205 protein-coding genes (1 of these 205 only partly in view) are annotated in these 230686 nt (G+C 36.8%); 95 read left to right on the forward strand and 110 right to left on the reverse strand.

Going from position 1 to position 230686, the window contains the following annotated elements; genetic code table 11:
- Nucleotides 1–93 precede the first annotated feature (93 nt).
- Nucleotides 94–930 carry a sulfurtransferase gene (locus KYG33_RS15210; protein WP_219072016.1) on the forward strand — a complete coding sequence of 279 codons (837 nt, stop codon included), beginning with the start codon at nucleotides 94–96 and terminating at the stop codon, nucleotides 928–930.
- A gap of 74 nt (nucleotides 931–1004) precedes the next feature.
- On the opposite strand, the gene KYG33_RS15215 is transcribed toward KYG33_RS15210, so the two are convergent.
- The 12 genes from KYG33_RS15215 to KYG33_RS15270 all read right to left on the reverse strand — a co-directional run bounded on the left by KYG33_RS15215 (nucleotide 1005) and on the right by KYG33_RS15270 (nucleotide 9191).
- Nucleotides 1005–1148 (reverse strand): hypothetical protein, encoded by a 144-nt coding sequence (locus KYG33_RS15215; protein ID WP_175627170.1) that lies wholly within the window; start codon nucleotides 1146–1148, stop codon nucleotides 1005–1007.
- A 16-nt stretch (nucleotides 1149–1164) separates the two neighbouring features.
- Nucleotides 1165–1491, reverse strand: coding sequence for an SUF system Fe-S cluster assembly protein (locus tag KYG33_RS15220; protein WP_034691980.1), 327 nt, complete (start codon nucleotides 1489–1491; stop codon nucleotides 1165–1167).
- Between the two features lie 3 nt (nucleotides 1492–1494).
- Entirely contained in the window at nucleotides 1495–2196 is a 702-nt protein-coding gene (locus KYG33_RS15225) for a 3'-5' exonuclease (protein WP_077413313.1), read from the reverse strand.
- 17 nt (nucleotides 2197–2213) lie between these two features.
- Complete coding sequence (locus tag KYG33_RS15230) at nucleotides 2214–2561, reverse strand: tRNA-binding protein (RefSeq protein ID WP_180564905.1); 348 nt, start codon at nucleotides 2559–2561, stop codon at nucleotides 2214–2216.
- On the reverse strand, nucleotides 2558–3067 hold the full coding sequence (locus KYG33_RS15235; RefSeq protein WP_077413315.1) for a hypothetical protein: 510 nt from the start codon (nucleotides 3065–3067) through the stop codon (nucleotides 2558–2560). The genes KYG33_RS15230 and KYG33_RS15235 overlap by 4 nt, the downstream gene beginning before the upstream one ends.
- A 147-nt stretch (nucleotides 3068–3214) precedes the next feature.
- Nucleotides 3215–4225, reverse strand: coding sequence for a trypsin-like serine peptidase (locus KYG33_RS15240; protein WP_077413316.1), 1011 nt, complete (start codon nucleotides 4223–4225; stop codon nucleotides 3215–3217).
- A 73-nt stretch (nucleotides 4226–4298) separates the two neighbouring features.
- Nucleotides 4299–5144: a caspase domain-containing protein gene (locus KYG33_RS15245; protein ID WP_175627171.1), complete on the reverse strand. Its 846-nt coding sequence runs from the start codon at nucleotides 5142–5144 to the stop codon at nucleotides 4299–4301.
- A 269-nt stretch (nucleotides 5145–5413) separates the two neighbouring features.
- Complete coding sequence (locus KYG33_RS15250; RefSeq protein WP_077413318.1) at nucleotides 5414–6058, reverse strand: response regulator transcription factor; 645 nt, start codon at nucleotides 6056–6058, stop codon at nucleotides 5414–5416.
- Nucleotides 6055–6825, reverse strand: coding sequence for a sensor histidine kinase (locus KYG33_RS15255; protein ID WP_077413319.1), 771 nt, complete (start codon nucleotides 6823–6825; stop codon nucleotides 6055–6057). The genes KYG33_RS15250 and KYG33_RS15255 overlap by 4 nt, the downstream gene beginning before the upstream one ends.
- Before the next feature lie 13 nt (nucleotides 6826–6838).
- On the reverse strand, nucleotides 6839–7483 hold the full coding sequence (locus KYG33_RS15260) for a hypothetical protein (protein WP_077413320.1): 645 nt from the start codon (nucleotides 7481–7483) through the stop codon (nucleotides 6839–6841).
- A 12-nt stretch (nucleotides 7484–7495) separates the two neighbouring features.
- Complete coding sequence (locus KYG33_RS15265; protein WP_219072017.1) at nucleotides 7496–8050, reverse strand: hypothetical protein; 555 nt, start codon at nucleotides 8048–8050, stop codon at nucleotides 7496–7498.
- A 316-nt stretch (nucleotides 8051–8366) separates the two neighbouring features.
- Nucleotides 8367–9191: a universal stress protein gene (locus tag KYG33_RS15270; RefSeq protein WP_077413322.1), complete on the reverse strand. Its 825-nt coding sequence runs from the start codon at nucleotides 9189–9191 to the stop codon at nucleotides 8367–8369.
- Between KYG33_RS15270 and KYG33_RS15275 the strand changes: the two genes are divergently transcribed.
- From KYG33_RS15275 to KYG33_RS15330, 12 genes are all read left to right on the forward strand, one after another.
- Nucleotides 9169–9363, forward strand: a complete 195-nt coding sequence (locus KYG33_RS15275; RefSeq protein ID WP_219072018.1) for a hypothetical protein — start codon at nucleotides 9169–9171, stop codon at nucleotides 9361–9363. The two genes, KYG33_RS15270 and KYG33_RS15275, sit on opposite strands and share 23 nt — an antisense overlap.
- A gap of 57 nt (nucleotides 9364–9420) precedes the next feature.
- Entirely contained in the window at nucleotides 9421–10539 is a 1119-nt protein-coding gene (locus KYG33_RS15280; RefSeq protein ID WP_219072019.1) for a sensor histidine kinase, read from the forward strand.
- Complete coding sequence (locus KYG33_RS15285) at nucleotides 10536–11300, forward strand: LytR/AlgR family response regulator transcription factor (RefSeq protein WP_077413324.1); 765 nt, start codon at nucleotides 10536–10538, stop codon at nucleotides 11298–11300. The genes KYG33_RS15280 and KYG33_RS15285 overlap by 4 nt, the downstream gene beginning before the upstream one ends.
- Nucleotides 11301–11535: 235 nt before the next feature.
- Nucleotides 11536–12657 carry an efflux RND transporter periplasmic adaptor subunit gene (locus tag KYG33_RS15290; protein WP_180564911.1) on the forward strand — a complete coding sequence of 374 codons (1122 nt, stop codon included), beginning with the start codon at nucleotides 11536–11538 and terminating at the stop codon, nucleotides 12655–12657.
- Between the two features lie 30 nt (nucleotides 12658–12687).
- Entirely contained in the window at nucleotides 12688–15846 is a 3159-nt protein-coding gene (locus tag KYG33_RS15295) for an efflux RND transporter permease subunit (protein WP_180564912.1), read from the forward strand.
- Complete coding sequence (locus KYG33_RS15300; RefSeq protein ID WP_219072020.1) at nucleotides 15833–17248, forward strand: efflux transporter outer membrane subunit; 1416 nt, start codon at nucleotides 15833–15835, stop codon at nucleotides 17246–17248. Before KYG33_RS15295 ends, KYG33_RS15300 begins: the two co-directional genes overlap by 14 nt.
- 261 nt (nucleotides 17249–17509) lie before the next feature.
- Entirely contained in the window at nucleotides 17510–18088 is a 579-nt protein-coding gene (locus tag KYG33_RS15305; protein WP_219072021.1) for a DUF4840 domain-containing protein, read from the forward strand.
- Between the two features lie 103 nt (nucleotides 18089–18191).
- Nucleotides 18192–18758, forward strand: coding sequence for an RNA polymerase sigma factor (locus KYG33_RS15310; protein WP_077413328.1), 567 nt, complete (start codon nucleotides 18192–18194; stop codon nucleotides 18756–18758).
- Nucleotides 18751–20151, forward strand: a complete 1401-nt coding sequence (locus tag KYG33_RS15315) for an outer membrane beta-barrel protein (protein WP_219072022.1) — start codon at nucleotides 18751–18753, stop codon at nucleotides 20149–20151. The genes KYG33_RS15310 and KYG33_RS15315 overlap by 8 nt, the downstream gene beginning before the upstream one ends.
- A gap of 41 nt (nucleotides 20152–20192) precedes the next feature.
- Nucleotides 20193–21155: a T9SS type A sorting domain-containing protein gene (locus KYG33_RS15320; RefSeq protein ID WP_219072023.1), complete on the forward strand. Its 963-nt coding sequence runs from the start codon at nucleotides 20193–20195 to the stop codon at nucleotides 21153–21155.
- 421 nt (nucleotides 21156–21576) lie between these two features.
- Nucleotides 21577–23112: a YifB family Mg chelatase-like AAA ATPase gene (locus KYG33_RS15325; protein ID WP_077413331.1), complete on the forward strand. Its 1536-nt coding sequence runs from the start codon at nucleotides 21577–21579 to the stop codon at nucleotides 23110–23112.
- 455 nt (nucleotides 23113–23567) lie between these two features.
- Nucleotides 23568–26675 (forward strand): non-ribosomal peptide synthetase, encoded by a 3108-nt coding sequence (locus tag KYG33_RS15330; RefSeq protein WP_180564917.1) that lies wholly within the window; start codon nucleotides 23568–23570, stop codon nucleotides 26673–26675.
- A gap of 119 nt (nucleotides 26676–26794) precedes the next feature.
- Here the strand turns inward: KYG33_RS15330 and KYG33_RS15335 are convergent, their stop codons facing one another.
- The 3 genes from KYG33_RS15335 to KYG33_RS15345 form a co-directional block, all read right to left on the reverse strand.
- Nucleotides 26795–28021, reverse strand: coding sequence for a spondin domain-containing protein (locus KYG33_RS15335; protein WP_219072024.1), 1227 nt, complete (start codon nucleotides 28019–28021; stop codon nucleotides 26795–26797).
- Nucleotides 28022–28154: 133 nt separating this feature from the next.
- Nucleotides 28155–28631 (reverse strand): YdeI/OmpD-associated family protein, encoded by a 477-nt coding sequence (locus KYG33_RS15340; protein WP_219072025.1) that lies wholly within the window; start codon nucleotides 28629–28631, stop codon nucleotides 28155–28157.
- 77 nt (nucleotides 28632–28708) lie between these two features.
- Complete coding sequence (locus KYG33_RS15345) at nucleotides 28709–30916, reverse strand: S46 family peptidase (RefSeq protein ID WP_077413668.1); 2208 nt, start codon at nucleotides 30914–30916, stop codon at nucleotides 28709–28711.
- An 86-nt stretch (nucleotides 30917–31002) separates the two neighbouring features.
- Between KYG33_RS15345 and KYG33_RS15350 the strand changes: the two genes are divergently transcribed.
- Nucleotides 31003–31437 (forward strand): META domain-containing protein, encoded by a 435-nt coding sequence (locus tag KYG33_RS15350; RefSeq protein ID WP_257468802.1) that lies wholly within the window; start codon nucleotides 31003–31005, stop codon nucleotides 31435–31437.
- Nucleotides 31438–31542: 105 nt separating this feature from the next.
- On the opposite strand, the gene KYG33_RS15355 is transcribed toward KYG33_RS15350, so the two are convergent.
- The 4 genes from KYG33_RS15355 to KYG33_RS15370 all read right to left on the reverse strand — a co-directional run bounded on the left by KYG33_RS15355 (nucleotide 31543) and on the right by KYG33_RS15370 (nucleotide 35841).
- Nucleotides 31543–31962 carry a hypothetical protein gene (locus tag KYG33_RS15355; protein ID WP_077413335.1) on the reverse strand — a complete coding sequence of 140 codons (420 nt, stop codon included), beginning with the start codon at nucleotides 31960–31962 and terminating at the stop codon, nucleotides 31543–31545.
- 6 nt (nucleotides 31963–31968) lie between these two features.
- Nucleotides 31969–34491 carry a beta strand repeat-containing protein gene (locus KYG33_RS15360; protein WP_077413336.1) on the reverse strand — a complete coding sequence of 841 codons (2523 nt, stop codon included), beginning with the start codon at nucleotides 34489–34491 and terminating at the stop codon, nucleotides 31969–31971.
- A 6-nt stretch (nucleotides 34492–34497) separates the two neighbouring features.
- Complete coding sequence (locus KYG33_RS15365; RefSeq protein WP_219072026.1) at nucleotides 34498–34971, reverse strand: T9SS type A sorting domain-containing protein; 474 nt, start codon at nucleotides 34969–34971, stop codon at nucleotides 34498–34500.
- A gap of 162 nt (nucleotides 34972–35133) precedes the next feature.
- Nucleotides 35134–35841, reverse strand: a complete 708-nt coding sequence (locus tag KYG33_RS15370; RefSeq protein WP_257468803.1) for a LytR/AlgR family response regulator transcription factor — start codon at nucleotides 35839–35841, stop codon at nucleotides 35134–35136.
- 193 nt (nucleotides 35842–36034) lie between these two features.
- Here KYG33_RS15370 and hflX point away from each other — a divergent pair, with 193 nt between their 5' ends.
- From hflX to KYG33_RS15415, 9 genes are all read left to right on the forward strand, one after another.
- Complete coding sequence (gene hflX / locus KYG33_RS15375; protein ID WP_077413338.1) at nucleotides 36035–37261, forward strand: GTPase HflX; 1227 nt, start codon at nucleotides 36035–36037, stop codon at nucleotides 37259–37261.
- Nucleotides 37261–37896 carry a DUF4919 domain-containing protein gene (locus KYG33_RS15380; RefSeq protein WP_077413339.1) on the forward strand — a complete coding sequence of 212 codons (636 nt, stop codon included), beginning with the start codon at nucleotides 37261–37263 and terminating at the stop codon, nucleotides 37894–37896. The genes hflX and KYG33_RS15380 overlap by 1 nt, the downstream gene beginning before the upstream one ends.
- Before the next feature lie 21 nt (nucleotides 37897–37917).
- Complete coding sequence (locus KYG33_RS15385; protein ID WP_077413340.1) at nucleotides 37918–39204, forward strand: cation:proton antiporter; 1287 nt, start codon at nucleotides 37918–37920, stop codon at nucleotides 39202–39204.
- 13 nt (nucleotides 39205–39217) lie between these two features.
- The gene (locus tag KYG33_RS15390; RefSeq protein ID WP_180564922.1) at nucleotides 39218–39934 is read left to right on the forward strand and encodes a DNA alkylation repair protein; all 717 of its coding nucleotides are present in this window, start codon (nucleotides 39218–39220) and stop codon (nucleotides 39932–39934) included.
- 135 nt (nucleotides 39935–40069) lie between these two features.
- Nucleotides 40070–40738 carry a hypothetical protein gene (locus tag KYG33_RS15395; protein WP_077413342.1) on the forward strand — a complete coding sequence of 223 codons (669 nt, stop codon included), beginning with the start codon at nucleotides 40070–40072 and terminating at the stop codon, nucleotides 40736–40738.
- A 17-nt stretch (nucleotides 40739–40755) separates the two neighbouring features.
- Nucleotides 40756–42768: a hypothetical protein gene (locus KYG33_RS15400; RefSeq protein WP_077413343.1), complete on the forward strand. Its 2013-nt coding sequence runs from the start codon at nucleotides 40756–40758 to the stop codon at nucleotides 42766–42768.
- Nucleotides 42769–44007, forward strand: a complete 1239-nt coding sequence (locus tag KYG33_RS15405) for a hypothetical protein (RefSeq protein WP_219072027.1) — start codon at nucleotides 42769–42771, stop codon at nucleotides 44005–44007.
- 28 nt (nucleotides 44008–44035) lie between these two features.
- Nucleotides 44036–44374 carry a DUF6122 family protein gene (locus tag KYG33_RS15410; protein ID WP_219072028.1) on the forward strand — a complete coding sequence of 113 codons (339 nt, stop codon included), beginning with the start codon at nucleotides 44036–44038 and terminating at the stop codon, nucleotides 44372–44374.
- Nucleotides 44375–44439: 65 nt separating this feature from the next.
- The gene (locus KYG33_RS15415; protein WP_077413346.1) at nucleotides 44440–45510 is read left to right on the forward strand and encodes a calcium:proton antiporter; all 1071 of its coding nucleotides are present in this window, start codon (nucleotides 44440–44442) and stop codon (nucleotides 45508–45510) included.
- 75 nt (nucleotides 45511–45585) lie between these two features.
- Here the strand turns inward: KYG33_RS15415 and KYG33_RS15420 are convergent, their stop codons facing one another.
- Complete coding sequence (locus tag KYG33_RS15420; RefSeq protein ID WP_180564925.1) at nucleotides 45586–45966, reverse strand: group III truncated hemoglobin; 381 nt, start codon at nucleotides 45964–45966, stop codon at nucleotides 45586–45588.
- 201 nt (nucleotides 45967–46167) lie between these two features.
- Here KYG33_RS15420 and KYG33_RS15425 point away from each other — a divergent pair, with 201 nt between their 5' ends.
- The 4 genes from KYG33_RS15425 (at nucleotide 46168) to KYG33_RS15440 (ending at nucleotide 49410) form a co-directional block, all read left to right on the forward strand.
- Nucleotides 46168–47157 (forward strand): hypothetical protein, encoded by a 990-nt coding sequence (locus KYG33_RS15425; RefSeq protein WP_219072029.1) that lies wholly within the window; start codon nucleotides 46168–46170, stop codon nucleotides 47155–47157.
- Between the two features lie 260 nt (nucleotides 47158–47417).
- Entirely contained in the window at nucleotides 47418–48389 is a 972-nt protein-coding gene (locus tag KYG33_RS15430; RefSeq protein WP_077413349.1) for an ion channel, read from the forward strand.
- The gene (locus KYG33_RS15435) at nucleotides 48390–48878 is read left to right on the forward strand and encodes a YkgJ family cysteine cluster protein (protein ID WP_219072030.1); all 489 of its coding nucleotides are present in this window, start codon (nucleotides 48390–48392) and stop codon (nucleotides 48876–48878) included.
- 229 nt (nucleotides 48879–49107) lie between these two features.
- A complete protein-coding gene (locus tag KYG33_RS15440; protein ID WP_077413351.1) occupies nucleotides 49108–49410 on the forward strand; it encodes a hypothetical protein in 303 nt (100 codons plus the stop codon).
- A gap of 44 nt (nucleotides 49411–49454) precedes the next feature.
- On the opposite strand, the gene KYG33_RS15445 is transcribed toward KYG33_RS15440, so the two are convergent.
- The 4 genes from KYG33_RS15445 to KYG33_RS15460 all read right to left on the reverse strand — a co-directional run bounded on the left by KYG33_RS15445 (nucleotide 49455) and on the right by KYG33_RS15460 (nucleotide 53414).
- On the reverse strand, nucleotides 49455–49823 hold the full coding sequence (locus tag KYG33_RS15445) for an iron chaperone (protein WP_180564928.1): 369 nt from the start codon (nucleotides 49821–49823) through the stop codon (nucleotides 49455–49457).
- A gap of 130 nt (nucleotides 49824–49953) precedes the next feature.
- Nucleotides 49954–51312 (reverse strand): NADP-specific glutamate dehydrogenase, encoded by a 1359-nt coding sequence (gdhA, locus tag KYG33_RS15450; protein WP_219072031.1) that lies wholly within the window; start codon nucleotides 51310–51312, stop codon nucleotides 49954–49956.
- 190 nt (nucleotides 51313–51502) lie between these two features.
- On the reverse strand, nucleotides 51503–52612 hold the full coding sequence (gene dprA / locus KYG33_RS15455) for a DNA-processing protein DprA (protein WP_219072032.1): 1110 nt from the start codon (nucleotides 52610–52612) through the stop codon (nucleotides 51503–51505).
- Nucleotides 52613–52646: 34 nt separating this feature from the next.
- Nucleotides 52647–53414 carry a rhomboid family intramembrane serine protease gene (locus KYG33_RS15460; protein WP_077413354.1) on the reverse strand — a complete coding sequence of 256 codons (768 nt, stop codon included), beginning with the start codon at nucleotides 53412–53414 and terminating at the stop codon, nucleotides 52647–52649.
- Nucleotides 53415–53661: 247 nt separating this feature from the next.
- Here KYG33_RS15460 and KYG33_RS15465 point away from each other — a divergent pair, with 247 nt between their 5' ends.
- Both KYG33_RS15465 and KYG33_RS15470 read left to right on the forward strand, forming a co-directional pair.
- Entirely contained in the window at nucleotides 53662–54588 is a 927-nt protein-coding gene (locus KYG33_RS15465) for a DUF3078 domain-containing protein (protein ID WP_077413355.1), read from the forward strand.
- A gap of 227 nt (nucleotides 54589–54815) precedes the next feature.
- A complete protein-coding gene (locus tag KYG33_RS15470) occupies nucleotides 54816–55739 on the forward strand; it encodes a DUF3078 domain-containing protein (protein WP_219072033.1) in 924 nt (307 codons plus the stop codon).
- Between the two features lie 76 nt (nucleotides 55740–55815).
- Here the strand turns inward: KYG33_RS15470 and sufD are convergent, their stop codons facing one another.
- The 5 genes from sufD to KYG33_RS15495 form a co-directional block, all read right to left on the reverse strand.
- Nucleotides 55816–57123: a Fe-S cluster assembly protein SufD gene (gene sufD / locus KYG33_RS15475; protein WP_077413671.1), complete on the reverse strand. Its 1308-nt coding sequence runs from the start codon at nucleotides 57121–57123 to the stop codon at nucleotides 55816–55818.
- A gap of 163 nt (nucleotides 57124–57286) precedes the next feature.
- Nucleotides 57287–58030, reverse strand: coding sequence for a Fe-S cluster assembly ATPase SufC (gene sufC / locus KYG33_RS15480; RefSeq protein WP_077413357.1), 744 nt, complete (start codon nucleotides 58028–58030; stop codon nucleotides 57287–57289).
- 18 nt (nucleotides 58031–58048) lie between these two features.
- Nucleotides 58049–58555, reverse strand: a complete 507-nt coding sequence (locus KYG33_RS15485) for a GNAT family N-acetyltransferase (protein WP_077413358.1) — start codon at nucleotides 58553–58555, stop codon at nucleotides 58049–58051.
- Between the two features lie 6 nt (nucleotides 58556–58561).
- On the reverse strand, nucleotides 58562–60010 hold the full coding sequence (gene sufB, locus KYG33_RS15490; protein WP_077413359.1) for a Fe-S cluster assembly protein SufB: 1449 nt from the start codon (nucleotides 60008–60010) through the stop codon (nucleotides 58562–58564).
- A gap of 83 nt (nucleotides 60011–60093) precedes the next feature.
- Nucleotides 60094–60423 (reverse strand): HesB/IscA family protein, encoded by a 330-nt coding sequence (locus KYG33_RS15495; protein WP_027372006.1) that lies wholly within the window; start codon nucleotides 60421–60423, stop codon nucleotides 60094–60096.
- 214 nt (nucleotides 60424–60637) lie between these two features.
- On the opposite strand from KYG33_RS15495, the gene KYG33_RS15500 reads away from it, so the two are divergent.
- Entirely contained in the window at nucleotides 60638–61579 is a 942-nt protein-coding gene (locus tag KYG33_RS15500) for a GLPGLI family protein (RefSeq protein WP_219072034.1), read from the forward strand.
- 11 nt (nucleotides 61580–61590) lie between these two features.
- The gene (locus KYG33_RS15505; protein WP_219072035.1) at nucleotides 61591–62451 is read left to right on the forward strand and encodes a GLPGLI family protein; all 861 of its coding nucleotides are present in this window, start codon (nucleotides 61591–61593) and stop codon (nucleotides 62449–62451) included.
- A gap of 65 nt (nucleotides 62452–62516) precedes the next feature.
- Here the strand turns inward: KYG33_RS15505 and KYG33_RS15510 are convergent, their stop codons facing one another.
- From KYG33_RS15510 to KYG33_RS15570, 13 genes are all read right to left on the reverse strand, one after another.
- A complete protein-coding gene (locus tag KYG33_RS15510; protein ID WP_077413362.1) occupies nucleotides 62517–63380 on the reverse strand; it encodes a neutral zinc metallopeptidase in 864 nt (287 codons plus the stop codon).
- A gap of 66 nt (nucleotides 63381–63446) precedes the next feature.
- On the reverse strand, nucleotides 63447–65525 hold the full coding sequence (locus KYG33_RS15515) for an alkaline phosphatase family protein (protein ID WP_219073268.1): 2079 nt from the start codon (nucleotides 65523–65525) through the stop codon (nucleotides 63447–63449).
- A gap of 165 nt (nucleotides 65526–65690) precedes the next feature.
- Nucleotides 65691–66209 (reverse strand): 6,7-dimethyl-8-ribityllumazine synthase, encoded by a 519-nt coding sequence (gene ribH / locus KYG33_RS15520; RefSeq protein ID WP_034734563.1) that lies wholly within the window; start codon nucleotides 66207–66209, stop codon nucleotides 65691–65693.
- Nucleotides 66210–66212: 3 nt separating this feature from the next.
- Complete coding sequence (locus KYG33_RS15525; RefSeq protein ID WP_077413364.1) at nucleotides 66213–66920, reverse strand: tetratricopeptide repeat protein; 708 nt, start codon at nucleotides 66918–66920, stop codon at nucleotides 66213–66215.
- A gap of 223 nt (nucleotides 66921–67143) precedes the next feature.
- A complete protein-coding gene (locus KYG33_RS15530) occupies nucleotides 67144–67680 on the reverse strand; it encodes an adenine phosphoribosyltransferase (protein ID WP_180564930.1) in 537 nt (178 codons plus the stop codon).
- A gap of 3 nt (nucleotides 67681–67683) precedes the next feature.
- Nucleotides 67684–68883, reverse strand: coding sequence for a hypothetical protein (locus tag KYG33_RS15535; RefSeq protein WP_077413366.1), 1200 nt, complete (start codon nucleotides 68881–68883; stop codon nucleotides 67684–67686).
- A gap of 164 nt (nucleotides 68884–69047) precedes the next feature.
- Nucleotides 69048–70064 (reverse strand): hypothetical protein, encoded by a 1017-nt coding sequence (locus KYG33_RS15540; protein ID WP_219072036.1) that lies wholly within the window; start codon nucleotides 70062–70064, stop codon nucleotides 69048–69050.
- A 161-nt stretch (nucleotides 70065–70225) separates the two neighbouring features.
- Nucleotides 70226–71557: a hypothetical protein gene (locus KYG33_RS15545; protein WP_047376181.1), complete on the reverse strand. Its 1332-nt coding sequence runs from the start codon at nucleotides 71555–71557 to the stop codon at nucleotides 70226–70228.
- Between the two features lie 8 nt (nucleotides 71558–71565).
- Nucleotides 71566–72255, reverse strand: a complete 690-nt coding sequence (locus KYG33_RS15550; protein WP_219072037.1) for a c-type cytochrome — start codon at nucleotides 72253–72255, stop codon at nucleotides 71566–71568.
- 1 nt (nucleotide 72256) lies between these two features.
- Complete coding sequence (locus tag KYG33_RS15555) at nucleotides 72257–72778, reverse strand: DUF3341 domain-containing protein (RefSeq protein WP_047376185.1); 522 nt, start codon at nucleotides 72776–72778, stop codon at nucleotides 72257–72259.
- Nucleotides 72765–74162 (reverse strand): NrfD/PsrC family molybdoenzyme membrane anchor subunit, encoded by a 1398-nt coding sequence (gene nrfD / locus KYG33_RS15560; protein ID WP_077413369.1) that lies wholly within the window; start codon nucleotides 74160–74162, stop codon nucleotides 72765–72767. Before nrfD ends, KYG33_RS15555 begins: the two co-directional genes overlap by 14 nt.
- 25 nt (nucleotides 74163–74187) lie before the next feature.
- The gene (locus KYG33_RS15565) at nucleotides 74188–77247 is read right to left on the reverse strand and encodes a TAT-variant-translocated molybdopterin oxidoreductase (RefSeq protein ID WP_180564931.1); all 3060 of its coding nucleotides are present in this window, start codon (nucleotides 77245–77247) and stop codon (nucleotides 74188–74190) included.
- A 23-nt stretch (nucleotides 77248–77270) separates the two neighbouring features.
- Complete coding sequence (locus tag KYG33_RS15570; protein ID WP_047380202.1) at nucleotides 77271–78629, reverse strand: c-type cytochrome; 1359 nt, start codon at nucleotides 78627–78629, stop codon at nucleotides 77271–77273.
- Nucleotides 78630–78813: 184 nt separating this feature from the next.
- Here KYG33_RS15570 and KYG33_RS15575 point away from each other — a divergent pair, with 184 nt between their 5' ends.
- Nucleotides 78814–79371, forward strand: a complete 558-nt coding sequence (locus KYG33_RS15575) for an SPOR domain-containing protein (protein ID WP_047380203.1) — start codon at nucleotides 78814–78816, stop codon at nucleotides 79369–79371.
- A 56-nt stretch (nucleotides 79372–79427) separates the two neighbouring features.
- Here the strand turns inward: KYG33_RS15575 and KYG33_RS15580 are convergent, their stop codons facing one another.
- From KYG33_RS15580 to KYG33_RS15605, 6 genes are all read right to left on the reverse strand, one after another.
- Nucleotides 79428–80705, reverse strand: a complete 1278-nt coding sequence (locus KYG33_RS15580; RefSeq protein WP_257468805.1) for a DUF6080 domain-containing protein — start codon at nucleotides 80703–80705, stop codon at nucleotides 79428–79430.
- A gap of 74 nt (nucleotides 80706–80779) precedes the next feature.
- Nucleotides 80780–81643 carry a T9SS type A sorting domain-containing protein gene (locus KYG33_RS15585; protein ID WP_219072038.1) on the reverse strand — a complete coding sequence of 288 codons (864 nt, stop codon included), beginning with the start codon at nucleotides 81641–81643 and terminating at the stop codon, nucleotides 80780–80782.
- Nucleotides 81644–81725: 82 nt separating this feature from the next.
- The gene (locus KYG33_RS15590) at nucleotides 81726–83267 is read right to left on the reverse strand and encodes a protein adenylyltransferase SelO (protein WP_219072039.1); all 1542 of its coding nucleotides are present in this window, start codon (nucleotides 83265–83267) and stop codon (nucleotides 81726–81728) included.
- A gap of 75 nt (nucleotides 83268–83342) precedes the next feature.
- Complete coding sequence (locus KYG33_RS15595) at nucleotides 83343–85721, reverse strand: transglycosylase domain-containing protein (protein ID WP_077413374.1); 2379 nt, start codon at nucleotides 85719–85721, stop codon at nucleotides 83343–83345.
- 6 nt (nucleotides 85722–85727) lie between these two features.
- Nucleotides 85728–86192, reverse strand: coding sequence for a gliding motility lipoprotein GldH (locus tag KYG33_RS15600; RefSeq protein ID WP_077413375.1), 465 nt, complete (start codon nucleotides 86190–86192; stop codon nucleotides 85728–85730).
- Nucleotides 86185–87582 (reverse strand): stage 0 sporulation family protein, encoded by a 1398-nt coding sequence (locus tag KYG33_RS15605; RefSeq protein ID WP_219073270.1) that lies wholly within the window; start codon nucleotides 87580–87582, stop codon nucleotides 86185–86187. The genes KYG33_RS15600 and KYG33_RS15605 overlap by 8 nt, the downstream gene beginning before the upstream one ends.
- A gap of 439 nt (nucleotides 87583–88021) precedes the next feature.
- On the opposite strand from KYG33_RS15605, the gene KYG33_RS15610 reads away from it, so the two are divergent.
- The 5 genes from KYG33_RS15610 (at nucleotide 88022) to KYG33_RS15630 (ending at nucleotide 94026) form a co-directional block, all read left to right on the forward strand.
- On the forward strand, nucleotides 88022–89260 hold the full coding sequence (locus KYG33_RS15610; protein WP_047380209.1) for an OmpP1/FadL family transporter: 1239 nt from the start codon (nucleotides 88022–88024) through the stop codon (nucleotides 89258–89260).
- 12 nt (nucleotides 89261–89272) lie between these two features.
- Complete coding sequence (locus KYG33_RS15615; protein WP_077413378.1) at nucleotides 89273–90835, forward strand: G-D-S-L family lipolytic protein; 1563 nt, start codon at nucleotides 89273–89275, stop codon at nucleotides 90833–90835.
- 85 nt (nucleotides 90836–90920) lie between these two features.
- Complete coding sequence (locus KYG33_RS15620) at nucleotides 90921–91859, forward strand: ribose-phosphate pyrophosphokinase (RefSeq protein ID WP_077413379.1); 939 nt, start codon at nucleotides 90921–90923, stop codon at nucleotides 91857–91859.
- 55 nt (nucleotides 91860–91914) lie between these two features.
- Nucleotides 91915–92556: a 50S ribosomal protein L25/general stress protein Ctc gene (locus KYG33_RS15625; RefSeq protein WP_180564934.1), complete on the forward strand. Its 642-nt coding sequence runs from the start codon at nucleotides 91915–91917 to the stop codon at nucleotides 92554–92556.
- A 249-nt stretch (nucleotides 92557–92805) separates the two neighbouring features.
- Nucleotides 92806–94026, forward strand: a complete 1221-nt coding sequence (locus KYG33_RS15630; RefSeq protein WP_180564935.1) for an aminotransferase class V-fold PLP-dependent enzyme — start codon at nucleotides 92806–92808, stop codon at nucleotides 94024–94026.
- 50 nt (nucleotides 94027–94076) lie between these two features.
- Here the strand turns inward: KYG33_RS15630 and KYG33_RS15635 are convergent, their stop codons facing one another.
- On the reverse strand, nucleotides 94077–94202 hold the full coding sequence (locus KYG33_RS15635) for a GNAT family acetyltransferase (protein WP_077413382.1): 126 nt from the start codon (nucleotides 94200–94202) through the stop codon (nucleotides 94077–94079).
- Nucleotides 94203–94353: 151 nt separating this feature from the next.
- Between KYG33_RS15635 and KYG33_RS15640 the strand changes: the two genes are divergently transcribed.
- On the forward strand, nucleotides 94354–95178 hold the full coding sequence (locus KYG33_RS15640) for a T9SS type A sorting domain-containing protein (protein WP_180564936.1): 825 nt from the start codon (nucleotides 94354–94356) through the stop codon (nucleotides 95176–95178).
- Nucleotides 95179–95266: 88 nt separating this feature from the next.
- On the opposite strand, the gene hemE is transcribed toward KYG33_RS15640, so the two are convergent.
- From hemE to hemA, 4 genes are read right to left on the reverse strand one after another with little or no spacing between them, the layout of a single operon-like run.
- On the reverse strand, nucleotides 95267–96298 hold the full coding sequence (hemE, locus tag KYG33_RS15645) for a uroporphyrinogen decarboxylase (RefSeq protein WP_219072040.1): 1032 nt from the start codon (nucleotides 96296–96298) through the stop codon (nucleotides 95267–95269).
- A 48-nt stretch (nucleotides 96299–96346) separates the two neighbouring features.
- A complete protein-coding gene (locus tag KYG33_RS15650) occupies nucleotides 96347–97030 on the reverse strand; it encodes a uroporphyrinogen-III synthase (protein ID WP_077413385.1) in 684 nt (227 codons plus the stop codon).
- A 57-nt stretch (nucleotides 97031–97087) separates the two neighbouring features.
- Nucleotides 97088–97996 carry a hydroxymethylbilane synthase gene (gene hemC / locus KYG33_RS15655; RefSeq protein WP_219072041.1) on the reverse strand — a complete coding sequence of 303 codons (909 nt, stop codon included), beginning with the start codon at nucleotides 97994–97996 and terminating at the stop codon, nucleotides 97088–97090.
- Nucleotides 97983–99257: a glutamyl-tRNA reductase gene (gene hemA / locus KYG33_RS15660; RefSeq protein WP_047376233.1), complete on the reverse strand. Its 1275-nt coding sequence runs from the start codon at nucleotides 99255–99257 to the stop codon at nucleotides 97983–97985. Before hemA ends, hemC begins: the two co-directional genes overlap by 14 nt.
- Nucleotides 99258–99711: 454 nt before the next feature.
- Here hemA and KYG33_RS15665 point away from each other — a divergent pair, with 454 nt between their 5' ends.
- The 6 genes from KYG33_RS15665 to KYG33_RS15690 all read left to right on the forward strand — a co-directional run bounded on the left by KYG33_RS15665 (nucleotide 99712) and on the right by KYG33_RS15690 (nucleotide 106067).
- Nucleotides 99712–100737, forward strand: a complete 1026-nt coding sequence (locus KYG33_RS15665; protein ID WP_045491741.1) for a rod shape-determining protein — start codon at nucleotides 99712–99714, stop codon at nucleotides 100735–100737.
- Nucleotides 100738–100765: 28 nt separating this feature from the next.
- Nucleotides 100766–101620: a rod shape-determining protein MreC gene (mreC, locus tag KYG33_RS15670; RefSeq protein ID WP_077413387.1), complete on the forward strand. Its 855-nt coding sequence runs from the start codon at nucleotides 100766–100768 to the stop codon at nucleotides 101618–101620.
- On the forward strand, nucleotides 101613–102119 hold the full coding sequence (locus tag KYG33_RS15675; protein ID WP_002982456.1) for a hypothetical protein: 507 nt from the start codon (nucleotides 101613–101615) through the stop codon (nucleotides 102117–102119). Before mreC ends, KYG33_RS15675 begins: the two co-directional genes overlap by 8 nt.
- On the forward strand, nucleotides 102116–104161 hold the full coding sequence (locus KYG33_RS15680; RefSeq protein ID WP_077413388.1) for a penicillin-binding transpeptidase domain-containing protein: 2046 nt from the start codon (nucleotides 102116–102118) through the stop codon (nucleotides 104159–104161). Before KYG33_RS15675 ends, KYG33_RS15680 begins: the two co-directional genes overlap by 4 nt.
- Nucleotides 104158–105387 (forward strand): rod shape-determining protein RodA, encoded by a 1230-nt coding sequence (gene rodA, locus KYG33_RS15685; protein ID WP_077413389.1) that lies wholly within the window; start codon nucleotides 104158–104160, stop codon nucleotides 105385–105387. The genes KYG33_RS15680 and rodA overlap by 4 nt, the downstream gene beginning before the upstream one ends.
- A gap of 104 nt (nucleotides 105388–105491) precedes the next feature.
- Entirely contained in the window at nucleotides 105492–106067 is a 576-nt protein-coding gene (locus tag KYG33_RS15690; protein WP_219072042.1) for a pentapeptide repeat-containing protein, read from the forward strand.
- Between the two features lie 197 nt (nucleotides 106068–106264).
- On the opposite strand, the gene KYG33_RS15695 is transcribed toward KYG33_RS15690, so the two are convergent.
- Together KYG33_RS15695 and KYG33_RS15700 are read right to left on the reverse strand one after the other, a co-directional pair.
- A complete protein-coding gene (locus tag KYG33_RS15695) occupies nucleotides 106265–106975 on the reverse strand; it encodes a C40 family peptidase (RefSeq protein ID WP_077413391.1) in 711 nt (236 codons plus the stop codon).
- A 340-nt stretch (nucleotides 106976–107315) separates the two neighbouring features.
- The gene (locus tag KYG33_RS15700; protein WP_180564939.1) at nucleotides 107316–109511 is read right to left on the reverse strand and encodes a glutamine synthetase III; all 2196 of its coding nucleotides are present in this window, start codon (nucleotides 109509–109511) and stop codon (nucleotides 107316–107318) included.
- 483 nt (nucleotides 109512–109994) lie between these two features.
- Here KYG33_RS15700 and KYG33_RS15705 point away from each other — a divergent pair, with 483 nt between their 5' ends.
- Nucleotides 109995–111686, forward strand: a complete 1692-nt coding sequence (locus KYG33_RS15705) for a DUF6909 family protein (RefSeq protein WP_077413393.1) — start codon at nucleotides 109995–109997, stop codon at nucleotides 111684–111686.
- Between the two features lie 89 nt (nucleotides 111687–111775).
- Here the strand turns inward: KYG33_RS15705 and KYG33_RS15710 are convergent, their stop codons facing one another.
- Nucleotides 111776–112420 (reverse strand): GldM family protein, encoded by a 645-nt coding sequence (locus KYG33_RS15710; protein WP_175627172.1) that lies wholly within the window; start codon nucleotides 112418–112420, stop codon nucleotides 111776–111778.
- Nucleotides 112421–112619: 199 nt separating this feature from the next.
- Here KYG33_RS15710 and KYG33_RS15715 point away from each other — a divergent pair, with 199 nt between their 5' ends.
- The 4 genes from KYG33_RS15715 (at nucleotide 112620) to KYG33_RS15730 (ending at nucleotide 116706) form a co-directional block, all read left to right on the forward strand.
- Complete coding sequence (locus tag KYG33_RS15715) at nucleotides 112620–113087, forward strand: DUF1572 domain-containing protein (RefSeq protein ID WP_077413395.1); 468 nt, start codon at nucleotides 112620–112622, stop codon at nucleotides 113085–113087.
- A gap of 209 nt (nucleotides 113088–113296) precedes the next feature.
- Nucleotides 113297–115135 (forward strand): M1 family metallopeptidase, encoded by a 1839-nt coding sequence (locus tag KYG33_RS15720; RefSeq protein ID WP_077413396.1) that lies wholly within the window; start codon nucleotides 113297–113299, stop codon nucleotides 115133–115135.
- A gap of 220 nt (nucleotides 115136–115355) precedes the next feature.
- Nucleotides 115356–116114 (forward strand): type III pantothenate kinase, encoded by a 759-nt coding sequence (locus KYG33_RS15725; RefSeq protein WP_077413397.1) that lies wholly within the window; start codon nucleotides 115356–115358, stop codon nucleotides 116112–116114.
- A 64-nt stretch (nucleotides 116115–116178) separates the two neighbouring features.
- Nucleotides 116179–116706: a GNAT family N-acetyltransferase gene (locus KYG33_RS15730; RefSeq protein ID WP_077413673.1), complete on the forward strand. Its 528-nt coding sequence runs from the start codon at nucleotides 116179–116181 to the stop codon at nucleotides 116704–116706.
- A gap of 156 nt (nucleotides 116707–116862) precedes the next feature.
- Here the strand turns inward: KYG33_RS15730 and KYG33_RS15735 are convergent, their stop codons facing one another.
- From KYG33_RS15735 to KYG33_RS15790, 12 genes are all read right to left on the reverse strand, one after another.
- Nucleotides 116863–117294: a nucleoside deaminase gene (locus tag KYG33_RS15735; protein WP_047376259.1), complete on the reverse strand. Its 432-nt coding sequence runs from the start codon at nucleotides 117292–117294 to the stop codon at nucleotides 116863–116865.
- Nucleotides 117295–117909: a hypothetical protein gene (locus KYG33_RS15740; protein WP_228408593.1), complete on the reverse strand. Its 615-nt coding sequence runs from the start codon at nucleotides 117907–117909 to the stop codon at nucleotides 117295–117297.
- A gap of 53 nt (nucleotides 117910–117962) precedes the next feature.
- Nucleotides 117963–118883, reverse strand: coding sequence for a helix-turn-helix transcriptional regulator (locus KYG33_RS15745; RefSeq protein ID WP_077413398.1), 921 nt, complete (start codon nucleotides 118881–118883; stop codon nucleotides 117963–117965).
- Between the two features lie 218 nt (nucleotides 118884–119101).
- Nucleotides 119102–119728 (reverse strand): hypothetical protein, encoded by a 627-nt coding sequence (locus KYG33_RS15750; RefSeq protein WP_219072043.1) that lies wholly within the window; start codon nucleotides 119726–119728, stop codon nucleotides 119102–119104.
- A complete protein-coding gene (locus tag KYG33_RS15755) occupies nucleotides 119670–120932 on the reverse strand; it encodes a hypothetical protein (protein WP_180564944.1) in 1263 nt (420 codons plus the stop codon). The genes KYG33_RS15750 and KYG33_RS15755 overlap by 59 nt, the downstream gene beginning before the upstream one ends.
- Before the next feature lie 63 nt (nucleotides 120933–120995).
- Nucleotides 120996–124793 carry a hypothetical protein gene (locus KYG33_RS22510; protein ID WP_257468806.1) on the reverse strand — a complete coding sequence of 1266 codons (3798 nt, stop codon included), beginning with the start codon at nucleotides 124791–124793 and terminating at the stop codon, nucleotides 120996–120998.
- Between the two features lie 5 nt (nucleotides 124794–124798).
- Nucleotides 124799–126973, reverse strand: a complete 2175-nt coding sequence (locus KYG33_RS15765; protein WP_219072044.1) for a hypothetical protein — start codon at nucleotides 126971–126973, stop codon at nucleotides 124799–124801.
- Nucleotides 126974–127038: 65 nt separating this feature from the next.
- Nucleotides 127039–127665 carry a leucine-rich repeat domain-containing protein gene (locus KYG33_RS15770; RefSeq protein WP_180564946.1) on the reverse strand — a complete coding sequence of 209 codons (627 nt, stop codon included), beginning with the start codon at nucleotides 127663–127665 and terminating at the stop codon, nucleotides 127039–127041.
- An 11-nt stretch (nucleotides 127666–127676) separates the two neighbouring features.
- A complete protein-coding gene (locus KYG33_RS15775; RefSeq protein WP_219072045.1) occupies nucleotides 127677–128435 on the reverse strand; it encodes a leucine-rich repeat domain-containing protein in 759 nt (252 codons plus the stop codon).
- Between the two features lie 227 nt (nucleotides 128436–128662).
- Nucleotides 128663–128833, reverse strand: coding sequence for a hypothetical protein (locus tag KYG33_RS15780; RefSeq protein ID WP_175627173.1), 171 nt, complete (start codon nucleotides 128831–128833; stop codon nucleotides 128663–128665).
- A gap of 233 nt (nucleotides 128834–129066) precedes the next feature.
- Nucleotides 129067–130104, reverse strand: a complete 1038-nt coding sequence (locus KYG33_RS15785) for a patatin-like phospholipase family protein (RefSeq protein WP_047380237.1) — start codon at nucleotides 130102–130104, stop codon at nucleotides 129067–129069.
- 255 nt (nucleotides 130105–130359) lie between these two features.
- On the reverse strand, nucleotides 130360–130860 hold the full coding sequence (locus KYG33_RS15790; RefSeq protein WP_180564948.1) for a M15 family metallopeptidase: 501 nt from the start codon (nucleotides 130858–130860) through the stop codon (nucleotides 130360–130362).
- Nucleotides 130861–131065: 205 nt separating this feature from the next.
- Here KYG33_RS15790 and KYG33_RS15795 point away from each other — a divergent pair, with 205 nt between their 5' ends.
- From KYG33_RS15795 to KYG33_RS15820, 6 genes are all read left to right on the forward strand, one after another.
- Nucleotides 131066–132649, forward strand: a complete 1584-nt coding sequence (locus KYG33_RS15795; protein ID WP_077413407.1) for a Na+/H+ antiporter — start codon at nucleotides 131066–131068, stop codon at nucleotides 132647–132649.
- Between the two features lie 193 nt (nucleotides 132650–132842).
- Nucleotides 132843–134114 (forward strand): Y-family DNA polymerase, encoded by a 1272-nt coding sequence (locus KYG33_RS15800; protein WP_077413408.1) that lies wholly within the window; start codon nucleotides 132843–132845, stop codon nucleotides 134112–134114.
- A 48-nt stretch (nucleotides 134115–134162) separates the two neighbouring features.
- Nucleotides 134163–134435 (forward strand): hypothetical protein, encoded by a 273-nt coding sequence (locus KYG33_RS15805; protein WP_219072046.1) that lies wholly within the window; start codon nucleotides 134163–134165, stop codon nucleotides 134433–134435.
- 242 nt (nucleotides 134436–134677) lie between these two features.
- Complete coding sequence (locus KYG33_RS15810) at nucleotides 134678–135538, forward strand: complement C1q domain-containing protein (protein ID WP_219072047.1); 861 nt, start codon at nucleotides 134678–134680, stop codon at nucleotides 135536–135538.
- A gap of 10 nt (nucleotides 135539–135548) precedes the next feature.
- Nucleotides 135549–136361, forward strand: a complete 813-nt coding sequence (locus KYG33_RS15815; RefSeq protein WP_219072048.1) for a hypothetical protein — start codon at nucleotides 135549–135551, stop codon at nucleotides 136359–136361.
- 8 nt (nucleotides 136362–136369) lie between these two features.
- Complete coding sequence (locus KYG33_RS15820) at nucleotides 136370–137284, forward strand: hypothetical protein (protein ID WP_219072049.1); 915 nt, start codon at nucleotides 136370–136372, stop codon at nucleotides 137282–137284.
- Here KYG33_RS15820 and KYG33_RS15825 read toward each other — a convergent pair whose 3' ends face one another.
- From KYG33_RS15825 to KYG33_RS15835, 3 genes are read right to left on the reverse strand one after another with little or no spacing between them, the layout of a single operon-like run.
- The gene (locus tag KYG33_RS15825) at nucleotides 137285–138844 is read right to left on the reverse strand and encodes a tetratricopeptide repeat protein (RefSeq protein ID WP_180564951.1); all 1560 of its coding nucleotides are present in this window, start codon (nucleotides 138842–138844) and stop codon (nucleotides 137285–137287) included.
- 14 nt (nucleotides 138845–138858) lie between these two features.
- On the reverse strand, nucleotides 138859–139470 hold the full coding sequence (locus KYG33_RS15830; protein ID WP_180564952.1) for a YdeI/OmpD-associated family protein: 612 nt from the start codon (nucleotides 139468–139470) through the stop codon (nucleotides 138859–138861).
- A 5-nt stretch (nucleotides 139471–139475) separates the two neighbouring features.
- Nucleotides 139476–140609 (reverse strand): serine hydrolase domain-containing protein, encoded by a 1134-nt coding sequence (locus tag KYG33_RS15835; protein ID WP_219072050.1) that lies wholly within the window; start codon nucleotides 140607–140609, stop codon nucleotides 139476–139478.
- A 99-nt stretch (nucleotides 140610–140708) separates the two neighbouring features.
- Between KYG33_RS15835 and KYG33_RS15840 the strand changes: the two genes are divergently transcribed.
- Nucleotides 140709–142037, forward strand: coding sequence for a M48 family metalloprotease (locus tag KYG33_RS15840; RefSeq protein WP_257468808.1), 1329 nt, complete (start codon nucleotides 140709–140711; stop codon nucleotides 142035–142037).
- A 132-nt stretch (nucleotides 142038–142169) separates the two neighbouring features.
- Here the strand turns inward: KYG33_RS15840 and KYG33_RS15845 are convergent, their stop codons facing one another.
- Nucleotides 142170–143699, reverse strand: coding sequence for a hypothetical protein (locus KYG33_RS15845; RefSeq protein WP_219072052.1), 1530 nt, complete (start codon nucleotides 143697–143699; stop codon nucleotides 142170–142172).
- Between the two features lie 83 nt (nucleotides 143700–143782).
- Nucleotides 143783–145324 (reverse strand): glycine--tRNA ligase, encoded by a 1542-nt coding sequence (locus KYG33_RS15850; RefSeq protein WP_077413418.1) that lies wholly within the window; start codon nucleotides 145322–145324, stop codon nucleotides 143783–143785.
- A gap of 445 nt (nucleotides 145325–145769) precedes the next feature.
- On the opposite strand from KYG33_RS15850, the gene KYG33_RS15855 reads away from it, so the two are divergent.
- Together KYG33_RS15855 and KYG33_RS15860 are read left to right on the forward strand one after the other, a co-directional pair.
- Complete coding sequence (locus KYG33_RS15855; RefSeq protein WP_180564956.1) at nucleotides 145770–146465, forward strand: pseudouridine synthase; 696 nt, start codon at nucleotides 145770–145772, stop codon at nucleotides 146463–146465.
- A 314-nt stretch (nucleotides 146466–146779) separates the two neighbouring features.
- Complete coding sequence (locus KYG33_RS15860; protein WP_219072053.1) at nucleotides 146780–147817, forward strand: quinone-dependent dihydroorotate dehydrogenase; 1038 nt, start codon at nucleotides 146780–146782, stop codon at nucleotides 147815–147817.
- A gap of 32 nt (nucleotides 147818–147849) precedes the next feature.
- Here the strand turns inward: KYG33_RS15860 and KYG33_RS15865 are convergent, their stop codons facing one another.
- Both KYG33_RS15865 and KYG33_RS15870 read right to left on the reverse strand, forming a co-directional pair.
- Complete coding sequence (locus tag KYG33_RS15865; protein WP_219072054.1) at nucleotides 147850–148737, reverse strand: hypothetical protein; 888 nt, start codon at nucleotides 148735–148737, stop codon at nucleotides 147850–147852.
- Nucleotides 148738–148757: 20 nt separating this feature from the next.
- The gene (locus tag KYG33_RS15870; protein ID WP_077413422.1) at nucleotides 148758–150002 is read right to left on the reverse strand and encodes a DUF445 domain-containing protein; all 1245 of its coding nucleotides are present in this window, start codon (nucleotides 150000–150002) and stop codon (nucleotides 148758–148760) included.
- Between the two features lie 95 nt (nucleotides 150003–150097).
- Here KYG33_RS15870 and msrB point away from each other — a divergent pair, with 95 nt between their 5' ends.
- The 4 genes from msrB to KYG33_RS15890 all read left to right on the forward strand — a co-directional run bounded on the left by msrB (nucleotide 150098) and on the right by KYG33_RS15890 (nucleotide 152500).
- Nucleotides 150098–150625, forward strand: coding sequence for a peptide-methionine (R)-S-oxide reductase MsrB (msrB, locus tag KYG33_RS15875; RefSeq protein WP_077413676.1), 528 nt, complete (start codon nucleotides 150098–150100; stop codon nucleotides 150623–150625).
- Between the two features lie 7 nt (nucleotides 150626–150632).
- Nucleotides 150633–151010 carry a hypothetical protein gene (locus KYG33_RS15880; protein ID WP_077413423.1) on the forward strand — a complete coding sequence of 126 codons (378 nt, stop codon included), beginning with the start codon at nucleotides 150633–150635 and terminating at the stop codon, nucleotides 151008–151010.
- 192 nt (nucleotides 151011–151202) lie between these two features.
- A complete protein-coding gene (locus KYG33_RS15885; RefSeq protein WP_077413424.1) occupies nucleotides 151203–151958 on the forward strand; it encodes a murein L,D-transpeptidase catalytic domain family protein in 756 nt (251 codons plus the stop codon).
- Nucleotides 151959–152068: 110 nt separating this feature from the next.
- The gene (locus KYG33_RS15890) at nucleotides 152069–152500 is read left to right on the forward strand and encodes a hypothetical protein (RefSeq protein WP_257468809.1); all 432 of its coding nucleotides are present in this window, start codon (nucleotides 152069–152071) and stop codon (nucleotides 152498–152500) included.
- Nucleotides 152501–152573: 73 nt separating this feature from the next.
- Here the strand turns inward: KYG33_RS15890 and fabF are convergent, their stop codons facing one another.
- The 6 genes from fabF to KYG33_RS15920 all read right to left on the reverse strand — a co-directional run bounded on the left by fabF (nucleotide 152574) and on the right by KYG33_RS15920 (nucleotide 157689).
- Complete coding sequence (gene fabF / locus KYG33_RS15895; RefSeq protein ID WP_077413425.1) at nucleotides 152574–153815, reverse strand: beta-ketoacyl-ACP synthase II; 1242 nt, start codon at nucleotides 153813–153815, stop codon at nucleotides 152574–152576.
- 2 nt (nucleotides 153816–153817) lie between these two features.
- Nucleotides 153818–154243: a PaaI family thioesterase gene (locus KYG33_RS15900; RefSeq protein ID WP_047380254.1), complete on the reverse strand. Its 426-nt coding sequence runs from the start codon at nucleotides 154241–154243 to the stop codon at nucleotides 153818–153820.
- An 11-nt stretch (nucleotides 154244–154254) separates the two neighbouring features.
- Nucleotides 154255–155523, reverse strand: a complete 1269-nt coding sequence (locus KYG33_RS15905; protein ID WP_219072055.1) for an acetyl-CoA C-acetyltransferase — start codon at nucleotides 155521–155523, stop codon at nucleotides 154255–154257.
- 11 nt (nucleotides 155524–155534) lie between these two features.
- The gene (locus KYG33_RS15910) at nucleotides 155535–156140 is read right to left on the reverse strand and encodes a TetR/AcrR family transcriptional regulator (RefSeq protein ID WP_077413427.1); all 606 of its coding nucleotides are present in this window, start codon (nucleotides 156138–156140) and stop codon (nucleotides 155535–155537) included.
- 175 nt (nucleotides 156141–156315) lie between these two features.
- Nucleotides 156316–156735, reverse strand: coding sequence for an OsmC family protein (locus KYG33_RS15915; protein WP_077413428.1), 420 nt, complete (start codon nucleotides 156733–156735; stop codon nucleotides 156316–156318).
- 87 nt (nucleotides 156736–156822) lie between these two features.
- Entirely contained in the window at nucleotides 156823–157689 is an 867-nt protein-coding gene (locus tag KYG33_RS15920) for a helix-turn-helix domain-containing protein (protein WP_219072056.1), read from the reverse strand.
- A gap of 199 nt (nucleotides 157690–157888) precedes the next feature.
- Here KYG33_RS15920 and KYG33_RS15925 point away from each other — a divergent pair, with 199 nt between their 5' ends.
- The 12 genes from KYG33_RS15925 (at nucleotide 157889) to KYG33_RS15980 (ending at nucleotide 178594) form a co-directional block, all read left to right on the forward strand.
- Nucleotides 157889–158767: an AraC family transcriptional regulator gene (locus tag KYG33_RS15925; protein ID WP_077413430.1), complete on the forward strand. Its 879-nt coding sequence runs from the start codon at nucleotides 157889–157891 to the stop codon at nucleotides 158765–158767.
- A gap of 387 nt (nucleotides 158768–159154) precedes the next feature.
- Complete coding sequence (locus KYG33_RS15930) at nucleotides 159155–162115, forward strand: SusC/RagA family TonB-linked outer membrane protein (protein WP_077413431.1); 2961 nt, start codon at nucleotides 159155–159157, stop codon at nucleotides 162113–162115.
- Between the two features lie 17 nt (nucleotides 162116–162132).
- On the forward strand, nucleotides 162133–163758 hold the full coding sequence (locus KYG33_RS15935) for a SusD/RagB family nutrient-binding outer membrane lipoprotein (RefSeq protein WP_077413432.1): 1626 nt from the start codon (nucleotides 162133–162135) through the stop codon (nucleotides 163756–163758).
- A 175-nt stretch (nucleotides 163759–163933) separates the two neighbouring features.
- Nucleotides 163934–165232 carry an MFS transporter gene (locus KYG33_RS15940; RefSeq protein ID WP_219072057.1) on the forward strand — a complete coding sequence of 433 codons (1299 nt, stop codon included), beginning with the start codon at nucleotides 163934–163936 and terminating at the stop codon, nucleotides 165230–165232.
- A 34-nt stretch (nucleotides 165233–165266) separates the two neighbouring features.
- Nucleotides 165267–166238: a glycoside hydrolase family 130 protein gene (locus tag KYG33_RS15945; RefSeq protein ID WP_047376309.1), complete on the forward strand. Its 972-nt coding sequence runs from the start codon at nucleotides 165267–165269 to the stop codon at nucleotides 166236–166238.
- A 116-nt stretch (nucleotides 166239–166354) separates the two neighbouring features.
- A complete protein-coding gene (locus KYG33_RS15950; protein WP_077413678.1) occupies nucleotides 166355–168586 on the forward strand; it encodes a GH92 family glycosyl hydrolase in 2232 nt (743 codons plus the stop codon).
- Nucleotides 168587–168617: 31 nt separating this feature from the next.
- Nucleotides 168618–170045 carry a glycoside hydrolase family 125 protein gene (locus KYG33_RS15955; RefSeq protein WP_180564962.1) on the forward strand — a complete coding sequence of 476 codons (1428 nt, stop codon included), beginning with the start codon at nucleotides 168618–168620 and terminating at the stop codon, nucleotides 170043–170045.
- A 110-nt stretch (nucleotides 170046–170155) separates the two neighbouring features.
- Nucleotides 170156–172309 carry an endo-beta-N-acetylglucosaminidase H gene (locus tag KYG33_RS15960; protein WP_219072058.1) on the forward strand — a complete coding sequence of 718 codons (2154 nt, stop codon included), beginning with the start codon at nucleotides 170156–170158 and terminating at the stop codon, nucleotides 172307–172309.
- Nucleotides 172310–172366: 57 nt separating this feature from the next.
- On the forward strand, nucleotides 172367–174775 hold the full coding sequence (locus KYG33_RS15965; protein ID WP_219072059.1) for an endo-beta-N-acetylglucosaminidase H: 2409 nt from the start codon (nucleotides 172367–172369) through the stop codon (nucleotides 174773–174775).
- 131 nt (nucleotides 174776–174906) lie between these two features.
- Nucleotides 174907–175767: an ROK family protein gene (locus tag KYG33_RS15970; RefSeq protein ID WP_180564965.1), complete on the forward strand. Its 861-nt coding sequence runs from the start codon at nucleotides 174907–174909 to the stop codon at nucleotides 175765–175767.
- Nucleotides 175768–175788: 21 nt separating this feature from the next.
- Nucleotides 175789–178071, forward strand: coding sequence for a GH92 family glycosyl hydrolase (locus KYG33_RS15975; RefSeq protein ID WP_077413438.1), 2283 nt, complete (start codon nucleotides 175789–175791; stop codon nucleotides 178069–178071).
- Between the two features lie 25 nt (nucleotides 178072–178096).
- A complete protein-coding gene (locus KYG33_RS15980; protein ID WP_077413439.1) occupies nucleotides 178097–178594 on the forward strand; it encodes a phosphoheptose isomerase in 498 nt (165 codons plus the stop codon).
- A gap of 107 nt (nucleotides 178595–178701) precedes the next feature.
- Here KYG33_RS15980 and KYG33_RS15985 read toward each other — a convergent pair whose 3' ends face one another.
- The 5 genes from KYG33_RS15985 to KYG33_RS16005 form a co-directional block, all read right to left on the reverse strand.
- On the reverse strand, nucleotides 178702–181407 hold the full coding sequence (locus KYG33_RS15985) for a TonB-dependent receptor domain-containing protein (RefSeq protein ID WP_077413440.1): 2706 nt from the start codon (nucleotides 181405–181407) through the stop codon (nucleotides 178702–178704).
- A gap of 69 nt (nucleotides 181408–181476) precedes the next feature.
- Nucleotides 181477–181839, reverse strand: coding sequence for a hypothetical protein (locus KYG33_RS15990; protein ID WP_175627175.1), 363 nt, complete (start codon nucleotides 181837–181839; stop codon nucleotides 181477–181479).
- 19 nt (nucleotides 181840–181858) lie between these two features.
- A complete protein-coding gene (locus KYG33_RS15995; RefSeq protein WP_228408601.1) occupies nucleotides 181859–182494 on the reverse strand; it encodes a hypothetical protein in 636 nt (211 codons plus the stop codon).
- Between the two features lie 78 nt (nucleotides 182495–182572).
- Nucleotides 182573–183259, reverse strand: a complete 687-nt coding sequence (locus KYG33_RS16000; protein WP_002982671.1) for a response regulator transcription factor — start codon at nucleotides 183257–183259, stop codon at nucleotides 182573–182575.
- Nucleotides 183260–183385: 126 nt separating this feature from the next.
- On the reverse strand, nucleotides 183386–184930 hold the full coding sequence (locus KYG33_RS16005) for a sensor histidine kinase (protein ID WP_077413442.1): 1545 nt from the start codon (nucleotides 184928–184930) through the stop codon (nucleotides 183386–183388).
- 201 nt (nucleotides 184931–185131) lie between these two features.
- On the opposite strand from KYG33_RS16005, the gene KYG33_RS16010 reads away from it, so the two are divergent.
- The gene (locus KYG33_RS16010) at nucleotides 185132–185626 is read left to right on the forward strand and encodes an SRPBCC domain-containing protein (protein WP_180564968.1); all 495 of its coding nucleotides are present in this window, start codon (nucleotides 185132–185134) and stop codon (nucleotides 185624–185626) included.
- 96 nt (nucleotides 185627–185722) lie between these two features.
- On the opposite strand, the gene KYG33_RS16015 is transcribed toward KYG33_RS16010, so the two are convergent.
- The 4 genes from KYG33_RS16015 to KYG33_RS16030 form a co-directional block, all read right to left on the reverse strand.
- Nucleotides 185723–186061 (reverse strand): hypothetical protein, encoded by a 339-nt coding sequence (locus KYG33_RS16015; protein ID WP_077413444.1) that lies wholly within the window; start codon nucleotides 186059–186061, stop codon nucleotides 185723–185725.
- A gap of 247 nt (nucleotides 186062–186308) precedes the next feature.
- Nucleotides 186309–188351, reverse strand: coding sequence for a S9 family peptidase (locus KYG33_RS16020; RefSeq protein WP_077413445.1), 2043 nt, complete (start codon nucleotides 188349–188351; stop codon nucleotides 186309–186311).
- Between the two features lie 171 nt (nucleotides 188352–188522).
- Nucleotides 188523–189263, reverse strand: coding sequence for a uroporphyrinogen-III synthase (locus KYG33_RS16025; protein WP_077413680.1), 741 nt, complete (start codon nucleotides 189261–189263; stop codon nucleotides 188523–188525).
- Nucleotides 189264–189275: 12 nt separating this feature from the next.
- Nucleotides 189276–189845, reverse strand: a complete 570-nt coding sequence (locus KYG33_RS16030) for a DUF4271 domain-containing protein (RefSeq protein WP_317619680.1) — start codon at nucleotides 189843–189845, stop codon at nucleotides 189276–189278.
- Between the two features lie 341 nt (nucleotides 189846–190186).
- Between KYG33_RS16030 and KYG33_RS16035 the strand changes: the two genes are divergently transcribed.
- The 4 genes from KYG33_RS16035 (at nucleotide 190187) to KYG33_RS16050 (ending at nucleotide 193678) form a co-directional block, all read left to right on the forward strand.
- On the forward strand, nucleotides 190187–190903 hold the full coding sequence (locus KYG33_RS16035) for a polyprenol monophosphomannose synthase (RefSeq protein WP_077413447.1): 717 nt from the start codon (nucleotides 190187–190189) through the stop codon (nucleotides 190901–190903).
- Between the two features lie 90 nt (nucleotides 190904–190993).
- Nucleotides 190994–191362, forward strand: a complete 369-nt coding sequence (locus tag KYG33_RS16040; protein ID WP_077413681.1) for a DUF4296 domain-containing protein — start codon at nucleotides 190994–190996, stop codon at nucleotides 191360–191362.
- Nucleotides 191363–191428: 66 nt separating this feature from the next.
- Nucleotides 191429–192559: a tRNA guanosine(34) transglycosylase Tgt gene (gene tgt / locus KYG33_RS16045; protein WP_180564969.1), complete on the forward strand. Its 1131-nt coding sequence runs from the start codon at nucleotides 191429–191431 to the stop codon at nucleotides 192557–192559.
- 6 nt (nucleotides 192560–192565) lie between these two features.
- On the forward strand, nucleotides 192566–193678 hold the full coding sequence (locus KYG33_RS16050; RefSeq protein WP_047376356.1) for an LptF/LptG family permease: 1113 nt from the start codon (nucleotides 192566–192568) through the stop codon (nucleotides 193676–193678).
- Here KYG33_RS16050 and KYG33_RS16055 read toward each other — a convergent pair.
- A complete protein-coding gene (locus KYG33_RS16055) occupies nucleotides 193672–194385 on the reverse strand; it encodes a biotin--[acetyl-CoA-carboxylase] ligase (protein ID WP_219072060.1) in 714 nt (237 codons plus the stop codon). The genes KYG33_RS16050 and KYG33_RS16055 overlap by 7 nt on opposite strands.
- 87 nt (nucleotides 194386–194472) lie before the next feature.
- On the opposite strand from KYG33_RS16055, the gene rsfS reads away from it, so the two are divergent.
- The 9 genes from rsfS to KYG33_RS16100 all read left to right on the forward strand — a co-directional run bounded on the left by rsfS (nucleotide 194473) and on the right by KYG33_RS16100 (nucleotide 203525).
- Nucleotides 194473–194838, forward strand: a complete 366-nt coding sequence (gene rsfS / locus KYG33_RS16060; protein WP_219072061.1) for a ribosome silencing factor — start codon at nucleotides 194473–194475, stop codon at nucleotides 194836–194838.
- Nucleotides 194839–194859: 21 nt separating this feature from the next.
- A complete protein-coding gene (gene ftsH / locus KYG33_RS16065) occupies nucleotides 194860–196881 on the forward strand; it encodes an ATP-dependent zinc metalloprotease FtsH (protein ID WP_047380273.1) in 2022 nt (673 codons plus the stop codon).
- A gap of 136 nt (nucleotides 196882–197017) precedes the next feature.
- On the forward strand, nucleotides 197018–197599 hold the full coding sequence (locus KYG33_RS16070; RefSeq protein ID WP_175627176.1) for an LUD domain-containing protein: 582 nt from the start codon (nucleotides 197018–197020) through the stop codon (nucleotides 197597–197599).
- A 24-nt stretch (nucleotides 197600–197623) separates the two neighbouring features.
- Nucleotides 197624–198496 (forward strand): phosphatidate cytidylyltransferase, encoded by an 873-nt coding sequence (locus KYG33_RS16075; protein ID WP_219072062.1) that lies wholly within the window; start codon nucleotides 197624–197626, stop codon nucleotides 198494–198496.
- A gap of 4 nt (nucleotides 198497–198500) precedes the next feature.
- Nucleotides 198501–199157, forward strand: coding sequence for a phosphatidylserine decarboxylase family protein (locus KYG33_RS16080; protein ID WP_077413451.1), 657 nt, complete (start codon nucleotides 198501–198503; stop codon nucleotides 199155–199157).
- Nucleotides 199158–199594: 437 nt separating this feature from the next.
- Nucleotides 199595–200587, forward strand: coding sequence for a helix-turn-helix transcriptional regulator (locus tag KYG33_RS16085; protein ID WP_077413452.1), 993 nt, complete (start codon nucleotides 199595–199597; stop codon nucleotides 200585–200587).
- A 98-nt stretch (nucleotides 200588–200685) separates the two neighbouring features.
- Nucleotides 200686–201099 (forward strand): transposase, encoded by a 414-nt coding sequence (locus tag KYG33_RS16090; RefSeq protein ID WP_077413682.1) that lies wholly within the window; start codon nucleotides 200686–200688, stop codon nucleotides 201097–201099.
- A 1-nt stretch (nucleotide 201100) separates the two neighbouring features.
- Nucleotides 201101–201421 carry a transposase gene (locus tag KYG33_RS16095; RefSeq protein ID WP_077413453.1) on the forward strand — a complete coding sequence of 107 codons (321 nt, stop codon included), beginning with the start codon at nucleotides 201101–201103 and terminating at the stop codon, nucleotides 201419–201421.
- A 292-nt stretch (nucleotides 201422–201713) separates the two neighbouring features.
- Nucleotides 201714–203525, forward strand: a complete 1812-nt coding sequence (locus KYG33_RS16100; RefSeq protein ID WP_219072063.1) for a hypothetical protein — start codon at nucleotides 201714–201716, stop codon at nucleotides 203523–203525.
- A gap of 50 nt (nucleotides 203526–203575) precedes the next feature.
- On the opposite strand, the gene KYG33_RS16105 is transcribed toward KYG33_RS16100, so the two are convergent.
- From KYG33_RS16105 to KYG33_RS16120, 4 genes are all read right to left on the reverse strand, one after another.
- Complete coding sequence (locus tag KYG33_RS16105) at nucleotides 203576–203923, reverse strand: DUF1801 domain-containing protein (protein ID WP_077413455.1); 348 nt, start codon at nucleotides 203921–203923, stop codon at nucleotides 203576–203578.
- Between the two features lie 18 nt (nucleotides 203924–203941).
- Nucleotides 203942–205780, reverse strand: a complete 1839-nt coding sequence (locus KYG33_RS16110) for an ABC transporter ATP-binding protein (protein ID WP_077413456.1) — start codon at nucleotides 205778–205780, stop codon at nucleotides 203942–203944.
- Between the two features lie 237 nt (nucleotides 205781–206017).
- Complete coding sequence (locus tag KYG33_RS16115; protein WP_219072064.1) at nucleotides 206018–206938, reverse strand: M28 family peptidase; 921 nt, start codon at nucleotides 206936–206938, stop codon at nucleotides 206018–206020.
- 141 nt (nucleotides 206939–207079) lie between these two features.
- Complete coding sequence (locus KYG33_RS16120) at nucleotides 207080–207469, reverse strand: DUF4293 domain-containing protein (protein ID WP_077413458.1); 390 nt, start codon at nucleotides 207467–207469, stop codon at nucleotides 207080–207082.
- A 143-nt stretch (nucleotides 207470–207612) separates the two neighbouring features.
- On the opposite strand from KYG33_RS16120, the gene rho reads away from it, so the two are divergent.
- Together rho and KYG33_RS16130 are read left to right on the forward strand one after the other, a co-directional pair.
- Nucleotides 207613–209442: a transcription termination factor Rho gene (gene rho, locus KYG33_RS16125; protein WP_219072065.1), complete on the forward strand. Its 1830-nt coding sequence runs from the start codon at nucleotides 207613–207615 to the stop codon at nucleotides 209440–209442.
- 197 nt (nucleotides 209443–209639) lie between these two features.
- Nucleotides 209640–210236, forward strand: coding sequence for a superoxide dismutase (locus tag KYG33_RS16130; protein WP_047380285.1), 597 nt, complete (start codon nucleotides 209640–209642; stop codon nucleotides 210234–210236).
- A gap of 71 nt (nucleotides 210237–210307) precedes the next feature.
- Here the strand turns inward: KYG33_RS16130 and KYG33_RS16135 are convergent, their stop codons facing one another.
- Together KYG33_RS16135 and KYG33_RS16140 are read right to left on the reverse strand one after the other, a co-directional pair.
- Entirely contained in the window at nucleotides 210308–210727 is a 420-nt protein-coding gene (locus KYG33_RS16135; protein ID WP_077413460.1) for a DUF6146 family protein, read from the reverse strand.
- A gap of 51 nt (nucleotides 210728–210778) precedes the next feature.
- Nucleotides 210779–211969, reverse strand: a complete 1191-nt coding sequence (locus tag KYG33_RS16140; protein WP_077413461.1) for an endonuclease — start codon at nucleotides 211967–211969, stop codon at nucleotides 210779–210781.
- Between the two features lie 251 nt (nucleotides 211970–212220).
- Between KYG33_RS16140 and KYG33_RS16145 the strand changes: the two genes are divergently transcribed.
- The 3 genes from KYG33_RS16145 (at nucleotide 212221) to KYG33_RS16155 (ending at nucleotide 217197) form a co-directional block, all read left to right on the forward strand.
- A complete protein-coding gene (locus tag KYG33_RS16145; protein WP_219072066.1) occupies nucleotides 212221–215097 on the forward strand; it encodes a carboxypeptidase-like regulatory domain-containing protein in 2877 nt (958 codons plus the stop codon).
- 27 nt (nucleotides 215098–215124) lie between these two features.
- Nucleotides 215125–216549, forward strand: a complete 1425-nt coding sequence (locus tag KYG33_RS16150; RefSeq protein ID WP_219072067.1) for a DUF5689 domain-containing protein — start codon at nucleotides 215125–215127, stop codon at nucleotides 216547–216549.
- 141 nt (nucleotides 216550–216690) lie between these two features.
- Nucleotides 216691–217197, forward strand: coding sequence for a hypothetical protein (locus KYG33_RS16155; protein ID WP_180564977.1), 507 nt, complete (start codon nucleotides 216691–216693; stop codon nucleotides 217195–217197).
- A 42-nt stretch (nucleotides 217198–217239) separates the two neighbouring features.
- On the opposite strand, the gene KYG33_RS16160 is transcribed toward KYG33_RS16155, so the two are convergent.
- The 7 genes from KYG33_RS16160 to KYG33_RS16190 all read right to left on the reverse strand — a co-directional run bounded on the left by KYG33_RS16160 (nucleotide 217240) and on the right by KYG33_RS16190 (nucleotide 222132).
- The gene (locus tag KYG33_RS16160) at nucleotides 217240–217791 is read right to left on the reverse strand and encodes an inclusion body family protein (RefSeq protein ID WP_149834031.1); all 552 of its coding nucleotides are present in this window, start codon (nucleotides 217789–217791) and stop codon (nucleotides 217240–217242) included.
- A gap of 281 nt (nucleotides 217792–218072) precedes the next feature.
- Complete coding sequence (locus KYG33_RS16165; RefSeq protein ID WP_228408605.1) at nucleotides 218073–218543, reverse strand: DUF6702 family protein; 471 nt, start codon at nucleotides 218541–218543, stop codon at nucleotides 218073–218075.
- 58 nt (nucleotides 218544–218601) lie between these two features.
- Entirely contained in the window at nucleotides 218602–219354 is a 753-nt protein-coding gene (locus KYG33_RS16170) for a TIGR00730 family Rossman fold protein (RefSeq protein ID WP_077413465.1), read from the reverse strand.
- Between the two features lie 9 nt (nucleotides 219355–219363).
- Nucleotides 219364–220077 (reverse strand): NDP-sugar synthase, encoded by a 714-nt coding sequence (locus tag KYG33_RS16175; protein ID WP_077413466.1) that lies wholly within the window; start codon nucleotides 220075–220077, stop codon nucleotides 219364–219366.
- Between the two features lie 110 nt (nucleotides 220078–220187).
- Nucleotides 220188–220595 (reverse strand): RNase adapter RapZ, encoded by a 408-nt coding sequence (locus KYG33_RS16180; RefSeq protein ID WP_219072068.1) that lies wholly within the window; start codon nucleotides 220593–220595, stop codon nucleotides 220188–220190.
- A 116-nt stretch (nucleotides 220596–220711) separates the two neighbouring features.
- On the reverse strand, nucleotides 220712–221074 hold the full coding sequence (locus tag KYG33_RS16185; protein ID WP_257468812.1) for a GxxExxY protein: 363 nt from the start codon (nucleotides 221072–221074) through the stop codon (nucleotides 220712–220714).
- A 32-nt stretch (nucleotides 221075–221106) separates the two neighbouring features.
- Nucleotides 221107–222132 (reverse strand): aminoglycoside phosphotransferase family protein, encoded by a 1026-nt coding sequence (locus KYG33_RS16190; protein WP_077413468.1) that lies wholly within the window; start codon nucleotides 222130–222132, stop codon nucleotides 221107–221109.
- A gap of 240 nt (nucleotides 222133–222372) precedes the next feature.
- Between KYG33_RS16190 and xrtF the strand changes: the two genes are divergently transcribed.
- Complete coding sequence (xrtF, locus tag KYG33_RS16195; protein ID WP_077413469.1) at nucleotides 222373–222903, forward strand: exosortase family protein XrtF; 531 nt, start codon at nucleotides 222373–222375, stop codon at nucleotides 222901–222903.
- The gene (locus KYG33_RS16200) at nucleotides 222890–223327 is read left to right on the forward strand and encodes an exosortase F system-associated membrane protein (protein WP_077413470.1); all 438 of its coding nucleotides are present in this window, start codon (nucleotides 222890–222892) and stop codon (nucleotides 223325–223327) included. The genes xrtF and KYG33_RS16200 overlap by 14 nt, the downstream gene beginning before the upstream one ends.
- Nucleotides 223328–223337: 10 nt before the next feature.
- On the opposite strand, the gene KYG33_RS16205 is transcribed toward KYG33_RS16200, so the two are convergent.
- The 6 genes from KYG33_RS16205 to nadB all read right to left on the reverse strand — a co-directional run.
- On the reverse strand, nucleotides 223338–224336 hold the full coding sequence (locus KYG33_RS16205; protein ID WP_180564978.1) for a cation diffusion facilitator family transporter: 999 nt from the start codon (nucleotides 224334–224336) through the stop codon (nucleotides 223338–223340).
- A 57-nt stretch (nucleotides 224337–224393) separates the two neighbouring features.
- Complete coding sequence (locus KYG33_RS16210; protein WP_219072069.1) at nucleotides 224394–225386, reverse strand: aspartate-semialdehyde dehydrogenase; 993 nt, start codon at nucleotides 225384–225386, stop codon at nucleotides 224394–224396.
- Between the two features lie 67 nt (nucleotides 225387–225453).
- Nucleotides 225454–225894 (reverse strand): hypothetical protein, encoded by a 441-nt coding sequence (locus tag KYG33_RS16215; RefSeq protein WP_180564979.1) that lies wholly within the window; start codon nucleotides 225892–225894, stop codon nucleotides 225454–225456.
- A gap of 86 nt (nucleotides 225895–225980) precedes the next feature.
- Nucleotides 225981–228569: a TonB-dependent receptor gene (locus KYG33_RS16220; RefSeq protein ID WP_219072070.1), complete on the reverse strand. Its 2589-nt coding sequence runs from the start codon at nucleotides 228567–228569 to the stop codon at nucleotides 225981–225983.
- Nucleotides 228570–228777: 208 nt separating this feature from the next.
- On the reverse strand, nucleotides 228778–229638 hold the full coding sequence (gene nadC, locus KYG33_RS16225; RefSeq protein WP_077413475.1) for a carboxylating nicotinate-nucleotide diphosphorylase: 861 nt from the start codon (nucleotides 229636–229638) through the stop codon (nucleotides 228778–228780).
- Between the two features lie 12 nt (nucleotides 229639–229650).
- Nucleotides 229651–230686, reverse strand: the 3' portion of a protein-coding gene (nadB, locus tag KYG33_RS16230) for an L-aspartate oxidase (RefSeq protein ID WP_077413476.1). 536 nt of this gene lie beyond the right edge of the window; 1036 of the gene's 1572 nt are visible here — the last part of the coding sequence; its start codon lies off the right edge, out of view; its stop codon occupies nucleotides 229651–229653.

Here is a 230686-nt window from a genome sequence, read left to right on the forward strand (position 1 = left end):
AAAATACGGCTGAACTATCTGTCTTCTTAATGCGTTCAAATATAATGGATTGTGTCCATGATCATATTTAGTATTAATTCCAAAATCGACAAAATGACTCCAATAATCTCCCCATCCGATTTGAAAAACCTTCAAACAGAAAATCTTATCATTCTTGATGCAAGAACAGGAAAAGACATAAAGCAGAATTACCTTGAAAGACACATAAAAGGAGCTCGATTCATAGATCTGGATAAAGATCTGGCTGAGATAGGGGAAGATGCTGCTTTTGGCGGGAGACATCCGCTTCCTTCCGTAGAAAAATTTGCGGAAACACTTTCAAACCTTGGAATTGCAGAAAATTCTCATATCATTGTGTATGATGATAAAAATGCCTCAAATGCTGCTGCAAGAGCCTGGTGGATGTTAAGATCTTTCGGTTTTGAAAGAGTTCAGGTTCTTGATGGCGGAATGCAGGCTACAGAAAAAAATGGACTTGAATTTTCTTCTGGAGAGGAAACATTTGAGAAAGCTTCTCTAATCAAAAAAGAACATTGGTTTCTTCCTGTTTCGAGTTTGGAAGTTGTTGAAAATGAGTTGAAAAACAATTCTTCTACGGTTATTGATGTAAGAGATGCCTATCGTTATAAAGGGGAATCTGAACCCATTGACCTGGTTGCGGGGCATATTCCCGGAGCGATTAATATTCCTTTTTCTGAAAACCTTGATGAAAACGGAAACTTTCTGAACCCGGAAGTGTTAAAAGAAAAATATAAGCAGTTATTAGAGAATAAACCTGAGCATCTGATCATTCATTGTGGCTCAGGAGTTACCGCCTGTCATACTATTTTGGCGCTGGACTATGCAGGCTTCCCAGTGCCGGATCTGTATGTAGGTTCATGGAGTGAGTGGAGCAGAAGAGATGGAAGGGAAATAGCAAAAGAAATGTAAGCAATATGAATACAGAAAAAAGGATGTCTAATCAGACATCCTTTTCTTTTATGGTACAATATTTTCAGCTGTACTTATTTTTTAGTTAAGTGAAACAGAGAAATAATGATGAAGCCTACTCCAGTAATAAAAGGAGGTTGTGCCTGCATCCGGGCTCCTAAATAAAGCATATATATTCCAAGAAAGGCAAGGACTACTGCTCCGATTTTTTTTGCCATTATTTTCTGAATGATTTTATAGCATTCCTAATTCAAACTTCGCTTCCTCGCTCATCATATCCTTATTCCAGCTTGGTTCGAAAGTCAACTCTAAATCTACACTTTTTACGTTCTCTACTTCAGCCACTTTATCTTTTACCTCCTGAGGAAGTGTTTCTGCAACAGGGCAGTTGGGAGTAGTAAGGGTCATTATAATTTTTACGTCAGCATCATCGGAGATCTGAACATCGTAAATCAGTCCTAATTCGTAAATATCTACCGGAATTTCGGGGTCATATACGGTTTTCAGTACACCAATGATTTCCTCACCAATGTCAGCAATTTGATCGTCTGTAAATTTCATTTTTTAATCTAGATTGATATTCCTTTTCAACAAATCTTCCTGACGCATGCGCCGGAAAATATTCGCCAAAGTTAAGACATCTTTTTCACAATAGTCTACAATTCTCTGCAAGTCTTTTTCTATGTAGTAAATTGATGAAACCATTGAGCCGTCAATATCATCTTTTGGAGTAGGAATTCCAAAGACATGCGCCAGTAATTCAAGGGATACAAAACTTTTATAATCTCCAAACTTCCATAGTTCCATCGTATCGATGTGAGGGACCTCCCAGGGTTTCTTTCCAAACATCTGAAACGGAGCAGGAGGCAGTATCCCGTTGATAAGGTATCGTCTGGCAATCCATGGGAAATCAAATTCTTTTCCATTATGAGCACAGAGAATCACGTTGTAAAGTCTTGGGCTGTTGAAGATTTCGCCAAATTCCTGAAGCATTTTCTTTTCATCGTGTCCGGAAAAACTTTTTATTTTTAGAGTTTCATTCTTTTCAAGCATTCCGATGGAGATACAGATGATTTTTCCAAATTCGGCCATAATACCGGCTCTGTCATAAAACTCTTCTGCAGAGATTTCTTCTTTTCTCTGAAACCGGGTTTTCTTGTCCCATAGATATTGCTCAGTTTCGGATAAGTCGTCCCAGGACCCCGCCTGTGGAACGGTCTCAATATCAAGGAATAAAACTCTTTCTAAAGGTATACTCTGTATCATATGTGTTGTGTTTTTTATTATCCTACCTGCATCCCATTTTTTGTAGGTAATGAAGGGGTTACAAGAGTGACATCACTTTTGTCTTCACCATATAATCCCAACACAAGACATTCACTGAAGAAATTGGCAATCTGTTTTTTAGGGAAATTAACTACCGCTAAGATCTGCTTTCCAACAAGTTCCTCTTTTTTGTAAAGAGAGGTAATTTGTGCAGATGATTTTCTGATTCCTAAGTCTCCAAAGTCTATTTCCAGCTGGTAAGACGGTTTTCTTGCCTTTTCAAAATCATTCACAGAGATTATCGTTCCGCATCTGATGTCTATTTTTTCAAAATCTGCCCAGGTGATATCTGGTTTTACTGTCATGGTAATTCGTTGATTAAATGTTCTACTTCTGTTTTCTGTTCTGCATATTTTTGCTGTAAGACTGATCCTTCACCCATTCTTTTGTAATACTCCAGAGCTTTTCCCCCGAAGAATTTTTTATGAAAATCTGAAACTTCAGGAATTTGTGGAAAAACTTTGTGAAAAAGCATTTCATAATAGGCCTGAAATTCTCTCTCATTTTTGTCTTCAATTACCTGTCCGGGAGCTTTCTGCCTTACATGGAGCATTTCGTGCGCCACCATATTAAGGACAAGGTTCAGGTCAAAATCAAATAAATTTCTTGGGATCATTACGGTTTGCGGCCCGCCCAGACCTCCTTCTGCTGTAAGAAGCATTGAAGTGGGAGAAAGTTCTTCCCTGAATCCAAATCCTGCAAAGTTCTCATGTTCAAGATCAAAGGAATGGATCAGATATTTTGCTGCATCCAGAATCTGATCATGTTCTTTATAAGCCTCAAGGTGTAAGTTGATCTGCTCGAAATTCATCTGAGATATGTTTTGTAACAAATGTATTAAAATATTGAGAATACTCCGAAGAATTACTTGAAAATGCTTTAAAAGTAAAATTGTTAAAGCATAAAATAAAACCAGCCCACCTTTCAAAGATGGGCTGGTTATTGAAACTAAAAAAAATTAAGGATGTTCATTTCTTGCTCTGATGACCAGATTTACTAAATCTGAGCCGCCACTTGCAAAATTATCGCTTGGGTTGTGGGCACTTTGAGTAGCCACAGCATACGGAGAGCCATCCCAATATCCCCAGAAAGGGCCTCCGCTTTGTCCAGGCCATATATCTGCTTTATGGCTCATGCTTTCGTTGTCATCAGCACTCCAGAAATCTCCATCCAGTGCGATACCTGTTTGGTATGTTGGTCTTTGAGTTCCTGTAAGGTCTCCCGGATATCCAGCGTGAGTCCAGTAAGCGCCTCCATCCCATGAGTCAGAGTAGGATTTTGAACCTAGCCATCCTGTGCTGTTTCCGATAGGTCTGTCTAATACAATGACAACATAATCGTATTGTATTTCTGTTGAATCAATAGATGGACCTGCTACTTTATACTTGTAATAGGTTAATGTACCCCAAGCGGTTCCGTAAGGAGCACTGCCGTTATAATACATTGGAGTGAACTTCAGCCATCCCGTTGTGTTATTGGGCTGCCAGTCAACAATATGAGAACAGGTAAGAAGGTGTCTTGGTCCTATCATTACACCACTTCCTGATCCTAAAGAACTTTCTACCCTGCCGACACATCTCCATGGATAGGCTGTAGAATTATATACTTTTCTTTGATCTGCTCCGAAAATTGTTCTTGCATTTTCCGGAGTCAGGAAAGAATCTCTGTCAATGAATTTTGGTTTACGGTCTCTTTTCGGTTCAAGCTTTGGATTGTATTCAAAATCAGCATGGGTAGGGTAGAAATGATCAGTTTCCAGAGATCGGATCTCAGCTGTTTTTTCATCCATAGGCATTCCTATTGTTTTCATTCCTTTCGGAAAAGTTCTTCCGTTAAGGGTTTCCATAGCTGGAAGCTGGCTGGATAATTTTTCAATTGCTGACGGTTTTTCAGTTGATTTTGCTTTAACAGTTCTAAGTCTTAAAACTTCTTCTGCTGTCATTGGGTTGTTGTTTTCAATTTTAGACATGATTATTATTTTTAATCTAGTGTATTCCTACTCTTTTAATGGCTTTTCGGATTCCGCCGGTAAAGGTTATTGGTTAAGTAAATATTTTTTGTGAAAATTCTGCAGTGATGCTTTCTGTTTGGTTGATCTGGGCTGCTCCCATAGCCGCCAATGCAATAGCAACCTGCTTATCAAGCGTTTTTCTGACAATACTCCCATTGGTAGCGCGCAAAATTTTGCAGAAATGATAGGTGAAATATCCTCGTATCTGTCCGCTGATACTGCCTTCCATAGATACCTGATTGTCTTTTGCAGCTGCCCATAACGTATGATTCATTCCGGCAACAGGGATAAGTGCTTTAGTAAGAACAGTTGATTTTTTTGAATTCTTAGACGATTCCATTTCACTGGCATAGGTCAGATAAAATTCATCTTCAAGCATGGGCGGAATATAGCGGGCGGTTTCGTTGAGAAAATCCGCTTCCAGTCCCAGATCCATTTTTCGGGTTCCTGTTCCGGAATAGCAGCAGTCGAAAATGACTTCCATATTGACTCCGGCTTTCAGCTTACTGAGAACTGTTTTAAAATCATCATCACGAATGACTCCGTTATTGGCATAATCGTGTGGGCAAATGGCTTCATCCAAACCGTCCAGTTCCAGATCTGATCCTATATTAGCCACTCTGGTCCCGTGTCCCGAATAATAAAAAACAAGAGAATCTCCTTTTACACTTGTGCTGATCATGGATTTCAGATAGTTTAATATATTCGCTCGTGTTGCATTTTGATTGGTCAGAATTTTAATCTTTGCCGGACTAAAACCACAGATCACCAATGTATTTGCCATATCTCTTGCGTCATTTACACAACCATTAAGATCCGGTCCTCCGTAACCGATAGGTGCATAATCATTAATACCTACGATAAGTGCTTTTTTCATTGTATTAGTTTTAAAAATATTCCCTACTCTGTTTCGGCTTTTCAGGTTCTGCCTTTCTGTGTTTTTTCTATGACAAAATTCCATTATTCTGAAGGACAAAAACAGAGGAGAAAACCGTATTTTGAAAAAGGAAAAACACCTTTTTAATTGTATATGAGTGTGTTATGAATTGAAAATCCGGCAGCTTGAAAAGCTGCCGGATACGTAAAAAGAATGTAAAGATGTTTATTATATTGGGTAAGAAATAAGTTTAAAATGAGACTATTCAATCAACATAGATCATGTTTCAAGGCAAAAAGGACTAGGCCTGCTCTGTTTTTGATATCCAGTTTTACAAAAACGGAATCTCTGTAACCATCTATTGTTTTCGGACTCAGGCACATCTTGTCAGCAATTTCTTTGTAGGTAAGCTCACTGCACGCCCATTTTATAAATTCTCTCTCTCTGTCTTTAAGCTCGGAAAGCAGGGATGCATTTTTCATTTCCTCTGTTTTTACTTTCAATAATTTCTGAGCTACAAAATCAGTATAAAAACTACCTTTCTCGAATACAGTGTCTATGGCCTGAAAGAGAATAGCAGGCTGCATGTCTTTCAGTAAATATCCTTTAGCACCTGCCTTCAGCATTCTGATAAGAACTTTTTCATCATCATCCATGGTCAGGGCAATGACTTTGATGTCAGGATAATGCTCCGTAAGCCATTCTGTAGTTTCTATACCGTTTTTATAAGGCATATTAACATCCATCAGTACTACGGCGGGTAATTCAGAAGCTTTTTCCACATCTGCAATAAATTCTTCTCCGTTGGGATGATTCATAATTACCCGATATTGAGTGTTTTCTGTGATCATATTTTCCAAAGCTTTGGAAATTAAGGTATGATCATCAACGATCGCTATGGGGATAGTTTTCATAATAAATTTTTGTGATAGGTTATCAAAGTTTGTGTTCCTTTATTCAATTCTGAGTGTATAGACAGTTCGGCATGAATCAGTTTTGCTCTCAGTTCCATGTTTTTTAATCCTGAGCCATCCTGAATAATGTTTGTATCAAAGCCTCTTCCGTTGTCGGAGATACTGATGTGTAATTTTTCACAGTCATCTTCTATCTGTACGGAAACATTTTTGGCCTTGGAATGTTTTAGAATATTGTTAATACTTTCCTGGACAATCCTGAAAAGGATCAGACCATGTTTAGGGGAAATATCAATATCCTGCTTTTGAGTGATAAATTCTATTTTTAATAATTTCAATTTTTTGATCCGCTGAACTTCTCTTTCAATGGATTCTGCCAGTCCGAAATGAATGATCTGTTCGGTAATTAATGTTTTAGACAGGTTTCTTATATCCTGTATACATTCGCCCAATAGTTCATTGAGCTCAATCAGATCTTCTTTTTCGTTGTTTTTTAATTTGGTAATCAGTTGGTTTTGCCGCAGCCGGACCACAGAAAGTTTTTGTCCCAGATCATCGTGTAATTCCTGTCCGATATAATTCAAGGTCTGTTCCTTCATTTCTACCTGTGAAGTGGCCAGCTCTTTTTCAAACCGCAAATCTTTTTCTTTTTGCTCTATCAGCAAGGTTGTCTTTTTCTTAATGAAAACAGCATAAATGAAGATCATTGTCAAAACAACGATGAATAAAGTAATCGTAAAGATGATGACCAAATTATTCTCTTCCATATCTGAAAAGGATTTATCTTATTTTTTCTTGTTTGTTCCAAATTAAGCCCAATATGAGTATACCGTTACTGATCAGATTCAGCATAAATAAAATGAAGAAATAAATAGTCTCCGAAACAGTAGTTCTGAAAAAGAGTATCGGAATACTTCCAATAAAAAAGATCAGTAAAGCCACTGATATCCAGAATGGTAAATAGCTCTTTATTTCCAGTATCTTATCAGAATTAAAGGTTTGGTACAGGAACAAAATAATTGAAAATAACAACAGAAGAATATCTACATACAGCATATTAAAAGAAAAATGATGAAGCAGATCGTCTTCCGTAGAAAACATTACAGCAATATTGAGGACGAAAAGAGCCAGGATGATAGTCTGTATCTTTTTGAGCAGCGGAACATATAATAACTGGTGATAATAAAATAAATACAAAAAGAATACGATCATTAAAAACCCAATTACATAAAATATGTCCGTAGGCAGGTTTGTCAGGTCGTAGTAGAAATAACAGAAAATATCAATCAGGGAAAACAACAGATATCCAATAATAAAAAATAAGTTCTCCTTTCCGGTTTTTCTATGTTTTATGACCATTAAAAGCATCACTATGATGGATAGGATTATCGATATCTGTTTCCCTGTTTCAATATTCCAGTTCATAATTTTGTGTTTTTAAGGCATGGTTCCTGACAGGGTTTTTGGAGGTGGTGCCAGATTGGTCATATTCATAGATTCTATAGAAGGGACGTCTGTATTTTCCTCGGTGGACGCCGATCTGGCCATCGCATTGTCACCTTTTCTTTTTTGGGATGTAGGAACTAAAAATATGGTTTGATAGCCTGCATATTCAGGTTTTGCCATTTTGTTTTTAGGATGATTCACAGGATATTTTCCCATATAGATCCTGATTCCCGGATTTTTTAATTTTTGTTTTTTGGCATTTTCTTTTACGTATTTAATATAGCCTTCCATATCTTCCAGTGAAAACCAGTACCATCGGGAATCAGGTTCACCGTTTCTGTATTTCATGAGAATTTCATGATTGGTTCTCGTGTATTCATCAAAAAGGACCCGGCCTTCACGATAGCTTATCAGTTTCTTTTTATAACTGTTACTAACGGGTTCTTTAGGAGGTTCAGAGCAGCGGGTGCAGCTTAAAAAACAGAGCGTTAGAATAAATGCTGCACAAAGCAAACTTAAAGTCTTAGTAAAAAAGGAAGTTTTCATTTTTATGGTTTTTAATTTTATGGAACAAAATTAGCTAACGGCACAACTATAAAAAAGAGGGAAAACACTGTTTTTATCCTTTACTAAATTTACGGCTTTTTAATATTCAGTTGAATATGAATTATTGATTTGTTTTTATTTAAAAAAAAATATTAATTATGATTATTAAAATAACAATATCTGTTTGGTTCCGAAACTAAGTATAAAAAACAGGACCGGGAAGAGATTTCCGGTCCTGTCAAACAAGATTAAGTGTAAAATTTAGCCTTTAAAGGCAAAAAGGATAATTCAAAATGTGTTCAGATTTTTATTGATCTTAATCTATGTTTAGGGGAATTGATAGTAATGGTACTTTATTTTTATAAGCCATTATAGCTGTTTTACTTCGGTGAAAAAGAGATTCTATAAGGTTGTATTTGTAGGGAACCATAGTCAGAAGATCCGGGTTTGTGAGTCTGATTTCCTCCTCAATAGCTTTGATAACTTCTATGGATTGAGTCATTTTAAAACTATATTTAATATCATCCAGATCATATCCGGAATTCAGGTCAATATCATGAATAACCTCGGCAAAATCTTCCAGCCTTTCACTTACATTGAATACCTCAATCTCAGCATTAAACTTATTAATGAAATAATAAATATCATTCATTGCTGTCCAGGTCATGCTTTTGTGGGTATCATAAGCAAAAAGAATTTTCCTGATTCCCGTATACTCTATATGGGCAGGGACAATTAATATCGGCTTTTTTATTCTATGGATAGCTCTTGTTACACTGTTACCCAAAAGCTTTTGTTCAAGCGTTTTTTCTGCCATTCCCATCACAATAAAATCACATTCGTGGATCTGTATGCACTTTTCAAGCTCTTCAATAAAATTGCCGGAAGCCAGATGATATCCGGTTTCTATAGCATAAAGCGTCGTAAGTCCGGCGGCCTTGTCGTCCAGTTTTTTCTGATTTTTAAGCGTTTGAGCATAGAAAAAATCTGCTGAAGCCTGGGCATTCAAAGCATGAATAGATACGGTTTGAAGATTAAAAAGTATAATCCTGTATTTATTTTCTTTAGCCATAGATGCTGCATAATGAGTAGCATTTTCAGCTTCGTGGGAAAAATCTGTGCAGACAATTATTGTTTTCATTGTTCCGGATTTAATACTGCAAAACTATGGTATACAGGATTTCACCTATGGTAAAAATAAGGTGACATTGCATAAAATGATGATGAACTGTCTTTTTCAGGTGATGAAGCATCACATCCATTTGAACGCTGCTATTTTACGTTTCAGGTACGGTTTTGGCGGTCTCGGCTAAAATAGGAGGGATTCGTCTAAAATCTATTTCTATATTTACATTCATAAAATCCCGGATATGAATAGGATTTCTACCATCAGAAAAAATATAGTAAGAAATAAGAAGATTCTTTCTACCATGAAGAGAAGGCTCGTGATCTGGGCAGTAGCAGTAGTTACTTTCTGTGTTTTTTCCTATCTTATTGATCCTTTTGACCCTGTTTGGAAAGAATATTTGAACGCTCCGCTGAGGATGATTCTGGAAGATGCCTCATGGATTGTCTTTTTTTCTATCATCATCTCAGAGGTAAGTATATTTATAGACAGAACACTCAATAAGCTGCTTCCCTGGAGTAACAGAACCGTGAAGCGATTGCTCATCCAGTGTTTGATTCAGATCGTGGGAAGTGTCATGATTGTGATCATTATTAATGCCATTGTAGACTGTACCTCAGTGACATTACCCGAAATGGATTCCCGCAAAGAATACACGCTGTTGGGACAATGGATCGCAACTAATATTGTAATATCGTTGATTATCAGTGCCTTTAATACCGTGGATTATTTACTTGAAAACTGGAAAAAAACTGCCGTAGAAGCAGCCCAGCATAAACTTAGGGCATCAAAACACAAGCAGGCTGCTATGGCGGCAGAGCTTCAGGCTCTTAAGCTTCAGATAGACCCTCATTTTATTTTCAACAACTTAAGTGTACTGTCAGAACTCATCCTTGAAGATCAGCAGCTGGGGTATGAATACTCAGAGAAGTTTGCAAGAGTATACAGATATCTGTTGGTCAATTCCAAAAAAGATATTATTGCAGTAGAAGAGGAGCTCAAATTTTTAGAATCCTACATCTTTCTGATTGAAAAAAGAATTGGTGAAGGTGTTATATTCAAAATAGATATTCAGGAAGAATACAGGTCCAGATTTACCCTTCCACTGTCTTTACAATTGTTGGTTGAAAATGCCATTAAGCATAATCAAACTTCTAAATTAAATCCTCTGGAAATTCACGTTTATACAAACCCTGAAGGAGAATTGGTGGTTTCCAATACATTTCTGCCTTTGATCAATAAGCCGGATTCCTCAGGAGTAGGACTCACCAATATTATTGCACGGTACGAAATCCTGGGATATCCTAAGCCTGTAATTGAAAAAACGGAAGATAAATTTATTGTAAAACTCCCATTGATATGAAGATTAATAAAGTTTTAATCGTTGAAGACGAAAGACCCAATGCTGAAAGATTAAAAAGACTGTTGTTGAAGTTAAGACCCCATATCGAAATCCTGTCTGTAGAAGACTCGATAACCTCAACAGTACACTGGCTGGAAAATAATGTCGTTCCGGATGTCATCATGATGGATGTACGCCTTGCAGATGGGCTCAGCTTTGAAATATTCAACAAGCATGAAATTAAAAGTGCAGTTATATTCACTACAGCATACGATGAATATGCAGTACAGGCATTTAAATACAACAGTGTAGATTATCTGCTGAAACCCATTGAAGAAGAAGAGCTGGATGCCGCTTTAAAACGTTATGAAACCTTTATGGAAGCCGTTCCGGTAGTAGGAACAGCTATTGAAGGATTATTGAATTATATTCAGCCGAAAGATTACAGAAAGCGCTTTCTCATAGCCCACAGAGATGGATATAAAACCGTTTTGGCAGAAGATATCCTATACATTTATACTGAATTGGGAATCAGCAAAGCGATGTTGAATACAGGGGTGGTAGAGAATGTTCCGCAAACGCTGGAAGAACTTGAGAAACAGTTAGATCCCAAATTCTTTTTCCGGGCCAACAGACAATTTATTATTCACATCAATTCAGTAAAGCAAATCTTTAATCATTTTAATGGAAAGCTAAAACTGGAACTGAGAAAACAGCCCGATATGGAAGTGGTTGTAAGCCGTGAAAAAGCCTCTATTTTCAAATCCTGGATGGATTATTAATCTCATAAAAACAAAAAAAGACTACTTTATCTAAAAGCAGTCTTTTTTTTGTTTCAGTCTTATTTTACCCAGAAAAGCTTTTTTTTATCAGATTTATAAGAGAAAACAGCTGTTTTCCCTTCATTTTTACTATCATACGTTTCACCTGCGATTAATGACACTTCACCCAATTTCTAAGTGAATATCCTTATTATATGAAGTTATTTTGCTCCTGTAAAATTTAAAAACTCATGTTATGAATTACAGAAAAGGATATCTGGTACTCTCACTTACAGCTGCAGCAATACTGTCCTCGTGCGGTTCCGGGAATGGCCAGGAAAATGCCCAGCAGATGCAGCAGGCATTGCCTACAGATTTTATCCAGGTGAAGTCCGGAGATGCCGATGTGTCTACAGGATACCCGGGAAGCATAGAAGGGCAGGACAATGTAGATATTAAAGCACAGGTAACAGGTTATCTGGAAGCAGTATATATCAAAGAAGGACAATATGTAAGTAAAGGACAGACCCTTTTCAGAATAAATCCATCCGTATACAACGAACAGGTAAATACCAATGAAGCCGCTTTAAAATCTGCTCTGGCGGCACAGGAGACAGCAAGACTTGAAGTTGAAAAACTAAAACCTCTTGTCGAAGGAAAAGTAGTTTCTGATATGCAGTTGAAAACAGCTCAGGCAAGCTATAAAGCCGCTTCAGCACAAGTAGCACAGGCACAGTCATCATTAGGATCATCAAAAATCAATGCCAATTTTACCTATATCAAAGCTCCCGTGAGCGGATATATAGGAAGAATTCCAAATAGAGTAGGAAACCTTATCAGTCCGTCAGATGCTTCTCCTTTGACAACGCTTTCAAGCATAAATAGTGTGAATGTATACTTCTCAATGAATGAAGCTGATTTTATCGCGCATAGTAAAGCTTCGGTATCAGGAAATAATGCAGAAGATGTAGAACTGATCCTTGCAGATGGTTCCACCTATTCTCTTAAAGGAAAATTGGAAAATGCCAGCGGAAACTTCGATAGAAATACAGGAAGTATTCAGATGAAAGCTGTTTTTCAAAATCCCGATAAATTATTGAGAGCCGGAGGAACAGCAAGAGTAATGATTCACAATGCACTGAATGGGGTGATCAAACTTCCGAAAACATCTGTGAAAGATATTCAGGACAGGTTCTTTGTCTATAAACTGAATGGTAAGGATAAAGTGAAAATGACCCAGATTACCGTTTCTGGAAGCACATCTCAGGATTACTTTATCAACGAAGGCGTGAATGCAGGAGACAAGATTGCCATCAACAGAATTGATGCTCTTACAGACGGCGCACAGGTTGTTGCGACAACAGTTCCTTTGAAATAGTTGTATAACCATTCTTAGAAAATTCAAAAAATGTTAAAAAAGATAATAGACCGTCCGGTACTGGCGACGGTAATATCCCTTATCATTGTTATTTTAGGGATCATAGGATTAAACCAGCTGGCAGTGACCAGATTCCCGGATATTTCCCCACCTACCATTACTGTTTCAGGATCGTATCCGGGAGGAAACAGTGAAACAGTGATCCGTTCCGTGGTAACTCCACTGGAAGAACAGATTAATGGAGTGGAAGATATGGAGTATATGAAATCCAGTGCAAGTAATGACGGCACATTTTCGATCTCCATCATATTCAAACAAGGTGTGAATGCAGATCAGGCTGCTGTAAATGTCCAAAACAGGGTACAGCAGGCCACTCCGATACTTCCTCAGGAGGTGGTGAGAATGGGACTGACTACATCCAAGCAGCAGAACAGTATGGTATTGATTTTCAATATTTATACTGAAGATAATAAACAATATGATGAAACCTTCCTTCAGAACTACGCGAATATTAATCTTATTCCGCAGGTCAAAAGGGTAAAAGGAGTAGGGCAGGCCATGGTATTTGGGTTGAAAGATTATTCCATGAGAATATGGCTTAACCCTCAGAAAATGTCATCTTACGGTCTTGAGCCGGCAGATGTTTCCAGAGCGATTGCTGACCACAGTTTGGAGTCAGCTCCGGGTAAGTTGGGAGAAGAATCTGATGCGGCTTTAGAATATGTCATCCGATATAAAGGGAAAAAGAACAAGCCGGAGCAATATGAGAATATCATTGTTAAAAATACCGGAAGTCAGGTAATCAGGCTTAAAGATGTAGCCCGTGTAGAGTTCGGAGCGATTTCAAATACGGGAGATAACCTTTCCAATGGGAAAAATGCGGTTACTGTAGCGATTATGCAGACCACAGGATCCAATGCCAATCAGATTGAAATAGGAGTAAACAAAGCCCTTGATCAGTTGTCAAAATCATTCCCTCCAGGTATTAAATATACAAAGGTAATGAGTACCAAAGAGAGATTGGATGAGGCTACAGGACAGGTGAAGTCTACCTTGATAGAAGCATTTATACTGGTATTTATTGTAGTATTTATCTTTTTACAGGATTTCAGATCTACTATTATTCCGGCAGTGGCAGTTCCGGTAGCGATTATCGGTACCTTCTTCTTCCTTCTGGTCTTAGGATTTACCATCAACGTACTGACGCTTTTTGCCCTTGTACTGGCCATCGGTATTGTCGTCGATGATGCGATTGTAGTAGTGGAAGCCGTCCACAGTAATATGGAAGGAACTAACCTTTCAGGAAGAGAGGCTACTCACAAAGCGATGAGTGAGATTACAGGAGCTGTTATTTCTATTACGCTGGTAATGTCTGCAGTATTTATTCCTATCGGATTTATGTCCGGTTCAGCAGGATTATTCTATAAGCAGTTTGCCTATACATTGGCTATAGCGATCATTATTTCTGCGGTTAATGCATTGACTTTAACTCCGGCTTTATGTGCTGTATTTTTGAAGAATAACCATTCGGGAGAAGGTAAAAAACCAAAAGGATTCGGGCAAAGATTTGCGGTGGCATTCAATGCCGGATTTAATAATATGACCAACCGTTATGCAAAAGGAGTTCGATTCTTAATTGGACGTAAATGGATTGCAGGAGGGTTAATAGTAGCGGTTATCGGTGTCGCAGGATGGCTCATGTCAAGCACGCCAAAAAGTTTTGTACCCATGGAAGATGACGGATTCTTTATGTACACCTTAAGCATGCCTCCGGGAACGGCATTGACAAAAACTACGGAAGTTTCCAACAAAATCAATGAAATCTTAAAAGGAGTAGATGCCGTTCAGGAAAATACTTCCATTACAGGATACAACCTGCTTAGTAACAGTGCGGGGCCAGCTTACGCCATGGGATTTGTTAAACTGAAACCCAAAAAAGAAAGAGGTGAAGTTCAGGATATCCAGGAGGTTGTAGATATGGCTAATGCAAAATTGGGAGTGATCAAAGAAGGAAGTGTGATGACCTTCAGAATGCCTCCGGTAGAAGGATACGGAATGACGAATGATGCAGAGATCGTACTTCAGGACCGTATGGGAAGAGATCCTCAGGTTCTTAAGGCCAAAGCGGATGAATTAATTGGTCAGCTGATGAAGGTCCCGGAAGTAGCATTTGCCTACACGATGTTCAGGGCAGATTATCCTCAGATGGAGCTTGAAGTGAATGAAGATAAAGCAAAACAGCTGGGAGTAAGCATTTCAAACCTGTTAGGAACCGTTCAGACGTATTTCTCAGGAGATCAGTCTCAGAACTTCTCAAGATTCGGGAAATTTTACAGAGTGAATATTAAGGCAGATGGTGTTTTCAGAATGGATGAGCAGGCCTTCAATGATATTTTCGTGAAAAATGAAAAAGGAGATATGGTGCCGGTGAATACACTGATCACTTTGAAAAAAGTCTATGGTCCGGAATCTGTTCAGCGTTATAACCTTTACAACTCATTAAATATCAACGTATCTCCAAAACCGGGAGTAAGTAACGGAGAATTGATGGGGAAACTGGAGCAGACCTTAAGCAAATTGCCTTCTGACTACAGCTACGAATGGACGGGATTGAGCCTGGAAGAGAAATCTGCAGGAAATCAGACGATTGCCATCTTCGGATTATGCTTGCTTTTCGTATACCTGCTATTGGCAGCTCAGTATGAAAGTTATATCCTTCCTCTGGCAGTAATGCTTTCTATCCCAACGGGAATTGTAGGAGCGTTCCTGGGAATAAAAGCGATCGGACTGGATAACAATATTTATGTGCAGGTAGGATTGATTATGCTTATTGGATTATTAGCCAAAAATGCCATTCTTATTGTTGAATTTGCTATCCAAAGGAGAAAATCAGGGCTTTCGATCCTGGATTCTGCACTGGAAGGAGCGAAGGCGAGATTACGTCCGATTATCATGACTTCATTAGCCTTTATTGTGGGAATGGTTCCACTGATGATTTCTTCAGGAGGAATGGCTTCAGGAAATAAATCAATCAGTACAAGTGCAGCAATGGGAATGCTGAGTGGAGTGGTTTTGGGAGTTTTTGTAATTCCTGTACTCTACATGTTTTTCCAGTATCTGGATGAGAAATTCTCTGCCAAAAAGAAGTACAATACGATAGAAAATCAATTGACAAATGAGAATATTTAATATAAAAAACTTCCTTATTTCAGGCGCAATGGCATCACTGCTGATGTCTTGTGCCGTAGGGAAAAAATATACAAGAACAGACCTTCAGGTTCCGGAAACGTACAAAGAATCTGTACAGGTAACAGGAGATACGGTGGTTCTTCCATGGAAGACTTTCTTCAAAGATCCTAAATTGATAGGCTTAATAGATAAAGCACTTTCAAGAAATAACGAAGTAAACGTAGCCCTGAAAAATATCGAACAGCTGGATCTGATCTATAAACAAGCCAAGCTGGGACTGATGCCGACATTGGATTTAACCGCTGGGGCGAATAGAAGCTGGGCATCCAAAAATACTCTTAACGGCTCTCTTAATGAACAGTTTGTTGGAACAAAGTATATGGATGATTTTAGTGCCGCCCTAAGGCTTTCCTGGGAAATAGATATCTGGGGAAAAGCTAAAATGCAGAAAGAATCTGCCGCGGCAGAATATTTTGGACAGAAAGAAAACCTGAATGCGATAAAAAGCAGGATCGTAGTTCAGGTTGCGCAGGCTTACTATAATCTCATAAGTCTGGATGAACAGCTGAAAATAGCCGGGCAGAACATTGAACTCAGTGACAATACTCTTACAATGATGAATCTGCAGTTTAAAGCTGGACAGATTAATTCATTGGCAGTTCAGCAGTCAGAAGCCCAAAAGAAAACAGCTGAGCTACTGATCCCTTTAGCAAAACAGAATATTTCTATTCAGGAAAATGCACTGAGCATTCTTTGTGGGGAATATCCCACCAGAATAGAAAGAGAAGGAAATCTTAAAACAATGATTCCGGAAAATAGATTGTCTGAAGGATTGCCCGCCCAGCTGCTGAGCCGCAGACCGGATCTGAAAATGGCAGAATTTAACGTAATTAGCCTGAATTCCAAAACCGGACTGGCAAAAGCAGCCATGTACCCAAGTATCAGCCTGAGCCCGCAGATAGGAGTGAACTCAAATAAGTTCAGCTCATGGTTTGACATTCCCGGATCTATTACCAAAACAATTGCAGCAAATCTGGCAGCCCCGATTTTTCAGAAAAAACAATTGAAAACAGCTTACGAAACTGCATTGATTGAACAGGAAAAAGCAGCCATCAACTTTAAACAATCTGTAATGACTGCTGTGGGAGAAGTTTCCGATGCCATGGCCAAGTCTAAAGGTTCTTCAGAAAGACTGCAGCTTTTAGAACAGAGAACAGCCATTCTGGATAAAGGAATCAATGATGCCCTGAAACTGTATAAAAGCGGGATGGCAACCTATCTTGAAGTCATTACAGCTCAGAACAATAAACTTCAGAATGACCTGGAAGCCATTAATGTAACCCTTGAAAGATTAAATGCAGAAGTAGACCTGTACAGATCGCTTGGAGGAGGAGTACAATAACATGTAAATAATAGATATTAAATTAAAAGGAAGCTGCATCTTATAGCTTCCTTTTTTTTGTTATTTCTAAAGGTAAATACAATTTAATTGAGCATAAGGTCCGGAATTTGCACAGGAGTGATGAAATTTTACACTCATTAAATCAGTGATTTATGAAAAATTTTATCTTTTTTTCAAAAATAGATGCAAGATTTTTGAAAAGTAGGATTTATATAGATGAGTACTCGAAAATAATTAATGTTTAACGAAAAAAGTAATGCAATGAAAAGATTGACAGTACCCCGATTTTTTATAACAGTTTTAATGGTTTTAGTAGGATTTACTTTATCCTCTTGTAATGATAATGATGGTCCGGACATACCTCCTGTAAAAATGGAAGACTTAAAAGGAAACTACAAAGGTAAGCTGGTTATTGTACAGGGAAATAGCAAAAGAGAAGGAATAAAAGAATTTAAAGTAAAAAAAGATACAATCTCGTTTGCTGAATTTCCAATAGAAGAAATTGTAAAAGCTGTGGTGAAAAATCCTGCAAAAGCAGAAACCGCATTGAAATCAATGGGAAAAGTGAAGTATGACCTTAAGTATGCTGCAGTAATTAATACTGCGAATAATGTGATAGAACTTACATTTGCTCCTAAGGCTATGGAACTTCAGATCCCTGTAGACGGAGTGAATAAAAAGACCGTTGTAGAATTTGTAGCGAAACAAAAAGGATATTATGTAGGATTGGACCAGACACTGAGGTATGCTGTAACAGCAGAAAAAATTACAGTAGATGGTACATTGATTACCCCTTATGAGGTGATTGATTATAATTTTCCATTCTGTATAAAAAATTAATTAATAGATATTATCATCAATGGATTGCACTTTATTGTTAAGATGCAATCTATTTTTGCTTGACAGTTTTATAACATCCCAATGGATACGGAGGCAGCAGTATATGGAAGAAAGTAAAGAACAGATTTTGGTAAAGCACCTTCTGAAGAAGGAGGAAGCTGCCTGGAAAGAGCTTTTTGGAGCTTATTCCGGAAATCTGGCTTATGTCTGCTCCCGTTATGTAGCTGAAAAAGAAGATGTTCATGATATACTTCAGAACAGTTTTATCAAAATGTTCCGTTCGATAGAATCTTTTGAATACAGAGGAAGTGGGTCTTTGAAAGCCTGGATGACCCGTATTGCTGTCAATGAATCTTTGAAACATATCAAACAGAAAGGAGATTTTAATTCTGCGGTGGAAGTGGATGATCTTCCGGATATTCCTAATGAAGAAGAACCGGACTTTGAAGAGGTTCCGCGTGATGATATTATGATGATGATAAGAGCGCTTCCTGAAGGGTATAGAACTGTTTTTAACCTGTTTGTATTTGAGAAAAAAAGCCATAAGGAGATTGCCGGACTGCTGGGAATTGCAGAAAATTCTTCTGCATCTCAGTTTCACCGTGCAAAAGGACTGCTTGTTCAGAAAATAAAAGAATTTAAAATGTCAAAAAAAGCACAATATGAATAATGAATGGCTAAATAACCTGCGAAGCAGAATGGATGACCATGAAGAGGACGTTCCGGAAGGATTGTGGGATGACATCAAAGATGAACTATTTTCCGGGGAAGAAAACAACAGTATTCCTGGGTTTATCCCAGAAATTCATGAAGGAGGAAAAAACAAGAAAGAGAAGGGAACCGGTGCAGGAAAAAAAACATTATTCTATCGTCTCGGAGGTATTGCAGCTGCCATTGCACTGCTCTTTTTACTGACGAAACTCCTGCCACAGAATGATACAGGTAAAACCCTGTCTCAGAAACCGGCAGATGTGAAAAAAGAAAAGGAAAAGAATTCTTTAAAACCTCTGGAAACTGAACATCTCTCAAACGGTGAAGTGAAATCCGGAACAGTACCTTTTTTAGCTGAAAAAATATCAAAAGCAGGTGGTCCGGAGAAAAAGTCAGGACAGAAATATTTTAATACTGAAGAAAAAAATGAAGTAGGGAATATTCAGGATATTCATGAAATCATCAAACTTCCGGCTGTAATGGAGCCTTTTCATCAGGAAAGCAAGATCGCTCAGAAAGTATCTCATACCGATGATACAGTAAAAGAACCGGCCATAGAGAAGACCCCTGATGAGGTTCTTTTCAAACAGGAAGAATTAAAAGAAGTGTATGCAGAGAATACAAAACATACCACCAAAAAATCCCGTGACAAAAAGTCGTGGATGCTGAGTATGCTTACAGGAAATGTTGCTTCCAACTCTGCAGAACAGCAGTTTCCGGGATATGCTTCCATCACTGGAAAAGCAATGAATGTTGAGCAGGTCTGGAGTACTTCTGAATATCATGATGATCCTCTGACAGCAATCTTTCTGGCAAATCAAAGTCAGCCGGTCGAAGCAAGAATCAGACATAAGGTGCCTGTTACATTTGGATTGTCTCTTTACTACAATTTAGGAAAAAGATGGGGAATAGGAACAGGACTGAATTATACGAAACTTTCTTCTGAATTGCATTCAGGAACGGAGAACAATTATATTAAAGGAGATCAGACGGTTCATTATATAGGAATTCCGGTGCAGGTCAATTATAATATCATTCAGAAAGGGAGATTTACAGGATATGTTACAGGCGGAGCACTTGTTGAAAAACCTATAGCAGGAAATATCACAACAACTTATGTGGTGAATGATGAAATAAAGGAATCCTCAAAAGAGCGTGTGGAACCAAAACCTTTTCAGTTTTCGGTTAACACTGCGGTAGGATTTCAGCTGAAGGTCATAGACAAAGTCGGAATTTATGCTGAACCGGGAATAGGATATCATTTCAAGGAAGAAAATGCTCCTAATACCATTTATAAAGAGAAACCATTTCATTTTAACATGAAATTCGGGATCAGAGTGCTGCTGGATTAATGTTGGGGATTTTAAAACAAAACCAAACTTAATTATTATATATGAAAACAAAACTAATTTTTTTAGTGTTTTTACTATTCAGCATTCTGGATATAAAAGCACAGTGTACCCCTACCATTACCAGTCCGAGACTTGGACAGAAATACCCGGGAACAATTTTGTTCTGTGATGTGGAAGATGAAATAATTTCTACTACACAGACCTATGGAAGCTATCAGTGGTACAAACAGGAATGGACCTGGCAGACACCCAACAACAACCCTTGGGTGGCCATTCAGGGAGCTACATCGCAGCAGTTAACCGTTAGCGGTAATGACCAGCTGAATTATTTTAAAGTAGTCGTTACAGATGGGGATTGTACAGCAGAAAGCCCGGCAGTATTTGCTGATGGATTTGTATATGGTCTTCCGGCTATGATGACAACTTATACTCCCGGAACCTATCAGGAAAATATGGGAATCGTGAATGTATGTAATGGAGCATCTGTACAATTTGATAATATATTTCCTGTTGTATATGGCAAACATACCTGGTTCAGATGTGTACCAAGCAGTAATCCTGCGTTGCCGGGAGATCCCTGCATCATTCCTGGAGTGATAGGAGATACATATGTTGCGACAAGTTCCGGAAAATATGGCTTTTATGCCTGTACAGAATATTGCCCGGATCAATGCCAGATGCTGGATCCGTTTGCCTTTGTGGAAGTGAATTTCGGAAATTGGGATTTCTGCACCAATCTGGGAACAGGAGAGGTGAAGACTAAAGATAATAATCTGAAAATCTATCCCAATCCTACAGCGCAGCATCTTTATATCGGAAAAGAATCGGATAAAATCTATAAGGAAGTTACCATTATAGACATGTCCGGAAAACTTGTTCTAAAGAAAAATGACCACAGGTATAATCAGGCGATTGATGTAAGTCAGCTCGTGCCAGGAAACTATATCATTGTTTCTAAAAGCGCAGATGGAAAAGAATATAAAAATAGATTTATAAAGAAATAAGATTACATAGTCTGAATGTGTTAAAATTTTGATTGTGGGAAGGAAGATTGGATGTCAGAGGAGGGATGTTTCTTGTACTGAAGAAGAACTAGAGTAATTTATTTTAATACTTTACGCTCAATAGATAAAATTTCATCCTTGTTAATCTAATGACGTCATAATTACCCCCAAAAAGGAATTCTCTCTTTCCGGCATCCGGCTTCCTGACTCACATTTGGCATTTTATCCGGAATTCAGATGAAATAATCTCTTTCGTTAGTTTTTAATAATGGTTGGATCGGTACAATTTTTTGTGCCGATTTTTTTATTTTGAGTTTTTCTTAATATCTTTTTAAATATCCCTTTCTGACTAGAATATCATTCATGTAAACATCAGATTTTCAAAATAGTATATTCATTATTTTTACTTCAAAAACACACCATGCTGATCAAAATTTATGGAAGTGCCATTCATGGAGTGGCTGCACAGACAATAACAATTGAAGTGAATGTAGATACCGGTGGAGTAGGATACCATCTGGTGGGTCTTCCTGATAATGCGATTAAAGAAAGCAGCTATAGAATCTCTGCCGCACTGAAAAATGTAGGATATAAAATTCCCGGAAAGAAAATCACAATCAATATGGCTCCAGCCGATCTCAGAAAAGAAGGTTCTGCCTATGATCTGAGTATTGCCATTGGTATTTTAGCGGCTTCAGATCAGATTTTGGCTGAGGAAATTGAACATTATGTTATTATGGGCGAGCTTTCTCTCGACGGAAGCCTGCAGCCCATCAAAGGTGTTTTGCCCATCGCTATTCAGGCAAGAGAAGAAGGCTTTCAAGGAATTATTCTCCCCAAACAAAATGCCAGAGAAGCCTCCATTGTCAATGATCTTGACGTATATGGGGTAGAAAATATCAGAGAAGTTATTGATTTCTTTAATGAAGGAAAACCGCTTGAAAAAATGATATTGGACACCAGAAAAGAGTTTCATGAGAGAATCAACGATTTTCCTTTTGATTTCTCCGAAGTTAAAGGTCAGGAAACAGCCAAAAGAGCGATGGAAGTCGCAGCTGCAGGCGGACATAATATCATTTTGATCGGTCCGCCAGGAAGCGGAAAGACCATGCTGGCTAAAAGGATTCCCAGTATTTTACCTCCATTGACCCTGAAAGAAGCTTTAGAAACAACAAAAATTCATTCCGTAGCCGGAAAAATAGGAACTGAAGCATCATTGATGACCGTTCGTCCCTTCAGATCTCCGCATCATACTATTTCTGATGTTGCTTTGGTAGGAGGTGGAAGTTATCCGCAGCCCGGAGAGATTTCCCTGGCTCATAACGGAGTGTTATTTCTGGATGAAATGCCAGAATTTAAGAGAACCGTGCTGGAAGTGATGAGACAGCCTTTGGAAGATCGTGAAGTAACAATTTCAAGAGCACGGTTTACAGTAAACTATCCGGCAAGCTTCATGTTGGTAGCCTCTATGAATCCCAGCCCAAGCGGCTTCTTCCCCGATGATCCTAACAATACCTCATCTGCTTATGAAATGCAGCGCTATATGAATAAACTTTCAGGGCCGCTTCTGGATAGGATTGATATTCATATTGAAGTTCAGAAGGTGGAGTTTGAACAGCTTTCCGAAAAAAGAAAAGGAGAAATGAGCAAAAACATCCGGGAACGTGTCCTGAAAGCAAGAGATATTCAGAATAAAAGATATCAAAGCCTCAATATCAGCAGTAATGCTCAAATAGGGCCTAAGGAAATTGAAGCCTTTTGTGAGTTGGATGAAACTTCTTTCGGTCTCATCAAGTTGGCAATGGAGAAACTAAATCTTTCGGCAAGAGCATATGACAGAATACTGAAAGTCGCCAGAACAGTTGCTGACCTTGAGGGATCTGAGAATATCCTGTCTCATCATATTTCTGAAGCGATACAGTACAGAAGCCTGGATCGTGAATTTTGGAATGGTTAGTTTTATATTTGATTGATTTTAAAATAAATAGAAAAGATGTTTTCATAAGTTTAATTCGACTCTCTGGAATAAACATAGTAATTATGTAACGCATAGGTTAAAATATTATGTTAAGTTTGATTACCAAATTATTAAAAATATTACATTATGGAAATCAAATTTTTAAACACTGAATAAAAACTTACCTCTCGTTTCTGAAGAATATATAATCTGTTTTTCTTCTTTCCGATTTAATAAATAACGTTTGAACGCTGTTTACTGTTCTGCTCTCTGAGTGGATCGCTTAAGGCTTTATGTCATTCAGTTTTTTAAACTATTAAGCAAACACATTTAGTAAATAAGCTGTGGTTATGCCTTATGCCTGGTTGTTTCCTTATTTCATAGAGTCTAAAATCAACTTAGAATAGGGTTGAAGCCATTAATTACAAATTTTTAAACCAAATCAAATTATTATTATGTCAAACACAATTCCCTCATTAGAAACCTTATCAATAGGTACAGCTGTATTACTGTCGCCTGAAGACAGAGAAAAATTGTTAAACGGATTCAATAAAACCGGCTGGGACTATCATCATGAAGAAACATTAGAGTCTCTTTTCCGAAAACAGGCACTCCTTCATCCCGATAAAACAGCCGTTGTTTATCAGGATCAGGAGATCACGTATCGTGATTTAGATGAGAAAAGTAATCAGATTGCCAATCTGTTATTGAGCCATGGAATCAAAGAAGGTAAGTATGTTCCTGTCTGGCTGGACCGTTCTTTAGAATGGATTGTTGCTGTTCTTGGCGTGATCAAAACTGGAGCAGCATATGTTCCTATAGATCCTGCTTATCCTGCTAAAAGAGTAGAATTTATTCTTTCGGATACCGCCGCTGATATTATTATAACCAATCAAAATCTTGAAAACCTTTTATCCGAAACTGAAAGAACAAAAGTATTTGATCTGAGCAGCATGGAGAATCTTAATCATCTACCTTCTGAGTATCCGGAAATTATAATTCACCAGAATAGTCTGGCATATACAATTTATACTTCAGGCTCTACCGGAAAACCGAAAGGGGTAATGGTAAGTCATCAGGCTATACAGCACCTGGTAACCTGGCACAATCATCATTTTCACGTGGATCACAGTTCAAAACTGACCCTCGTAGCAGGATTGGCATTTGATATATCTGTATGGGAAACCTGGTCTGCCCTTACTTCCGGTGCAACTCTTTTTATTGCAGATAATGAAGACAGAACAGACACTCATGCATTGGTAGATTACTATAGGAGAAATCAGATTACACACGGTTTTGTGCCTTCTGTTTTAGCGCCGGGTGTAGTTAATTACTCGCGGAATTATAATGATCTGAAGTTGAAATATCTCTTTACCGGAGGTGAAAAACTGAAGCCTGTACTTACTACAGAATTAAGCTACGAACTGATAGACTATTACGGACCTACGGAATGTACCGTATTTGCAACATTTAAAAAAGTGAAAGATATCAATGGAAAATATATCTCTTCAATAGGGAAACCCATTGCTAATGCAAAAGCCTATATTTTAGGTGAAAATAGAGAGTTATTACCTGTAGGAGCTGTGGGAGAACTGTGTATTGGAGGAAATATTTTAGCAGATGGATATCTTAATAATAAAGAGCTTACAGATTCCAAATTCATTCCCAACCCATTCAATGAAAAAGAAAAGCTTTATCATACCGGTGATCTTGCCAAATGGAAGCCGGATGGCAATATTGAATTTCTTGGAAGGATAGATAATCAGGTGAAGATTCGTGGATTCAGAGTTGAACTTGGAGAAATAGAACGCACGCTGGTTCAGCAGAAAGATATTAGAGAAGCCGTGGTCATTAGCAAAGATACGGAAGGAAGCACCAAATATCTGATTGCTTTTATTGTATTAAAGCCTGATGCGGCAAAAGATGTTTCGTCAGTCCGAAATACTTTGAAAGAAGAACTTCCGGGTTATATGATTCCTGCCCAGATTATTTTTATAGATAAAATTCCGTTGACGGCAAATGGAAAAACAGATGCTCAGGCTTTAAAAGATCTGGCAGATAAAGAAGCGAAAGAACTTATTTCATTTGAGCCGCCAACCAATGAGACAGAACGGATTGTTGTTGATATCTGGTCTTCAGCACTGGAAAGGCCTGTTATTAATATTACAGATAATTTCTTTGATATCGGTGGAAACTCTCTGTTAGTAGCAACAGTTGCTGTGGCATTGCAAAGAAAGCTGGATATAAAAGTGTATCTGCGGGATATTTATCAGTTTCCGGTGTTGCAGGAGCTGTCGGAAGTTCTTATAGCAAGATCCAAAGCAACAAGAGAGGCTGTTCCCATGGAAGATGTAGAACCTTATGTTGAATTGCAGAAAGATGTTTATCTCGCTCCCGGAACTGTTTTTGCGGGTGGATTTGATCCTAAGCAGGTGGAAAATCCAACGACCATATTTTTAACGGGAGTTACAGGATTTGTAGGAATTCATCTTTTGCAGGAGCTTCTGGATACTACAAATGCTGATATTTACTGCCTTGTAAGAGCTCAGGATCAATTTCATGCGATGGAAAAGATAGAGAGGTGTTTTAAACAATATAAAATTCCTCAGAAAGAAGAGCAGAAATCGAGAATTATTCCGGTCATCGGAGATCTGGCATTGCCGGCTTTGGGACTGTCAGAAGAAATATTCTCAAAACTGGCAAAACAGACCGATCTGATTTACCATTCCGGAAGTTCCGTAAACTTCATTGAGCCTTATTCTTACATGAAAGCTCCAAATGTAGAAGGATTAAGAGAGATCATCAAATTGGCCGGAGCAGAAAGGACCAAATGTCTTGCTTTGTTATCCACCATTTCGGTATACAGCTGGGGACATGTGTTTACAGGAAAAACAGTAATGCTGGAGTCTGATGATATTGAACAGAATTTAATGTCTGTAAGCAAAGACATCGGTTATGTGAGAAGCAAGTGGGTAATGGAGGCAGTAGCAGATCTGGCGGCAAAAGAAGGGCTTCCATTGATTACTTATCGTCTTGGATATGCAATGTGCCACAGTGAAACAGGAGCAAGCGCTTCCTATCAATGGTGGTCCGGATTGGTGAAAAACTGTATAGAATTCAAATCTTATCCTGCATTGACTGAACTTAGAGAAGGGCTTATCACAGTAGATTATATGACGAAATCTATGGCTCATATCACAAAAAATAAAGAGGCAATAGGTAAGAAATTCAACCTGATTGCCCGCCCGGAAACCAATCTTACGCTGGAAGGATTCTTCGGACTCATGAAAAAGTATTATCCTTTCACCCTGAAAGATCTTCCTTATAAAGAATGGCGAAAACAATGGGAAGATGACAGTAAAAATCGGTTATATCCACTGACAAGCCTTTTCAGGGACAATATGCATGAAGGTTTATCCACCGTAGAGCTTTATCAGAATACTTATGTATGGGATTGTTCCAATGTGATTCAGTTTCTGGAGGGTTCAGATATTCAGGAACCGGTATTTGATAAAAAAATACTGGATTCCTATTTAAAATATCTGGGAATTCCGGTTGAATAGTATTTAATAATTGAAAAAGCCCAAACAGATTCTGCTTGGGCTTTATAATGCTTATTCTTGTTTTACTACAATTTAAAAATCAGACATTCATATCGTCTCATCTTTTCTTTATTTGAAGATTAATTGATGGTTACTTTAATTACATTCTGAACAGCAGGAACAGGATACTGGGTTCCTACTTTGGAAATGACCTTACTTTCAATTTGTGGTGTTCCTCCAAATAATGCCTGATGATTTCCAGCTCCAGGATATTGGTCAATACCTGTTCCGGAATCAAATAATGAGGTTTTTGAACTGATGTCTCCCTTAGTGTTGGCATCAATGCTTTGTTCATTGGCATAGAACCAATCATTGGAGAAACCAAACATTGTTGCATAGGCAATTTTATCACCCGGTTCAGCATTGAAATTTGTTGTTGCCTTACTTCCCGGTGCTACAGGAGCATTCCCGGCAACATATACACCTTGTACATTGGGTAAAGATTTTAAACTGTTTTGAAGTTTGGCTACATTTCCAAACTGGGCAATGTCTTTCAGTCCCATTCCGTTATCTGTTTTACCCAATTCATACATTGGATTTTTATCACCACGGTAAACAACAATCAATGCAGGAGAAAGTCCTGTCATAATTCCGGTATTGGCATTCAGTTGAGTCATCATTTTACTGATATTCCCCATTTGAGCAATATCTGTGATTTCAGGATTTGATAAAGCGTTAGGAGTAAAGAACGGGGCACTGTTCAGCAGCTGAGAACCATTGTAGTTGGAAACAGCCCATACTCCGGGAGAAAAAGGAGTTTCGTTGGCAGTTCCGCCAGATGTATTGGTAATGGTGAGGGTAAATTCCGAAGTTACATCATTGTAAGCCAGACTGAGCTTCATAAGCTGTGAAGCGTTTACATTAGGAACCTGCATGATGGGTTTACTTTCAACCTGTCCTGTGGTATCATCTTTAGTTCCGTTATCCCATAGCCGTACGCTTGAAGAAACATCTCCGGTAATTGCATTTCCATTGGTGTCAAACAGTTTGATGCCCGGCTGTTGGGAGGCAAAAAACCAGTCTTTTGATGCTCCGTACATTGTAGCAAACATTAACGCTTGTGTTTTTCCTGCACTGAATGTAACAGAAACAGATTGTCCGGGCGAAATAATAGGAGCAGTTCCCATTCCCTGAAAACTTCCGCTTTCTACAAAATCTTTAGGCGTTACTACATTTTCAAAGGTAATTGTTCTTTGAAAAGCCATGTCCGTCATCATGTCGCCATTTGAATCACTGCATGAAGAAAGAGTGAGTGCCACTAGAGTAGCCGCTGCTAAAACTGATGTTCTGAAAATAAACTTGTTCATAAAAGTAATTTTTTATAGTTATAAATGGTATTTGTAACTATAGTCGGCTACTTTTTGAGATCCTGACAAAAAATATTTTCTTAATTAAATTTTTTTTCAATGTATAGTTTCTGAGAATGAAAAGTAGGGTAAATTATATTCCTTTTTTTCCATCCAGAATCATCTGAATCATTTTTATCTTCCTGTTTTCTCTTGTTTCCGGCTTCTTGGCTTCTTCAATCCAGCGGATGTATTCTTTTTTGTGCGTGTAGCTCATTTTGTCAAACAGACTTTTTGCGTCCAGATTCTCATTAAAGACAGAGACGATATCATCGGCAATTTCAACGACCCTCTCTTCTTTGTCCTCAGTAAGAGAAACGGAAACCTCATCCCCGAAAGTTTTCCCAAGCTGCTTCCTGATCTCCTGTGTAAGGCCTAAAATATGACAGTCTGATTTCATTTTGGCAAGGCTTCCACGATATTCAACATTGTCATCAAATATAGCTTTAATCTTTACTAACCCTTTTTTATTAAACAGTTCTTCTGTAGAAAAAGGAAACTCTACAAATGCAGCGTTCATCTCTCCGTTTTGCTGAATAATAGCTGAAAATTTGATCATTTGAGGATTCATGATGAAAGATTTTAATGGTTAAAAATAAAAAAACCGTGAAAGTAAATTTCACGGTTTCAAAAATAAATCAAATAAGATTATTTTTTATTGATTTTCTTAGGCGTTGTTGTAGTACCTGAGTTTTTAGTTTTTGTATCAGCTGGAGTGTTTTCTCCTCTTACAAGCTTCAATTCGTCAACTAATCTTCTTGCACCAGCAAACTTATCGATTGTCCAAAGAACGAAACGAACGTCTACGTTGATTGTTTTCTGCCATTCCTGCTCGAATACGATATCACCGCTTAATGCTTCACTGTTACCGTCGAAAGCAATACCGATAAGGTTTCCGTCTCCATCAATTACCGGAGAACCAGAGTTACCTCCTGTAATATCATTGTTAGAAAGGAAGTTTACAGGCATATAACCTGCTGCATCTGCATACTGTCCGAAATCTTTAAGGTTGTAAAGGTCAATCAGTCTTTGAGGAAGATCAAACTCTTCATCCCCTTTCTTGTATTTTCCAACAAGACCAGTCATATCAGTATAATAGTTATCAGTAATACCGAAATAGTTTCTGTCATTTCTGATAGGTAATTTATCTACAGTACCGTAAGTTAATCTCATGGTAGAGTTAGCATCCGGGTAGAATTTTTTCTCAGGCATAGCCTTCATTAATCCAGCTAAGAACAGACGGTTGTTTTTCGCAAAATTATCATCTATTTTAACAAATCTTTCTGTGCTTATCTTTTGATCTGCAATAATTCCGTTAGCTGCTTTCCAAAGTGGATCAGCATCAAGTTTCAATGCATCTGGATTCAATAAGAAGTTCGTTGCAGAAGTCTTATTAGCGAAGATTGAAGAGTAAGCTAGATTAGAAACATTCTTAGAGTCCAACCCTAAAATAGTAGCAGAAGCAACCTCAGGATTTTTAACTCTTGCTTGGTAAAGACTTGTCATAGCTGCAAGCATTTCTCCTTCCAAAGATGGATTAAAGTTTTCATAAGCCGCTTTGATAGCTGTTTCAGTTTTAGCTTTCATTGCCAGTCTTCCCTGCATATCCTGAGCTGCATAAGCTTTAAGAGCAGATCCTACCTGTAATGCAAGGGTAATATATTTTGCGTTTCTTGAAAACTGTGAAGCATAGTTTCTTTCAACATTTCTTTCAGAAACTTGCTTGTAATACATTCCAATATCTTCCAAAACACCATTGTACTGATCGTTTCCTGGCATTGCAGCCCATTTGTTGTAAGTTTCTTCGATCTTTTGTTTGTCAGAAATAGTTCCGTTTTTCTCTACAGCATCAATAGTTCCCTGTCTGTTTTTCCAGTAGTTTGCTACTGAAGCATATTGAGAAGCATAGTTAAGCTGAGTTGCTTTATCCTTATCCATGTACTTTTTCATTACATCCATGGCAAGTTTAGAAGCTTCAACCCAAGCCGGATAATCTTTAGTTACCATTTGCTGAATTCCATAAGAAGTCAGATAACGGTTTGTTCTTCCAGGGTAACCTAAGATCATTGAGAAATCACCAGGTTTAATTCCCTTAAGAGAAACCGGAAGGAAATGTTTAGGCTTTAAAGGAGTATTGCTTGGAGAATATTCAGCAGGATTTCCTGCAGCATCAGCATATACTCTGAAAACAGTGAAGTCTGCTGTATGTCTTGGCCATTCCCAGTTATCTGTATCTCCCCCGAATTTTCCTAATGAGGAAGGTGGAGCACCTACTAATCTGATGTCTTTATAATCCTGATATACGAAATAGTAGAATTCATTTCCGTTGAAGAAATCTCTTACCACTACAGTATATTTTCCGTTCTCAGAGTTTTCTGTTTGAATTGCTTTTGTTTCAGCATCAATAACAGCTTTTCTCTCTGCTCCGGTCATATTGTTGTTTAGTTTAGAAGTGATTCTCTGCGTAGCATCATCCATTCTCACTAAAAATCTTACATAAAGATCCTTTGCATTGAATTCGTCTTTCTGTTTCATAGCCCAGAAACCGTTCTTCAAATAATCTTTTTCTGGCGTAGAAGCCGCAGCAACAGCACCGTAACCACAGTGGTGGTTTGTAAATATAAGTCCTTTATCCGAAACAATCTCACCTGTACAGAAACCACCGAAACTTACGATAGCATCTTTTAAACTTGAATTGTTTACAGAATAAATTTCTTCAGGCGTAAGGTGTAGACCCTCTTTTTGCATATCAACACCGTTAAGTCTTTTGATGAGCATTAGCAGCCACATCCCCTCATCCGCCCTCATCTGAGCAAAGCCCAGTAAGAAAGTGAATAGTAGAAATAGTCTTTTCATTTTATAAAATAATTTTTGTGTCGCTAATTTACTAATTTTTACGAGATTCTGTCCCGGATTGGTATGAAAATGGGATGATAATCCGCATGAAAAAGATACTCTCATCAATTTTTGCAGTTTTATTTTTAGGACTTGTTTTAAATTATTCCTCAGTGCCGGATAAAAATCCTTCCCTTCAAAGGCAGTGGATGTTGATTTCTTTTGATGGTTTTTCAAAAGAACAGTTGATTGCTAATAAAGCTGAAATGAATCTGACAGCCAGTATGGTTGACAATGAAATTCAAGGGAATGCCTATATGGGATGTAACCAGATGTCTTTTGTTTCTGAATTTAAAAAAGGAGGAAAAGTAAAGATTTCAAGCGGAATAAGTACCATGAAAGCCTGTCAGGATATGAATCTTGAAGCCTCTTTTCAGAAAAAAATTGAAACGATGACTAAGTATTCTATTGAAGGACATTTTCTTACCTTGTCCGATGATCAAGGAAATACAATGAAATTTGTAGCTGCTGATTGGGATTAATAATACCCATATCATAATATAAAAGTCCGCCTTGCAGCGGACTTCTTTGTTTGAAAAATCTAGTTTGGTTATCAGCTTTTTGCGGTTATTAGCTTTTGAGGGTCATTAGTTTTTGGGAATTGTTTTTTTTATGTCTTCCAGGGTTGCTGTGTTAGGCAGCCCGGTAACTGTCATTTTTGTGTTCCTAGAATTTATAGTATTGTGAGATGCCTGTCTGTTTGGGATTGTTTTTTTTAGGTCTTCAAGACTTGCTGTATTAGGAAGAAGTTTTCCTGAATTATCTGCAGCTGCTTTGGGCTTGGAATCCTGTTTTTTTACTTCAAGTCCATGATCAGTAACAAGACCTGAGTTTACAGTTTTCTTTTCATTGTTTTCCTTGGCTTCCTGCATTAGTTTTGCCTGTTGTTCCTGTGCCTGTTTTACAACCAGTGTTTGATCTTCCTCTATCGGAGCCGCTTTTTTATTTTCCTGAGCATAGATAATACTGCTTAAAAATAATAACGGGATAATATATGCTATTTTCATGACGGTTTATTTTATGTTGACTAATACTTGAATTTTTCCAATCTCTTTTTGGTCATAATCCTGAAGTGCTTTTCCGATTACCTGTCCTATTTTCACCTTTTTGATATCTGCTTTCATTGCAACACCTGTTTTAGATGAAGTTACCAAAAGGTCTCCTCTTTTTATTTTCCCATTCTCAAGACATACTTTGGTAGGAATTACCCCAATGACGCCCATGGGGGCTTTATTGGAAATATCAGTGTCAATATGTTCCTCCGTAAGAAGTACACCTGGTTTGGTAGCATATACTCCTGCCACAAGGCTAGAATAAGGTGTTGAAGATTTTTCAACGGTTCTGTCTGCACTGGTTGAGATGACTAGAATATCACCGGGTTCGTACTGAGAAATGTTTCCATTGACATCAAAGACCTCTGCAACGTCAGCACCGCTGCTTTGAGTTCCTCCATTAAAGAATCCACGTCCGGTATTGTCAATACGAGCCACATTTACAGCACTGGGATTGCCGGATCTGAATACAGCAATAGAACCGGCACTTCGGGTTTCTGCTGTAAGAGGAGGATTGGTATTGGAGGTGTTATAATTAACGAACCTTGCGGCGCGGCCTGTTCCAAAATTAGGAATCCATGCATAAATAGCACTTCCTGTGCCGTCTGCTGTGGTTTCTACACCATCCCCTGTGTTGGATGCATTAGCTGTTATACCGTTACCATTACCATCTGCAATGGCAATTAAAGCGGGTCCGTTTCCTGCAGGATTGGAAGCATGGAATAATCCGCCGAAACCTCCGGTTCCTGAAGATATCCCATAGATACCCGCTGTTCCGAAATTGGCAAATTGAGAGTTAACTTCTCCTCTCACTGCCGCTGAAGTTCCTGTGGTTCGGTCTACTTTAAAATTTCCTGCAATACCGTTTCCTACAGTGGTTACGGTTATAACATCGCTGGTATTATTCTCATTGAAGATGTTAAACCTTCCGGCTCTTCCGGTAGCAAATGTAGGAACCCATGCATAGAGAGCATTTCCAGCGCCATCAATGTTGGTTTCAATTCCGTTTCCGTCTTTGCCTGCATTGGCGGTGATCGCATTTCCGTTCCCGTCGGTAAGGGCAATTAATGAAGCTCCGTTTCCTGCAGGGTTTGATGCATAAAATAAGCCGGCACGTCCTCCCGTACCGGAAGAAATTCCAAAAATAGCGGCGGCACCAAAGTTTCCGAAAATCGTGTTTACTTCCCCTCTTACTGCAGCACCAACACTATTGGTGTTGTCAACCAGAAAAGAGGCTGCATTTCCCTGGGTGTTGTCCGGAATGTTTCCATTTCCATTGGTTTCTACCTCGAAAGTATTTCCTGTAGTATTCGTTTGGTTAAAATTTTCAAATCTTCCGGCACGGCCAGTACTGTTATTTAAACCTACCTGCCCATAAACACCTATTCCGGTTCCGGATGTATTGGTAGCCACAAATCCTCTTACTCCATATCCTCCTCCGTCATTACGTCCTACTACAGCTCCGGCAATATCACTGGTAGTTCTGCCCACTACTGCTTCACCAGCTGCGGTGTTGTCACCAACAATACCTGCAGAAGATTGGGATGAGGTGGAACCGTGTACCCCAAATCCTGCTCCGGTAGAACTTCTTACTCCGGCTCCATTTCCTGAGGTCGTAACATTTACAACTGTACCATTCCCTACGCTGGATGCATTAAGAGCAACATTATTATTCGCATTATTGAAGATTGAAACACTTGCAGGGATTCCGTTATTACTGGTAGCAGTAAGACCGGTTCCTGTATTGCTGTTGGCATAAACCCCGGTTCCGGCAGCACTGGCATTACCATATACGCCTAGTCCATTTGGGGTTACGCCATATACACCCCATCCGCTTCCGGCCTGGCTTCCATATACACCCACGCCTAATCCTCCGGTTCCGTTATTGATACCACGAACTGCTGAAGAAAATCCTCCCGGAGCTGTATTGGTAACAACTCCTCTTACTGCTGCAATATTTGACGTAGTTGTATTGTTGTTACCCTCTAAAGATGTTCCATCACCATCATTAGTTAATGAAAATAAGGTTGAGGCATTATTGACTGTATTAGTATAGGGAATTGCGAAGCTTCCGCCTCCGCCACCTGCAGATTTGGCATACATAGCATAGGGAACACTCAGTAGCTGGCTCGTTCCTACTATCGTGTAGCTGGTTCCTCCGGCAGGGTCAGTTTCTGTTTTTAAATAATAGCTTCCTGCGGGCCAGTCGATAGTGGCAAATGTTCCTGTAAGCACAGTTCCTGTTCCTATTTCAAGGCTGATAAGCCCATTGGCATTGGTATTTCCGGTGAGCCTTTCTGAATAGACTGCGGCGCCGGCAGGAGATCCCTGCAATATACTTGCTTTCACGGCTATACCTTGATTGACTAAGAGTTGTCCGGAACCGTTTCTCATGACAGCTTGGTAGCTCATTTTTTCCGGAGCCTGAGAAAGTCCCATAAAGAAACCGGTCAGGATCCAGAACAGTAATAATATTTTTTTCATGGCATTTTATTTTTTGATGATTTTAAATGTTTTAATATTTTCTCCGTTTTGAGTGATCCTGATGATATACATTGCAGAAGGAAGTGAGGAGAAATTAAGCTCAGATTTTGATTGTGAGATCTTATCTTTTTTTACCAGCTTACCTTGGGCATCAAATAACTGATACTCTGATCCTTTAAAATTATTTGAGGTAAAATCCAAATACAAATAATCTCTGAAAGGATTGGGGTAGAGCAAAATGCCTGTGAGTTCAGAAGAGGTTTCAAGGGAAGTAAGAGTGATGATTTCGTAAGGCTGTTGTACGCCTTCGAAAACCTGTCCTGTTCCTTTTTCGAGGTAGGTCATCTGGCCTACACTGTAAGAAACAAAACCATTAGCTGCTGAAGCATCCAGTCCGGTTGCCAAAACTGCAGATTGTGCGTGCAGTATGGAGATGGAAAAGACAGACAGAATAATACAATAAATAGATATTCTTTCCATGGATAACAGTTTTGGTGATTAATAGATGTGTTTTTTCTGGGGGAATTTGGGAAGACTAAATTACCACCGATCTTAATCAAATGACAGGAAAATAGACCAACGACAGAAATAATCGACCAATGGCGTTTTGTGAATTATGATGGAATGTTTGTTGGGCTTTTTTTAAGGATGAAAAAAAGAAAGATTATCCTTATAAGTTCTGCCGATAGGAAGTTTGATATGATGGGCAAGTTCTATCTCATGACAGCTTTTTCCACGGATAAGGTGACGTGGTACCGCGTAGCTTCTGTGAATTCTGACAAAAGAATCAAAAAAGTTTTTTTGCAGGAGGTTTCCCAGAGAATTTAAAATACAGTGATTTTTTTCAAGAGTGATAATTCTGGTGTAATCTTTCAGAGCTTCCAGATACAGAATGTTTTTCATTTTAATCTGAAAAATATGTCCTCCTTCTTTTATTTTGATGCAGTTTTCTCCTACCATAGCATCATAGCATTCACATTTTTCTTTCACTTCAAAAAAATCAAAAAGCTTCTCCATAGAATAATGAAAGCGTTCTGCGGTAAGGGGTTTGGTGATAAAATCTAAAGTACTGATCTCAAAAGCTCCGGCAGCCAGCTCAGGATGGGAACTTACAAAAATACAGGCAGGGATCTTATGGGCCAGCCTCCGGAATTCAAGTCCGTTCATACCCCGCAAATTAGTCTCGATAATCAGAAGATCAGCAGGAATGTCAAGATAGGGAATTGCCTTTTCTGCAGAATCAAAAGAGGCGACAATTTCAATGTTTTGATATTGTCTGATATAATGCTGAAGAACCAGTCTGTCCAGTTCATCATCATCAATAATCATACATCTAATATGGGTAATCATGATATTCCGGAGATTAGTTTTTGATTTAAATATTTAAAAATCAGAAAATTATTACATAAAGTTATTGATTTTTTATAAAACTTTTACTGGCAAACTTAAATTTATATTAAAATATGTTATTAAATAAAAATTGATTTTGTTTTTTTTCTGAAAAATATTAACTTGTAAAAATCATAAACATAGATAGAACTTAATGTTAGAAAAGAAAGAACATAACTATGAGAAAGCGGTCTTAGTGGGTGTTATTACCCAAAATCAAGACGAAGAAAAACTGACAGAGTATTTAGATGAACTTGAGTTTTTAGCTTTCACAGCCGGAGCAACCGTACAAAAGCGTTTTACCCAAAAACTGACTCAGCCGGATTCCAAAACCTTTATCGGAAGTGGAAAAGCAATTGAGATAAAAGAATATGTAAAAGAAAACGAGATAGGAACTGTAATTTTCGATGACGAACTTTCTCCTTCACAGCTTAAAAATCTGGAAAGAGACATGGAGGTTAAGATTTTGGACCGTACCAATCTTATTCTTGATATTTTTGCCCAGAGAGCTCAGACTTCTTATGCGAGAACTCAGGTGGAACTAGCACAATATCAATATCTTTTGCCACGATTGACGAGAATGTGGACTCACCTTGAGCGTCAAAAAGGGGGAATTGGAATGAGAGGTCCCGGAGAAACGGAAATTGAGACTGACCGTCGTATTATCCGTGACAGAATTACTTTGCTGAAAGAAAAACTGAAGACAATCGACAAGCAGATGGCGACTCAGCGTAATAACCGTGGGAAAGTAGTTCGCGCAGCTTTGGTAGGATATACCAACGTTGGAAAATCTACTTTGATGAATTCTATTTCAAAATCTGAGGTTTTTGCAGAAAATAAACTATTTGCCACGCTGGATACCACAGTAAGAAAAGTGGTGATCGGAAACTTACCATTCCTGCTTACGGATACGGTAGGATTTATCAGAAAATTACCTACTCAGCTGGTAGAATCATTCAAGTCTACTCTGGATGAGGTTCGTGAAGCTGATCTTTTGATTCATGTAGTGGATATTTCGCACGAGAGTTTTGAGGATCATATAGAATCTGTAAATCATATTCTGATGGAAATCAATGCTCATCAGAAACCAATGATTATGATTTTCAATAAGATTGACGATTTCAGCTATGAGAAAAAGGATGAAGACGATCTTACCCCTTCAACCCGTAAAAATATTTCGCTGGAAGAGTGGAAGAAAACATGGATGGGGAAATCAAAATATCCAACGGTATTCATTTCTGCTTTAACGAAGGAAAACTTTCCGGAAATGAAGAAAATGATTTACGATGAGGTGATGAAAATCCATATTTCCAGATTTCCTTACAACGATTTCCTTTTCGAATATTTCGATAACGACGAGGAAGAAGAAAGCAACAATTAATGAAATATCACTTTTTCCTTTTATTCATCATGTTTTCGGTTTTTGGTTTCAGCCAGAAATCAAAACTTGATTTAAAAGCTGTTGAGAAAAGTCTCAAAAATTCTGATTCTCCTTATAATTACGAGAAGCTTATTTTTAAATATAAAGGATATCCAAAATCTTTGGATAGCATAGAGTCACAATATCTTTACTATGGAAGAAATTTCAGAAAAGATAAAGTAAGTACGTCAGACGATAGCTTTAAAAATCTTGCTGAAGCCTTTAAGCAGAACAATTTTGCAGACTGTATCAAGCAGGGAAAGGCCTTGTATGATAAAGATCCTACGAACCTGGATGTTTTGCTGATCCTTCTCAGAGCATATGATTCTGTGAAGGATGGCAGCAATTTTATGCATCATCTGAATCAGTTTCGTTCGCTTACGGAAGGAATAAAAGTTTCAGGAGACGGAAAATCGGAAAAAACAGCCTATATCGTCAATTCTGTAGGAGATGAATATATTCTGCTGAATATTCTGAATATAGGAAAGGATTATACAAGAAGCTCAAAACCTGCTAAGGATGGCATGTTTGATGTTTGGGAAAAAGAAGGGCAGCAGCTCTATATAAAAATACTCTATTTGGAACTCACCAATTAATCATAAAATAAAAAACACTTAGTGGAATTATATTATTCATTTTCAGCATTAATCGTATTAGCATCAATATTTGCATATCTCAATTACAGGTTTTTAAAACTTCCAAGTACCATCGGAATTATGGTGATCGCCATTGTGGTGTCTATTTTTTTGGTAATGTTTGGAGAAACAGTACTTCCGAGAACTTTCGGACATCTTCACAACCTTATGAACGGTATCGACTTTACAGAGGTGTTGATGGGAGCAATGCTTAATTTCCTACTCTTTGCAGGAGGAATTCATATTAATATTAATGATCTGAAAGAACAGTTCAGACCTGTAGTGATATTTTCCACAGTGGGAGTTGTGATTTCTACCTTTGTGGTAGGATTTGGAATGTTTTATCTGCTTCCTTATGTAGGTGTTAAGCTTCCTTTTATCTACTGTCTTGTTTTTGGTGCTCTGATTTCACCTACCGATCCGGTAGCGGTTCTGAGTGTACTGAAACAGGCGAATGTCTCAAAATCATTGGAAACAAAAGTAGCCGGAGAATCTCTCTTCAATGACGGTATGGCGGTTGTGGTCTTTACAGTGATTTTACAGCTGGCAGTCGGGAAAGAAGTGGATCTGGGTGTTGAAACTATCGGATTGCTTTTGCTTAAGGAAGCCGGAGGTGGTCTTTTACTTGGAGTTCTGTTAGGATGGGTTACTTCAAGATTGATGCGTGAAGTGGATGATTATATTATTTCTGTATTAGTAACGCTTTCTATAGTGATGGGAGGTTATCTTATTGCTAGACAAATGCATATCTCAGGGCCGCTGACTATGGTGGCAGCTGGATTGTTTATGGGGAACTTCAACAGAAGTTTCAAAATGAAATCGGTTACTCAGGATTATCTGATCAAATTCTGGGAACTGATTGATGAAATTCTGAATGCCGTATTATTCCTGTTCATCGGATTTGAACTCTTGATGATAAAAGATCTGAAGCATTTTATGATTCCTGGATTCCTGGCAATTATCGTAGTGCTGCTTGCAAGATTTATTTCTATCTGGGGGCCTACGAAGTTTACCTCTTTAAGAAGAAGTTTCAGCCCGCAGACCGTAAAAGTTCTGGTTTGGGGAGGAATCAGGGGTGGAGTTTCCATTGCGTTGGCAATGTCTATTCCTAAAAGTGAATACAGTGAGATTATTTTAAGTATTACGTACTGTGTAGTAGTCTTCTCGATCATCGTTCAGGGGCTTACCATTGCCAAGGTAGCCAACCCCAATAAGATTGCAAAAGAAGAGGAAGAACAGGAGAATATTGCCTTAGAAGAAAAAGCTTAAAAACGCTTATACTATGAGCATTGTTAAAGAAATACAGGAAGCACTGGCTGTTCTATCCATTCCTGAAAAAGCAGAATTCTTTCCAAAGTTTTTCAAAACCGGAAAAGGAGAATACGGTGAAGGCGATTTATTTCTGGGCGTAAAAGTTCCGGATCAGCGTTCTGTTGCCAAAGAATATTATCCGAAAATAAATTTGGAAGAACTCAGTATATTAATTTCTTCCAAATACCATGAACATAGGCTGACAGCGCTTTTTATGCTGATTTCAAAGTTTGAAAAAACAAAAGATAAAGCTGTGAAAGAAGAAGTGGTTGCGTTTTATCTTAATCATCTTTCTCATGTCAACAATTGGGATCTGGTAGATTCAAGCTGTTATAAGATTTTGGGCAGATATGCTTTTGAAAATCAGAAAGAAAGCCTTCTTAGGGAACTTTCTGAATCTGAAGAAATGTGGCGCAAAAGAGTGGCTGTTGTCGGGACGATGCATTATATAAAAAAAGGATCATTTGATCTTACTAAGGAGTTCGTAACCAGAAACCTGAAGCATCCTCACGATCTGATGCATAAAGCAAACGGATGGCTGTTACGCGAAATGGGAAATAAGAATGAAGGAGAATTGATCAGCTATCTGAATTTGTATTACAGAGAAATGCCGAGAACCTGTCTTCGGTATGCTATTGAAAAGCTGGATGAAGATCTTCGCCAGGATTATCTGAAAGGGCGTATTTAAAAAAGAATAAAATCAATAGTAGTGTAGTTTCCTGTCCTGAAAAAGTACCGGAAAACAGCTATTTATGCTCAAAAAATTAAAGATTGTAAGGATTTAAGGTCAGAATTGAGTAATTTTGTGCCTTTAAACCCAATCATGAAAAATTTTCTCAGATTATTTCTTCTATATATTCCTTTGTTACTCTTGACAAGCTGTTTCGATATTCTTGATAAAGTAAATGTCAAGGCTGATGGAACGGGAGAGTATACAATTATTTTGAATGCCAGCAAAAGCAAGACAAGACTGGCATCCATCTCAAAAATGGAAACCATTAACGGGAAAAAGGTTCCTAAAAAGACTGACATTGAAAATAAAATCAATGAAGCAGCAAAAATTTTTAAAGGAACTCCCGGAATCAGCAACGTGAAAACATCCATGGATTTTGATAATTATATTGTCAAACTGAGCTGTAATTTCAAAAAGATTGAAAACATTAATACCGGTCTGGAAAAACTTAAAGCTCAGAATATATTGGGTAAAATGGTTCCAACACAAGTGTACAGTCAAAATCTTGAGAAAAAGACATTCGCAAGAAATAAGGTCAATACCTTCAAAGAAGATTACAACAAAATGAGCAAGGCGGATAAGGAAGTTTTTAACAATGCCAGATATACTTCCATTATGCAGTTCGAAAGTACAGTGAAATCACAAACGAATAATACGTATGTGCTTTCTCCCAATAAAAAAGCACTCAAACTGGAAGCTGATATTCTGGATCTGATTCTTCAGAAAAAACAAATACAAAACACAATTCTTTTTCAATAAATTTCTAAACTATAGTCATGAAATCTATCTTATTAAAAACACAAAAAATTATTTTTGTACTCTTTGGTTTTACACTGGTTTTTGCCCAAAATAGTATGAAAATCCCTACTGATGCTGTATTTTATATGGAAGTCAACGGGAAAGAGCTTAACAACAAAATCAACTGGAATAAACTGAATCCTTTGCTGCACGAATTGAGCAAAAAGAACAAAGAAAACCTTTCGTGGACAGATTATTCCAAGACCGGGATCAAATATGATGCTGTTCAATACCATTATGCAAGCTTTAATGATTCTATTAGGGCATACAATACTCATTTTATTATTGATAATAAGGAGAAATTTCAGGAATTTATTAATTCTGTCAAGAAAAAAGGACAGGAGGTTTCTAATAAAAAGAACTATTCTTACGTAGACATCAATGATGATGTTTTTGTTGCCTGGAACGGAAACCGTGCAGTTCTTAGGATGATAAGCTATACCAAACCTTATAAAGATCTTTGGTCAGAAGAAGCTGTTACAGACAGCACTGCTGTTGCCGTTGACAGCGTTTACGCAGAAACGGGAGATACTGCTTATACTGATGAGCCGGAAAAACCTTTTGATTATAAAGAAGAAATTAAAACCCTTAAAGACGATATTAAGTATCTGAAGGAAAGTATTAAAGATAACAACAACGAGATCGCAAGAATTCAGAAAGATATCAAATACCTGCAGAAACACCATAAATATCCTGAAGAGAAGGAGAGTACTGAAAATGAAGGGGAAGTGCCTGCTGATGCCTATGCTTACGATGAAGAAGAGGATATTGCTTACAAAAAAGAACAGGATTCTATCCGCAGAGAAAACTTTAAGGTCATTAAAAAGAATGCTGAAGATCATTTTGACCAATACTTCAGCTCAAATCTGGAAATTGAAGTTCCTAAAGAAATGCTGGCATTCAGAGATGCCAATTCTGATGTTTTTGTTTATACAGACTATGGAAGAATCGTGAATGAAGGAATTTATGGCAAGATGACGAAGTTCTACAGCTATGGGCAGTTCTTTAAAAATATGTATAACTCCAACTATTCTTACAATCTGTATTTTGATAAAGATAAGGTAAGACTCGTTAATAATTATCAGCACAAAAATGCTGACATTCAAAAGAATATTTCTGCTATTTATAAAGGAAAGAAAAATAAAAAACTACTGGAATTGATCAATGAAAAAAGTGTTGGTTACTATGCTATGAACGTGAATGGAGCCAAATGTTTTGATATGATGTACAGCCTGCTTCAGGATTCCGGAGAAAACGAGTACAAAAAGGAAATGGAGCTGATTATGGAAACGATGAAAATTGTTCTGGATGAAGAGGCCATTACCAAAATAGCACCAGGAAACGGAATCTTTGTTTTGAATGAACTGAAATCTAAAAAAGTAGAGTACACCGATTATGAATATGATGCTGATTTCAACGAAAAAGAAGTAAAGAAGACTAAAGATATCGCTGTTCCTAACTTTACTTTTGCTTTTGCAACGGAGAATGAAGGCTATTGGAACCGTATTTTTGATGTAATGACTACCAATAAAAAATTGGCTAAGAGATTCTCAAAAAAAGGAAATCTTTACACCTTTAAAGAAGAAAAGAACGGAGGATATATAGATCAGTTGTTCTTCACGGTAAAAGATGGTGTTGTTTATCTGATGAGCTCGGCGGACAATATTTTACCCGTAAATCAGTCTGATATTTCCAGAAAATGGGCGAAAGATTCGGCTAAATATCCATTATCAGGAAGATTGGATATCCAAAAACTTTTGACAGGTTTAGACAAAGAGTTCAAAAGTCCTAAAGAGAGAAAAGCGCTGGACGCGATCAGAAAAAATGTAGGTGAAATGTATTATAAGACAGAAGTGAAAGGAGAAAGTATCCAGACAGAAATGAATTATAATATTAAAGATTCTTCAGAAAACAGCTTGATGTATTTCTTTGATGTATTCGATCAGGTTTTTAAAACAAAAGAAACAGAAGAGAAACCACAAATTTTATAGATGTATAAAAAGAAGATTATTGTCCCGTTAGTTTTATTGCTGGCTATTGCAGTATATTTTGTGGTTTTTTATAAAAATAAGAACCTCAGATATATTCCTGAAAATGCAGATGCCGTAGTTTTAATTGATATAAAGAAAGTAACGGGACAATACCTCTTCAGCCTGGCAACGCATCCTTCCCATTGGTCCGGAAGCAAAGCCAAGGGCAAGAGTTCAGGTTCTTTGAAAGACTCAGGAATCAGAATTCCGGATTTTCTACAGATCTTCCATCTTAAAGACACAAAGTTCTCAGAATGGTACAGTATTTTAGAACTGAAAGATTCTCAAAAATTCATCACCTTTTTAAAGAAACAAAACTTTGTAGATAAAGGGAATAATCGTTTTCAGAAGGATCAGCTATTTATTATGATCAATGGAGACCATTGTGTTGCAGGGACTTCGGATCTGGCTTTTGAAAAGATTCAGAAAAATATTCTTAAGACTTCTTCAAATCCTGTTTTGGATGCAGATCAGTTTATCCATAATACGGCCGGGAGCATTTCTTTCATCTCAGGAAAGAAAATTCAAAACTTTTCTATTGAATTGCATGATAATGAAATTGAAATAAAAAACAATTCAAATCCTGAAATTCTTAACGCTGTCGCCTCCAAACTTCAGAACGGGAATCACTTTCTGGAGTTAGAATTAGACAAAGTAAACATCAGAAATTTTAGCCGTTTCTTCAATAAAAGTATCGCTGATTCCTCACGGGCTATTTACTTTAAAGCAATAGCGGATCTTGAACAGGTCAATGATACAATTATCAGCTATGAGTATGATGACAATTTCAATGAAGTTGAAAAAAAGACCTTTCAAAAAATTACCCAACCGAATTATACGCTTGATATTAAAAGTGATGATCCCCAAAAAACATGGAAGTATTTCAAATCTAAAAAGTGGGTCAACAGTGAAAATCAATTTACCGCAATTCCTTTCCAACCCAATAAAATCAGTCAAAATAATGATGATGTTGTCATAAAATCAAGCCGAAAACCAATAACATTATCACCACGTTTACAAGAAAATTATATTTTCATCAGAAACAATGCTTTATTGTATTCTTCTTTGAAAACGCTTGGTAATACTGAAAAAAGAATCATTTCAGATATAGATTATGTGTTGTATGGGAATAGGTCAAAGGATTATTGGGTGAAAATAAAAGCAAAAAACGGAGAATTACCCTTAATTTTACGGTGGTAAGCATAAAACCGAATAAAATTATCTATTAATGGCTCCATCAGATATCGCATTACTTAAAACCTTTACTCATTATTTTTTGCATCTTGTTTTTCCGATCTTTATTGCTTTGATTTTTTATCGTAAAAACTGGAAAAAGGCTTATTTTATTCTCTTGGCTACAATACTGGTAGATTTGGACCATCTTTTTGCCAATCCGATTTTTGATCCATCGCGGGAAAGTATAGGTTTTCACTTCTTACATTCATATTATGCCATTGCGGTGTATTTTTTGCTGCTGTTTTTTAAAGGAAATATCAGAATTATAGGAATTGGGCTGTTGTTTCATATGTTCACAGATTATCAGGACTTTAACTTCTGGCCTTATTAAAATATTATTAATATTTTCTTTTGATATTGAAAATTTCATAGATTTTTTGTATTTTGTAGTCACTTATGAAACCTAAAGAATTCTTACATTATACCTATATTTTTCCTCTCCTTGCGGTAGGGTACTACTTTTTCGGACTGATGGGATCGGGTGTTCTTTATGATATTCTTGCGGGTGTTTTACTGATCGGAAGTGTATTGTCAGCAGTACACCATGCTGAAGTAGTAGCTCATAAAGTAGGGGAGCCTTTCGGAACCATTATTCTGGCTCTTTGTATCACCATTATTGAAGTCGCGCTTATCATCTCGCTGATGGTGGCCGGCGGAGATCAGGCGATCACGCTGGCCAGAGATACGGTTTTTGCCGCTGTAATGCTTATTCTTAACGGAATTCTGGGAATATGTATTCTTGTAGGCGGCGTTAAATATCATGAGCAATTCTTTGCAAGAACCTCAGCAACTACCTATCTGGTAAGTATTGTTTCAATCCTGGTACTTACCCTTGTCCTTCCCAATTTTACTTCAAGTGTCAACGGACCTTTCTATAACGAAGCACAGCTTATTTTTATATCTATTGCATGTCTTGTCATCTACGGAGTGTTCCTGATGGTGCAGACTGTGCGCCACAGAAGCTATTTCATTGTTCCTGATGAGCATCCGGAAGAACATTATATTCCGTCACTGACAAAAACGCTTATCAGTTTTGGTTTTTTGGTGGTTTGCCTTGTTATTGTAGTACTCATGGCAAAAGGATTATCTGATACAATAGAAGGGATGGTACAAAGTCTTGGAGCACCAAAATCCCTTGTTGGAGTCATTATTGCAGCCGTTGTACTTCTTCCTGAAGGAGTTGCCGCAATTAGAGCAGCAAGAGCCAATCAAATACAATCCAGCTTGAATCTTGCGCTGGGTTCTGCATTGGCAAGTATCGGCCTGACTATTCCTGCTGTTTCTGCAGTATGTATCATGTATGATATTCCACTGGTATTAGGGTTAGACAAAAAGGATATTATCCTGCTTTCTTTATCCGTATTTATCGTAATGCTTTCATTAAGCCGTGGAAAAACAAATGTTCTGTACGGAACTGTTCTACTGGTGAATCTCGCAGCCTATATCTTTACAGTAATTGTTCCTTAAAAAAGCAAATTTATTATTTGAAATAAATCTTGGGTTTCGTGCCTCATATCACGCTTTCTGATCCCCTGTACCACATTATAGCCTTCTCGCCAGCTCCATTTTAAAAGCCATGAGTTTGGCTATGTTTTCGGATTTGTAGATTGCCATATCTGCGTTTTCTCCAACAAAATTTTCTTCAATAGTCGTACGCCAAAGCAAAAGCCATCTGTCAAAATGCTTCTGCTCCATTGCCTGTATTTCATTGATAGGGAAATGTACACCCATTGGATTTCCTTTATACGTCATTTGTCCAAAAAGGATAGACTCCCAAAAAGAATACATCTTGGGAAGATGTTTGTCCCAATCTACTTTAGCGATATCATTAAAGAAAAAGCTTATGGTTTCATCTTTAACGACTTTGCTGTAAAATTTATTGACTAGGTCTTCAATATCTTCTCGTGATTCAAGCTTTTTCATAGCCCAAAGTTAGTGTAAATCATATAAAAAATTACAGCCTCTAAATTGATAAATTTCATATAAACAGCATTTTAGAGTAAAATACAGGATAATCAGATGGGAAATTGGGAAAAATTAAAATTTGATTAATTCGCAAAAAAACAGATTAAAAGAGCTTATTTTTTGTAAATTTAAGTATTAAACGCTAAAAAAATTATTAAAATGATTAAAAAAATCAATTCTTTTTGGTTTCTCTTATTGATGCTTTCGGTATCATGTTCAAGAGATGAAGTGAATACTATTAATGATGATTCAGAAAAGGTGAATTCTGCTGATGTAAAGAAAGTACAGTTGACAGAGGCTGAGATGCTGCAGAAAGGCTGGAAAATTGTAGATGAGTTTAAATTGTCAGATAATAACAGTCTGAGTGTAAACAGTCCGGCTAATGAAGAGCGTGAAATCCCTTTCAAGCCTAACCATTTGAAGGATATGGGATATGATATCGGTTTTTCCGGAGAAAGAACAAGGTTGAAAAATGTTTTTGCTTACGTTGGCCAGATCCCGGATGGAATTATCTTTAATCCTGATCTTTCTGTAGATGGAGATACCCGGAATACAGCTCCTAATCCTAATGTTTCCATTGTTTTAGGAACTCCTGAGGTAACGATAAAAACCGACGGAATAGATTTGCCGGATAATGCTTATACTACGGAAGCTATTAATAATGGAGATCGTGAAAGCGAAATTACGGTATCCTATTCTTACAAAAAGGGATATTCTACCTCCTGGAAACGTACTGTTTCAGGATCATTTGAAGTAGCTGCATCTGTATCTGTTGATATTCCGTTGGTTGCAAAAGCTTCAGCAAGCACTAAAGTTGTTGTAGGAGGAGATACAACGGAAGGCACAGAAAATTCTGAAGAAATTACAGAAACCAGTACTTACAAGGCTATTGTCCCGGCACACTCTAAAAAGACCATTTCTATCCTCACGAAGCTAAAAGGATCTTCTGTAGAATACTTTGTTCCCATGAAATTGAATGGAAGATTGCAGGCTAACTTTCCTTCTCCAGTCAATGGCCATTATTATTGGGCTTTTCCTATTGAAAACTTCCCTAATTTTCTTTCTAATATACATGGAGAGTCAGGGACTGTGAAATCGGTCAGCAATGTAAGCGTTACGGTCCTGGAATCACCTGCACAAACTATATAAAGCCACTTTGATCAATATAATATAAACAGCAGAAATTCAAAACTTTCTGCTGTTTTTGTGTGTGTTGTTTTGAATACAAACATCATAAAATCCTGTGGAAAAATAATCTGTTATCTGAATGATGAATGTTAAAGAAATGATGGCTAAAAAACATAACTTTGCTTTTTTAAATATTATAAAAACAAAAGGGAAGAGCTGATCATCAACCGGCTTATTTGCAGAGAGAAATCATTATATAACACAATCAAAATGATTAAAAAATGACAGGAGGATTCAGAAAAAAGATCCGTCAGAAAAATGCGGAGAACAGTGGTTTTGGAACCAATGCATCCGGAAGATTTATCAATAAAGACGGCCTCCCGAATGTTCAGAGAAGAGGCGTGAATGTCTTCAACAGGCTAAGCTGGTATCATACCATGCTGAATCTTTCATCATTCCGCTTTATTTCCTATTTGGTTATTGCTTATATTCTTATCAATCTTCTTTTTGCAATGATCTATTACCTGATTGGTGTGGAACATCTTACAGGAATTGATAAAAGTGATCCGCTGAATGAATTTATCGACGTTTTTTTCTTCAGTTCCCAGACCTTCACAACAGTTGGATATGGAAGAATTGCTCCGGTGGGATTTTTGGCCAGCCTTGTGGCTACTTTTGAGGCTTTTTTGGGATTGCTTACCTTTGCTATTGCAACAGGGCTTTTTTACGGAAGATTTTCAAGACCAAGAGCATATCTCAGGTTTTCTGATATAGCTGTGATTGCTCCTTTTCAGGAATCTTCGGCCCTAATGTTCAGGCTGGCTCCTTATAAAAACAATGCGCTGACAGATGCAGATGTGATTCTTTCTGCAGCTATTGAAGTCATAGAAAATGGAGTTGCTAAAAGTAATTTTTACAGACTTGATACACAGTTAAATAAGATTAATACTTTAGCTCTCAACTGGACTGTGGTACATAAAATTGATGAAAACTCTCCGTTTTACGGCTTTTCTGAAGATGATTTTAAAAATACGGATATTGAACTTATTGTACAGGTACGTGCATTTGATGAAGTGTTTTCAAACACCGTAGTGCAGAGATCTTCATATACTACCGGGGAAATTGTTTACGGGGCTAAATTTGTTCCGATGTATTATCCAAGCAAAGAAAGCCTTACGACGGTTCTTGATCTTGATAAAATAAATGAGTATAAGAAAGAGGATCTTTCGGATTTTGTAAGAAATAATGAATAAATGAATTTAGATTTTTATAAAAAACAAGCGATACAAAAGCAGAAAGAACACAAGAAATTTCTGGACGGATTAAAGAAGAAACCGCCCAAAAATCTCGATTATATTGTACAGGAGACCCATGATGAAGTTTTTGATGAAATAGATTGTTTACAATGTGCCAATTGCTGCAAAACAACCGGCCCTTTGTACACGGAAAAGGATATAGAGCGTATTTCCAAACATCTTCGTATGAAGTCTGCTGATTTTGAATCTAAGTTCTTAAGAGTGGATGAAGATAATGATAAGGTATTGCAGAATCTTCCCTGCCATTTCCTGAACAATGATAATACCTGTTCTATTTACGAAGTAAGACCTAAAGCATGCCGCGAATATCCGCATACAGACCGTAAGAAGATCTACCAGATTAATAATCTGATGCTGAAAAATACGGTTATCTGCCCGGCCGCGTTTGAATTTGTAGAAAAAATGATGAAGAATATAACGAAGTAGATTTCAAGGATGGAAGCAGGATGATGGGAGAGGGAAGCTGTTACACCAAAGAATTGATGTTTCAACTGCGATAAACTTCAAGCTTCAAGCTTCGATCCTCCAGCCAAATTATTATAATTATTTTGCAAATTCCTCTTAAATAATTATAAAGTACGTTAAATAAGCTTATTACATATAATTTTATAAATGATGCTTCGTTTAAGTTAAACAATCATTTAAATATTACATTATGAAAAAGTTATTTTTAACGGCAGCGTTTACATTAGTCGGAGTAATCGCAGTATCAGCACAATCAACACCACAAAAGCCGGCGGATACTTCTACTAATAATCCAACGACAACTCAAACCCAACAACCGAATACACAGACTACAAGTCCTTCGGATCCAAAGACTCAACAGGAAAAGACACCTGCAACTACAATGGAAACTGCTCCTGCAACTGACCCAACTGTAAGTACAACACCTACAGATGCAACGAAACCTGCAGATGCACCTAAGGAAGAAAAGAAAGACAAAAAGAAGAAAAAGTAAAAGTACTTTAGCAAACACTAGTCGGAATCCTGAAATCTTGTATTTCAGGATTTTTTTTGATCAATTTCCTCTACCCTGAATAGAAGAATCTTAGTAATCAGATCCAGCGGAAGATCTTCATGAATTGGAAACTGCACAGCTCCTTTAGAGAATTTATATTTTCTCTCTTTAAAATCTGTCTCAAAATTATGGATACCTTCAGCGCCTGGATAGAATCCGATATGCTTTTTATATCCCGCAAAATAAATCAAAGGTTTTCCTTTGTACCTGAAAGCAGGCATCTGATATCCAATATACTCTTCCAGACCAGGAACCAGTGAATGGATGGCTTGTTGTAGTTCAAGCAGTTTTTCCTGTACTTCTATGGGGAACAGAAGAATGTATTCATCAATATTTTTAAAAGCGTTTTTCATGATATAAAAATAAAAAAAAGCACTGCATATAGCAGCGCTTTCTCCTTTCACTTTTTACTTTTTTCCCATTATCCCGGGAACAGGCTATATCAAAAAAGGTCGGGAATTTTTCCCAACCTTTGTTTTTCTGTTACACAACTCCTTGAGCCAACATTGCTTCTGCTACCTTTACGAAGCCGGCAATATTTGCACCTTTCACGTAGTTTACATAACCGTCTTCATCTTTTCCGTAGTCTCTACAAGCTTTATGGATACCAATCATAATTTCCTTTAATCTTGCATCAACTTCTTCAGAAGTCCAGTTAAGACGGATAGAGTTCTGAGTCATTTCTAATCCTGATGTAGCAACACCTCCAGCATTGGAAGCTTTACCAGGAGAGAATAATACTTTATTATCTAAGAAATAGTTGATGGCGTCTAGTGTAGAAGGCATGTTAGCTGCTTCAGTTACACAAACACATCCGTTTTCAACTAATTTTCTTGCATCATCTAAATCTAATTCGTTTTGAGTTGCAGAAGGGAAAGCAACATCACACTTCACATCCCAAGGACGTTTTCCAGCATGGAATTCAGCAGAAGAATATTTTTTAGCATAATCTTCAGCTCTGTTGTTCCCTGAAGATCTAAGCTCTAATAAATAATCAATCTTTTCTCCACTGATACCGTCTTTATCATAGATGTACCCATCTGGTCCAGAGATTGTTACTACTTTAGCGCCTAGTTCAGTTGCTTTTTTGATCACTCCCCAAGCTACGTTTCCGAAACCTGATACTGTTACTGTTTTACCCTGGAAATCCTGTCCGATAGTCTTAAGCATCTGCTCAGCGAAGTATACTACACCGTATCCTGTAGCTTCAGGACGAATCAATGAACCTCCGTAAGCAAGACCTTTTCCTGTAAGAACTCCTGTAAATTCGTTTCTGATTTTCTTGTACTGTCCGAATAAATATCCGATTTCTCTTGCTCCAACACCGATATCTCCTGCAGGTACGTCTGTTTCAGGACCGATGTGTTTGCACAATTCTGTCATGAAAGCCTGGCAGAAACGCATTACTTCCATATCAGATTTTCCTTGTGGATCGAAATCTGAACCTCCTTTACCACCTCCCATTGGAAGAGTTGTTAAAGAGTTTTTGAATACTTGTTCGAAAGCTAAGAACTTAAGAACTGATAAGTTTACAGTAGGGTGGAAACGAATTCCTCCTTTGTATGGTCCAATAGCAGAGTTCATTTGAATTCTGAAACCTCTGTTAACCTGAATTTCTCCTTTGTCATCAACCCATGGAACTCTGAAAATAATAATTCTTTCAGCTTCAGCCATTCTTTCAAGCAGCTTCATTCCGGTATATTCTTTTTTAGTAGCAATGAATGGAATTACAGTTACGGCAACTTCTTTTACAGCCTGTAAGAATTCCGGTTCGTTAGGATTTTTTGCTTCAATTTTTGCAATAAACTCTTGGATTTTCTGGTCAATATTATATTGTTCCATATATTAAGGTTGAATATTATTGTCAACAAATTTAATTTTTTTTTCAAGATTCACAACACTGTATTTCAACATTGTTAAAAATTAAATAATAATGTTTCGTAATATTATTAAATTGATAATTTATGTTCAAATTTTATTAAAAATGAAATGTTATGTGTGAAATAATGCAATATTAAGAAATCATTAAATCTTAAATTGCGATGAATTGCCTCCCGGAAAATGATTTTACTTTCCCTAAAAGTTCCAATTCCAAAATTATTGGTAAAATTTTGTAGGGAGGAATATTAATTTTCTGTGACAGATCATCCAGAGAAATCTGTGGTTGGTCTTTAATAGATTGATATATTAAATATTGATTGTCAGACAATTGTATTGTGGTCTCACTATAAGGAAATAACTCTTCGATTTTTTCTTTGGGACCATTAAACCCAAGCATGCTTATAAGATCTTTTATAGTAGAAATGGCTGTTGCTTTATTATGGAAAATCAGCTGATTACATCCCTGGCTGCAGAGGTCTGTAATTTTTCCGGGAAGGGCAAAGACATCACGGTTATAATCATTGGCAAAAGCAGCAGTGCTTACAGATCCTCCTCCAAAACCAGTTTCCACCACAATGGTTGCGGGAGAGATTCCTGCTACAATTCTATTCCTCTGGATGAAGTTTTCACGGTCTGGTTTTTGGGAAGAGCTGAACTCTGTGATTAATGTACCTCCTTCCTCCAAAATTTTCTCTGAAAGTTTTCTGTTTTTTGATGGATATAAATATTGGAAACCATGTGCAAGAACTGCTACAGTGGGTTTTCGATGAAGAATAGACTGTTCATGAACCTCTTTGTCAACTCCAAGAGCGAGACCGCTTACTGATGTATATCTTGAAGATTGGGTTGCTTCAAAAAAATCTTCAATAAATTTTTGGCCATAGTCAGTCATATTCCGGGTTCCTACAATACTTACTTTTGACAGTGTATCATCAATCTTTCCTTTCTGATAAAGAATAGCCGGTGCATCATTACATTCATTAAGCAGTAAAGGAGTTTCACGAAGATGCTTCAGCCTGATCTGAATATTATTCTTTTCGCAAAAATTTATTTCTTCTTCTGCGAATTCCAAATGGTTGTTATTCCCAATATCTGAAACTGTTTTTTGTCCTATGCCTTCCAGCTTTTTATATTCTTTCTTTGCTCTTTTCCATGCTTCCTGAGCACTTCCAAAAGTATGGACAAGTTTATGAAAATGAATATCACCTATCTGGCTGCATTCGCGAAGGGCGATTGCATAAAAGTATTCTTCGGAAATCATGTGTGTTTTTTTCAAATGTAGTGAAATTAAGTTTTTATTTTTTCCTTAATTCATCCAAATGATCCCAGATATCATCTCTTTTTTTATATGGAAGCTCCATAAAATCTTCCGGATGGTTTTCCTTGTATTCCTGCCACAATTTATCATCCTTTTCGCTATAATAATTCGGAAATTCCCAAATGAACTTTTTCTTCTTTTCCCCAACATTTTTAAAAGCAAACGCAATAATACTTCCGACTACTGCTCCGGAAAGATGGGCCTGCCATGAAATTTTACTCGGTTCCTGCATGTTATAAAACAGCTCTTCAGGCAGCATTCCCCAGATTAAACTTCCATAATAAAGTACAACAAGCATTGAAATGGTAAGAAGTTTTGTATTCCATTTAAATACCCCGCTGAAAAAAAGGAAGAAGGCAAGAACATAGACTACACCACTGGCTCCGATGGTACAGGTGTACATATATTCGCCAGAGAAAATGTCAATAGGAGGAAGAAGCCATACTAAAAGCCCTGTTGCCAGCCAGCCGATAATAAAAACTTTATTTGCTACGATTGGGTAAAACTGATAGAGCAAAAACATAAGTGCGGCTATCGGAATAGAATTTCCTATAATATGATCGATGTTTCCATGCAAAAGAGGAGAAGTAACTATACCCAGCAGCCCTTCAGGCAAAAGCGGTATAATCGCTCCAAAACAGCTTTGAAAAAAGCCCTGCATTTGTAAAAAATACCCAAACCACATCGCAGAAAGCATCAGCAATGGGTAGATAATCGCTCTTTTGGAAATTGCATTTTTAAACATGAGGATTTTACGTCAAATCAAAAGCCAATCATAAATTTCGGAAAATTTGTCGATGAATCAATTTCTACTTCCTTGATTTTAAGACAAAAGGTGTCAAATTTATTTTTTAAACTTATTATTTTGGCATTGATTTTATAGAGATATGTTATTGTTAGGTATTAAACTTTATGAATTAGGATTCTTTAAAGCTGAATTTACCTTTAAAAAAAATTATATTAATACTTTTGCATTGAAAATTATTTGAGTAATGAAGAAGTTTTTATTGATTCTTTCCTTTTTTATGGGGATTTATGCAAGTGCACAAGAAGAATTGAAGAAAGATTCTGTTGTGGTAGACACAGTAAAATACTGGTCAGTTTTAGGAAAAAACACTTTAATGATCAATCAGGCAGCCTTTTCAAACTGGGTAGGAGGTGGAGCCAATAACGTGGGATGGCTTGCTGGTATCAATTATAACATAACTTATGAAAAAGACAAAGATCTTTGGGAGAATATTGTTATCCTAGGTTATGGACAAAATGATACGAAGGGGCTTGGAATAAGAAAGACTCAGGATGTTATTAATGTTTCTACAAATTACGGGAGGAAGTTTTCAAAAAGCTGGTATTTCTCTGGTGGAGTAGGGCTGCAGTCCCAGTTTGCCGCAGGGTATGAAGATGGGAATAACCCTGAAGCAAAGAAAATATCGAATTTTATGGCACCAGGTTACGTGAATGTCGGTATGGGTATCACCTACAGACCTAATGACGATCTTACGGTTACTTTACGTCCTGTCAATGCCAGATGGACTTTTGTATTGGATAAAGATCTTCAGACCGCAGGAAGTTATGGTTTGAAAAGTGATGGTGATTCTTCTTTATTGCAGTTCGGTTTCCTGGGAACGGCAATTTATAAGCTGAAAATAATGGAAGATATTTATTTAACGAATACTGCTTCGGTCTTCTCGAATTACCTTGACCGTCCGGACAGATTGGTTCTCGCTTACGGTGCGCTGTTAAACCTTAAAGTAAACAAATATATTTCCTCCAATGTGACGGTTGATTTGCTGTATGATCACAACCAAATCGAAAAAACTCAGCTGAAACAAACCCTTGGAATCGGCTTCGCTTATACCATTGATAATGGTGTGAAACGTTCTGACCGTAAGGACAGTCAATGGTGGATTAAAAAATAATATAACTATATCAATTCTAATATAAAAACACTTCAGAAATGAGGTGTTTTTTGTTTTTTAAATACTGTCATTTTAAGTTGACTTAAGTTTGGGATGCAATATAGTGTTGTTTAAATGATTTGTTTTCATTGTATTACAGGCGAAAAATCAATTATGTTAAATTCATTTTAAAGTGAATTTTATTTAGACGTAGATTATTATTTATACATTTGTAATAAATCATTATTATGAAAAAACTTTTATTGATCAGTTCCATTTCTTTTGGAGCGATAGCTTTGGCGCAAGAAACTAAAACAGAGGCTCCGGCAGCAGATACCGTTAAAGCCTGGTCTATTCAAGGACAAAATACATTAATGCTTAACCAGGCTGCCTTTTCAAACTGGGTAGGAGGGGGAGCCAACAACGTAGGATGGCTTGCTGGTGTCAATTATAACCTGACTTATGAGAAAGGGAAAGATCTTTGGGAAAATATCATTATTCTGGGCTACGGACAGAATAATACCCAGGGAACAGGTGTGCGAAAAACTCAGGATGTTATCAATCTTTCTACAAACTATGGTAGAAAATTTGCTGAAAGCTGGTATTTCTCAGTAGGAGCCGGTCTTCAGACTCAGTTTGCTCCGGGATATGAAGATGGAAACAACCCTGATGCTAAAAAGATTTCCAATTTCATGGCTCCGGGATATCTGAATGTGGGTGCAGGGGTTACCTATCGTCCTAATGATAATTTGACCGTAACATTACGTCCTGCCAACGCGAGATGGACTTTTGTTTTAGATAAGGATCTCCAGACTGCCGGAACGTATGGCCTTAAAAATGATGGTGATTCATCACTTTTCCAGTTCGGTTTCCTTGGTACTGCCATTTATAAGATCAAAATCATGGAGAATATTAATCTGACCAATACAGCGTCTGTATTTTCAAATTATCTGGATCATCCGGATAGATTGGTATTGGCTTATGGAGCGGTCTTAAATATGAAGATTAATAAATATATTTCATCCAATATTACCCTGGATCTGCTGTATGACCATAACCAGATCTGGAAAACACAGCTGAAGCAGACATTGGGCGTAGGTTTGGCTTACAATTTTGATAATGGTAAGAAACGTTCAGATAATAAGGATAACCAAGGCTGGCTAAAGAAATAAACAAGATAAGATACCCGTAAGAAATAAAAAAAGCACTTCAAAAAGAAGTGCTTTTTCGTATCAATATATATAAGTCTTAGAATTCTATATCTACTCCTAGTTTCTCTGCCAATAGCTTTGAAATTTTCTCTTTTAGAGGCTCTATATCAATATTTTGCATGGCATCATTTGCGAAAGCATATAAAAGTAATGCCTGAGCTTCTTTTTTAGAGATTCCTCTTGCTCTCAGGTAGAATAAAGCATCTTTATTCAGCTGACCTACCGTACATCCGTGAGAACATTTTACGTCATCTGCAAAGATCTCCAACTGAGGTTTTGTATCAATGCTTGCTCCTTCACTTAGCAACACGTTATTGTTTTGCTGATAAGCGTTTGTTTTCTGAGCAATTTTATCTACAAAAACTTTTCCGTTGAAAACTCCGTGGGCATTGCCATCGAAGATTCCTTTATAGTTCTGATAGCTTTCACAGTTCGGGAAGTTATGGTGAACTGCCGTGTGGTGGTCTACCAACTGATCTTTCCCGATGATTGTGATTCCGTTCATGAATGAATTGATGTTTGATCCATTATGAATAAAATCAAGGTTGTTTCTTACCAGTTTACCTCCGAAAGAGAACGTGTTTACAGTGGTTAAGCTGTCTTTTTCCTGTCTTGCGAACGTACTGTCGATAAGATAGGTTGTGTTGTTGTCATTCTGAAGCTTGTGCCAGTCAGCTTTTGCATTGGGATATGTAAAGATTTCCGTTACAGAGTTTGTCAATACATAGGCGCTGTCAAAATTATGATGGCTTTCAATTACTTCTACTTTGGCTCCTTCTTCTACAATCAAAAGGTTTCTTGTATTGTAGAACGTATTCTCTTCCTGATTCTGAGAAATATAAAAAACGTGGATTGGTTTTTCAATCACTACATTTTTAGGAACTTTCAAAAAGAAACCGTATTTGCAGTAAGCAAGATTTAAGTTTGTAAAAGCTTGATCTTTAGAAGCAATAGTGTTGAAGTATTTTTCAAAAACCTCTTTATGCTTCTCATCATTCAATGCATAGTTGAATGAAAGGAATTCTACATTTTCAATAGAAACTTTTGAAAGTTCCTTGTGAAGTTTACCATTTACAAAAACAATCCAATCAAAGTTTTCTTCTCCAAGGTGCAGTTCATCAAACTGCTCTTTGGTGATATTGTGGCTCTCCTTCGGGAAGAAGTTGTAGCTTTTTTCCGTGATTTCCTTTAGATTGGTATATTTATATTCTTCGTCTTTTTTTGTCGGAAAACCAACATTTTGAAACCTCTGAAGAGCTGCTTTTCTACTGTCATCCAGAAATCTGTGACGAAGACTCTCCAAAAATTCATTATGGTTCTCTATAATTTGTTCTTTTAATGCCATTACTGGTATATCTGTGGTTTGCACCATTTTTTCTTTTTTTATTAACTAAAATATTGTTATTCCGAGGAATAGGGAACCCAATTTTAATAGTAGAGATTCTTCTTTTTACAGGGTTTATGAATAACTGTGAAAATTATAATCTCTGAAATAATATATTTTCTTCTTAGTTAAGAAGCCAGTCGTAACCTTTTGCTTCAAGTTCTAATGCTAAAGATTTGTCACCGGTCTTGATGATTTTTCCATCTGCTAAAACATGAACGAAGTCAGGTTGAATATAATTAAGCAATCTCTGATAGTGCGTAATCAAAAGAACTGCATTTCCTTCATTTTTAAAGTGATTTACCCCATCTGCAACGATTCTCAAAGCATCAATATCCAATCCGGAATCAGTTTCATCAAGAATAGCCAGTTTAGGATTAAGCATCATCATCTGGAAGATCTCATTTCTTTTCTTTTCACCTCCTGAGAATCCCTCGTTTAATGATCTTGAAAGGAAATCTTTCTTGATACCCAGTTTTTCGGATTTTTCACGGATTAATGCAAGCATTTCTTTTGCCGGCATTTCTTCCAATCCGTTTGCTTTTCTTGTTTCGTTCAAAGCAGCTTTGATAAAGTTTGTCACAGAAACTCCCGGAATTTCCACTGGATACTGGAAAGAAAGGAAAATTCCTTTGTGAGCTCTATCTTCAGGGGCATCTTCAACGATATCTTCTCCCTGGAAAAGAATTTCTCCACCAGTCACTTCGTAATCTTCTTTACCAGCGATTACAGAAGAAAGGGTAGATTTCCCAGCTCCGTTCGGCCCCATGATAGCGTGAACTTCGCCTGGCTTTATTTCAAGATTAATACCTTTTAATATTTCTGCGCCATCTTCAATTTTGGCGTGAAGGTTTTTAATTTCTAACATTTTATTTGCTTAAACAAATTATTTTTGAATTCTATATACTAAACTTTCAGGTTGACCAGGGACATCATTCAGTGTCCCGATTTGTATCATACCTGCCTTTTCCAATACTTTAACAGAAGCTATATTACTGGGACGGACAATGGCGAATATTTCTTCTTTACTGTCTTCGTTTAACCCAAAATCTATAGCTTTCTTTGTGAATTCTGTGGCGTATCCTTTCCCCCATGCCTCGGAAGCAAAACGATAGCCTAAATTCAATTTTTCTTCTTCTCCGTAGAGTTTATAGCTCAATCCTCCAAAACCTATTATATTTTCTGGATCATCCTTTTCAACAATCACCCAGCCTCCAAAACTGTACTTTTCCCAATGATCAAGCATTCTTGTAAATGTGCTTTCTGCTTTTTCAAAACTCATTGGTCCGCCTGGATTATGAATATTGGTTTGAGGATCATGATTAATTTCAAAGAATCTTTCAAAATCTTCTTTTGTAGGTTTTCTTAAAATTAATCTTTCTGTAGCTATCATATTTTCTTATCCTACTGAACCTTCTAATGAAATTTCAAGTAATTTCTGTGCTTCAATAGCAAATTCCATTGGAAGCTTGTTCAAAACTTCTTTACTGAAACCATTCACGATCAAAGCAATTGCTCTTTCCGTATCAATACCTCTTTGGTTACAGTAGAAAATCTGATCTTCCCCGATTTTTGAAGTCGTTGCCTCGTGCTCTAACTGTGCAGTAGGATCTTTGATTTCAATATATGGGAAAGTGTGAGCTCCACATTCATTACCCATCAATAAAGAGTCACATTGAGAAAAGTTTCTTGCTCCTTTTGCTGAAGGCATTACTTTCACCTGTCCTCTGTATGAGTTTTGAGATTTTCCTGCAGAAATACCCTTGGAAATAATCGTTGATCTGGTATTCTTTCCAATGTGGATCATTTTCGTTCCTGTATCTGCATACTGGTGGTTGTTGGTTACCGCAATAGAGTAGAACTCTCCAATAGAATTATCTCCTTTCAGAATACAAGAAGGATATTTCCATGTTACTGCTGAACCTGTTTCTACCTGAGTCCAGGAGATTTTTGCATTTCTTTCGCAAAGTCCTCTCTTCGTTACAAAGTTGAATACCCCTCCTTTACCTTCTTCATTACCGGGATACCAGTTCTGAACTGTAGAATATTTGATCTCCGCTCCGTCCAAAGCGATCAGTTCCACTACCGCAGCGTGAAGCTGGTTTTCATCTCTTGATGGTGCTGTACACCCTTCAAGATAAGAAACGTAACTTCCCTCATCAGCTATAAGAAGTGTTCTTTCAAACTGTCCTGTTCCTGCCTGGTTGATACGGAAATAAGTGGAAAGCTCCATTGGGCATTTTACGCCTTTGGGAATATAACAGAAACTTCCGTCAGAGAAAACTGCGGAATTCAATGCTGCGTAGAAATTATCTCCTCTCGGAACTACTTTTCCAAGATGTTTTCTTACTAAGTCAGGGTGGTTTTTAATGGCCTCAGAGATTGAACAGAAAATAATTCCTTTCTCTGCCAATGTATCCTGGAAAGTAGTTTTCACAGAAATTGAGTCCATTACGATATCTACGGCAACTCCTGAAAGTCTTTTTTGCTCTTCGATATTGATCCCTAATTTTGCAAAAGTTGCTAATAATTCAGGATCTACTTCGTCAAGACTTGCCAGTTCCGGCTTTACTTTAGGTGCAGCATAGTAACGGATTGCTTGAAAATCCGGTTTCTCATACTTGATATTCGCCCAGTTAGGCTCTACCATTTTCAACCAGATTTTGAAAGATTCCAGTCGCCATTCAGTCATCCATTCCGGCTCTTCTTTTTTAGCAGAGATCGCACGGATGATATCCTCATTTAAACCGATCGGGAAATCTTCATAATCAATCTTCGTTTCCCAACCGAATTCATATTTTTTATTTTCTAGATCGACCCTTAAATCGTCTTCTGTATATTTACTCATTATTATTTTTTAGATTTCAGATGGTAGATTTCAGCATTCAGAATGGCTCTGATATCTGTTATCTAGTATCTAATGTCTTTTCTCTAAAGACTAAATGATTCTCCACATCCACATGTTCTGGATGCATTCGGGTTGTTAAATACAAACCCTTTTCCGTTCAATCCTCCTGAATACTCAAGAGTTGTTCCTGCCAAATAAAGGATGGATTTTTTATCTATAATAATTTTGATGTTATTATCTTCAAAAATCTGATCTGTGTCTGTTTTTTGGTTATCAAACTTTAAAACATACTCTAAACCAGAGCATCCGCCGCTTTTCACCCCTACTCTTATATAATCTTCAGCAGGGTTAAAGCCATCTTCAGTCATCAACTGGATAGCTTTCTCCTTTGCATAGTCTGATACTTTTATCATTGTATTTATTTAGAATGATTTAATGATGCAAAAATACGAACTAATTTCCGCAATCTCAAATCGAAGATATCTATTTTAATGATTCTTATATTAATAGCGATTTTGAAAAGCATGATTTATGTTAAAATTAGATAAATTTCTTATCGTGATACGGAAGATTCTGTTTCTGATTTTAACCTTGAATCATATTTTCTATCTATAAATAAAATTGGTAATGGGACAAAAAATAATAATTTTTTTTGTATTGTTTTTCACCGCACTGTCTTATGGACAGACCACCAGATATGTTTATGAAACGCTGGTAAACCCAGATTCTATCAATCTGGTAAGTATGAAAAGTGAAAGAACTTTTCTGGATATTAAGGAAGGACGATCCTTATTTATCAGTGAAAATAAATTGATAAGAGACTCTCTTTTTACTGCTCTGAGATCAGAAATGAAGGAAAATAAAAAAGAGGAAAAAGATTTTTCAAAACAGGAAGGAAGAAAACATTTTGAACCTACTTTTTTTGAATATTTTATTACAAAGAGTATTCCCGACCAAAAAGTGTATTATTATGAAAAGGCAGCTGGAAAACAAATTTATTATCAGGAAGACAGACCTGTAAAATGGGAAGTGACCAATGTTGTTGAAAAACAAAATGGATATTCAGCCCAAAAAGCAGTTGCAGAATTTGGAGGAAGAGTCTGGACAGGATGGTTCACAAAAGATATTCCTTTGTCGGACGGACCTTATAAGTTCTTAGGATTGCCAGGACTGATTGTAAAACTGGAAGATGACAAAGGAGACTATAAATTTGATCTTGTTAAAAAGATTATCGTTAAAAATGCTTTTGAAGAACAGATAAATGCTGATGCCAAGCAAAGTACAAGAGTTAATTTCCATGGTGATAAAGCGGCTCTGGAACTTGAATTTGGTAAAAACAGAAATACTATGGCGGGAAATAACGGTGGCGGAAATATGAATTTTGGCGGCGGAAGGCACGGCGGTGGTATGAATGGAGGAGGAATGAAAGGCGGCGGCCACGGTGGCGGTGGCGGGATGCATAGAGGTGGAATGGGTGGTGAAAACCAGAATCCCTCTATGTCACAAGGCTCATCGGTAGATGTTCCTTCCTTTACGGGCACAGCCCAGAACCCAATTGAATTAAAATAAAGAAAATATAAATGAAAAAATTAGGTATTATCGCATTGGCACTCTTTATACAGAATGTTTCTGCACAGACAAACAGGTTTGTGTATCAGGTGACTATGAAGCCTGATGCCGAAAATAAAACGGATATTAAGACAGAAAATGCTTACCTGGATATTTCTCCGGAAAAGTCTGTGTTTTATTCGGAAAACAGGATTAAAAGAGATTCCATCATGCAAAAAGCATTTCAGGGCGGTGGTGGAAGAGGAAGTATTAACAGAGATCAGATGGAGGGCTTGAGAACTAATATCAATTATTCCATAGAAAAAGATAAAACAAATCAAAAGACGTATTTTAAAGACAGAATTGGCCGTGATCTCTATTCGTATGAAGAAGACAGACCACTAAATTGGAAAATTGAATCAGAAACAAGAAAAATAGGTGAATATAAAGTTCAGAAGGCCGAAACTGATTTTGGAGGCAGAAAATGGACAGCATGGTTTACAACAGATCTTCCTTATCAGGATGGACCTTACAAGTTTGGAGGACTTCCGGGGTTGATTGTAAAAGTAGAAGATGATAAAGGAGATTATTCTTTTGATTTAATGAAAAACTACAAAATCACGGAATTTCCTACTTTGAATCAGTTTGGAAATACTTTGAAAGTAAAAAGATCAGATTATTTAAAACAACAGCAGAAATTTAAAACTGATCCTATGTCATTCATGATCCAGGGTGGAGGTTCAGGCGGATTTTCGACAACAGTGAGAGCTGGTGGTGGAAGAGGTCCTGGAGGCGGTGGTGGAAATCAGAATCCTGCCGATATGAGAAAAAGAATGGAAGAAAGGGTAAAAGAAGAAGCTAAGAAAAATTCTAATCCTATAGAATTGCAATAAATAAAAAAGCGGCCTTAAAGTAAGGCCGCTTTTTTATTTTGTATAGTCTGAATAATTCTGATAAATTATTTTAATAATTGGTTGAAAGTATCTCCTTGTCTGATATCTCCGGTGTTGTAGCCTTTCATAAACCATTCTTTACGCTGTGCAGATGATCCGTGAGTAAAGCTTTCCTGATTGACATATCCCTGACCTCTTTTCTGAATGTTGTCATCTCCAACGGCTTCTGCAGCATCTATGGCAGCCTCAATGTCTCCAGGTTCCAGTATATGTTTGCTGTCATTTGTTTTTTTAGCCCAAACTCCGGCATAGAAATCAGCCTGTAATTCTGTAGCCACAGATACTCTGTTCATCTGTTCTTCAGAATATCTTCCACTTCTTCTTAACGCATCTACTTTTTGTGTGGTTCCCAACAGTGTCTGAACATGGTGGCCTACTTCGTGGGCAAGAACATAAGCTACCGTAAATTCTGTTACTTTAGCTCCGAATTTTTGCTGAAGCTCACCGAAAAAACTCATGTCCATATATACTTTCTGATCAGCCGGGCAATAAAATGGTCCCATGGCAGATTGAGCTGTACCACATGCTGAAGAAGTTGTATTTTCGAAAAGAACAATACCCGGATCGGTATAGGTCATTCCGTTTTCAGTGAAAATCTGATTCCAGGTCTGGCTATTCCATGCATCCATCATTTTGACCATTTCCCCAATTTGTTTTTCCCCGGTTGTAAGCTCTCTTTGTTCACTGGAATTTCCGGAAGACTGCATACTGCCGGAATTCAAAATACCGGATGGATCACCTCCCAAAAAGAATACAATGGCTGCTATAATTAAAGTTCCGAGCCCTCCGCCTACAATCATACCACCATTTCCTCCTCCGGAACCACGGCGGTCATCAACGTTTCCGCCTCTGTCGTCTGTCCATTTCATAGTAATAAATTTTTTCGTTAATTTAAATATTTTACGCCAAACTTTATGCTAAAAATATTTAGATATTTATCTGTTAAGTTGTTTCGTTTTTAGCCAGTAGGAGGTAGATTGATATGCTGATACGGCATCATCTACCAGTTTTTGGTCTGGATCTTTTAATAATTTTTCGTCGTAATACAGCTTAAAAGCTGGGGCCAGATCGCTTTTTTCCAATTCCAAAGAATATTGTTTTACCTTTTTTACCGGAGAAATAATGGTAAGACGCCCGTCTTTTATAAATCCAAGATCCTGATATGTTGCAACATAAGCTTTAGGTTGGAATTCTTTTTTGAAGACATCCTGTCCCAGAAATTTAGACTGATAACTGAAATTCAAAAGTCCCAAAACGGTTGGCATTACGTCTATCTGAGACATTAATCCATCAAACTTTTGAGGCTGAACAAACCCTTCTGAAAAGATCATCGCAGGAATTCTGTATTTATCCATCGGAAGTTCCGTTTTCCCGGCACTCGATGCACAGTGGTCTGCAATGATAACAAAAACAGTATTTTTATACCAGTCTTGTTTCTTAGCCATATCAAAGAATAATTTAAGAGAGTAGTCGGTATATTTTACACCGCCTTCACGGGATTTTGCTGTTCCCGGAATATCTATTCTTCCGTCAGGATAAGTAAAAGGTCTGTGATTGGAAACCGTCATCCAGTGATTGAAAAATGGTTTCCCTGATTTTGCTTCAGTATTCATTACCTGAATCGCTTTTTTTGCCATATCTTCATCAGCAACTCCCCAAACATTGGCAAAAGTGATTTCTTCAGGTTTAAAATTATTTCGGTCTATAATTCCGTAGCCATTTCCACTAAAGAAATCCTGCATATTATCAAAATAGCTGTATCCGCCATATAAAAACTTAACGTCATAGCCTTTAGATTTGAATACATTCCCGGTTGTAAATTTGTTTTTATTATCATCTCTTTTGATGATACTTTCTCCCGCTGTCGGTGGAATACACAATGTTAAAGCTTCCAGACCGCGTACCGTTCTGTTTCCGGTAGCATAAAGATTGGTAAACATCAATGACTTCTCTGCAAGGCTGTCAAGGAAAGGAGTAATTTTTTGTGTGTTGCCGTAATGTTCCATGAAATCTGCGGAAAGACTTTCAATAGAAATCAATACAACGTTTTTCTTCATTTCAGGCTGCTCAGCAACAATATTTCTTGATAATGTCTGCTGTGGATACTGACTTAGAAAATTCTTTTCGGCCTGCTGTTGATTGATCTGTGAATAAAACTGGAAGTAATCCAGCTCATTATGAGTAAAAGCCCAGTAGAACTTTGGAAGTCCGTTGGCCTCAATTTCGTCTGCAAAAACATTGTCTGACCTCATTTGCATCAGAGAAGGAATCGCCAGTGCACTAAAGGCGCAAAGTACCATGAAACTCCCCAGAAGAACCATTTTTTGTTTAAAATCCGGAAGCTCCAGCAGCTCATCTTTTGTTTTCTTATAAATGAACCATGTGATGGTAAGTGTAACGATCATTATCCCTGAAAATAATGGAACGACAGGATAGCTTTCCATGATATTTCCAATAACTTCATTGGTATATATCAGATAATCTACTGCAATAAAGTTATACCGAACTCCGAATTCATTGTAAAAGAAGTATTCACTTACTCCATTGAAAATAATCAGAAGAACATATAATAATAATGTAATGAAATATAGAGTGTTACGAATCTTTGTTCTTTGGGTCGGAAGGAAAAGCATCAATCCGAAGAAAAGGGTTTTTATTCCAACAAAAACAAGTGCTACCTCCATGATAGAACCTCCATATTGCTTGAAAATATTGTTAGGAACAAGCCATATATAAAGGAAGAATAAGACCAGTGCTCCCAAAATAATGTAGCCGTAAGGTTTTTTATATTTTGAATTGGAAAGGAAGAGAAAATAAAGCGCGAGAACAGAACTGGCAAGAACGAATACAAAAATATCATTCACCATACCTATTAACAAGACTTTTATGACCTCGAAAAACCCAAAGCTAGCTGTGGTAATAGGGTGAAAAAAGAATACTGTTCTTATTATCAATGAAATAATAAGATAGAAAACTCCTAAATATAGGAACGGTTTTATTTTTCTTAAAAACATGTATTTACTGTCTTTATTAGTTTTCACAAAGATAGTTTTTGTATAGAACTTTTGATAGAAAAAAACAAAAACATCCTGTTTATTAGTAAGATTTGTGATTTAAAATACCCAATAAAAAAGGACTATTAAAAAATAGTCCCAATATATTGTTAAGGCAATCTGCGGTTAAGAGTGTCCGAAACCGATATTTCCTTTTTTGTCAGATAATTTCTTTTTGAAATCAATCATTCTTAAAGCGGTAACGGCTGCTTCTACCCCTTTGTTTCCAAGATCACCACCGCTTCTTGCGATAGACTGCTCTTTGGTATCATCTGTCAATACGCAGAAAATAGTAGGGGTGTCAGTCATAATGTTACAGTCTTTGATTCCCTGTGCTACTGCAGAACACACGTAGTCAAAATGAGGTGTTTCCCCACGGATCACACACCCGATAGAAATTACTGCATCATATTTTCTTTCTTTGCAAAGCTGCATGCTTGCATAGTTGAGTTCAAAGGCTCCCGGAACAGGGAAAAGTTTGATGTTTTCAGGTTTTACCCCTTCTTTTTCAAGAATTTCCAAGGCTGCATCACGAAGATTGTACGTTACAAAATCATTCCACTCAGAAAAAACAATGCCGATAGAAAAATCTTCGGCATTAGTTATATGAAGTGGCTTGTAATCGGAAAGATTAACTGTTGCCATTTTTTAGTAATATTTAGTCATTTCAATATAAGAATCAGACATTCCGTTGTCGTAGTCCTGATATTTCTCATCAATTGCAGAGAAGTATTTTTTAGCTTCTGCATTTTTCTTTAATCCTAAAGCAACGATACCTGCTTTTCTTGTGAAATAGTATGTTGTATACGGATCATCAGAAGCGGTTGCTGCTTTGTCTAATAAAGCCAGAGCTTCATCGTTTTTGTTAAGACCTGATTTTGCATCTGCCATAGCTCCGAATTTCATTGCTACTAAAGTTTTGTTGTCAGATGAAAACTGGTCTAAAAGATCATAAGCTTCCTGGAATTTTCCTTCTTTGAACTTCAATAAACCTGCATTATAAGATGAAAGTTTACCGATTTTAGTAGAAGAATATTCGTTATATGTACCTACAAAACCTGGGTTAGCTGCAGATTTTCCACCCAAAGCATCTTTATCCTTACCTTCAGTAAGACTTTTTTGAGCAGAAAGGAAACTTTTCACAGCTTCAGCGTTCTTTGGAGCAACTATAAATTGCTTGTAAGCGAAGAATCCTAACACTGCTAAAATTAATGCTCCAAATACAAAACCTAGAGGTTTTGAATATTTTTCAACAAATCTTTCAGTGTTTAAAGCTTCTCTGTCAAGGTCTTTAAAGAACTCAACCGTTTCTTTACCTTCTTGCTCGTTCTGAGCACTCTTTCCCAATTTTGCCATAAGTTTTTAAAAATTGAAATGCAAATTTAATTGTTTCTGAGAGATTTACAAAATACTTTGTTTATATTGTTGATTTTATTTAAACAAATAATGTAAATTCTTATAAAAACGCTTCGACTCCGCTCAGCGTGACACTTCTAATAGTACTAATTGTACAGCCTTATTAGCGATTGTCATGCTGAGCGGAGTCGAAGCATATATCTTTATCTTGTTAGGATCAATCTTAATATCCTAAAACATGATACACTTCTGCACCAAATTTTTTCAATTTTTCATCACCATTCAAATCTTTTAAGCCAATAAGGAAACTGAATTGGGAAACAGTTGCGCCCTGTTTTTCTACCAATTTAGCTGCTGCTTCAGTAGTTCCTCCGGTTGCTAAAAGATCATCATGAATCAAAATTCTTTGTCCTGGCTTTATTTGTCCTTCACGGGTTTCAATAATAGCGCTTCCATATTCCAGATCATATTTTTCTGAAATGACGGGAGGGGGTAGTTTTCCTGCTTTTCTGATCAGAATGAAAGGAACTTCCAATGCTACGGCAATAGCGATTCCAAACAAATAACCACGGCTTTCGATTCCGCAGACTGCATCTACTTTTCCTTTACTGAAGGCTGCAAGATCTGCAATCACATCTTCGTAAAGTTTCGGATCTAAAAAAATGGGTGAAATATCCTTAAACTGTATTCCCGGAATCGGAAAATCAGGAATATTTTCAATTGTTTCTTCTAGTTTTTTGATCAGTTCTGCTGAAGCCATTTATTAATTGATTTTATAGCTAGAAATTTTCCAGTCACCGTTTACATTTTTAAGCCCGAAAGTTACTTTCAATGAAGTTGTCTTACCGCTTTTATCTGTTACATCATAGGTAGCATTTACGCTTGCACTGTTGGCTGTAGTACCACTTGTTGTAATATTCTTTACGCTTACATTTTTCACAGCTCCAAAACCTGAATTAGGATTAGAGAAAGATTCATAGCTTCCCCAGTTTGGATTGCTCGATGTATCGTAAGCCGCTTTTAAGTTCTGTGAACTTACGCTGTTCAAAAATTTGCTTACTGTATTTTTAGGATCAGCAGTCGGCTGTTTTGGCGTAGCTGGTGCCGTTGGAGTAGCAGTAGCAGGATCTGTAGGGGTTCCAGTAGTTGCTGTTGGATTGTTTGGATCAATAACTGCGCTTGGTTGTTCCGGTACAGCTGTTGTATCAGTTTTAGGAATGGCAGGAACTTTCAGAGCTGCTGCATTCACATCAAGACCGATTTTTGACATTTTGAAAGTTTTCGCAGTTGTTTTTACAGAAACTGTGATGTCGATTTTGTTATCTACCACTTTTGCTGCCGGAATAGAAGAGAACTTCAAGTTGAATCCTTTAAAGTTATTATCCTGCATCAGGTTTTTAGCGGTAGCAAGTCTTACTCCGTTACTGAATACTTCAAGGGTTGCTTCCAGACCTGCTCCTGTGAAAGATACCGGGTTTCCTGCTGCATCTACAAGTCTTGGTACAATTTGAATGGCAGTAGGAGCTCCGGAACCGTCATCGCCTGTAGGTCTTGTAATAAGGCTTAATGATCCTGCTTTTACGTCATTAGGATCGCTTTCTTTGGCTTTATCATCTCCGAAGATGTTCATTTCTCCGAGTGATGGCGGGGCAGTACTGGCCCATTCTATTCCGTTTTTCTGCGCAACTTCGTCTGCAAGGGACATAATTTCAGGAACTTTTTTTCCATTGATCAGTTTTCCAAGGGCTTTTAGCTCGTTTATATCACCATCAGCTTCTACGCCAAATGTTTTAAGGATATAAAGAGCCTCATTAAACTTAATCTGTTTAATGGTAGGTAAACTGGAAGTCATATCATTGATACTTGACTGCAGTGTTTTAGTATTCGTAGCATCTACATGATCTTTCTTACATGCTGTAAAAAGCAACAGACTGAAAACAAGTAGAAAAGAAAACTTTTTCATTTTTATTTGGTTTGTTGCAAATTTAATAAAACCTTTATTAATACTGGATTTTATTTTTTACTTTATGTTTTTTGCTTATTTATTATTTTTTTCCGGAAATGGATGCTGTTCTTTTAATTTTAGAATTCAATTGAGATATTTAGTACTCCGGAACAGAGTTTTCATTATTTTTTATTGGTTTGTTCTTTTAGATCGCCTTTGAAAAAGCTGCTGAAAATAGTCTGCATATTAGGAAATGACGAATCCTGCCAATAGGATGTCTTGTAATTACTGTTGTCTTTATCAAACTTCACTTTATCAATATCATTGTCATTGCTGAAATTAAGTTCTGTTGGATAAAAATTAGTATAAAGTGTTATCTGATTGTAATTGGGTTCACTTTTATGTTTCAATTTTACAAAAACAAGTTCATTATATTCCAGGAAATCTTTCAGGTTTTTTTCAGATCCTTTTTCAAAAGACATGTTTAAAATTGTTTTTATATCGTAAAATCTATATCCAAAGAATGAAAATTCTTTATCCTGAAGGGCTGCACCAGTAATCTCTATTTGATCTTTATGTTCACCCTTCAACTCTTTAACGGTATTTCTTTTTGTTTTATATTCTTCCGGGTTTCCAACATTTTTAAGTTTGGGTAGTTCCAGAGAATTGCTATAATCCCATTTTGAAGTTTCTTTTTTCTCATTTTTAGATTCTGCCAGCCTGAAAATTCTGTACTGTTCTACATTGGTACTTTTCAGTTTTTTGGATTTATTATCAAAAATGTAGGTTACAATTCCGTCTGCATAACTATTCAGTTTATTGTTCACCGTTACATAAGCATTAAAATTTCCTTTGATGAAAATGTATTTGGCAGGCTTATTATTTTTAATAACAACTGTTTCAATTTCTTTCACCTGGTCATTGATTTTAATGACTGGCTGATCAAAATCGGAATAGGATAGGGTGGCAACCAGAAAATTATTATAAACCAGCTGAAACTTTTCTTGGGCAGGTGACAGCGACTGCTTGTCAATCTTACCATCAATATCAGAGTAGGCGAGTATGCTTCCGTCTTTGCCAAATACGGAAACTCTGGGAAGAGGATTATTATTTTTTTCAGAAACAAATGTAATGACCTGTGCATTTGTGAATACGGAGATCAAAATGAACAGAAGGTAAACAAAGTGAATTTTTTTCATTGCAGTATTTTGTTTTTGGTGTTAATAGTAAAAACAGACTTTTATATAGAGACGAGAAAAACAGAAAATGGTTGCCTGAAAATTCTTATTGACGTCACTGCATAAAAAAAGACTGATCGTTAAACAATCAGTCTTTTATAATTTTATTTTGTTACAAGTCCTTAGAAAGGATACTCATAAATTTCAGATTCGTGTAAGAATGGGTTTCCTGTAGGAATCAACTTCAGTTTAGATAAAGCTGAAAGAACAGTAAACATAAATAATCCAGCTACGAATAGAACTGCTCCCAGGATTAACAAGAATACTTCAGGAGTGTTCCAGTATGGTCCTACCGTTCCCGGCATTACCATGTTGAAGTAATCTAAAAGGTGTCCTAAGATAACTACTACTGCCATTGTGGTAACTACTTTGTAGTTTCTCTTGATGCTGCTGCTTACTAATACCAATAGTGGTAATAAGAAGTTTACAATCAGCATTGGTAAAAACGTTGTACCATAGTGCTGGAATCTACCGAAGAAGTAGTTAACCTCTTCCGGAACGTTTGCATACCAGTAAAGCATGAACTGAGCGAACCATGTATATGTCCAAAGCATACTTGTAGCGAAAAGGAAAACTCCTAAATCGTGTAAGTGGTTGTCATTGAACTGTGGTAAGAAACCATTTTTCTTAAGATAAACACTTAATAAGATGATTACAGCAATACCACTTGAAAGGCAGCTAACCATTGAATACCAGATATACATTGTAGAATACCAGTGAGGGTCAATAGACATCAACCAGTCCCAAGCCCAAGCTGCAGAAGCAAATCCGAAGAATACGATATAACCTACCGCCCATCTGTAAAGGAATTGATACTCAACTTTAGATTTAGTCTCATCTACTTTTTTAGACTGAGCTTTCAGTTTCCAAGCAAAGAAAGAAGCACCAATCACATAGATTAAAGTTCTTATTGCATAGAAAGGAATATTTAAGAATCTTTTCTTTTCAAATAGGATCACGTCAAAATGAGCAGACTCTGGATTTGTCAATTCAGGGTCCATCCAGTGGAATAAATGACCATTATGAGTGATGTTTAAGATCATCAGGATAACCAGAATTGCACCACCGTAAGGAATATAAGAAGCAATAGCCTCCATTACTCTTGTGATGATAATTGGCCATCCTGCGTGAGCTGCGTGCTGAATACAGTAGAAGAACAGTACAGCGCAACTTACTCCAAAGAAAAAGACTGCTACAAAGTGCAGCGATGCTAATGGCTGGTTGTGAACCTGAAGCTCAGCATGCTCTAAATGAGCTGCGTGATCCTGTGGCCCAACCATTTCACTTGAGTGTGTAGGAGCATCATGACCAGAAGCATGAACAGCTTCCATCATTTGTTCTATTTTCTCAGTAGAAATTCCTTTGTTCATAAAGAAACCAATACCGAAAAGAACTAAACCTACAACAAGAAGTATTATAGAAGTTGATTTTAATTTTGGTGAAAAACTATACATTTCTTTTCTTATTTTTTAGTTTCGGTAGTCGTTTCAGTTGTTGCTGGTGCCGCCGCTGTAGCTGCTGCCGGTGCTGCTGCTCCTTTTTTGAAAGCACTCATCACATACAATGCTACTCTCCATCTGTCTCCTGCGTTCAGTTGTCCCGCATAAGATCCCATGGCATTTCTACCGTTTGTTAATACATAATGAACAGATCCTACAGTAATTTCTCTGTCTGCATAGTTGGGTACTCCAGAGAATGCCCCACTTTGTACGATAGGTCCTTGTCCATCACCTCCTGTTCCGTGACATGCCGCACAAGTGTGATCAAACAAGATTTTTCCTCTTTCAATATCCTTTGCTGCATTAGCTGGATTTAGAGGAGATACTGTAAGTTTTTTAGAAGCATCATACCCAGCGTTGTACTCGTCAACATTTTTAGGTAGTAAGCTTTCTTCAAAAACGCCATCTTTATTTTGAGAAACAGATCCTTCTACTGGAGCAAGACCTGTTGCACCACTATTTTTAACAAAAGCAGGAATTTCATTTTCATGATCTGAATAAGCATCCTGTGCTTTCATCAATGGATCATAAGCTACCGGAAAATACATATCCGGGAAATATACCAGCGGAGTATTGTCCTTTGGTCCACAAGAGTTAAGTAAAACCGTTGTTAAACCTAAAACCGCTGTAATTTTTAATACATTCTTTTTCATTTTAAGCGTCTTTAACAGTTATTTCTTCAACTCCAGTTTCAATAAGCAACTGTTTTACAGATTCTACATCTTCAGTTACAAATTCCATCATGAATTTATCATCAGTAGTTCTCGGGTCTGGGTTCTGAGCAGGAGCTCCTGGATACATTTTGTTTCTAACCAAGAAAGTTAAAGACATCATGTGAGCAGCACAGAATACCATTAATTCGAACATTGGAACTACGAATGCCGGCATGTTGTGTGCCCAGTCAAAAGCTGGTTTACCACCGATATTCTGCGGCCAGTCATGATTCATCACATACCAAGTTACAGTAGCACCGATAGTAACACCGTAAAGAGCATATAAGAATGCGGCATCAGAAATTCTAGTTTTCTTTAACCCTAAAGCCTTGTCTAGTCCGTGAACCGGAAACGGAGTATACACTTCGTTTATAGCGATTCCTTTATCGTTGAATGCCTTAACGCCGTTCATTAAATCGTCGTCGTCAGCATAAAGTCCATATACAATTTTAGTGGTGCTCATCTCCTTCTTTTGCTTTATAAGTTTCACCTGAAATTTTCAGAATCGATTTTAATTCAGCCTGTGCAATTACAGGGAATGTTCTTGCGTATAATAAGAACAAAACAGAGAAGAATCCGATAGTTCCTAAATATACACCCACATCAATGATCGTTGGCTTAAACATTGTCCATGATCCTGGTAAGTAGTCTCTTGAAAGGTTGATAACGATGATATCAAAACGCTCAAACCACATACCGATGTTGATGATTAATGCAACAATGAATGTCCAGATAATGTTCGTTCTCGCTCTTTTGAACCAGAAAGAAGCAGGAATCACAAGGTTACAGATGATCAATGACCAGAATGCCCACCAGTAAGGTCCTACAGCAGCACCTGGAGAAAGATATGTAAAATCTTCAAATCTAGATCCTGAGTACCATCCGATGAAATATTCAGTAGCATAAGCTACAGTTACCATACCACCTGTAAGAACGATTACGATGTTCATAATTTCGATATGATACATTGTAATATAGTCTTCTAAGTGACAAACTTTTCTTGCAATTAACAATAGTGTTTGTACCATTGCAAATCCTGAGAAAATCGCACCAGCTACGAAATAAGGAGGGTAGATTGTTGAGTGCCATCCTTTAATAACTGAAGTTGCGAAGTCAAAAGATACGGTAGTGTGTACTGAGAATACAAGTGGAGTTGCCAAACCTGCAAGAACCAAAGAAAGTTCTTCGAATCTTTGCCAGTGTTTTGCTTTACCACCCCAACCGAATGCTAGGAATGTATAAATTTTCTTAGTCCAAGGGGTTTTAGCTCTATCTCTGATCATTGCAAAGTCAGGGATTAGTCCCATGAACCAGAATACAGTTGATACTGAGAAATACGTCGAGATCGCAAATACGTCCCAAAGTAGAGGAGAGTTGAAGTTCCCCCAAAGAGAACCGAATTGGTTTGGTAAAGGGAATACCCAGTATCCAACCCAAACTCTACCCATGTGGATTACAGGGAAGATTGCTGCCTGTACAACCGCAAAGATCGTCATCGCCTCTGCAGATCTGTTTACAGACATTCTCCATCTCTGTCTAAATAATAATAATACTGCGGAGATTAGGGTCCCGGCGTGACCGATACCTACCCACCATACGAAGTTGGTAATATCCCAACCCCAGTTAATAGTTCTGTTAAGCCCCCATGCTCCAATACCTGTCCCGATAGTGTAAGCGATACAGCCGAATCCATAGAGGAATAGAACTAGTGCAGCATATAATGAGATCCACCATAATTTACCTGCTCTTTCTTCGATAGGTCGTGCGATATCTTCTGTAATATCGTGATAAGTTTTGTGACCAATAATTAGAGGTTCCCTTATCGGAGCTTCGTAATGTCCTGACATTTTTTACCTATTTATTATTTAAACTTTAATTTTCTACTCTGTTTCTTACTTTAGTATGATAGAACACGTTTGGTTTTGTGCCGATCTCCTCTAGTAAATAATATCTTCTGTTAGATGCATATTGCTCTCTAATTGCAGAATCTTTATCATTCATGTCTCCAAATGTCATTGCTCCGGTAGAACAAGCTTTAGAACAAGCAGTCTGGAATTCTCCATCCTTCACTTTTCTTCCCTCTTTCTTAGCCTCAAGAATAGTATTCTGAGTCATTTGGATACACATTGAACATTTCTCCATTACCCCTCTAGTTCTTACAACTACATCCGGGTTAAGTACCATTCTTCCTAAATCGTTGTTCATGTTGAAATCGAACTTGTCATTTAGGTTATAAGTAAACCAGTTGAAACGTCTTACTTTGTACGGACAGTTGTTTGCACAATATCTTGTACCGATACATCTGTTGTAAGCCATATGGTTTTGACCTTGCTTACCGTGTGAAGTAGCCGCTACTGGACATACAGTTTCACATGGAGCGTGGTTACAGTGCTGACACATTACAGGTTGGAAGATTACATCCGGGTTGTCTGCAGGGTGGTTTAATGCTCCTCCGTCTCCGAACGCAGTACCATACAATTCTGGTACAGCCATTCCTTCTTTCAATCCTTCGTATACTTCTACCTTTTGTCTTGATGAATAGTAACGGTCAATTCTTAACCAGTACATATCTCTTGACATTCTTACTTCTTCTTTTCCTACTACAGGAACGTTGTTCTCTGCCTGACAAGCAATAATACATGCTCCACAACCAGTACAAGAGTTCAAGTCGATAGATAAGTTGAAGTGAGGTCCATCCGTATCATCGAAAGCATCCCAAAGGTCGATTTTTCTCGCTGGAAGTGCTCCACTGATCGTGTGGTATTCCAAAGGCTTATTCCATCCCTTGTGTTCATCATCAAAAGCAACGTTAATGAATTCAGCTAAAGGAACTTCCTTAGCGATTTCATAACGACCCATTAATGTATTTTGAAGCTGGATACCTGCAAATTCGTGGTCTTCTCCTGTCTTCTCTATTTTAACACCTGAAAGAGCAAGGTTAGAACCATCAAATAAAGGATAAGCGTTTACCCCTGTATCTGCAGTTGCTCCTGAGTTTTTCTTACCATAACCAAGTGCAAGACCTACAGATCCTTCAGCTTGTCCTGGCTGTACAAATACAGGAACGTTTTCTATTTTAACTCCGTTTACAGTAAGGTTTACAATAGAACCATCTAACTGCATTCTTGCATTAAGATCGTTGTCAATTGCAAACTTCTCTGCGTCTTTAGGAGAAATTGTAAGGTAGTTATCCCAAGACATTCTTGTAATTGGGTCAGGTAATTCTTGCAACCAAGGGTTGTTCGACTGAGTACCATCTCCCATTGAAGTCTTAGTGTATAATACTAATTCTAATTCAGAAGCTTTAAAGTTTCCTAGTTCAGCAACAGCCTGTGCAGCGTTTCCACCTGCATAAGATAAAGTTGCTGTGTTTGTAGAAGCGTTGATACCGTTGTACAATGCTTTGTTGAAAGAAGTACTACCTAAAAGTGAAGCTGAGCTTGCTTTTAAATAATCGTAGTAATTGTTTGCGGCATTGTTTTTACCATTCTTCCAAACCAATAGAGACTCTTCAATCTGTCTTGATTTGTAGATTTTCTGGATGGTAGGCTGCATCAATGAATATACTCCTGTCTGTGGTTCGATATCTCCCCAAGACTCTAGCCAGTTAGCTACAGGAATTACAGCTTTCGCTGCTTTGTACATTTCATTTTTCTTATCTGCTACTGCAACTACGTAAGGAACTTTTGATAAAGATTTTTTGAAATCTTCTCCTTTTGGATGAGAGTAGATAGGGTCTACGTTGTTTGTAACTAATACACCAACTTGTCCACCGTTTACCCATCCAAGGAATTCCTGGTATCTTGCACCGTTAAATTCTTTCAGTAAGTTTGCTTTACCTGTGAAAGCTACTGAACCTAATTTCTGGTTGATTAAGTGTGCTAAAACCTGTGCTCCTTTAGAACCGTCAGCAAAAACAACAGCTTTGCTTCCTTTTGCTTTCAATTCGTTAGCAATTTCAGTTGCAGTCTTATCAGAAGTACCAGCACCTACGATTGCATTGTAAACTTCAACTAATGTTTTGTTTACAGCACTTGGTTTTAATCTGTATCTTGAGTCAGCATTAGCACCAGTTAATGACAGGTTAGATTCCACCTGGATGTGTCTCAACATGCTTGCTCCCGGTTTTCTAGCTGCTGCATAAGAAGTTTCTAAGCTTGAAGCGTTATAGTCTCCTAAGAAATCAGCCTGGAAAGCAACTACCAATTCAGAACCTTTAAGGTCATAAACAGGCAATGCTCTTTGTCCGAATACTTCCTGAGCTGCATCTAATCCTGCAGAGTAAGGGAAAGCATCATAAGTTACTAATTCAGCTGTAGGATATTTAGCTTTGAATTCAGCGAATAACTTTTTGAAAGTTGGTGAAGCAAAAGAGTGTGATAAAACCACAATCTTTTTGCCAGACGCTTTAGCTTCTTCTAAACCTTTAATAACGAAGCTGTCTACTTTATCGAAAGTTTCGTCTTTACCGTCTAGTTTAGGCTGCTTTACTTTATCATTATCATAAAGAGAAAGTACACTTGCCTGAGCTCTTGCGTTAGTTTTACCTAAATCGCCACCAGCCGGGTTTGGTTCAATTTTGATGGGTCTACCTTCACGGGTTTTTACTAAAACACTAGCAAAGTCGAAACCGTCAAAATATGTTGAAGCGTAATAATTAGGGACTCCCGGAATAATATCATGCGGCTTTACCACATAAGGAATCGTTTTGATTACCGGAGCTTCGCAGGCAGCTAAAGTAACTGCTGCTGTAGAGAATCCTAGCAATTTAAGGAAATCTCTTCTTGAAGTACTTGATCCGTTTTTCTCAGCATCTCCAAGGAAATCTTCTACCGGAATTTCTTCCTGAAACTCTTTAAGAGCCAGCTTACCATTTAAAGCTGGATCTTTAAGTTCATGAATACTTCTGAATTGTATTTTGTTTGAAGCCATTTATACTTCTAATTTTTTAGTTATTAATAATGACATTTACCACACTCAAGACCTCCAATTGCATCTACAGTGATCTTACCTCCATCTTGTGGATATTGTTTTTTCAACTTGTCATGTAGATTTTTGAAGTACTCTTTATTATAACCGTTGTTCATATCAACTTCAGTCGTTCTGTGGCACTCGATACACCATCCCATAGTAAAGTCGTTAGCCATTTGAACAACATTCATTGTATCAATTTTACCGTGACAAGCTTTACATACAACATCAATTTTGTTGTTAGGATTCTTTTTGTTGAAAGAATTGATGATTGCTTGTTCTCCAGCAATTACGTGCTGTGAGTGGTTGAAGTAAACGAAGTCTGGCATGTTGTGGATTCTTGTCCATTCAACCGGTTGTGTTTTTCCTGTGTACTGTTGTTTTGCAGGATCCCAACCTGTTGCCGCGTAGATCTTCTGGATTTCTCCGTCATAGAATGCCTTATCTTTTCCTGGCTCCATGTAGTGATCTGCGTTATATTCGGAAATTGTTCTGTGACAGTTCATACAAACGTTCATAGAAGGAATTTCAGATACTTTTCCGTATTTAGCACTAGAGTGACATAGCTGACAGTCAATTTTTTGTTCTCCAGCGTGAATTTTGTGAGAGAAGTAGATAGGCTGCTCAGGTTTGTAACCTTTGTAAACCCCAATCCACATCAACCAGTTCCATACTCCATAAGCAGCTAAAATAGCAAGAATTGCTAATAAACCTTTACCAATGTAGTGGAACTTCTCATACATTTCACTGAAAGAACGAACTCTTGTTTCGTTAAGCCCAGCTAAATCTTCAGATTGACCCAGTTTTACCAATTGTCTTAGTTTTACTAAGATCCAAACCAGTAAACCTGCGATCGCTAAAAGTGAAATGATAACAACGTTTGTAGTAGTTTTGTCTGCAGGTGCTGCCGCAGCGGCGTCAGTTGCAGGAGTTGCTTCCGGCTTTTTCTCTTCCGGAGCAGGAGGATTAGTCGTGAAAGCTAAAATGTCGTCAATATCCTTATCTGTAAGATTTGGAAAGACCTGCATTTCAGTCTTATTAAACTTTTCAAAAATCTCATTGGCGTATTTATCCCCAGAAGCTCTCAGAGCTTTGTTGTCTTTGATCCACTTGTGAAGCCAATCTTTGTCTACACCACCTTCTGTCTTTACTCGTTCTACAACCCCCTTTAATGGTGGTCCAACAACTTGTTTGTCCAGCGCGTGACATGCAGTACAATTCGCTTTGAAAAGTTTCTCTCCGTTTTTAGGATCGCCGTCTTGCCCGTAAAATGAAGCACTGGTTGATAGCAATAAGCCTATTGCGATCAACGTTTTTTTATAATGCTTTCTCCAACTAATCATTTAAATTATCTTATGTTAGTAAATTATTGAACATTCAATCAATTCGGCAAAAATAATATTTTTAACAGGAATTTAACGGTATATCTAAAAGGGAAAATATCATTTACGTTTAATTTGTATTGATTCTAAATAACCTGTTTGGTATAGTTTTTTAATTTGTATAAATTTGCGAAAACAAGTTTAAATGAAAAATTTGATTAAAATATTTTCGATATTATCACTATTTGGTTTTTATAATATTGAAGCCCAGCAAGTTGTTAAAAAAGATACCCTTTCGGGTACGGAACTTGTTATGACAATGGATTCCAAAATAAATGCAGCTTTGGAAGGAATTGAAGGAAAATGTGCTAAAGTTACTCCCGCAAATTATCCTAAAGATTCCGGTTCCAATGATATTGGAGTTTCTACAGGGATCAATACAAAACCTCCCAAAATCTTTGTGCCGAGCAGAGAACTTACGAATGCTGAAATTTGTAAGAAAAATCCTAGAATTTTAGGTTTTAAAATTCAGATTACTACTGTGAAAAGTAACGAAGAAGCCAATGAAGTAAAGTCTTATTTCAGAAAAAGATTCCCTAACCTTAAAGTGGAAACGGATGCTTCTTTAAGACCTAACTACAAGATTTTGGCAGGAAGTTATTTCACAAAACAAAGTGCGGCTGGTGATCTTTCAAGAATCAGAGAATATTTTAAATCTGCGGTAGCTGTACAGTACAGAATTTTCTGTGCGGAAGCAAAATAGAATTGAATTCATTTCAACATAAAAACAAAAAAGCTGAGAAATTTTCTCAGCTTTTTTTATTGGTAATAAGTTTCCATAAACCAGAAAAATTCAGCCATTCGAAATAAATTGTTGGCCAGTAGATAGACAAATAGTAAGATCACAGTTAATGTTAAGACTGACATTACTTTACGGGACGATCTGTAGGAATAAAAAAGCCATCCCAAAAGAAGTGGATACACGAAAACAAAATGTCCTCCATAAATGGATGAAGTGTGAAGTCCGAATCTCATAACACAATGAATCACAATGTCAACGAAAAAAGAAATGGCGATAACCTGAACCCATTTGTTTTTGAAATTTTTAAAATAACTCCAAATAATCAGGGTCAATAATATGGTTATAAAAAAGTAAGGAAAAGCAGAAGAATAAAGGTCCATATAAAGTCCTTTAAAGTCGAATCCCTTCATATTGTGTTTATCCGAAATAATAAATCCCGGGAAAAGAATATTGCCTCCGAAAAAGAAGGAGAGAATCATGTCCCAAGTGGGCATTGATTCTACATTAGAGAATTTTTCGTACTGCTGGTTGGTTTTGGAAAATATATTCTGATATTTAAAATCAATTCTATTCAAATAGAGTAGTACAAAACAAATTACTGCAATTGTTACCTTAAACACTGCATTTCCGAATTTTTTCCAGTCTCTGAAAAGATTTTTTTCAAAAAGGAGGGGAATGAAAACTTTTATAAAATTGGTAATAGTAAGCCCGCCGATGGTAATTCCGGCAAGCGAAAGAGCAATTGCGGGTGTTTTTTCTTCTTTTCTGAGTTTTATTGCTGCGTAATAATTGTATAATGAAAGTAAAAACAAGGTGTAGGTGAAATTTTCCGGAGTAAAGGACAATATGATATTGGTTGAAAAAACTCCAAAAAACAAAATGATTAATACACTTAACCATAGCGGGAGACAGATAATGTTTTTTAAATATTTAAAAACCTGAACAATGTTTAAGCTGATAATAATATTGCTGAGCCAAGCCAGTGTAAGCCTGAAGTTGGTGTCCATTTTTCCGCCTGAAATGAATAATGAGAATTCTCTTACCCAATTGAAAAAATAATAGGATAGAGGATGTCTTTCAAAGCTACCCCCTGTCATAAGGATAGATTTGTTGTCAAAACTGAAATAAGCATCCCATGGAATTCTGCTGTCAAAAATAATTCTGTAATGAAGGGCGATGTATGAGCCTAAAATTCCATAGCAGATCATAAAAAAAAGAAAGACAGCCAGCTCGGTGTAAGTGGAAGGAAAAATAAGTTTAAAGAAATTGATTGTTTTTGTTTTGATAAGAGACACGTGTCAGATTTTTTGCAAAAGTAAAATAAAAAAACCACCAAAGCTGGTGGTTGTAAAAGTTTGTATAAACGTTGTTATTGTTTTATTACTTTTTCTGTTTTCGATGTTCCATCAGAAAAATCTACTTTTAATAAATAGATTCCTTTCGGAAGCGAAGAAATATCTAATCTTTCAGAAGTATTATTAAGTAGAGATTTTCCGCTCGAATCAATTACAGTAGCAGATTTGATTTTTTTATTTGTTTTGATGTTGATTTCTCCTCTTGTTGGATTTGGATAAATGGAAATACCGCTGTTTTTTGTTTTTGAAGTTTCAGATGTACCAAGAGTTCCATTAGCAACAACCTGTACATCATCTACTGAAACAGCATCAGCATCAGTTGCCATATACTGGAATCTTATTTTTACATTCGCCTGTCCTATGTATGTACTAAGGTTTTTTTGTACAGTAACCGTGTTATAAAAATCAGTATCTATATTACCATCACCGTCATCAGTAAAGCCGGGTTCGCTATCTTCATTCCAAAGAGTAACCCAGTTAGTTCCCCCATCTATTGATATCTGTGCCAGAAGATTTCCTTTGTTCAGGCTTATCATATAGCCCCAGCCAACTTTTACTTTGAAGCTTAGGGTTGGACTTGTCGCTCCAGCTAAACTGAATGAAGGGCTTGTAAGGTATGCTGTGTTAGAGCCAGCAATCCAGTCAATAGTAGCAGAATTATTTCCGGCAATAGTAAATCTCGTTTTGAGTTCAATAGAAGATGCTGAAGTTCCGGAAAAAACAGAACTTGTTAAATCCCATGCTCTTGATGCGTTTGTGTTAGTTTTAGTCCATCCTGTTGGAGGAAATGTCGCTCCTTCGAAATTTTCCGAAAGTAGGGTCTGGGCATTGCCGTAAAAGCATGATGCCAATGCTAAAGAAAGTACAATTTTTTTCATATTAAAGATTTTTCTAAATATAGTGAAAATATTTAATATGATGATAATATGGTAATTAGATATGTCTTTTGTTGTTGAAATTTTATGAGCTGCATGAAAGTGTTGAACATCCTGCAGTATCGTCATAGCCGGAAGGTCTTTTGACGGAGAACTCAGGGTATAATTCCTGATAAGGAAATTCTAAAGCTTTGGTGAGTTTTTCCAGCATTTCTTTTTTGCCGTTATTGATCTCTTCAATGCATTCGTAAAGAAGATAATTTCTCAGGATGAATTTTGGGTTTGTTTTTTTCATCATCGCTAATGAAGCCTCTTTTGATATAGAATTTAAACCTAATCTTGCTTCATAACTTTTAATGAAATTGCTAAGTTTTTCCAGCATTTCTTCATTTAAAGAGATATAAGAAACCTCTTTAAAATGTCCTTTGATATCGGTATCCGGAGTTATTTTTTCCAGTTGACTGAAAAACAGGGTGTAGTCTAGCTGAAGTTCCTGCATTAATCCCTGCCAATTGGTGAAAAAATTCTCATCTTCTTTTTGTAGCTGATCCAGTCCGAATTTTTTACAAAGCATCTGATCATGAGCCTCCCAGAAATACGTTCCAAAATTATTTAAGGTGTCTTCTAAAAACTTTTCATCTTTAATTAAAGGATGGAGTGCATTCGCAAGCTGCCAAAGATTCCATTGGGCAATCTGTCCCTGTTTTCCGAATGCATATCTTCTTCCTGGAAGGTCTGTGGTATTGGGGGTGAAATTCAAATCATATTCATCCATCATGGAGTAAGGTCCATAATCGATGGTTAATCCCAGAGCAGACATATTATCTGTATTCATCACTCCATGTACAAATCCCACTCTGAACCATTCAACCATTAAATCTGCGGTCCGGGTACAGATATTTTGAAAGAAATCTCTGTATTTCTGACTGTCTGATGATGTGATTTCCGGATAATAATTTTCAATGGTGAAATCGGTAAGTTCCTGCAGACTGTTGTATTCTCTTTGAGCAGACATCAGTTCAAAATGTCCGAAGCGTAAGAAGCTTTCAGCAGTTCTGATGACCACTGCGCCTTTTTCAAGCTGAGGATTTCCACTGTACATAATATCGCGCATTACATCTTCGCCCGTAAAAGCCAGGCTGAGTGCTCTTGTAGTTGGAACTCCTAAATGATGCATAGCCTCACTCATCAGATATTCGCGTACAGAAGATCTCAATACGGCCCTTCCATCAGCATGTCTGGAATAGGGGGTTGCTCCGGCACCTTTCCATTGGATCTCTGTTTTTTTTCCAGCTTCATTTGTGATTTCACCCGCAAGTATCGCTCTTCCGTCTCCGAGTTGTCCTGCCCAGTTTCCAAACTGATGTCCTGCATAAACTGTAGCATAGGTTTTAACATTTTCCGGAAGGTTATTTCCAACCAGAAAGTCCAGATCTTTATCTTCAAATTTTCCTAATCCTATTTCTTTGGACAGAACTTCATTAAAAGCAATTAATTCGGGTTGACCAAAACCAGCAGGTTTGATGGTAGCAAATAAAACCTTTGGGGTATTTCTCTGCATAGGATTGTTTGAAAAGTCACCTGGAAAAGTCTCGATAAAAGGTTGTCTGATACGTTCGATATTCATCCTTCAAAGGTATTAATTATAAAAGAAAAGACCTTCCAAATTATTGAAAGGTCTTATGTATTTCTAAAAGAGAATTTATTTATTGAAATCTACTTCATCATTGGAATGAAGATTTTCATTGATGTTGTCCTCTTTCTTTTCTGTTGGTTTTTTAGGTGTAGGGTCTGCCGGCCTTGGATTTTTGATCTCATCGATCGTCTGAAGGCTTCCATCGTCTCCATAGCCTCCGCTTAATCCTTTAAGGTTTGAACAGCCGTCTTTCCAATCGGAAGGTTTAACAAATTTATCATCAGGAGTAACTCCTAAGCTTTTATCTGCCCATACTTTCTTCATGAAAATTGCCCAGATCGGCAATGCCATTTTTGCCCCTTGACCTTCACCGGTTCCAAAGAAGTGAGTTGCTCTGTCTTCCCACCCAACCCATGCTCCGGTTGCTAATTTTGGTGTGATTCCCATAAACCATCCGTCAGAGTTGTTCTGAGTTGTTCCTGTTTTAGCAGCAATTTCTACTGCTTTTGAAATTCCTCTTCTTCCCAGCTCCCCGGAAGCGGTTCCGTACTGTGCAACACCTTTCATCAGTTCAATCATGGTGTAAGCATACATTGGGTTCATGACCTCTTTTGGTTCTACATTTACTTCCTTGATTACTCTACCGTTGGCATCTTCAATTCTCCAGATCATTTCCGGTTTATTGTGATTACCATAGTTGGCGAAAGTACTGTAAGCACCTAGCATTTCATAAATAGTAATGTCTGATGAACCTAAAGCGATTGTATTGTTTCTTGGAATATCTTCTGTTACGCCCAGATCTCTTGCGGTCTGGATAACAGCATCTACTCCTGTCATTTCAATTAATCTTGCAGCAACAGGGTTTTGAGAGTGCGCTAATGCATCTTTTAAAGTAAGCATTCCTCCTCTTCCCGGCACATGCCATCCGTTATGATCATACGTTCCGTTAGAAACAGCTGAACAAGGAGTCATTCCCAGTTTCATGATAGCGGTTGCATACACGAAAGGTTTGAAGGTAGATCCTACCTGTCTCTTACCCTGCTTGATGTGGTCATATTGGAAGTGCTGCCAGTCGATACCTCCTACCCATGCTTTGATCTCTCCGGTTCCAGGAACCATAGACATCAGACCTGCCTGTGCAATTTGTTTGTGGTATCTGATAGAATCCCAAGGAGACATTTCAACTTCTTCTTCTCCGCTCCATGTGAATCTTGAAGTTTTGATTGGTTTCTTGAATTCCATCATAATGGAGTCTTCCGGCATTCCGTCAGCTTTTAACAGCTTATATCGCCCGGTTCTTTTCATAGCCTGAAGCATCACATCTTTGATCTGTTTGTCATTAAGATAGTAGAAAGGTCTGTTTTTTCTACCTCTTTGTTCTGCATCAAATCTTTTCTGAAGATCCGTTAAGTGTTCTTTGATTGCTTCTTCTGCATACTTCTGCATCTTAGAATCAAGCGTAACATATATTTTTAAACCGTCTTTGTAAAGGTTAAGTTTTTTGCCGGTTTCTTTTTCATGAGTTTCAAGATATTTATCAATCTCTTTTCTCAGATAGAATTTGTAATAAGCCGAATATCCGTCAGTGATACTTTTAATAGGGTGAAAGTCTACTTCAATAGGAGTATTGGCTGCTTTTTCATAGGTGGCAGCATCAATATATCCGGTTTTCTGCATTTGATCCAATACAACATTCCTTCTTTCTTTTGCCTTTTCAGGGTATCTGTAAGGATTATTTTTTCTTGGATTTTCAAGCATTGCTACAAATGTTGCAGCTTCAGGTAGTGTAAGTTCCGAAGTCTTTTTGTTAAAATAAACTCTGGAAGCCATTTCAATACCGTTAGCGTTGAAAAGGAAATCAAATTTATTGAAATAAAGAGTAACAATCTCTTCTTTGGTATATCTTTTCTCAAGGCTTACCGCTACTACCCATTCTTTTAATTTCTGGAATGCTCTTTCAACTTTATTTTGAGAAGCATTTCCTGTGAAAAGAAGTTTTGCCAGCTGTTGAGTGATCGTAGAACCACCACCACGGCCACCACCATATGCCACGGCTCTTGCGATAGAATATAAGTCGATTCCTGAATGTTCTTTGAAACGCTCATCTTCTTTAGCCTGAAGGGCATAAATAAGGTAAGGAGGAAGATCCTTATAAACGATAGGCTGTGTTTTTTCCTTTTCGAATTTACCCAGCATAACTCCGTCTGAAGAAATGATTTCTGAAGCGACAAAGATATCAGGATTTTCAAGTTCTTTTACATCAGGCATTTCCCCAAGAAATCCTTGAGAAACTGCAAAGAAAAGTCCTGAAATTCCCAAAACTACCGCAACGAGTCCAATCCAAATAAATGAGACCCATTTTTTCCAGGAGGTATCTTTCTTTTTTTTAGGAGGCAGAGGAAATGTTTTCCCCTTATTTCCTGCATTTTTTTTGTTTTCTTCCATTTATGGTTACGGTTTAGCCGTTTCTATTTTTACCCCAATATCCTCAATTCCTGAAAGGTTGTCATTTCTCATCGCCTGGGTCAGACCGATTTCATATTTTCCCTTTCCCGGAAACTGATAATTCAGTTTATACTGAAACAAAGTTTCCTTTGTATCACCAAAGCCTGTACCAAGCCATTCTCCATTAGGTTTTGCCAGCACATAATTCAAGGTGTCAGTTTCCTTTTTTTTGTTCTGGAGATTGGTGAAATTCACAATGAATCTTATATTGCTGTAAGGATAACTATTGTTGTTTCTTACGACAAATATAATATTTTTAGGATTCTGCGGATCTGAAATTTCAAGATTAAATTTTTGCTCATTTTTCTTATTCCATTTGTTATCAACGGAATTCATGATGACATCTCCTCCTGATGAAGAGTTACAGCTAAAGAAAAGGATAAGGGAAAATAATCCTAAAATTTTATGCATTATTATCTTTTTTTGGAGGATATTTCTTTTTAAATTTCTTCTTGTTCGGGCTGTTTTGTGGCTTGTTTTCAGCATCAGAATTACCCTCTACTTTTTCCACGGGCGCTTTTTGCTGTGGATGTTGTTTTTGAGGTCTGGGCTGATTTCCAGATTGAGCATTAGGGTTTTCGGGTTTTTCAGATCTTTCAGGTCTGTCTTGTCTCTCCGGTCTGTTTCTTTTTTGACCTTGTGGCTGTCCTTGTTGCCCCTGTTGGTTATTGCTGTGCTTGTTCTGGTTGTTTCTGTTCCTGTTTCCTCTGTTTTTCTTTTCAAAACGATCCACACTGTTTTCTTGTATCAAATCAATATTTTGAGTAGAAGCTTCCGGTTGTTTCAAGTCTTCCAGAGGAAGAATTTTTTCTCCTCTTTTATTTTTTGAAATCAGTTTTTTAATAAGATCAATATCGAAATCATACCATGCAATGGAGCTGTCTACGTAAGCAAACCACATTTTCTTTTTGAAAACATCAATTTTGATACAAAATGCTTTTCCTTTCTCTGTTTCTAAAGTGGTTGAAGAAGAAGGGAAGTTGCTTAATGCATCCAAATAGCTGTCAAGCTCATAATTAAGGCAGCATTTAAGCTTACCACATTGTCCAGCCAGCTTTTGAGGATTAATGCTCAATTGCTGATATCTTGCTACATTGGTATTTACCGATCTGAAATCTGTAAGCCATGTAGAGCAGCAAAGTTCACGTCCGCAAGATCCAATTCCACCTACTTTTGCCGCTTCCTGTCTGAAACCGATCTGTTTCATATCGATCTTAGTACGGAATGCACCGGCATAATCTTTAATTAACTGTCTGAAATCTACTCGGTTTTCAGCAGTGTAATAAAAGGTTATTTTTGAAGAGTCACCCTGATATTCCACATCGGTAACTTTCATTTCGAGGCCTATTCTCTGAGCAATTTTTCTTGCTTCAAGCTTTACACCGTCTTCTTTTTTTCTTGCTTCCTGCCATACCTCAAGATCTTTTTGGTTGGCCTGTCTGTATATTTTGAGTGCCAATTCTTCTGAAAACTTTTTCTTTTTCATCTGAATCTTTACTAATTCTCCCGTAAGGCTTACAACGCCTACATCGTGTCCCGGACTTGATTCTACTGTAATTACGCTACCAATATGTAAAGGAATATTATTTACATTTTTATAAAACGATTTCCTGTCATTTTTAAATCTAACTTCTACAAAATCACACCTGTTAGGTGCCGGATTGTTGATGTCAGATAGCCAGTCAAAAACACTTAATTTATAACTATTCCCGCAGGTATTTACACTTTCACAGCCATTTGCGGTTTTCTTAGGGCCGCAAGAATGTGCAGAATCGCCGGATGTTTTACATCCACAACTCATATTACTATTATTTATAATCTGCAAATTTATGTATTTTTATCTTTATGCAATTCTAAAATACTTAAATAACCTGAATTCGGAACAAAACATTGATGTATTTTAAGTGAGAACGATAGCTGGAGCCCGAAATAAGCCTGTTATAACGGAAATAGTTGGATCAGAGTTTTTTTTAACTTTAACATTCATTATCATTTGATTCCCTGTTCCGAACTTTTGAGGTAAGATATCTTAAAAGTTAAACATGTGTTTAATATTAAACGATGAAATAGAGATTGTTTTAAAATATTTTTAAATGCTTAATAATGAAAAATTTGGCTTTTGTTTATTTGAAGGTGTTATTTTAAACATAGTTTTCTTTTAGGATATTGTTTAAAATATTAGCAAATATTAACAGACGTATTCAAAATAATTTTATATTTGGCTTATATAATAATAGTCTATGAAAAAAATATTAGTATCAACTGCTTTATTGGCGGGAGTTCTATCTTACGCAGGAGGCTTCAGAGTTTCCCTGCAAGGGGTAAAACAATTGGCAATGGCGCATACTAGTGCTCATGCCGAAGACGCGAGTGTGACATTCTTTAACCCTGCGGGTATGTCATTTATCCCTTCCAAACTGAGTGTAGTGGCAGGAGGGTTTGGTGCAAGTAATAAAGTTACTTTTCAAAACTTCAATACTTTACAAAGTGCAGAAACAGATAACCCTATAGGGACTCCTTTCTACGCGGCGATTACTTATAGACCAATAGAGAAACTTACCGTAGGTCTTAGTGTTACAACACCTTTTGGAAGTACAATAAAATGGCCTGAAAACTGGGAAGGTAAAGAATTGGTTCAGAAAATGGAACTGAAAAGTTTCTACTTCCAGCCAATGGTCTCTGTAAAACTGGCCCCTTGGGTATCTTTTGGTGCCAGCTACATTTACGCAAGAGGAAAAGTAGATTGGGATAAAGCGGTAACGCAATTCGACGGGAAGGTGAATATTAATGATGAAAATGCAACCGGACATGGATACGGATTTGGTTTCTATTTCAGACCTGATCCGAAACTGGACATAAGTATTGCCTACCGTTCAGCAATAGATATGAAAGCTAAGAGCGGAACGGCTACATTCCAGTTTCCATCACAATCTGTTTATACGCAGCTGAAGCTGAATGCAGCAGGACAAGATGGTTTCTCGGCGGTTCTTCCATTGGTTGAAGAATATACAATTGGTTTAACCTATAAAGTGACACCAAAATGGCAGGTTTCTGCAGACTTTAACTATCATGGATGGGAAAGATACAGCAAACTTACTTTAGATTTCGAGAATGCTCCTATTGGGAACAATCCATCGGATCCTACTATTCTTACCAATCCTAAGAACTTCAGAAATTCCAAAACATTCAGATTGGGAACTCAATATGCGTTCACTAATATGATCTATGGACGTTTGGGGGCGTATTATGATGAAGCTCCTTATACAACTGACAACTTTATCCCGGAAACACCTTCATATGATACGTATGTAGTTACAGGTGGAGTAGGCTTTAAGCTGAAACAATTCGGAATTGATGTTGCAGGAGGATATGCAATGCCTCAGTACAGAAAGGTAAACAATGTTAATATAGGGCTTAACGGACAGTCAAAAGCAACAGCTTTCTACTTTGGTCTAGGTTTCTCTTATAATCCATTTTAATTTTAGAAGACTATGAAAAAAATTATAATATCGACAATTGCAGTTTCTGCACTTCTTTTTACAGTAACAAGCTGTAATACGGATTTCGATACGGATGTGAAAGATATCCCGGTAACAAAAGGAGACGCAGACTTTTCAAAATATATATCGTTAGGAAACTCCCTTACATCAGGATATCGTGATGGTGCATTGTACAGCAGTGGCCAAAATGAATCTTATCCAAGCATCATTGCCGCACAGATGAAACTTGCAGGCGGCGGAGACTTTAAACAACCTTTGATGCCTAATGATATAGGAGGATTCAATAATCTTCCTGGTTTTCCTGGAAAATTGACTCTTCAGGTTGTTAATGGATCTTTAGCTCCTGTGCCAAGTGGGGCAGCAGCAGCATTGGATATGTTGTCCGGAGGAGGTACTTATAATAATATGGGTGTGCCGGGTGCGAAATCATTCCACTTAGTAGCTCCTGGATATGGTAGCCAAGCTGGTCTTGCAACAGGAACAGCTAATCCTTATTTTGTAAGATTTGCTTCTTCTGCTACAACAAGTGTGCTGGCTGATGCTATGGCTCAGAAAGCTACTTTCTTCTCTCTTTGGATAGGAAATAATGATGTATTGTCATATGCTACCAATGGAGGAACAAACTCTCAGACTGTAGGAGGAGTTACAACGTATTCAATTGCTACGGTTCAGACAGGAAATACAAATCCTACAACTTATAAATCAAATGATATCTCTGATCCTGCGCTTCTTGCCGGATCTATTAAGGCGGTTTTAGATGGTCTTAAAAGTGTAGGAACAACAAAAGGAGTTATTGCTAATATTCCTTCTGTTACTTCAGTTCCTTTCTTTACTACGGTGCCTTATAACCCTTTGACACCTGCACTTTTAGGTTCAAATCTTACAACTCTTAATACGAGTTTATACGGTCCTTTGAAGCAAGCACTTACTGCTTTTGGTGCTGGAGATAGAATTAATTTACTTTCTGCAACAGGCCCAAATCCTGTTTTAATTAAGGATGTTGCTTTGACGGATTTATCTGCTCAGCTTACAGCGGCACTTACTCCTTCTTTAGGATTGCCTACAGCTACTGCTTTTGGACAAATCTTTGGCCAGGCAAGACAGGCGACAGCAGATGATTATATTTTGCTTACTACAAGTTCTGTAATCGGAAGTACGGCGCCAATGGTTCCGTCTCCGGTAAATATATATGGAATTTCTTATCCGTTACAAAACCAACATGTATTAACAAAAACAGAAGCTGGTTATGTGAAAACAGCCACAACGGCATATAATGCTTCTATAAAAGGGCTTGCTGATTCTTATGGGCTTGCATTTGTAGATGCTAATACGAAGATGCTTGAACTGAATTCACAGTCAGGAATTGTATTTGACGGAGTAAAGTATACTGCAACATTTGTTAGAGGAGGAGCTTTCTCTCTAGATGGAGTTCACCTTACAGGTCGTGGATATGGTATTGTTGCTAATGAATTTATTAAGTCTATCAATGCGAAATACAAATCTACACTTCCACAGGTAGATCCGAACAAATATTCAGGAGTTAAATTCCCTTAATAATTGATAAAATAAAAACTTAGAAACCACAGGAGTAAATCTTGTGGTTTTTTTTTAAATTTGCAAAATCTTTTAAAAAGTAAAAATGGCCGATCAGTTAAGTTATCTATTTTGTACAAGAACCAGCAGGGACTTGGCAGAGAAAATTGCCCAGAATTATGGGAAAGAATTAGGGAAAATCAACTTTCAGGAGTTCAGCGACGGGGAATTTGAGCCTGTTTTGGACGAATCTGTAAGAGGAGGAAGAGTTTTCCTGATTGGATCTACATTCCCTCCTGCAGACAATCTTTTGGAACTTCTTCTAATGATTGATGCAGCGAAAAGAGCTTCTGCAAAGAGCATTACCGTTGTAATTCCTTACTTCGGACTTGCCAGACAGGACAGAAAAGACAAACCAAGAGCGCCGATCGGTGCGAAGTTAGTTGCAAACCTTCTTACAGCAGCAGGAGCAACAAGAGTAATGACAATGGATCTTCACGCAGATCAGATTCAGGGATTCTTCGAAATTCCGGTAGATCATTTATATGCTTCAAGTATTTTTGTAGATTATATCAGATCTTTGAATCTTGATAATCTTACTATTGCTTCTCCGGATATGGGAGGTGCGAAAAGAGCTAAAAACTATGCAGGTCACTTAGGTGCTGAAGTAGTAATTGCTTATAAGGAAAGAAAAAAAGCGAATGTTGTAGAAGAAATGTTCCTTATTGGTGATGTTACAGGTAAAAACGTAATCCTTATTGATGATATGATTGATACTGCAGGGACACTTTGTAAAGCAGCAGATATCTTAATTGAAAAGGGAGCAAAAACAGTAAGAGCTATGGCAACTCACGGAGTGCTTTCAGGAAAGGCTTATGATAATATTGAGAGCTCAAAATTATTGGAAGTTATTGTAACTGACTCAATTCCTGTTAAAAATAATTTGTCATCTAAAATAAAAGTGCTATCTTGCGCCCCATTATTTGCAGATGTTATGACCATGGTTCATGAGCATAAATCAATTAGCAGCAAGTTTGTTATTTAATTGATTTTAAACAGATTGCAAATTAAATAAGAATAATTTTTTAAATTTATTATAAATGAAATCTATTACAATTCAAGGTACAAAAAGAGAAAACGTGGGCAAAAAGTCTACAAAAGCTTTACGTGATGCTGAATTAGTTCCTTGTGTTGTTTATGGAGGTGAAGCTCCTTTAAACTTCTCTGCTGAAGAGAAAGCTTTTAAAGGATTAGTATACACTCCTGAAGCACACACGGTATCTATTGAGGTTGACGGAAAAACAATTCCAGCTGTTCTTCAGGACATTCAGTTTCACCCAATTACTGACAAAATTCTTCACGTAGACTTCTACCAACTATCTGACGATAAGCCAGTAGTTATGGAGGTTCCTGTAAGAATTACTGGACGTTCAAAAGGTGTTGTAGCTGGTGGTGTTTTACGTCAGTCTTTCAGAAAACTAAAAGTAAAAGCTATCCCTGCTAACCTACCTGACGAAATCGTTGTAGATGTTACCCCATTAAGAATTGGTAACAAACTTTACATCGGTGGTATCAAAACAGAAGGATATTCTTTCATGCACCCAGACAATGCAGTAGTAGTTGCTGTTAAGATGTCTAGAAATGCAATGAAAGGAGGTGCAGCAGCAATGGATGATGAAGATGAAGAAGAAGTTGCAACTGAAGAAGGGGCAGCTCAAGCAGAAGAAACTGCAGCAGAATAAGAATTGCTTATTTAAACAATATAGACCCGTCATTTTTTTGACGGGTTTTTTTGTGTGCAGTGTCAAAAAGAAATAAGAGGATTACAAATGACCTTAGTTCATCGTTTTATCAGCTTTCTTCACTGTATACTATCGAATATTTCTATCAACTGACAACTATCAGCTCTCGGCCTCATGCTTCCTTTCGGAAAAAAAGCCGTAAATTTGAAGTGTTCTAAATAAGGACGTCTTAATTTAAAAAATAAATAAATGTTTGACATTCAGGAAATAAGAAGCCAGTTTTCTATATTGGACAGAGAAGTGAATGGTAAACCATTGGTTTACCTGGATAATGCAGCTACATCTCAAAAGCCAAATTCGGTTTTGGAAGTCTGTCACGCATATTATACAGAACTTAATGCCAATGTTCACAGAGGAATTCATACCCTAAGCCAGCTGGCAACGGAAGAAATGGAACTTTCAAGAAGAAAGATTCAGAAATTCATCAATGCTGAACATGATTTTGAAGTGATTTTTACAAAAGGAACAACAGAAGGGTTGAACCTCATCGCTTATATTTTGACACAGAAACTGCAGAAAGATGATGAAATTATTATTTCTTATCTGGAGCATCATTCTAATATTGTTCCATGGCAGATGCTTTGTGAAAGAACCGGAGCAAAACTTCGTGTAATTCCAATTGATGAAAACGGAATTCTTCAGATGGATCACTTTGACCAGTTTTTAAGTGAAAAAACAAAGGTTGTTTCTGTAAACCAGGTTTCCAATGCATTGGGAATTGTGAACCCTATTGAAGAAATTATTGCAAAGACAAGAAAGAATACAGACGCTTATGTTGTGATTGACGGTGCCCAGTCTGCTCCGCATTTCAATATTGACGTACAGAAGCTGGATTGTGATTTCTTTGTGTTTTCAGGTCATAAAATGTATGCTCCCATGGGAACGGGTATTTTGTATGGGAAACGTGAAATATTAGAAGCTTTGCCGCCATTCCATGGAGGAGGAGAGATGATTGCAACATGTTCTTTTGAAGGAACTACTTATGCGGGTCTTCCATTTAAATATGAAGCGGGAACACCTAATGTAGGTGGAAATATCGCTTTAGGAGCTGCTGTTGATTTTATGAACAGAATAGGTCATGCCAATATTCAGAATCATGAAAATGCTTTATTGGAATATGCCCAGAAACAGCTTTTGGAAATAGAAGGAATTAAAATCTATGGAGAAAAAGCAAAGAGAACCGGTGTTGTTTCCTTTAATCTTGAAGGGGTGGGGATAGCCTCTGATGTAGGAATGATCCTTGATAAAATGGGAATTGCTGTAAGAACAGGACATCATTGTACACAGCCAATCATGAATTTCTTTAATATTGCAGGAACGGTAAGAGCCAGTTTTGCGGTTTATAATACTTTCGAGGAAATTGATATTCTGGTAGAAGGAGTGAAGAAAGCACAACGAATGTTGAGCTAATTAATTCTTATCATATAAATTAAAAAGCAGCTGTTGAGCTGCTTTTTTTATTAGTCCATCGGAACACAGTAGCACCTGCCATCAATAATGACCTGATAATATCCAATGGCGCATTCAAGGCAGATTTCTCCTCCTGCCATAATGCTTTTCAATTTTTCTTTGTTTAGTTTTTTCATATGATGTGATTTAAAGGTTAAATATAAAGGTATAAATAATAGATAAATATTCTGATTCTTTTTAAAATTTATGTAATGTATTGATTTTATATATAATTGAATTTTGTAAAATATAATTCGTTAATTTTATATAAACATCAAATATTTTATTATGAAAAAATTATTTATTCTATTTTTATCCATTTGTGGAATATGTAATGCTCAAGTCTATTCTGAAGACTTCAACGGTAATGCTTTGCCGGCCGGATGGACAGTAGAAAATCCGGATACGGCTTTTAATTGGAATGTAGGGGTACAAAATGGCTTCGCAGGCTTTCCCGATGGAGCAGCTTTTTTTGATGATGATGATGCAGGGCCAACCGGAATTAATACGAATGCCAGACTGATTTCTCCTGTAATTAACCTTACCGGAGTTGTAAACCCACAGCTGTCGTTTAATTATGCTAATAAAATTTATGATCTTGACTCAACGTTGAAAGTGGAAGCTTTCAATGGGGCATCCTGGGTCCAGGTTTTTACCTCTTCGGGTGATGCAGGTGTTTGGGATATTGATTTTAATACCTTATCCTATATACTGACGTCTTATGCTTCGGCGGCAAATATCGATTTAACACCCTATGTGAATGCGGCTTTTAAGTTAAGGTTTGTTTATGATGACGTCGGAGACTATTCTTTTGGTGTGGTGGTGGATAATTTAACTATAACAAACGGGACCGTTTTGGCAGCTTCGGAGGTTTCTCACTCAGATAATATAGAAATATATCCAAATCCGGTAGGGGATAATATTCATATTAAACTTGATTCCCGAAATAAAGTAGAAAAAGTTAGTGTTGTGGATATGTCTGGGAAACTTATAAAAACATTTGATAAAGAATCCGACACCTATGATCTATCAGATCTGCCTAAAGGTACTTATATTATCATGATTACAAATAATAATAACGAAGTTCTGAAGAAGAAGATTGTCAAAAAATAGCCTTAGAATCAAATAATAAACTTAATCATACAAAAAAAACCTTATAGAATATCCTATAAGGTTTTGTGTATTTTTAAAAGAAATAATCTTATAAATTCGGTTTCCAGTCAACGACTGCTCTGATGAATGCTTCAGCATTTTCAACAGGAACATTCGGTAGAATACCATGGCCTAAGTTGGCGATGTATCTGTCTTTTCCGAAACGGTTGATCATTTCATTCACCATTTTCTTGATCGTCTCAGGAGTGGAGTGAAGTCTTGCAGGATCAAAGTTACCCTGTAAAGTCATCGTGTGATTTGTCAGTGTTCTTGCAAATTCCGGTTTAATAGTCCAGTCTACACCAAGAGCAGAAGCTTTAGACATGGTCATCTCTTCCAATGCGAACCAACATCCTTTTCCAAATACAACCACATGGGTAAGCGGGCTTAATGCTTCAACAATCTGATTGATATACTGCCAGGAGAATTCCTGATAATCTGTAGGAGAAAGCATTCCTCCCCATGAATCAAAAACCTGTACCGCAGAAACTCCTTTTTCTACTTTTCTCTTTAAATAAGCAATCGTTGTATCTGTAATTTTTTGCAGTAATAAATGGGCAGCTTCAGGCTGTTGGAAGCAGAAAGATTTTGCAATATCAAATGCTTTACTTCCTTTTCCTTCTACACAATAACAAAGGATTGTCCATGGAGAACCTGCAAAACCGATCAATGGGATCTCATTGTCCAGTTTCTGTAAAGTAAGTTCAATAGCATCAAAAACGTATCCTAAAGTATAATTCACGTCCGGAGTTTCAATATTCTGAACCTGTTCCATTGTTCTGATTGGAGTATCCAGCCAAGGACCAACAGATTCTTTCATTTTGAAATCAATTCCCATTGCCTGTGGCACTACCAGGATATCAGAAAACAGAATCGCTGCATCCAAAGGAAATCTACGGATAGGCTGTAATGTAATCTCAGCCGCAAGTTCAGGGGTCTGACATCTTGTAAAGAAATCATACTGATCTCTCAAAGCAATGAATTCCGGCAGATATCTTCCAGCCTGCCTCATCATCCAGACAGGAGGTCTTTCAACGGTTTCTCCGCGAAGTGCTTTTAAATATAGGTCGTTTTTTATCATAATTTATTTTAAACTAATATTACCGGCAATATTTCGGTAACAAATATTCTAAATTCTACTTCTGATTTCTCTTCTTATCAGTTCAAAGATGGAAGTCAGGGTATTTTCTTCAGAAGTAAAAATTTCTTCCTGTGTATAATTTTTCAACTCACCGGAAGTGGTTTCACCAATCGAAAAAAGCTTCATGCCTTCCAGAGAATTTCGCCTTGCAAAACTACGAACTCCGCTCGGACTAAAAAATACTGCAGCATGATATTTTTCATTTATTAAAGGATGAGTTTCCTCAGTATTGTATATCGTAACTTTTTTGTACTTAATGTTTTGTAAAGGAAGTTCTTTGTCCAGTACATTTATGGCAAGATTGCCACAGAAATGAAGAAACTGCTCATGCTGGCATTTTCCGATAATAAATTTGGAAAGAGTATCGGCATTTTTCAAAACCTTAAATGTTCCGAAGCCGTGTTTCCTTAATTCCCTCTTCGTTTTTTCGCCAACACAATAGATCTTGTTGTAGTTTTTGGCTGTAAAATCCTCATTAGGCTTAAATCTGTTTTTAAAAAATGAAATGACTCCATTAACACTTGTAAAAATCAATGAGTAACTTTTCAGATCAAAAGGACTGATCATAATCGGTTTGGTCTTAATTACCTCAACACAGTCAGCCAAAATATCCTCTCCTAATTCTTTGGATATAATCGTCTGGTCTATATTTTTGGTAAATAAGATTTTCATGTCTGTAAAATTAAGAAGATGAAAAAGATGAGCTAAAAGGATTTATAATCTGAAATATCAGATCTGGCTTTTGATTTCTGCCATTAATTCTTTTCCTCCGTTTTCAAGAACAACTTTTGCAAACTTTTCTCCAAAATTTTCTGTTGGAGTATATATAAAGTTTTCATCCACAGCAATGCAGTTTTTCCCATCCAAAGAGCAAAGAGCGGCCTTGAATCGGATCTGATCCCCGATGATTTCAGCAAAAGCTCCGATAGGGGCAGTACAGCCGCCTTCCAAAGTGCTTAAGAAGTTTCTTTCAATCTCTACGCAGATTTGGGTAGGGTTGTGGTTGATCTGACGTACAATCTCATTGATCTCATGCTTTTCGGTATGTCCTGCAACGGAAATTACACCTTGTGATGGAGCAGGAATCATTAATGGAAGCATTTCGTAATCAATTTCCATTTTCATTCTTTTGATTCCGGCTAAAGATAGAATAGTCGCATCAAAGTTCCCGCCTTCCAGCTTTTGAAGTCTGGTTTGAATATTTCCGCGGATATCCGAAAAATCAGTAGTTGGATAATTTCTAAGCCAGAAGGCTCTTCTTCTCAAACTGCTGGTTGCCAGTTTAAGCTCATGGAATTCTTTATTCCTTGCAGATTCTTTTCTGATCAGAATGTCCTGAGGAAAATCTCTTTCCAGGTAAGCAATCATCTCAATATTTTGAGGCAATTGGGTAGGAACGTCTTTTAATGAATGTACGGCAATATCAATTTCGTCATTCAATAAGGCAATATCAAGGTCTCTTGTGAAAACCCCGGTGATTCCTAAAGAATATAAAGGTTGATTGAGATTCTTATCGCCAGAAGAAACGATAGGAACAATCTCCGTTAAATAATTATTGTTCTGAAGGTGCCTTGCAACCTCTCTAGCCTGCCAAAGTGCAAGTGCGGAATTTCTCGTTCCGATTCTAATGCTTTTCATTGAATTCGTTGTTTGGTTGTTCAACTAATATTTCGTGCATTAATTTACTAATTTCTTCGGCTTTTAAAGGGTTGTCGATGATATATTTTGCAAAACGGTTGGTGATTTTCTGGATCATTTTGTCAGAAAGTTCCATGTCCGTGATGTTTATGTATTTATTTTTTTTATAAAAATTATGCATTTCATTGCGTTCCATGTTCTTTAAAACGGCTTTGAAATGGTGGATATTCGGTGCCAGTTTTCTCTTTTTCTCCCATTCAATAAAGTCTTTCATCAGTTCCTTGATGATTTTTTCAGCTTTCGGGATTTCTCTTTCACGCTGTTGAATCGTTTCCTGGATCTGTTTTGAAAGCTCATCCACGTCAATCAATGTTACATTCTCATTTTCGGTAACATTCTTTTCAACGTTATGTGGGATAGAAAGATCAATGACCAGTGTTTCTTTTCCGTTCGGGAAATGGGACTGGTTGACAATAGGATGTTTGGCTCCTGTTGCCACAATAAGAATATCGGTGTTTTTTAATTCCTTGTCAAAATCAGAATAATCAACATGAGGAATATTATATTTCTGGGAAATCTTTTCAGCTTTCTCCTGAGTTCTGTTGGCAATTTTAATTTTCGGCTGAAAGACATGCTTTACCAGATTTTCAACAGTGTTCTGTCCAATCTCACCTACTCCCAATAGAAGGATGTTTTTTTCTGCAATCCTTTTCTGGCTGTTTAAAATATAATGAACCGCCGCATAAGAAACAGAAGCTGCACCATTGGAAATACCGGTTTCATTTTTTATTCTTTTCGAAATCTGAATAGCTGCATTGATGGCTCTTTCAAGATAAGGATTAGAATTTTGCCTCTCTTTTTTGAAACGGCTGTATGCTTTTTTGATTTGCCCGATAATTTCAAAATCTCCGATAATCTGACTTTCAAGACCGGCAGCAACTCTGAAAAGATGGATCAGAGCTTCTTCCTTGGTGAGAATATTGGCAAACTGAAGGAAATCCGTAAGATGTACTCCAATGGTTTTACAATACTCTTCAGCAACTAAAAGATAATTGGGAGACGTGGTATAAATTTCGGTCCTGTTACAGGTGGAAACTACAAATGCATCCCCAAGATCTTCCTGGTGGACCCTGGAAACAAAGTTTTTGATGTTTTCATCAAAGAATGCAAACTTTCCTCTCGTTTCTACGTCGGCTTTCTCGTAGCTTATAGAAAGCACGGCAAAATTTGACGTTCGATGAATGTTGGAATACTGTAACATAAGCAGTCGCAAATTTACGCTTTTTTTAATTAATCACTCTCAGATAGTGTATATGATAATTATCGTAAAAAACTATAAGATGGTAAAGATAAAAGAGGAGAATGGCAAAAAGAGAATTTGCTTCTGTTAGGGTGATTTTCTTTAAGTTTTATTATTGGTTATTTTCATTTGTTAATTTTTTTAAGAGACATATGGGATTTTAAATGTAATGCAGTGGTGCTTAGAAGTCCGTTTGCTTGTTGTGAGCCTGCCTTTTTACCCTTCGTTGATTTCGCTTTTTCACCCTTTTATTAACCCATTAATTTTAGTTTAACTCAAAGTCTGTAAACATCTAAACTGAAAGTTAATAAAGAATTGTAAATTTTAATAAAACTTTAACCAAATTAAGTTGGTGGGAAATTTCTTTAGTAGTCTTAAATTTATATCTTTGTAAACTTAAAATCAGAAGAAAAATATGAGTTTATTTGATATGTTTACGCAAGAAATTGCGATAGACCTGGGAACGGCTAATACCCTAATTATCCATAATAATAAAATTGTTATAGATCAACCGTCAATTGTTGCAATTGAACGTTCTACGGGTAAACCCATTGCTGTAGGGGAACAGGCTAAGCATATGCAAGGTAAAACTCACGAGGACATCAAGACAATCCGTCCTTTGAAGGATGGAGTTATCGCTGATTTTCACGCTTCTGAACACATGATCAAGGAATTTATCAAAAAAATTCCTGGAATCAAAGGTAAATTCATACAACCTGCATTACGAATTGTAATCTGTATCCCTTCTGGTATCACTGAAGTTGAAAAAAGAGCAGTAAGAGATTCTGCTCAGAAAGTAAACGCAAAAGAAGTAAGGCTGATCTATGAACCAATGGCAGCTGCAATTGGGGTGGGAATAGACGTGCAGAAACCTGAAGGAAACATGATCATCGATATAGGTGGAGGTACAACAGAAATTGCTGTAGTAGCTCTAGGAGGTATTGTATGTGATAAATCTGTGAAAATTGCAGGAGATGTATTTACCAATGATATTGCTTATTATCTGAGAACTCACCATAACCTTTATATCGGAGAAAGAACCGCTGAAAGAATTAAAATTGAAGTAGGTTCTGCAGTAGAAGATCTTGATGTAGACATCGAGGATATCCCGGTACAAGGAAGAGACCTTATTACAGGTAAACCTAAAGAAATTATGGTTGGATATAAAGAGATTGCACGTGCATTAGACAAATCGATTATCAGAATCGAAGATGCGGTAATGGAAACTCTTTCTCTTACACCACCGGAACTGGCAGCTGATATTTATAAAACAGGTATTTATCTTGCTGGCGGAGGAGCGTTATTAAGAGGTCTTGCGGACAGAATCCACAAAAAGACAGGTCTTCCTGTATTTGTTGCGGAAGATCCGTTGAGAGCTGTAGTTCGCGGAACAGGTATTGCCCTTAAGAATATGGATAAGTTCAATTTCTTAATTAAATAATTTTAACTTTTTACGACTTTATATCTGAATGGGATTTTTGCTGAGATTATTTTCGAAGAATACTCTTTTCGTCTTCTTTATATTTCTGCAAATTATTGCTCTGGTTTTGATATTCTCCAGAAATGCCATGCAGAAATCCTGGCTAGCGGGGCAGACTGCTGCATTCAATTCCTGGGTTTCCGGATATATTGATGAAGGAGTTTCTTATCTGAAACTGAAACAGATCAACGAAGATCTTGTGGTTCAGAATAAAGCCCTTATGACTGAACTCTACGGAAAAGACGGATCGAAAAATCCTGTTTTCAAAAGAGTTCACGATACCATTGGTGGTGGGCAGATCTATACTTTTGTTGATGGGGAAATTGTTTTCAACAGTATCAACAGAAGGAATAACTATTTTACAATCAACCGTGGCCGTAGAGATGGAGTCTTTCCTCAGATGGGAGTAATGGCGCCAAGAGGTATTGCGGGAATTGTAATTAATTCTACAGACAGCTATGCATTAGTTCAGTCGGTCTTAAGTGTCAACAAGATCAGAATTAATGCAGCACTCAAAAATTCAGGATATTTCGGTACTTTAACATGGAATGGTGATAATTCCAGAGTGATGCATCTTGCGGATATTCCAAAATATGTTGCATTAAAAGTAGGAGATACTGTTGTTACAGACGGTAAATCTGCAATCTTCCCTAAGGGAGTAACAATTGGTACTATTGCAGGATATTCTGTAGATAATAAAACCGGCTTCTGGGATATCTCCGTTGAGCTGAGTGAAAAAATGGGAGCGTTGAACAAAGTATATGTAGTGAAGAATCTTAAGAAAGCAGAAGTGCAGAAGATTCAGGACACTATGCAGGCTGTAATAAAAAAAGAAAATGATTAGCAGGACTTTATTTACTGATATATTGATCATGATTTTTCTTGTGGCATTACAGATATTTGTATTGAACAGGATTACGCTTTTCGGGAAGTATACTCCGGTATTATATCCCGTATTTGTCATGTTTTATCCTTTTTTCAGGAATAAATTTCAGTTTCTGGCACTGAGCTTTTTAATAGGACTGTCTATTGACGGCTTTCTTTATTCGTGGGGAATCAATGCATTTGCAACAACGCTGATTGCTTATTTCAGAACGTTGATCTTCAGGACTTCTACTGATACATCTACGGATTTTTTCTCTTTTCAGTCCCTTCAGTGGGCACAGTTTTTACTGTTTTTATTTTCCAGTATTTTCCTGCATCAGCTTTTGGTACAGTATATAGAATTCTTTAAGTTTAGCAGATTTTTCGAAATATTATTTAATGTGTTGGTAACTAGTGTAATTTCATTTATATTTATAGTCATCTACGCATTAATATTTAAAATCAAACAAAAAGTTTGAACACACGTTATTTTAAAATTTTTTCCATCCTCGTTGTTATCGCCCTTATTTTTGTGGCGAGGCTTGCCTATTTACAGTTATTTACGGACCGTTATGCATTGAATGCAGCGAATACCTCCATCAAAACCGAATATGTTATTCCACAGCGTGGAGTCATTTTTGACAGGAATGGTAAAATCATGGTGGGAAACCAGCCCGCTTATGAAGTTTCTTTTACACAGGCTTTAATGCGTCCGGATTTTGATACTCTCGGATTCTGTAATCTTATGAAGATCTCCAAGGGGGATTTTATCAAAAGAATTGATGTAATTAAAAAGGAAAAATATTATTCCAAACTGACTCCGATGACTTTTCTGAAGGATCTGAGCAGAGAGGATATAGCAAGAGTACAGGAAATTATTTTTAAATATCCCGCCTTCACTATTGTACAAAGACCTCAGCGTCAATATGAAGTTTCCACTTCTGGTAACCTTCTGGGATATACCAGTGAAGTAAATGAACGTGAAATAAAAAAAGACTCTGCATACTATTTACCGGGAGATTTTATCGGGAAAACAGGAGTTGAAAAATCCTACGAAAAAGAACTTCGTGGAGTAAAAGGAGTGAAATATATCCAAAAAGATATCAGGCTCCGAAATATTGGGTCTTATAAAAACGGATCTTTGGACAAGGATGTAATTACAGGTAAAGATATTACGTTAACTATTGATTATGATCTTCAGAGAACCGCTGAAGAAATGCTTGTAAACAAACACGGTGCAATTGTAGCTATAGATCCTAATAATGGAGAAGTACTGGTAGCTGCTACCGGACCGGATATTGATCCTAATCTTTTCACAGGACCTTACAAATCTAAAAATTTATATGCTCTGTCAAAAGATACGCTTTACGAAAATAAGCCGACTTTTGACCGTTCTTTACAGGCAGGTTATCCTCCGGGATCAACGTTCAAATTGTTGACTGCTCTGGCTGCCATGCAGATGGGAGTAATGGATGAAAAGACTATTTTCCCTTGTGGTGGTGGTTTTTTCTATAAAGGAAAAAGAATTAAAGGCCATGGTGGAGCAGATCCGCTTATTCCTTCAATTCAGGTTTCCAGTAACTGTTTTTTTACCTATGCATTTATTGCAATCATCAAAAAATATCCGGGAAATCCTTCAAAAGGGGTTGATGAATGGAAAAAAATCATGAGCAGCTTTGGAGTAGGAGAATTTTTGAATAATGATTTTGCTGTGGGTGCAAAAGGAAGAATACCTTCAGGAGACTTTTATGAGAAAAGGTTTAAAGCCATCATGAAAGCAAGTGGTTCCAAGAGAACTGATTTTAAAAACTGGGACGAGATGTCAACCGGTGCAATCTATAATGGGATGGGGCAGGGTGATGTTTTGGTAACTCCTATTCAGTTAGCAAACTATGTAGCTGCTATTGCCAATAAGGGATGGTATTACACGCCTCATATTGTAAAAGGAATTGACGGAAAGTCAAATCCTGATCCAAGATTTAAGGTTAAGCATCAGACTTTAGTTGATCCAAAACATTTTGAACCTGTTTTAAAAGGTATGGAAGCTGTGGTTTTGAGAGGAACAGCAAGAGGGTTGAAATCCAATGACTTTACACAATTAGCCAAAACAGGTACAGCACAGGTTCCTCAGGGAAAGGATAATTCAATCTTTGTACTGATTGCTCCTGCTGATAAACCAAAAATTGTGGTGGTTGCAGTAATGGAGCATGCCGGATTCGGTGCTACATGGGCAGGACCGGCCTGTACGGTAATTGCTGAAAAATATATCACGGGTGATTTGAAAAGAGAAAATCTTTATAAAAAAATGATCACCTCGAGTTTCATGCCGGAATATAAGAGGCAGTGGATTGCAGATTTGAAACGTAAAGGCTTATACGTTGATCCTAAACCGGATTCAATCAAACAAAAAAAAATAAAAGACAGTCTGGAGCTGGTAAAACAACAAAAAGCCAAGCTGCAAAAGAAAATAGAAGAGGAAACTAAAAAAAATAACACTGCTAAAAAAACTGTCAAGCAATGAAATGGACTGAAGGAATAGATAAATTAGGTCTTGGGCTGTATTTCCTGCTTTGTGTTTTTGCCATTGCAAATATTTACAGTGTTGACCAGAAACTTGGGGAAAAGCAATTGGTCTTTTTCTGTATTTCGTTATTTGTAGGACTTATGATATTTTTCAGCAGAAGTAAGTTCTTTGAAAATATGGCAGGGATTATTTACATTGGCGGAGTCTTATTGCTTATCGGACTTTTTCCCTTTGGAAAAGAAATTCTGGGACAGAAGAACTGGTATAAATTCGGAAGTTTTACCATGCAGCCTGTAGAATTTGCGAAGATAGGGACGGCGCTCATGCTTGCCAACTATGTTTCCGGACCTGATTTTAATCTTAAAAACCGGAAGTCTTTATTGACTACCTTAGCTATTATTGGCGTTCCGGCGGTTGTTGTTCTTGCTATTCCGGATGTAGGCTCCATGCTTGTATTTATTGCATTTTTCATTGCCTTATACAGAGAAGGGCTGAGTGGTCTTTTGTTTGGAATAGGATTCCTTTTTGCCGGAGTTTTTCTGATTTCATTGGCTGTTCCTCCTATTTATGTTGCCATAGCTGTTCTGGTGATTGCCGGTATTCTGATAGCGATGAATTATCATAGAATGTCCTGGGATGTAATTTCTATTTCGGGAATTTCAGGATCTATTCTTTTACTGTGCGGACTGGCTTTCGCGTCTCCTTATATTTTAGAAAAACTTCCTAAACACCAGAGAGAAAGAATTGATGTTCTTTATAAAGGTGAAAAGGCATTCAGAGATACTTCAGGATACAATTTATTATATTCCAAAACGGCTATCGGATCCGGTGGGCTTTGGGGGAAAGGATACCGTGAAGGATCAGTTACCCAGGGGAAATTTGTACCCGAGCAGGAAACGGATTATATCTTTTGTACAGTAGGAGAAGAATGGGGCTTTTTAGGAAGTGCGATTCTTATCTTATGCTACATGATCTATATTGGAAGGATATATTATCTTGCAGAAAGGCAGAAATCTACTTTTAACCGTGTCTTCGGATATTGTTTTGCCTCTATTCTTCTGATGCACTTTTCAATCAATTTAGGAATGGTTATGGGGCTTTTCCCTACGGTTGGGATTCCACTTCCGTATTTCAGTTATGGAGGAAGTTCTCTATTAGCATTCTCTATGATGACTTTTATTTTCTTTAAACTTAATTATTCGGATAAAAACAGCTTGGTGTAACGGTCTTTAAGATCAAAAAGCCAACGGCTAAAAGCTGAAATTTTTATTCTTATTTAAAATCTGCCCTGAGGTGGAGTATATTGTCATTGATAAATCATACAAATATGAAAGAAGCTTATTTTCTGGATCAGGATTTCGAAAACACAGACTTTTCTCAATTAGAAAAAGGCGAGTACGAAAACTGTACTTTCCGAAACTGTAATCTTGAGTATGCAAACCTTTCCGGATTCAGCTTTACAGATTGTGAATTTATGGAGTGTAACCTCAGCATGGCAAAGATTGTGAGGACAGCTTTTCATGATGTGATTTTCAAAGAATGTAAAATGTTTGGACTCCAGTTTAATGATTGTAATGCATTCGGATTATCTTTTACATTTGATGGATGTGCTTTAAATAATTCTGTTTTCTATCAGACATCCATTAAGAAAACGGTTTTCAAAAATTCCAGGTTAATTGAAGTAGACTTCACAGAATGTGATGCTTCAAATGCTGTCTTTAGTAATTGCGATCTGTCGGGCGCTGTTTTCGAGACAGCAAATCTTGAAAAAGCAGATTTCAGGACATCGGTCAACTATTCAATAGATCCGGCTTTAAACAGGCTTAAAAAGGCCAAATTCTCGCTTTCTGAAATATATGGACTCTTGTATAAGCTGGATATTGAAATTGATAAGAACAACTGACTTCTGAATCGTTAGCTTAGCGCTTCAATTCATAGATGCAAAATGTAATATTGAATTAATAGGAGTGGGTTTTAGCCCGCTTTTTTCTTTAGGAATATTCCTCCTTGGTTTTAGCTGAAACTTAGTCAAAATTCAAGCATATAAAAAAGCCATCAGAATTCTGATGGCTTCATTATTTAAATCAATTATTTATAAAATTAAAAATTTGCTGGTGTAGCGGGAGTAATTGCTGCTAAGTTATTGTAAGCTTCTCCTTCTTCGTTGATCACTCTTTTGGCGAATCTGAACTTAGGTCCCCAATAAGAATCATTCAGTGAAGAAATCATTACTCCTTTTGATGTTGCTGCGTGGATAAACTTAATCTCTCCCTCTTCAGTAACACTTTCTACAATACCTACGTGAGAAATTCTTCTTCCGTGAGAAAAGAAAATCAAATCTCCTTTCTGTAGTTCTCCTTTTTCAATTCTTTCTCCTTCCTGAGCCTGAGATGCTGCTACTCTAGGTAAGCTAAGACCTGCTGCTGCTCCGAATACAGAAAGAACAAAAGCTGAACAATCTATACCGTTTCTTGTAGTCCCTCCATATCTGTAAGGAGTTCCAAGGTATGTTTCAGCTTCTTCAAGGATACCGTCAATGGTTTTATTATGTTTGATTGCTTTTGCAATCTCAGAATTCTTAACTGCTTTTTTAGCACTAGCGATAGATGCAGCCTTTTCAGCCAGGAAAGAGTCGATAAGTTTCTGCTTATCCTGCTCCATTCTTTTGTTATCTATAGAAGCTAGTTTGGCATCTGTTTTGTATTCTTTTGTGTAAGTTGCTGGTTTTGAAACCACATAATTTGTAGCACACGATTGCAATGAAACTGTAGTAACTAAAGCAACTAAATAAAACAAAACTCTTTTCTTCATATATATTTGATTATCCGTGTTAAAAAGGAATATTTATTTTCAAAAGCAATACAAAAGTAGAGATTCCGAATAAAAGACCCCTGATATGATAATTGTCAGGATCTTATTTTAACACATTTTAACATATGATTTGCATATGTTAAAGAAAAATAAACCGCAACAGCCTATTTTTGGCAAGTGTGCGGTTTTTTTTATTAAGATTCTTTAACAAACGATATCGAATTTCTTCTATATATCAGGTTTTATAATGTAAAGCTTTCATTTTCATGACTGTTAATAAAACAAAAAAAATTCCCCGGAAAACCGAGGAATTTAAACTAATATGGAACTTTACAGGACGTTATTTTGTAAACAACATTTCTCTGTATTTTGTCATCGGCCAAAGCTCATCGTCTACCATCATTTCAAGATCATCAGAAGCTTCTCTGATGACATCAAATAAAGGAATTACTTTGGTGCAGTAAGATTCTGCCTGCTTTTGGCTATTTGCTACAGCTTTCGCTGCTTCTCTCGCTTTAATAAGATCTTCAACACCAAGTTTAATCTTGGAAACGTTTTCAGAGATATTCGTAATTAAACTCATTTGCTCTTTTGCCAATGTTTTGAATTCTTTATCTTCAAAAATATCTTTTAGACCTTTTACGTTTTCAATTAATCTGTTCTGATATTTTAAAGCAGAAGGGATGATGTGATTTCTTGCGATATCACTTAAAACTCTTGCTTCAATATCAATTACAGTAGAATATTTCTCTAATTTGATTTCGTTTCTTGCTTCAACCTCTCTGTGAGTAAATACTCCAATCTCTTCGTAAAGGGCAACGAACTTTTTATCCATTTCCTGTTTAAGTGCTTCAGGAGTGGTTTTTAAGTTGTTTAAACCTCTTTTCTTAGCTTCTTTTGCCCAGTCATCAGAATATCCGTCACCTTCAAACATAATGCTCTTACACTGTTTGATGTACTCTCTCAATACATTGAAGATTGCTTCGTCTTTTTTAAGACCAGTTTCAATAAGAGTATCCACTTCTTTTTTGAAGTCTAATAATTGTTTTGCAGCAATCGTGTTCATTACTGTCATAGACTCTGCACAGTTAGCAGAAGATCCTACTGCTCTGATTTCAAATTTATTTCCGGTAAATGCAAACGGAGAAGTCCTGTTTCTGTCTGTATTATCTAACAGGATTTCAGGAATTTTTCCAACTACATTTAATTTAAGATCTGTTTTTTCGTCCGGAGAAAGTTTTCCTTCTGTTACTTTTTCCAGTTCTTCCAGTACTCTGAACAGCTGGCTTCCGATGAATACGGAAATAATTGCTGGCGGAGCTTCGTTGGCACCTAGTCTGTGGTCATTGCTGGCAGATGCAATACTTGCTCTTAAAAGGTCCGCGTATTCATAAACTGCTTTGATTGTGTTGACGAAGAATGTTAGGAACTGTAAGTTTTTCTTTGGGTTTTTCCCAGGGCTTAATAAGTTTTCTCCAGTGTCAGTTGCTAAAGACCAGTTGTTGTGTTTACCACTTCCGTTTACGCCTGCAAATGGCTTTTCATGGAATAAAATATGGAAATGATGCTTGTGAGCAATTCTTGCCATGATGTCCATCAATAGGGAGTTGTGATCTACAGCAACGTTTACTTCTTCAAACATTGGAGCCAGCTCAAATTGGTTGGGAGCTACCTCGTTGTGTCTTGTCGTTACAGGGATACCCAATTTCATACACTCTATTTCCAACTCTTTCATGAAATTCATTACTCTTGTAGGGATAGAACCGAAATAGTGGTCGTCTAGCTGTTGTCCTTTTGCCGGAGAATGTCCAAGCAATGTTTTACCTGTTAATACAAGGTCCGGACGGGATTGATATAATGCTGAATCTACAAGGAAATATTCCTGTTCCCAGCCTAAAGTAGGAGTTACCTTTGTTACGTTTTTGTCAAAATACTGCATTACGTTAGTGGCAGCTTCGTCTACAGCATTTAAAGCTCTTAAAAGAGGAGCTTTGTAATCTAACGTTTCTCCTGTATAAGAAATAAAGATAGATGGGATACATAATGTAGTTCCCATGATGAAAGCAGGAGATGTAGGATCCCAAGCGGTATATCCTCTTGCTTCAAAAGTATTTCTGATACCTCCGTTAGGGAATGATGAAGCATCTGGTTCCTGTTGGATCAATAGGTTTCCACTGAATCTTTCAATAGCTCTTCCTCCTTCAATAGGGGTAAAGAAAGAGTCATGTTTTTCTGCCGTCGTTCCTGTTAAGGGCTGAAACCAGTGGGTATAGTGCGTTACACCTTTGCTCATCGCCCAGTCTTTCATTGCTACAGCTACCTGATCAGCGATATGTCTCTGGATTTTAGTTCCTTTTTTTACCGCATCCATAATAGAATTGAATGCTTCTTTTGTTAAATATTCTCTCATGGTCTCTTCTGAGAAAACATTTGTACAGAATAATTCTGACAATTTTGCAGGAACCTCAACAGAGTTATCTTTTCTGAAGTCCTTAAATGGTAGGGTTTCTAGTGCTTTGAATCTTAAGGTTGACATGTTTGAGTGATTTTTTACAGGGCAAATTTACAAAAAAAATGAATCGAAATCATTTTAACCCTAAAATTTTTAGGGGTGTTTTGAAATTTTATATAATTTAAACGCTTGTTTGGGCGTTTTTGGCAGGGTGTTTTCCTGGTTTGTTGGTAAAAGTTAACATTCGCAGGCTTGAAAAATTAAAGATATTAACTTTAACTGCACAAAAAAGAAGATACAATCCAAAGAGAATCATGGAATTGTATAGCATTAAAATTACAATTATTTTAAACTAACTCTTGATTTTTTTTCTGAAAATAAATAAAAAATCGGATGTTCAATAGAAAATGAGCACAGAAGAGGATTAAAATAATACTATAATAAGTATCTGACAAAATAATAGGGCGAGTTAAAAAAACCGCTTATCTATAGGTTTTAAACAACTTATTAAAAGATAGTTAAAATAAGTTGAGTGGAGATTTTGTATATTTGTGTGAAATTTATTTTATGACAAATTCTAGAGCAAGAGAAACAACGGAGGCTATTGAAAGACTATACATTTCTATGAGACACTTATTTTATAGAGGGTTTTTCAAGCCAGGAGGAGTTTCGGGAGAAAGCATCAGAAGCTTGCTGAAGACAATCAACCCAGAGATTTATGGTACCATGAATATTCCAAGCAAATTGGAACTTGACGGGTTGATGTATGTTTTAGACAGACTTCCGGAAGGGATTGAAGAATGTGCCTTTATTCATCTTACATCAGATGAAGGGTTTGATAAAGGAAGTTTCGAACCTATTGTTCCAAAGAAAAGAAGAAGAAACTGTTATAGAATAGACGAACACCAGATGAATATTGAAGTTCTTTTGGGCCGTTCCGAAATTTATGACATTCTTACCCACCTGACATTCCTGTTTATAGAAGCTGATAAAATCCGTAACCTGGCATTCATTCAGGATGAAAACTGGAAGCCGACCCGTGCCTTTAAGATTATCGAAGAGGTGGTGAAAGGAGAAAAGAAATTCAGTAGAAAAGAAAAAGAGGTGGCACTTATTCATCTTTCTTCTTTAATAGGACGATCTTTTGATGAAACGTTAAATGCTTACAATACTTTCGGTGATGATCATAATCCTGACCGTTTATTCAAAATCATCTACAACTTAGGAAAAGTAAGTCTTGAAGATGCCAAAAGCAGCAGAGAAAGAGAAATTCATTTCAGTGCTATATTAAAGGAAAGAGTAGGGCACCACTATTTTGGTGAGAAATGGGCGAATAAAGTGAAAGAGGTTTTGTTTGAGAATGATCTTCATATGAGACCTTTGCATATTATTTCTGCCAATATGCATTCCGTGAAAAATATGCTGTATGCCAATAATGTCCTTAAAAAGAAGCAGCATCATGAGATCGACTATAAACTATACGAAGACATCTCCAACAAAAAAGAACTTCGTGATAAAGTATCAAAGTATGCTTTGGAGGAAGGGATGATCCATATTGCTGATAAGAGTGGAAGTAATATAGATGTTCAGATTATAGATCTGAGCAAGACAGATCTGAAGAATACGCCATTTGCAGACAGTAAGTTTACAGGAGATGATGTGATTATGGTCTTCGATTATGCTTTCGGAGAGCAGGCTTTTGAGGTAATGGATGAACTTTTAAGACCTTTTGAGCATAAAGGGGAAATCTATATGATGAAAGTGAAATCTGTTTCTATTATGGGTAAAGCAGGAATTCTTACAGGAGAAAAAGGAGATATTATGATTCCTACTTCTCATATCTTTGAAGGAACTGCAGACAACTATCCATTTGAGAATGCATTGAAGCTGGAAGATTTCAAAGATGATGAATTAAAAGCTTTTGAAGGTCCGATGATTACTGTTTTAGGAACTTCACTGCAAAACAGAGATATCTTATCCTACTTTATGAATACTTCATGGAAAGCGATTGGGCTTGAAATGGAAGGAGCACATTATCAGAAAGCAATTCAGGTAGCTTCAAAGATCAGACATCATATTTCACCGGATCTGTTTGTAATGTATGCTTATTACGCTTCTGATAATCCATTGGAAACAGGAAGTACATTATCTTCAGGAGGACTAGGACTTACAGGAGTAAAACCAACCTATCTGATCACTTTAAGAATTCTTGAAAAGATTCTAAGAAGTGGAAAGAAAGAAGTTTCTGCTAAGAAATAATTGTAATTTAAAATTATAATATCAACCTCAGATGTATTTTGCATTTGAGGTTTTTTGTATTTGTAGATCCTTGACAAGGATCTAGTCTTTCATTTAATATATACTGTTAATTCTGTTATTCTTTTTAAATCAACATTTTGTAATTCCGGACCAGAACTGAGTTCATCAATAACGATATGATCACCGGATTTCAGATTAAAAATCTTTTCTTTAGCAGATTTGTTAAATTTGTCACTATTATTAACCATTGGTTCTTCCTCATTAATTTGGTAGCGAAATTTCGTGACCTTTCCCAACTTAATAACTAATTGGGGAATGAAATATTCTATTTTAGAATTAGCAAGTTCTTCTTTTGATAAAGTAATTTTTTCAATTTTGTTGTTAATACTTGCGAAAGGATTGTTAATGTTTAATATTCGATATTCTCTTTTATCTGTGATTGCTTTACCTTTAACAAAACCGGTTATTGTAATTTCCATTGAAGAACCTAAACCTGGAGTAATGAAATATTTATTTTCACTCTCTTTATAAACCCCCGGTCCGCTTACTTTTATACTATCAGACTTGGGCATATAGATTGTCAGATGATTTTTAATACCTCTGTATAGGATATTAAGTTTTTCATTTTCTATGATAGATTTAATATTTGAATCTTTTGAAGATAAAATATGTTTTTTGGGTGTACAATAAATGCAAACACATAAAATAAGAGTACAGTAAATAAATTTTTTCAAAAGAATGATAAATTAATTTGCTAAAATATATAAATTTCTATAATAGGAGTTTTTTTATGAAACAATATTTCATCTTATTATCACTATTCATGGTCCTTAACAAAACTTATTTAAAAATTACTCATCATCATGTGTGAAATCTTTATTAGTTGTAAAATCCACTAGAGTAAAAATAATTATCTTTAGGAAAATTAAGAATATGAGCCCAACATTACAACTCGCTAAAAGATTCAGAGAAGTTATGCTGGATGGTCTCTGGATCGCCAATACTAATTTTAAAGACCAGCTTTCAGACGTTACCTGGGAACAGGCGGTGAAGAAGATTGATTCTTTAAATACCATTGCTATGCTCACTTTTCACATTGATTATTATATTGCAGGCATCGTCAATGTTTTTGAAGGAGGTGATCTCGAGATCAAAGATAAATTCAGTTTTGATCTTCCTCCCATAGAGTCTCAGGAACAATGGGAAGGATTGTTAAATAAACTTTGGATAGATTCTGAAAAGTTTGCAGCATTACTCGAACAGATGCCTGAATCTAAGCTTGATGAGGTATTTGTTGATGAAAAGTACGGGACTTACCGAAGAAATATTGACGGAATGATTGAACATAGCTATTATCATCTGGGACAGATTACTTTAATTAAAAAACTTTTGAAAAACTAATAAGAGATTCACGGAGATACTTCCAAAGCAGTGCACCTTGTCAAGATTTTAAACCTTGACAAGGTGCACTGCAAATAAAGCTCAAAAAAAATTTAACAATTCAGAGTGAAATCCATCTAAAACCATAACAAACAGAATAAAATCTCAAAATAACTCCTATTTGAGATTCTTATTAAATTACATACCTTTAAAAAAAAATAAAATTTTAAATGAGAAAATCGGCTGCAATCATTTTTGCGTTTATCATTTCACAATTTCAGGCTCAGCAAGGAGCTTATTATCAGCAGGCTGCGAAGTACAAGATGGATATTGATGTTAATGCTGAAAAATTTACCTATCAGGGAAAACAGACTTTAGAATACACCAACAACTCACCGGATGAGCTGAATGTAGTGTATTTCCATCTATATTGGAATGCCTTCAAACCTAATTCCATGATGGATCAGAGAGTGGCTTCCCAAGGCAAAAATGGTGACGGAAGGTTGCAGAAAGATGGTATTTCCAGGCTGGCTTCCATTCCAAAAGATCAGGAAGGTGCTCAGAATATCCACTGGATTAAACAAAATGGGAAAGATCTGAAATTTGAAGTTCAGGAAACCATTATGAAAGTATATCTGGCAGAACCTATCAAACCGAATTCTACAACTACTTTTACGATGGATTGGGATTCTGTGATTCCTCAGCAGATCAGAAGAAGCGGAAGAAACAACAGGGAAGGAGTAGATATGACCATGACACAATGGTATCCGAAAATTGCAGAGTACGATTATGACGGCTGGGCAACTTTCGATTATCTGGGAAGAGAATTCCATGCCCCATTCTCAGATTTTGATGTTACTATTAAAATCAACAAAGATTATGTTGTAGGAGCAGGAGGAATCCTTGAAAATCCGACAGAAGTAAAAGGCTATGATGCCAATGCTAAAATAAAAACTGAAAAAGACAAGAAAGCAACCTGGAAATGGACAGCGAAAAACATTCTTGATTTTGCCTGGAGTGCAGACAGAGATTATTCTGTAGAAAGCTTCAATGTTCCGGAAGGACCAAAAGTATATCTGGTATATCAGAAAAATGATAAAACAAAAGCATGGGGCGAATCACAGCCTTATATTACCAAATATTTCCAGATCATGAATACTCACTTTGGAAAATATGTATACCCAACATATGCATTTATCCAGGGAGGAGATGGCGGAATGGAATACGGAATGTGTACCATGATTTTAGGGGAAGCCAAAAGCGTTAAAGATCTAATGGGTTTAATGGCTCACGAAGGATCCCATTCGTGGTATCAGCAAATGCTTGCTACAAACGAATCTGTACGTCCGTGGATGGATGAAGGTTTCACGAGCTATGCAGAAGGTTACACGATGTATCAGTTGTTCCCTGAAGACCTTCCGAATCCTTTTGCTAAAACACTTGATGCTTACAGAAACTTTATTAAAAAAGGAATCGAAGAACCTGCGGTTTGGCTGGGAGATCATCATGATAATGGTACAGCTTATACATATGCATCTTATGTAAAAGGTGAGTTATACCTGGTACAGCTCGGATACATTATGGGAGAGCAGAATCTTGCAGAAACCTTAAAGCAATACTATGATCAGTGGAGCATGAAGCATCCTTCAGACAGGGATTTCCTTCACATTGCACAGAAAGTTTCCGGGATGGATCTGAAATGGTTCCATAATTACTGGATCAATACTACAAAGACCATTGATTATGGAATAAAGGATGTAAAATATGATGCAAAATCTACAACCATTACCTTAATCAACAATGGTCAGGTTCCAATGCCAATTGATTTTGGTGTGATGACAACGGACAAAAAAGTTGTTACTTACCAGATTCCGTTGAATATGACTCATACATGGAAACAGAAGGATATTTATGGGGATCTTAAAACAATGCCTTACTGGCCTTGGACTCAGAAAGAATACACCCTTACCATTCCTTATACAAAATCTCAATTATCTGTTCTTGGAATTGATTTAAGCCAGAGAATTGCTGATGTGAATATGGAGAATAATTTTGTAGAAGTAAAATAATTACAAAATAATACTATAAACGGCGCGGAAATAAAATTTCCGCGCCGTTTATTTTAAAGAAAAGATTAGCTGATAAATGTTGATGTGGATATATTTTTAAGATAGACTTAATTTATAAGAGATCCGGGGCTAGTTTTTATAAAAATGATTAAATTTAATCCCTCAAAATCAAGCAGGAATTTCAATTATAAATCATGAATTTCTTCTGAAAAATATATCAATGAATTCAATCGTAATAAACGTAGGAAACAGCAATATCAGATTTGGTCTTTTCAATGGTGATAATTGTGATATTTCGTGGGTAATCAATACAAAACCTTACAGAACAGCAGATGAGCTTTACGCACAGATACTGATGCTTTATCAAACCTATAAAATTGAGCCAACAGAAATCGATAAAGTAATTATCGGGTCAGTAGTACCTCAGCTTACCAAGGTAATGAGCTCCGGGATCAAAAAGATTCACGGAACTACTCCTGTAATTGTTGATAGGTCAACTCCTTCGGGAGTTCAGGCAAAATCTAAGCAGATGGGAACAGATATCTATGCAAATCTTGTGGCAGCACATAATCTGTACCCGAACAGGAAAAAAATTGTCATAGATTTCGGAACGGCTCTTACAGCCAGTTGTGTAACAGAAACAGGGGAGACACTGGGAGTTATTATTGCTCCGGGAATTGTAACCTCCCTAAATTCATTGATCAATCAGACTGCACAGCTTCCGGATATAGAACTGAAAAAGCCAAAATCTGTTTTGGGATTAGATACGGTAACCTGTATGCAAAGCGGAATGGTATATGGTTTCCTTGGAATGGTAGAAGGTTTTGTGAATCGTATCAACGAGGAGGTAAATGACGATTGTTTCGTAGTAGCAACAGGAGGTGTTTCCCATATCTATAAACCGCTGACAGATAAGATTCATGTGATGGACAGGCTTCATACATTGAAAGGTCTTTATTTCCTTGGGAAAGATTTATAAATTAAAAGATTATGGCCGGGTTGAACCCAAGTCTTATCTTACACCTAACTTTAACCTTAATACAATGGAAAAATTTCCTATCATAGAAACCGAAAGACTGATTCTCTCACAGCTGGAAGAAAAGGATGTTCCTTTTATTGTTGAATATCTTCAGCATAGGATTTTTTCTGATCTTACCTCTAATATTCCTTATCCTTATATTGAAAATGATGCCAGATCGTGGCTGAAAATGTCAAAAGAAGCTTTTGATAATCAAACAGGATATACTTTTGCTATCCGGAATAAAGAAGGACATATCATAGGCGCTATTGGGCTGCATGATAGGGATGATGATAAAGCAGAGCTGGGATACTGGATAGGCATGTCTTACTGGAATAAAGGGTTTGTAACAGAAGCAGCAGGAGCAATTGTAGATTTTGGGTTTAATGACCTGGGTTTTCATAAAATATTTGCGACCCATTTTTTTCACAACCCGGCATCCGGAAGAATAATGGAAAAAATAGGAATGGAACAGGAAGCTGTTTTAAAACAGGAAATAAAGAAAGACGGAGCGTATTTTGATATAGTGAGATATTCTATTTTTAAAGACTGATTCCGAGGAATATGAATACATTCCTGATTATATAAAAACAAAAGGCAGAGGAAATTTTAATTTTCTCTGCCTTTTTATACTATTATTATTTTTTGAACTATTGGGCGAGGGCTAAAGTCCGCCAAAACCCGGATCAAATTCCTTCAATAGAAAGGTTTATCTTTTACTTTTAAAAAAATCTTTAACAATAGAAGAGCATTCTGCTTCCATAATTCCTGTAATAATTTCTGTTTTCGGATGCAGAGAAAGATGTTTATTGATAAACCCTCTTTGTTCATCCCTTGCACCAATCACTACTTTTGAGATCTGAGACCAGGAAAGTGCTCCTGAGCACATCACACATGGTTCCATGGTTACATACAATGTACAGTCTTTTAAATACTTTCCTCCAAGGAAATTTGCTGCTGAGGTGATAGCCTGCATTTCTGCATGAGCGGTAACATCATTCAGGGTTTCGGTAAGATTGTGGGCTCTTGCGATAATCCGGTTATTGGAAACTACAACACACCCGATAGGAACCTCATCTTTTTCCAAAGCGGCTTCTGCTTCCTGCAGGGCCATTTTCATATAATATTCGTCAGTAAACATTTAATCGGTTATCGTTAAAGTTAAAGGGAGTTTAAAACGATAAGTGGTAGGATCACCTTTCAGCATTGCCGGAGAAAACTTTTCTGCAAGAGAATATAATGCAATCTCTGCCTGTCTGTTGAAGGTGAAATTATCACCCTGTGCATGAACATTGCTGACAGTACCATCTTTTTCTACAATAAAATCAACATCTGTTTTTATCATTTTTTCTACAGAATACACTCCGTCAACATATAGCAGATTGGCTACTTCCTGTCTCAAAGAATTAAGTCCTCCGGGATAATCTGCAATCTTTTCTGCATCAGAAAATTTTTCAGAGGTGAATGTAGGATTTTTGATGGTTTGGAGGTCTTCCAGATTTCTTACTTTCAATAAAGCTCCGATTAAGGCATTGTTTTCAATGCTGTCCATTTTTTTCATGAAAAAGAGAAAATCTCCTTTTATGGCCACTTTTTTATCCGTATTGGATTCAGCATCAAACTTTTTTTTGAACTCTTTATTCAGCATATTTCTGTGCTGGTTGTAATAGCTCTTTACAAGCCTGAATTCTTCTTTCTGCTGCGCCAGAAAAAAGGTGGAGATAAAGCAGCTGATGCCAATAAATAAAGTTTTCAATAAGGGTATATTTATGTAAATATAACAAAAAATATGAAATATATTTTTTATAATCAGCTTTCAAGATAGCGGTTCAAAGATTCCTGCAAATGATTACGGATATCATCAACTAAACCTTTAGGTTCCAAAACCGTTACTTCTTTTCCATAAGAAAGAATCTCTTGCATAAAGTCATAAGTTGGATGGAGGAAGAACTCAAAATAAATCTCTTCCGGATTTTCTTTAGTCTCTTTCTGAGATTGATGAAGAGGGAAGCTTCTGATATATTCTCCCTGATGGCGGCTGCATTTCAATACAATATTCTGTGGTTTCTGCTCTGTCAGATTCATTACTCCGAATGCATTTTTGAAATGCTCTCTGAAATTATATTTGTACTTCTCTCTAAATTGATTTTTAGCTACGTCAAGATAGTTGATTCTATCAAGCCCGAAAGATTTCAACGCTTTATCTTTTGTGTCGATGGCAATAAGATACCACCGGTCTTTGGATTCTTTTAAGGCTAAAGGATGAACTTTTCTTGAGGTCATCAGTTTGTTTTTGTAATTGTAATGTTCAAAACTTACAACCCTTTTATTTCGGATGGCGAAGAACAGGTCATAAAAATGCTCCACACCAGTGGGTTTGCGGCTTTCAAAAAAGATAAAATCTGAAAAATCGGGATGAAGATTCAAGGCGTTGCTTACCTGGAAAGATTCCAGTAATTTTTGGTTGTATTCATCCACTTCCATGATCGGGCGGCTCTCAATATAGTATCGGTTGTCCCCTTTTTTCTTGTTGTGAATGGAAAGATTAAAAAGATTGGAAATCTCCCGGATATCCCTCTGAAGAGTACGGATAGAGTAGCTCTTGATCTCAGCATCCTGGAATTCAAAAGAGTTTAGAAGATATTCCTCCAGCTGAGAATAGGTAGCTGGAGAACTTTCTAATCTTTTAATAATTAAGGCATATCTTGTCAGATAAAAATCTTTCTTCATTTCTTTTTTTTATGTTGCAGCAGAACTGCGTTTCATGGTAACGTTTTATAAAACAAATATATGCGGTTAATACGACAAAACGTGTCGTGTTTTAATTTTTGTGGAAAGTTTTAAAGAAAACTCCAACTATCAGTTTATAATTATATTCTTTTTTTCTAAAATAAACAACCGTAAAGTGTCTTAACTTTACGGTTGATATTTTTATGGAGTATGATGATTTATTTTATTTCATAAACTATCATCTTTCCGTATTCCTGATCATCTCTATCATTATATGATTCATTGAATATAAATAGCTCAGGTACTTTATCATTATTAATATCCATACTGTTAAAAGTGATCCAATCCGTAGATTCATAATGACGGATAGGTAATTTTATTTCGCTATATCCTTTTTTGGACAAAAAATAATCTTTACCTTTTTTTCTGATTTGATAATCTTTTGTATCCCAGTTGATTGTTTTATTAGAATAATTTTTAAAGTCCAAATTCATTAATTCTGACTGAAACTTATACGTTTTAAACATCTTCGTTGATCCATTTCCTTTAATTAAAGGAAGAATAGCTTTGTTATCCTTTAATAAAACTCCATTACTCCAGGTTTTAAGATTATTATCATCAACATATATACAAAATAAACTGTCATTAACATATACTTTAGCATTATCACCATAAGTCTGTTCAGTGAAAACTTCATTAATTTTCAATTGATTAGGTGTTGCTGAAACTTTTTCTTTCTGGCATGAAGAAAGTACAGAAATGAGAATAATAAATAAGATCCAACTTTTAGATTTCAGTGGGAAATACCTTTTTGATACCACCGTACTCATTAAGCTCGACCTCATAAGTATGAATTTTTTTCTTACCGGGATTATTAGGGTCTGGAAGTTCAACCTTGTGGCAAGGTGTACCATCTGGAAGATAATGTGGGATTGGAATAATTTCATGTGGTGCAGGTAATTTATTAGGATTTAAACTAAAATATTTTTCAATACGATCTGTGTCGTAAATATAAGAAGTATGTTCAAAATCAAATAATCTTTTAACATATATCTTATCTGCTTTTTTTGTTTTCTGAAGCCAATAATATTGTCTTGCTGTGTACCAGGGTCTGGAATATTTACCTTCATTAATGTTCATATCCATTGTATTGCCTTGACCATGCCAATTATTATATCTTGAAATAGGTTTTGCAGTAAAGATTTTTGTCAGCATGAATTCAATACATCCATTGAGATCACTCCCGTTCTGTTTGTCATTATATTTTGATAAATATTCTCCATTGTCAACATAATCTCTTACTTTAAGGTTACTATTCCATCTATTTGGAAAACTTCCTACTTCGTCACCATATTTGTTTATAGATTTTCCTTTTGTTAAATAATAATAATGACACTTATACATATAATTGGTACTTCTTCCAGAATAAGCAGAAGATCTATTCATTATAACTTCAAAATTTTTATTGTTTTGAACCAAATTCAAATAGATGTAAGCTATATCCCAAAGTGCTTTTCTTCCATTACTTGATTCAACCAATACTGCAGACATAAAAATTGCCTTTTGCTCGTCACTTAAATATGTGAAAGGTTTTCTAACGGTTGAAATCAGGGATTGGTTTTCGACTTGTGGATTATCAGAAATATTGACTTCAAAAATATTACTGTATTTTGCTCCTCTTTTAGGACCACTTACTCCGAGATAGCATAGAATGGAATCAATATCTTGGTTTTTAATGGCTTTGTTTTGTGCTAACAGATTAAAAGGAATATTAATGATGAAATTATTAGCTTTTATTTCATAATACTTATCAATTATTACTTTATCATTTCCTACATTCCTTTGATTTGATTTGGCTTCAAATACAACAACTCTAATAAATTCGGTTGATTTGGGATTATAATTAGTAGATATTTCTACTTGAATATAATCATTGAAATTTTTAGGATAATGCAAAATTTGAATTGTTAAATAAGGTGTTTCACCTCCTCCGTTATCTAATCCCAGAGCTTTTATTTTAGAGGTTCCAAGGGCTTTTATTGTGCTCATTTTTTTAATTTTAATGTTATGAGAAATAAAATGGCGGATTAACCGCCATTTTGTTAAAAAATATTAGCCTAAAGTACTGGTATCTTTTTCTCCATGCTGTAATTGTGCTTCTTCATCTAAACTGAAACTTGTTTCAAACTCCAGTTCTGCTGGGTTTTCACAATTCTTAGGATCATTTTCCGGGAAAATCGGTAAAGGCTGCTTCACTGGAAGTCCTGTAGACTTATCCTGAAGAATCGTCAGTGTAGTAGGGATTCTGGTAATCCAGTATTTACCTTGAGGCTCGCCGGTTGGCTGTCTCATTTCATCTACGATACTCATGTACATGGGGTCTCCGATTACAGGTACAGATCCTCCGTTCCAGATCAATCCTGTTTCAAGGAAGAACTGAACGGCTGCTTCGAAACCTGGTTTTACAGTAACGATAATTCTTGCCATACCTGCCTGTAGGAAGCTTCTGAATAAAGGATCCATACTTTCGCTCAGGTAGAACTCCTGCCAGCTCTTACGGTTAGCCCAATAGTAAGGATAGAAGGTATAATCCATGATTTCCCATTCAAATGCCTGTTCCATAAACTTGGCAAGTGCGGTATATCTATCCAGATTATCACTCAGGTATACCTGGAAGTTATCCATTGTTGTTTTCTCATCAGCACCATTTGTTAATTCCTGACCTAATGTAGACAGATAATCCTGTAATAAATAGGCGATACAATTGTGCTTTAATACATCATGCTCCATATAACGGTAGAAAGTATCCTGTCTTTCTTTAAGCTGTGCTTCTTTTTCTTTCTGCTCAGCATCCAATCTTGCCTGATCTTCCTGGAATTTTGTATAAGCTGCTTCATAGGCTTTAATAATTTCATTGAAGCTTTCTGTTTTCCAGTTATTGATAAATGCATCACTCAATTCACAATTTACCACTACTTTGATGGTATAACTTCTAACATTGTGTCCCTTTACCTGGAAAGATATATTACCTGTTATATTGAAGCCAGATGATCCATCATCAAAATTAAGATCTCCACCACGTTCAGAACGGCCTATCATATCTCCTTTTAAGTTGGAGAACATTACTTCAGAATAACGTGATCCTGACCATCCGCCCCCTCTGTTTCTTGTTGATCTGCAGGCGAAGCTTGCATTTTTTCCGGCATAGTTGTCCGGAATGGTAAATTGTGTATGATCAACTCCAAAATCGTCATCTGTCTGAGGAACACTGGAAGCAGTATGAATAACTTGTTTGGTTGCTTCCGGGAAAGCTTCTAAATTCACTCCATACTCTTGAGCCCAATGTTGGATCTGTACAATAGTTGCAGATTTTGGATCTTGCATTAACCAAGGTTCTGGTGCTTTTCTCGGATCTACAGGAGCTTTAAGAACCTGAGCTTTAGCAACAGTAAGAGCCAAACGGTGTAATCTTGAAGGCTCAGGAACCATAAACTCAAACATAGTACGCTTACCATAGTTGTAGATCTGGTTCTTCATTTTCTTGTCAATCCATCTGTAAACTCCTGTAATGTGTTTAGGTTGAGCAGCTTCAGCGTTGTCGGTATTAGTTACTTTTCCTCTGTTATCATATTCATGAACATTGGTTTCTGTATACTCTTTGATGATTTTCTGTACCCTTTCTTCCGAAATTTTAGTCAGAACTCTTTCCATTGCTCTTTCCGTAATTTCCTGAGATTTCATCATGGCCTGTCTTGTGCTGTCATGCTGAGCTGTGTTATTGGCATAGTCTGCTCCGATTTCAAACTTCATGGCACTGTCATTTCCATAGCTGAATCTTGTGTAGGCGGAAATACTTTGCTGCTTCTCAATTTCTTTGGCAACTTCGGTCTGCATATCAGTTCTTGAAGTCTTTGAGGTGTCTGACATCTTCTCTGTTTCCTGGGATTTAGATGTAGTATCCGTAATTTCTGAATATTCTCTGGAAACGGAAGACTTATGTCTCAATTCGCTTGCCATAACATTCTCAATATTGGAAACTTCTCCAGGAACATAAGCATGAACACTTTGTACTACTTTCATATAATCTGCAACCCCAAGTCTTTTTATCCCGAAGTTTTTACGTTTCTGGATCGTTACCGGTTCAGATGTTCCCGGGTTTTCGACGGCCGCACGCTTCAAGGTTAGCATTCCGGTAAGGTTTAGATCTTCTTTTGGGTATTGAATGGCAATATCTCCATAGGCCTGGCTTCCGTTATCAAAAATGATTTCTATTTTGAAACTGAAGCTGCTTCTGAACTTGTTTACCAAACATGCCGGTAAAGTAATTTTATTGTCTACCACAGGAATATTGCTGTAATTTTCTTCAAAAGTTCCGGCAGCATCTGTTGTGGCAGTGATCTTAGCGTTGGCAACACTCCACGAAACATCTTCAACCTCAAAAGAAAAATTAACAAATCCTCTGCTTCCAGATACATTGAAAGAACTGTGTGCATATAAACTATATGCCATTGGAGTTCTGGAAGTATTTTGAATAAGAGGAACTGAAGCTCCACCGATATTTGCATACTGCTGTTCCGGAAGAGGGCTGTTTTGCAGAGCGGTCTCCATGGAAGACGTAATATTGCTTTTTACAACCAGTAAGGCATCAGCATAGCTTTGGATTTCATCATCAAGAACAATGGTCTGAGCGCCAATTTTCAAAGTGTCATGTGAAAGGATCTGAAGGCCTTCTGTATCTTCTGCCAGAGAAACTAATCCCATTGTGGATTCACCGAAAAGCTCAACAAAAAGGTCAAAAGATTCCGGAGAAAGCTTTGCCTGCAAATCTTCTAGATTGATTTCATTTTTGTACGTAAATACGAAAGGAGCCACTTCATATTCCTTTAAACTGCTATAAAGACGTTCTTTTTCTTCTTCAGACATGTCCGGAGTGATTTTGCTGTCTACTTCAGCCAGCTTCTTGTCATAAAGTTCTAAACGCTCTTTGTTTTCTTCCATATATCTGGAATACTCATCCTGGTATGTCTGATGTCTGGATTTATGGAATTTTTTCTGAAGTTTTTCCAGTTCGGAATTCAGAGTGCTTAAAGATTCTTTTCTATGGATAGCTTTGCTGGCAACCAATGAAGCTCTGGCTTCAGATTCCAGTCTTTGAATAGTTTTTGCACCCAGAACCGGTTCAGATGCCTTATTAGCTGTTGTAGAAAATGAAAGGGTCTCAGTATCTTCTGAAAATAAGATGGCTGGTAGTATTATTTTTCCATCCATTGCTTTTTCCAATGGATTTTCTCCATTAATCTTGATAATTTCCTGATCGGTAAGATCCTGATTGCTGGCAAATCCAAGCTGGATAGCCATTAAAATGTGGCTGATTGATTCTTTAATGTAGAAATCTCCCTGGGTAACGATTTGATAGATATAGTTATTCCAAAGTAGGGAAAACGTTGCAATTCCTTCTGTGTTAAGCTGTCTATTGGTGTTAACAAGACTTTTGTAATATTCTGAAACAAAAGCCCAGTCATTGCTGTCTAGTGTCGCCTTTTTAGAAAGCTTTCTTCCGACTACTAGAAGGTCTTTAAATGCTCCTTCCTCAATTTTCTTTTCGCTTTCAAATCCAGCATTGTTAAATTCACCGGCAGCTCTTTTCATTGCTGAAAACTTCAGTGTTTTGGCTGGTCTTCCTACGACTGCTGTATCAAAAACACCCGTTACTCCCTTGGGTCTGTGGATAAATCCCAGGTTTTTGTCTTTGGTTTCTGTTAATTGTGGGTTTCTCAGACTTACAAATCTGAAAAGTGATTGTGATGCATTATTAGTTGTATTCATAGTATCTGTGTCTTTATAATTGATAATTCCTTCTCCTACTAAGGATTTTGCGACGGTAAATGCTGATTTCTTATCTGTTGACATTTTGTTTATTTTTTTGTGTATTCAAGAGTTAGAGTAAATGAATTAATAAGAGAATAATTATAATCTGGAACATTTAATAGTTCAATTATAGCTCGTTCTCTTTCGATGGTGATGTAAGCTTTTGTACGCCACTGATTTCCGGCAAATGCTGCCTTTACATCATCCCATTCTGTAAACATTTCATTGGAAATAATGGTTTCAAGATCTGGGAATTCAGTTTTCAAATCAATTTCACCTGTTCTTGGAATCTGATCCAGATACAGGGTTTTCTTGTAAACAGGTTTACCATTGATCCAGTTTCCGCCTGTTAGTTCCTCTTTGGTACTGTAAGAATGTTGCTTATCTGCATACTGTTTCTGGATATAATCATTTTTCTCAGCATTGTCCCCAAAATAAGTTTTAGAGCTTAATCCCCTAGGATTTGCTGCTTCATGTTCTATAAGTACAGGTTCATCCAAGTTCGGACTTGCAAAAATTCCTTTTACTCCTCCTCCGCTTGTCTGTCTTAAAGCTGCACCTACGTCACTCAACATCAAACGAGAGCCATGACCATATGCGAAAACACCACTTTCTTTACTTACAGAAACACTAGAGGCATTGGTTCCATCTAAGTTACCGGAAGACATCATAGCAGCTTCAGGAAATAAGCCGAGAATATTTTTTACGCCATCAATTTCGTTCGTTCTATAAATAATTCTTTCTTCCGGATCTTCGTCTGTAAACTGTATATTGCCTGTCATAGGAGCTCCGGTCTCCGTTCCTGTTAATGGAATGAAATCGGTAAAATCTGATAAGTTTTTATATCCAAATACATTACCGGCATTCATAACAGCTACTTTTGTATAAGTATTGTCGGCCAAAGGAGTTCTCTTTGCAGAAACCACGGCATCAAAATCTAACGTTCTGGCGGCAAAGTCTCCACCAATTAAAGGCGTAACAAAATCATGACGTCTTGCTACCGGATTTGATTCAATAACCAATTTATTGAATGTTGAGCCTCCCAATGGGGCATTACAGCCAATAACAACATTGTTGTCACCCCAAACACCCATGGCATGAGTGGTAGAAGCAGCATTATACCCAATAAATGTATTGGAACCCCACGCCCCTGAAGTAGTAACTTTTCCGTAATTCTGACCGGCATAAGCTCCGATAAATGTATTTTGAACCCCATGAGTAAGCCAGTATCCTGCTCCAACACCCAGAGTGGTATTGTACTTGCCATCAATATTTTTAACCCCTGCTTCATCTCCAACATAGGTACACCCGAGAGCCGATGTGGAGTTTTTACCGGCTTCGGTTCCCACCATTACATTATAGCTTCCGGTCGTTAAAAGCGAACCGCTATTGACGCCAACAAGAGTATTCCAATCTCCGGTTGTTAAATTTGCACCTGCAAAACCTCCTATAGCAATATCACTTAGCCCGGTTGTTAGCTTTGGCAGAGTATTGTATCCGATTCCGATTCCATATGTTCCGGTATGATCTGTATTCATATTTCCGAACCATAAAGAGTAAGTTGTAGGACTGAAATTTATTTCACCTGCTCTGCCTTCGCCCGGTTGGAAAATAATAGGTTTGGTTGTTCCGTTGCCTCTGTCAATTACATTTTGTAAATTATCATTCCCGCTAAAAGTTGGTTTATCAGAAAGATCATTATAACTGCCTGTTACAGCTACTTTTTTCAGAGTGACTTTTTCCTGTCCTTCCTGAGATAAGGTCACACTTCCGTCTGAATTGGTAGTCGGGGTGATACTGAATTCCGAAAGATTGATATGAAAGGCTGATCCATCATTCTGGGTAATGGTAATGATGTTTTGAGAGGCATCATATGCTGCATTCTCAATACTGATATCACGGGTTGCCAAACTGCTTAAGTCTACTGATTTACTTTGCTGCACTCCATTCTCTCCCGTATAAAATACCGTTAAGATATTTCCATTCAGCTGTGGAGTCTGAATAGCTGTTTGAGTTTCGATTTTATTTTTCCAAAGCTCAACATTTTGTGGGCTTAGATTGGAAGCATCTGAATCTGCTTTTTGAGACAGATCATAGTCTAACTTATCTGCTGGAATTTTTTCATCTTTGTGCCAATAAGAGTTTTGCCATTCCCAGAATTCTTCTTGCACCGGAATGTCTCCGTTTTCGAAATACTTTTTTAATTCTTCTTTTGTTTTCATTTTTTGTTTTGATTGATAAGTTTAAACAATGGCTTTTTTGAGAAAGTATTGCTGGAATTACATCATTATTCTGTGAACCTGTCCAGAATAGTTGCTGTTGCCGGAATACCTGCTTCGGTAATATCCAATCCCACGGGTTTTGCAACGGTCTGAAGAGAGGAAATAGCAAATGCATTTTTTCCTACAAACTTTACCGAATTGGGAATGTCTAAAAATGTTATAGGACTTCCTGATAATTGAAATGCTCCGTCTTCAATAGTTTCAATGCCATTCTCCAATACAAGTTTTGATACACTGGCAACCCCACTTGCGAAAGCATATGATTCTACGATCTTACAAGATCCGGGAATGGTCAAAGTCCCTTTCAGATATTGTGCATTGAATGCCCTTGTTCTTATTCTTTCCAGAGATTTTGGAAATACAATTTTTGATATACGTTTGATGGGCATTGAAAAGGAAAAACCTCCAATGATTTTGACTCCTTCGGGAAAAACTATTGTAGATTCTGTACCGGTAATCTCTGTATTATCTGTGGGAGAGTAAGAGAAATCGTCGTAAATTATTAAATCCAATGAGGAGTTGTTTAGCCTTTCACTCTTATGCCAATAGGCATCCTGCCATTCCCAAAAATCTTCTTGCTTTGGGATATCTCCATTCTCGAAATAGAGTTTCAATTCTTCTTTTGTTTTCATTTGTTTAAAATTTAATTGATAAGTTGTCCTCCGGTTACTGTAACTTCAGGATCAAAAGAATACATGTGATACTTTGTGTTTTCTCCTAATATTACTTCTGTCAGTTTGTTGCCTGAAAATGCTCCCGACTCAATATTGAGAACACTGTTGGGGATTTGTACCGCCATAAGAAGGTTGTTTCCGAATGCATACTCTCTGATTTCTGTAACACCATCAGGTAGGGTTACGGAAGTAAGTTTATTAGAGCTGAATAAGGATTTTTCAATAATTTTAAGATTCTGGGAAATGATAAGGTCTGTAAGTTCATTGCCCGCAAATGCACCATAGCCAATCACGGATAGATTTTCAGGAAGCCGGAGGGAGGTTATTTTGTTGCCCGCAAATGCCAGGTTCTGAATTTCAGTGACACTGTCAGGGATGGTAATGGAAGTAATTTGTGAACCTGAAAAAGCGTTCTCACCAATACTTATAATTCCTTCTGGTATTTGTATCTCTGTTATTATGGCGCCCATTGTAAAATAATTAGGGATTCTTAAAGCTCCGGATGGTATGATTACTTTTCTTTTTAAAAAAAAGCCCATTGAAGCATTTTTATCTTTATCCATGTCAGCATAAAGGATATTGTATGTACCATTTTCAAGTCCCGAGACTTTTCTCATGTCGATTTTCTCGTCTTTATGCCAATAAGAGTTTTGCCATTCCCAGAATTCTTCTTGCACTGGAATGTCTCCGTTTTCGAAATATTTTTTTAATTCTTCTTTTGTTTTCATAAAACGATGTGTGATTTGTTGGTTAATAAATTGATTGTTATATTCTGTTTTTAGTGAAACAGACTCCGCTTTTATACTATATTTTCAGACATAGTTCTGGCTGTCCAGCATTTTGTGAATGGTGAATTCAAAGATGTTGAGAATGTTTAATGAGATTGCTGTGCGCGTATTAATGAGAATTAAAAGTAGTGCTGGACAGCGTCAGAACTTGTCGTGTTTTATTTTATTTAAAAAGTATCTTCTTCAAGTATACCTTCTTCAAAATCTTCTCTGAAGAAGTTTTCAATAGTGTTGAGATAGTTTTCATAATCTATCTCAGCATTTTCGATATCGCTCCATTCTATGGTATAGAGATCTTCATCGAAGAGTATATCTGTTTTATGATCTGGTGTTTCCATGTTTTGTGTTCTAATGTGTTGGTTATATTTTGAACATATTTCAGGCTGTTCAGCATAAGTGGATGTTGAATTCAAAGGCTTTTTAAAAGTTTTTATGGATTGTTATTTTGTGTCTTTCTGATACTTCAAAGGTAGTGGGGCGAAACGACAAAACTTGACGTGTTTAAAAAATATTTTCTAATTTTTAAATATAATCTTCAAAGCTTATATTGGGTCATTATAAGGTTCAAAGCTTATATTTTGTTTTTGATGAGTTTTTGAACAATCTGATTCAAAGTTTCTCTGTTGTCATCAATATAACTCAGCCCGGCCTGTATCAGATTTTCAATATTAGACCTTCTTACGTTATCCATTGCAGGAGAAGCGTTTTTCAGTGAAGGATTCAGACGGTAATAGTTTTTCTGATTTCTCAAACCAAGGGTCTGAAACATCTGTTCCAGCTGATAATCTACTGTTTCTGCATTGGCAGACATTAAAATATCAATAATCGGGCTTACCCAGCCAATTTTTCCTGATTTTTGAAGCCTTTTAAAAGAATAAGGTCTGGCTTCAATTCCTGTTCCGATAGAAACAATAATCATATCATTTACACCCGGTTGGTTGGCTTTCTGATGGTTTTTTAAAACCTCTGCAAAAGGAATTTTTCTTGCTTCTGCATAAGCACAAAGGGCAGGATTATTGGCAAACATCCCTCCATCAATCAGGCTGAAGATCTGTCCATACATAGATTTGATCTGCACCGGACTAAAATAGGTAGGAGCAGCCGAAGTCGCCCTACAGATATCTTTTACATAGAAGTTATCTGTGCTGAGGTTGGCTTTCCATGAGTTGAAAAGCTTTGCCCTTCTGTTCTCAATATCATAACTTGTTATTAAACATGGTTTTATTAATTCTTTTAGTTCTAAATTTCCAAAAAAGTCATTTAAATTCCTTTCAAGTGATTCCTGTGGAATTTTTTCATTCAATAATCCGAATGGATTAACCAGTTTTTCCCAAAAGGAAACCTGGAAGATATCGCCGCCCTTTTCCGCATATAATTCTAGTCCTTTCTGAATAGAATATTTTGCTTTTCGGGTTTCGTCGGGACATAGAATAATAGAAGCAATCAGACCTCCGGTACTGCTGCCTGCCACCAGATCAAAATAATCTCCAAGCTTTGCTGTGGGTTTATCATAATACTGGAGCTGTTCTTCTATGTAGCGCAGAATAATACAGGTGATGATTCCTCGTATTCCGCCCCCGTCCAAAGAAAGAATGGTTGTCTTTTTCATGTTATTTTTTTCATTTTTTTAAGAAACATTTAGCAGCTTTAGACAAGTAAAACCAATAGATTTCCGAAAAATATCTATTGGTTTCAGCTTATTATAAGGATTGCTTTTTTGGTGTTTTCTTATAAGCAAATATAGACGGAGGAAGCGACAGAACTTGTCGTATTATAAATAATTTTAAATGATTTTATCAAAAAAGAGGACTTTAAACCAGAGAGTTATGATGCCTGTGTTTTTTAAATTTTAAATCAATAAGAATTAAAAAACAACATAATTCTGCTTATCTCTAGGCATCTTCAAGAGCGTTCTCCAGCTGGTTTTTACAGGACCTTTTTTAGAGGGAATATTCTTTTTCTCGAAATGGGGAAGATCCTTGAAGGTTTTCCAGTTTCCACCCCAGTCCCAGCCATGGCGAGCAAAGATTTTCACACACTCATACCAATCAGCAACTTTATCATTATCCCAGTCTTTTGCCGTATCCCAGCTTGCCGTTTTTCCGCCAATTATCAGGCAGATATCTACGGCCAGACCATAATTGTGGATGCTTTGTCCTGCCTTAGCATTGGTCACTTTTTTTCCTGAGGTAATTCTTCCGATCGCATAAAGCTTTTCCTGCTCTTCAAAAGATCTTAATCCCTGAGTGATTCGTATCTTGGCTTTTCCGGTAAGTGCTTCATCACATTCTTGTATAATCTGCTTTACTTCATCTCTTACCATTGGGTGAAGCTTCTGAATTCGTTCTAAGGTTACTTTGTCCATATTTCTTATTTTGTTATAGGACGAAGGTATAGCGCGGAAGCGACGGAACTTGACGTGTTTTATTTAAATTTCTATAACATTTTACCTGAAGTAAAAAAGATTACAGTCATCTTTTAAGTATAAAAAAAATAAGAAAAAATTGTTTTTAAATTTTTAAAAATCAAATAGAATTAGTAAATATGGTGCATAAAAAACACAATTTCAAATGCATACCATCTTACCCTTTTTACTTGCTATGGTAGCGGCTATTGTATTACTCAATATGTGGGCTGCCAGATTAAAAATTGCTTATCCTATTTTACTTGTTGTATTTGGGCTTTTTGTTTCTTTTATACCCGGTTTGCCGGTTGTAAAGATCAATCCGGATCTTATATTTTTTATTTTTTTACCTCCTTTATTATTTGAAGCAGCATGGTCTATTTCTTTTAAAGAGATGAAAAGATGGTGGCGTATTATCGGGAGTTTTGCTTTTCTGGTTGTTTTTTTTACAGCATTGGCGGTAGCTGTAACAGCTAATTATTTTATTCCGGGATTTACTATTGCTTTAGGATTTCTGCTAGGTGGAATAGTGTCTCCTCCTGATGCGGTAAGTACAGGTGCCATTATGAAATTTGTAAAAATACCAACTACTACATCCGCTATTCTGGAAGGAGAAAGCTTGCTGAATGATGCGTCCTCATTGATTATATTCCGTTTTGCTTTGATTGCTGTAGGAACCGGACAATTTGTATGGCAGGAAGCTTCCTTAGACTTTTTATGGATGATTATAGGAGGAGCGGGAATTGGTTTGCTGCTGGCCTGGATTTTTGTTCAGGCTCATAAACGTCTTCCTACAGAACCTTCATCTGATATTGCACTCACACTTATTGAACCTTATCTCATGTATTGGGTGGCCGAGCAGTTTCACTGTTCCGGAGTTTTAGCAGTTGTCTGTGGAGGTCTCTATATGTCAGCTAAAAGGATGATATTTTTAAACAGCAGCAGTCGTATAAGAGGATATAGTGTGTGGGAAAGTTTTGTATTTATCCTGAATGGTATTGTATTCTTAATTATAGGACTGGAGCTTCCCGAAATCGTGGGTGGATTACGGTCAGAAGGAATTCCTTTGAAAATTGCTATCCAATATGGCGTTTTGATAACAGCCATTCTGATTGCTGCCAGAATAATAAGTGCATACGCTGCAATGCTGGCCACTTTGATTTTTCGGCCAAGTGTGGCACCGCGGGCATCTTCTGCAAAAAGGCGGTTTCTGATGCCTCTTATGCTTGGATGGACAGGTATGAGAGGAGTTGTTTCATTAGCTGCTGCATTGGCAATTCCTATCACTCTTGAAAACGGACTTCCATTCCCCAACAGAAACCTTATCCTGTTTATTACTTTTGTTGTGATCTTGCTTACATTACTGGTACAGGGCCTTACACTGCCGTATATTATTAAATATGGACATGTGTTTGATGATTTTACTGATGAAGAAAAAGATAAACAGGTCAGGGAAGAAATAAAACATAAGCTGAAGCAGCACATCTATCATTTTCTTAAAAGTAAGCATGAAAACGAACTGAACAGTCATGCCGGATTAGAACGGATGCTGAAACACTGGGAAGAAAAAATAGAGGTCAATGATACCGAATGGATGAATGAAAAAACAAAAGATATCTTTTTTGAGATGCTGGAAAGCCAGAGACAGTTTCTTGCAGAGCTCAATAAAGATGTTTCTATTGATGAAAGTATTATTCGTCATCAGCTTTATCAGATTGATCTTGAAGAAGAGCGGTTAAAAATGATTTAATCTGTACGATGGTTATTGAATAATAATGTTTTTGAAAACAAAATTAAAGCACTAATACGACAAAACATGTCGTATTTAAAAATTTTATCCATTTGTTTTTCAGGTTGTTAAATATGATGTTAATTATAGTGTAAAAGATTATTTTATTCTTTAAAAGCTCTAATTTTGTATAGATATTTACTATACAATTGTCATGTACGCTCTGGTAGACTGTAACAATTTTTTTGTTTCCTGTGAAAGGACTTTAGATCCTGATCTTGAGGGCAAACCCGTTGTGGTTCTTTCCAACAACGACGGGTGTGTTGTATCCAGAAGTAAAGAAGCAAAAGATCTGGGAATTCCTATGGCAGCTCCGGCATTCAAATACAAGGAGCTTTTTCAAAAACATGATGTGAAAAGTTTTTCTGCAAAATTTGAATTGTATAATTATAAAAGCCAGCAGGTGATCAATATTGCCAAGTCCTATGTTCTTGATTATGAAGTCTACAGTATTGATGAGCTTTTTCTTGATTTAACAGGATTTAAATATATCGATATGTATGAATATTGTTCTAAAATCAAAAAAGAAATTGATGAGAAAGAAAATATTCCTGTAAGTATCGGAATTGCTCCCACTAAGACTTTATGCAAAGTTGCGAACAGAATCGTAAAAGAATTTCCGGATAATTTTAATGGAGTTTATATTATGGATACTCCTGAAAAAATTGAAAAGGCACTGAAGTGGCTTAATATCGGAGACGTGTGGGGAATCGGAAGAAGGCTGGCCGTCAAAATGAATGACTGTGGTGTTCATAAAGCCTGGGATCTTCTTCAGAAACCTGAAATATGGGTTCGGAAGATTATGGGAATTCATGGAGTAAGGATGATCAATGAACTGAAGGGAATTCGTCAGCTGGAACTGGACGCTCCTTCTCCTAAAAAATCTATTGCTGTTACCCGAAGCTTTATGCAGATGCTTACGAAAAAAGAAGAAGTAAGAGAAAGGGTAGAAACTTTTGGAATGTACTGTTCAGAAAGACTAAGAAAGCAGAATACCTGTTGTAAAATGATTACTGTTTTTGTACAGACCAACCGCTTTAGGAAAGATCTTCCTGAATACAGAAATGCAATGACCCGGATTCTTTCCAATCCTACGAATTCATCAATCTTATTAGGAAGAGTGGTGAATGAACTTTTTGAAGCCATTTACAGAGACGGGTTTCATTATAAAAGAGCAGGAGTGATAGTGAACGATTTTGTCCCCGAAGATCAGAGACAAATCAGTCTTTTTGAAGAAGATATACAAAACCAGCATCTTCCCGTGATGAAAGCTATGGATGCTATGAATAGAAAATATGGGAAGGATAAAGTCCGTCTTGGAAGCATGAGTGGTGAAAACACCTTTGGACGTGCAAAACTGTCTCCGGAATATGAAGCTTTCCTGAAAAAAAATACACTGCCGGAAGCCAACTTCAGGTTTCATTAAAGCTATTCCTGGTTCAAAAATTCTGTTTATTTTAGCCATTCTTACTGAATGAAAAATAAAACAACTGAAACCAATAATTCATTAAAGCAATTATCCCGGGAAAATTTTTTTGGATATGAGTTTGTTGATTATTGGGATGGAGATACTACAGCTTTAGGATTGCAAAAAGGAAATATCATTATCTATATTTCAACATATCACTATTCTAAAAGCAATCATTATGACATCATTATTGAAGAACTCGGGACAGGTAAAATATTGAAATCCGGAGAAAAAATATCCTATAACGAACTTATTCATGACCTTCAGTCTTTTTTCTAATGACGCCTCACAATAATATTTTTCTTTAAAAAGTAGAAATTATTTAAAAATTTCTCATAAAACAGAGTGATGGTTTTATTTTAAATAGTAAAATTCCGTATTTTGATAATGTGAAATAAGTGTTTACTTGTCTTGTTTTCAGTGTTTTATGTGTTTGTGGTTTAAAAGCGGCTATTGTAGGTGATGTGCTTTTACATTTATCTTTGGCCGAGAATTGTACACGTTTTAAAACCACAAATTAAATGAAGAATCTAAGTATTTGGATGAAGGGAATACTGATTTCCTTTTGCTTTACCATAAGTCATTCAAAAGCACAAGTTGGTATTAATACCTCAAACCCTCAAACCGCTTTTCATGTGGATGGGGCAAAAGATAATCCCCTATCCGGAGTTCCTTCCAACACAAAGGCTGCTAATGATGTTGTCATAACTTCTACAGGAGAAATAGGAATTGGAACATTATCTCCTGCTGTTAAGATAGATACACGGTCTGCAGCTAACACAGATAATTCAATCGGAATAGGAGAGACCAGCCAGCCAGCTTCATCAGCAGGTGGAGGCGCTGTAAGATATAATCCGCTGAATGGCGGAAAAATGCAGTACTCAGATGGCATTGTATGGCAGGATCTTATTTCTTCTCCCACCAAAGCTGTCGTGGTAGCCAATCTTCAGGCAGCGAATTTTGCCGTTAAAATTCCTTATCAGGTTTCTACAGGCATTGCCGGATGGACAGAAATTTCTGATCCTACAGCAAACTTTACTCCCGGAACAGGTGTTTTTACAGCGCCAAGAACCGGAGTATATCTTGTTTCTTTTACCTATGATTTTGTGAGAATCCCTATAGTCTCAGGCTATTTTTCGGAAGCGAGATATGTAGTGAACGGAAACAGTACTGTTAAAAAATGCGTGAAATCTTTCTCCAATATTTCAAAACAGGCACAGGTTGCAGGTTCTTGTGTGGCCGGAGTTCAACTGAATAAAGGCGATACACTTCAGCCCTATATCTACCAGTCTGTTTATAATGGTAATCTAAGCCTTAGAACAGATCTAACTTCTGCAAGCAATGATTATGGCTTTGTAAATCTTTCTATTTTAGAACAATAACACACTTGATATGAGAAAAAAATTAATACTGGCTTTATTTATTGGTTACGGCATGTGGATGCAGGCTCAGGTAGGAATCAATATGTCTGCCCCGGAAGGAGCGGTACACATAGATGGACAGAAAAACACAAACGCTTCAATACCTTCCAGTTATTATGATGATGTAGTTATTACTCCCGCCGGAAATGTAGGAGCAGGAACAAAATCCCCAAAAACAAGACTGGACCTTAGATCAAATGAACGTTTAAATGCAATAGGAATTGGAGGAACTTCACAGTCTGCTTCTGCCGCTAAGGCCGGAGCGCTGAGGTATAACTCAGGAACACAGGATCTGAGCTATTCTAACGGAACCTCATGGATCACACTGGCCCATAAAACGTCCAATGATTTTGTAGATGCAGAAAACTCTTCGGTACAAAGCTTTGCTGACGGAGTGCAGGCTGCTGTTACCGGCTGGACTAAAAAAACGGATGTGAATAGCAGCTTTAATGCCGGTACGGGAGCCTTTACCGCCTCAAAAACAGGAGTGTATATTGTATCCTTTACCTTTTCCTTAACATCCGGAAGTATTGCAAATGATTCAAGGTATGAGACTTTGATTCAGACCAATTCAACATCTTCCACCACCAATAAAGTGTTCAAATGTGTAGGAAGTTATCCCGGAACCAATACCATTGGAAACCGTGTTGCGGGAAACTGTTCAGGAATTTTTAACCTGAACCAGGGGGACAATATTACGGTAAGCCTGAATCAGAAACTGGGAAGTTCAAAAACTTTGGATACTGATGCTACACTTACTTCTTTAAGTATTTTCGGATTATAAAAAGACAGATGATGAAAAAAAATTGTTTACTGATTGTAATGACTTTAAGCTTCCACTGTGTATTTTCACAGGTTGGAATCAATACTCCAAATCCACAAGGTATTCTGCATATTGACGGACAAAAAGATAATCCTGTTTCAGGATCGACATTTACTCCGGCTCAGCAGAGTAATGATATTCTTGTGAGCAGCGCCGGAAAAATAGGAGCGGGAACGCTCATCCCGGTTGCAAAAGTTGACGCCAGGAATTCCGGAAATGGAGCTATTGGCTTTGGAACTTCTTCACTAACTGCACTTGCAGCCGATGAAGGAGCCATACGTTATAACAGCGGAGTGGAATATTCTAATGGAAATGAATGGCTTCCTTTGCTCACAGCACAGCCCACAAATAATAAAGTAATCGTTATTGCAGCCAAAACCAATAATAATGTAAAGCTGGCAACTCCGTCTATTCCAACAATAACTGCAGGTTTACAGAACAGGGCAAGTAATTATCTTGTAGACTGGAGTAAAACTTTTGAAAGTAATTCCGGTACAAATTTCAATGCTGCTACTGGTATCTTTACCGCACCCCGCAACGGAATTTATGTAGCTTCTTTCACAACAGATCTTGCCCCATTAGCAATTAATTATACTACGGATCCTTTAAATCCTATTCAGATAGAAGCGATCTGGCAGCTTTATGATAATACAACGGGATTAGCCGTCACCAATATTGTAAATACGGTAAAATGTGTCAATACCATGTCCTCAAACAGTGTAGGAAATATTGATGCAGGAAGTAACTGTACCGCCTCATTTTACATGACAGCAGGGCAGAGACTGATGCCTTACATCTGGTTTAATTTAAATAATTCAATCGTCGCCAATTTTTCATTAAATAATACCGGCGGCTATAATAATCTTACAATAGCGGAACAGTAATCAGGAGATTTCATCCAGTGTTTTGATAAACGCAGACGGATGCAGCCCTGTGATCTTCTTAAATTCAAGAGAAAAAGCGCTGTGAGAAGAATAACCCGTGATTTCAGAAAGGTGATTAATCTTGTACTTTCTGTACTGCGGTTCATTTTTTAATTGATTGACAATATAATTGATCCTCAGATGATTGATATATTGATTGAAATTAAATTTCTTATGTTTTTTGATAACTGCTGATAGATATTTTGTATTGATATTCAGTGTGTTTGCAAGATTATAACGAGAAATGTTCTTGTTGTTAAACTCAAGACTTTCCTCAAATATTTTTAGTCCGTGTAATATGTTTTCCTCTACTTCAGGCGAAATTTTTATTTCTGTCGGAGTAGGGGAGTTTTTTGTCTGAATATCCTCAGATACTTCCTGGGGATCTTCTTCATAAACAACTGGAGAAATACCTTCTTTGTAAATTTTGGCAACAGCTTCTTTATGCTTTTTACGAAGACGGATAGTATTGAAAATAACAGCTCCTAAAATAATCACCAAAGAAAGGCAGGCTATGATAAGCCCTTTTGAAGTAGAGTGGCTTTCATTGAGCTGCTGATGAAAATTTTCTTCTTTTTTGGATAATGTGTTATTGACGGCCATTGCTTTGTTGTAAGCGATGCTGTCTTTTAATTTAAGATTTTCAATTTTATATTTCTCCGTGTTGGAATCGTCGTGAAGCAAAGCATATGCTTCTTCAAGATTTTTAGTAATCTCAATCTTTTTTTCATTGAAACCATACTGATCTGCAATTGCCAGAGATTTCTTATAATAAAGCACCGCACTGTCCGGCTTATTTTGTCCTGAAAACAAAAATCCGATATCATTAAGGATGTTTGCCCGGAGATAATAATTGTTTTCCCCCACCAAAGAAAGCGCCTGTCCGAAATAATATTTTGCTTCCTTAAATTTTTTTACTTCAGATAAATTATACCCCATATTGGTATAAGCGGAGATCAAAAGTTCATTTCGTCTGGTTACATTTTTAAGCTTCTGAAATTCCTGAATGGCACTTTTAGAGTAATACTCTTTCTCTTTATATTGATTCCTATTAAGAAGGATCAAAAAAGAATTAAAGATCATCCCTTTCAGCTCATGTCCTTCTTCCGTATTATTGTGTTTTACTTCAGAGAGGGCGTTTTGGAGGCTTGTAGAAGATTCTTTGAGCAGCCCAAGCTTTGCATATTGAGTTCCCTGCATTCTGTATGCAAGTGCTTTCCCAATATTATAATTGCTTTTGGTAGATATTTTAAGGGCCTTATCTGCAAAATCAAGACTTTTCTCAGCATCAGATTGTAAATAGCTGTTGAAGGATTTCAAATAATAGGCTTTTGCAAGAAATTCAGGGAGATTTTTTTTCTGTGCTGAATCTATAATCCTATTCAAAACGATTTCCGAACTGTCCGGATTCTTGGATGAAAGAGTACGGGCATATTTGTACTGTCCCTCAAAATCAAATGCCTGAGGGAATGCAGAAATCGAAATAATAAGGAAGAAAAAGAGAATAATTTTTTTCTTCATTGTGTTTTTGTGTTTTATTTTTTTTGGTATTTCCAGTTACGGCTTTTACCCTCCGCTATCCACTCCAAAGACTGTTCCAATCTTTTATTCCGGGTTGCTTCGGTTTTTGCTTCTGTTACCCACGCAATATATTCTTTTCTGAAGGATGGTGAAGCCTTTTCAAAAATATCAGAGGCTTTTGAATGAGCATGTAATGCAGACTGAAAATAATCAGGAACTTCCATTTCTGTTTTGGAGGGCGGGGCTTTCTTCATAGTAACACCCATATCCGTAAGTTCCATGGCTTCTTTAATTGCTTTTTTCAGCTGAGGTTTGGAAGGAAGATCTTCAATTCCTGTTACTTTTCCTAAGCTGAACATTGAGCTTCTTTCAGCTGTTGTTTCTATCTCCTTTAGTGTTTTCATCTCCTGATGCAGCCAGAATCCGAGACTGCAGTATTGCTTGAAAGCGGTAATGGAACAAAGAATTTTACCTTTATACATGAACGTAGGAAACTTCCATTTGATCGCTTCTTCTGCATCGGGGCAGACTTCGTGAATCGTTTCACGGAGATAATGTAAGATAGGTTTTGCAAAATCCGGAGATTTTTCAATGTATTCATCAACTTTTACGCTGTGTTTATCCATAGTGTTTATTGGAATAATTGTACAATTTCGTTCACAAAGAATTTTACCTGATCAGGTCTTCCTCTGTCATTTTTAGGGTTGTTGGAGTAGCTCCCGGTTTTTACAATAACGATATTGTGCTCCGGAACCATAATAATATACTGTCCCTGTAATCCCAGGAAATAATAATGTTTGATGGGGTTGTCATGATTGATCCACAGTCCCATTCCATAAATACCTTCAGACTTTTCAGTCGGAGTTCTCATCTGTTCAATGAAGTCAGCGTTAAGAATCTGCTGATCCCCGGCTTTTCCATCATTCAGAAAGAGCTGTCCCAGCTTAGCAAAATCTCTTGCATTGGAATGAATGCAGCAATACGTTTTTTCCATACCATAATCGTCTGTACTCCATTTCGCATTCTGTTCCATTCCCAAAGGAATCCAGAATTTTTCTGATAAATAGCTCGCTAATGGTTGGTTCAGAGCTTTCCGGAGGGCAAAACCAAGAAGTTGGGTAGAACCGCTTTGATATTCGAATCTTGTTCCCGGTTCTTCTTTAAATTTTCTTGAGAATACAGCTTTTACAAGGCTTTTTCCATAATAAGCTTTGGCATTGGGAAGAAACGGATTATTGTAATTTTCATCCCAGTACAGCCCGGATTCCATTTGAGCGAGGTTTTTAAGGGTAACCTCATTTCCGAATGGTTTATTTTTAAATTCCGGATAGAAATCAGAGAACTTTTCATCAATAGTAGGAATAATACCTTCTTCCAACGCTTTTCCCAACAACATGACAGTCACTGCTTTTGCCATCGAAAAAGAATTGGTTTGTGAAAGCTGATTATAACCATCCCAATATTGCTCATGAAGAATTTTTCCATTCCGTATTACAACAAAAGCAGCGGTTTTGGAGTGTTTTAAATTTTCAACTAAATGTTTAGGTAAATCTTTTTTGTTGTAATTCGGATCTTCTTCCCAGAGTTCAGGTTCTTCTGTAGCAATAGGATTGCTCGGGAAAAGATTTCCGTCATCAATATATGCACTTGATTTTCCTTTAAGATAAGTTTTTGAAATACCACTAAATAAATAATCATATCCCAGAAAATAAGCCGCTGCAGCACCAGCTACCGCTCCACCTATCATATACTTTAGTATTCTCATTTTTTCACGAATGGGTCTCTAACAAATTTAGAATAATTTGGCTATAAAAATTAAAATGAATCATCAAATAAGTTATTTTTGTTCTTATTGATGAAAACTATGACCAGAAAACTTATTGTATTGGGGTACTTCCTATTTTCAATCATGGGAATGGCTCAGATTTATAAACCGATAGATACCGCAGATTATATACAGAGGAAAGCATTTTTAATGAGTTTTGAAGGAAATAATGAAGCGACTGTGAAGAAATTAAAATCGCAGTATTCCGGTAAAACAGGCTCTGAATTATCCAAAATCTATAAAGAATTCGGAACAGACTTTCAAAAGCAGGTGAAGAATAAGGATTTTATCTTTAAATCGGAATTTGAAACCAGCATACAGTCTATGATCCAACGTCTTAAAAAGAATAATCCTAAAATTCCTCAGGACCTGAAAATTCTGATCGCAAAAGATAATACTCCCAATGCTTACTGTCTTGCTGACGGAACTTTTGTTATCAATATGGGGCTTTACAGCTGGCTTAATAATGAAGAGCAAATTGCAGCTGTGATCTCCCATGAACTGGGTCATAAAATAGAAGAACATTCCCTGAAAACCTTTGTAAAAATTATCGAACAGGATAAATTGGATAAAGTATTGGTTGAGAATATAAAATCAACTACCACCAGCCGAAGCCAGAGCCAGAACCAGAAAGCTTTCGATATCTTTAAAAATACAGTGTATAAAAAAGGGGTGGAAAAAAGACAAAGCGAAATGCAGGCGGATTCTTTGGGTTATGTTATTTTTAAAAACAGTGATTTTAAGAAGTCTGAATTTGTAAATGCACTTCAAAGACTGCAGGATTTTGATACTATTTCGCCAAGAGAGCTGAAAATGGAAACGTATAAAAAGCTTTTTAATCTTCCAAAGCAGGCCTTTAATGAAAAGTGGATGAAGAAGGAAGATTTTTCCCTGTACAATTATAATTTCTACAAAGAAAAGCTGAACAAGGATTCCCTCGCATCGCACCCTGAAGTGTCCAGAAGAATTGAGATGCTTAAAAAAACATTTGCTGAACTTAAAAGTTCAATTGCTCCGGAAAAACCTTCAGATCTGTTTGTAACATTAAAGAAAACAGCAAGAATGGAAATTTTGCCCAACTATTTCCACTCAGAAGATTATGGGCAGGGAATTTATGCTGCCATGCAGTTTCTGCAGGATGAAGAGGAAGAAAAATATTATAAAAGCTGGCTGGGAAGATGTTTTTCCAAGATATATGAAGCCAGAAAAAGCTATAATCTGAACCGGTATCTGGATAGGATAGAACCTAAAAATCAAAGTGAAAGCTATCAGCAGTTCCTGAACTTTATGTGGAACTTAAGTTTGGATGAAATTAAAAATATTGCAGACTTTTACCAGACCAATGAAAAGATAGTGAAAGCAAACTGATCTTGATATAAGTATTGGGGATATCAATAGGAATGGACTTTAGCCTGTTTTTTAAATAATAAAAATTCCACTGGCTTTAGCCAAAACTTAAAAATAAGAACCCTGATGACTCATCAGGGTTCTTATTTTATACTAGTAATTTAATTTCTCCAAACGGATCTTATTGAATTTTTCTTTTTCGTTATACTCCCGAAGAAGGATATACCCCTCTTTTCCTACATAGGGTGTTACTGCATAATTGTCTTTTTCGGAAATAGGAATGATCTCCTGTTTGAATTTTCCGTCAATAATGGTATTGATGAATAAATTCCATCTTTTCTGCTTTGTTACTTCATCTTTCTGATAGTCGCGGTAGAAAAATACCACGTCTTTTCCACCGTTGAGGTATTGTGAAAAGAGATAATCACTGTTTACCCATTTAGATTTTTCTTTTTCAAAGACCTGTACATTTTTTACTTTGAAATCTTTATCTGTGTATATGTAAACAAGGTCTGTTGTTTTGGGAGCATTATATTGTCCGGCAGGTTTATATTTTTCGGATAAAATACCTACACTTCCATCGTTCATGAAGTACATGTCTTTGGTCTGAAGCATGTAACCACTTTCTACCATACCATTTCTATTGAGTTTTGGAAGGAAAGCTGAGATATTCGGCTCATAATTGATTGTTTTGGTATCTGCAGTAAAGTTTTTTTTGTCTACCAGCATTCTTGCAAATCCTACTGACTCAGAATCATCATAGTTTCTTCCCAGCAGAACTACTTTATCATCGAAATTTTTATCATTATCAATCTTTCTGTAATTGGAGTAGAAGGATTCAATATTGTCTATGGTATCATCAGATAATCCGGTTACCGGCTTGTTGGATGTTTCTTTTCCGGTTTTCATATCAAGAACCAGGAGACTGAATGATTTCTGCTTTTCATTCACTTTCTTCATGATGCAGTACATATAATTTTCATCTCTTTCCAGAACAGATAAAGTAGAATAAATTTTCTTGCTTCCGTCAGTATTGTATTTATATTTCCAAACCTCCTTTTTGTTTTCATCAAATCTCATGAGGCTGTTGTTATTTTCATACTTTCCGTAATCTTTATACTCCACGGCAAAGTAACCGCCTTCTTTCAGCTCACCTACGGCAGAAACATAGTTGTATCCTTTATCTTTTTTCTCATCACGATTTTCCTTACGCTGTTCTTTCCAGCTCTTCGGTTCGTTGATTTCTTTGAAAGTACCGTTTTCCAGATAGTCATAATAGATTTTTCTGGTAATAGAATTTGTTTTAGGGTCAATCACCATAGAAACAGGAGTAAATACTTCTCGGCTTTTTACCAGAGAATAATCCATCATTGAGGGCTTTAAGATAATCTGCCCTTTAAAATCAACATATCCTAAATAAGAGGCAGCAGTGATATCACCTTCAAATTCTTTATTGGCAACAGGGTTGAGGTTTTTATCTAATATCACATACTCAAACTTTTTGGTCTTATCACCGGATTTTCCGTAAGAATATAGAGAAACGTAACCGTAAAGATTGTCTTTATCATCGAATAAAGCATTCATTCCCACGTGATCCCCAGCGGCAAGTGTTGTCAGATCCTGGGTTTGGGAAAATGCAAATGTCTGGATCAGTCCAAACACTATGAGTGTTATTTTTTTCATGGTTAAAATTTGAGGGATAAAAGTAATAAATTAACCCATATGTTGATAAAAATAAAAAAGCCCTGAGAACAGGGCTTTTTTTATTATAATTGAGAAAGTAAATTTCTGAAGTTCGTTTTTTCATCAATGATTCGTCTCAAATCTGAAACAGGAACTCTTTCCTGCTGCATAGTATCTCTGTCTCTTATGGTTACTGTATGATCAGTAAGAGAGTCGTGGTCAATAGTGATACAGTATGGAGTACCGATAGCATCCTGTCTTCTGTAACGCTTTCCGATGGCATCTTTTTCTTCGTAGAACAGATTGAAATCATATTTCAGATCATTGAAGATATTTTCTGCATACTCTGCTAAACCGTCTTTCTTCATCAAAGGAAGGATGGCTGCTTTAATTGGTGCCAATGCCGGAGGTAAAGATAAAACTGTTCTTTCTGAACCATCTTCCAATACTTCATCTTTTAAGCAGTGAGAGAATATAGAAAGGAATAATCTGTCTAAACCTACTGAAGTTTCCACTACATAAGGAACATAGTTTTCGTTTCTTTCAGGATCAAAGAACTGAAGCTTTCTTCCTGAGAATGTTTCATGTGCCTTTAAGTCGAAATCTGTTCTTGAGTGAATACCTTCCAGTTCTTTAAACCCGAATGGGAAGTTAAATTCAATATCAGCAGCAGCATTCGCATAGTGAGCCAATTTCTCATGATCATGGAATCTGTAATTATCATTTCCTAGACCTAGAGCCAAGTGCCAGTTCAGACGTTTCTGCTTCCACTTCTCATAGAACTCAAGTTCTGTTCCCGGAGCAACGAAGAACTGCATTTCCATCTGTTCGAATTCACGCATTCTGAAGATAAACTGTCTTGCAACAATCTCGTTTCTGAATGCCTTACCAATCTGTGCAATACCGAAAGGAAGTTTATGACGTGAAGTTTTTTGTACGTTTAAGAAGTTAACGAAAATACCCTGAGCCGTTTCCGGTCTAAGGTAAAGATCCATTGCACTGTCTGCAGAAGCTCCCAGCTTTGTTCCGAACATCAGGTTGAACTGTCTTACTTCTGTCCAGTTTTTAGAACCGGTATCAGGATCTGCAATTTCAAGCTCTTCAATTAAAGATTTTACATCAGCAAGATCTTCATTTTCCAGAGATTTCGCCAGTCTTGAAAGAATAGCTTCTCTCTTTGCTCTGTATTCCAGAATTTTTGGATTTGTGGCAACAAACTGATCTTTATCAAAAGCATCCCCGAATCTTTTCGCCGCTTTTTCAATTTCTTTGTTCTCTTTGTCTTCAATTTTAGCGCAGTAGTCTTCCACCAAAACGTCTGCTCTGAAACGTTTCTTAGAATCTTTATTATCAATCAATGGATCGTTGAAAGCGTCTACGTGGCCTGATGCTTTCCATGTGGTTGGGTGCATCAAAATTGCCGAGTCAATACCCACAATATTCTCGTTAAGCTGTACCATAGCTTTCCACCAGTATTGTTTGATATTATTTTTTAGTTCGGCCCCGTTCTGTCCATAATCATACACAGCGGATAAACCATCATAGATCTCACTCGATGGGAAAATAAAACCATATTCTTTAGCGTGAGAAATCACTTTCTTGAAAACATCTTCTTGCTTTGCCATAATTTTTACATCTGATGTGCAAAAATAATGTTTTTTATTGGGAAAATATTAATACCTGTAAGATCCTACATTAGAGATTGTCATTAAGAAGCATCCTCCCACGCCAATGATAAATAAAACACCAGCCAAAATAAACAGTAATATCTTTGCTATTCTGTATTTTTTTAAGGGCACGAAAAGAATTGTAGCAATCGTTATTATAACAGCGATCACGATCAATTTTACAAAAAAACCAAAATAATCTGTCATTTTTTTAAATTAAGGTAAAACCTTTTACTAATATAAACCTTTTATTTGAAGTTTGATAAAGGAGCCGGGAACCTGCTTTTGCTACTCGCTTTTTCTGGTTTTAGGCGGCGGCGAAGCCGCCGCCTAAAACCAGAAAAGAGCTCAAACATACCGCTCAATCAGGGCTAAATCGGTTGAAAATTTCTACTTTTGCACCATGTTAGAAATTCTTTATCGAGACGAGCATATTATTGCCATCAACAAACCCAGCGGATTATTGGTTCATAAATCTTTCTATGCGGGAGAAGCAGATACTTATGCTATTCAGGAGTTGAAGAAACAGATTGGACAAAAAGTGTATCCTGTACACCGGTTAGACCGAAAAACGTCAGGTGTTCTGTTGTTTACTTTAGATAAAGATACTCTTAGAATCATGAGCGAACAGTTTGCATCACGCGAAGTGGAGAAGAAATATCTGGCAATTCTTCGGGGTTGGGCAAAAGAAGAAGAAACAATTGATTATGATTTAGTTAATGAAAATGAAGTCACACAAAATGCCGTTACATACTATCGCCGTCTGCAGACTTCAGAAATAGATTTGCCTTTTTTAAAACATCAGACTTCGAGATATTGTTTGGTAGAAGCAATTCCTGAAACAGGAAGATTTCATCAGTTGAGAAAACATTTTAAACATATTCTTCATCCTATTTTAGGTTGCAGAAAACATGGCTGCAATAAACAAAATAAGTTGTGGCTTCAAACATTTGAGATCAACAAAATGACGCTTCACGCCCATCAACTGATTTTTAATCATCCTGTTTCTAACGAAAGAATTACAGTAAATGCAACTATAGATGAAGAGTTCAAAAGAATAGGGGATATTCTGAACTTTGATCTGAGTTCCTATTCTTAAGTTATTTGTGAATATTTTTTAACGCAATGTTCACTAAGAGTGTATTTAAATGGATACTTTTCGACCGCTGAGGCACTTCGTTCAGCAAAAGCTAATAGCGCATACTTCGCTTAGTGAAACACCTTTGCGAACCGAAATGTTTTCAGGATAGTCGAAGTATTTTGCGATCATAGCGTTAAAATATCTTACTCATTTTGAGAGTACACAGATTGTTTTCCGGCTTATAGATCTTATATATCAAACATTTTGATAAAATATCATAGGTTAACCGAACATTAATTTTAAAATGAGTATTTTTGTAAAACTTTTTTTCAATGTACAAATCGCTCATTCGTCCAATTCTTTTTAAATTTGATCCTGAAGATGTTCATCACTTTACATTTTCAATGCTTAAGAATTTGGGATTTCTTACCAAACTATTTTTCCCAAAACCTATTGAAGACAAACGTCTGGAAAGAGAAGTTTTCGGATTAAAATTCAAAAATCCTGTTGGATTGGCAGCTGGTTTTGATAAAAATGCAGTGTTGTTCAACGAATTGGGAGACTTGGGGTTTGGATTTGTAGAAATTGGAACGGTAACACCAAGGGCACAGGCCGGAAATCCAAGAAAAAGATTATTCCGTTTGATAGAAGATGGAGGAATCATCAACAGGATGGGGTTCAATAACGATGGTCTTGAAGCAGCGATTGAAGAACTGAAATCCAACAAAGGAAAAGTAATTATCGGGGGAAACATCGGAAAAAATACAGATACAAGCCCGGAAAACTATACTCAGGATTATCTGGACTGTTTTGAAGGTCTTCATCCTCATGTAGACTACTTTGTACTCAACGTAAGCTGTCCGAATGTAGGAAGCCACGCCAAACTTGAAGATGTAGAATATCTGAGAGAGCTGATCACAGAAGTGAAGAAAATAAATCTGTCAAAATCTGTACAGAAACCCATCTTACTGAAAATTGCTCCGGATCTTAATAACAATCAATTAGACGAAATCATTGAACTGATTGCGGAAACAAAGATTGATGGTATTGTAGTTTCCAATACATCAGTGAACAGGGAAGGTTTGAAAACCTCTCCGGAAGTTTTAGAACAGATAGGAAATGGAGGATTAAGCGGAAAACCTATCCGTGAAAGAAGTACAAAAATGATCAAGTACCTTTCTGATAAAAGTAACAGAGCATTCCCAATCATTGGAGTAGGTGGAATACATTCTGCAAAAGATGCTATGGAGAAGCTGGATGCAGGAGCTACACTGGTTCAGCTGTATACAGGCTTTATTTATGAAGGCCCGGAACTGATCAACGAAATCAATCAGGAGCTTTTGAAAAGAGCAAGCCGATTACCAAGATAAAAATAGAAAGAGAGTTTAGATAACTCTCTTTTTTATTTTGACTTTATGACTGATGCATTTTCTAAATCTATGGTAAGAGTATAAGCAGGCGCTGTATCAGATTTACCTATTTTATATTGTATCGTTTTTCTGTCCTTGGACTTAGTTTTGGTAACGTCATAAATATTATCCAGACAACTTTCTATCAGAAATTTCTCATAATTTTTATAATTCCAGTCTTTTGTGAAGTAAAGAACCCGGTATCCTTTTTCGCCTTCGCTGGCACCACATCTTCCACATGCATTAAGATTCGAAGAATGTTCGAAATACAGCAATACCCGGTTCCTGTTTTCTCCCGATGTATAGGAAATCAGTTCATTTCCTCCATATTGATTGATAAAGTCGAATGTATTGATTTTTTTATTATTAGGTAAGATTAGATAGTTGTTGTAGCGGTAAATCATATCATTACTGGTAAAAAGTCTGGCAGGATAAGTTTTTTTATCCAGATAAATATTTCCCTGAATTGTATTTTCTTTAGTTTCGTCCTGATTAAAGCTAATATATTCTTTGGGAGTCAGTAACTGTGCTATTTCATTTGTTTTTTCTACCGTTTGTGGTGACGTGATCTTTTCTTTAAATATTTTGGAATTTATTTTTTGCTGAGCACCAAAGTTATATAATGAGAGTTTACCATAATCATAAACCCCCGTTAGCGGAATTTTCTTCTGATACTTATCGTAATAATACCATCCGTCTACAAAATACTGGTAGAGACTGCAATCTGCAATTCCTGCGAAATGAAGCTGCATAGTAATGGGAACTCCTGCAATTTCTCCTTTGAAAATCTGTGAAGAATCGGTTACTTTCTTTAATTCAACTTTTTGGCAGAGAAAAAATGAGAGGGTTAAAGAAAATAATAAAATAAATATTTTTTTCATGGCGGGTAGTCACTAGTTTTTTAGAGGAAGAAATGGGTGATGGTGTAGATAATAAGCCCGACCAGGCCGCCAACCAGTGTTCCGTTGACCCGGATAAACTGTAGGTCTTTTCCCACTTCCAGTTCCAATTTTTCACTAAGCTCTTTTCCCTGCCAGTTTCCAACAGTTGTACTGATGAGGTTCCCGAATTGGTGGGTGTTTTTCAGAATATATTTATAGGCCGTTACCCGAACCCAATGGTCAATTTTGTTCTGAAGGTTTTCATCTGTCTTTAAATTCTGTGCAAATTCATTCAGGTTTTTAGAAAGATAGTTTTTCAATGCAGAATGCTCTTCCTGAAGCTCTTTCATCAGTGTTTTTTTGATAGAAACCCAGATGTCATTGGAATACTCATCCAGTTTATCATTTTTCAGGAGTCCGTTTTTGATGGTTTTAAATTCTTCATCCCATTTCGGATCCTCTTTCAGATCAACGGAGAATTCATGAATTTTCTGTGTAATCAATCCTCTTACTTCATGCTGAGGATCTTCTTCTATTTCTTTAAAAAAATCAGAAAGTCCGTCGGTAATTTTATCCGCAATTTTATTATCTACAAAAGATGGAATGAATGAATAACTGCCTTTTTTTACACGTTCCTGGATCATTTCATCATTTTCAATGATATATTCTTTGATTTGTTTTGAAAGATTGGTGATGATTCTCTGATGATCATTTTTTTCCAGAATATACCCTATCCCGTTTCCAACTACTTTATTAAGTTTGATATCGTCTGTCATCTCAGACACCTTTTTGCTGATAAACTGGCTTACTGTGGAGTTATCCAGTTTATTGAGAATATCAAGAACAATATCTGAAAGATTTCTAATCAAAATTTCCTGACTTTTTTCCTTTGCCAGCCATTCTCCGACAAAATTGGAAACTTTAAGCTTTTGGATGTAAGGACGTATATTCTGAGGAGAAAGAAAGTTCCCCACTACAAAACTCCCAAGGTTGTCTCCAAGTCTTTGTTTACTGTTTTCAATCAGATTGGTATGAGGGATCGGAAGCCCGAGCGGATGGCGGAATAATGCGGTTACAGCAAACCAGTCAGCAAGAGCTCCTACCATAGCAGCTTCAGCAAAGGCCCGCACATAACCGATCCAATGAGAGTTATTAGACTTCTGTAAAATAGTGGTAACAATGAAAATAACAGCCATCAGAACGAATAATCCTGTAGCAAATGCTTTATATTTTCTCAGTTGTTTTCTTTTTGCTTCGTCATTCATATTCTCAAATTTACTAAATTTGGTTATGAAACCGTTTAATCTTGATAAAAGCTTTTAAACCTCAAAACTTTTGGGGTTAAAGAATGAAATTTACGATGAAATTTTTAGTTTCAATCACCTTATTATTTTTTCTGCAGTCTTGTACGCAGAAATATGAACCTATTAAAACCTCTTCTATGGAAAATACAGAAGCAAAAAACAATCCATACTATTCCAGAACTGATACTGCAAAACTTAATATTTCCAACGAAGAATGGAAAAAAATCCTTGCGCCGGATTTATATGCAATTGCCAGGGAAGCAGCAACAGAAAGAGCTTTTACAGGAAAATATAACGAATTTGATGAGATAGGAGAATATTATTGTGCCGTTTGTGGAAATCACCTGTTCCGTTCTACATCAAAATTTTCCAGCAGCTGCGGCTGGCCAAGTTTTTTTGAAGCTGATAAAGAAGGAGTCTATTATATAAGAGATCAGTCTTATGGAATGGATCGGGTAGAAGTGCTTTGTAAAAGATGCGATTCCCATCTGGGACACGTTTTCGATGACGGTCCAAAACCTACAGGATTAAGATACTGTATGAATTCCGTAAGCCTTGAGTTTGTAGCTGATTCTAAGAAGTAAACATGAAATGAAAGAACCGGAGTTGTTTGAGGAACGTAAACTTGTATGGCTGGCGCTTTCTGATTTATATCTGGATACAGAACTTCAGGAATGGCAATTTCAGTATATGACCGGAATTTTTCTTAAAAGTCCTTTTAGTTTTGAAAAGATTAAAAAGATAGATCAATATGAAATTTTTCCCGTTCTTTTTTCTAATCTGCTGAATCCGGCTGGCGAATGGGCTGGCTTTGAAGAAAAAAGATTAGTTAAAAATATTATGAACTGGATGGAATCCCGAAGTGAGCTGGATATTCTTGCTATCAAATGTATTTATCCAATATATGAACAGGTAAATAGAGATTATTGGAAAAGACTTGAAGAAATCTATCATCAGATAGGTTTCTGACTTTCCAATGGAAGGAAACCTTGAGTGTTTATGAGCCTTGATGTATTTCGAATTCTCAAAAATAAGTGCTTTAATTCACAGAATCAGGACGTTAAAGTTTCTTAAATAGCGTTAAACTTTTTAGAGTTATAACCCCTTGGTAATTATGTTTTTATAATTTTGCCCCACTAATTTGGATTTATATAGTATTGAATGAAAGGATTTTATAGCGTATTAGGCCTTGTTTACATGGTGACGACTTCATTCTACATTTCCCCAAGACTAGCGGCGAAAAGTGAGAATGTAAAAACAACGAAAACTGAAAAAGTAGCTGAAACGAAATCTGAGAAGAGCACAACAGCCGTATCTTCATCAGAAGCATTATACCAATCTATTGCATTTGACCCTGAACACGAATTGAATTATGAAGTGTTCTCAAAAGCATTGACGGGTTATGAAAATTTAAAAAAAGCAGGATTGCTTACCCAAGACTCGCATTTATTGACTATCTGCGATTTTTCTATGTCTTCTAACACAAAAAGACTTTGGATCATTGACCTGGAAGACAAGAAAGTTCTGTTCAACTCTTTAGTGGCACACGGAAAAAATACAGGCGAAGAATTTGCGACGAATTTTTCTAACAGGGAAAGTTCGCTGCAGAGCAGCATGGGATTTTATATTACGGATGCAACCTATCAGGGGGACAACGGATATTCTCTGAAGTTATTGGGAATGGATAAGGGCTTTAATGATGCTGCATACAGAAGAGCAATTGTAATGCATGGTGCGGATTATGTAAGTGATGCATTTGCGGCAATGCACAAAAGAATCGGAAGAAGCTGGGGATGCCCTGCTGTCCCAAGAGAGCTGACACAATCTATAATCAATACGATTAAAGGAAAAAACTGTCTGTTCATCTATTATCCTGATCAGAATTATCTTTCTTCCTCAGAATGGTTGAAAGCGTAAAGATAAAAAGAGCAGTCAGATTTGGCTGCTCTTTTTCTTTTAAAATAGTCCTGCAATTCGAAAATAAGAATTAAATTTATATAAGCCTTTTAGCCTTAAAGTATAACAGAATGATGAATGGACAGCATGAAAATCATAAAAATATAAGTGTAGCTCTGGAAACATTGACAGGATTCATTCCAGCCATAAGACTGATTAATAATCCTGATGGCTCATGTACTTTTGAGAAAGGTAAAATGCCCACCCTTAAACATATCAATGCATCGGTTTTCTGGATGAGTAATGAAACTGAAGAATGGGAAAAAAATGATCATCCAGCACCCAGAAGGCAATATGTTATTACCATCAAAGGGAATATAAGATTTAAAGTAACAGATGGTACTACATTTATTATTAAACCAGGAATCATCCTTTTAGCTGAAGATCTTAAAGGTGCCGGACACAGCTGGGATATGGTGAAAGGTAAGAAATGGGAGAGACTTTATATCCCGATTTTAGAGAATGAAGGTGACTTTTTCATTCCTGATGATGATTGTATATAACAGTTAAAGATAAGTTAGAATAAAAAATCCCTGTATGATTTCATACAGGGATTCTCAATTATTTTAATTCAAATTAGCTGAATTTCTTGAAAATTAAAGTCGCATTATGCCCTCCGAATCCAAAAGCATTACTTAAAGCATAGGTAATATCTTTTTCTTTTGCTTCTCCAAAGACAATATTGATATCTTGTGGGATATTCTGATCTATACTGTGAAGATTGATCGTTGGCGGAATAATTCCGTTTTGAATCGCTTTAATAGAAATTATGGCTTCTACAGCTCCCGCAGCTCCCAACAGGTGGCCTGTCATGGATTTCGTTGCACTGATATCAAGATTTTTACTTCCTTTAAATAATTTATTAATTCCATTGAGCTCAACCAGATCTCCAAGCGGAGTAGAAGTGGCATGAGGATTAATATAATCAATATCATCTACAGTGATCTTTGCTTCGTTAAGAGCCAGCTGCATTGCTTTGATTGCTCCAACACCGTCGGGATGAGGTGCCGTCATATGATAAGCATCCGCTGTCATGGCTGCACCTACCAGTTCTGCATATATTTTTGCCCCTCTTGCTTTGGCGTGTTCATATTCTTCAAGAATCAATGTTCCTGAGCCTTCACCCATCACGAAACCGTCTCTGTCTGCATCGTAAGGACGGCTGGCTGTTGCAAAATCATCATTTCTTGTAGACATAGCTTTCATAATGGAAAATCCACCGATAGAAGCCGGAGAAATGGCAGCCTCAGAACCACCGCTTACGATCACCTTCGCTTTTCCAAGACGGATATAGTTGAAGGCGTCCATCAAAGCTGTATTTCCGGTTGCACATGCTGAAACTGTTGTATAATTAATTCCCTGAAGACCATATTTCATGGAAATCATTCCCGATGCCATATTGGCAATGAATTTCGGGACAAAGAAAGGATTGAATCTTGGTGTTCCGTCACCAGCTGCAAAGTTCATGACCTCGCTTTCAAAAGTCCACATTCCGCCTTGTCCTGTTCCCCAGATAACACCCACATCAAATGGATCCATGTTTTCCAGTTCAAGTCCGGAATCTTTTAAAGCTTCCGCGGTAGAATACATTGCATATTGTGAAAATAGATCACTTCTTTTGATTTCGTTGTGTGTTAAATGGAGTTTTGGATCAAAATTTTTAACCTCACATGCGAAATGTACTTTAAATTTTTCTGTGTCAAAATGGGTGATTGTATTTGCTCCACTCACTCCGTTGATACTGTTTTGCCAAAATTCTTCGACATTGTTTCCCAAAGGCGTCACCGCGCCAAGACCTGTAATGACAACTCTTTTCATACTTAGTTATTGATTTTGAATAAATTCGAGGTTCCTCTTGCGATTAATCGTGTTTTGTCTGCATTCCATATTTCGCATTGAGCGTTTACGAATTGCTTACCTCTTTTAATGATTTTAGTTTCAGCTACAATATTATCATTTTCTTTTGCAGTTGAAAAATAATCTATGACATTATTTATAGTGGTAATGAAAGAATTTTCATTTAAAGAAAACATGGTGGCGCCAATGATATCATCTACAATTGCTGCGGTAACTCCACCGTGAAGATTTCCTATAGGGTTCAGCCACTCCGGTCTTACTGTATATTGAAATTCCAGTTGGCCTTCTTCAACAGAAAGAACAATAGGGTTGAGCCATTTCATAAAAGGAGATGGTGACTGATCAAATTCTTTTCCGATGAATTGCTGTAATTGTGCTAATCTATCCATACTTTCAACTTTTATTTCTCTAAAATCATGGTTACTCCCTGTCCACGTGCGGCACAAATGGATATAAAACCTTTTCCACTGCCTTTTTCATCAAGTAATTTTGCAAGGGTTGCAATAATTCTTCCGCCTGTTGCTGCAAAAGGATGGGCTGCGGCAAGGCTTCCTCCCTTTACATTCAGCTTACTTCTGTCAATCTTACCAAGTGCCTTTTCCAATCCGAATTTTTTGGCAAGCTCTTCATTTTCCCAGATTTTTATGGTAGCTAAAACCTGCGCGGCAAATGCTTCATGGATTTCATAGTAATCGAAATCTGAGAGGTTCATACCTGCTTTTTTCAGCATTCTTTCTGCAGCAAAAACGGGTGCCAGAAGTAAATCCTGTTTATTTTCAACATATTCTATTCCTGCCAGTTCTGAAAAAGTAATATATGCTAAAACAGGAAGATTGTTGGCTTTTGCCCATTCTTCACTGGCCAGTAAAACTGCAGAAGCACCATCGGTAAATGGCGTTGAATTTCCCGCTGTTAAAGTTCCGTTTTGCTTATCAAAAGCAGGTTTTAGCTGTGATAATTTTTCAATACTGCTGTCACGGCGCATATTATTATCTTTATCTAATCCGAAGGCAGGCGTAATCATATCATCAAAGAATCCTTCGTCATAGGCTTTTGCCATATTCTGATGACTTTTTAAAGCCAGTTCGTCCTGTTCTTCTCTCGATATTTTGTAGTATTTAGCAGTAATTTCTGTATGTTCTCCCATTACCAGACCTGTTTTGGGCTCCTGTCCTTTATAAGGAATAGGCATCCAGTCTTTCAGTTTCGGGCTTAAAAGCTGCTTTATTTTTCCAAATGCTGATTTTTCTTTATTGGCTTTTAAGAGTGCTTTTCTTAATCTGGGAGAAGATTCAAACGGGATGTTGCTCATAGCTTCCACTCCGCATGCAATACCACATTCTATCTGGCCTAGCGCAATTTTATTTCCTATATAAATAGCTGATTCAATGCCCGTGTCACATGCCTGTTGAAGATCACATGCAGGAGTTGCCGGATCAAGAGTAGTATTCATCACGGTTTCTCTGATGAGGTTGCTTTCGGAAATATGCTTAATCACTGCACCGCCGGCAACTTCTCCAAGTCTTTTTCCTTTAAGGTGATAACGATCTATCAATCCGTTCAGAGAAGCGAGCAGCAGATCCTGGTTTCCCTGTTCCGAATAAGCTGTATTCATTCTGGCGAAAGGAATTCTGTTGTATCCTACAATTGCCAATTTTTTTGTTTCCATATTTGTATAATTTATGATGGAAGAATATTGAGTTCATGATCAATCATGTAGATGATTTTATCCAAAGCATGATTTAGAAAACTTTGATCACCCATTGTTTTTGAGAGCAGAATCCCACCTTCAATAAGCATGATGAATAGGGACGCATATTGCTCAGCATTTACTTTTTTATCAATTTCACCCTTCTGTTGTCCCTCCAGAATAGCGGCTGATATTTTGGCCATCCACTGTTCAAAAGATTTTTTAACCTGGTTTTTTAAAGCAGGGAAAGAGTCATCAGCTTCTGTTGCCGCATTCATGATGGGACAGCCTCCGTTTGAGAAAACAAACTTCCAGTTTTTCCGGTAAAAATCTACAAAAGCATGAAGCTTATCCAGGGATTTAGGATATTCATCACTAAAAGAGCGGCTGAGGGTTTTGCCCAGCAATCCGGCATTGTATTTATAGACTTCAATGGCTACTTCATCTTTATTTTCAAAATTTCCGTAAATACTTCCTTTCGTTAATCCGGTTGCCTGAGTAATGTCGGACAGCGATGTGGAAATATAACCCTTTGTATTAAAAAGAGTTGCTGTTTTCTCGATGATATGCTGTTTTGTTTTTTCGGCCTTCGACATTATAAATGGTTAAATACTATACAAATATACAAAAATATACCACTCGGTATATTTTATTTTAAAATTTACGGATACAGATCTTGTGTGTCTTTAAGTTTTGACTAAAGCCAATAGAATTGTTTTAAAATAAAAAACGGGCTAAAGCCCGTTCCTATTGATGTTGAAATTCATATTTTTATTGCTCCAGAGTAGCATTCAATGTAATTTCAAAGTTGAATGCTGCACTTACAGGGCAACCTTCTTCAGCAATCTTAGCAAATTTCTGGAATTCTTCTTCTGAGATTCCCGGAACTTTAGCAGTTAAAGTCAGTTCAGATTTTGTAATCTTTCCAATATTTGGATCAAGAGTAATTACAGAAGTTGTTTTTAGCTCTTCAGGATTGTACCCTGCCTGTGAAAGCTCTGCATCTAATTTCATGGTGAAACATCCAGCATGAGCTGCTGCCAGCAATTCTTCAGGGTTTGTCCCTACACCATCCGCAAAACGGCTGTTGAAAGAATATTGAGTCTGGTTTAAAGTCGTACTTTGAGTAGTTAAGTGTCCTTTTCCTTCTTTGATGGTACCGTTCCAAACGGCTGTTGCGTTACGTCTCATAATGTTTTGTTTTTGTATTTAATGTTGTTTGATTTTGATATTACAAAGGTATGTCGGTGATAGGGAGTATTCAATAGATAAAAAGACTTAAATATTGTACTTTTTTCCCGATGAGTAATTTTTTTTAAAATTGGAAGGAGTATTGCCTGTTTTATTGGTAAAAAGGCGGTTGAAATAGGCCGGATCTTCATATCCAAGATCGTAGGCGATTTCTTTAACAGGTTTATCGGTGTAGAATAGTAACCTTTTTGCTTCTAATAAAATTCTGTTGATGATGAACTGATTGGGAGAATCCAGATTTAAATTTTTAAATTTATGGGTTAAGGTCTTTGGGGCAATGTGAAGCAGGTCTGCATAATCTGCTACATTATGTTTTTCTCTGAAATGTATTTCCAGATGTCTGCTGAAGTCTCTGAAAATATCAAGTTCACTGCCTGGTATTCTGAGTGTTTCATTATCTAAATTCTGTTTTTTCCATTTTCGGGTAGCCCGGATGATAATCTGTTTTACATAGGTTCTGATCATTTCCTCAGCAGACGAATCTTTCCATTCAAGTTCATCCTGAATATTCTGAAACAGATCTTTTATAAGAGTCGCTTCGGAAGGATCAAGCTCTACGAAAGGAATCTCAAATACATTATGGAAGAGAAGTCCATCGCACGCTACTTCCTTATCATGAATCTGAATGCAATAAAAATCACGGTTATAGAAAAGCAGAATAGATTCATCTTTTCCTTTTTGTATGCTTAGATGTTGGTTCGTCAAAAAAAACAGTGAGGGTTTCTGTGTTTTGTAATGATTAAAATCTACCGTAAGTTCGTATCCTGAGGGAATAAAAAATACTTTGATATCAGTTCTGAAATGGTTTCCGTTGAAATTTTCCAGATTTTCTTCTGAAAATATTTCCAGTCCGAGTCTTTTATAGTGATCTTCAAAAATAAGCTGTTGCGGCATACTTTAACTTTAGTTTAAAGATACAAAAAAGCATGATTTGAGCTGTATTAAATTAATGATACCCAAATTTCTGATGTAAGCCATATGGAATTGGAATAAAATAAATCGGAAATATGTTTTTACATTGATATTATTTTATCATTTTTACAAAGATTTGTATTACGGTCTATATTATTAACCTTTTTTCAAAACTGCCTGCATGAGCGAATTAGAAAATATTCTGAGAGAAATAACTCCACTATCTCCTGAGGACAGTTTTCTTGTGTTTGACAGGATTAAAGCATCATTTGATTTTCCATACCATTATCATCCGGAAATTGAAATCAACTTTATCTACAAAGGAAAAGGATACCGGAGAATGGTTGGAGATCACACCGGAGAAATAGGAAACATTGAGCTGGTTTTAGTAGGACCCAATTTACCACATTGCTGGGCCAATTACAGATGCAAAAACAGGAAAACCCACGAAATCACAATACAATTTAACCAGGATTTCTTTCAACAATCACTGATGGAGAAAAATATTCTGAAACCCATCAACAATCTGATGAAAGATTCCATCAGAGGAATTCTTTTTTCTACGGAAACGGCTGAGAAACTAAAAGATTCGTTTCTCAATCTGTCAAAGATGAACAGCTTTGAATCATTCATAGAAATTATGAAAATTCTGAATGAACTGGCAGTTGCAGAAAACAAAACGCTCTTGTCATCGTATAGTATTGAGCTTGAAACTTTTGCAGATAATGATAAAATGAAGGTCGTTCATGATTTTGTACATAAGAATTTTGAAAATAAAATAACTCTGGACAATGCAGCCTCATTGGTGAATATGAGTAATGTAACGTTCAACAGGTTTATTAAAAAAAGAACCGGAAAGACTTTCATTAATTATCTGAATGAAATAAGAATCAGCTATGCCGCACGGTGGCTGATGGAAAAGAATCTTACCGTTTTTGAAATCGCTTTTGAAGCGGGGTTTAATAATATTGCCAACTTCAATAAGGTATTTAAGTCAATAAAAAAGACAACTCCTACTGAATTTAAAGAACAATTCAAAGGGGTGAAAAAAATCGAATAATACTCATTTAAAATTCATTTTTTCTGTATCATCAGTTCAAAATAAAACACAAAACCGGGTAGTTATATCCGGTTTTATTTTGATAAAAAACTAAGATAAATCCTCTTTTTTTGATAGAAATTAATAAGGTGTATTTTGTTGATATATAAAGGTTTAATGGCTTTTAAATAAAATTGCTGAAAAAATAATATCGTTTTATGATAAAATAGTATTATATCAGACTGGTTACAAAATTTAGATTTGTGAATGTGAATTAAATCTTAACAAAACTTTAAATAATTTAATACATAAACGGCAATTTTTTGCTAAGAAAACAATAATTTTTTTTGTATTGAAAAATAAAGCAATGTAATTGATTCTCAATTAAATCTAACGAATCTATACCTTATGAGAAAAGCAGTTATACCTGTTCTGTTCGTTTTTTCACTTTCTGCGAATGCACAGGAGAAAAAATCGGCCGACACTACGAAGACAAACAGTATTGAGGAGGTCGTAGTCACCTCTTTGGGGATAAAAAGGCAGGCCCGCTCTTTGACGTATTCCAGTCAGCAGATTGGTGGAGATGAGCTTACAGAAGTGAAAACTCCCAATCTATTAAATTCAATCAATGGAAAAGTATCCAACGTACAGATCAACAGGACCAATGGTGTAGGAAGCTCAGTAAGGGTGATTATGAGAGGGAATAAGTCTGTCAACAATGCACAGCCATTATATGTAATTGATGGTATTCCTATTATCAACGGAACAGGAAAATCAGCGGATATCGGTCAGTATTCCAATATGCCGGATCCGGGAGATGTACTGAGTTCTATCAACCCTGATGATATTGAAAGCATCAACTTCCTGAAAGGAGCTTCGGCTTCTGCATTATACGGTTCAGCTGGAGGGAATGGTGCTATTTTGATTACGACTAAAAAAGGACGTGCAGGGAAAAGTTCAATTACTTACAGCTCCAGCCTTACAGTTGACAGAGCTTACAGCCTTCCAAAGCTGCAACATAGTTATTTATCTTATGATCCATCTGTATCTGGATCACAACCAGGACAGGCTGTAGACAGCTGGGGAGCAAAAGGATCCTCAAAGGACTATCTTAAAGATTTTCTGCAGACAGGAACGACATGGGTAAACAGCCTTTCTTTTCAGTCAGGAAATGAGAGATCAACAAGCTATTTCTCCATTGGTAATACAACGAACAAAGGAGTGGTTCCGATGTCTTATTTTGATCAGTACAATGTTTCTTTCAGGAATTCAAGTAAGTTTTTGGATGATAAACTGACATTAGACGCTAACTTTATTGGTTCATTACAGGAAAGTAAGAACAGACAGACTCCCGGAGCTTCTTTTTCTCCTTTGACGAGTTTGTACTGGTTACCGAGAGGAGTAGATTTTGATCAATATGGAGCTGATAATTATTCTTATTTAGATAAAACAAGATTTTTGCCGGCTCAAAACTGGTGGGAAGTAAATCCAGACGGAAGTTTCAAAGGAAATCCGGTAACGCAGAATCCTTACTGGATCTTAAACAGAAACCCTGTTACAGTTAGCAATAAAAATACATACGGAGCTCTATCATTGTCTTACCAGATCAATCCTTGGTTAACAGCGAGAGTAAGAGGAAACTATAGCTGGAATATTTCAGATAGCCAGCGTGATATTGCAGCCTTTTCAGCACCAAGTTTACTGGCTAATGGTACTAATGGTAGAATGCTTAAAAATACGTATGAAAATTCTTCTACTTACGGCGATGTTTTGTTAATAGGTAGTCCTAAAATAAGTGAGTCAATCTCTTTAGATTTTACAGTAGGAGGAAGTATCAATACAACAAGAAATAAAATAGGACAAATTGATAATGCTTATCTGGCAAATCCTAACCTTTTCACTTTGAATAACCTTCAGTGGAATGTAAACAGATCGCCAGGAGATGGGTATCATAATATCTATACGAACATGAAAAAACAGGTACAGTCCGTTTTTGCGAGTGCTTCCGTTGGGTATAAAAATATGTTCTATGTAGATATGACCTTCAGAAACGACTGGGATTCTACTTTGGCATTAACAGGAAGAACAGGCTTTGACTACGAATCTGTAGGTGCTAACGCTATCCTATCTTCTATCTTTAAACTTCCGGAAGTGATTAATTTCTGGAAGGTAAGAGGGTCTTATGCAACTGTTGGTTTGGGATTACCTACCAATATTACTAATGCAATGGTTGAATATAGCAAAGGGTATGTATATGGAGTAGACGCAGGAACAATTGTGTATCCTAAAAGTTCTTTTGCTACAGGTGCAGGTTTTGAAGCATTGCTTCCAAAGCCAGAACTTAACAAAACTTTTGAAGCTGGGACAGAGTTAAGATTGTTGAATAACAAATTAAATTTTGATATTACTTATTATAACTCCAATACCAGTAACCAGTTGTTGGAAACTACAATTCCGTCCTATTTAGGAGGACTGGCACCTGGATCATATTATATCAATGCAGGGAAAATCCGAAATACAGGTTTTGAATCTTCATTATCGTATAAAATATTTGGTTCAGAGAAATTTGGATGGACAACTACATTGAATGCATCAGCTAATAAGAATAAGATTGTTGAATTATTTCCTACAAGTATAAATGTTTCTCAGGAGCTTACTTTCCCATTGACTGGTGGAGGTGATTATACAAAACTTAAACTGGGAGGATCTTTTGGAGACCTTTATGGAATCAAGTTTAAAAGAGATGATCAGGGACGTATTCTTGTGAATGAAAAAGGCGTTCCTTTAGCAGAGGGTATTCCTTCTTATCTAGGAAATCCTAACCCTAAATTTATTATGGGATTCAATAACTCATTTAATATTGGTAAATTGGGAATATCATTCCTTATTGATGGTAAATTTGGAGGTAAAGTTCTTTCTCTTACAGAAAAAGCGAATGATATATATGGGGTAAGCCAGTCGACTGCTGACGCAAGAGACGCAGGAGGTGTATCTATTCCAAATGCAGTCTATGCACCTGGGACACCTAATGCAGGACAAGCTTATACTGGATTGACGAATGCAAAAGATTATTATAAAGCAGTAGGAACAACCGAAGGATTTGGAAAAGGAGTTGATGAAGCTTATCTGTATAGTGCTACAACAATACGTCTACGCCAGGCATCTGTTTCATATATGTTTGATGTCAACTCAAAATATTTGAAAAATGCAACGGTAAGCTTAGTAGGAACCAATTTATTTTTCTTCTATAAAAAAGCACCATTTGATCCGGAACAGGTATCAGGAAATACGCCTGGTGGAGTGGGAGTAGACTCATTCGGTCTGCCGGTTACCAGATCTATCGGATTATCATTAAAAGCTAACTTCTAACTTTTACAATTACGAAAATGAAAATTAATACTATTAAAACATTGGTATTTGGAGCAGCAGTGCTGTTTTCCGCATCAGGATGTACCAATGACTTTGATCAATATAATCAGGAAAAGCTGGGAGGTCCTGAAAATTTTTACGCAGATTTTATCGCCGTTGTTAATCCTATGAAATCTATCCAGAGAGGGCTTCAGGCAGATTATCAGCTGTATCCTAACTTAAGTGCAGATATGTACAGCGGAATGTTCAGTACAGCAACACCATTCAACGGAGGGGTAAATAACCTTACTTATTCTATGATGGACGGGTGGAACAACAGGATTATTGCCAGACAACAGGATATCTTTAACTATTCTATCATTATTGATAATGCCGCCAAAAACAATTATCAAGGAGTTGATTTTACAGGAACATTTGCTGTTAAGAAAATTCTTAAAGTGATTACAGCAGCTAGAGTATCAGATAATCACGGTCCGGTAGTTTACAGTAAATATGAAAAACCGAATCCTAACGGAGTTACTGATTTTGATTCCCAACAGGATGCCTACAATTATTTTATCGCTGACCTTAGTACTGCTATTACAGACTTGCAGAAAGTAATGGCAATGCCCGCGACAAAGAACGTAGAAGATAAAACATCATTGAAAAATGCAGATTTAGTGTATGGAGGAAATATGGCTCAGTGGGCAAAACTGGCAAATTCATTAAAGCTGAGGTTAGCAATGAGAATAAGCTATGCTGATCCTGCAAAATCAAAACAATATGCAGAAGAGGCTTTGGCTTCATCAGCAGGGTTGATTACTGATAACGCAGACAATGCTTTGATCAGTGTAGGACAATCAGAATTGAGCTTCATCATTTATTCATGGGGAGATTGTTTAATAGGTGCACCTTTGATGGCTTATATGAACGGATATAACGATCCAAGACTTCCGGCATATGCTATTCCGGCATCAGATGCTGGTTTACAAGGAAAATATATAGGAATACGCCAGGGGATTGATTTACTAAATGGTAAATCAACGTACGGAGGATTCTCACAACCACAGGCAAAATCTGCCAACGGAGATTATTTTTCCGGTACAGATGGTAAAATGAAATTATTCACTGCTGCAGAAACATGGTTCCTGAAGGCTGAAGCTGCTTTGAGAGGATATGCAGGAGCAGGAGATATTCAAACCAACTATACTACCGGAGTTCAGCAGTCTTTCGGAGAATGGGGAAAAAGTGCCAATGTTGCCACTTATCTTGCTGATACAACTTCTACAGAAGCACCTTATCTTGATCCGAAAAATGCAGACAATAACGTACCTGTTGGAAATCCTCAGTTAAGTACTATCACGATTGCATGGAATAACGGAGATACCAACGAAAGAAAATTAGAAAGAATCATTACTCAAAAATGGCTTTCTCTTTATCCAAACGGACCGGAAGCGTGGGCTGAGCAGAGAAGAACTGGATATCCGATTCTCTTCAAAGTAAGAAAAAATGACAGTGGTGGAGCGATCAGTACAGAAGCCATGATCAGAAGAATTCCTTTTACTATTGATACCAAAACTTCTCTCTATAATTACCAGCAGGCTTCACAGATGCTCAACGGACCTGATACCGGAGGTACTAAGCTATGGTGGGATAAGAAATAAAAAATATTCAGAATCACTCATTAATAAAGAGACATCTCAACATCAGATTTTTATTTGACACATTCATTGAGGCGGGAGAATAGAGTAGAATCTCCAAAAAATTTATAGTTTCGTTTTTTTTAGCCTGAATGAATCTTTGAGATGTTCTCTTTTATTTAGAATCTTATTTTTAAATATGGGAAAAAACAACTCCGGAACCCGTCGGATACAGCCAATTCTTTGGATTTCCACATTGTACTTTGCAATGGGTATACCCTTTGTAACTATTAATGCGGTTTCAGGAATCATGTATAAAGATATGGGAGTTTCGGATTCACAGATCACATTCTGGACAGCCCTTATCCTGTTCTCCTGGACGTTAAAGCCGCTTTGGAGCCCGTTCCTGGAGATCTATAAAACAAAAAAATTCTTTGTTGTTTCTACTCAGTTTGCCATAGGAATTCTGTTTGCATTAGTAGCGCTAAGTCTGCCGATGCATGATTTTTTCAAATACAGTATTGCACTTTTTGCTGTAATAGCATTTTGTGGAGCTACCCATGATGTGGTAGCAGACGGAACGTATATTGGCTTTCTTACCAATAAAGAGCAGGCAAAATATATCGGTTGGCAGGGCGCTTTTTACAATCTGGCGAAGATTATCAGTAGTGGAGCACTCGTTTATTTTGCAGGTATTTTAGAAAAAACAAAAGGCGTTACCAATGCCTGGATGATCATTATGGTGATCTATGCATTACTGTTTTTTGTATTGGCTATCTACCACTATTTCATTCTGCCAAAAGAAAATAAAGAAGAACTGAAAGATGAGAAAACGGCCGGAAATGTTCGTAAAGAACTGTTGGAAGTGATTACCTCTTTCTTTACCAAAAAGAAGATTCTGTGGTGTATACTCTTCATCATTCTATATCGTTTTGCAGAAGGATTTGCAATCAAAATTGCTCCATTATTTTTTAAAGCTCCAAGAACTTCAGGAGGATTGGGGTTATCCACTTCAGACATCGGACTTGTCTATGGAACTTATGGTTCCGGGGCATTCATTTTAGGTTCTGTTCTGGCGGGATATTTTATCTCAGCCCGTGGACTGAAAAAATCTTTGATCTGGTTATGTTGTGCATTTAATATTCCATTTGTGGTATATGCTTTATTAGCGCATTATCAGCCTTCAGATCTATTGCCTGTGGGAATTGCTGTGGTGGTAGAATATTTCGGTTATGGATTTGGTTTTGTAGGATTAATGCTCTACATGATGCAGCAGATTGCTCCAGGAAAACACAAAACTGCTCATTATGCTTTTGCAACAGGAATTATGAATCTTGGCGTAATGATTCCCGGAATGTTCAGTGGGATGATCAGTGACTGGATCGGATACAAAATGTTCTTTATCTGGGTCCTGATTGCTACGATTCCTGCATTCTTGGCCACTTTATTCGTTCCTTTCCCTTATCCGGAAAATCAGAAAGAACAACAAATCAATTAATAATAATTTAAAAATAAAAAGTAAAAAATACTTTATGACAGCTCAATCAGTAATGATCCCCTGGCAGGATCGCCCGGAAGGTTGCAATGATATCATGTGGAGGTTTTCCGAAAACCCGATCATTAACAGATACGCGATACCAACATCCAACAGTATATTCAACAGCGCAGTAATTCCTTTTGAGGATGGATTTGCAGGGGTATTCCGTTGTGATAACAAGGCAGTACAGATGAATATTTTCGCCGGTTTCAGTAAAGATGGAATCAATTGGGACATCAATCATGATCCTATTGAAATGCAGGCAGGAAATACAGATATGATCGAATCCGATTACAAATACGATCCCCGCGTTACTTTTATAGAAGATCGCTACTGGATTACATGGTGTAACGGATACAATGGTCCTACCATCGGAATTGGATATACTTTTGATTTTAAAGAATTTTTTCAGTGTGAAAATGCCTTTCTTCCCTTCAACAGAAACGGCGTTTTATTCCCTGAAAAAATCAATGGTAAATATGCCATGTTGAGCCGTCCCAGTGATAACGGACATACGCCTTTCGGTGATATTTATATCAGCTACAGCCCTGATATGAAGTACTGGGGAGAGCACCGTTGCGTGATGAAAGTAACTCCTTTTGAAGACAGTGCATGGCAGTGTACAAAAATAGGAGGAGGGCCGGTTCCTATCAAAACAGAAGAAGGATGGCTGCTTTTCTATCATGGAGTGATCAATACCTGCAGAGGATTCAGGTATTCTATGGGAGCCGCTTTGCTTGATCTTGAAGATCCTACAAAAGTATTGTACAGAACGAAGCCTTATCTGTTGGCTCCGGCTGAATTGTATGAACTGACAGGAGATGTACCGAATGTGGTTTTCCCTTGTGCAGCCCTTACAGAAGGTGACAAAGTAACAGTATATTATGGTGCTGCTGATACCGTAGTTGCGATTGCCTTTGGATATATCTCAGAAATCATTGATTTTATGAAAAAGAATTCAATTTAATACAGTAATATAAAGTTTAGGAAAATAGGTTAATCATCTTAATTTTCCCGTTTTCTGGGAATTTTATAATGGTTTTCCTATTTTTAAACAAAAAAATCTCCGATACCTCTCTTATCATGAAAAAAGAACTGATTATCTGCTTTTTTACAGCCCTGTTTTCTGTAGCCAGTGCCCAGCAAAATAAAAATGATGTTTTATCTTGGGTAGACCCTTTCATAGGCACAGGAGGACATGGCCATACGTTTCCGGGGGCAACTACGCCTTTCGGGATGATACAGCTGAGTCCGGATCAGAATACAAAAAGTGGCGACTGGGACTGGTGTTCCGGATATCACTACAGCAGTAAAACGATTATGGGATTCAGTCATAACCATCTTAGCGGAACAGGATGGGCAGACCTTGGAGATATTCTGGTAATGCCTACTGTGGGACAGGTAAAAATGGTTCCGGGATCTGAGGAAAACCCTGAAACAGGTTACCGTTCAAAATTCACGCACGATAAAGAAGTGGCATCTCCGGGATACTATTCTGTAATGCTGGACAGCTATGGAATAAAAGCAGAACTTACCGCTTCTCCAAGAGTAGGATTTCATAAATATACTTTCCCGAAAAGTGATGAGTCTAATATCATTATTGATCCAACGAATAAAATCTTCGGAAATATCTACCACACTTTGATAAGTGTAGAAGGCAATAATAAAATCAAAGGTTACTGTTACAGCAATGGTTGGGGAGGTAAACGATTTGCATACTTCGTCATGGAGTTTTCCAAACCGTTTAAGTCTTACGGCGTTTATGCTGACGGAAAAATCAAAAATGATGAAAAAATTGCCCTTGCCAAGGATGCTAAAGCCTTTGTAAGATTCTCTACAGAAGATCAGGAAAGTATTGAAGTAAAAGTATCACTGTCTCCGGTGAGTACAGAAAACGCACAGGAAAATTTCGATACTGAAGCAAAAAATATTGACTTTGCAAAAGCGAAGGAAACAGCTCAAAAGACATGGAGAGATTTGATCGGCAGATTCCAGGTGACTGGAGGTACAGACAGCCAGAGAAAAATTTTCTACACAGGCGTTTACCACACATTCATTGCACCAAATCTTTATATGGATGCCAATGGAGATTATGTGGCCGCTCAGGAAAACATGAATACAAAATGGTTCACGAATTACAGTACCTATTCCTACTGGGATGGATTCAGAGCAACTCACCCGCTGTTGACCATTATGGATCAGAAACACACAAAAGAATTTGCCAATTCCCTGATCAGCAGATATACAGATCGTAAAGACCACATGCCAATCTGGGAACTTTGCGGATATGATAACTTCTGTATGTTAGGGTATCACAGTGCTTCGGTAATTTGGGATGCTATTTCCAAAGGTGTTCCGGGTATTGACGCGGAAAAAGCATTTGCTGCTATGAAAGATGCTTCTTTAACAGATAAAATGAGCAGCAGTGATGGTGGCGGAGGTCTTAATGATTATATTAAATTAGGCTACACCCCATCAGAAAACGGTGCTTCAGTTTCTGCAACACTGGAATATTCATATGATGACTGGTGTATTCAGCAGCTTGCAGAAAAACTAGGGAAGAAAGAGGAATCAGAAGTATATAAAAAACGTTCTATGAACTTCCTGAACACTTTCAATAAAGAAAACAATCACTTCTGGCCAAGACAAAAAGACGGGAAATTCTTAGCAGATTTTACTCTTAACGACTGGAAAAAACTGCAGCCACACTGGGTTTCCGGAAACATCTGGGCTTACGATTTCTTTGTTCCTCATCAGATTGATGAAATGATGAATCTGTATGGAGGGAAAAAAGGATTTGAAGAAAAACTGGATAAAACCTTTACAGAAGCCCTTCATATGGAAGGAGAACAGCATGTTGATATCTCAGGATTTATCGGATCTCTAGGATTTGGTGATGAGCCGGGACATCATGTTCCGTACCTGTACAATTATGCAGGAAGCCCTTACAAGACTCAGAAAATGGTAAAATTTATCCGTGACAATATGTACGCGGCAAAACCGGACGGAATCGTCAATAACGAAGATTGCGGTCAAATGTCGGCATGGTATATTTTCTCTTCATTAGGATTCTATCCTGTGACACCGGGGAAACCTGTTTATGCTATCGGAGCACCACAGTTCCCAAAAGCTTCTTTACAATTGGAGAACGGAAAAACGTTTACCGTGATTGCAGACAAAATATCTGACAAGAATATCTATGTTCAGAAAATGTTCCTGAACGGAAAAGAATACAAAAGCTGGGAATTGAATCACAGTGATATTATGAACGGTGGCGAGCTTAGATTTGTAATGGGCAGCAGACCGGTAAAATAAGACTAATAAAAATAAACGAAACAAAGTATCAATGGAAAGGAGAAATTTTATTAAAACAAGTGCACTGGCAGGAGCCGGATTGCTGTTTACTCAGAATGTTTTTGCAAAAAATTTAGTATTGGACGATTTTCCTGTTGTCCGCGTTCCTAAAGAAAAAAGACATTTTACCAGCGAATCCGTAGAAAATGCTATTGCTGCTTTTAAAAAGAAAGTTAAAAACAAAGAACTCAGCTGGCTCTTTGAAAACAGTTTTCCCAATACATTAGATACTACTGTTTTCTATAGTGAAACCAACGGAACGCCTGATACGTACGTAATCACAGGGGATATTGATGCTATGTGGCTTCGTGACAGTTCTGCACAGGTTTTCCCTTACCTGCAGTTCTCCAAAAAAGATGAAAAGCTGCACAAGCTGATCTCAGGAGTGATTCATAAGCAGACTACTTTTATCCTGAAAGATCCTTATGCAAATGCTTTCTACAACGATGACCAAAAGATCAGTAAATGGAAAGAATATGACCATACCGATATGAAGCCGGGAACCCATGAAAGAAAATGGGAAATAGACTCTCTTTGCTATCCTATCCGTTTGGCCTATCACTTCTGGAAAACAACAGGAGATACAAAACCTTTCGATGCCAACTGGCTGAAAGGAATAAAACTTACTTTGCAGACCTTTACAGAACAGCAGAGAAAAAATGATCTGGGACCTTACAAATTTGAGCGTACAACAGCATGGGCAACAGATGGAGTTCCTATGGGTGGATATGGTTATCCGACGAAACCTGTAGGATTGATCAGTTCTATGTTCCGTCCAAGTGATGATGCTACCATCTACGGATTCCTGATTCCATCTAACCTATTTGCAGTAGTAAGCTTACGCCAGGCTGCGGAAATGGTTTCTCAGATTAAAAATGAAAAAACACTGGCTCAACAACTGAACAGCCTTGCTGATGAAGTAGATACAGCCATCAAAAAATACGGAATTTACAATCATCCTGAATTTGGAAAAATCTATGCTTTTGAAGTAAATGGCTTTGGAAGCTACAACCTGATGGATGATGCGAACTGTCCAAGCTTGCTGGGACTGCCTTATCTGGATGCGGTGAAAGCTGATGACCCTGTGTATTTGAATACAAGAAAATTTGTGTGGTCAGAAAATAACCCGTTCTTCTTCAAAGGAAAGCTGGCAGAAGGAATAGGAGGTCCACATATCGGATTGGATATGATCTGGCCAATGAGTATCATAATGAAGGCACTCACTACCAATGACAAAAGTGAGATCAGATGGTGTATAGATACCTTACAGAAAACGCACGGAGGAACAGGCTTTATGCATGAATCCTTCCATAAAGACGATGCTAAAAAGTTCACCAGAGAATGGTTTGCATGGGCAAATACGCTATTCGGTGAATTGTTATGGAAAACCTTTAACGAAAACCCGGAGCTACTGACATAGCCCTTCCTTTTATATGGTGTATTCATTTGAGATTCCTTCCTGAAAAAGAAGGTGTCAGGGGAATGCTATATAAAATTCAGACACCAAAAACACCTTAAAAAAATTATACAATGAAAAAAAAATCCATCTTTACTGCACTGATTGCCATGATGCTTCAGTCAGGGTCTCTGATTAACGCACAACAGCTTAGTCCTACCGGAATATGCTATGTAGAAGTGAACAACAACAACCTCCTGAATGCAGGAGCGTACAAACTGCAGACATCAAACAGCTATCTGTTCAATGTGGTGAATATTTTTGCGGCTAATATTAATTATGATACCAGCCGTGGAAGAGCGTATCTGTATTCCAATAATAACGTTACCAAGGTTCTTACCAATGCAGATACCTACATAAAGCCACTTCAGCAAAAAGGAATGAAAGTAGTACTGACGATTTTGGGAAATCACCAGGGAGCGGGAATCTGTAATTTCCCTACCCGTGAAGCAGCAAAAGACTTTGCATTACAGCTTGCCAATACAGTGAATACCTATGGTCTTGATGGAATTGATTTTGATGATGAATACTCAGAATACGGAAACAATGGGACAGGGCAGCCTAATGACAGTTCTTTTGTAATGCTTGTTCAGGAGCTCAGAGCACTATTACCGAATAAAATTATTTCATTCTATTATTATGGTCCTGCAGCTTCAAAACTTTCCTGGAACGGAGCCAGAGTAGGGGATAATGTCAATTACAGCTGGAACGCAATGTATGGAACATTCTCCGCTCCAAATGTACCTCCTCTTACTAAAGCACAAATCTCTCCTGCTGCCGTATGGATGGGAAATACTTCCAATTCTACAACCACCAGTCTGGCTACACAGACCAAAAATGGCGGATACGGAGTATTCATGTGGTATGATTTACATGGAACTAATGAAACGTCACAACTTTCGGCAGGAACTCAGACGTTGTACGGAGAGCCAACTGTTTTAAGCGGTACTTTACAGTCATGGACACAAGGGGCAAATTGTGATGCGCCTATTGGGTTGTACACAAGCAATCTTACAGGAACAAGTGCAAAACTGAATTGGTCAGCCATAGGAACCAATACCTATGATATTGATTATAAACCGGCTTCTTCAACAACTTGGACGAATGCTGTATCAGCAACAGGCTCCACTTCTGTAACCATTTCCGGATTAACAGCCAATACCGAGTATGACTGGAGAATCAGAACGAATTGCAGTGTGAAAAGTGCCTATATGTTTGCTCCAAGATTTACAAGCACTTCAGGAACGGCTCCTACAGGTTCTTACGCATTATCTTTAGATGGAAGCACTGAATCAGGAACTGCCGGAAATCTTACACTAAGCGGTTCTGCATTATCTTTTGAAGGCTGGATCAAACCTTCGTCATTCAAATCAGCTTCTCCTTATATCTCTTCTATCATGGGAACAGAAGTAAGCGACAGCAATTCTGCATTCTTAAGATTAGGAGATGCCAGCCTGGCAAATAATAAGCTTCAGTTTGTTGTAAGTATTAATAATGTACAGCAAAAACTGGCCTCTGCAACAGCTTTGAATGCCAATACCTGGTATCATGTGGCGGCTACCTATGATGGTGCCAATATGAAATTGTATATCAACGGTGTTCTGGATGCAACTAAAGCACAAACCGGAAATGTGAATTCAACAGGAGCATTCAATGTAGGATATTTATATAATACATCAAGAAACTTCAATGGAAAAATAGATGAGGTAAGAGTATGGAAACGTGCATTAAGCCAAACGGAAATCAGTCAGAATATGTGTAATGTAACAGTTCCGGCTACATCATTGGCTGCCTACTGGAAGTTTAACGAAGGCAGTGGTTCTACTGTTCAGGATACTTCAGGAAATGGCGTGACTTTAACATTGACAGGTGTTGATGCTTCCAATTGGGGAACAGATCTGCCATGTACAACAGGAACTTCATTATTAGCAAGAAATGCTTCGATCCAAAAGGCAGTAAATGCAGGACAGATAAACATTAAAAATCAGATAAAATTATATCCTAATCCGGTAAGCAAGTCTTCATCACTTACCGTATCTGTTTCGGATGAATACAGCAAAGGAAAATTAACGGTTTATGACTTTAATGGAAGAATCGTAGATACGAAATCACTGAACTCCGGAGACAATCAGTATGAATTGACCAGACTTTCGGCAGGAAACTATATTCTTCAGTTTGAATCTCATGATGGAAGCTTAAAACAATCCGAAAAACTAATTGTAAAATAATAACCACAGTCATTGGGCCGAAGCCCAATGATTTTTCTACTACAAAATTGATATACTATGAGAAAAAAATCCTTTTTTATTCCCCTGATGGCCTTAATGCTTCAGTCAGCCCCATTACTCAAGGCACAGCAGCTAGATCCTTTAGGAATCTGCTATGTGGAGGTGAACAACAATAATATGCTGAACGCAGGTTCCTATACTTTGCAGAATACCAACAGACAGCTTTTTGACGTTGCTATTATTTTTGCAGCGAATATCAATTATGATGTTTCTAAAAACAGAGCTTATATTTCAAACAATAATAACGTCACTAAAGTCCTTAATGATGTCAATACCTATGTAAAACCTTTACAGCAAAAAGGAATAAAAGTATTACTGGATCTTTTAGGAAATCACCAGGGAGCAGGAATTTCTAATTTTCCAAACCGTGAAGCGGCTAAAGATTTTGCGTTACAGGTTGCTCATACTGTCTATACTTATGGCTTGGATGGAGTAGACCTTGATGATGAATATGCAGGATACGGAAATAACGGAACGGGGCAGCCTAATAACAGTTCTTTTGTCATGCTTCTGCAGGAATTAAAAGCAGCAATGCCGGATAAACTGATTACATTCTACTACTATGGCCCGGCTACAACCAGACAAACTTATAATGGAGATTTAGCAGGAAACTATATCGATTACACATGGAATTCGATGTACAGTACATACAATGCGCCTGTAGTTCCTCCTCTTAATAAATCCAAAATCTCTGCAGCGGCAACATGGATTCAAAACTCGAATCCAAGCTCAACTTCTGCCACTACACTGGCAAGCTTAGCGACCAGCACAAAAAATGATCAATATGGGGTATTCATGTGGTATGATCTGGCAGGAACTAATGTAGCCAGCTACCTGAGTACAGGCTCCAATATTCTCTATAATGAAAACACACTTTTAAGTGGTCAGTTGTACTCATGGTCTCAGGGACAAACATGTGATCCGCCATTAGGACTCGATGTTTCAAACGTGACAGGAACTTCAGCAAAACTGAACTGGACTTCCAATGCTTCCCAGTCTTATAATATTGATTACAAACCAGCCAATTCTACAGTATGGACGAATGTGGCCAGTAACTATTCAGGAAATAATATTGTCATCAATAACCTTACCCTGAATACCAATTACGATTGGAGAATACAGTCCAACTGCTCACCGACATTAACAAGTACTTATATTTTTGCACCAAGGTTTAACTCCGGAAGTGGCTGCACTACGCCATCAGGATTAACTTCCGGAAGTTTCCTTGGTAATACTGCTCAGCTATCCTGGGATGCAGTAAATGCAACTTCATATACACTGCAATATAAAACTGCAGTAGCTACAACATGGTCTGAAATTCCGAATATTACAACCAATTCTTACGCACTTCAAAATCTTACCCCAAATACAAGTTATGTATGGAAAGTACAGGCGGGATGTGCCGGAGGAACTACAAGTACTTATTCAGGAGAAGGATCATTCAACAGTGGCTTTGCACCTGTTACAAGTCCCGGAGCAAGATCTCTTTCTTTCAACGGAAGCACGCACTATCTTAATGCAGGACAGTTTAACCTGAGCGGAAATGCGATGACATTTGAAGGATGGGTAAAAGTAAATGCTTTCAAAACAGGATTCCCTTATATTTCATCAGTAATGGGAGTGGAAGTAGGAGATAATAACTCGGCAATGCTTAGATTCGGAGACGGAAATCTGGCGAATAACAAACTTCAGTTTATCCTGAGCTTCGGTTCATCACAGGTAAAATTGAATACAAATACAGCATTCAATACCAATACATGGTATCATATAGCAGCCACTTATGATGGGGCAGCAATGAAAATTTATGTCAATGGGAACCTTGATGCCAGCTTTGCAGTAACGGGTAACTTTACAGCAAACGGAATTCTGTATTTGGGAAGAAACTATGACAATTCCCGTACAATCAACGGATTCCTTGATGAATTCAGAGTGTGGAAAAAAGCGTTGACTCCTCAGGAAATATTGAGTAACAGCTGTAATGTTCCTGCCAATTCCACTGGCCTTGAAGCTAATTGGAAAATGGATGAAGGAAGTGGTTTAGGTGCATTAGATGCTACGGCAAACACTCATTTTGCAGCCCTGATCAATATGACAGATGCCAACTGGAGAACAGACGTTGCCTGTGCTTCATCTCTTGCCGTGAAAGATATTGAATCGGTAAAAGAGAACAGTACAGTCTATCCAAATCCTGTGAAAAGAGGAAATGATATTCACTTTGCCATCAGCGACAACTCTGCAAGTGAAGTAGCATTGTATGATGTTTCAGGAAAATTATTCAAAAAACAGAACATTAATCAAAATAATAACGCCGTGAATACACAGGATTTAATCAGTGGTACTTATATTTACAAGATTACATCCGCAAACAGTAAAGTAATTTCAACCGGTAAAATTATTGTAAAGTAAGATTCAGATAATGATATAGTTATCAGGATTATAAATATAAAGTCTGAAATACAAAGCAGACAGACAGGATATGTATTCCTGTTTGTCTGTTTTTTCAGTCACAGGATGGCTTGAATTAAAAATAAATAATAATGCAGAATATAGTAGGAATAGATATCGGAGGGTCACACATTACGCTGGCTCAGGTAAATCCGGAAAAACGTGAAATCATTTCTTCAACCTATGTAAGAGAACATGTAGATGCTTTTGAAAGTAAAGAAGTTATTTTTTCAGCATGGGTTTCGGCCATTGAAAAAGTAGCTCACAATCTGGTAAAGGAAGACCTTTTAATTGGTATCGCAATGCCGGGACCTTTCGATTATGAAAACGGAATATCACTGATGCAGCAGGGAAAATTTATTGATATCTATCAGGTCAATATTAAAGAAGAGCTGGCAAAAAGACTGGATATTTCTCAGGAACGGATTCATTTTGTAAATGACGCGGCGGCCTTCATGGAAGGGGAAGTATTCGGAGGTTGTGCTCAGGGATTCGGTAGTGCTTTTGGAGTGACTCTCGGTACAGGATTGGGAACGACCTTCTTTAATGGAGAATTTGCTTCCGATGAAGACTTGTGGGATTCTCCTTTCAGAGATTCTATCTGTGAAGACTATCTGGCAACACGCTGGTTTGTGAATCATTATAAAGAACTGACCGGAGAAGAAATCTCGGGAACCAAAGATTTGTTGGATAAACCCGCAGAAATACAGACCAGAATGTTTGATGAATATGCAGACTCTTTTTCAGAATTTATCGTGAAATATGTAGATCGTTACAAACCGGAAGTTTTAGTTATAGGGGGGAATATTGCCAAGGCATATCCTCATTTTGAGCAAAGATTTATTCAGAATTTAACAAAGAATAATATTAACTTGCAGGTTAAAATTTCTGCCATATTTGAAGATGCCGCCATTCTTGGAGCTGCCAGCTATGCATTAAAAAAGCTTATATAAATTAACAAACGAAAAGATACAATGAAGTTTATATTTTCTACTTGCTTACTGTTATTACAGGCCTGGGTTTTAGGCCAGAATGTATCTCCCGTAGATTATGTGAATCCTTTGATGGGAACACAATCCAAACCCTCATTATCCAACGGAAATACCTATCCGGCAGTCGGACTTCCATGGGGAATGAATATCTGGACACCGCAAACCGGTAAGATGGGCGATGGATGGGCATATACCTACGATGCAGATAAAATAAAAGGATTCAAACAAACCCACCAGCCATCTCCCTGGATGAATGATTATGGCGCATTTGCCATCATGCCGGGAGTAGGAAAAGTGAAATTTAAAGAAGACGACAGAGCGAGCTGGTTCAGCCATAAAGCTGAGGTTACTACGCCTTATTTCTATAGTGTTTACTTAGCTGATATTAATGTTACAACAGAATTTACCCCTACAGAAAGAGCCTCTTATTTTAAATTTGATTTTCCAAAGACAGACAGTGCTTATGTAGTTGTTGATGCACTGAACAAAGGATCTTATATTAAGATTTTACCGAAGGAAAGAAAAATTCTGGGCTATACGACAAGATATTCTACCGGGAAATATGAAAATTTTAAAAACTATTTTGTCATTCAGTTTGATAAAGATTTTGAACTGACAAAAACCTGGAAAGACGATAAACTGGTGAATGATCAGTTAGAAATTACCAGTGATCATACAGGTGCTGTAGTAGGGTTTAAGCTTAAAAATAAAGAAACGGTTTATGCAAAAGTAGCCTCTTCATTCATCAGCTTTGAACAGGCAGAACTGAATTTGAGAAGAGAAATCGGGACCAAAAATTTTGAACAGGTAAAAACGGATGCCAAAAATATATGGAACAAAACATTAGGGAAAATAGACGTAAAAGGAGGGACGGATCAGCAGATGAGAACCTTTTATTCTTCTTTATACAGGACTTTATTCTTCCCACAAAAGTTATATGAAATAGATGCTCAGAACAAAATAAAACACTGGAGCCCTTACAATGGTAAAATTGCAGACGGAAGAATGTTTGCAGGAACCGGTTTCTGGGATACTTTCCGTGCTTTATATCCTTTCCTGAATCTTGTTTATCCAGGTATCAATGTAGAAATGCAGGAAGGATTGGCCAATGCTTACAAAGAAGGCGGTTTCTTACCAGAGTGGAGCAGTCCGGGATATTCTGATATTATGATTGGAAACAATTCTGCGTCTGTAGTGGCAGATGCTTACATTAAAGGACTTCGCGGATATGATACGGAAGCCCTTTGGCGGGCTGTAAAACACGGCGCCAATAATGCAGGTCCTATCGAAGCGGTAGGTCGTGCAGGAGTAGAATATTACAACACTTTGGGCTATGTACCTTACGATGTGAAAATCAATGAAAATGCCGCAAGAACACTGGAATATGCTTATGATGACTTTTCAATTTATCAGCTAGGAAAAGCACTTGGAAAACCCGCTTCAGAGATTGATATTTATAAGAAAAGAGCTTATAATTATAAAAATGTCTTTGACAAAGAAACAGGCTTAATGCGTGGTAAAAACAAAGATGGTAACTTCCAGAAACCTTTCAATCCTTTCAAATGGGGAGATGCTTTTACAGAAGGGAACAGCTGGCATTACACATGGTCTGTCTTCCAGGACATCGACGGTCTGGCAGAACTGATGGGTGGAAAGAAGAAATTCGAAGCCAAATTAGATGAGGTATTCTCATTACCACCGGTTTTTGATGACAGCTATTATGGAGGTGTGATTCACGAGATCAGAGAAATGCAGATTATGAATATGGGGCAGTATGCCCACGGAAACCAGCCGATTCAGCATATGATCTATCTGTACAATTATGCCGGATCACCTTACAAAACGCAATATTGGGCAAGACAGGTGATGAATAAATTGTATCATGCCACTCCGGATGGATATTGCGGAGATGAAGACAACGGACAGACTTCTGCCTGGTATATTTTCTCAGCCCTTGGATTTTATCCGGTAACTCCGGCTACAGATCAATATGTGTTGGGAGCACCATTGTTTAAAGAAGCAACCATTCATCTTGAAAATGGTAAGAAAATTGAAATAAAAGCTCCGGAAAATAATTCCGAAAATTTATATGTAAAATCTTTGAATGTAAATCAGCAGCCTTACTCCAAAAACTGGTTAAGCCATAAAGAACTGATGAAGGGCGCTGTGTTAGACTTTAAAATGGATAGCAAACCTAATAAAGAAAGAGGTTCACAGGAAAAAGATTTTCCATATTCAATGTCAAAAGAAGAATCAAATAAATAATTTTTAATTTAGAAATACAAGCTGTATGAGTACAGAAAAAAAAGAAATATTCGACAGAGTAGAAAGCATGCTGCAGACACAAGGTTTCAATATCGCAGCAAAAGATGATACAAGACCATGGGGAGGTTTCTTTGTGATTGATGAAACACAGGCGCAGGATTTTGCCAACCAGTATTTCGATGGTATTGATGTAGACAACCTGAGAATAGGAGGGAAGCTAAGCCCGAAAATTCTTATCGTTGCTCCGGAAGCAAGATTAAGCTGGCAGTACCACCACAGAAGAGCCGAAATCTGGCAGGTAGTGGAAGGAACTGTAGGAATCAAAAGAAGCAATACCGATGAAGAAGGAGCGTTGGGAGAATATGGTCCAAAAGATCAGGTGAAACTTCAGCAGGGAGAAAGACACAGATTGATAGGTCTTGCAGGCTGGGGAATTGTAGCCGAAATCTGGCAGCATACCGATGTATCCAATCCTTCAGATGAGGATGATATCGTAAGGGTACAGGATGATTTTGGAAGATAAATAGAAAAATCCGCTTCATTGAAGCGGATTTTTTATTGAGTAAGGAAGCTTGAGGCTGGAAGAAGGAAGTTAAGCACTCCCAGCTTCAGTCTTCCAGCTTCCAGCTTTTAAAACGTTACATCCAGCCCCACATAGACGTTTGCCTTCATAATGGGTGCATATACCATTCCTCCGTCAAAATAATTCCCGAAAGGATTTTTAAAATCAACAATCGCATTTTTCTGATAATAAGAAGTAAGGTTTTCACCACCTACATAAGCTCTGATCTTTTTATTGAAATTTCTTGAGATCTGAGCATTAAGAACGGCATACGATTCCGAATAGGTTGGTAGCTGAAATTCTGCCGGATTGCTTGAAGTATCAGGAAGTCTCTGTTTTCCAACCCAGTTTAAAGTCGTATCAAAACTCCAGAATCCTCCGTTATTATTTTTATTGGTAGAATATGCTAAATTCACAAATCCTCGGTGCTTAGCCATGAAAGGAACTTCTCTTCTTCCTCCGATATAATCTGCCTGTACATCATAATACTTATAAGCAAGCCTCACATCAAAGTTTTTGAAAGGGGTGAAGTCCCACTGGGTTTGGAATGAATTGGCAAATGATTTTCCTTCCAGATTATAGAATGTCAGCTGTTGGGGAGATTTGTCAAGATCCACCAATACCTGATCCTGGAAATCTGTTCTGAAGAAATCGGCAATGATGCTGGATTTTCTTCCGAATAATTTGAATTCCTGCTGTAAACTTGCCCCATAGTTCCAGGCAATTTCAGGTTTTAATCCGTAAATATTTCCTCCGTTGGATAAAATATTGATTGCTCTGTTCGATGCAAAATACTGCTGGCTTTCCGCAAATACATTCGCTGTTCTGAATCCTCTTCCCGCAGAAAGTCTTAAAATAGTCTGAGGCGTAAAATCATACTTGAAATTTAGCCTTGGCGTAAACTGAGTTCCTGCCAGATTGTGAAAATCCACTCTGGTTCCTGCTACTAATGTATATTTTAATCCCGTTAAGGTATATTCAGCAAAAATACCCGGTACAATTTCATTTCTTTTCAGATCGTTCAATAAATACGTTTCCTTATAACCGTCATATAAGAAACTTGCTCCGGCTTTATACTTATGGTTGGTATTTCCAATAATACTTTCAAAGATTAAATTGGAATAATACGTATGCTGCTGCCCTGCATAATTTCTCAGTCCGAAGAAACTATCCTGCTGATGATACACATATTGGTTCATCCATCCGATACTTTGGTAAGGTTTTCCTTTAAAAACATACCCTGTCTTATTCCAAACCTGAAATCTTGAAATATCAATTCCTACTCCATAAAAAGGCTGTTTGTCCTGAGCCAGTTTTTTATCAAAACCAACTTGTCCTGCCGTTCTTTCATCACGGATAAAGTTAATTCCGAAGTGAGATCCGAATCCTGACTTTTCAAGGTCGTTATAATTCAACAAATACGCGGCATTGATCTGGGTTCCTTTTGGTCTGTCCAGAAAACCGTCATCATTCATATCCGTGTTCCCGAAAGTTCCGTTTCCGTGAAGAAGGAAAGTTTGTGACCATTTATCGTTGATGGGAGAGACGTTGGTAATATTCACTTCAGCTCTTCCATTAAAATCAGAAAAAAGGTTCAGTGACGTCTCAGGAGTCTTCGCATTCTTCAAAAGTTCAGTATTGATCTGTCCTGTGATGCTTTCATAACCATTTGTTACAGTACTTCCTCCCTTAGTAAGCTGAATACTTTCAATCCATCTTCCCGGAATAAAATTTAAGCCATAAGCAGAAGCCAGACCTCTGATTTCGGGTAACTGTTCCTTCGTTAAGCTCGTATATTTCTGATCCAGACCAAGCATTTTCAGCTGTTTTGTTCCGGTAACGGCATTGCTGAAAGAAACATCTACGGTTGCATTCGTTTCGAAACTTTCAGAAAGATTACAGCAGGCTGCCTTTAAAAGTTCCTTTTTATCGATATTAAAAACAAGACCGGCTTCTTTCTTGCTTAAAGAAGTTGCTGCCTTAGAACCTGTTACCACTACACCGTCAATGTTTTTTTCATGTTGGGAATGATCCTCTTTAGCTGATGAGGTTCCGTTCTCTTTATGATCTTCATGCTTTGTACCTTCTTCATAATGTACTTTTGGATTAGGTTCACCAAAAGTAAAATCTCTGTCATACAGACAACATCCCGGAAGACCATTGTAAACAGCATCTGAAGCCTTATACTTTTCATTATCATGGCCAGCATCAGCAATAGCTTTTAAAATTTTATCTGATGAGGTTTTTGAGGGGTCAAAATTTAAAGTAACCGTTTGTTTTTCTGCATTCCATTCTGCAACACTGGCTCCGGCATCTTTTGATGCTTTTTCAATTCTGGCTTTACATGAAGCACAGTTTCCTCTCACATAGAACTCATTTTCTTTTTTAGCGGAAACAGAAGCATCTGTGTGATGATCATGGTGTGTTTCTGCCTGAGAAGGCTGCAGGTCTCTGTCATAATGACAACATCCCGGAAGTCCTTCATAGGTTGTATCAGACGCTTTGAATTTCTCATTATCATGACCCGCTTCTGCTACTTTTTTCAGGATAGCATCGGAAGATACCTTGTCTGTTTCTAATGTTAATGTCTGAAGATCAATAGAGTAAACTGCTGTTTTTGCGCCGGCTTTTTTCGCGGCACTTTCAATTCTTGTTTTGCACATTTCGCAGTTCCCTTTTACCTTGAACTGATTTTTTGAAAGTGTTTGAGCAGATATAAATTGTGTAAATAGGAATAATGCACCAAGTATTAACCTGGAAATAGATAATTTCATTTTATTTAAAAGTTTAAATTAATTAAAAAACAGCTCATTACATAGTATAATGAACTCGTGATATTTTAATTAAGCTATCTTAGGCGGTTGCCAGATTTCCTTTAAACGGTCTGAAATATATGGATCTGAATATTGAAACTGAGGATTCTTATTCGCTTTGTAATAAGATAGTTCCAAACGTAGATTTTTTGAGAAAGGAGTTTCAATAAAAGTATAGCAGGCAACACATGATGAACAGCAGTCATCATTACATGATTTTGTTTTGTCATGTTTGCTGTCTTTTTTTGAAGAATGATTTTTACAGCAGTCTATTTTCTTGGAAGATTCTGCTTTACAGCATGTTTCCTGCATTCCTTGCGCATAGAAGGCATCCTTGGGAATCAAAAAGACTCCCAGGCAAAATACTATTGCAAGTAGATGAAACAGCTTCATATCTGCAAAAATAAGAAATTTATGGCAAAGGATCACCAACTTTTAGAGAACAGCTGTGCCAAGGTTCACCATGTGCTGGGTTTAGCTTTGGTTTTTCTCCCATCGCCAGATTCTGTGCCGCAGGTGCAGGAGCAGGAGCAGTCTGAACTACATTTTGTGCCGATTGAGGAGCTTGTGCAGGTTTACTGTTTAAAGGCTGTCCTACCGGGATGTCACATCGGTGCCCGGGCTGTCCGTGTGGAGGATTCATTCCCGGAGCTGTTTTTGCCTGTTTTCCGTTGTTGTCAAGAGTGATTTTTCCTGGTGATACTGCATTAGGATCAATCTGGACGATATTATTTCCGTTTGCATTTATGTTTTGTGAGGCCGCCGCTGTTGCAGGTTTACTGTTCAGGGGCTGTCCTACCGGAATGTCGCATCGGTGGCCAGGTTGTCCGTGTGGAGGATTCATCCCTGGGGCGGTAGCCATTGGAGCAGGAGTGGAGACAGATGAAATACCTGCCTGGTCCATTAATGTTGTGTTGGAGGTTGTATTAAGAGCAACGCTGGATTGCCCGGCATTGGCTTCTTCTTTTAAATAAGTGGCTTTCTCATCCTTTTTACAAGAGGCAGCTAATAGTGATACGGCGATCAAACCTATAAATGTATTCTTCATATCCATGGGTATGAAACAAAATTAGCAAAACATTTTCAATTGTTTTGCTAATTTTATACTTATAATTTGATTTTTGGATTAATTTTTTACCAAAAGTCTAAATCCTTCTCCGTGAACGTTGATAATTTCCAATCCTTCGTCATCTTTTAATAACTTACGAAGTTTTGCAATATATACGTCCATACTTCTTGCTGTAAAATAATTTTCCTTTTTCCAGATCTTTCTTAAAGCAAGATCTCTAGGCATGAAATCGTTTCTGTGAATACAAAGAAGCTTCAATAATTCATTTTCTTTAGGAGAAAGTTTGTATTCTTTATCACCTACTTTCAATTGTCTCAGCATAGAGTCAAAGAAAATATTGCTAATTTTAAACTGCTCCTGCTCCTCATTTTCCAATGTAGAGCTTCTCTGTAAAATAGCCTTGATTTTATATAAAAGAAGCTCAGTATCAAAAGGTTTTGTGATATAGTCATCAGCTCCCAACTGGTATCCTTTCAAAATATCTTCTCTCATATTTCTTGCTGTAAGAAATATAATCGGTGTATTTTTATCAATCTTTTTTACATCTTCGGCCAATGAAAACCCGTCTTTTTTAGGCATCATTACGTCAAATATGCAGATGTCGAATTCATTTTCTGTAAATTCTTTAAGTCCCTGCTCCCCATCAGTGGCAAGTGTTACTTCAAAATTATTGATTGTCAAATAATCTTTAAGCACCGCCCCAAAACTCTGATCGTCCTCTACTAATAATATTCTGTTGCTCATAATTTTTAATAATTAATAATTAACAATTAAGAATGAACTTCCTCACTCTATCTTCTATATTTTGATATTTGGTTTAATTTTTCGTCAATGATGATTTATCATTCATCAATGATCATTTTATATATTTTATCCCATTGGGAGTTTTATCGTGAACGTACTTCCATCTCCCTTATTAGAGTCTACGATAATCTGTCCTTTGTGCAGTTCTACAATTTTCTTCACGTAGGAAAGACCTAATCCCTGTCCTTTCACGTTGTGAATATTTCCGGTTTCTTCCCTGAAGAATTTTTCGAAAATTTTGGTTTTATTCTGAGTATCCATTCCCATTCCTTTATCGGAAATTTCAATGATATACCAGTGTCCTTCATTTCTTGTTTCCACATGTATTTCCGGCGCTTCAGGAGAATATTTATTGGCATTATCCAGTAAGTTGACCAGCATATTTGAAATATGGAACTCGTCTATTTTAAAATTATAATGGGTGGCATTGAATTTCTGGGTAAGAGAACCGTTCCTTTGCTTCACAATCAGATTGAAAGATTCTGTTGTCCTTTTGATCAATTCTCTTACATTGGTTTCTTTTAAAAACAGCTCTACTTCATTTCGTTCAAGTTTAGACATATTAAGCACGTTTTCAACCTGCTTTTTCATCCTTAAGTTCTCCTGCTTTATCAGTTCTGAATAATATTTTACCTTATCCGGATTGGTGGCAATTTTGTCATTAGCCAAAGAATCCGTTGCTACAGAAATGGTTGCCAATGGTGTTTTGAACTCATGAGACATGTTGTTGATGAAGTCTGTTTTTACTTCAGCAAGCTTTTTCTGTCTCATCATATAATTGATGGAAATAATGTAAATCCCAAGAATGGTAAGCAGAGAAAGAAATGTTCCTAAAAGCATCGGCCAGTTGTTCATCGCCAGAGAGTATTCTTTCTTAGGAAAAACCAATGCGAGGCTGTACAGTGTGTTTTTTTTGTCTGCAAAAAGAGGAAAGCTGTAGATATTACTGTCTTTTTTCTCTTTGTAGGCTTTATTCACGATGCTTGTAAGCTTGTTGTTGCGGTCAAGAACTCCATATCCGAACTTGGCAGATATTCCTCTTATTTTAAGTTCTTTCGCAATGACAGAATCAAGTGTTTTCGGATCCACTCTTTTTGTGATAGGGAGGTTATTTCCATATACTTTCACAAATTCTTTCATGGAGTAATCTCCGGTTTCAATCTCCTGATTGATATCCGTGGTAAGAAGTTCACGGTTGGTGGTATCTCTTTTTATTTTATAGGCTGCTTCGTCTGTATATAAGGTTGTGAGTTTAATAGAATCCCCTTTTTGAGAAATCGGCAGCTGTGTTTTTTCAATAATGTTTTTAGAATAAATAATCTGTCTTTGAGTTCCAGAGTCTTCTACCTGCTGAATTGTAGTTAGAGACGGCTGTTTACTATTGGCAAGAATATTTTTTCTGAAATCCTTATAATCCTCATTCAGATATTTGTCTGCTTCGATCTCTTCAATACTTTTTGAAGTACTTTCCAAAACTGCATACACTTTATTTGAAAAATCCTGTTCCAGTACACCGTAATAGCCTTTCAACCAATAAAATTGGAGCGTCACAAAGACAATCAGTGAGATCGTCATAAACACTGAAATTATTGGGATGAATTTGTTATTCATTATTTAATTATATATGTTTTGGAAAAATGAATGTTAAAATTAATTTTTTTAAGACTACATAAACAAAAAACGAGCCAAATAATTGTTTTTTTTTTCTTAAAAGAGTGTTTTTTAACAATTATTTATGAATTATCCTTTACTTGTCATATGAAAAGTCCCTTTCAATAAATAAAATGCTAACTTTATTAAAAATAAAAATATATGGAATCTAATATCATTTTCAACAAAGATTTTGATGCTGCCAGTACGTATGTCATGAAAATTTATAAAGCTGATGTTTCAACGGTATGGGATCATTTCACCCAATCCGAATTATTGGATCAATGGTGGGGACCTAAACCCTGGAGATGTGAAACGGTAAAACAGGATTTCAGAGAAGGAGGAATCTGGATGTATGCAATGGTAGGGCCAAACGGTGAGAAAGGACCTCTGTATGCTCAGTCTCAGTATGGCGAAATTACAGAACACAGAAGCCTTGACTGGATGAGTGCTTTTTGTGATGAAAAAGGAAATATTAATGAAGATTTTCCAAGATCAAAATGGCTGCTCGGCTTTACAGGAGTGGAAGAGGGTACTAAAGTGACCATCAATATCCACTACCATTCTCAGGAAGTTATGAGAAAGATTTTGGAAATGGGATTTGAAGAAGGATTTAAAATGGGATTGACACAATTGGAAGAACTGATTGGCTCATAAATAATTGGGCATCTGAAAAAAAAGGAAATGAAAGATGTTGCGGATACATTTATAATATAAAAGCAGGATGTCTGAATGAGCATCCTGCTTTTTTTGTTAAATTAATTCTTCTTCCTGAAAGTAATGAATAATCGCCTTTTTCATAAGCAAGCTTTGCTCATTAGGTCTTAATTCAGGCAGATCTTCTATTTTTTCAAAGTGTGGCCAGCCATCTTCGTAATGTGAAAATTTGTAATATCCAAAAGGTTCCATCAATCTGCAAACTGCGATATGAAGGATATTTAATTTATCGTCTTTTGTATATTTCTGTTGGCCGCTTCCCAATTCCTGAAGTCCAATTAAAAATAATATCGTTTCAATCGGTGGATTTTTTTCAGTCTGGAAGTTGTCTTCAAAAAACTGTTCTATTTTTTTCCAATATTCAGATTCGTTCATATGATTATAACTGTCATTTTTTATCGTGACAATGTATTTTATAAATTATTATTTTCTTTGTTTCTAAGATCTTCTTCTCTTGCTTTTTTCAGAAGGTCCTGTAAGTTTTCCTCTTGTTTGGCTTTAAAGTCTTCTCTTTTTTCCATTCTTGTAATTTTCTGTTTTTGTATTAAATAATAGCAATTGAAATAAAAACTAATAATAACATATACTCTGTATTTGAAAATTAATTAAGAGAATGTAAAAGCTATTTTTCATTTATTTTCAAAAGAAAAGCATACTCTAAAGCATCTTCTTTCAATGATTCAAACCTTCCGCTGGCGCCTCCATGTCCGGAGCTCATGTCAGTTTTAAAAACTAAGATGTTATCGTTTGTTTTGAGTTCTCTCAGTTTTGCAGTCCATTTTGCAGGCTCCCAATACTGTACCTGAGAATCATGGAATCCTGTAGTGATCAGCATATGAGGATAATCTTTAGCTTCTACATTGTCATAAGGAGAATAGTCTTTCATATAATGATAATACTCCTCGTCATTTGGATTTCCCCATTCATCATATTCCCCGGTAGTCAAAGGAATCGTGTCATCCAGCATTGTGGAAACAACATCTACGAAAGGGACCTGTGCTACAATTCCGTTGAATAACTGAGGTTCATAATTGACCACAGCGCCTACCAACAAACCTCCGGCACTTCCTCCCATCGCATACATATGTCTCGATGATGTATAATTTTCTTTGATTAAATGTTTTCCTGCATCAATAAAATCGAAAAAAGTATTTTTCTTGAATAACATTTTTCCATCTTCATACCATTCTCTTCCCAGGTATTCTCCGCCACGGATGTGGGCAATAGCATAAATGAAACCTCTGTCCAGAATAGACAATCTTACATTTGAAAAGCTGGCATCAACGGTGTGCCCATAACTTCCATATCCATACAGAAGAAGTGGAGTGTCAGCGGATTTTTTGGTGTCTTTGTGGTATACTAAAGAAATTGGAACTTTTACTTCCCCATCTCTGGAGTCTGCCCATATTCTTTCTGAAATATAATTTTCAGGGAAAAATTTCCCACCCAATACTTCCTGTTGTTTCAGGAGCTTGGTGGTTTTGTCCTTCATATTGTACTCGTAAGTGGAGCTTGGCTGTGTAAGAGATGTATAGCCATAACGAAGAATTTCAGTGTCAAATTCAAGGTTAATCCCAATATAGGCTGTATATGTTGGGTCAGAAAAAGGTAAATAATAAGACTCTTGGGTCTTCTCATCAATAATTTTGATCTGAAGCAAACCTCTCTCTCTTTCCTCAAGTACCAGATAATCTTTGAAAATTTCAAAACCTTCCAGTAAAACTTCCGCACGGTGTGGAATAACATCCACCCAGTTTTCCATACTGCAGTTGTCAATCTTTGCTTTTACAATTTTGAAGTTAATTGCATCATCAGCATTAGTGATAATATAGAATTCATCTTCATAATGCTCTACAGAATATTCGAGATCATCTATTCTGGGCTGTATTGTTATCCATTCTGCAAATACGTTGTCAGAGGGAATAAAGCGGTGCTCATCAGAGATAGTACTTGAACTAGCTATGAAAATATACTGTAAAGATTTTGTTTTAAATACATTGACATCAAAAGTGTCATCTTCTTCGTGGAAGATCAGAACATCATCAGCAGAATCAGTTCCTAACTGATGTCTGTATACCTGGAAAGCACGGAGGCTCTTATCTTTTCTAATATAGAAAACATGTTGATTATCATTCGCCCAAACTGCTTTTCCTGTTGTATTTGGAATAGAATCCGGCAGAATTTCCCCGGTTTTTAAATTTTTAAAATTAAGCGTATAAATTCTTCTTCCTACATCATCTGAAGAAAAAGAAGCCAGTTCATTACCGGGGCTCACGGCTACACTTCCTACTTCAAAAAATTCTTTGCCTTCTGCCAGAACGTTCACGTCAAGTACAATTTCCTCCTCGTTGTCAAGACTTTTATGCTTTCTGCAGAAAATAGGATATTCCTTGCCTTCTTCATAACGTACAATATACCAGTATTCATTAAAGAAATAGGGTAGAGATTCGTCATCCTTTTTATAACGGGCTTTCATCTCTTCAAAAAGCTCTTCCTGAAGAACTTCCGTATCTTTCATGATGAATTCTTCGTAGGCATTTTCCTCTTCAATATATTTGATGACTTCAGGGTTTTCCCTTTCATTCAGCCAAAAGTAATTATCGGTCCTTCTATCGCCGTGGGTTTCTAATATTTTTTCTATTTTTTTTGCCTGTGGAGCTTTCATCCGGATATTTTAATTTTTTATTGAGCAGAGTTTGTCTTTATGCTTTTCTTCTGAAAGTAAGCAATTTATGCAGACGTCTCATTCAATGTTAATTTTCGTTCAAATTTAGGTAAAAAAAAACCATCTTTCCTTTATTGAAAAGATGGTTCATGGTATTTTTATAATTAAAGACTATTTATGAAGTGCTTTAATGTACTTTTCAAGGGCCATTGTCATGGAAGGAGTTTCCTTCGTAGGTGCCATTAAATCTACTGTTAATCCAGCTTCTTCTGCGGCAGCCAAAGTCGTGTTTCCGAAAACACCAATCTTGGTTTCATCCTGTTTGAAGCCAGGGAAGTTTTGTTGTAGCGATTTGATTCCTTGCGGACTAAAGAAGATCAACATGTCATAATCTTTAATGTTGATATCTGTAAGGTCGCTGCATACGGTACGGTACATGATTGCTCTTGTCCAGTCTGCATTAGATGCATCCATGGTTTTCACAATATCCGGACTCAAAACATCTGAAGATGGCAGCAGATATTTTTCAGTTGGGAATTTTTTGAAAAGAGGAAGCAGATCTGAGAAGTTTTTCTCCCCAAAGCTGATTTTTCTTTTTCTGTACACAATATGCTTTTGAAGGTAGTTGGCAATTGCTTCCGACTGGCAGATATATCTCATTGTATCCGGAACGGCAAAACGAAGTTCTTCCGCAAGTCTGAAGTAATGGTCAATCGCATTTTTACTGGTAAAAATAATACCGGTATACTGCGTCAGATCTATTTTCTGTGTTCTGAGCTCTTTATTGTCAACCCCTTCAACGTGGATAAATGGACGGAAATCAATCTTTATTTTTTCCTTCTTTGCTATATCCAAATATGGAGAAGACTCACTAGGCGCTGGTTGAGAAACCAATATAGACTTTATTCTCATCATTGACATTTATTAAAAAAATAACAACTTCCAAAGCAATAATAATGGTGCGATTTGGAGGGTGCAAATATACAAAAATTTATAATACCATTTTTCAGGAAGAATCTTGTTCTTGTGAAATAAGTAGAAAAAAACTTTGAAAATGAATACAAAAGAAAAGAAACACAAATAATACAAAAATATTTTATTTCTGTCTATAGGGAAGTAATAATGGGCTACACAAAGAATTATTAGCAAAAATGTAAGAATGAAATAAAATTTTGTGGAGGTAAAATAAAAAATAGTCCATTTTTTTCCGTCTCCTATACTTTGATAAAATAAAAAACCTAATGTTGATTTTATTAAATAAAAAAACAGCACCGCCAGCAAAGTATACCCGAATTTATTAAGCTGATACCCAAAAAGCTGAAGATCGGCAATATATTTCGGTACAATAGGAATATACTGTGAGATCAAAACAGATAAGGTGAGCGTCGTCACACATGAAGTGATAATCCAGCTGGGAAGGTTGTTGCTTGCATCAAAATACTTTTGAAGCAGAAAATCTTTGAGACTGGCATCCCTTTCTATGACGTTCATCATAAAAACATATAAAAATATACAGCCCACGAGGATAAAGATTACCCAGTCGTTATTCTCAGGTATTCTTACATGATTGATGAAGTGTTGTGATGATGGCAAAATTTAAGTTTTTATTATTTATTATTTAACTTCTGATAGCACAATCCGGCACAGAATTTCCTGTCACCTGTTTCATGTATCCGCAGTTAAAATATTTGCTCTCATCGATTTTACGTATTGTTCAGATCTGTTGAATAAAAGTTTCTGTTTCATCCGCTTAATCCCTGAGAAATATTTTTGCAAAATTATAGATTATTTTGTATAAAATAAAAAGGTTAAATAAACTATCTTTGCAAACTGAAATGAAAAAACTCGTTATTATCCCCACATACAACGAAAAGGAAAATATTGAAAATATTATTTCCGCGGTTTTTGCATTGGAGGACGACTTTCATATCTTAGTTGTAGATGATACTTCCCCGGATGGAACAGCCGAGGTTGTAAAAGAAATGCAGAAGAAACATCCGCATTATTTGCATCTTTCAATAAGACATGTAAAAGACGGGTTGGGAAAGGCATATATTCATGGATTTAAATGGGCTATTGAAAATAAATATGATTATATTTTTGAGATGGATGCCGATTTTTCTCATAATCCTAGCGATCTGCCAAAATTGTTTGAAGCATGCAGGAATGCAGACATGGCCATAGGTTCCCGTTACTCAAAAGGAGTGAATGTGGTCAACTGGCCGATGGGAAGAGTACTGCTTTCTTATTTTGCATCAAAATATGTAAGATTTGTATTGGGACTTCCTATTCATGATACTACAGCAGGATTTGTCTGTTTTTCAAGAAATGTATTGGAAGAAATAGGATTGGATAATGTAAGGCTGAAAGGTTACGGGTTTCAGATAGAAATGAAATTCAGAGCCTTTAAAAAAGGGTTCAGAATTGTAGAAGTTCCTATTATATTTACCAACAGAATTTTAGGAGAAAGCAAAATGAACGGTGGAATTATCCATGAGGCCGTTTTTGGAGTGTTAAATCTAAAGTGGAAATCAATCATCAATAGACTATGAAGCAAAGCATGAACAATTCTTTTCAGACGGAGGAATATGTATATGCGAAGTTCCATCAGACTATTAAATAAAAAATATAAAAATAAACTGATGAAAAAGCTGATCTTTATTTTCGTTTTGCTGGGCATGTTTTCGTGCAGCGATTATATTGATAAGCCTAAAAATCTGATCGATAAAGGCGTAATGGCAGAAATCATTGCAGATCTTGCGATCAATGATCAGGCGATCTTTGTATATCCTGACAAAAATATGGAAGCCGGTACAAGAGCTGTCCTGAAGTCACATAAAGTAAAATCTGACGACTTTGTAGAAAGCTTCAAATATTATGTGATCAAAGAAGAAATGGATGGGATTACCAATGATGCACAGGAAATACTGCTGAAAAAAGATCCCAAAGCAGATAAATACGTAAAGGATAAACTGAAACAAAACGGGGCTGTAATACCTTTGGTAAGGTAAAACGGTACTGAAGTTTCTAACCTATAAGAAATCACTGATAACAAGGTGAATTAAAAAAGTAGAGAGATGAAATTTTTTAATATAGAAAAAACCTCTGAAGGAAAAGCAAGAGCAGGGGAAATTACCACAGATCACGGGAAGATTCAAACTCCCATTTTTATGCCTGTGGGAACTGTTGCAAGTGTGAAAACAGTTCATCAGAGAGAATTAAAAGAAGACATTAAGGCTCAGATTATTCTGGGAAATACTTACCACCTTTATCTTCGTCCGGGAATGGAGACGATGCAGGATGCAGGTGGTTTACATAAATTCATGAACTGGGATCTTCCTATCCTTACTGATTCAGGAGGCTTTCAGGTATTTTCACTGGCTAGTAACAGAAAAATGACCGAAGAAGGTGCGAGATTCAAATCTCACATCGACGGAAGTTACCACATGTTCTCTCCGGAAAGATCAATGGAGATTCAAAGACAGATCGGAGCCGATATTTTCATGGCTTTTGACGAATGTACTCCTTATCCTTGCAATTATAACCAGGCAAAATCATCTATGGAGCTTACCCATCGCTGGCTGAAAAGATGTATTGAATGGACTAATGATAATCCTGAATTATACGGATACAAACAAAGACTTTTCCCTATTGTTCAGGGATCTACCTATTCCGACCTTAGAAAAATCTCTGCAGAAGTAATTTCTGAAGCAGGAGCCGAAGGAAATGCCATTGGAGGACTTTCTGTAGGAGAGCCTGAAGAAGAAATGTACAGAATCACTGATGAAGTGACAGACATTCTTCCAAAAGAAAAACCAAGATATCTGATGGGAGTAGGAACTCCATGGAATATCCTTGAATCTATCGGACTGGGAATTGATATGATGGATTGTGTAATGCCAACAAGAAATGCAAGAAATGCAATGCTTTTCACATGGCAGGGCGTGATGAACCTGAAAAATGAAAAATGGAAGCGTGATTTTTCGCCTTTAGACGAATTTGGGACCAGTTTTGTAGATCGTGAATATTCAAAAGCGTATCTTCGCCACCTGTTTGTATCTAAAGAATATCTGGCAAAACAGATTGCTTCGATTCATAATCTTGCCTTCTATCTTGATTTAGTAAAAGTAGCCAGAGAACATATTATTGCAGGAGATTTCTACGAATGGAAAAACTCCGTAGTACCGGTTCTTAGACAAAGACTGTAAGAGAATATGCTTAAAATTGTAGACAGATATATCATTAAAAAATACCTTGGAACTTTTAGTTTTATGTTGGTATTATTGTCTATAGTCGTATTGGTAATTGATGTTCAGCAGAAGATTCCAAGAATAGAAAATGCCAAGGCCATTGATCCGAAACTGGATCTGACCTATTTTCTTATCCACTTTTATCCCTTCTGGATTATCAATCTTGTGGTTACCTTCCTTTCCATTCTGGTGTTTATTTCGGTGATTTATTTTACCTCCAGGATGGCGAATAATACTGAAATTGTTGCTATTATTAGTAGTGGGGCCAGTTTTCACAGGTTTTCCAAACCTTATCTGGTAACTTCCATTTTTATTGGATTGATTGCCCTTGTGGTATACCATATGGTTCTTCCATGGGCCAATATCAAGAAAAATGAACTGGAAGCGTATACCTATAATGCGGCCAATAAAGAAAAGATTTTAGGAACTGCTCCAGCTTCCTCACAGCTGAGCAAAACGGAATATATTTTTGTTGATTCCTGGAACAAAAGAGAAAAAAGAGGTTCTAGTTTTGTCTATCAGAAATATGATAAAGACAGAAAAATGACTTACGAGCTTAAAGCAAGCGAAGTGTATTGGGATAAAGCCAAAAAGCAGTTTGTTTTAAATAATTATCTGGAAAAAACAATCAATAAAGACAATACCGAAAAACTCGGCAACGGGATAGAATTAAGGAAAAACTACGGTCACTCACCGGAAGAGCTTTTCCCTAACGAGCTTTTGGGACAAAATAAAACCACTCCGGAACTTTTAAAGTTTATTGAAAGAGAAAAGGCAAGAGGAAACAGTAACCTGAATTCTTATCTGAATGAGCTTCATCAAAGAACATCAATGCCTGTTTCTATTATTATTCTGACATTCCTGGCACTTTCCCTGTCTTCACAAAAGAAAAGAGGAGGATTGGGGATTAACCTGGCAATAGGGATCTCATTGGCCTTTATTTTTGTGTTTTCATTTGAAGCCCTGAAAGTGGTTTCTGAAAATAAAAGTTTGTCTCCAGCTGTAGCAATGTGGCTGCCTAATATGGTGTTTTTGCCGCTTACCCTTTATCTGTATATCAAAAGAGCCAATCAGTAAAGTAGTTTTATTTCCTTGTGATAAAAGGAACGTATTCCGTCTTCCAGTTCAATCCAGAGTTCACCCTTTTCGTCTGCATTTCGGATGATGCCATTTTGTCGCTCTTTTTCAATTTCAAAGACAGAGATCAGGTCTTTTCTGAAAAGGTTTGCATTGAATCCATCCAGAATTTCCTGATCAGAAGGAATGTTTTTCAGTTTCTCAGACAAATATTCATGAAGATTTAATGAAACTTCTTCCAGATCAAATTGCATGCCTGTCTGCTTCAGGAGGGATCCTGCATTGGATATTTGATCAAATTCGTCCTGAAGGATATTAATTCCTGCTCCGATGATGAAATAATTATTTTGATTAATTTTTTTCTTTTCTATTAAAATTCCAACGATTTTTTTACCTTTAAGGATAATATCATTCGGCCATTTGATTTTTACCTCAGAGTCAGACAATTTGGCAAGGAAATCCCGGATAATCATTGCGGTATAATAATTGAACATAAAGTCGGAGCAAAGGATGTTCTGAATATTCACTGCCAGCGTATAAGCCAGGTTTTTTCCGGCAGTCTGAGTCCAAACATTTCCATACTGACCACGGCCTTTAGTTTGATTAAAAGTATGAAGCCCTATAAAATTTGAATCTCCGTAAAGTAAAAACTTTGCTATTTCGTCATTAGTAGAAGAACATTCTTTCAGATAGAAGAGTTGGCTCATTTAAGAAAACTTTAAGACATTAAGAGGGTAAAAGTAAGGTTAAAGTAAAGAAAAAACAATAAATTTGCAGATTATAGTAATTTTTTAATGAATAAAACAGCAGAAAAACAAGCGTTAATAGATAAAATCGTTGAAGCTATCCAGGATGTAAAAGGAGAAGATATTATGATCTTCGATCTTTCCAACATCGAAAACTCCGTAGCAGAAACGTTCGTGATATGTAGTGGAAACTCAAATACACAGGTGGCTGCATTGGCAGGAAGTGTTGAGAAGAAAGTAAGAAACGAACTGCAGGACAGACCTTGGCACGTAGAAGGTACTGAAAATGCAATGTGGGTATTGGTAGATTACGTTTCAGTGGTGGTTCATATATTCCAAAAAGATGTACGTGAGTACTACGATATAGAAGAGCTTTGGGGTGACGCAATCATTACCAAAATTGAAAATGAATAATAAAAATTTTAAAAAGTCTAAATGAATAATAAAGGATTCAACTGGTTCTTTCCAATTGCAATCATAGCTCTTTTGCTATTTTTTGGCTCCAATTTCCTTGGAGGTGATGCAGCAAAATCTATTGATGAAGATGGTTTCTTTAGAGAAATGCAGGCAGGGAAAGTTCAGAATATAATTATATACAAAGACATAGAGAAAGCTGATGTTTTCCTAACAAAAGAAGCAAAATCAGCAATGGTTTCCAAAGCTGGTAAAGAAAACAACCCTCTTTCTGCCTTCGAAATGGCTCCTAAAGCAGATTTTTCTGTAAAATACGGAGACCTTCAACTTTTCCTTCAGAAATTTGAACAGGTCAAAGCCAGCAATCCGGTTATTAAAACAACTAAAGATTACGGAACAGGGAAAAGCGCACTAATGGATATTTTAGTTCCTGCGCTGGTTTGGATTTCCATTCTGGGGTTATTCTACTTCCTTCTTTTCAGAAAGATGGGCGGAGGTGGAGGTCCTGGCGGACAAATCTTCTCTATCGGTAAATCTAAAGCGAAGCTTTTCGACGAAAAAGAAAGAATTCAGGTAACATTTAAAGATGTTGCAGGATTGGAAGGAGCTAAAGAAGAAGTTCAGGAAGTTGTAGATTTCTTGAAGAACTCTGAAAAATATACAAAACTGGGAGGTAAAATTCCTAAAGGAGTCCTTTTAGTAGGCCCTCCGGGAACCGGTAAAACATTATTGGCAAAAGCCGTTGCAGGTGAAGCTAAAGTTCCGTTCTTCTCACTTTCTGGTTCAGACTTCGTTGAAATGTTTGTTGGGGTAGGAGCTTCCAGAGTAAGAGACCTTTTTGCTCAGGCTAAAGCAAAATCTCCGGCGATCATCTTTATTGACGAGATTGATGCTATCGGACGTGCAAGAGGAAAAAATAACTTCTCTGGCGGAAACGATGAAAGAGAAAATACATTGAACCAGCTTCTTACCGAAATGGACGGTTTCGGAACAGATGTCAATGTTATTGTAATGGCGGCTACCAACAGAGCGGATATTCTTGATAAAGCATTAATGAGAGCAGGTCGTTTTGACCGTTCTATCTATGTAGATCTTCCGGAACTTCACGAAAGAAGACAGATTTTCGATGTTCACTTGAAAAAAATCAAGCTTGATGATAATGTAGATAGAGATTTCTTAGCAAAACAAACTCCTGGATTCAGTGGGGCAGATATTGCTAATGTTTGTAATGAAGCAGCATTAATCGCAGCAAGATATAACCATACTTCTGTTACAAAACAGGACTTCCTGGATGCGGTAGACAGAATTATCGGTGGACTTGAGAAGAAAAATATGGCCATCAAGCCATCTGAAAAGAGAAGAGTTGCTTATCATGAAGCAGGTCACGCTACAATCTCCTGGTTGGTAGAACATGCATCACCACTTTTAAAAGTAACGATTGTTCCAAGAGGTCGTTCTTTAGGGGCAGCATGGTATCTTCCGGAAGAAAGACAGCTTACCACTACTGAGCAGATGTTGGACGAAATGTGTGCAACATTGGGAGGTAGAGCTGCAGAGCAGGTGATCTTCAATAATATCTCTACAGGAGCACTTTCTGATCTGGAAACAGTAACGAAGAGAGCTCAGGCAATGGTGACAATCTATGGATTAAGCCCGAACATTGGTAATATTTCTTATTATGACAGTTCAGGACAGTCTGAATACTCATTCGGAAAGCCTTATTCTGAAGAAACAGCTACCAAAATTGATGCAGAGATCAAATTGATTATCGAAAATCAGTACGAAAGAGCAGTAAGAATTCTTGAGGAAAATAAAGATAAACTGGATGCTCTGGCAAATAAATTGTTAGAAAAAGAAGTGATCTTCCGTGAAGACTTAGAAGATATCTTCGGAAAAAGAGCATGGGATCCTGAATTGACAGAGAAACCTGTTACCAATACTATTCCTGAAAAAGATCAGCCGGTAGTAGTGGAAACACCTCAGATCAAAGAAAAAGAAGAAGAAAGCGAAATACAGGCTCCAGAAAGCCCAACACAGCTTTAAGACTCTTAAAAATAAATATTACAAAGACCTGACAACCTCGAAAATTGTCAGGTTTTTTCATATTTAAGGAGATATTTTGGACACTATTGTAATTTATTTTCTATTTTTGTATAAAGTTGACTAAAAATAGATTAAGTTGAATTTATTCAAGAGGATTGTAAGCAAACTTACCAACCAGCCTGAAGAAGAGGACAAACAGAGCCTGGAGAAACTTGGGGATTCGCTGAAAAATGCGGATCTTGACTATAAGTTTGCGCAATTATTTACGCATTCGGGGGGATTTTTTAATTATTGTGCAGATGAAGCGGAGGCTCTACAAACTTTAAATCAAATTATCAAAATAGAAGGTATCCACAACCTTTTCTGTTGGGATAAAGAACTTCAGAACTTTTTGAACGTTGTGAGGTCTGCCTATACTTCAGAACTGCAGCCGTCTAATGATGCTGCATTCATCACATGTGAATACCTGATCGCCTATGATGGCAGGATCATGCTTTCGCATAATAATATTCTTCATTATCATTCTTCAAGACTTCCCGATAGAATTATCATCATTGCCAATGTTTCTCAGATTGTAAACAACCTGAATGATGCTATGGGGAAAATAAAAAGAAACGGAAATATCAAGAACCTTACTTCCATCAGCGGAAGCCAGTCTAAAATGGACAGTTCTTCCAATTCCAATACAAAGCTGTTTTTATTGCTGCTTGAAGATTAAGCAACCACTTCTAAATTTTAAATTTTGGACAAAAATCTCATTCAAAGAACCGTATCAGGTATAGTCTATGTAGCCGTTATTATACTTTGTTCGACTCCGCTGGGAGCGCAATTGCTGGACAGCATTGCTCCTGGTCTTATCAAACAACAGTATCTTTTTTATGGCTTAATGAGTCTGCTGCTGATAGTGGGGACGTGGGAATGTGTTAAAATCATGAAATTTGGAAACGGATATGAAAAATGGGTGGTATATCCATTAGTCATTTTTATATTCTATATTTTTTCCAAAAGATATTTCAACCACGATTTCTTTTTTGATTTCAGGCTCAGTGAAATACTGGCACTGGCGCTTATTGGGATTGCTGTGGTTACTTTATTCAAGTTTCCCAGCGAATTATACTTCGACAGCGGGAAACTTATTTTTACTGTTATCTACGTAGCGCTCCCATTCAGTTTTGCATTGGGACTGCCAAAGTTCTCCAGCTATAGTGATGCTTTCTCTTTGGAGATCCTGTTCTTATTTATTCTCATCTGGAGTAGTGACACCTTTGCCTATCTGGTAGGGAAGTTCTTCGGTAAACATAAAATGGCACCTAAAATTTCCCCTAAGAAAACATGGGAGGGATATGCAGGTGGCGTAGTGTTAACATTGGTTTTATCTTACTTTATTGAACATTATCAGCCTGAACTGAGAGGGAACTGGATGATCGTAGGATTTTTGGTTGCCGCCTTTGCTCCGCTAGGGGATCTGGTAGAAAGCCAATTGAAAAGAAATTTCGGTGTGAAAGACAGTGGAAACATCATTCCAGGACATGGAGGAGTTTTAGATAGATTAGATAGTTTTATTATCTGCGTTCCTGTCGTATATTTGTACTTTATTTTAGAAAAATTTATTTAGTCTCATGAAATTACATAGAGAATCAAAAGGAACAATTACCGTTGCGACCATACTTTTTATCATTTTGGGCGTATTAGCAATTTATTTCCTTAAAATATGGTCCCTGCTGATCATTATGCCTTTGTTGGTTATTTACAGTTTAGTTTTCTGGTTTTTCAGAGTTCCGGATCGTAATATCCTTGATCACAAAGAAAACGTGATAGCTCCGGTGGACGGAAAAGTGGTAATGATCAAAGAAGTGGATGAGGATGAATTTATAAAAGGAAAAGCCATTCAGGTTTCTATTTTTATGTCCCCGCTGAATGTTCACATCTGTAGATATCCGGTTTCGGGTGAAGTGATTTACAAAAAGTACCACCCGGGAAAATATCTGGTAGCATGGCATGAAAAGTCTTCTACAGAGAACGAAAGAACTACTATGGCCGTACAAACTATGACCAATCATAAAGTTGTCTTCAGACAAATTGCCGGGTATGTAGCTAGAAGGATTGTTTTCTACTGTAATGAAGGCGATAAAGCAAAAGCCGGGCATGAATTCGGATTTATTAAATTCGGATCCAGAATGGATGTATTCCTGCCTTTGGATACTGAGATTATCTGTAAGATCGGAGATATTACAAAAGGAGGTTTGGATGTGATTGCCAAGCTGAAAGAAAATTAAGAATACGTATTGTATATAAAAAAACAAAAGAGAGCCTTTGCAGCTCTCTTTTTTATTTGAAAAAATGATTATTTGAGTTTAACTACGCATGCGTAATATTGCGTATTCAGGGATTAAATCTTTTTCATTAAGATGAATAATTTTGCAGCTACAAAAACACAAGTTATTCACTATTTTAAGCCATAAAATGGATAACTGAATATGTTTTATGGTCTTACCATTAATTTTTTTTTGTCATTGGTTAAATAATTTAATTTGAATTTTTAGTAAATTAGAACAGGGAAAACACAAATCATATTCTTTTATCACTGAAAATTGCAAACAGATATTTTGTTTTGTGAGTTTTTATGTTGCTTAAAAGCTATTAATATTGGAAAATTTATGCTTTCAGTAGTACGAATGCCAACTTGAGCTTGTGAAAACATAAAAACAACACGATGATTTATAAGTTTTTCTTTAAGATGATCAACGATGAAGCTGAGAAAATAAATGATGATTTTGATAGCAATTATCTAAATCTTATCAACCGATATCTGCTTTTATTGTTCTTCATATTTCTGTTTTACTCCATTTTTATTATTACTTTTTTCGGGGATATGTTGATTTCAATATTTCTTACCGTTATTACCTTTTTCTGGCTGTTTTTAATGGCAATAAAAGGGAAAACGAGGCGATTCAGGAGCGTACTGAAAACTTCCATCATTTTTACATTTGTCTTACTAACTTTTATAGTGAGTTTTTTTAATGTGTATACTTTCAAAAATGCTGGAGTTGAGTATTTCTATTTTTGTCTTTTGTTTGCCGTTCCCTTCTTTTTGAATTATAAAAAAGATGCTTTATCTATCTTTTTTATTACGTTTATGATCTGTATCAACTTTATTGTATGCCTTTACTTTGATTTTGATTTCCTGCCAAAAAGCCGATTTATAGAAACCGAAGATTTTAAAACAATAAAGCTGCTTAATATTTTATTTTCTATTGCCTCTTTTCTGATGGATATTGTTTTTATTACCCAGAAAGATGCGCTGATTAATGGTTTGATTACCGATAAAAAAGAGAAAGATTCCACAATCAAGGATCTGGTAAAAACAAATGCAGAACTGATGAAGCATCAGATGTTGATCAATCATCTTTCGGAAGAAAATATCCTGGAGATTTTAAATTTGGCAGAAAATAATTCACCCATGTTTTTTGAGAAATTCCAAGTGTTTTTCCCTCATTTTATTCCTGATATTTTAAAAATAAATCCTAATCTGATTCATTCTGAACTCTATTTCTGTGCTTTGATGAAGCTTGATTTTGATACCAAGAAGATTGCACAGTGTACCAACAACAGTATTCGTGCTGTAGAAAGTAAAAAATACAGGATCCGGAAGAAACTGAATATCTCCTCTGAGATCAATGTCAATAGCTTTTTGATTAAAATATAAACAAAATTCCGATTTTTGTTACTTATACGTAGTGTTGCGTGCCGGTTGATGATGTTTTTTATTTTTCTTGTCAATATTTTTACTTTAAAAACATTGTGATGAATATTAAGAACATTCATATTGGGAGCCTGATCCGAACCAAAGTAGAAGAGCATCAGATTTCAATAGAAAGAATCTCCAGATTTTTGAACGAACCGGAAGATCATGTAGAAATGATGTATCAGGCAAAAAGTATTGATACGGATATGCTGATGAAATGGTGTAAGCTTTTAAAATTTGATTTCTTTAGATTTTATACCGGCCATCTGATTTTGTATTCTCCGCAGTCAAGAATTGATCATGTATTCAAAGAAAAGGGGAGTACCATAGTTTTCAGGAAAAGTATTTATACCCAGGAGGTAAAGAATTTTATACTTGAAAAAATAGAAATGGGAGCAATGACCGCCCATGATGTTGTTGAAAGATATAAGATTCCTAAAACAACCCTGTACAAATGGATGAAAAAACTATAATATGATACCTGATTACAAGCAGATCTATACTGATATTCTCAAGGAAAAGTTTCCGGAAAAATTAATAGATATAACCATTCAAAATAAGCTGGAAAGATTACATTCAGCGATTGATATTCTAAAGTTTAATCAATTGATTTTTGGTGAACCGGAATATGCAGTTGAGTTCAATAATCAAAGACTTCGTTCTTATGATGAAGAATCTATTTTGGAAATTCTCAGATATCAGGAAAAAAACGGATTGAGCAATTTTCAGCTTGGCTGTCATTTTAAAATAAGCAGAAATACAATTGCCAAATGGAAAATGGTTTTTAAAATATAATATTGATGTTTCATTTGTTTTAATTGAATTATTTTTTTTATAAATAAATGATAATGGTTTTTATGTTTTGGTTTCCTGTATTTTTTTGAATTTATTATTGAATTAAATAACTAAACTTTTTGGTTGTGCTTATATGTTATCATAATTTGCTGTGGTTTTGTGAGTTTTACTACGCGTGAGTAGTATTGCGTAGGGAAAAATAATATGTAATTGTCTGTGGGTGATAATTTTGTGACGGTTAAATAAATGACTTAGTTAAAAATTTTACTCATTAAACAATTATAACTTAAAAATGATGGAAACAAAATTTACAATTCCCCCAATCAAAGTCTTGCTGATAGCACTGCTATTTGCCTTTGGAAAATTTTATTCTCAGGCCAATAATGGAGCGGTAGGGATTAATACCACTACCCCTAATGCTAATTCCGTTTTGGATGTCATCTCAGGAAATAACAATAAAGGAATCCTTATTCCCAGATTAACTGAGGCGCAGCGAAATGCTATTACAATCAATCAGTCCAAAGATGATGGTTTGACGATTTACAATACCACAGAAGATTGTTTCAATTATTGGAGTCTTGCAGATAATGAATGGAAAAGTGTCTGCGGACAGATGGGTAAATCTGTTTTTACTATAGACTGTTCCACTTCCAAAGCAATGGGAAGCTATGTAAAAGGAAAAGAACTTACTAGTTCCAATTATCTGAGTATTGCTGTGAATGTAACAAAACCGGGTAATTATACCATTTCCGGAACGACTACCAATGGATACAATTTTTACGGAACCGGAGTATTTCTAAATACAGGAACACAAACGATACAGATTCCGGGGCAGGGAACTCCTCAGAATATCCAGACAGATAACGTGTCACTGGAAGCAAACGGAACAGCTGTTACCTGTACTCCTGCGATCTCTATTACGGTACTAAGCCCTGCAGGAACATATGCCATGAGCTGTGGAAGTGCAACAGTAAATGGGGTGTATAAAGTAGGAACAGCTCTTGCAGCCTCCAATACGATTACATTGCCTGTGAATGTTGCGACATTGGGCAGTTACACTATTACAACCAATACGGTTGACGGAATTTCTTTCAGTGGTTCAGGAGTATTTACTGCAACAGGAAATCAGAATATTACGCTGCAGGGTACAGGATCACCTTCTTCCACGACTGTAAAAACGATAACAATTACTTCGGACAGCCAAGGTGGAGTTTCAACGACATGTACAGTAAATGTGATCGTAGTTGTTCCAAAGAAAAAACTTTTAACAATCGGAACTGGTGCAAACGGTTGTGGATATAATGTGTCAGGAACTTCTCCATCAGGGATGGTAACTAAAGCAGCAGCTAATTTTGGAACATTGGCCAACAGCATCGTAAAATACGAAGGATGGGATCAGATTATAGACGGTACAGACAGCCCGAGTACTGCGCAGCTGACGACGTGGACAACCGGAGCCAATCCTGTAGATATAATTGTAATAGGATATGCATGGGGAATGAGTGCTGCAGATGCACAGGTTCTAAAAAATTATATGGCAAAAGGAGGTGTCATCGTTGCTTATTCTGAAAGTAACAGCGGAATGCAGAATCTTTTCAGAAATATTTTTGACGGATCAGTAAATACCGGAAGTGTAAACAGCGCGGGAGCTATCTATAAACTGCCCATGACAAATGATGAAATTCTGAATGGTCCTTTTGGAGATATAAGAGGATTGCAATGGGGAGAAGATGCTTCTTCTACAACCTATGCAACAGGACTTCCTTCAAGTGAAATTACAGTATATTCAGGAGATACGAACATCTCTACGGCTTCACCATCAGGAACTGTAGGTCGTGTAACTGCATTTAAACATAACACTTTAAACTTCATCTGGGTAGGAGATGGTGGATTCAACTCTCAATGTGGATCAGTTACTTCTCCAAATACCTCAGATACGATATGTCCGTTCTATGCAGATACTAATTATAAGCCAATTGCTAAACCAAATTATGGAAATGGGGTTGCTGCTTATGAAATGAATGTATATAACTCAATATTCTATGCAAATGCTCTTGCCTGGGCTATTAAACAGGCAGAATTCAGCGGAATAAACACACAATGATAAAAGTTTTTTAAAGAGGGCTCCGGTACGATGATTCGTGCCGGAGTTTTTTATTTTATATACTTTTTAATCTCTTCTGTAAGGTTTAATATGAATTCTACCGGGAGATCTTCTTCAGTGTCAATTAAGAGGATTTTAAACTTCTTTCTGCCATCCAGAATCAACTCCGGATAATCCAATTTGTCACCGTGGTAAAAGCTGATATAATGTTTCCTGTATTTTTTGCTGTAATAAAAATAACACAGCATTTTCTTTTTGTATTTGATAAACGGAAGCCCAAAACTGAATGTTTCTGTAATATTTTCCGGATCTGAAGCTAAAATAGAATCACGTAAAAATAAAAGAGTACTTCTTTCAGGCTCTTCGATTCTGTAGAAATACTCTTGTATAGGGTTCATTTTAATTGAATTAAAATATTAGTCGAAATTTTGAAGCTCAACAAGCTTGTTATACATTCCTTTTTTCGCGATCAGGTCATGATGTGTTCCTTGCTCTACAATATCGCCTTTTTCCATCACTACGATCCAGTCTGCTTTCTGAATGGTTGAAAGACGGTGGGCGATTACCAGAGAAGTTCTGTTTTCCATCATTTTCTCCAGTGCATCCTGTACAAATCTTTCAGATTCTGTGTCCAGCGCAGAGGTTGCTTCATCCAGAATCATAATTGGAGGGTTTTTCAATACTGCTCTCGCAATAGAAACTCTTTGCTTTTGACCTCCGGAAAGCTTACCGCCATCATCTCCGATATTGGAATCATATCCTTCAGGAAGTGTTGTGATAAATGCATCTGCATTGGCAATTTTTGCGGCAGCAATCACCTCTTCTCTTGTCGCATCAGGTTTACCCATCAGGATATTATTATAAACGGAATCATTAAATAATACAGATTCCTGGGTTACCATACCCAGAAGCTTGCGGTATTCATCTAATTTTAAATGTTTAATATTGGTGCCGTCAATCATGATCTCTCCTTCAGAAACATCATAGAACCTTGCTAAAAGATTGGCAATGGTTGTTTTACCACTTCCACTTTGCCCTACAAGAGCTACTGTTTTCCCTTTTGGAATAGAAAGTGAGAAGTTTTTAAGAATTGTATGGTCTTTATCGTAGAAAAAGCCAATATTATTAAACTCGATAGAATGATTTAATGTTGAGATGGAAACAGGATTTTCTATTTCATCAATTTTCACATCAGCATCCAGAATTGCTAAAACTCTTTCAAGAGAAGCTTCTCCTTTCTGTACATTCGAAATTGACTGAGACAAACTTTTCACAGGAGGTAAAATCTGGAAGAAAATTCCCAGGAAAACCAAGAAATCTGCAGGGGAAATACTTTGTTCTACAATGATTTGTTTTCCCCCATACCAAGCGATAATTAAGAACGTAACCGAACCTAAAAATTCGCTCATCGGAGATGCAAGTTCCTTTTTTCTACCTAATCTTATAGAGCTGTTGATCCATTTCTGCATTGACTGCATAAAACGGTTGTCCATTATTTTTTCTGCACTGAAAATCTTAATCACCTTTGTAGATTTCAATGTTTCATCTACGATTGAGAAAATAGTTCCCATTTCATTTTGGGCTTCATGAGAGTCTTTTTTCAGGCTTTTTCCTATTAAAGCAATCATAGTTCCCATTACCGGTAATACCAGAAGGGAGAAAAGAGTCATCTCTGTACTTAAAAAGAAAAGAGTCACCAATGTGCTTATCAGCATAAAAGGTGCATTGATCAATTCTACTAAACTTCCTAAAATATTACCTTCAACTTCACCTACGTCATTTGACATACGGGACATCAGATCTCCTTTTCTGCTTTCTGTAAAAAAGGAAACGGGTAAAGAAAGAATCTTTCTGTACATCGCTCCACGAAGGTCCTGAGTAACGCCTACACGATAATTGATCAGTAAAAACGAACCTAAATATCTGAAAAGGTTTCTCAGTAAAAACATAAAAGCTGTTATCACACAAAGCCAGGCCAAAACATTAAGTGCTCCGTGCTCAGTTACCAAGCTCTGAACATAATAATTGGCATACTCTTTTGCGTAAGAGAAAAAATCTAAAATCTCTCCTGAATAAACAGGTGGGTGGGTGTATTTTTTAGCCTCAATGGTTCCGAAAAGCATTCCCAAAACCGGTAGAATAGTTCCTAAGGAAGCAATCTGAAAAACAGAATACATAAGGTTGAAAAACAAGCTTCCGTAGATGTATTTTTGGTGAGGTCTTGCGAACTTCAGTATTTTAATATATTGGTTCATTCAATGAAAAAATTGGATAGCAAAATTACGTAAAATTAAAAGATAAGACGTCCTTAATCCTGTTTTACTTTAATGGATAAGTTTCAAAAAATGTCTTTTTGTTACAACTCCGTGTTATTAAGCCTTGTTTTTTGAATAAATTAAACCTGATTATGACATAAAAATAGAAGATAAGAAGGTCTTGCTGTTTCATAAAAAAAAAACCGCTGAAACAGCGGTTTTGATATAATGATTTAATTAAAAATTCACCTGGTCATTATACTTTGGAGCAAAATTTTTAGGATTCAATTTATCCAGAGTTTTTCCAAAGTTATTAATGATCTGCGTCATATTATCAAAATCTACGATGTTGATGTCATCATTTTCATGGTGATAATGAGATGCTTTCGTCATATCTACTGTAGAGAATGAATGGGCAATGATTTTCTTTTTTACAAAGCTTACATTGTCTGAACGGTAGAACAGCTGTTGTTTTGCATATGGATCTGCATTGAGTTTTAATCCGTTTACTGCATTTTTATTGAACAGTTCATCAAGGTCAGAGAATCCGTCTCCTGTCATATATAATGCATTTTTTCCCCACTGAGATTCTGTGGCTACCATTTCAAAATTGAAAAGTGCTGTCAGCTTATTATAAATATGATCCAGATTGGTGTCAGTTGAGATAGCTCTTGAACCAAGCATTCCTTTCTCCTCTCCATTAAATGCCATGAAAACCATAGAGAATTCAGGCTTTTTGTTTTTAAAATAATCGGCAATACCTACCAGAGTCGTGATTCCGCTGGCATCATCATCGGCTCCGTTATAAATGTTGTCACCACTTTTATCACTGGTTCCAATATGATCAAAATGCCCTGAGAATCCAAGATACTGATCTGTTTTTCCTTTTTTGATACCACAGACATTGTATGCTGTTTTCCCATTATAATCAAATGATACCAGGTAAGATTTTCCGGTACAGTATTCCAGATTATTTTCTTTGAAGAGTTTAGCAATGTAGTTGGCTGCATTTTCATTTTCCTGAGTTCCGATTTCACGGCCTTTCATTTCATCTGAAGCGAGAGTGGAAAGGATTGTTTTTACCCTTTCTTTAGAAATCTCCTGGGAAAAAGTGAATATGGAGAATAGTGATAAAGTAAGATACGTTAGCTTTTTCATTGTCTTTTATTAAAAGTTATATGATCTGTCGTGGTTTTGATCAAAAAGTTGCAATGAATTTACGTAAATTATAAGAATATGAGGCAAATAAAAAACAGCTCCTAAAAAGAAGCTGTTCTCACTCAAAAAATCGTTGTAAGGCTATCGAAGTCTGTCTACAGATTTTACGAGCCTCTCATCTTTACGGATGTAAATGTTTGCAATAAGCAGACAAATTACCGCAATCAATGGGAAAATCGGCTCAATACCCTTCTCAGGAAAATGAATTCCTCCGGATAAGTTTAGTAACCAGTACGCCAATACACCAATCAACAAAACGTTTATAATGATGCTGATAGTATTCAGCAAAATTTGTCTTTTTCTGTTTTTGAAACTAAAAATACTTAATGCTCCAATGATTACAAGCACGATACTGCCCATATTAAGTAAAGGAATACTGTCGGAAATGACAACATCCTGTCCTGTTATAAAAAGGAAAACAGCAGCTAAAACTGCCAATAACGTCCATATAGTTTGTATTCTCTGTAGCATTGAATATTAAATTCTTGGCAAAAATAACATAAATTTTGCACAATTCAAAAATAAGTGTAGATTTGCATTATACAATGTACTTGAAAACCAAAGTCACCGGACTTACTTTTCTTACTCACAATTAATTACATTTTTACATAAATATGTTTAACATAGAAACGTTAAGGTCAAAATCCGTAACGGAACTGACTAAAATCTTAAAAGATTTGGGCGTTAAAGTTGCAAGAACCAGCAATGAAAATGACAAGATCTTTGCTATTCTTGACTTTCAGGCTTCTAACCCTAAAGTTGCAAAAGATTATTTCAACGCCACAGAAACCACCAGTGTAACTACTGAAGAGGCCCCAGCAGATAAACCTGTTAAAGCCCCGGCAAGAAAAGCTGTTCCGAAGAAACCAGCAGCCAAGCCAAAAACAAATACAAACACAAATACAAAAGCTCCGGCAGAAGAACCTAAAGTAGAAGAAAAGGTACCCGCTTCTGAAGAAGTAAAACCGGAAGAACCCACAGCTGAAGTAGCTGCAATAACAGAGGAATCTGCAGCAAGCGCCCAGGCTAAAAAGAAAAGAAAAAGAGTTTCTACCAATGCAGGTAATGCAGAAGTATCTCAGGAAAAAACAGAAGCTCCAAAAAACATAGAATCTCAAGAGCCAGCTCAGGCTGAAGAAAAGCCTAACAATCCTCAACAACAGGCTAACAGACCTCAAAAAGGACACAACCATCCACAGAATAGTGGAAACCAACATAAAAATCAAAACCAGAACCAACAACACCAGCAGCATCAAAACCAAAATCAGAATCAAAACAGACATTCTGAAAAGGCAGAGGAGCAGCACGACCATAAAAAAGAATTCAATTTCGATGGATTGGTAAGCATTGAAGGTGTTTTGGAAATTTTACCGGATAACTACGGATTTTTACGTTCATCAGACTTCAGCTATATCTCTTCTCCAGATGATGTGTATGTATCTACAGCACAGATCAGAAATTATGGTTTAAAAACCGGAGATACCGTTAAAGGAATTGTAAGACTTCCAAAAGAAGGTGAAAAATATTTTTCATTATTAAAACCTACAGAAGTTAACGGACGTGACCTTGCATTTATCAAGGACCGTGTTGCTTTTGAATATCTTACTCCGCTTTTCCCGGAAGAAAAATTCAATTTAGCAGGAAGCGGATCTACCATTTCTACCAGAATTGTAGATTTATTTGCACCTATTGGAAAAGGTCAGAGAGCAATGATCGTTGCACAGCCTAAAACAGGTAAGACGATGTTGCTTAAAGATATTGCTAATTCTATTGCAGCCAACCACCCGGAAGTATACATGATGGTTCTTTTGATTGATGAGCGTCCGGAAGAGGTTACTGATATGGAAAGAAGTGTAAATGCAGAAGTTATTGCCTCTACATTTGACGAAGCAGCTGAAAAACATGTGAAAGTAGCTAACCTTGTTCTTGCGAAAGCACAGAGAATGGTTGAGTGTGGACACGATGTAGTAATCTTACTGGATTCTATTACAAGATTGGCAAGAGCATACAACACAGTTACTCCTGCATCAGGTAAGGTTCTTTCCGGTGGGGTAGACGCCAATGCACTTCACAAGCCGAAAAGATTCTTTGGAGCAGCAAGAAAAATCGAAGGAGGAGGATCTCTGACGATCATTGCAACCGCATTGATTGATACAGGATCTAAAATGGATGAAGTAATCTTTGAAGAATTCAAAGGTACTGGTAACATGGAGCTTCAGCTAGACAGAAAAATTGCTAACAGAAGAATTTATCCTGCTATTGACTTAATTTCTTCCAGTACCCGTAGAGATGATCTTCTTCTTGATGAAGTGACTTCTCAGAGAATGTGGATCTTCAGAAAATATCTTTCTGAAATGAATCCTGTAGAAGCTATGGAATTTGTAAATAAGAACATCAAAGGAACTCTCAACAATGAAGAATTCCTGATGTCTATGAATAAATAAATTTAATTTAATATTGTTAAATGAAAAGCACGGATCATTTGGTTCGTGCTTTTTGTTGGTTGTAAATAAAAAAAATTAAAACTTAATTCATTCTAAATCAATGTATCAATGTTAAAGATTTATTAAAGTAATCTTCAATCCTTGATAATACCTTAAATATTGGCTAATTTTGGAATATAACATTAAAAATAAAGATTATGTCATTTGAATTACCAAAACTAGGATATGCATATGATGCATTAGAGCCAACTATTGATGCAAGAACTATGGAAATCCACCATACAAAACACCACCAGGCATATATTGACAATTTAAATAAAGCAATTGAAGGAACTGAACTAGCAGGAAAAACTATTGAAGAAATCTGCCAGACAGGAACTGACAAACCAGCAGTAAGAAATAATGGAGGAGGACACTTCAACCACTCTTTATTCTGGGAAATTTTAACGCCAGGAGGAAGCAAAGAGCCTGTAGGAAATGTAAAAGCTGCTATCGAAAACTACGGAGGTCTTGAAAAATTCAAAACTGATTTTTCTGATGCTGCTAAAACAAGATTTGGTTCAGGATGGGCTTGGTTAGTAAAAAATGCTGACGGTTCTGTATCTGTTTCTTCTACACCAAACCAGGACAACCCATTAATGCCTGTAGCAGACGTTAAAGGAACTCCGGTTTTAGGATTAGATGTTTGGGAGCACGCTTATTATTTAAACTACCAAAACAGAAGACCTGACTATGTTTCTGCATTCTTTGAAGTAGTAAACTGGGATAAAGTAGAAGAATTATTCAATAAATAATTTTCAACTATTATAAAAATGAAAAGGTTCAGAATTGTTCTGAACCTTTTTTATTGAGTAGTATTTAAAATTTATCTTATGGCATCGCTTCCGGACAATCCATTCAATCTTAGCTTATACTTCCAGTTTACATACACAAAGACCTGATATAACTTATATTCAAACTTGATCCCGTACTTTTCCTGCGGATCATAATCTATTCCGGATTCTATGATATTTCTGTATCTCCCGGAATTATAATAACTGTTCCATTCGTTCACCAGAAATGTATTTTTTGTCTTCAGATATGATTCTGTATACTGGCTGATGGGCTTGGCAACAGCGTTCAAAAAATAATCAAATTGCGTATCAATAACCGTGAGATCCCATTCTCCGTCTTCGTTTTTAGAAGGCTTCATTTCATGTTGTTCTTTATCTTTCTTTGGTGTTTCCTGAGAAAAACAGCTGTAAGGTATCAATGCGATCAATACCAATAAAATAATATTTTTCATGATGAAGGTATTTATATAAAAAAAGCACTCCAATAAGAGTGCCTAACTTTTTTATGGTTCTTTCTGGAGAACTACAAATGCCGGGAAGTGATCACTGTAACCTCCTGTGAACTGGTCTCCATTCCAGGATCTGAAAGGATAGCCTTTATAATTTCCTTCTTTATTAACTAAATAAGACGGTGCGAAAATTTCTGTTTTGTACACAGAATATTCTTTAGTTACCTGATCTGAAATTACATTTTTAGAAACAATAATCTGGTCAAACAGGTTCGGTGCATCCTGATAGGCGAGAGATGCCACTCCTTTCTTATATAAAGGATACATCAGATTAAGGTATGGTGTTTCTTCACTTAAATCTTTAGGTGCTGCCTGAGCTTTCAGGTGGTTTTTTAAACTCGGGCTTACAGGATCGTCATTAAAGTCACCCATTGCAAAAAGCTTCGTTGTTGGGTCTGCAGCTCTTATACTGTCCATCTGCTGTTTCAATAAAGCGGCTGCAGCATTTCTTTTAGGTAAAGAAATCGCTTCACCTCCTCTTCTTGAAGGCCAGTGGTTCATAAAGAATGCCACTTTTTCATTATCTAAAAACCCTGTTACAACAAGAATATCTCTTGTATATTCTCTTCTTCCGTTGTCACCGTATATTTTCAGTTCTTTTTTTAATGAATTGGTAGGCGTGAATCTTCTTTTCTGATAAATCAATGCAACATCAATTCCTCTGTAGTCATAAGAGTTGTAATGAATAATCCCGTAATCATATTTCTTTAAAGCGGGTTCGTTGATCAGATCCTGGATGACCTGTCTGTTTTCAACCTCAATTAATCCCACTACTGCAGGAGCTGTTTTGGTATACTGTGCTCCCATTTCAGAAATTACTTTGGCTTCATTGGCCAATTTTGCTTTATAAATCTTAGTCCCGTAGTTTTTTGCACTTTTTGGGGTAAACTCTTCAGAACCACCTTGTTCTCTTACTACCTTTTTACCAATTAAAGCACCGTCACTCCATGGTCCATCATATTTTTCAGCTTCCAGAAGTTTGATAGAATCCATAGGAATACTTCTGTGAAAAGCGGGATTTTTAATGTCCTTGGTTCCATCAATATAATCCGCTGAACGGATAGTGTCCCACAGGTTTTCTACATTTAAAAAACCTACAGTAGCTACTTTTCTCAGTTTTCCTTGTTGCTGCGAAAATGCCATGACCGAAATAATGATGGCAAACAGACTCGAAAATCTCTTCATCTTCTTTGAGTTATTATTAATACTATTTAATTTACAAATTTACTTTTTTTAATTCACTACGTTTTAAATATTTGTAAATTTAAAAGCAATTATCTCAGAATCATTTATATAATGATTCTTAAAAGCTTGCAGTATTAAGGAAAAATATTGTTAAAAAAGTTGTGAATTACAAAATTTGATTAAATTTGTGCCCCCAACTTTTAAACTGTTGAAAATTAACAAGAAAAGTATTTAAAAAAATAAATATACTCATGATTAAAAAACTATCATTGATCTCTTTATTTACTTTGCTGCCTGCGTCATATTATTATGCGCAGACAACAGTGTTTGCGTATCTTAAGGATGCGGAAGGAAAGCCTGTTGAGCAAGCAAGTGTAGATTTAAAAGGAGCAGGAAATGATGCAAAGGCAGACAAGATCGGTTATTTCCAATTTACTGACTTGATGCCGGGACATTATCAAATTATGGTTACAAAGCCGAATTTTGAAACTAAAATTTTTGAATTTGACGTAACTAATAATGAGAAGAGAAAAGATCTTGGAGTAATTACTCTTTATTCTGCATTGAATGGTGCAGATCAGGGTTTAGCTATTGTGGAGGATTCAGGAGAAAGTGATGGTGGCGGCGCACAGCAAACCGCAACTGTAGGATTATTACAGTCTTCTCAGGATGTCTTCAATAGAATTGCAAGTTTCGATTTAGGACCATACTGGTTCCGCCCAAGAGGAATTGATAGCAGAACAGGTGAGAATATGATCAACGGGATTTCTATGGCCGCTGCAGATAATGGAGATGTAGACTTCAGTACCTGGGGAGGATTGAACGAAATCACCCGTTACCCGGAAATTGCAGCTAATCATGCCCCTTCCGAATATGCTTTCGGAGGAACTACCGGAGTATTTTATAAGAATACCAAAGCCAGCGAGTACAGAAAAGGAAGTCAGCTGACGTACTCTCTGACCAACAGAAACTATACCAACAGATTATCTTACAGATTCTCTTCCGGAATGAATAAGAACGGATGGGCATTTACTGGAATGATCGCAAGAAGATGGGCACAGGAAGGGATTCAGGATGGTACTGCTTATGATGCATACAGTGGATATATTGGTATTGAGAAGAAATTCAGTGACAGTCATACCATGACTTTAAATGCTATAGGTTCCAAATATGAGAGAAGCTCTTCAAGTCCAAGTACTCAGGAAGTTTATGATTTCAGAGGAGTTCATTACAATTCTTACTGGGGATGGCAGAATGGAGATAAAAGGAATGAGAGAGTGAAAAGAGGTTTCCAGCCAATGATCCAGTTACAGGATTTCTGGAAAATCAATAAAAACTCTCAGTTATGGACCTCTGTTTCTTACCAGTTCGGTAAAGAATACAGTTCAAGATTGGACTGGTATAGAGCCAATAACCCGTCTCCAACTTATTACCGTAATTTACCAAGCTATTGGTTAAACTATACAAATCCGTCTCCGGAACAGGCTGCTAACATTGGAATTACAAGAGACTGGTGGACTAATGATGATCAGTCGCACACACAGATCAATTGGGATAATCTTTATAATGCCAATAGAAACGTACAATACAATGCGTTACTTGGAGGAAGAAGAGCGGCTTATTATCTTGTAGATGATGTAAAAGATGATAAAGTATGGAATGTATCTACACATTATACCTATAACTTCACCGATACTTCCCGTTTTATCTTAAACTTATCTTATCAGAATTACAGATCTGAACAGTACAGAGAAGTGAATGACCTTTTAGGTGCTGATTTTGCTCTGAATATGGACCCATTTGCCTCCAATACGACTGCTGGAAGTGTTTGGGGGAAATTTAATACAAGAGAAAGCGATACTGATGTTGCCAAAAGAGAAGGTGATAAAATCGGATACAGCTATATTTTCAGAAGACAGGAATTTAAAATAAATCCTGCATTCAAATTCTCAACAGGGAAATTTGATGTTTTTATTTCCGGACTGTTCGGATATACAACGAACAGCAGAGAAGGTTTATTCCAACATTATCTGTATGAGTCTTCTTATGGAAAAGGAGCAGACCAAAACTTCTGGAATGCAGGGGTTAAAGGTCAGGTTACCTATAAAATCAACGGTAGAAACTTTTTGGTTTATAACGGAGCTTACTTTTCACAGTCTCCTTTCTTAAATGATATTTATTTTAATACAAGAGTAAGTGGTGTTACAACTCCGGGGATCAAGAATGTTGTTATTGATGCAAACGATTTGAGCTATGTAATTTCTACTCCGATTGTTAAACTTAGATTGACCGGTTACCTTGTTAATACTCAAAACGAAACAAGTGTGCAAAGATATTTCGCACAGGGAGTTAAACTCACAAACCTTACTGAGAGCGGAGATCAGGCTCCTGTACAGGATGGTGCTTTCATTACACAGGTATTGGCAGGTGCTAACAAAAGAAATATGGGTATTGAGCTTGGAGCACAGGTGAAAGTTACTCCTACTTTGACAGCCAGCGGATTATTAAGTGTAGGACAATATACTTATACTAATAATCCTACCGTTTATTTTGCATCTGATGCGGTTGGAACATTCAGAGAACTTGACGGAAACGGAAATATTGTATCAAGATCTTATACCAATATGGGAGAGGCTACCCTTAAAAACTACAGACAAGGAGGAACGCCTCAGGAGGCATACACTTTAGGTCTTCGTTACAGCAGCCCTAAGTATTGGTGGATAGGAGCTACATGGAACTATTTCGGACATTCATTCCTGGATCCGTCTCCGGTAACCAGAACAGAAAGATTCTATACAAATCCTAACACACCTGGAGTACCTTATGATAACGTAACAGAGGAAGAGCTTGCAAGAATTCTTACTCCAACAAAATTACCTTCAGCGTTCTTCTTCAATGTGAATGCAGGTAAATCATGGATGATTGGTAAGTATTATGTGTTAGTGTCTGCATCTGTAAATAACATCCTTAATAACAGAAACTTTATTACAGGTGGATTTGAGCAGACGAGAAACGTTAACTATACTGACTATGCTAATGATTATGACAGCGGAAACATGGTATTCGCTCCTAAATATTGGTATAACCAGGGTAGATCTTATTTTGTTAACCTTCAATTCAGATTCTAAAAAAATTAAAATTAAAAATCGAAAACAATGAAAAATATATATTTTAAAGCGGCGATCTTTACGGCCATTTCAATGCTGGCAATCTCGTCTTGTGTAAAAACTGATGATTATGATGTGCCGGAAATCAAATGTAGTAACAAATTTGCAGCAGCTAATCATCAGTTATCTGAGATTACAACCATAGCAAAAGCAAAACCCGTTGAAGCTGATATCATTAAAGAAGATTTTATCGTAGAAGCTTACGTTTCTTCAAGTGATGAATCCGGAAATCTTTACAAAATGATGTTCCTTCAGGATAAGCCTGAAAACCCAACTCAAGGTATTGAGATTGATATCGACGGTAGCAATCAGTATCTTGATTTCCCAGTTGGGGCTTTAGTAAGAATCAACCTGAAAGGATTGATCGTTCAGGGGGTTAATGGAAACATTAAAGTAGGTTCTTATGATCCTAACTATCCTATCGGTAGAATCAACCCAAATAAAGTTTCTAATTACATGGCAAGAGTTTGCGACGGACAGAAGCCTGTAGTAGCTGCAATGAAACCATTAGAGTTCAACTTTATCTCAGATGCTCTGAAAAATGGTGCGCACGTTAATCAGCTTGTAAAAATAAAAAACGTTCAGTTTGAAGAGCCTGAATTGACAAAGAACTTTGCCGACGAATCAGCTACAGGTGATCGTTATATTACGGATAAAAAAGCAGGCAGATTAGATCTTCGTTTCAGTAACTTTTCAACTTTTGGGAAATCTCCGATCTCTCCTAAATATGAAAAAAGTGGTGATATCGTTCTTATTTTAAGCCGTTTTACAAGCTCAAGTAACGCGACGGTTTTCACAGATCAGGCTTATATAAGGGATCTTAATGATATTAACTTCCCGAACGCCAGATTTACCCCAGGTGAACCGGAACTTCCATCCGCTAATGCAGTAAATCTTTTCCCAAGCTCTGATTTTGAAAACTGGGCATCTTTCCTATCAAGTTTAAATAGCTTTGGGCTTATGCCTTATGCGTCTCAAGGTATTGGTTTGGGGTATAACGGTACAAATTCCCTTCAGATTAAAGGTACACCTGCCAATAATGATTATGTATTTACAGCGAATGCTGCGTCAGGAATTCCTGCGGCTCCAAAGAGAATTACAATGTATATTAAAGGGACTGCATCCGGAAAATCACTTTCTTTCAATGTATATAGAGCAACACCGCTTCTTCCTAATACATCTGCTTTCTATACATTCAATTTAGGAACATTCTCTACAGGGGCTACTTTAAGTCCGGAAAGCACGAATTCATATACAGGATCTATCAATACGAACGGACAATGGAGACTGGTGGAGCTTACTCTTACAGGTCTTACTGATCTTAATATTACTTCTGGAAAAACTATGTTTGCACTCAAAACCGGAAAAGATGGAGTATATGATCTTCAGATTGACAACATCAAAATTGAGTAATACATTAGAATAAAATATATTTCTAATGCACTTATAAAACTCGGGCAGCTCTTACGAGCTGCCCGAGTTTTATTTTAATATTTTTTTCAAATCAAAAAAGCAGAGAATTTTATATTTTTAAACTAGGAAATTATATTTAAGATGGAATACTTCATTTATGCTTTGAATCATACTTACACTGATGAATCTCATACAGATACCAAATTTCTGGGCTTTTCAAATAGCCTTGAAGATTTAGAGAAGCTAAAAGCAAAAGCCGTTCTTATGTCTGGATTCAGAGATTATCCGGATTGTTTTGTTGCAGATTGTTATATTATGGATAAAATACATTGGAATAATGGCTTTGAGAAGGTAATTGGTGAAATAGGACGTGATTATATAGAAAAAGGTGATGAGATAGATGAGAACTGTATTTCAGTCAAAGAATTAGGTTTAAGCACTGTTTTCAGTGTCAGTCATTCCTATACAATCCATACTTTTTTAGATGATGAAAGATATATCGGGGTATTTTCAACTTTAGAAAAGGTAGAGAAAGCTATTGAAGAGCTCAAAAATAAACCGGGTTTTAAAGATCATCAGGATGATTTTATTATCTGTGAACTGGATCTTGCAACACTTTTATGGAGTAGCGGATTTGGCAGCGTTTAAAAAACAAAAACCACCGCATCGCAGTGGTTTTATTATTTTCGTTTACTTAACCGTAATTGTTGGATCCCAGTAAAAGTAACCGTACAGAATCTGTTTGTTACTGTCATTCGGATCTAAAATGTAAAGCCCAAACTGTACATAGAAGTTCTCTTTTCCAGTAGATCTTACTTTGGAGTCAATACTAGCAAAGCTGATATCTGCAGAGGTGGCAGGAAGGCCGTTTAAAGAATTTACATCTGGTACAGCGGCTTGCTTTCTTCTCACAGAATTGTATACGAAATTATTAAAAACCTGATCACCTGACCAGTATTTAATATTATAAATAATAACTGCGTCATCCGAATTCTGATAGATTGAAGTTCCTCTGAAAGAAACTGTATCTCCGGCTCTTGCACTGAAATTGAGGTCGGCAGAACCTTGCCCTGAGATGGCATTGGCATTTGAAACAATCATATGCTGGCTGTTATGGTCAATTCCTACAGGTTTATTTGGATCCGTACTGGGGTTTTTATAATTTGCTCGTACATAATCCGTGTCAATTACGATCAGGACATCTATTGCCTGACTCGATGATTTAAGTGTTACGTCGTCCATGATATTTGGTTTTAGTTTGGTGTTTCTTACTCATTTGGCTTTTCAGATTCTGCCCCGTTATTAAAGTGATTCCGGCTTCACGTTGTTGTGGTTGTAATTACTATACAAATGTACATTGCTGAAATTGAATATATTATGGTACAAATGCTGAAATTAGCGATTAGGTATTTGTACGTAATTAATCTCTTTTTAGTGACTTGTTTGAATTTAAACAAAAAAAATACCCTGAAAAGTTTTACTTTCCAGGGTACCCATTTTATAATGGTTAAATCTAATTCACGTTAAAAAGAAACCTCATTCACCTCTTTTCCTCTTTGGAAGTTCATTGTTTTCTGGCTGCCCTTATAGGCAATATTCACCAGATTGATCTGCTTAGGAAAAGCGCTTAAAAGGATCGTATTTTTAATCTTTAAGGTATTGATATCTGAAACACCTCCGGTTTCAAAATATACCCATACAGTTTCTCCACTGACCTGACTTCCTGTGAAGGTTATCGTTTTAGGAGCCCCATTGACAAATACATCAAAATTATTGTTCACATATTTTTTTACTTCTGCTTCAAATCCGGCCGTGTTAGGGTTGATCTTTATTGCATCAGAGATGTGGCTTGTATTCATTTTTGTGGTAAACTTCAATGTCTTGCTTCCATCAACATAATCCACTTTGGTCATTGAAGAGAAAAAGTCTACATACATAAAACTCATTAACACAAAAAATGTTAAAATTCCTGATATATATAAAAGTTTTTTCATCTTAATTAATAGATTTACAATCATACTTGTTCGTTATAAGTCACAAATAATATGCCAATTAAAAATTTACATTCACAGAATATTTATCATAGAAGGCTTTAATATGTGCTACAGCCTCGTCAGCGGTATCTACCACACGATAAAGATCCAAATCATCTTCAGCAATCATTCCTTCTTTCAATAAGGTTGCTTTGAACCAATCTAATAATCCTCCCCAGAACTCGCTTCCCACCAGAACAATTGGAAATTTTCCTATTTTGTTGGTTTGAATAAGAGTCATTGCTTCAGTAAGCTCATCCAATGTCCCGAAACCGCCTGGCATTACTACAAACCCCTGAGAATATTTTACAAACATTACTTTTCTCACGAAAAAGTAATCAAAATTCATAGAATAGGATTTATTGATGTAAGGATTAAAATGCTGTTCAAAAGGAAGATCAATATTCAATCCGATAGATTTTCCTTTGGCGTTGAAAGCTCCTTTGTTTCCAGCTTCCATAACACCCGGACCGCCTCCGGTGATGATTCCGAAGCCTATTTTGGTAATCTTTTCCGCAATATCGACAGCCATTTCATAGTATTTGTTCTCCGGTTTCAGTCGGGCAGAACCAAATATAGAAACACATGGACCAATCTTGGCCAGTTTCTCATAACCGTCTACAAATTCAGCCATGACCTTGAAGACCATCCAGCTGTCTTTAGCGATTGTTTCGTCCCAGGTTTTTTGTCTGAAACTGTTATGTAGTTTTGTTTCGTTAACGTCAAGTTCCGGATTTATTAAACTTTCATCCCTAATTCCATCAATTTCCATTGCAAAATTTTATTTAAAGTGTTTTTCGGCTTCTATTACAGATGAAGGTCTTCCGACATCGATAAGAATACTGTTGTGTACAAAACCGTGTATATGCTCGGTCTGCATCAGGTCCAGATATTCTTCCATAACAGAAAATTTGCCTGTTCTTTTTATTTTTTCGAAGATCTTAGGATTGATACAATGAATTCCGCTGAAAGCAAGAGCTTTAAAGCCTTTGTTGAATTCCGCCAGCCTTTGTTCACCAGTTTGTACGTTTAGCCAGCCTCTCAAAACCATATCATCATTGAAAAGGAGTTTTCTCGAGCTTTCCCTGTCGGAAACCGCTAAAGTAGCAAAATCTTTTATCTTTTTGTGGTATTCCACCAACGCATTGACGTTCAGGTCGGTGAGAATATCCGCATTCATGATTAAAAAATCTTCTCCGTGATCAAGAAATTTTCTCGCAAAAATCAAGCCACCCCCTGTTTCAAGAAGTTCGTTGGTTTCATCAGAGATTTCAATCCTGCATCCGAAATTATTGTTTTTATTTAAGAAATCAACAATCTGATCTCCAAAATGATGAATATTGATCACAAAATCCTTTATTCCGAAACTTTTCAGGTAAGTGATATTTCTTTCCAGAAGCGGAATTTCGTTTACTTTTGCCAACGCTTTCGGATGGTGATCTGTAAACGGTTTAAGTCTGGTCCCCTTTCCTGCTGCGAAAATTAGAGCTTTCATTTTTTTATAATTGATAAATGATAGTTGATGAATGATAAAACTTTTATAATTAATAAATGATCATTAAAATAACAGTGAAAAATAATCATTTATCAATCATCGCTTATCTTTTATGAATTCAGTTGTGGTTGTTCATCATGGTGAAGGGTTATCTCAGTTCCTTCAGGATATTTTTTCCGGATAAATTCGGCGATTTTTATAGCGGAATATACCGATCTGTGCTGTCCGCCCGTACATCCGAAGTTAATCTGCAGATGTTCAAATCCTCTTTCAAGATAGTTGTCAATATTGATAGAAACAAGGGATTTTACCAATTCTAAAAACTTTGGCATGTCCGTTTTTGTTTCCAGGTATTCCTGAACTCCGATGTCATTTCCGGTCTGAATTTTATATTCTTCAATTCTTCCGGGATTTAAAATTCCACGGCAGTCAAAAGCGAAACCTCCGCCATTTCCTGAATTGTCTTTAGGAATTCCTCCTTTCTTATATGAAAAACTGTGTATCTCGATGTGTAGCATATTCTTTTTTAATTTTTTAAACCATTAAGGTTTATTTAGTTTTTAAGGTAAGTTAAGATTTTGATAAATCAAAATTTAGTCAGGAAGTTCTTTAAAAAAATCATTAATAAAGGGTTTCATTGACTTTGTAATATTGTTCGTAAAAAGTTAATAAGAAGACCTTGTGGCTTTTTAAGAACTTTCGTGTAAGTGAGTAGTTGTGCCTCATGTATTGGTAAAACTTCTTCTACAGCTTTTAACTCTTTAATAATTGTATCATTGACGAGGAGATCTACAACAAGCTTTGTTTCAATTTCTATCCCTTCATAATTGATGGGGAAATACAGCTGCTGTTTAACATCATAACCATTTTTAATAAGCTCAATTTTTAAACATTCTTCATAGACACTTTCAAGGAGACCAGGACCAAGAGCCTTATGGACTTTAATAGCAAAGCCTGTAATTTCATATGACAGTTGGGTAATTTCTTTTTTGGTCATAACCTTAATATTCTTAATGACTTAAAGGTTTCTTAATGGTTTAAATTTATAATTTCCTCAATTTTTTGCTTTGCTCTGTCTGATGTCAGCTGCTGAATTACTTTTTCCAGTTCCGGGTAATTTTTCATTTGCTCCCATGAGTTAGCAAATTGTGTAATATTCTGAATTCCTTTTTCAAGGCTGGCCATAAAATGCTGCTTTCTCTGAATCAAACCACGGAATCCATAAGCTCCCAAAACCTGTAGAAATCTCATCATCTGAATAGGCATCACCGCATCTTTTAGTTGAATTCTTGTTTCAGGATTTTCAAACTGCTGAATATAAAATTCCAGCATTTCCTGTTTGAAGTCTTCGGTGAAGTTGGCTTTGGCCTGAAAAAGAAAAGAGATGACGTCGTACATTAGCGGGCCCTTCATTGCAGACTGGTAATCGATGAAAGAAACTTCATTCTTCTCATTTACCATGATATTTCTTGCCTGGAAGTCTCGGATCATGATTCCTTTAGGCTCAATGTTTTCAATGAGTAAAGCAATCTTTTTGAATTCCTTTAAAAGTGTTGATTTGTTGTATTCAAGCTCCAGGACATCTGCTGCAAAGTTTTTAAAATAATAAAGATCATGAATCACAGGAAGTTCATCATAACTTTCGTATTCAAAGGTTTTTGAAAAATCAATTTTCCCCAGTGTCTGTGTCTGCATTTGGAAAAGCCTTTCTAATGTCTGCTGTACCAAAGATCTTACAATAGAAGATTGCTGTTCTTTGGTAATGATCTCCGAAAGGGTGTACTGTCCCAAAAATTCCTGGATGTACATTTTTCTGTCATCAGAAACAGCAAGAATAGAAGGGGTATTGAGTTTCAAATTTGAAAATACCTCGGAATAGTAAAGAAAACTTTCATTTTCCTGGATATTTTCATTATAGGTGATGATGTATTTTTCAGTGCCGGCAGTGGCCAGGAAATTTACCCTCGCAGAGCCGCTTTGAGCTAATGTGACGAATTCGGAAGATTTTTTACCCAAATGGTTTTCAAAAAATCGTTTTGCGTTTTCAGAAGTCATAATATGGAAACAAATATACTAAATTAACATGAGTTGGGAATTATAGTTTAAAGAAGTGAGAATGTGAAAGGAAGAGACCGCTATAATGAAGGAATAAAAGAAGAGTTGAATATTTATTTTACTGCATGTTTTAAAGAAAATTTTTCAGTATTATACACACAATCGCAGGATTTGATTGGTGTTTTTTAAGTTTCTTGATTCAAATTCAGGATATTACAGGCTAATTTTTATCTTTGCAGAATGCTGAAAGACTTTAAACCTGTTTTAGGTATCTTATTGCGTTTCATTATTATTTACCTGGTACTGCTTTTTGCTTATCAGTTCTATCTGAATAGCGGTAAAGATTCCGGGTTGGATTCTTTTTCAAGAATAATTGCCAATCAGGTGGCTGCCCTGCAGAATACCATAGGGTATCCTACGGAACTTTATGATGATGTAAAGAATGAGCAGGTTTGGTTTTATGTAAAACAACGGTATGAGACGAGAATGGTGGAAGGCTGTAATGCTGTTTCTGTTATCATTCTGTTTGTTTCTTTCGTTTTTGCTTTTTATAAAGGAATGAAAACCTTTGTCTTTGTTGGGGCAGGGTTGATTATCCTGTACATCATGAATCTTCTGAGAATTGTAGGATTGAATATCGTCATGACAGATCATAAGGAATACGGTAAAATGTTCCATGATTTTATTTTTCCTGCCATTATTTATGGAACTGTCGTTGTACTTTGGCTGGTCTGGATTAAATTTTTTGCTTTAAAACATGAAAATTCTTAGTTGGCTTCTGGTTATCACAGGAATCTGTGGATTGATAGGGGTAAGGATTCTGGAGAATACTCTTTTTTATGATCCTTTCCTTGATTACTTTCATGAGGCGAATAAAAATATTGAATTCCCTGCATTTGAATGGGGAAGACTGATTGGGGGACATTTATTTAGATTTGTTTTAAATCTTTTGTTTTCCTGTCTGATCATTTATGGTTTCTTTAAAAACAAACAATGGACATTGCAGGGTGCCGTAATGATGGTTATTGTGTTTATGATCTCTCTTCCGATTTACTTGTACTGTATTCATGATAAATTCGAAATTGGATATCTTTTTTCTTTTTATATGAGAAGATTTGTGATCCAGCCATTGATTATACTGCTGATTGTCCCAATGTTTTATTACAGAAAGCAGATGATGAAAGAGGGTAGATAAGTGAATTTATCTATTCTATGGTATGTTTATCTACACTCGTTACATTTTCAGGAGTCCATTCTACCCGTTTGATAAAATCTTTTTCGCGGACAGGACAGTCTTTAATCTGGCATACCGGGCATGAAATCGGTTTGCAATCATCCATATGGAAATTGAACTCAATACTGCGTTTCATGTTTTTGGCAAGAAGGATAATTACCTTTTCCATTTCGCTATGAGCATCACGAAGGTCATAATACCAGGGAAGTGTAATATGGGCATCAATATGCAGTGAAGAACCGAATTGCTGTATTTTCATATTGTGTACATCAATCCATTCTATTTGTCTGTTTCCTTCAAGAATTCTGATGACCTGATTTAATATTTCAGGATCCTGCTCATCCATAATACCACTTAAAGATTTTCGGACGATTTTATAGCCTACAAAGATGATATAAAGCCCAAAGCTTAATGCTACTGCAGAATCCAGCCAATAAATTTTGGTGAAGTAAACAATAATTAAACTGACAACTACTCCAAGAGTGGTAATGGTATCGGACTGAAGGTGTTTTCCAGATGAGACAAGCACCAGAGAGTTTTCTCTTTCTCCTTTTTTTATAGAAATATATCCCAATAGATAATTGATAATTGCCGTGGCAGCAATAATCCATATCCCAAGATCTATTTTGCTCAGAGTTTTTCCTACAATAAGGCTGTGAACTCCCTCGTAGATAATCATGACGCCGGCAATAGCAATAAGAGCTCCTTCAATACCGGAAGTTACAAATTCTACTTTTCCGTGACCGTATGGATGGTCCTCATCCTTAGGCTTGGCCGCAAGGTGAAGGGAATAAAGTCCCATGAATGCACTAATGACATTGACAATACTTTCCATGGCGTCGGAAAATACAGCATCGGAATTGGTGAGTTTCCAGGCAATAATCTTTCCGATAAAAAGGATAACTCCAAACACTGCAATAAGTTTTTGGAATCCTATTTTCTCTTTGTGGGTATTTTTCTGGGTGTTCATATAGAGTTTGATAAAAAAAAGAATCTCAATTTTGAGACTCTTTTTTATTTTGTTAGTTTATACTAAGTTGTTTGCTACAAGGTATTCTGCAATTTGTACAGCGTTTGTTGCTGCTCCTTTCCTCAGATTGTCAGCTACGATCCAGAGGTTGAGTGTTTTGGGCTGTGACAGATCTCTTCTGATTCTTCCTACGAAGACTTCATCTTTTCCTTCCGAATATAAAGGCATCGGGTAGTGGTTGTTTTTCACATCATCCATTACAATGACACCAGGAGTTTCGGATAAGATTTTTCTTACTTCATCCAGTTCAAATTCATTTTCGAATTCAATATTTACACTTTCAGAATGTCCTCCCTGAACCGGAACTCTTACAGCGGTTGCTGTCAAATTGAAGGTATCATCTCCTAAGATCTTCTTAGGTTCCTTCATCAGTTTGATCTCTTCTTTCGTGTAGTCATCATCAGAAAATACATCACAGTGTGGCAATGCATTTTTGAATATCTGATAAGGATATACTTTTTCGATAGAATCATCTCCGCTGATTTCACCGTTTAATTGGTCTACAGCAGCTTTCCCTGTTCCTGTTACAGATTGGTAGGTAGAAACAATTACTCTTTTTAAATCATATTTTTTGTTCAAAGGTCCTAGAACCATTACCAATTGAATGGTAGAACAGTTTGGATTTGCAATGATTTTGTCTTCTTTTGTCAAAACATCAGCATTGATTTCAGGAACGACCAATTTTTTATCAGGGTCCATTCTCCATGCTGAAGAATTATCAATTACTGTGATTCCTGCTTCTGCAAATAAAGGAGCGAATTCAAGAGAGGTAGAACCACCCGCAGAGAAGATTGCAATATCCGGTTTGGCAGCTATAGCGTCCTTCATGCTTACGATGGTAAATTCCTTCTGTTTATACTTCACCTTCTTGCCTACAGATCTTTCGGATGCTACCGGGATTAATTCTGTTACAGGGAAGTTTCTCTCCTCCAAAACTTTAAGCATAACTTGTCCAACCATTCCTGTTGAACCTACTACAGCTATTTTCATTGATTTAATTAAAAATTTAAGATTAAACTATTTATAAATTATAACACATATAATTTCTTTATCTTTTTTAAGCCCCAAAGACTCTTAGCCAAGGGAACGCGAATGCAAATAAACCTGCTGCAATCAGCCCCATAAACACTACTCCTAAAGAAATAGTATCATTGGATTTTACTTTTTTGTTGACAATAGTCATCAAAACTGCTGCAATTAACATCGAGAACGGATGCTCCACAAATGTTTGTCTGCTGTAAGGATCTTTCATTAATGTCCCTGCATCTAAAGCAGCCTTGAAGCCTGGAGAAAATATGAATAACAAGCATATTCCTAATAAAAACTGAACGTGGAAGAAAATCATTGTGAAGAGCGTCGTCTTCTTCAAAAATTTGTTCACTTTTCCACTGAAGCCAAACATGGTAGCTAAAAGTGCAATGATAAATAATGCAACTAAAAGAAGCTCTAAATAACCGAATCCTTTGTGTGCACTAAGAAAAATCTTGTAAAAATCCATAATCCTATTTTTTTGTACACAAAGATAACAAAAATCCCGGCTCAAAGCCGGGATTGATATTTATAAAATCTAATATTGTGATATTATTAGAAGTTGAATGATAATGTAGTAGACCAAGTTCTTCCAAATCCGAAGAATACTCTGTTTGTAGGATCAAGTCCTTTGTAAAGGGTAGCTTGGTAAGCATCATATTTCTGTTGGGCAGTTGTTGTAACTCCACCAGTTGTTGTGGTAGTAAAGTCACCAAGCTCTTTAGTTTTGATGTTAGTTGCCCCATCCTGAATATAAGTTGTATCAAATAGGTTGTATACGTTTACACCAAGAGTGAAATATTGACTTTGGTTTTTTAATTTAATCTTATAAGATGCACCTATGTTGAATAAATTAAAGTCAGGTAATTTTAGAGCTTCATTTCCTGGTTTAATGAAGTCATTCATATTCATTGCTGAATAAATTCTTCCTACATATTGCCAATTACCATAGATTCTAAGATCTGTAACCGGAGTTACTGTAAATCCTAATGAAGATGTAGTCTGTGGAACACTGTTGTTTGTTCCTCCTACATTTACTTTATCTAAATAAAGGGTAGATGTATTAGATCCGTCTGTTAGGATAGGAGTGTTGTCATCCTGGAAGTTTGATCCTGTTGCGTTTCCTTTATATTTGTAATCTCCCCAAGAGAACATACCTTGAAGCTCTAAGAATCTGTTTACTCTGTAAGTAGCTTCAGCTTCTACTCCTTGGTGAAGTTGAGTGATTCCACTAATTTCAGAATATCCTCTGATACCGTTTCCAAAGTCTACACCTCCTCTTCTGAACCATCTGTCTTTCCACTCAGTTCTGTATAAGTTAACTTTCGCATTGAAATTAGCTGTTTTGAATCCGTAACCTAGTTCAACAGAGAAGATTTTCTCGTTAGTTAAGTTAGGGTTTACAACTTGTTGGTTACTTGGGTATACTGCACTCATCAAAGGTTGTTTGCTATAATAACCGATATTAGCGAAAACGTTATTGTTAGCATCAATGTTGTAGTTAGCACCTCCCTTAATGTTATAACCAAAAAGGTTTTTAAACCCAGTTTTTCTTTCTACAGCCTGGCCTTGTTGAATAGTTCCTGGCTTTGTAAAGTCATCAATTCTTTGATAACCTTGGTTAGAAACTGAACCTTGTGCATATACTGTTAGTTTTTCAGTAGAATATTCTACCTGACCAAAACCACTGTACCATAGTACTTCACCATCATTACTGAAAGCTAATCTGTCTTCCATTGGTGCATTTGATCCACCAAAAGGATTCCAGTTTAGTTTTTGATAATCATAAGTGTTACGAACTATGTTATTTGTAGGTAAATTTTTGTTTGTATTATCTGTGTAACCAGAAGCACCATAAAGATCAGAAAGTACTTGGTAGTGATATCCGTAGTAGTATCTGTCATCAGTACCTATAGAGAAGTTCCAGTTATCGTTAATTTTGTGTTGGAAGTTCATCAAAATTCCATACCAGTTGTGAGAGTTTACACTTGAGCTACGTACTAAAGTGTTTCCTGCTACACCTATAGTTGGAGTTACAGCTGCATTGGCTGCAAAAATTGAATTATAGTTATAATGCCCTTCTGAGTCAATGAAACTTGGATCTGTAATAGATTTGTTACCAACTCTACCTAGATTTCTTGCTCCACCACCACGTCCGTTTGACATATAAGCAACCGTACTTAAAGTAGATTTGTCACTGATAGTCCAATCCCAGTTCAACATCATTACAGGCTTGGAATAGTAGTTCATAGCATTAGCTATGTTAGTTCTTCTTCCATCTGCTGATGTATAATATCCATAATCAGAGTTATATTGTCTATATGGCGTTCCATCATTATCAGGATTATACTTGATATAATTACCAATAGTTGGAGCGTAAGATCTTTGATCATGCCATTGAGGAGAAGACGTCATCATAAACTGTAAGTTATGCTTTGCACTTGGCTGATAACCTAAAGCAAAGAAATAAGTATATGATTCGTAATCTGTATTTTGTACGTAAGTTCCTCCAGCCTGTCTAGCCATCAAGAATGATGCTGCCCAACCATTTTCAGATTTCCCCGTATTGTAAGCAAAAGATGTTTTTAAGAAATCATTATTACCGATACCTAATCTAACTGCTCCACCTTGTTTCATGTCTGCAGAACGAGTAATGAAGTTCATTGTCCCTCCTACAGAAGCAATAGCTAATTTAGAAGAACCAAGCCCTCTTTGTACCTGCATAGTACTAGTTACGTCAGATAAACCTGTCCAGTTTGACATGTATACGGTTCCTCCCTCCATGTCATTAACAGGCATACCGTTTACCATTACTGCAATGTTTCTTGATTCAAAACCACGCATAGTGATCTGAGAATCTCCAAAACCTCCACCACCTTTTGTAGCATATACAGATGGAGTAGTGTTTAACATTTCTACAAGCTCTTGATTTCCTTGTCTCTCAAGAATTTGTGCTGCTTTAATTGTAGAAACAGCTACTGGTGTTTTTCTATCTTTAGCGATATCTGTAACACCTTTAAGTATTACCTCGTCAATATCTTTAGATTTAGCTTTCGCTGTGTCCTGAACTTGTTGAGCGTAATAAACACTAGCTGTAGATAATGTAATAACCGCAGTTAGTATCGATTTGTTGATTAATTTCATAATCGTTAGTAATAGTTAGATTTAATTTTCTGCAAAATTCGCAAAATAAAATTTAACTATTATTAACTCAATGTTAATTTTTAATCAGTCTTAATAATGTTAATGTGTTAAAAATCAGTATTATGGCTAAAAATTGAATTTTTATATGAAAAAAGTCATGTTATTGAATTTCTAACAAAGTGGGGGTGTTTTTGTTAAAAATTCAACGCTATTTCACTGCTTTGAGACTCAAATCTATATTCTCAGCAGAGTGTGTAAGGGCTCCTACAGAAATAAATGTAACCCCTGTTGAAGCAATTTCTTTAAGCATATCACGGGTAATTCCGCCTGAAGCTTCAGACTCACATGAGCCGTTGATCATTTTTACCGCCTGCTTCATGGTATTTACATCCATATTATCAAGCATGATTCTGTCAACCTTTGCATTGATGGCTTCGCGAACTTCTTCAAGGTTTCTTGTTTCAACCTCTATTTTTAACTTTTTTTTGTTCTTTTTAACGTAATCCTTGGCCATTGCCACTGCATTGGTGATGCTTCCATTGTAGTCGATATGGTTGTCTTTCAGCATAATCATGTCATAAAGACCATATCTGTGATTGGTTCCTCCACCTATCGCAACCGCCCATTTTTCACACATTCTGAAGTTAGGAGTTGTTTTTCTTGTATCTAAAAGTTTGGTTTTTGTACCTACTAATCTTGAGTCCCAGTCGTGGGTAAGCGTAGCAATACCGCTCATTCTCTGCATACAGTTAAGAACGAATCTTTCAGTGGAAAGAATAGATCTTGCACTTCCTGTTACCATAAGTGCTACATCTCCAAATTTACAAGGAGCTCCGTCTTTAATGAAAACTTCCACTTTCAGATTTTTGTCAAAAGTCTTGAAAATGATTTCTGCTAGCTCAACACCTGCAAGAATACAGTTCTGTTTTACTAAAAGCTTAGCACTTTGCACAAGATCCTTTGGAATGGTAGACAAGGTAGAGTGGTCTCCATCCTGAATATCTTCTTCAAGAGCGTTTTTTATAAATGACTTTAATGCTTTATCTGTTACGTATGCTGGTCTTTTCATTTTGTGATGCTTTTAGGCTAAATCTTTATTATAGAATGCCCCCTTATTCTCCGTCATTTCCATAGACTGGGTAATGATGAGGTAGGCAACGGTTGTTAAGTTTCTTAATTCTGATAATTGAGGAGAAAGGATAGAGTAGTGGTAAATTTCATCCACGGCAGCAGCAATTTCCTGATGTTTCTGGAGTGCCATATTCAGACGTTTGTTACTTCTTACAATACCTACCAGGTCGCTCATCATTTCCTGAAGCTGCTTTCTGAGATAGCTTACGATTACCATTTCGTCCATGATTTTCATTCCTTCTTCATTCCATTCCGGAACGGCTTTCAGATCATCAAAGTTGAAACTGTTTTCATTCAGAAGTTCTACGGTTTTCATGGCAGCATTGTGCCCGAAAACCAAGCCTTCAAGTAATGAATTGGAAGCAAGTCTGTTGGCTCCGTGAAGTCCTGAGTTGGTACATTCACCCACAGCAAAAAGATTTCTGATAGAGGACTGTCCGTCTCTGTCAACTTCAATACCTCCCATTAAATAATGGCAGGCCGGTACAACGGGAATTAATTGAGTGAAGGGATCAATTCCTTCGTTTCTGCATTTTTTATAAATATTAGGGAAATGTTCTAAGAATTTTTCATGGTTCATTTCCTTACAGTCTAAACCAACAAATTCGTCTCCGGTAATTTTCATTTCGGCGTCGATGGCTCTTGCAACGATATCTCTAGATGCTAGTTCTTCACGTTCATCATACTTATGCATGAATTTTTCGCCCCTTTTGGTTCTTAATTTCGCTCCGTCTCCACGAACTGCTTCCGAAATTAGAAACAACATTCCGTCCATTTTGCTGTACAGAGCTGTTGGGTGAAACTGATAATACTGCATATTGGAAACCTTTCCTTTCGCGCGGGCTACAAAAGCAATTCCGTCTCCTGTAGCAATGGTGGGGTTGGTAGTGTTTTTATAAACATGTCCTGCACCTCCTGTTGCAACCAGTGTTATTTTAGAAGTAATTTTTTTGATAGTCTTGGACTTTTCATCCAGAATATATGCT

Origin of the sequence: Chryseobacterium sp. D764, assembly GCF_019317325.1 — a bacterium.
Taxonomy (GTDB): domain Bacteria; phylum Bacteroidota; class Bacteroidia; order Flavobacteriales; family Weeksellaceae; genus Chryseobacterium.

What these genes read in the sequence shown, in the direction of transcription:
- KYG33_RS15840 (WP_257468808.1), top strand. Translation starts at nt 140,709, where the DNA reads ATGACCAGAAAACTTATTGTATTGGGGTACTTCCTATTTTCAATCATG.
- ribH (WP_034734563.1), bottom strand. Translation starts at nt 66,209, where the DNA reads ATGGCAACAGTTAATCTTTCCGATTACAAGCCACTTCATATAACTAAT.
- KYG33_RS15635 (WP_077413382.1), bottom strand. Translation starts at nt 94,202, where the DNA reads ATGAAAAAACTAAACAAAGAAAAATTGAAAAGCATTATGGCAGGAGGA.
- KYG33_RS16140 (WP_077413461.1), bottom strand. Translation starts at nt 211,969, where the DNA reads ATGAAGAGATTTTCGAGTCTGTTTGCCATCATTATTTCGGTCATGGCA.
- KYG33_RS15835 (WP_219072050.1), bottom strand. Translation starts at nt 140,609, where the DNA reads ATGAGAATACTAAAGTATATGATAGGTGGAGCGGTAGCTGGTGCTGCA.
- sufC (WP_077413357.1), bottom strand. Translation starts at nt 58,030, where the DNA reads ATGTTAGAAATTAAAAACCTTCACGCCAAAATTGAAGATGGCGCAGAA.
- KYG33_RS15955 (WP_180564962.1), top strand. Translation starts at nt 168,618, where the DNA reads ATGGAAAGGAGAAATTTTATTAAAACAAGTGCACTGGCAGGAGCCGGA.
- KYG33_RS15800 (WP_077413408.1), top strand. Translation starts at nt 132,843, where the DNA reads ATGTACGCTCTGGTAGACTGTAACAATTTTTTTGTTTCCTGTGAAAGG.
- KYG33_RS15600 (WP_077413375.1), bottom strand. Translation starts at nt 86,192, where the DNA reads ATGCATAAAATTTTAGGATTATTTTCCCTTATCCTTTTCTTTAGCTGT.
- KYG33_RS15985 (WP_077413440.1), bottom strand. Translation starts at nt 181,407, where the DNA reads ATGAAATTATCTATTTCCAGGTTAATACTTGGTGCATTATTCCTATTT.
- KYG33_RS15575 (WP_047380203.1), top strand. Translation starts at nt 78,814, where the DNA reads ATGAAAAATTTGATTAAAATATTTTCGATATTATCACTATTTGGTTTT.
- KYG33_RS15535 (WP_077413366.1), bottom strand. Translation starts at nt 68,883, where the DNA reads ATGAAAAAGTTTTCTTTTCTACTTGTTTTCAGTCTGTTGCTTTTTACA.
- KYG33_RS15215 (WP_175627170.1), bottom strand. Translation starts at nt 1,148, where the DNA reads ATGGCAAAAAAAATCGGAGCAGTAGTCCTTGCCTTTCTTGGAATATAT.
- KYG33_RS15810 (WP_219072047.1), top strand. Translation starts at nt 134,678, where the DNA reads ATGAAGAATCTAAGTATTTGGATGAAGGGAATACTGATTTCCTTTTGC.
- KYG33_RS15390 (WP_180564922.1), top strand. Translation starts at nt 39,218, where the DNA reads ATGAGCATTGTTAAAGAAATACAGGAAGCACTGGCTGTTCTATCCATT.
- KYG33_RS15525 (WP_077413364.1), bottom strand. Translation starts at nt 66,920, where the DNA reads ATGGCAAAATTGGGAAAGAGTGCTCAGAACGAGCAAGAAGGTAAAGAA.
- KYG33_RS15815 (WP_219072048.1), top strand. Translation starts at nt 135,549, where the DNA reads ATGAGAAAAAAATTAATACTGGCTTTATTTATTGGTTACGGCATGTGG.
- KYG33_RS16090 (WP_077413682.1), top strand. Translation starts at nt 200,686, where the DNA reads ATGAATATTAAGAACATTCATATTGGGAGCCTGATCCGAACCAAAGTA.
- KYG33_RS15725 (WP_077413397.1), top strand. Translation starts at nt 115,356, where the DNA reads ATGAATTCAATCGTAATAAACGTAGGAAACAGCAATATCAGATTTGGT.
- KYG33_RS15210 (WP_219072016.1), top strand. Translation starts at nt 94, where the DNA reads ATGACTCCAATAATCTCCCCATCCGATTTGAAAAACCTTCAAACAGAA.
- KYG33_RS16185 (WP_257468812.1), bottom strand. Translation starts at nt 221,074, where the DNA reads ATGACCAAAAAAGAAATTACCCAACTGTCATATGAAATTACAGGCTTT.
- hemE (WP_219072040.1), bottom strand. Translation starts at nt 96,298, where the DNA reads ATGATAAAAAACGACCTATATTTAAAAGCACTTCGCGGAGAAACCGTT.
- KYG33_RS15305 (WP_219072021.1), top strand. Translation starts at nt 17,510, where the DNA reads ATGAAAAGATTGACAGTACCCCGATTTTTTATAACAGTTTTAATGGTT.
- KYG33_RS15435 (WP_219072030.1), top strand. Translation starts at nt 48,390, where the DNA reads ATGAATTTAGATTTTTATAAAAAACAAGCGATACAAAAGCAGAAAGAA.
- dprA (WP_219072032.1), bottom strand. Translation starts at nt 52,612, where the DNA reads ATGATTTCCGAAGAATACTTTTATGCAATCGCCCTTCGCGAATGCAGC.
- KYG33_RS16055 (WP_219072060.1), bottom strand. Translation starts at nt 194,385, where the DNA reads ATGAGCCAACTCTTCTATCTGAAAGAATGTTCTTCTACTAATGACGAA.
- KYG33_RS15695 (WP_077413391.1), bottom strand. Translation starts at nt 106,975, where the DNA reads ATGAAGAAAAGAGTTTTGTTTTATTTAGTTGCTTTAGTTACTACAGTT.
- mreC (WP_077413387.1), top strand. Translation starts at nt 100,766, where the DNA reads ATGGGATTTTTGCTGAGATTATTTTCGAAGAATACTCTTTTCGTCTTC.
- KYG33_RS16120 (WP_077413458.1), bottom strand. Translation starts at nt 207,469, where the DNA reads ATGCTACAGAGAATACAAACTATATGGACGTTATTGGCAGTTTTAGCT.
- KYG33_RS16000 (WP_002982671.1), bottom strand. Translation starts at nt 183,259, where the DNA reads ATGAGCAACAGAATATTATTAGTAGAGGACGATCAGAGTTTTGGGGCG.
- KYG33_RS15355 (WP_077413335.1), bottom strand. Translation starts at nt 31,962, where the DNA reads ATGAAAATAGCATATATTATCCCGTTATTATTTTTAAGCAGTATTATC.
- KYG33_RS15290 (WP_180564911.1), top strand. Translation starts at nt 11,536, where the DNA reads ATGAATTACAGAAAAGGATATCTGGTACTCTCACTTACAGCTGCAGCA.
- KYG33_RS15625 (WP_180564934.1), top strand. Translation starts at nt 91,915, where the DNA reads ATGAAATCTATTACAATTCAAGGTACAAAAAGAGAAAACGTGGGCAAA.
- KYG33_RS15610 (WP_047380209.1), top strand. Translation starts at nt 88,022, where the DNA reads ATGAAAAAAATATTAGTATCAACTGCTTTATTGGCGGGAGTTCTATCT.
- KYG33_RS15570 (WP_047380202.1), bottom strand. Translation starts at nt 78,629, where the DNA reads ATGATTAGTTGGAGAAAGCATTATAAAAAAACGTTGATCGCAATAGGC.
- KYG33_RS15370 (WP_257468803.1), bottom strand. Translation starts at nt 35,841, where the DNA reads ATGATTACCCATATTAGATGTATGATTATTGATGATGATGAACTGGAC.
- KYG33_RS15925 (WP_077413430.1), top strand. Translation starts at nt 157,889, where the DNA reads ATGAGCGAATTAGAAAATATTCTGAGAGAAATAACTCCACTATCTCCT.
- KYG33_RS15595 (WP_077413374.1), bottom strand. Translation starts at nt 85,721, where the DNA reads ATGGAAGAAAACAAAAAAAATGCAGGAAATAAGGGGAAAACATTTCCT.
- KYG33_RS15675 (WP_002982456.1), top strand. Translation starts at nt 101,613, where the DNA reads ATGATTAGCAGGACTTTATTTACTGATATATTGATCATGATTTTTCTT.
- KYG33_RS15970 (WP_180564965.1), top strand. Translation starts at nt 174,907, where the DNA reads ATGCAGAATATAGTAGGAATAGATATCGGAGGGTCACACATTACGCTG.
- KYG33_RS15720 (WP_077413396.1), top strand. Translation starts at nt 113,297, where the DNA reads ATGAGAAAATCGGCTGCAATCATTTTTGCGTTTATCATTTCACAATTT.
- KYG33_RS15990 (WP_175627175.1), bottom strand. Translation starts at nt 181,839, where the DNA reads ATGAAGCTGTTTCATCTACTTGCAATAGTATTTTGCCTGGGAGTCTTT.
- KYG33_RS15425 (WP_219072029.1), top strand. Translation starts at nt 46,168, where the DNA reads ATGATTAAAAAAATCAATTCTTTTTGGTTTCTCTTATTGATGCTTTCG.
- KYG33_RS15690 (WP_219072042.1), top strand. Translation starts at nt 105,492, where the DNA reads ATGAAAGAAGCTTATTTTCTGGATCAGGATTTCGAAAACACAGACTTT.
- KYG33_RS15365 (WP_219072026.1), bottom strand. Translation starts at nt 34,971, where the DNA reads ATGGAAAGAATATCTATTTATTGTATTATTCTGTCTGTCTTTTCCATC.
- KYG33_RS15265 (WP_219072017.1), bottom strand. Translation starts at nt 8,050, where the DNA reads ATGAAAACTTCCTTTTTTACTAAGACTTTAAGTTTGCTTTGTGCAGCA.
- KYG33_RS15530 (WP_180564930.1), bottom strand. Translation starts at nt 67,680, where the DNA reads ATGGCTTCAGCAGAACTGATCAAAAAACTAGAAGAAACAATTGAAAAT.
- KYG33_RS16035 (WP_077413447.1), top strand. Translation starts at nt 190,187, where the DNA reads ATGAAAAAACTCGTTATTATCCCCACATACAACGAAAAGGAAAATATT.
- KYG33_RS16010 (WP_180564968.1), top strand. Translation starts at nt 185,132, where the DNA reads ATGGAATCTAATATCATTTTCAACAAAGATTTTGATGCTGCCAGTACG.
- KYG33_RS16115 (WP_219072064.1), bottom strand. Translation starts at nt 206,938, where the DNA reads ATGAAAAAGCTAACGTATCTTACTTTATCACTATTCTCCATATTCACT.
- KYG33_RS15255 (WP_077413319.1), bottom strand. Translation starts at nt 6,825, where the DNA reads ATGGAAGAGAATAATTTGGTCATCATCTTTACGATTACTTTATTCATC.
- msrB (WP_077413676.1), top strand. Translation starts at nt 150,098, where the DNA reads ATGAAATTTTTAGTTTCAATCACCTTATTATTTTTTCTGCAGTCTTGT.
- KYG33_RS15795 (WP_077413407.1), top strand. Translation starts at nt 131,066, where the DNA reads ATGCATACCATCTTACCCTTTTTACTTGCTATGGTAGCGGCTATTGTA.
- KYG33_RS15495 (WP_027372006.1), bottom strand. Translation starts at nt 60,423, where the DNA reads ATGATAAAAGTATCAGACTATGCAAAGGAGAAAGCTATCCAGTTGATG.
- KYG33_RS15755 (WP_180564944.1), bottom strand. Translation starts at nt 120,932, where the DNA reads ATGAGCACAATAAAAGCCCTTGGAACCTCTAAAATAAAAGCTCTGGGA.
- KYG33_RS15240 (WP_077413316.1), bottom strand. Translation starts at nt 4,225, where the DNA reads ATGTCTAAAATTGAAAACAACAACCCAATGACAGCAGAAGAAGTTTTA.
- KYG33_RS15270 (WP_077413322.1), bottom strand. Translation starts at nt 9,191, where the DNA reads ATGAAAACAATAATTGTCTGCACAGATTTTTCCCACGAAGCTGAAAAT.
- ftsH (WP_047380273.1), top strand. Translation starts at nt 194,860, where the DNA reads ATGAATAATAAAGGATTCAACTGGTTCTTTCCAATTGCAATCATAGCT.
- KYG33_RS15805 (WP_219072046.1), top strand. Translation starts at nt 134,163, where the DNA reads ATGAAAAATAAAACAACTGAAACCAATAATTCATTAAAGCAATTATCC.
- KYG33_RS15900 (WP_047380254.1), bottom strand. Translation starts at nt 154,243, where the DNA reads ATGGATAGATTAGCACAATTACAGCAATTCATCGGAAAAGAATTTGAT.
- KYG33_RS15235 (WP_077413315.1), bottom strand. Translation starts at nt 3,067, where the DNA reads ATGAATTTCGAGCAGATCAACTTACACCTTGAGGCTTATAAAGAACAT.
- KYG33_RS15295 (WP_180564912.1), top strand. Translation starts at nt 12,688, where the DNA reads ATGTTAAAAAAGATAATAGACCGTCCGGTACTGGCGACGGTAATATCC.
- KYG33_RS15945 (WP_047376309.1), top strand. Translation starts at nt 165,267, where the DNA reads ATGACAGCTCAATCAGTAATGATCCCCTGGCAGGATCGCCCGGAAGGT.
- KYG33_RS15590 (WP_219072039.1), bottom strand. Translation starts at nt 83,267, where the DNA reads ATGAATATCGAACGTATCAGACAACCTTTTATCGAGACTTTTCCAGGT.
- KYG33_RS16110 (WP_077413456.1), bottom strand. Translation starts at nt 205,780, where the DNA reads ATGAACCAATATATTAAAATACTGAAGTTCGCAAGACCTCACCAAAAA.
- KYG33_RS15345 (WP_077413668.1), bottom strand. Translation starts at nt 30,916, where the DNA reads ATGAAAAGACTATTTCTACTATTCACTTTCTTACTGGGCTTTGCTCAG.
- KYG33_RS15335 (WP_219072024.1), bottom strand. Translation starts at nt 28,021, where the DNA reads ATGAACAAGTTTATTTTCAGAACATCAGTTTTAGCAGCGGCTACTCTA.
- KYG33_RS15515 (WP_219073268.1), bottom strand. Translation starts at nt 65,525, where the DNA reads ATGTTTTTAAGAAAAATAAAACCGTTCCTATATTTAGGAGTTTTCTAT.
- KYG33_RS15285 (WP_077413324.1), top strand. Translation starts at nt 10,536, where the DNA reads ATGAAGATTAATAAAGTTTTAATCGTTGAAGACGAAAGACCCAATGCT.
- KYG33_RS15350 (WP_257468802.1), top strand. Translation starts at nt 31,003, where the DNA reads ATGAAAAAGATACTCTCATCAATTTTTGCAGTTTTATTTTTAGGACTT.
- KYG33_RS15665 (WP_045491741.1), top strand. Translation starts at nt 99,712, where the DNA reads ATGAGTTTATTTGATATGTTTACGCAAGAAATTGCGATAGACCTGGGA.
- KYG33_RS15505 (WP_219072035.1), top strand. Translation starts at nt 61,591, where the DNA reads ATGAAAAAATTAGGTATTATCGCATTGGCACTCTTTATACAGAATGTT.
- KYG33_RS15825 (WP_180564951.1), bottom strand. Translation starts at nt 138,844, where the DNA reads ATGAAGAAAAAAATTATTCTCTTTTTCTTCCTTATTATTTCGATTTCT.
- KYG33_RS16005 (WP_077413442.1), bottom strand. Translation starts at nt 184,930, where the DNA reads ATGAATAACAAATTCATCCCAATAATTTCAGTGTTTATGACGATCTCA.
- KYG33_RS15745 (WP_077413398.1), bottom strand. Translation starts at nt 118,883, where the DNA reads ATGAAGAAAGATTTTTATCTGACAAGATATGCCTTAATTATTAAAAGA.
- KYG33_RS15785 (WP_047380237.1), bottom strand. Translation starts at nt 130,104, where the DNA reads ATGAAAAAGACAACCATTCTTTCTTTGGACGGGGGCGGAATACGAGGA.
- KYG33_RS15630 (WP_180564935.1), top strand. Translation starts at nt 92,806, where the DNA reads ATGTTTGACATTCAGGAAATAAGAAGCCAGTTTTCTATATTGGACAGA.
- KYG33_RS16180 (WP_219072068.1), bottom strand. Translation starts at nt 220,595, where the DNA reads ATGCTACACATCGAGATACACAGTTTTTCATATAAGAAAGGAGGAATT.
- KYG33_RS16175 (WP_077413466.1), bottom strand. Translation starts at nt 220,077, where the DNA reads ATGAAAGCTCTAATTTTCGCAGCAGGAAAGGGGACCAGACTTAAACCG.
- KYG33_RS16100 (WP_219072063.1), top strand. Translation starts at nt 201,714, where the DNA reads ATGATGGAAACAAAATTTACAATTCCCCCAATCAAAGTCTTGCTGATA.
- KYG33_RS15330 (WP_180564917.1), top strand. Translation starts at nt 23,568, where the DNA reads ATGTCAAACACAATTCCCTCATTAGAAACCTTATCAATAGGTACAGCT.
- KYG33_RS15510 (WP_077413362.1), bottom strand. Translation starts at nt 63,380, where the DNA reads ATGAAATGGACAGACGACAGAGGCGGAAACGTTGATGACCGCCGTGGT.
- KYG33_RS15935 (WP_077413432.1), top strand. Translation starts at nt 162,133, where the DNA reads ATGAAAATTAATACTATTAAAACATTGGTATTTGGAGCAGCAGTGCTG.
- KYG33_RS15860 (WP_219072053.1), top strand. Translation starts at nt 146,780, where the DNA reads ATGTACAAATCGCTCATTCGTCCAATTCTTTTTAAATTTGATCCTGAA.
- KYG33_RS16135 (WP_077413460.1), bottom strand. Translation starts at nt 210,727, where the DNA reads ATGAAAAATATTATTTTATTGGTATTGATCGCATTGATACCTTACAGC.
- KYG33_RS15250 (WP_077413318.1), bottom strand. Translation starts at nt 6,058, where the DNA reads ATGAAAACTATCCCCATAGCGATCGTTGATGATCATACCTTAATTTCC.
- hemC (WP_219072041.1), bottom strand. Translation starts at nt 97,996, where the DNA reads ATGAAAAGCATTAGAATCGGAACGAGAAATTCCGCACTTGCACTTTGG.
- KYG33_RS15950 (WP_077413678.1), top strand. Translation starts at nt 166,355, where the DNA reads ATGAAAAAAGAACTGATTATCTGCTTTTTTACAGCCCTGTTTTCTGTA.
- KYG33_RS15410 (WP_219072028.1), top strand. Translation starts at nt 44,036, where the DNA reads ATGGCTCCATCAGATATCGCATTACTTAAAACCTTTACTCATTATTTT.
- KYG33_RS15820 (WP_219072049.1), top strand. Translation starts at nt 136,370, where the DNA reads ATGATGAAAAAAAATTGTTTACTGATTGTAATGACTTTAAGCTTCCAC.
- KYG33_RS16160 (WP_149834031.1), bottom strand. Translation starts at nt 217,791, where the DNA reads ATGGACGACGTAACACTTAAATCATCGAGTCAGGCAATAGATGTCCTG.
- KYG33_RS15870 (WP_077413422.1), bottom strand. Translation starts at nt 150,002, where the DNA reads ATGAATGACGAAGCAAAAAGAAAACAACTGAGAAAATATAAAGCATTT.
- KYG33_RS15910 (WP_077413427.1), bottom strand. Translation starts at nt 156,140, where the DNA reads ATGTCGAAGGCCGAAAAAACAAAACAGCATATCATCGAGAAAACAGCA.
- KYG33_RS16080 (WP_077413451.1), top strand. Translation starts at nt 198,501, where the DNA reads ATGAAATTACATAGAGAATCAAAAGGAACAATTACCGTTGCGACCATA.
- KYG33_RS16150 (WP_219072067.1), top strand. Translation starts at nt 215,125, where the DNA reads ATGAAAAATATATATTTTAAAGCGGCGATCTTTACGGCCATTTCAATG.
- KYG33_RS16215 (WP_180564979.1), bottom strand. Translation starts at nt 225,894, where the DNA reads ATGGATTTTTACAAGATTTTTCTTAGTGCACACAAAGGATTCGGTTAT.
- KYG33_RS15540 (WP_219072036.1), bottom strand. Translation starts at nt 70,064, where the DNA reads ATGAAAAAAATTCACTTTGTTTACCTTCTGTTCATTTTGATCTCCGTA.
- KYG33_RS16020 (WP_077413445.1), bottom strand. Translation starts at nt 188,351, where the DNA reads ATGAAAGCTCCACAGGCAAAAAAAATAGAAAAAATATTAGAAACCCAC.
- KYG33_RS15545 (WP_047376181.1), bottom strand. Translation starts at nt 71,557, where the DNA reads ATGTATAGTTTTTCACCAAAATTAAAATCAACTTCTATAATACTTCTT.
- KYG33_RS15555 (WP_047376185.1), bottom strand. Translation starts at nt 72,778, where the DNA reads ATGAGCACCACTAAAATTGTATATGGACTTTATGCTGACGACGACGAT.
- KYG33_RS15735 (WP_047376259.1), bottom strand. Translation starts at nt 117,294, where the DNA reads ATGTTTACTGACGAATATTATATGAAAATGGCCCTGCAGGAAGCAGAA.
- KYG33_RS15260 (WP_077413320.1), bottom strand. Translation starts at nt 7,483, where the DNA reads ATGAACTGGAATATTGAAACAGGGAAACAGATATCGATAATCCTATCC.
- nrfD (WP_077413369.1), bottom strand. Translation starts at nt 74,162, where the DNA reads ATGTCAGGACATTACGAAGCTCCGATAAGGGAACCTCTAATTATTGGT.
- KYG33_RS16190 (WP_077413468.1), bottom strand. Translation starts at nt 222,132, where the DNA reads ATGACTTCTGAAAACGCAAAACGATTTTTTGAAAACCATTTGGGTAAA.
- KYG33_RS16205 (WP_180564978.1), bottom strand. Translation starts at nt 224,336, where the DNA reads ATGAACACCCAGAAAAATACCCACAAAGAGAAAATAGGATTCCAAAAA.
- KYG33_RS15700 (WP_180564939.1), bottom strand. Translation starts at nt 109,511, where the DNA reads ATGTCAACCTTAAGATTCAAAGCACTAGAAACCCTACCATTTAAGGAC.
- KYG33_RS15780 (WP_175627173.1), bottom strand. Translation starts at nt 128,833, where the DNA reads ATGGAAACACCAGATCATAAAACAGATATACTCTTCGATGAAGATCTC.
- KYG33_RS15360 (WP_077413336.1), bottom strand. Translation starts at nt 34,491, where the DNA reads ATGAAAAAAATATTATTACTGTTCTGGATCCTGACCGGTTTCTTTATG.
- fabF (WP_077413425.1), bottom strand. Translation starts at nt 153,815, where the DNA reads ATGAAAAGAGTTGTCATTACAGGTCTTGGCGCGGTGACGCCTTTGGGA.
- gdhA (WP_219072031.1), bottom strand. Translation starts at nt 51,312, where the DNA reads ATGGAACAATATAATATTGACCAGAAAATCCAAGAGTTTATTGCAAAA.
- KYG33_RS16105 (WP_077413455.1), bottom strand. Translation starts at nt 203,923, where the DNA reads ATGAACCCTATACAAGAGTATTTCTACAGAATCGAAGAGCCTGAAAGA.
- KYG33_RS15980 (WP_077413439.1), top strand. Translation starts at nt 178,097, where the DNA reads ATGAGTACAGAAAAAAAAGAAATATTCGACAGAGTAGAAAGCATGCTG.
- KYG33_RS15905 (WP_219072055.1), bottom strand. Translation starts at nt 155,523, where the DNA reads ATGGAAACAAAAAAATTGGCAATTGTAGGATACAACAGAATTCCTTTC.
- KYG33_RS15605 (WP_219073270.1), bottom strand. Translation starts at nt 87,582, where the DNA reads ATGAGTTGTGGATGTAAAACATCCGGCGATTCTGCACATTCTTGCGGC.
- sufB (WP_077413359.1), bottom strand. Translation starts at nt 60,010, where the DNA reads ATGAGTAAATATACAGAAGACGATTTAAGGGTCGATCTAGAAAATAAA.
- KYG33_RS15415 (WP_077413346.1), top strand. Translation starts at nt 44,440, where the DNA reads ATGAAACCTAAAGAATTCTTACATTATACCTATATTTTTCCTCTCCTT.
- KYG33_RS15310 (WP_077413328.1), top strand. Translation starts at nt 18,192, where the DNA reads ATGGAAGAAAGTAAAGAACAGATTTTGGTAAAGCACCTTCTGAAGAAG.
- KYG33_RS15320 (WP_219072023.1), top strand. Translation starts at nt 20,193, where the DNA reads ATGAAAACAAAACTAATTTTTTTAGTGTTTTTACTATTCAGCATTCTG.
- KYG33_RS15920 (WP_219072056.1), bottom strand. Translation starts at nt 157,689, where the DNA reads ATGCCGCAACAGCTTATTTTTGAAGATCACTATAAAAGACTCGGACTG.
- KYG33_RS15975 (WP_077413438.1), top strand. Translation starts at nt 175,789, where the DNA reads ATGAAGTTTATATTTTCTACTTGCTTACTGTTATTACAGGCCTGGGTT.
- KYG33_RS15280 (WP_219072019.1), top strand. Translation starts at nt 9,421, where the DNA reads ATGAATAGGATTTCTACCATCAGAAAAAATATAGTAAGAAATAAGAAG.
- KYG33_RS15995 (WP_228408601.1), bottom strand. Translation starts at nt 182,494, where the DNA reads ATGAAGAATACATTTATAGGTTTGATCGCCGTATCACTATTAGCTGCC.
- KYG33_RS15500 (WP_219072034.1), top strand. Translation starts at nt 60,638, where the DNA reads ATGGGACAAAAAATAATAATTTTTTTTGTATTGTTTTTCACCGCACTG.
- KYG33_RS16050 (WP_047376356.1), top strand. Translation starts at nt 192,566, where the DNA reads ATGCTTAAAATTGTAGACAGATATATCATTAAAAAATACCTTGGAACT.
- KYG33_RS15705 (WP_077413393.1), top strand. Translation starts at nt 109,995, where the DNA reads ATGACAAATTCTAGAGCAAGAGAAACAACGGAGGCTATTGAAAGACTA.
- KYG33_RS15790 (WP_180564948.1), bottom strand. Translation starts at nt 130,860, where the DNA reads ATGGACAAAGTAACCTTAGAACGAATTCAGAAGCTTCACCCAATGGTA.
- KYG33_RS16030 (WP_317619680.1), bottom strand. Translation starts at nt 189,845, where the DNA reads ATGATGAACGTCATAGAAAGGGATGCCAGTCTCAAAGATTTTCTGCTT.
- KYG33_RS15470 (WP_219072033.1), top strand. Translation starts at nt 54,816, where the DNA reads ATGAAAAAACTTTTATTGATCAGTTCCATTTCTTTTGGAGCGATAGCT.
- KYG33_RS15315 (WP_219072022.1), top strand. Translation starts at nt 18,751, where the DNA reads ATGAATAATGAATGGCTAAATAACCTGCGAAGCAGAATGGATGACCAT.
- KYG33_RS15830 (WP_180564952.1), bottom strand. Translation starts at nt 139,470, where the DNA reads ATGGATAAACACAGCGTAAAAGTTGATGAATACATTGAAAAATCTCCG.
- KYG33_RS16145 (WP_219072066.1), top strand. Translation starts at nt 212,221, where the DNA reads ATGATTAAAAAACTATCATTGATCTCTTTATTTACTTTGCTGCCTGCG.
- KYG33_RS16095 (WP_077413453.1), top strand. Translation starts at nt 201,101, where the DNA reads ATGATACCTGATTACAAGCAGATCTATACTGATATTCTCAAGGAAAAG.
- KYG33_RS15420 (WP_180564925.1), bottom strand. Translation starts at nt 45,966, where the DNA reads ATGAAAAAGCTTGAATCACGAGAAGATATTGAAGACCTAGTCAATAAA.
- KYG33_RS22510 (WP_257468806.1), bottom strand. Translation starts at nt 124,793, where the DNA reads ATGTCAACAGATAAGAAATCAGCATTTACCGTCGCAAAATCCTTAGTA.
- KYG33_RS15960 (WP_219072058.1), top strand. Translation starts at nt 170,156, where the DNA reads ATGAAAAAAAAATCCATCTTTACTGCACTGATTGCCATGATGCTTCAG.
- KYG33_RS15380 (WP_077413339.1), top strand. Translation starts at nt 37,261, where the DNA reads ATGAAATATCACTTTTTCCTTTTATTCATCATGTTTTCGGTTTTTGGT.
- KYG33_RS15325 (WP_077413331.1), top strand. Translation starts at nt 21,577, where the DNA reads ATGCTGATCAAAATTTATGGAAGTGCCATTCATGGAGTGGCTGCACAG.
- tgt (WP_180564969.1), top strand. Translation starts at nt 191,429, where the DNA reads ATGAAATTTTTTAATATAGAAAAAACCTCTGAAGGAAAAGCAAGAGCA.
- KYG33_RS15550 (WP_219072037.1), bottom strand. Translation starts at nt 72,255, where the DNA reads ATGAAAAAGAATGTATTAAAAATTACAGCGGTTTTAGGTTTAACAACG.
- KYG33_RS15445 (WP_180564928.1), bottom strand. Translation starts at nt 49,823, where the DNA reads ATGAAAAACGCTTTTAAAAATATTGATGAATACATTCTTCTGTTCCCC.
- KYG33_RS15890 (WP_257468809.1), top strand. Translation starts at nt 152,069, where the DNA reads ATGATGAATGGACAGCATGAAAATCATAAAAATATAAGTGTAGCTCTG.
- KYG33_RS15770 (WP_180564946.1), bottom strand. Translation starts at nt 127,665, where the DNA reads ATGAAAACAAAAGAAGAATTGAAACTCTATTTCGAGAATGGAGATATC.
- KYG33_RS16155 (WP_180564977.1), top strand. Translation starts at nt 216,691, where the DNA reads ATGGAATACTTCATTTATGCTTTGAATCATACTTACACTGATGAATCT.
- KYG33_RS15940 (WP_219072057.1), top strand. Translation starts at nt 163,934, where the DNA reads ATGGGAAAAAACAACTCCGGAACCCGTCGGATACAGCCAATTCTTTGG.
- KYG33_RS15930 (WP_077413431.1), top strand. Translation starts at nt 159,155, where the DNA reads ATGAGAAAAGCAGTTATACCTGTTCTGTTCGTTTTTTCACTTTCTGCG.
- KYG33_RS15765 (WP_219072044.1), bottom strand. Translation starts at nt 126,973, where the DNA reads ATGAAAACAAAAGAAGAATTAAAAAAGTATTTCGAAAACGGAGACATT.
- KYG33_RS15395 (WP_077413342.1), top strand. Translation starts at nt 40,070, where the DNA reads ATGAAAAATTTTCTCAGATTATTTCTTCTATATATTCCTTTGTTACTC.
- KYG33_RS15460 (WP_077413354.1), bottom strand. Translation starts at nt 53,414, where the DNA reads ATGTTTAAAAATGCAATTTCCAAAAGAGCGATTATCTACCCATTGCTG.
- KYG33_RS15220 (WP_034691980.1), bottom strand. Translation starts at nt 1,491, where the DNA reads ATGAAATTTACAGACGATCAAATTGCTGACATTGGTGAGGAAATCATT.
- KYG33_RS16220 (WP_219072070.1), bottom strand. Translation starts at nt 228,569, where the DNA reads ATGAAATTAATCAACAAATCGATACTAACTGCGGTTATTACATTATCT.
- KYG33_RS16200 (WP_077413470.1), top strand. Translation starts at nt 222,890, where the DNA reads ATGAAAATTCTTAGTTGGCTTCTGGTTATCACAGGAATCTGTGGATTG.
- KYG33_RS15405 (WP_219072027.1), top strand. Translation starts at nt 42,769, where the DNA reads ATGTATAAAAAGAAGATTATTGTCCCGTTAGTTTTATTGCTGGCTATT.
- KYG33_RS15245 (WP_175627171.1), bottom strand. Translation starts at nt 5,144, where the DNA reads ATGAAAAAAGCACTTATCGTAGGTATTAATGATTATGCACCTATCGGT.
- hflX (WP_077413338.1), top strand. Translation starts at nt 36,035, where the DNA reads ATGTTAGAAAAGAAAGAACATAACTATGAGAAAGCGGTCTTAGTGGGT.
- KYG33_RS15880 (WP_077413423.1), top strand. Translation starts at nt 150,633, where the DNA reads ATGAAAGAACCGGAGTTGTTTGAGGAACGTAAACTTGTATGGCTGGCG.
- rho (WP_219072065.1), top strand. Translation starts at nt 207,613, where the DNA reads ATGTTTAACATAGAAACGTTAAGGTCAAAATCCGTAACGGAACTGACT.
- KYG33_RS15855 (WP_180564956.1), top strand. Translation starts at nt 145,770, where the DNA reads ATGTTAGAAATTCTTTATCGAGACGAGCATATTATTGCCATCAACAAA.
- KYG33_RS15730 (WP_077413673.1), top strand. Translation starts at nt 116,179, where the DNA reads ATGGAAAAATTTCCTATCATAGAAACCGAAAGACTGATTCTCTCACAG.
- xrtF (WP_077413469.1), top strand. Translation starts at nt 222,373, where the DNA reads ATGCTGAAAGACTTTAAACCTGTTTTAGGTATCTTATTGCGTTTCATT.
- KYG33_RS16025 (WP_077413680.1), bottom strand. Translation starts at nt 189,263, where the DNA reads ATGAGAATAAAGTCTATATTGGTTTCTCAACCAGCGCCTAGTGAGTCT.
- rodA (WP_077413389.1), top strand. Translation starts at nt 104,158, where the DNA reads ATGAAATGGACTGAAGGAATAGATAAATTAGGTCTTGGGCTGTATTTC.
- KYG33_RS15965 (WP_219072059.1), top strand. Translation starts at nt 172,367, where the DNA reads ATGAGAAAAAAATCCTTTTTTATTCCCCTGATGGCCTTAATGCTTCAG.
- KYG33_RS16040 (WP_077413681.1), top strand. Translation starts at nt 190,994, where the DNA reads ATGAAAAAGCTGATCTTTATTTTCGTTTTGCTGGGCATGTTTTCGTGC.
- KYG33_RS16015 (WP_077413444.1), bottom strand. Translation starts at nt 186,061, where the DNA reads ATGAACGAATCTGAATATTGGAAAAAAATAGAACAGTTTTTTGAAGAC.
- KYG33_RS15585 (WP_219072038.1), bottom strand. Translation starts at nt 81,643, where the DNA reads ATGAAAAAAATTGTACTTTCTTTAGCATTGGCATCATGCTTTTACGGC.
- KYG33_RS15850 (WP_077413418.1), bottom strand. Translation starts at nt 145,324, where the DNA reads ATGGCAAAGCAAGAAGATGTTTTCAAGAAAGTGATTTCTCACGCTAAA.
- hemA (WP_047376233.1), bottom strand. Translation starts at nt 99,257, where the DNA reads ATGTTACAGTATTCCAACATTCATCGAACGTCAAATTTTGCCGTGCTT.
- KYG33_RS15300 (WP_219072020.1), top strand. Translation starts at nt 15,833, where the DNA reads ATGAGAATATTTAATATAAAAAACTTCCTTATTTCAGGCGCAATGGCA.
- KYG33_RS16130 (WP_047380285.1), top strand. Translation starts at nt 209,640, where the DNA reads ATGTCATTTGAATTACCAAAACTAGGATATGCATATGATGCATTAGAG.
- KYG33_RS15915 (WP_077413428.1), bottom strand. Translation starts at nt 156,735, where the DNA reads ATGAGACGTAACGCAACAGCCGTTTGGAACGGTACCATCAAAGAAGGA.
- KYG33_RS15430 (WP_077413349.1), top strand. Translation starts at nt 47,418, where the DNA reads ATGACAGGAGGATTCAGAAAAAAGATCCGTCAGAAAAATGCGGAGAAC.
- KYG33_RS15230 (WP_180564905.1), bottom strand. Translation starts at nt 2,561, where the DNA reads ATGACAGTAAAACCAGATATCACCTGGGCAGATTTTGAAAAAATAGAC.
- KYG33_RS15485 (WP_077413358.1), bottom strand. Translation starts at nt 58,555, where the DNA reads ATGATAGCTACAGAAAGATTAATTTTAAGAAAACCTACAAAAGAAGAT.
- KYG33_RS15465 (WP_077413355.1), top strand. Translation starts at nt 53,662, where the DNA reads ATGAAGAAGTTTTTATTGATTCTTTCCTTTTTTATGGGGATTTATGCA.
- sufD (WP_077413671.1), bottom strand. Translation starts at nt 57,123, where the DNA reads ATGGCATTAAAAGAACAAATTATAGAGAACCATAATGAATTTTTGGAG.
- KYG33_RS15565 (WP_180564931.1), bottom strand. Translation starts at nt 77,247, where the DNA reads ATGGCTTCAAACAAAATACAATTCAGAAGTATTCATGAACTTAAAGAT.
- nadC (WP_077413475.1), bottom strand. Translation starts at nt 229,638, where the DNA reads ATGAAAAGACCAGCATACGTAACAGATAAAGCATTAAAGTCATTTATA.
- KYG33_RS15620 (WP_077413379.1), top strand. Translation starts at nt 90,921, where the DNA reads ATGGCCGATCAGTTAAGTTATCTATTTTGTACAAGAACCAGCAGGGAC.
- KYG33_RS15885 (WP_077413424.1), top strand. Translation starts at nt 151,203, where the DNA reads ATGAAAGGATTTTATAGCGTATTAGGCCTTGTTTACATGGTGACGACT.
- KYG33_RS15400 (WP_077413343.1), top strand. Translation starts at nt 40,756, where the DNA reads ATGAAATCTATCTTATTAAAAACACAAAAAATTATTTTTGTACTCTTT.
- KYG33_RS16210 (WP_219072069.1), bottom strand. Translation starts at nt 225,386, where the DNA reads ATGAAAATAGCTGTAGTAGGTTCAACAGGAATGGTTGGACAAGTTATG.
- KYG33_RS15775 (WP_219072045.1), bottom strand. Translation starts at nt 128,435, where the DNA reads ATGAAAACAAAAGAAGAATTAAAAAAATATTTCGAAAACGGAGACATT.
- KYG33_RS15715 (WP_077413395.1), top strand. Translation starts at nt 112,620, where the DNA reads ATGAGCCCAACATTACAACTCGCTAAAAGATTCAGAGAAGTTATGCTG.
- KYG33_RS15650 (WP_077413385.1), bottom strand. Translation starts at nt 97,030, where the DNA reads ATGAAAATCTTATTTACCAAAAATATAGACCAGACGATTATATCCAAA.
- KYG33_RS15340 (WP_219072025.1), bottom strand. Translation starts at nt 28,631, where the DNA reads ATGAATCCTCAAATGATCAAATTTTCAGCTATTATTCAGCAAAACGGA.
- rsfS (WP_219072061.1), top strand. Translation starts at nt 194,473, where the DNA reads ATGAATAAAACAGCAGAAAAACAAGCGTTAATAGATAAAATCGTTGAA.
- KYG33_RS15750 (WP_219072043.1), bottom strand. Translation starts at nt 119,728, where the DNA reads ATGAGGTCGAGCTTAATGAGTACGGTGGTATCAAAAAGGTATTTCCCA.
- KYG33_RS15865 (WP_219072054.1), bottom strand. Translation starts at nt 148,737, where the DNA reads ATGAAAAAAATATTTATTTTATTATTTTCTTTAACCCTCTCATTTTTT.
- KYG33_RS16085 (WP_077413452.1), top strand. Translation starts at nt 199,595, where the DNA reads ATGATTTATAAGTTTTTCTTTAAGATGATCAACGATGAAGCTGAGAAA.
- KYG33_RS15225 (WP_077413313.1), bottom strand. Translation starts at nt 2,196, where the DNA reads ATGATACAGAGTATACCTTTAGAAAGAGTTTTATTCCTTGATATTGAG.
- KYG33_RS15440 (WP_077413351.1), top strand. Translation starts at nt 49,108, where the DNA reads ATGAAAAAGTTATTTTTAACGGCAGCGTTTACATTAGTCGGAGTAATC.
- KYG33_RS15640 (WP_180564936.1), top strand. Translation starts at nt 94,354, where the DNA reads ATGAAAAAATTATTTATTCTATTTTTATCCATTTGTGGAATATGTAAT.
- KYG33_RS16165 (WP_228408605.1), bottom strand. Translation starts at nt 218,543, where the DNA reads ATGAAAAAACTTTTATATATATCAGGAATTTTAACATTTTTTGTGTTA.
- KYG33_RS15845 (WP_219072052.1), bottom strand. Translation starts at nt 143,699, where the DNA reads ATGAAAAAAATAACACTCATAGTGTTTGGACTGATCCAGACATTTGCA.
- KYG33_RS16170 (WP_077413465.1), bottom strand. Translation starts at nt 219,354, where the DNA reads ATGGAAATTGATGGAATTAGGGATGAAAGTTTAATAAATCCGGAACTT.
- KYG33_RS15615 (WP_077413378.1), top strand. Translation starts at nt 89,273, where the DNA reads ATGAAAAAAATTATAATATCGACAATTGCAGTTTCTGCACTTCTTTTT.